Below are 193,656 nucleotides of genomic sequence, written 5' to 3' on the forward strand. Positions count from 1 at the left end.
GCACACCGCTGGTCGCGGTGCTCGCCGCCGGCTGCGCCGCGTTCGCGGCCCGCGGCCGGCTGGCCCGCCGGAGGGACGCGGCCGACGCCACGCGCCAGGGGGTGCTCGCCGACGCGCTGGCCGCGTTCGCGGCGGAGCTGCGGGCGGGCCGCACGCTGGACGAGGCGGTACGCGCCGCCGCCGCCGACTGTCCCGACCCGCAGTGCGCCGCGGCGCTGGTGCGGGCCGTCCGCGCGCCGGTGCCCGCGGGAGCCGCGGAGGCACCTGGCGCCGACGGGGTCGCCGCCGCGCTCGCCCGGCTCTCGGCCGCCGTCGCGCTGAGCACCCGCACAGGCTGCTCCCTGGCCGCCGTGGTCGCCGCGGTCGAGAACGATCTCCGGGCCCGGCTGCGCCGGCGCCGCGAGCTGTTCGTGGCCACCGCCGGGCCCCGGGCCAGCGCCCGGCTGCTGGCCGGGCTGCCGGTGCTCGCGCTGGCGATGGGCGCCGGGATCGGCGCCGACCCGTGGCACGTCCTCACCCGCACCGGCACCGGGCAGGGGTTGCTGGTGGCCGGGGTGTTCCTGGAGGTGGCCGGCATCTCGTGGACCGGCCGCCTGCTGCGGCGGATCGCGCGATGACCGGCGCGCTGCCGGTGCTGCTGCTCGCCGTGGCGGTGGCCCTGTGGGTGCCCGGCTCGGCCGTGGTCGGCGAGCGGGTCCGCCGGGTGACCGGGCCCGGCCCTCCGCCGGCCGTCGCCGGCGACGCGGCGGCGGGTGCTCGGCGCCGCTGGCTGCTTGCGGGCGCGGCCGGCGTCGCGGCGGGCCTGCTGCTGGGCGGTGTGCCCGGGGCGTGCGCCGCCGTCGTGGTCGCCGCCGCGGGGGAGCGGCTGCTGCGCGGCGGCTCCCCCGACGAGGACGCCGCCGAGCGCACGGCCCTCCTGCGCGAGCTGCCGGCGGCCTGCGAGCTGCTCGCCGCCTGCCTGACCGCGGGGCTGCCGGTCGCCGGGGCGCTCGCCGCGGTGGCCGGTGCGGTGCCCGACCCGCTCGGCCGGCGGCTGCGCGGCGCGGCCGGGCTGTACCGGATGGGTGCCGAGCCCCGCCGGGCCTGGGCCGACCAACCGGCCGAGCTCGCCGGTCTGGCGCGCGTGCTGGTGCGGGCGGGTGAGTCCGGCGCCGCCGCGGTGCCGGCGCTGGTCGCCCTGGCCGAGGAGACCCGCACGGCGGCGCGGGCGCAGGCCCAGGCGGCGGTCCAGCGGGCGGGGGTGTGGGTACTCGCCCCGCTCGGGCTGTGCTTCCTGCCGGCGTTCGTCTGCCTCGGCGTGGTGCCGCTCGTGCTCGGCATCGCCGGCGACGTCTTCGGCTGACGCCGTCCACATCCTCCGGCGATCTCCACAGATGTCGCGTGCCCCTCGGCCGGGCCGCCCGCAACCCCGAGGCTCGATGGCACGGCCCCGCCGGGGGCCCCGACCGAGGAGGACGCCCGATGCCCGGAACCACGCCCGATCCCCGCAACCCGTCACCGGAGGGGGCCGAGGAGCCGCCTCGCGGCCTGCTCCTCCGCCGCCGGTGGGCGCGGCTGCAGACACGCGCGGAGGCCGGCATGAGCACCGCCGAGTACGCCGTCGGCACCGTGGCCGCCTGCGCCTTCGCCGCCGTGCTCTACCGGGTGGTCTCGGGCGACTCCATCGTCACCGGGCTCACCGAGCTGGTCGACGCCGCGCTGGCCACCCTCTCCTGAGCGGTGGCACGCCCAGCGGCCCGGCGCGGGGAGGCCGGGATGGTCACCGCCGAGACCGCCGTGGTCCTGCCGGTCCTGCTGCTCGTGCTCGCCGGGGCCGTCGCCGCGGTCACGGTCGTGGGCGCGCAGCTGCGGTGCGTCGACGCGGCCCGGGAGGGGGCCCGGGCCGCGTCGCGCGGGGAGGAGGTCGCGGTCGTCGCGGAGTGGGCCGGCCGGGCGGCGCCGGCGGGTGCCCGCACGGCGGTCACCGGCAGCGGGAGCGAGGTCCGCGTGACCGTGACGGCGGAGGTCCGGCCCCTGGGCCCGCTGCCCTGGCGGGTCACCGTCACCGCCGCGGCGGTGGCGCAGCGCGAGCCCGGGACAGAGCCCTCCGGATGAGCAGGGAGCGCGGCTCGGCCACGGTGTGGGTGCTGGTGCTCTGCGCCGTCCTGGTGACCGTCGCAGCCGGGGCGGTGCTGGTCGGCCTGGCCACGGTGGCCCGCCACCGGGCGGCGACGGCGGCGGATCTCGCCGCCCTGGCCGCCGCCGGGCGCGCGGTGCTGGGTGATCCGGCGGCCTGCACCGCGGCCGCCGAGGTCGCGGCCGCCAACGGCGCGGAGCTGACCGGGTGCCGGGTCACCGAGGGTGCGGTCGTCGAGGTGACCGTGCGCGTGCCGTTGCGGCTGGGCCGGCTCGGCGTGCACGGCGCGGAGGGCCGGGCCCGCGCCGGCCCGGTCGCAGCCGCCGCGCCGACCGGGTCAGAAGACGAGGTCCTCCTCGGCCGGCGCGGGCACCTCTTCGGCAGCAGTGACCGCGCCGGGAACCGGGGCGTCGTCGTCCTCGTCGGCGAGGTCGTCCGCGCCCCGCTCGTCGACGGTGGCCAGCTCGTCCAGGACGACGTCGAGCACCCGCACCGCGCCGGCCTTGTCGAGGGGGTCGTTGCCGTTGCCGCACTTGGGCGACTGCACGCACGAGGGGCAGCCGCTCTCGCACTCGCAGCTGGCCACGGTCGCGCGGGTGGCCTGCAGCCAGCTGCGCAGTGCCGCGTAGCCGCGTTCGGCGAAGCCCGCCCCGCCGGGGTGGCCGTCGTAGACGAAGATCGCCGCCGTCCCGGTGTCGGGGTGCACCGCGGTGGACAGGCCGCCGAGGTCCCAGCGGTCGCAGGTGGCCAGCAGCGGCAGGATGCCGATCGCCGCGTGCTCGGCGGCGTGCAGCGAGCCGGGCAGCGCCGCGTCGTCGACCTCTGCCCGCTGCACGGCGCGGGAGTCGAGGGCCAGCCACACCGCCTTGGTCCGCAGCTGGCGCGGCGGCAGGTCGAGCGGGAACTCGGCGAGCACCTCGCCGGTGCCCAGCCGCCGCCGCTGGTACGCGACCACCTGGTTGGTCACGTCGACGACGCCGGTGTGCGCGGTGACCGTGCCCAGCGACCGGGTCTGCTCGATCGAGACGATCGCCAGGTCGGTGACGTCGCGGGCCACCGTGGTCCAGTCGGGGCTCTCCGGGTGCACGACAGCGCAGGCGTCGTCGAGGTCGAACTCGTCGACGACGAAGGTGTCGCCCCGGTGCACGTAGAGGGCGCCCTCGTGCACGGTGGAGTGCGCGGCGCCGCCGTCGACGGTGCCGAGCAGTCGGCCGGTGCCGGCTTCGATGATCGCCACCGGCTCGTCCCCGCTGCCGCGGATGTCGACGTCGGGGCGGCCGCGCCCGGCCCAGTACCAGCCGGCCGGCCGCCGGCGCAGCTGCCCGGCGGCCACCAGCTCGTCCAGCTGCGCCTCGGCCACCGGGCCGCCGAAGTCGGCGAGGTCCGCGGGCACCAGCGGGAGCTCGGCCGCGGCGCAGCACAGCTGCGGGCCCAGCACGTAGGGGTTGGCCGGGTCGGTGACGGTGGCCTCGACCGGCCGCCCGAACACCGCCCGCGGGTGGTGGGCCAGGTAGTGGTCCAGCGGGTCGTCGCGCGCGACGAACACCACCAGTGACTCCCGCTGCGCCCGCCCGGCCCGCCCCGCCTGCTGCCAGAGCGAGGCGAGCGTCCCGGGGTAGCCGGCCAGCAGGACCGCGTCCAGTCCCGCGATGTCGATGCCGAGCTCGAGCGCGTTGGTGGTCGCCACGCCCAGCAGGTCCCCGGCCGAGAGCGCCCGCTCCAGCTCCCGGCGCTCCTCGGGCAGGTAGCCGCCGCGGTAGGAGTCCACCCGGGGGACGAGGTCGGCGCGGCCGCGGTCGTGCAGCAGCCGGCGGGCCTGCTCGGCCACCGACTCCGCGCTGCGGCGCGAGCGCACGAACGCCAGCGTCCGCGCGCCCCGCTCGACGAGGTCGGCGAGCAGGCCGGCGGCGTCGGCGGCGGCCGAGCGGCGCAGCGGCGCCCCGTGCTCGCCGGTCCGCTCGGTGAGCGGTGGTTCCCAGAGCGCGAAGGTGGCGCCCGGGCGCGGGGAGCCGTCGTCGGTGACGGCGACGACGTCCGCCCCGATCAGCCGGGTCGCCGCGGCGGCCGGGTCGGCCACGGTGGCCGACGCGAGCACGAAGACCGGGTCCGCGCCGTAGCGGCGGCAGATCCGGCGGAGCCGGCGCAGCACGTGCCCGACGTGCGAGCCGAACACCCCGCGGTAGGCGTGGCACTCGTCGATCACCACGTAGGCCACCCGGCGCAGCGTGCTCGACCAGCGCTGGTGCGCGGGCAGGATCCCGCGGTGCAGCATGTCGGGGTTGGTGACGATCCAGCGGGAGTGCCGCCGGACCCAGTCCCGCTCTTCGGCCGGGGTGTCGCCGTCGTAGGGGGCCGGCCGCACCGAGGGGTCCGCGAGCTCGGCCACCGAGGCCAGCTGGTCGCGGGCCAGCGCCTTGGTGGGCGCGAGGTAGAGGACGCAGGCGCGCGGGTCCTCGGCGAGCGTGGTCAGGGCCGGGAGCTGGTAGGCCAGCGACTTCCCCGACGCGGTGCCGGTGGCGACGACGACGTGCCGGCCTTCCCGCGCCGCCTGCGCCGCCGCGACCTGGTGCTGCCACGGAGCGCGCACGCCCCGTGCCACCAACCGGTCGCGCAGGCCCGGCTCCACCCACTCCGGCCACGCGGCCGTGCGGCTCTCACGCACCGGCAGGTGGTGCACGTGGGTCACCGGCTGCTCGTCCTCGGCCGTGTCCGCCAGCAGCGCGGCCAGCAGCTCGCCGCCGCCGGGCCAGGCCGCAGCGCCCCCGGACCGGTCGTCCGTGCCGGGAGGGGGAGCCGACCGGACCGGGTGGAGCGTGGTCACCTCCCCACTGTCACACCCGGGCGCAACCGGCCGTCGCCCGCCGGGAGAAGGAGCGCGCGGACCGGCCACATGCAGTGTGATCTCCCTTACACTTCGCGCCGTCCCGGGGCCCGCCCCCGGGACGCCGACCTCCGCCGCACCGGGGAGCACGGCGCCTCCCGGGCGGCCGCAGACGCCTGGAGTAGCCATGCCTGACGGATCGCTGTCCGGCGGGGAGACGGCGCTGGTCGCCGTCATCCTCGCGATCTCCCTCGCCGCGCTGGCCTTCGCCGCCTACCTGGTCCGCGCCGTCATCGCCGCCGATCAGGGCACGGAGAAGATGAAGGAGATCGCCCGGGCCGTCCAGGAGGGCGCGGCGGCCTACCTGCGTCGGCAGTTCCGCACGCTCAGCGTCTTCGCGGTGATCGTCTTCGCCCTGCTGCTGGTCCTCCCCGTGGCCGACGGCGGCTTCGGCACCCGGGTGGGACGGGCGGTGTTCTTCCTCGTCGGGGCACTGTTCTCGGCGCTGGTCGGCTTCATCGGCATGACCCTGGCCACGCGCGGCAACGTGCGGGTGGCGGCCGCCGCCCGCGAGGGCGGCTACCGGCCGGCCTTCCGCATCGCGTACCGGACCGGCGGCGTCTGCGGGATGATCACCATCGGCCTCGGCCTGTTCGGCGCGGCGCTGGTCCTGCTGCTGTTCGACGAGACCGCGCCGGTCGTCCTCGAGGGCTTCGGGTTCGGCGGTGCGCTGCTGGCGATGTTCATGCGCGTCGGCGGCGGCATCTTCACCAAGGCCGCCGACGTCGGCGCCGACCTGGTCGGCAAGGTCGAGGCCGGCATCCCGGAGGACGATCCCCGCAACGCCGCGACCATCGCCGACAACGTGGGCGACAACGTCGGCGACTGCGCCGGGATGGCCGCCGACCTCTTCGAGTCCTACGCCGTCACCCTGGTCGCCGCCCTCATCCTGGGCCAGGTCTTCTTCGGCTCGGTGGGCATGGTCTTCCCCCTCGTGGTGGCCGCGACCGGGGTCATCGCCTCGGTCGTGGGCATCCTGGCCACCAACCCGGGCAAGAACGACCGCAACGGCCTGGCCCCGATCAACCGCGGCTTCTTCGTCTCCGCCGTGGTGTCGCTGGTGCTCGTGGCGGTCGCCGCGTTCACCGTGCTGCCCGGCACCGGTGGGGGTGCGGGCCTGGCTGTCAGCCCGCAGGTGCTCGGCCTCGTGGCGGTGCTCGTCGGCGTCGTGCTGGCCGCGGCCATCCAGCAGCTCACCGGCTACTTCACCGAGACCAGCCGCAAGCCGGTCCAGGACGTCGGGCGCAGCTCCCTCACCGGACCGGCCACCGTCATCCTCTCCGGCATCTCGCTGGGCCTGGAGTCGGCGGTCTACGCCGCGCTGCTCATCGGGGGAGCGGTCTACGGCGCCTTCCTCATCGGGGGCGGGGCCGCGCTCTACGCCGTCGCCCTGGCCGGGTGCGGGCTGCTCACCACCGCCGGCGTGATCGTCTCCATGGACACCTTCGGCCCGGTCAGCGACAACGCCCAGGGCATCGCCGAGATGTCCGGCGACATCGACGACGACGGCGCCCGGGTGCTCACCGACCTCGACGCCGTCGGCAACACCACCAAGGCGATCACCAAGGGCATCGCCATCGCCACCGCCGTCCTCGCCGCCACCGCGCTCTTCGGCTCCTACAACGCCCAGGTCGCCGTCGCGCTCGACGAGGCCGGCGCCACGCTCGGCACCGCCTTCAGCCTGGTCAACCCGAACAACATCGTCGGTGCGGTCCTCGGCGCCGCAGTGGTCTTCTTCTTCTCCGGGCTGGCCATCAGCGCCGTGTCCCGGGCCGCCGGACGCGTGGTCTTCGAGGTGCGCGAGCAGTTCCGCACGCACCCCGGGATCATGACGTTCGAGGAGCGGCCGGACTACAGCCGGGTCGTCGACATCTGCACCAAGGACTCGCTGCGCGAGCTCGCCACCCCGGGCCTGCTGGCCGTACTGGCGCCGGTGGCCGTGGGCTTCGGTCTCGGCATCGGCCCGCTGGCCGCCTACCTCGTCGGCGCCATCGCGGCGGGCACCCTCATGGCGGTGTTCCTCTCCAACTCCGGCGGCGCCTGGGACAACGCCAAGAAGATGGTGGAGGACGGCAGCTACGGGGGGAAGGGCAGCGAGGCCCACGCGGCCACCGTCATCGGCGACACGGTGGGCGACCCCTTCAAGGACACCGCCGGCCCGGCGATCAACCCGCTGATCAAGGTGATGAACCTGGTGGCACTGCTCATCGCACCCGCGGTGGTCGCCCTGTCGGTCGGGGAGGGCGCCAACACCCCGGTCCGGGTGGCGATCGCGCTGGCCGCCGTCGTCGTCATCGTGGTCGCGGTCGTGGTGTCCAAGCGGCGCTCGGTCGTCGTCGGCGAGGCGACGACGGCGTCCTCCACCGGGTCCGAGCTCACCACCAGCGCGCCCTGAACACCGCCGGCGGCTGACCCCTTGGCGGTACACCGCCTTCCACCTGCGGGAACACGGCCGCACCATCCACGTTGGTCGGGGTGGCGGCACGCCCATGGAGAGGTCGCCCCCGGCGCCACGGCGCCGGGGTGGCTTACCGTGGCCCGCCGAGGGGCGTTCCGCGGTGGCGCCCGCCGCCCCGGCACCCGCCGGGGCGACGCAGGAGACCGGCCGACCGGCCGGTCCCGCCGCACCCGCACCGCCCCCGCAGCACCGACAGGAGTCCCGTGCCCACCAAGACCACGCAGACCGAGAGCGACCCCACGACGGACGGCGCGAAGAAGACGCCGGCCCGCCGGGGCTCGGCCGCGTCCGGCGGCCGGCCGCTGGTCATCGTCGAGTCGCCGACGAAGGCGAACAAGATCGCCGGCTACCTGGGCAGCGGCTACGTCGTCGAGGCCAGCGTCGGGCACATCCGCGACCTGCCGCGCAACGCCGCCGACGTCCCGGCCGAGCACAAGGGCGCGGCGTGGGCGCGGCTCGGTGTCGACGTCGACAACTCCTTCGAGCCGCTCTACGTGGTCAGCCCCGACCGCAAGCAGCAGGTCACCCGGCTCAAGCAGCTGGTGAAGGACGCCAGCGAGATCTACCTCGCGACAGACGAGGACCGCGAGGGCGAGGCCATCGCCTGGCACCTGATCGACACCCTCAAGCCGCGGGTGCCGGTGCGCCGGATGGTCTTCCACGAGATCACTCCCGAGGCGATCGCCCGTGCCGTGGCCAACCCGCGGGAGCTCGACACCCACCTGGTCGACGCGCAGGAGACCCGCCGCATCCTCGACCGGCTCTACGGCTACGAGGTCTCCCCGGTCCTCTGGAAGAAGGTGCTGCCGAAGCTCTCGGCCGGCCGCGTCCAGTCGGTGGCCACCCGCATCGTCGTGGAGCGCGAGCGGGAGCGGATGGCCTTCCACGCCGCCGACTACTGGTCGCTGGAGGGCACCTTCGCCGTCCCCGGCCGCGCCGCCGGCGCCGACGCGGGCGAGCCCACCACCGTGCGGGCCAAGCTGGTCAGCGTCGACGACAGCCGCGTCGCCACCGGCAAGGACTTCGACGCAGCCACCGGCCGCGTCACCGGTGACGTCGTGCACCTCGACGAGGCCGGCGCCCGCGGCCTGGCCGCCCGGCTCGAGGGCCGCCAGGTGAGCGTCAGCCGGGTCGACGAGAAGCCCTACCGTCGTCGTCCGTACGCCCCGTTCACCACCTCCACGCTGCAGATGGAGGCCGGTCGCAAGCTCGGCTGGTCGTCGGCGCAGGTCATGCGGGTGGCGCAGCGGCTGTACGAGAACGGCCACATCACCTACATGCGGACCGACTCGACGAACCTGTCGGCCGAGGCGGTCAACGCCGCTCGCACCCAGGCGCGGGAGCTGTACGGCGACGCGTACGTGCCGCCGGAGGCGCGGGTCTACAGCAAGAAGTCCAAGGGGGCGCAGGAGGCGCACGAGGCCATCCGGCCCGCCGGGGACAGCTTCCGGACCCCCGGTCAGCTGGCGTCGGAGCTGGCGCGCGACGAGTTCCGGCTCTACGAGCTGATCTGGCAGCGCACCGTCGCCTCGCAGATGGCCGACGCCGTCGGCCAGACCGTCAGCGTCCGGCTGGCCGGTCGCAGCAGCACCGACGAGGCGGTCGAGTTCACCGCCAGCGGCCGCACGATCACCTTCCCCGGCTTCCTGCGGGCCTACGTGGAGTCCCGGGACGAGGGCGCGCAGAAGGACGGCGACGACGACCACGGCAGCGACGACGCCGAGCGCCGGCTGCCGCGCCTGGAGCGCGGCCAGACCCTCGACACCCGGTCGCTCGACGCCAAGGGCCACACCACCCAGCCGCCGTCCCGCTACACCGAGCCGAGCCTGGTGGCCCGGCTGGAGGAGCTGGGGATCGGCCGGCCGTCGACCTTCGCGTCGATCATGCAGACCATCCAGGACCGCGGGTACGTGTGGAAGAAGGGCAACGCCCTCGTCCCGTCGTTCGTGGCGTTCGCCGTGGTCAACCTGCTCGAGCAGTACTTCGCCCAGCTGGTCGACTACCAGTTCACCGCCTCGCTGGAGGAGGAGCTCGACGAGATCGCCGGCGGGAACCTGGGCCGGGTGGACTGGCTGACCGAGTTCTACTTCGGTGGCGAGGGCCGGCACGCCGGCGCGATCGCGCAGTCCGGCGGGCTCAAGCAGGTCATCGGCCAGCGGCTGGAGGAGATCGACGCCCGCGGCATCAACTCGATCCCGCTGCGCGCCACCGACCGCGAGGGCCGTCCGGTCGTCGTCCGCGTCGGCCGCTACGGCCCCTACCTGCAGGCCGACGGCGAGGACGGCGCGCGCGTCAGCATCCCCGAGGACCTCGCGCCCGACGAGCTGACCGAGGAGAAGGTTCGCGAGCTGCTGGAGGCGCCCTCGGGCGACCGGGAGCTGGGCACCGACCCGGAGTCCGGGCACCCGGTCGTGGTGAAGGCCGGCCGCTACGGCCCCTACGTCACCACCGTCGTCCCCGAGGGGAGCAAGGAGTCGCCGCGCACGGCGAGCCTGTTCTCCTCGATGTCCCCGGAGACGGTGACCATCGACGACGCGCTGAAGCTCCTGACGCTGCCGCGCACCGTCGGCACCGCGCCCGACGGCGAGGAGATCCAGGCGCTCAACGGCCGCTACGGCCCCTACCTCAAGAAGGGCACCGACTCCCGCTCGCTCGACAGCGAGGACAAGCTGTTCACCACCACCCTGGACGAGGCGCTGGCGATCTTCGCCCAGCCCAAGCAGCGCGGCCGGGCCGCGGCCAAGGCCCCGCTCAAGGAGCTCGGCCCCGACCCGGTCACCCAGGGCCAGATCACCGTGCGCGAGGGCCGGTTCGGCCCCTACGTGACCGACGGCGAGACCAACGCCAGCCTGCGCAAGGGCGACGACGTCGAGTCGATCACGATCGAGCGCGCCGCCGAGCTCCTGGCCGACCGCCGAGCCGCTGGACCGTCGAAGAAGAAGGCCGCCAAGAAGACGACGGCGAAGAAGACGGCGGCGAAGAAGACGACCGCGAAGAAGGCCACCGCGAAGAAGACGACCGCGAAGAAGGCCGCCACGACGGCGTCGGACCCGGTCACCGCGGGCTGATGAAGGACCCCGTCCCCCGCACCCCTCGCATGCTCGGGGGAGGCCTCGGGGCAGGGCCGCCGGACGAGGACGCGCTGGGGGCACGGGCGCGCTCGTTCGGGGCGGTCGCGGCCGGGTACGCCGCGCTGCGGCCGACGTACCCGGTCGACGCGGTCGAGTTCCTCCTCGGCCGGGACCGGTCGCTCGACGTGCTCGACGTCGGTGCCGGCACGGGACTGCTCACCCAGGTCGTGCTGGGCCTGGGGCACCGCGTCCGCGCGGTCGACCCGTCCCCGGAGATGCTGGCCGAGCTCGGCGCCCGGTTCCCGGCGGTCGCCACCGCCGTGGGGACCGCGGAGCGGCTCCCGGCTGGGAACGCCTCGGTCGACGCCGTCGTGGCCGGGCAGGCCGCGCACTGGTTCGACCCGGTCCCGGCCGCCCGCGAGATCCGCCGGGTGCTCCGTCCCGGTGTCGTCCTCGGCCTGGTCTGGAACACCCGCGACGACCGGGTGCCCTGGATCGCCGCACTGGAGGAGCTGATCGCCGACGAGGCGCGCGGGCACGAGGCCGACCAGCGCGTCGTCGACCGCTTCGCCGAGGAGCTCGGGGCCGACGTCGAGGTCGTCGAGTCGGGGATCGTGCAGCGTGCGGGCCCCGAGGACGTCGTCGGCGGCATCGCCACCCGCAGCTACGTGGCGGTCATGGACGGCGCCCGGCGCGAGGAGTTCCTCTCCGCGATCCGCCGGCTGCTGGCCGACCACCCCGGCACCCGGGGGCGGCCGGAGCTCGAGCTGCCCTACCGGACGCACGCCTACCGGCTCACCCCGCGCTGACCGCCGCCGGCCGACGGTCAGGACAGGCGGGTGCCGACGGCGAAGACCCGCCGGAAGGGCAGCAGCGTCGTGCCGTCGGGTCGGGGCGGGTAGGCCGTCCGCAGGGCCTCGGCGTAGGCGGCGGAGAACGCGGTCGCGGCGTCGTCGTCCAGCCGGGCGAGGACCGGGCGCAGCACCGTCGAGCGCACCCAGGCCAGCACCGGGTCGGGCCCGCTCAGCTCATGCAGGTACGTCGTCTCCCAGACGTCGGGCACCAACCCCGCCCCGGTGAGCACCTCGGCGTAGCCGGCGGGCTCGAGCACGGCGTCGGCCCGCGGCGCGACGCCGGCCAGCCGGTCGGCCCACTCCGGGCGGCGGCACAGGTCGGCCAGCAGCGCGTGGGTGGGTGCCCGGAAGTTGCCCGGCACCTGGACGGCGAGCCACCCGCCGGCCGGCAGGGCCGCGGCCCAGCGCGCCATGAGGTCCGGGTGCCCGGGCACCCAGTGCAGGACGGCGTTGCTGACGACGACGTCCACCGCGCCGGCCGGGGTCCAGTCCCGCACGTCGCCGAGCCGGAACTCCACGTGCCCGGGAGCGGTGGCGGTGACCGCGGCCAGCATCTCGGGGGAGGAGTCGACGCCGATGACGCGGGCACCCGGCCAGCGCTGCGCCAGCGAAGCGGTCAGGGAGCCCTCTCCGCAGCCCAGGTCGACGACGACCCGCGGGTCGGGGGCCCCCACCCGGGCGAGCAGGTCGGCGAACGGGCGGGCGCGTTCCCCGGCGAACCGCAGGTAGGTGTCCGGGTGCCAACGGCCGGGTGAAGTCTTGCCGGCCTGGCGCGTCGGATCCCCGGTCGCCCTCATCATCCCCGACCCTGACAGGGCTCCGCCCGTCCGCGGAGCCGTCGAGAACCGCCCACCCGCCGGGTAATGCGGTGCCGGAACGTGGTCCCCGGCCGGTACCGTAACCCCGCTGGGCCCGCTCCGCCCTGCCGCCCACCGACCTGGGGAGCTCGCCATTTCGGCCGACCCGAACTCACCGGCACCGCCCGAGAAGGCGGTGCCGGCTGCTCCGGTCGGGGAGCCGGCCGCCCCGGGCGACGGGCTGCCGCCCGCCGGCACGCCGGTGCCGCCGTCCGCGGGCCCGCCCCTGACCGACGTCGGCCCGGACGGCGCACCCCCCGGCTCGTCCGCCTCGGGCGCGGACGGCTCCGGTGCGGTGGGCACGGTGGCCAAGATCCGCGCGGTGCTGCGGGTGCGCGACTTCCGCAAGCTCTGGCTGTCCACGCTGCTGTCCAGCTTCGGTGACTGGCTCGGCCTGCTCGCCATCACCGTCACGGCGACGATGACCTTCGACGACTACGCCGCGCAGAACTTCGCGCTGGCCGGCGTCCTGCTCTTCCGGCTGCTCCCGGCCATCGTGCTCGGCCCGGTGGCCGGGGCCTTCGCCGACCGGTTCGACCGGCGGAAGACGATGGTGGTCACCGACATCTTCCGGTTCGGGCTGTTCGCCTCGATCCCGATCGTCGACAACCTCATCTGGCTCTTCATCGCCCAGTTCGTCATCGAGGCCTTCAGCCTGTTCTGGATCCCGGCCAAGGACGCCGCCGTCCCCAACATGCTGCGCAAGGACCAGCTGGAGCCGGCCAACCAGCTCTCCCTGGTCACCACCTACGGGCTCACCCCGGTGGCCGCGGCGATCGTGTTCGCCCTGCTCACCAGCGTGGGCGGCGAGCTCAGCGCCGTCCTGCCGGGCGTGGACGAGGTGGACCTCGCCCTCTACCTGAACGCGCTCACCTTCCTGGTCGCGGCCTTCGTCATCTGGAACCTGCCGTCGATCAGCGGCCGTCGGGCGGAGGGGGCGGTGGTCGGCCAGCAGGAGAGCTTCCTCGGCTCGCTGGTCAAGGGCTTCTCCTTCGCCGGGCACACCCGCCTGATCCGGGGCCTGGTCGTGGGCATCACCGGGGCCTTCGTCGCGGCGGGCGCGATCATCGCCACCGGGCAGGCCTACGTCAACGTGCTCGGGGGCGGCGAGGCGGCGTACGGCCTGCTGTTCGGGGCCGTCTTCGTCGGCCTGGGCCTGGGCATCGGCATCGGCCCCAGCGTGGCCCGCGACCTCGCCCGCGAGCGCATCTTCGGGCTGGCGATCGTCGGCGCCGGGGTGGTCGTGGTGCTGCTGTCGCTGTCCTTCGCGCTGTGGATCTCGCTGCTGCTCGTGGTCGTCATGGGCTTCTTCGCCGGCATGGCCTTCCTGGCCGGGATCACCCTGATCGGCACCGAGGTGGAGGACTCGATCCGGGGCCGCACCTTCGCGATCGTGCAGTCCCTGGTCCGCGCGGCGCTGATCATCTCCCTGGCCCTCGTGCCGATCGGGGTGGGGCTGATCGGCCGGGAGGAGCTCGACCTCGGCGCCGTCGTGCTGCCGCTCTCCGGCGAGCGGATCATGCTGCTCGCGGCCGGGCTGCTGGCCATCGGCGTCGGGTTGCTCGCCTACCGGCAGATGGACGACCGGCGCCCCATCCCGCTGTGGGCCGACGTCGTCACCGCGCTGCGCCGCGACACCACCGCGCGCCGCAGGCTGGCCGGGGGCGGGGTGCTCATCGCCTTCGAGGGCGGCGAGGGGGCCGGCAAGTCCACCCAGGTGCGCCGGCTGCAGGAGTGGCTCGCCGACGAGGGGCTGACCGCCCGTGCGTCCTTCGAGCCCGGCGCCACCCCGCCGGGGGCCGGGATCCGCTCGATCGTGCTTGACCGCGCCCAGGTGGGCATCGCCCCGCGGGCCGAGGCGCTGCTCTACGCCGCCGACCGCGCCCAGCACGTGCACGAGGTGCTGCGCCCCGCGCTCGACGCCGGCGAGGTCGTGATCACCGACCGGTTCATCGACAGCTCGCTGGCCTACCAGGGCGCCGGGCGCACGATCCCGCTCGACGACGTCCGCACGATCTCCCGCTGGGCCAGCCAGGGCCTGCAGCCCGACCTGACGGTCCTGCTCGACCTGCCGCCCGAGGTGGGCCTCGCGCGAGCCCGCGGCCGGGCCGCCGCCGACCGGCTGGAGTCGGAGTCGCTGGAGTTCCACCAGCGGGTGCGGCGCACCTTCCAGGAGCTCGCCGAGGCCGAGCCCGACCGCTACCTGGTGCTCGACGCGCGGCGTTCACCCGACGAGCTCGCGGCCGCGATCCGGGTGCGGGTCGCCGAGCTGCTCTCCGGGCTGCCGCTGCAGACCCCCGCACCGCCGGCCGCCCAGACCCAGGTCGCTCCCGAGCTGCGGCACGACGGCCGGGGCGGTGCCCACGCGCACCATCCGCACGCGCAGACCGGCGCCACGCCGCAGCTGCACCCGTGACGGCCCCGGTGGTGGCGCCCGAGGAAGGCGTCTGGACGCAGGTGATCGGCCAGCCGGCCGTGGTGGCCGAGCTGCGGGCGGCGATCGCCGAACCGGCGGCGATGACCCACGCCTGGTTGTTCACCGGCCCGCCGGGCTCCGGCCGGTCGGTGGCCGCACGGGCCTTCGCCGCCGCGCTGCAGTGCCCGGCGGGCGGGGACGGCACCTGCCACGCGTGCCGCACCGTGTTGGCCGGGACGCACGCCGACGTGCAGCTGATCGTCCCCGAGGGTCTGTCCATCGGCGTCGCCGAGGTGCGCGAGCTCGTGCGCATCGCCGGCCGGGCTCCCTCGCAGGGGCGCTGGCAGGTGGTCGTGGTGGAGGACGCCGACCGCATGACCGAGCAGGCCTCCAACACCGTGCTCAAGATGCTCGAGGAGCCGCCGCCGCGCACCGTCTTCCTGCTGTGCGCGCCCAGCCTCCACCCCGACGACGTGCCGGTCACCATCCGCTCGCGCTGCCGCGTCATCGGGCTGCGCACCCCGCCGGCGGAGGCCGTCGCCGAGGTGCTGGTCCGCCGCGACGGCGTCGACCCGGCGCTGGCCGCCTGGTCGGCCGCGGCGTCCGGCGGGCACGTGGGCCGGGCCCGGCGGCTGGCCCGGGACGAGACGGCCCGGCTGGCCCGCAAGGCGGTGCTCGACGTCCCCCTGCGGCTGGTCTCCCTCGCCGCCTGCCTGGACGCCGCCGACGACCTGGTGGGCGCGGCGAAGGAGGAGGCGGACGAGGCCTCCGCCGCCCTGGACGGGGCCGAGACCGAGGCGGTCAAGGCCAGCCTGGGGGTCGGCGCGCGCGGGCCCGGCGTGGCCGCCGCCAGCCGGGGTGCCGGGCAGCTCAAGGAGCTGGAGAAGCGGCAGAAGTCCCGGTCCACCCGGCTGGGCCGCGACTCGCTGGACCGCGCGCTGGTCGACCTGGCCGGGCTCTACCGCGATGCGCTGGTCCTCGACGCCGCTGTGTCCTCCCGGACCCACCCCGCGCCGCAGCTCAACCACCCCGACCGCCGCACCGACGCCGAGGAGCTGGCCCGGCGGATCGGCGCGGAGGGGGCGCTGCGCCGCATCGACGCCATCCTGGCCTGCCGCCGTGCGCTGGAGCAGAACGTGAAGCCCCAGGTGGCCCTGGAGGCGCTGACCGTCGCGCTGCGCCTGCCCGCCTGAGGAAGGCCCTTGCTGCCCTCCTTCGCTCCTGGGCTCGCCGGGGACCGTGCGGGAGGGCCGCTGCGCGGAGCGGGGCGTGCGGTGTCGTAGGCTGTGCGGGCAGTTCGCCGCCTTAGCTCAGTCGGTAGAGCATCTCACTCGTAATGAGAAGGTCGTCGGTTCGATTCCGACAGGCGGCTCGCGCAGCACGGGCCCGTCCGCGAGGACGGGCCCGTCGTCGTTCCCCGGTGAGCGCAACGGCGCCCGTGCGCGCCGGGCACCGATGAGCCCCGGGAGAAGCACTGGTGCAACCGACTGCTCACGCGGCGCCGTGCTCGCCGTTGGCGGGCACGTTCGGCCGCCGCGGCGGGTCAGAGCCACCCATTCCCCGCTCGGATGAACGGGATACGGACCGGGTCGCTGGAGAAGGCTCCCCGGGTGTGCGGGATGAAGGACAGCCTCTTCTCCCAGTCGGCCTGCGTTGGCCGGTCCAGGGACGACCACAGCGCTTCGCTCACGAATGAGTAGTGCGTTCCCCAGGTGAGGCAGTGGAGCGCGAAGGCGAGGACCTTGCTCGGCGCGGCTCGCAGTTCCGATTCGAGGCGGAGGACCGCTTCCTTGCCTTCGTCCAGCGCCCCGAGCACCAGGTGGAAGCCCGCGGGGTCGGACAGGCCGCACATCGCCAGCGGCGTCGGGTCCCGGAAGTCCACATCGCCTCGCCGTGGCACCCGGAGGGCGTCGGCGAACTGCGGCCAGTCCACGTCCGGCACGTGCACGGAGCGGATGAAGGCCCCAGGGCCTGACGCCGACCGCGAGCGGTCAAGAGCATCGCGGAGCCGCCGTAGATCCGCCAGCAGGGGCGCCGCCTCCGTCGCTGACTGCGCCAGCGACGCCGCCTCCGTCGTCAGGAAGGCGGCATCCGCCGGACCGAGGAGGTGGCTCACGTGCTGGAGTCCGGTCGCTGTAGGAGCCAGTTCCCGTCCGAGCGTGGAGGGCACCGCTGCCCGTAGCCCGACTTCATGGATGGAGGCATCGGTCACCCGCATCAGCTGGCTCGCAGGGGCGTCCGGGCCGCTGAACCGTCCGGGCTACTCCTAGGCGAACAGCCGGTCGTCGTGATCGTGGCAGTACCCGGGGAAGGTCGGTGCCGACGAGCCGGTCATCGGTCGCATCTCGACCGCGGTACCACCGATGACCACAGGGGTGCGGAGCCCGCCTCCGCTGCCGTTCGCAGTGAGGAAGGACCTGGGGATGACGTGCGAGTCGATCGCCGGTTCGTTGCATCCGGCAATGCGGCAGCGAGAGGGCGTGGAAAGCCGGTGAGCCCCGTGCACGGCACCGATCGTCGCCTGCACGGACGCGGTCACGGTCGCATGGAACGCGTGTCCGAAACGGTCGCGGATGCGGTGGATCAGGTTGTCCAGACCGAGGTTCGGCAAGGTGCGCTTCCTTCCTCAGGGCACGGTCTGGGGATGCCGCAGGCATGGCTGACGGCGGCACGCCTCCGTGAGGTGTGCCGCCGTCGGGTGCACCCGACGCCCGGTCCGGAAGGCCGGGCGGGAGGTCAGTGGTGCGTGGAGTTGTTCTTGGCGCGCTCGATCGAGGCCAGGATCTCGGCCTCGGCCGCGTCGCGGCCGACCCACTCGGCGCCCTCGACCGACTTGCCCGGCTCGAGGTCCTTGTACGTCTCGAAGAAGTGCTGGATCTCGAGGCGGTCGAACTCCGACACGTCCTCGATCTCCTTGAGGTGCGCCACCCGCGGGTCCGTCGCCGGGACGCAGAGGACCTTGTCGTCCCCTCCGGCCTCGTCGGTCATGCGGAACATGCCGATGGCCCGGCAGGTGACCAGGCACCCGGGGAACGTCGGCTCCTCGAGGATCACCAGGGCGTCCAGCGGGTCGCCGTCCTGCCCCAGGGTGTTCTCGATGTAGCCGTAGTCCGCCGGGTAGCGGGTGGAGGTGAACAGCATCCGGTCCAAGCGGATGCGTCCGGTCTCATGGTCCAGCTCGTACTTGTTCCGCTGGCCCTTCGGGATTTCTACCGTCACGTCGAACTGCACGGACGTAGTGTGGCCCACGGGGGACGATCCGGTCGGCGCAGGCCCCCCTGTGGGGGGTGGGCACCATCTCGTCGAGCGGCTCGACGATCGTCACGGCCAACTACGGCCGCTTCCGACGGCGCATGACGATCGGCGTCGTGGTCCTCGTGCTGCTGCTCGCCGCCGGGGGTGTCGGGCTCGGCGTCGCGCTCGGCGGCGACACGGGCCGGGACGGCGCTGTCGCCGTCCCCGACGCGGAGCTGCCCAGCCTGGGCGAGGCCGAGCCCGTCCTGGCCGGGCTGGTGGCCGACGCGCCCCTCCCGGACCCCGACGTCCTCGCGGCCACGCTGACCCCGCTGGTCACCGGCCCGCCGCTGGGGCCCGGGACGACGGCGCAGGTCATCGACGTCGCCACCGGTCAGGTGCTCTACGACCAGAACGCCGGCGCCCCCCTGACCCCGGCCTCCACCGCCAAGCTGCTCACCGCTGCCGCCGTGCTCACCACCCTCGACCCGGCCGACACGTTCGAGACCCGGGTCGTCAGCGGCGCCACCCCCGGCGAGGTGGTGCTCGTGGGCGGCGGGGATCCGACGCTGTCGCGCACCGAGCCGTCGCTGACCTATCCCGGCGCCCCGACCGTGGCCGACCTCGCCACCCAGGTGGTCGCCGCGCTCCCCGCCGGTACCGCCGTGACCCGCGTCGTGGTCGACAGCTCGCTGTTCAGCGGCCCGCTCACGGCCAGCGGCTGGGGTGCGGGGGACGCCCCCTCCAGCTACGCCGCGCCGATCACCGCCACCGCCGTCGACGGCGCCCGGGTCAGCCCCGGGGCGACCGCCCGGAGCGGGCAGCCCGGCTTGGACGCCGGCTCCGCCCTCGCCGACGCGCTCGGCGCGCCCGGCGCCGCCGTGGTCCTCGGGCAGGCCCCCGCCGGGGCGCGGACGCTCGGCACCGTGGAGTCCGCACCGGTCGCCCGGCTGGTCGAGCAGGCGCTGTCCATGTCCGACAACGTGCTCGCCGAGTCCCTGGCCCGGCACGTGGCGCTGTCACGGGGGGAGCCGGCGACGTTCGAGGGCGCGGCCCGGGCCATCGTCGACACGCTGGACGAGGCCGGCCTGGACGTCACCGGCGTCGCCCTCGCCGACGCCAGCGGCCTCTCCCGGGAGGACGTGGTGACCGCCGAGCTGCTCACCGCCCTGGTGCGCGGGGCTGCCGACGGCAGCCTCGGGAACGCCGCGGGCCTGCTCGCCGGCCTCCCGGTGGCCGGGTACGACGGCACCCTCGCCGACCGCGGGGACGACGACCCGGCGACCGCGCCGGGGACCGTGCGCGCGAAGACCGGCACGCTGCTGGGTGTCAACGCCCTCGCCGGCACCATCGTGACCGCGGACGGACGGCTGCTGGCCTTCGCCGTGGTGGCAGACGAGGCGACGGGCAGCGCAGTGGCCGCGGAGGCCGCGCTCGACGAGGTCGCCGCCACCCTGGCCGCCTGCGGCTGCCGGTGACGCCGCGGCCCGCCGGGCCGGGAGGCGCTCCACGCGTACGGTGAGGCGATGAGCAGCGCCTCCTCGATGGTCGACTGGGATCTCGCCGGACGCACGGCCCGCCGGCTGGTGAGCAGCGGCCCGAGCACGACCCGTGAGGAGGCCGCCGCCGTCGTCGCCGAGCTGCACCGGGCCGCGGCCACCGCCGTCGCACACGTCGAGGCCCTCACCGGGCTGCGGCCCGCCCCCGGGGGCGCGGTCCCGGAGGTCGTCGTCGTCGACCGACCGGGCTGGGCGGACGCCAACGCCCGCGGCATGGCCGCCCTGCTCGACCCGCTGGTGCACAAGCTGACCGAGCGCCAGGAGAGCCGTCCCGGCGCCCTCGCCACGGCCATCGGCTCCCGCGCCACCGGGCTGCAGGCCGGTGGGCTGCTGGCCTTCCTGTCCTCGCGGGTGCTCGGCCAGTACGAGGTCTTCGGCACCGGTGGCCGGCTGCTGCTGGTGGCGCCGAACATCGTGGCGACCGAGCGGAAGCTGGGCGTCGACCCGTCGGACTTCCGGCTCTGGGTCTGCCTGCACGAGGTCACCCACCAGCTGCAGTTCACCGGCGTCCCCTGGCTGACCGGCTACCTCGAGTCGCAGATCGCGGAGTTCGTCGCCGCCACCGACCTGGCCCCGGACGTGCTGCGCGAACGCCTGCAGGACCTGCTGCGCGGCCTCGCCGACGCGGTGCGCGGCGGGAACGGCGACGGCGGGGCCGAGGGGCTGCTGGCGCTGGTGCGCGACCCGCGGCAGCGGGCCGTCCTCGACCGGGTGACCGCGGTGATGAGCCTCGTCGAGGGCCACGCCGAGTACGTCATGGACGGTGTCGGGCCCGACGTGGTCCCGTCGGTCCGCACCCTGCGCAAGCGGTTCGCGCAGCGCCGCAAGGGCCGGGGCCCGCTCGACCGCGTGATGCGCCGGCTGCTGGGCCTGGAGCAGAAGATGAAGCAGTACGCCGACGGCCGGCACTTCGTCGGCGGCGTCGTCGAGCTCGCCGGCATGGAGGGCTTCAACCGGGTCTGGGAGGGGCCGGCGAACCTGCCGCTGGTGGACGAGCTCACCGCGCCCGAGCGGTGGGTGGAGCGGGTGCTCGGCCGCCCGGCGCTCCCCGCCTGAGGCCGGTGGCCGGGCCACCTCGCGCGGTCGCCGCGGTGCGGCACGCGGTCCGGGCCGGGCTGCGGTCCGGCGCGGGCCCGGTGCTCGCCGCCTGCAGCGGGGGAGCGGACTCGCTGGCCCTGGCCGCCGCAATCGCCTTCGAGGCGCGGTCCGCCGGCGTGCGCGTCGGCGCGGTCACCGTCGACCACGGCCTGCAGCCCGGTTCGGCCGCGCGCGCGGAGAACACGGCCGCGCTGCTGCGGCAGCTGGGCCTGGACCCGGTGCTGGTGCTGCCCGTGCGGGTGGCCGGCCCCGGTGGCCCCGAGGCGGCGGCCCGCACCGCCCGCTACGCCGCGCTGGCCACCGCGGCGCGGGAGCGCGGCGCCCGGGTCGCCCTCGGGCACACGCTGGACGACCAGGCGGAGACGGTCCTGCTCGGCCTGGGCCGCGGCTCCGGGCCCCGGTCGGTCGCGGGCATGGTGCCCGAGCGGGTCACCGACGGCGTCTCCTGGTGGCGGCCGCTGCTCGGCGTCCGCCGCGAGACCACCCGGCGGGCCTGCGCGGACCAGGGGCTGCCCGTGTGGGACGACCCGTGGAACACCGACCCCGCCTACACCCGGGTGCGGCTGCGCACCGAGGTCCTGCCGCTGCTGGAGGAGGTCCTCGGCGGCGGTGTGGCGCCGGCGTTGGCGCGCACCGCGGGGATGCTCCGGGAGGACCTCGACGCGCTCGACGACCTGGCGGCCGCCGAGCTCGCCCGGCTGGCCGCGGAGTCCGGCGACGGCGGCCTGCCCGCCCGGCCGCTGGAAGCGCTGCCGGCCGCGCTCCGCCGGCGCGTGCTCCGCGGGTGGCTGCGCGGTGCCGGGGTCCCCGACCTGCAGGCGGTCCACCTGCGCGCGGTCGAGAGCCTGGTCACCGGCTGGCGGGGGCAGGGCGTGGTCGACCTACCCGGCGGCGCGGGCGTCGTCCGGGCGTCTGGCAGTCTGGTGCTGCTGCCGCCGGAGGCTCGGCGCAGCACCCCCGGAACCGCACCCCACGAGGAGCACACTCCGTGACGGAGCCTGCCAGCACGCCCGGCGCACTCGGTCCCGACCACGGCTACGGCCCGGACATCGACCACGTCCTGCTCAGCGAGGCGCAGATCCGCGACAAGATCGCCGAGCTCGCCGCGGCGGTCGCCGCCGACTACGCGGGCAGGGAGGTCCTGCTCGTCGGCGTGCTCAAGGGCGCGGTGCTGTTCATGAGCGACTTCGCCCGCGCGCTCCAGCTGCCCACCCAGATGGAGTTCATGGCGGTTTCCTCCTACGGGTCCGCCACCAGCTCCTCGGGTGTCGTGCGCATCCTCAAGGACCTCGACCGGGACATCACCGGCAAGCACGTGCTGGTGCTCGAGGACATCATCGACTCCGGGCTGACGCTCTCCTGGCTGCTCAAGAACCTCGGCGGCCGGAACCCCGCGTCGCTGGAGGTCTGCACGCTGCTCCGCAAGCCCGACGCGGTCAAGGTGGAGGTGCCGGTGAAGTACGTCGGCTTCGACATCCCGAACGAGTTCGTCGTCGGCTACGGCCTCGACTACGCCGAGCGGTACCGCGACCTGCCCTACATCGGCACGCTCAAGCCCGAGGTCTACGCCTGACACGTCGTCGTGCTCCGGACGACGACCGCGGCCGGGTGCTGTGCCCCGGCTGCGCTGAGCCCTCCCGTCGCGGCCGGTGAGGAGCCTCCGGGCCCGTCGCCGGCTGCGACCCTCGCGGGGCGGATCACCTCCGGTGCCGCGACCGCCTGCCGTCCCCGCCCCGTGTCCCGCGCGTCTGCCGTGACCGGCGAGGACCCTCCGGGCCCGTCGCCGGTCACGTCGCCCCGGGCGGGGGACGTTCCCAGCTCGCACGCAGGGATCGCCCAGGTGCACCGGTGTACCGTCGATCCCGACGACGCTGCACCGAGCGCCGGGGTCCGTGCCCGGGCCGTGGCGGCGTCCCCGGGACGGTCAGGAGGGTCGACGGGCGAGCCGGCACGCCGGCGCCCGGCATCGGTGTATGGAACGTAAGAAGATCTTCCGCTCCGTGTGGTTCTGGGTGGTCCTGGTCATCCTGCTGGCCCTGACCGTCTCGTCGCTGTTCAGCGGGGAGGGCAACCGCCAGGAGATCACCACCTCGACGGCCCTCGAGCAGATCGAGAGCGGCAACGTCGAGTCGGCGACGCTCAACACCAAGGAGCAGACGCTCGACCTGGAGCTGACCGACGAGGTCGAGGGCAGCACCGAGGTCACCACCTCCTACCCGGTGGCGGTCGAGGGCGACATCGTCGACCTCCTGCGCGCCCAGGAGGACGAGCAGTTCGACACCAACGTCACCCAGGACAGCCTGCTGGTCAGCCTGCTGGTCAGCTTCCTGCCGTTCCTGATCCTGCTCCTGCTGCTCTTCTGGCTGTTCAACTCCATGCAGGGCGGCGGCCGGGGCGTCATGGCCTTCGGCAAGTCGAAGGCCAAGCAGATCACCAAGGACATGCCGAAGACGACGTTCGCCGACGTCGCCGGCGCCGACGAGGCGATCGAAGAGCTGCACGAGATCAAGGACTTCCTCGCCAACCCGGTGAAGTTCCAGGCCGTCGGCGCGAAGATCCCCAAGGGCGTGCTGCTCTTCGGCCCGCCCGGCACCGGCAAGACCCTGCTGGCCCGCGCGGTCGCCGGCGAGGCGGGCGTGCCGTTCTTCTCGATCTCCGGGTCGGACTTCGTCGAGATGTTCGTCGGTGTCGGTGCCAGCCGGGTCCGCGACCTGTTCACCCAGGCCAAGGAGAACTCCCCGGCGATCATCTTCGTCGACGAGATCGACGCCGTCGGGCGGCAGCGCGGCGCCGGCATGGGCGGCGGGCACGACGAGCGCGAGCAGACGCTCAACCAGATGCTCGTCGAGATGGACGGCTTCGACGTCAAGGGCGGGGTCATCCTGATCGCCGCGACCAACCGGCCCGACGTCCTGGACCCCGCGCTGCTGCGCCCGGGTCGCTTCGACCGGCAGATCGCCGTCGACCGCCCCGATCTCGAGGGCCGCAAGAAGATCCTCGAGGTCCACGCCAAGGGCAAGCCGCTCGCGCCCGACGTCGACCTGGAGACCGTGGCCCGCCGCACGCCGGGCTTCACCGGCGCCGACCTCGCCAACGTGCTCAACGAGGGCGCGTTGCTCACCGCCCGCAACAACGGCTCGATGATCACCGACGCGACCCTCGAGGAGGCGATCGACCGCGTCATCGCCGGCCCCGAGCGCAAGACGCGGGCGATGAGCGAGAAGGAGAAGAAGGTCACCGCCTACCACGAGGGCGGGCACGCCCTGGTGGCGCACGCGCTGCCCAACCTGGACCCGGTGCACAAGGTGACGATCCTGCCCCGCGGCCGCTCGCTGGGGCACACCCTCGTGCTGCCGACGGAGGACAAGTACACCCAGACCCGGTCGGAGATGATCGACACCCTCGCCTACGCCCTCGGCGGGCGGGCCGCCGAGGAACTGGTCTTCCACGAGCCGACCACCGGGGCCGGTAACGACATCGAGAAGGCCACCTCGATGGCCCGCGCGATGGTGACCCAGTACGGCATGAGCGCCAAGCTGGGCGCGGTGAAGTACGGCAGCAGCGACTCCGAGCCGTTCCTCGGCCGGGACATGGGGTCCCGCCCCGACTACTCCGAGGCCGTCGCCGCCGACATCGACGCGGAGATCCGTGCCCTGATCGAGGCCGCGCACGACGAGGCGTGGGAGATCCTGGTCGAGTACCGCCACGTCCTCGACCAGCTCGTGCTCGAGCTGATCGAGAAGGAGACGCTCTCCAAGGACGACATGGCGCGCATCTGCGCTCCGGTCGCCAAGCGGCCGGCCCTCGCCCCGTACAACGGCTTCGGCAAGCGCACCCCGTCCGACCAGCCGCCGGTGCTGACGCCGGCGGAGCGGGCCGGGCAGAACGGGTCGGGGGCCACCAGCCCGGTCGGTGACGTCGGGGCCCCGGTCCAGCGATGAGCCGGGACCACCGGTGAGCGAGATCCCGGCCGAACCCGCCGACCAGCTGCTGACCCCGGCGCCGGGGGTGGACCAGGAGCGGGCCGCGGCGGCGGTCCGGGAGCTGCTGCTCGCCATCGGCGAGGACCCCGACCGGCCGGGCCTGCAGGACACCCCGGCGCGTGTCGCGCGGGCCTACGCGGAGACCTTCGCCGGGCTGGCGCAGGACCCGTACGACATCCTCGCGACCACGTTCGACGAGGACCACGACGAGCTGGTGCTGGTCAAGGACATCCCGATGTACTCGACCTGCGAGCACCACCTGGTGCCCTTCCACGGGGTCGCGCACGTCGCCTACATCCCGGGGCAGGACGGCCGGGTGACCGGGCTGTCCAAGCTGGCCCGGCTGGTCGAGGTCTACGCCCGCCGGCCGCAGGTGCAGGAGCGGATGACCCGGCAGATCGCCGACGCCCTCGACGACGCCCTCAAGCCGCGCGGCGTGCTGGTCGTGGTCCAGGCCGAGCACCTGTGCATGGCGATGCGCGGCGTCCGCAAGCCCGGTTCTTCCACGGTCACCTCCGCGGTCCGCGGCATCTTCCGCGAGAACGCGGCCACCCGCAGCGAGGCCATGGCCCTCGTGCTCGGCCGGTGAGCGGGGCGCGTCGATGAGCCCCGCCGCGCTGCCCCGTCCGGGTCACTGCCTGGTGATGGGCGTCCTCAACGTCACGCCCGACTCCTTCTCCGACGGCGGCTGCTTCGCCGACCCCGCCACCGCGATCGCGCACGGACTGGCCATGCACGGCGCGGGCGCCGACTACGTCGACGTCGGCGGGGAGTCCACTCGCCCGGGAGCCGACCGGGTGGACGCCGAGGAGGAGTGCCGCCGCGTGCTCCCGGTCATCCGGGAGCTCTCCGCCGCGGGCGTGCGCACCAGCGTCGACACCACCCGCGCCGAGGTGGCCGAGGCGGCGCTGCACGCCGGCGCGGTGCTGGTCAACGACGTCAGCGGTGGGCTGGCGGACAAGAACATGGCCGACCTGGTGGCCGAGGCGGGCGTGCCCTGGGTGCTCATGCACTGGCGCGGGCACAGCCGGGAGATGTACGCGGCGGCGCAGTACGGCGACGTCGTCACCGAGGTCTGCGCCGAGCTCACCGCCCGGGTGGAGGACGTCGTCGCCGCCGGGGTGCGCCCCGACCAGCTGGTGCTCGACCCCGGCCTGGGCTTCGCCAAGCGCGCCGAGCACAACTGGGCGCTGCTGGCCGGGCTCGACCGGCTCGTGGCCGTGGGGCTGCCGGTGCTCGTCGGCGCCTCGCGCAAGACCTTCCTGGGCCGGCTGCTCGCCGACGCCGACGGCGTCCCCCGCCCGGCCGAGGAGCGCGACGCCGCGACCCTGGCCACCACGGTGCTCGCCGCGCAGGCCGGGGCCTGGGGCGTCCGGGTGCACGACGCCGCCGGCTCGGTCGACGCCATCCGCACCGTGGCCGCCGTCCGCGCGGCGAGAGGAGCCGGCCGTGGCCAGCACCCCTGACCGGATCGTCGTCCGGGGCATCCGCGCCCACGCCCACCACGGCGTCTACGCCTTCGAGCGCGAGCGCGGGCAGATGTTCCGGGTGGACGCCGTCCTGGAGCTGGACACCACCGCCGCGGCCGCGGCCGACGACCTCGCGCGGACGGTGAACTACGCCGACCTGGCCCAGCGGTTGCACCACGTGGTCGCGGGGGAGCCGGTCAACCTGCTCGAGACCCTCGCCCAGCGGCTGGCCGACGTCTGCCTGGCCGTCGAGCTCGTCGACGCCGTCGAGATCACCGTGCACAAGCCGCAGGCCGAGCTGGGGGTGCCGTTCGACGACGTCGAGGTCACCATCCGCAGGGAGCGCCGGTGAGCCGCGCCGTCCTCTCGCTGGGCGCCAACCTGGGCGACCGCGCCGGCGCGCTGCGCACCGCGCTCACCGCGCTGAAGGACGACGGCGTGCTGGTCGCCCGCTCCACGCTGTACGAGACCCCGCCGTGGGGGCCGGTCGAGCAGCCGCCGTACCTCAACGCGATCGCCGTCGCCCGCGGCGAGCGGGATGCCCGGGGCTGGCTCGCGCGGGCGCAGGAGCTGGAGCAGGCGGCCGGCCGCACCCGCGAGGTGCGCTGGGGCGCCCGCACGCTCGACGTCGACGTGGTCACCGTGACCGGTGACGACGGCGCCCCCGTGCTCTCCGACGACCCCGCGTTGACCCTGCCGCACCCGCGGGCGCACGAACGGGCGTTCGTGCTGGTGCCCTGGCTGACCCTCGACCCGACCGCAGTCCTCCCGGGCCGCGGCCGGGTCGCCGACCTGGTGGCCGCGCTCGACCCCGCCGACGTGGCGGCGGTCGTGCGCTGGGACCACCTGCACTGAGGACGCCGTGACCCCCGTCCGCCGCCGCGACCTCGTCGTCCTCGCCCTCGGGCTCACCGTGGCCGCGTGGCTGCTGGTGCGCGCCTGGTACGGCGACCTGCCGCCGTTGCGCTGGTGGCTGCCGGCGCCGCTGGCCGTGCTGGCCCTGGCCGAGGCGCTGGGGGCCCGGGTGCTGCGCTCCCGCCTGCACGCGCTGCGCGAGGCACGGGCCGGCCGCGGCCCCCGGGAGCGCGACGCCGCGAGCGTCCGCCCGGTCGAGCCGATGCTCGTCGCCCGGCTGGCGGTGCTCGCCCAGGCCAGCGCCTACGTGGGCGCCGTCTTCACCGGCGTCTGGCTCGGCGTCCTCGCCTACACCGGCCCCGCGGTGGGCCGGCTGCAGTACGCCGGCAGCGACACGGTGACCGCGCTGCTCGGTCTCGTCACGTCCCTCGCGCTGGTCGCCGCGGCGCTGTGGCTGGAGTCGGTGTGCCGCGTCCCGCCGGGCTCGTCCGACGACGATCCGGCCCCCGGGGTCTCGGCCTAGCGCTCGCCCGGCCCCGCGCCGGGCAAGAACGGTCAAGCGCCGGCGGCTCCCGGCGCGTCACGCTGCAGGCATGACGGGACGCGACCGCCTCCGCGAACTCCTCGACGCCGTGCTGGACGAGGAGAACCACACCCTCGCCGAGATGGCCGGCGACGCCTACGCCTCCCCGTTCCACTTCAGCCGGGTCCTGTCCCGGGAGGCCGGGGAGGCGCCCGTGGCGATGCGGCGCCGGGTGATGCTCGAGCGCGCCGCCTGGCAGCTGCGGCAGGGCAGCAGCGTCACCGAGGCCGCGTGGGCGGCCGGGTACGAGTCGGTCGAGGGGTTCAGCCGGGCCTTCACCCGCGCCTACGGCCGGCCGCCCAGCGCGGTGGACGCCGGGTCCGGCCACTGGCTGCCGGCGCCCAACGGCATCCACTTCCACCCGCCCACGTCCCTGTGGGTGCAGAGCACGGAGCACGCGATGAACCCGCTCACCGAGCAACTGGTGGCGCACGACCTCGACGACACCCGGCACCTGCTCGAGGCGGCGAAGGGGCTGACCGACGAGGAGTTCCGCGCGACGCGGCTGCCCGGCCTGGTCGTGCTGCCGTGGGACGGCCCGGAGGAGTCGGTGCAGGCGGTGCTGACGCACCTGGTCTACACGGTCGAGGTCTGGCTGGCGTCGATCGAGGGGCGCGACGTGCCCGACCGTCACGCCGACGCGGACCCCGCCACGTTGCTGGAGCGGCACGACGCCGTGGCTCCCCGGTGGCTCGCGGTGATCCGCGACGTCGACCGCCGGGGCGGCTGGGACGACCGGCTGATCGACGCGCTCTGCGAGCCGCCGGAGAGCTTCGTCCTGAGCGGCGTCGTCGCCCACGTGCTCACCTTCTCGGCCCACCGGCGTCAGCTGGTCCGGCACCTGCTGCGGACGGCGGGCCGCCGGATCGACACCGGCGACCCCATCGACTGGCTCCGCGCCCGCCGCGGCGAGACCCCGGGAGGAGACCCGTGCTGACCTACTACACCGCCACCACCCTCGACGGCTGGATCGCCGACCCGCAGGACTCCCTCGACTGGCTGCTGCGCCAGCCGCACGACGAGGCGGGTGCCTTCGGCATGGACGCCTTCATGGCCGGGATCGGCGCCCTGGTCATGGGGTCGACGACCTACGAGTGGGTCCTGGAGCACGAGGCCGGCAAGCCGTGGCCCTACACGCTGCCGACGTGGGTGATGACCTCGCGCCACCTGGTAGCGGCAGGGCCCGCGGTCCGGTTCGCCTCCGGGGACGTCCGTGCCGTCCACGAGGCGATGACCGCGGCGGCGGGCGGGAAGGACCTCTGGCTGGTCGGCGGGGGCGACCTGGCCGGTCAGTTCGCCGAGGCCGGGCTGCTGGACGAGGTCGTGGTCTCGATCGCGCCGGTGACCCTCGGCGCGGGCCGGCCGCTGCTCCCGCGCCGGCTGGACCTCGAGCTGGTCGAGTCAGCGGTCAACGGGGCGTTCGTCAGCGCGCGGTACCGGGTGGCCGGCCCGCTGCTGGAGGACCGGCGTCCCTAGGCCGACGCGGCTCCGGCCGTCTCCGGCACCCGCCCCTCCACCGAGCGGCGCAGCGCCGAGTGCAGCGACTCCGGCGTGAGGACGCCGAGGAACTGGTCGCCGTCGAGCACTGCCACCCACCCCGCCTCGTGCTGCAGCATCGTGGCGAACGCCGTCTTCAGCGACGCCTCGCGCGGCACCCAGGCCTCCATCCGCCGGGCCGCGGATCCGACGGTCCCGCCGCCCGTGGCGCGGTCCGGCGACAGCCAGCCGTGCAGGTGCTCGGCGTCGTCGAGCACCACGGCCCAGCGCGCGCCGGACCGCTGCAGCGCCGACCGGGCGTCGGCCAGCCCGTCGTCGACGTGCAGCACCGGCGGCTGCTCCAGGTCCTCGGGGTCGATGCCGGTGACGGCGAGCCGCTTGAGGCCCCGGTCCGCGCCGACGAAGTCGGCCACGAACTCGTTCGTCGGCCGGCCCAGCAGGTCGGCGGGGGTGGCGAACTGCTCGACCCGGCCGCCCTCGCTCATGACCGCGATGCGGTCGCCGATCCGCACGGCCTCCTCGATGTCGTGGGTGACGAAGACGATGGTCTTGCGCACCGTGGCCTGCAGCCGCAGGAACTCCGCCTGCAGCCGCTCGCGCACCACGGGGTCGACGGCGGAGAACGGCTCGTCCATGAGCAGCACCGGCGGATCGGCGGCCAGCGCCCGGGCCACCCCGGCCCGCTGGCGCTGCCCGCCGGAGAGCTGGGCGGGGTAGCGGTCGCCGTGCACCGCCGGATCGAGGCCCACGGTGGCCAGCAGCTCGTCGACCCGCGCCCGGATCTCCCTCTTGTCCCAGCCCAGCAGCCGGGGGACCGTTCCGACGTTGGCGCGGATCGTCTGGTGCGGGAAGAGGCCGACGTTCTGGATGACGTAGCCGATGCGGCGGCGCAGCTCCACCGGATCGGCCCGGGTGACGTCGTCGCCGCCGATCACGATGCGGCCGGTGGTGGGCTCGATGATCCGGTTGATCATCTTCATCGTGGTCGTCTTCCCGCAGCCGGACGGGCCGACCAGCACGGTCAGCTCGCCCGCGGCGAAGGTGAGGTCGAGCTCGGCCACGCCCACGGTGCCGTCGTCGTAGACCTTGCCCACGCCCTCCAGCCGGATCTCCGCCGCGTCACCGGACGCGCTCGCGGTCGGTGGAGTGTGCGCAGTAGCGTCCACGGGGTGGCCCTCCTGGGATGCGCCCGGTGCTGAGCGCGGGTGCCGGTACGTCCGCCTCCGGCGCGGTGCTGGCCGTGGACGGGGCGCCGAACCCGTGGTTCGACGCAACCTACGTGGTGGCGAACTGGGACACCATTCTGCGGTACCTCGGGGAGCACGTCAGGCTCACCGTCGCCGCCGTCGTCATCGGGGCGCTCGTCGCCCTGCCGCTGGCCCTGCTCGCCCGTCGCGTCCGGTGGCTGGCCGGCCCGGTGCTCGGCTTCTCCTCGATCGTCTACACGATCCCGTCGCTGGCGATGTTCGCCCTGATCTTCCCGTTCACCGGGCTGACGGCGACGACGGTGCTGATCGGGCTGGTCGTCTACTCGCTGGTGATCCTGGTCCGCAACTTCCTGACCGGCCTGCAGGGCGTGCCGGCGGAGGTGCGCGAGGCCGCGCAGGGCATGGGCTACGGCCGGATCCGGCTGTTCTGGCAGATCGACCTGCCGCTGGCGCTGCCGGCGTTCATGGCCGGGCTGCGGATCGCCACCGTCTCCACCGTCGCGCTCACCACCGTGGGTGTCCTGGTGGGGCACGGCGGGCTCGGCCAGCTGATCTTCGGCGGCTTCAACGCCAACTTCTACCGGGCCGAGATCGTCACCGGCGCGGTCGGCTGCGTGCTGCTCGCGCTGCTGGCCGACCTGCTGCTCGCCGGCGCGGAACGGCTGCTCACCCCGTGGGCGAGGGCGCGGTCGTGACCGGCTTCGGCGACGCGCTCGTCTACCTCAACGACCCGTACAACTGGACCCGGCCCGGCGGGCTGCTGGACCTGCTCGTCGAGCACCTGGCCGTCTCGGCGATCGCCGTCCTCGCCGCACTGGTCCTCGCGCTGCCCCTGGGCATCGCCCTGGGCACCAGCGGGCGCGGCGGGGGAGCGGTGGTCGTCCTGTCGAACGTCAGCCGCGCGGTGCCCACGCTCGCGCTGCTCACCCTGTTCGCGGTCAGCCCGATCGGCTTCGGCAACCGGGCCACGGCGATCGCCCTAGCCGTGTTCGCCTTCCCGCCCATCCTCACCAACACCTACGTCGGCTTCCGGGGGGTGGACGGCGACGTCCGCGAGGCCGCCCGCGCCATGGGCATGACCCGGGGGCAGGTGCTGCGCCGGGTCGACCTGCCGCTGGCGTTGCCTTTGGTCATGACCGGGGTGCGCACCGCCGCCGTGCAGGTGGTGGCGACGGCCGGGCTTGCGGCACTCGTCGGCGGGGGTGGCCTGGGCCGGGTGGTCAACCTCGGGTTCGGCCAGCAGGACTACGGGCTGATCATCGCCGGCGCGATCGTCATCGCGGCGCTGGCGCTGCTCACCGAGCTGGTGCTGGTGGTGCTCTCCTGGGCGGCGCGGCCCGGGCCGAAGCGGGTGCCCCTCGTGACCGGTCGCCGGCGGGCCGTGCGGGGAGAGCCCGAGCTGACCGCGACCGGCGTCCCCCAGTGATCACACGTCGGTAACGGATCCCCGGGCGCCGGATACCCGATTGCGTGGTGCACAACGGGACGGTTCGATGGTGGCGCGGGAGTCCTCCCGCCAGACACGCGTGCTGACCGGCACGGGACACAGAAGGCGGGCCTCCGACCATGCGCGCACGATTCCGTTCCCTCGCTCCACTCGCCCTCGCCGTCGCGCTGACCGCGGCGTGCGGGGAGTCCGGCTCCTCCGGCACCGGCGGCGGTGACACCGGCGGCCAGGCCTCCGGCGACGCCTGCGCCCCGGTCGCCGGCGACCAGCTGGTCGTCCTCGACGACGACCAGGACCTGCAGAACGCCGACAACATCATCCCGGCGGTCAACGCGGACGCGGCCGAGGCCAATCCGGCGCTGCTGCCTGCGCTGGACGCCGTCTCGGCGGAGCTCACGACCGACGAGCTCATCGAGATGAACGCCGCGGTCGATGTCGAGCGGCAGAACGCCGAGGACGTCGCCGCCGCCTGGGTCGAGGAGAACGTCGACACCGCCGGCCTCGCCCAGGGCAGCGGCCCGATCGTCGTGGGCGCCGCCAACTTCACCGAGTCGACGATCCTCGCCACCATCTACGCCGACGTCCTCACCGCCGCCGGGTTCGACGCCTCCGTCCGGGAGGCCGGCAACCGGGAGCTGTACCTGCAGGCGCTGCGCAACGGGGAGATCCAGGTCTTCCCCGAGTACTTGGCCACCGTCACCGAGACGCTCGAGGGTGACGAGCAGAACCAGGTCGCCAGTGGCGACGTCCAGGAGACGCTGGCGGCCCTCCAGCCGCTGGCCGAGGAGGCTGGCCTGGTCGTCGGGGAGCCGGCGGAGGCCGCCGACCAGAACGCCTTCGCCGTCACCCAGGCCTTCGCCGACGAGCTGGGGGTCAGCACCCTCTCCGAGCTCGCGGAGGCCTGCGGGGACGGCTCGCTCGTCCTCGGCGGGCCCACCGAGTGCCCGACCCGGCCGTTCTGCCAGCCGGGGCTGGAGGAGACCTACGGCCTGGAGTTCGCCGAGTTCCGGGCGCTGGACACCGGCGGCCCGCTGACCAAGGCGGCGCTGCAGCGGGGCGAGATCTCCCTCGGCCTGGTGTTCAGCTCCGACGGCGCCCTTGCGCAGGGCTGACCGCCGTCCCGGCCCACCCCTCGGGCTCGCTCCTGGCTCACCACTCGGGGTCCTGGCTCACCGTCGACGCTGAGCCAGGACCCCTGACGATCAGTAGAAGGACCGCCCTTCCCCCCACGCCTCGCACGCTCGGCGCGGGACCCTGAAGGGTGGCCGTTCCAGCACGTCACGGGCTCGCAGCGGGTCCCTGAACGGGGGCCGTTCCAGCACGTCACGTCCAGCCGCCGGGGGGCAGCTGTTCCCCGGCGGCGACGGCAGTCGGCACCCGGTTGCCCTCCGGTGCCAGCGGGCACGACCAGCGCGGGTCGTAGGCGCACGACGGGTGGTAGGCGAAGTTGAGGTCGACCACCAGCCGGTCGCCGTCGCTGCCGAGGTCCGCGCCCTTCACCGTGTCCAGCAGGTAGCGGCCACCGCCGTAGGTGGTGTCGCCGGCGGTCCCATCGCGCAGCGGCAGGAAGACCCCACCCCCGTAGAGGGCGATCCACCAGACGTCCAGCCGGCCGACGCCGGGCAGCGCCACCGCCCCGATCCGCTCCAGCGGCACCACGCCGTCGGCGGCCGTCGGTACCTCCAGGCGCCGGGGTCCCGCGGGCTCGAGCACCGGCTCGAACCGCAGGGCCGGGTCGTGCGGGGCGACCGGCAGACCGCGGAAACCTGCCCGGGCGGACGCGCTCAGCGGCGACTGCGGGTGGCCGGCGAACAGTTCGTCGCGGCCGTCCCGCCACCGCTGCCAGCCCCGTTCGGGATCGGGGTCGTCGCGGACGGCGGCGTGCAGCGCGGCCACCCGGCGGCGCCAGTCGAGCAGGGAGAGGGTCACCTCCGCACTGTTGCACCTGTGGCCACCGTGGGCACGGGTGCGAATGCTCCCCGTGAACGCCGCACGTCGTTACGCTGGAGCCATGCCCCGCCGCGAGGACGACGACGTCGACCGCGGCCCGGCCGCTCCGGGTCCTCGGACGCTGCTGCAGGCCGGCGGTTTCCTGCTCGCCGCCGGGGCCACGCTCGCCGTCTTCCTGACCGACAACGCCCAGCTGCTGCGGGTGGCGGTCGTCGCTGTGGCCTGGGCGTTCGTGCTCGCCACCTTCGCCGCCGGCCGGCGCGGCACCGACCGGGTGCGCGCCGAGGCCCGCGAGGCCGGCCTGCGGCGCGCCTACGAGCGGGAGCTGGAGCGTGAGGTCGCCGCCCGCCGCGAGTACGAGCTGGAGCTCGAGAACGAGCTGCGCCGCGAGACCGAGGACGCGATGCGCGACGAGCTGGATGCGCTGCGCGGCGAGATCGCCTCCCTGACCGGCCTCCGCGACGAGATCGCCCGGGTGGCCGGGATGCGGGGGGAGATCGCCGCGCTCGGCGAGCTGCGCGACGAGGTCGCCCGCGTGGCCGCGCTCCGTGACGACGTCGCCGCGCTGACCGGCCTGCGCACCGAGCTCGGGCAGCTGGGGGCGCTGCGGGAGGACGTGGGCCGCTTGCGCGCCGAGCTCGCCGAGCAGCTGTCCAGCGAGATGCTGGTCGAGCGGATCGTCATGCGCACCCAGGCCAGCCGGGTGGACGGGCCGGCCCGCACCCTCGACGGCGGCGCGGCGTGGAGCGACGACGCACCGCCGCGCGAGCTGACCGGGGGGTGGCCGGCCATCCGGCTGGACGAGCCACGCCCCACCCAGCAGTTCGAGCAGGTGCGCACGAGCACCAGCACGTGGTCCTCCGCCCCGCCACCGGCTCCGGCCGTCCCCGTGACGCCGCCGGTCCGCCCCGCCGCGTCCGCGCCGCCGGTCCCGCCGCCGCTGCGTCCTCCGGTCCCGCCGGTGCCGGGCCGCCCGGCCGCACCGGTGCCTTCGGGGCTCGGCCGACACGAGCGCGCCGCGGCGCACGAGGACGACCCCTACCTCGGGTCGCGGCACGCCCCGGCCGAGCCCCCGCCGCCGGTTCCCGTCGCGTCGCCCGTGGTCGCGCCCTCGGCCCCGCGGCCGCCGGCCGACCCGCCGCAGTCCCCGCTGGAGTGGCTGGCCGCCCGGTCCCTGCTGGACGCGCCCGCCCCGCCCCGGGTCGACGACGCCCCCCGCCGCCGGCGCACCGACGAGCCGGCGGAGCCGCCGCTGCCCGCCGAGTTCACGCCCACCACCGCGCACCCCGCGGTGACGCCGGAATGGGCGGCGCAGCCGGACGAGGACCGGGCGGACACCTCCGACCGGCTGGCCCGGATCCTGGCCGAGAACGGCGTCAGCCCGGTCTCCGGCGGGCGCCGCCGGCGGCGGTACCGGGAGGACGGCGAGAGCGACGACGTCCTGGCCCGGGTCCTCGGCCGCTGAGCCTCACCGCGGACCGCGGGACAGCCCACCCCCGTCGAGCACCAGCGTCTGGCCGGTGACCCAGCCGGCGCCGTCGCCCAGCAGGTAGGCGGCGGCCTCGCCGACATCCTCGGGCGTCCCCAGGCGCGCCATCGGGTAGACCGCCGCGGCCTCCGCCTCCCGGCCCTCGAACAGGGCTCCGGCGAAGCGGGTCTTCACCACCGCGGGGGCGACCGCGTTCACCCGCACCTTGGGTGCGAGCTCCACGGCCAGCTGGGTGGTGAGGTTGATCAGCGCCGCCTTGCTCACGCCGTAGGCGCCGATCTCCGGCGAGGAGCGCAGCCCCGCCACGGAGGCGACGAACAGCACGGAGCCGCCGTGCTCGGCCATCCAGGCCCGCCAGGCCTCCTGCACCAGGCCCAGCGAGGCGACGACGTTCGTGTCCAGGATCTTCCGGCAGGCGTCGAGGTCCAGGTCCATCAGCGGCCCGTACGCCGGGTTGATGCCGACGTTGCCGACCAGCACGTCCAGGCTGCCGAACGTCTCGATCGCCGTGCGCACCGCGGTGGCCCGGTGCTCCGGGTCCCCGGCGTTGCCGGCGACCGCCACGGCCACCTCCGGCCCGCCCACCGCCTCGACCGCCTCGGCCAGCGCGTCGGGCTTGCGGGCGGTGAGCACCACTCTCGCCCCGCGCTCGACCAGGCTCCGGGCGATGCCCAGGCCGATGCCCCGGCTGCCGCCGGTGACCAGTGCGGTCCGTCCCTCGAACGTGTGCACGCTGCCTCCTTCGCCGATGTGCCGGCCGTCACGGTAGGGCGGGGCCCCCGCCAGGTCCCGACCGGGGCCCCGGACCGACGTGAGCCAGGACACAGCAACGAGGCGTTGCGTCGGACGCGTAGGGGTCACAGACTCGCCATCGGTACGTCGCCCGCGTGACACATCCGGTTGCAGCGGGCGCCGGGCCGGAGCAGGACCCGAACGACCACCGCGATCCGTGTGGATCGCGCCCGACGTCCGGTACCCGTCAGGGACTGGAACGAGAGGTGCACCGATGCCTGCTCCCCGCAGGACCGTCCGTGCGTTGCTGGGCCCGACCCGCACGCACGCCCGCCCGGCCGACGCGCCCGCCCGCCTCCGCGTGGGCGTCATCGGCGCCGGCCGCGTCGGCGCCGTCCTGGGCGCCGCGCTCGCCGCCGCCGGCCACGACGTCGTCGCCGCGTCCGGGCTGTCCGCAGCCTCCGCCGAGCGCGCCGAGCGGCTGCTGCCCGGCGTCCCCCTCATCCCCGCCGACGCGGTGGTGGCCGCCGCCGACCTGGTCGTCCTCGCCGTTCCCGACGACACCCTGGCGGGCCTCGTCTCCGGGCTGGCCGAGACCGGCGCCTGGCGCGCCGGTCAGCTGGTGTTCCACACGTCCGGGGCGCACGGGCTGGCCGTGCTCGCCCCCGCCGAGCAGGCCGGGGTGCTCGCCCTGGCGCTGCACCCGGCCATGACCTTCTCCGGCGTCGCGGAGGACGCCGACCGGCTCGACGGCGCCCCGTTCGGCGTGACCAGCCGCCCGGAGCACCGCCCCGTGGCCGAGACCCTCGTGCTGGAGATGGGCGGCGAGCCGTTCTTCGTCGCCGAGGCCGACCGCCCGCTCTACCACGCGGCGCTGGTCACCGGCGCGAACCACCTGGTCACCCTGGTGGCCGAGGCCGCCGACCTGCTGCGCACCGCCGGAGTGGCCGAACCCGGCCGCGTGCTGGCGCCGCTGCTCACCGCCGCGCTCGACAACGGCCTGCGCCGGGGTGACCGAGGGCTCACCGGACCGGTCAGCCGCGGCGACGCCGGCACCGTCGCGCGCCACCTGGGGACCCTCACCGAGCGGGCCCCGGGGGCGGTGGCCGCCTACGTCGCCATGGCACAGCGCACCGCGGAGCGGACCCTCGCCGCCGGCCGGCTCAAGCACCACGAGGCCGCGCCGCTGCTCGACCTGCTCGCCGCCGCCCGGCACGACGATCCGGCCGGGTCCCGATGACCGTCGGCACCCGGCCCGCCGTCGCCGCCTCCGCCGCCGAGCTGCGCCGGCTGGTCGACGCGCTGCCCGGCCCGGTCGCCCTGGTGCCCACCATGGGCGCCCTGCACGAGGGGCACCGCACGCTCGTCCGCGCCGCCCGCGAGCGCGCCGGCAGCGTCGTCGTCTCGGTGTTCGTGAACCCGACGCAGTTCGGGCCGGGCGAGGACTTCGACCGCTACCCGCGCACCTGGGACGCCGACCTCGCCGCGCTGGCCGAGGAGGGCGCCGACGTCGTCTTCCACCCGCCGGTCGAGGAGGTCTACCCGCCCGGCGCGGTGGGCGTGACCGTCGACCCCGGCCCGTTGGGGTCGGTCCTGGAGGGGGCGGTGCGCCCCGGGCACTTCGCCGGGGTGCTCACCGTCGTCGCCAAGCTCTTCGGCCTGGTGCGGCCCGACCTCGCCCTCTTCGGCGAGAAGGACTACCAGCAGCTGACCCTGATCCGCGCCATGGCCCGCGAGCTCGCGCTCGGCGTGGAGGTGGTCGGCGTCCCGACGGTGCGGGAGGACGACGGGCTGGCGCTGTCCAGCCGCAACCGCTACCTCTCGCCGGAAGAACGGGCCCGGGCAGCGACGTTGCACCAGGCACTGCGCGCCGGTGCGGACGCCGGCCCGCACGGCGCCGAGGCGGTCCTCGCCGCCGCCCGCGCCGTCCTGGCCGAAGCCCCCGACCTGGTCCAGGACTACCTGGAACTGACCGATATCGATCTGGGACCGGCGCCGGCCGCCGGCCCCGCCCGCCTGCTCGTCGCGGTCCGCGCGGGCAGCACCCGGCTCCTCGACAACACGGCAGTCCGACTGGGAGGCCCCCGATGATGCGCACGATGCTCAAGTCCAAGATCCACCGCGCCACTGTCACCCAGGCCGACCTGCACTACGTGGGCTCGGTGACCGTCGACGAGGACCTCCTCGACGCCGCCGACCTGCTGCCCGGCGAGCAGGTCGCCATCGTCGACATCACCAACGGCGCCCGCCTGGAGACCTACGTCATCCCCGGTGAGCGGGGCAGCGGCGTCATCGGCATCAACGGTGCCGCCGCCCACCTCGTGCACCCCGGCGACATGGTCATCCTGATCAGCTACGGCGTCATGGACGAGACCGAGGCCAAGAGCTACATCCCGAGGGTCGTCCACGTCGACGGCGCCAACCGCGTCGTCGAGCTCGGCGGCGACCCGTCGGCCCCGGTGCCCGGTGCCGCCGACCAGCAGCGCAGCGACCTCGGCGTCCCGATCCGGTGACCCGGTGCTGCTGACCGTCGACGTCGGCAACAGCCAGACCGTCCTCGCCACCTTCGACGGCGCCCGCCGGGTCGGCTCCTGGCGGGTGACGACCGCGCCCCGGGCCACCGCCGACGAGCTGGGCATGCTCTGGCGGGGCCTGCTGCGCGACACGGAGGTCACCGGGGTGGCCGCCTGCTCCACCGTGCCCGCGCTGCTGCCGGCGCTGCGCCAGCTGCTGGACTCCCTCGAGGTGCCGGTGGTGCTCATCGGCCCCGGCGTGCGCACCGGCGTTCCGCTGCACGTGGACAACCCCCGCGAGGTGGGTGCGGACCGCGTGGTCACGGCGCTGGCCGCGCACGAGCTGTTCGGCCGGGCACCCGGCGGCGGGACCCGGCCGGTGGTCGTCGTCGACTTCGGCACCTCCACCAACGTCGACGCAGTCGGCCCGGACGGGCAGTTCCTCGGGGGCGCCCTCGCGCCGGGGGTCGAGGTCAGCCGCGACGCGCTGGCCAGCCGGGCCGCCCAGCTGCGCTCGGTCGAGCTCTCCTGCCCGCCGCAGGCGATCGGGAAGAACACCGTCGCCGCGCTGCAGGCGGGGCTGGTGCTCGGGTTCGCCGGCCTGGTCGACGGGCTGGTCGGCCGGATCTCGGCGGAGCTGGTGTCGCAGTTCGGCACCCCACCGGTCGTCGTCGCGACCGGCGGGCTGGCCCCGCTGCTCGTCGACAGCTGCCGCACCATCGGCGAACGCGAGCCCGACCTGACCGTGCACGGGCTGCGGCTGGCCTTCCAGCGGCAGCAGGCCGCCGAGCGGCGGGTGGCCGCCCCGTAGGCTGGGTTCCCGTGACGGACGTGGGACCGAACGGTACGGGCGCCGACGACAGCGGCGAGGAGCTGCCGGAGCAGATGCGGGTCCGCCGGGCCAAGCTCGACCGGCTGCGCGAGTCGGGGGTCGACCCCTACCCGGTGACGGTGCCCCGCACGACGACGCTCACCGCGGTCCGCGCCGCGCACCCCGAGCTGGAGCCGGACACGATGACCGGCGAGCGGGTCGGGGTCACCGGCCGGGTGATCTTCTTCCGCAACACCGGCAAGCTCTGCTTCGCCACGCTGCGCGAGGGCGACGCCGAGCTGCAGGTGATGCTCTCCCGCGACCGCGTCGGCGAGGAGGCGCTCGCCGCGTGGAAGTCCGACGTCGACCTCGGTGACCACGTCTTCGTGGCGGGCGAGGTCGGGACGTCGCGCCGCGGCGAGCTGTCGGTCTTCGCGGACTCCTGGCAGCTGACCGCCAAGGCGTTGCGCCCGCTGCCGGTGGCGCACAAGCCGATGAGCGAGGAGCTGCGGGTCCGCCGTCGCTACGTCGACCTGATCGTGCGCGACGAGGCCCGCCGCACCGTCCGCCAGCGCGCCACCGTCATGTCCACCCTGCGCGCGGGGCTCGGCCGGCGGGATTTCATCGAGGTCGAGACGCCGATGCTGCAGACCGTGCACGGCGGTGCGGCGGCCCGGCCGTTCCGCACCCACATGAACGCATTCGACCTGGACCTCTACCTGCGTATCGCACCGGAGCTGTTCCTCAAGCGGTGCATCGTCGGCGGCCTGGACCGCGTGTTCGAGATCAACCGGAACTTCCGCAACGAGGGTGCGGACAGCTCGCACTCCCCGGAGTTCGCGATGCTGGAGTTCTACGCGGCCTACCTCGACTACAACGACATCGCGGTCATCACCCGGGAACTGATCCAGGAGAGCTGTGCGGCGCTGTTCGGCGACCACGTGGCTCGGCACCACGACGGCACCGAGCTGGACCTCTCCGGCGTGTGGCGGCAGGTGCGGCTGTTCGACCTGGTCAGCGAGGCGGTGGGCGAGACGGTGACCCCGCAGACGCCGATCGAGCAGCTGCGCGCCCTGGCCGAGCGGCACGGGGTCGGCGTCGACCCGGCCTGGATCCACGGCAAGCTGGTCGAGGAGATCTTCGAGGCGCTGGTGCAGCCGTCGCTGCAGGAGCCCACGTTCGTCATGGACTACCCGGTGGACACCTCGCCCCTGACCCGGGCGCACCGCTCGGAGCCGGGCGTCGCGGAGAAGTGGGACCTCTACATCGGCGGGATCGAGCGGGGCACCGGGTACTCCGAGCTCGTCGACCCCGTCGTCCAGCGGGAGCGGTTCACCCAGCAGGCGCTACTGGCCGCGGCCGGCGATCCCGAGGCGATGGTGCTCGACGAGGACTTCCTCGAGGCGCTGGAATACGGCATGCCGCCCACGGGGGGCGTAGGAATGGGCATGGACCGGTTGATGATGACGCTCACCGGTCTCGGGATCCGGGAGACGATCCTGTTCCCGTTGGTCCGGCCAATCAGTTCCTGATCGGGCCGTATCTCGATTCCCCCTCGCATAGGGGAGTGGAATCGTGCGCCCATTTCCGATTATCCGGAGATCGTGCTGTAATGGACCTCGCACCCGCCGGGTGCTATTTCCGTCCGACCTCCGGGTCGCTGCGATTAGCGAGGAACGAATGGCGCGCAAGGTCCAGGTCATCCTGAGCGACGACCTCGACGAGAATCTTCCGGCCGACGAGACCGTCAGTTTTGCGCTCGACGGCACCTCGTACGAGATCGACCTGGCGGAGAAGAACGCCCAGGAGATGCGCGACGCGTTCGCCCGGTACATCTCGGCGGCGCGCAAGGTCGGCCGCGGCACCCGCGCCTCGGGCGGCGGCCGGTCCCGCGCCACCGGTGGCGGTGGCCGGATGGACCGCGAGCAGGCCGGCGCCATCCGCGACTGGGCGCGCAAGAACGGTCACGCGGTGAGCGACCGCGGCCGCATCCCGGCCAGCGTCGTCGAGGCCTACGAAGCCGCCCACTGACGCAGGACAGCAGCACTCCGACCTGGTCGGACTTCGACCCGCGTGGCGGGGGCGCGCAGCGTCCCCACCCGCGGGTCGATTGGTTCCGGCTCCGTGCAGCGCTCCCGGCACCTGGCCGCCGGTGGAGGCCGACAGGCCGACGGTGTGCACCGTCCGCTCACGGCGTAACAGGGGCGGAACACCACCTGCCAGGGCGTGGTTGGAACGGACAGCCACCCACCGGAACCGTCGGACGACGACGGGACGGCGTGGTCCGCGACTACAGTGGAAAGACCGGTGCCCCCGCGCGCCGACGGACGTCGGGTGCTCCTTCCCAGCACGGGGAGGGCAGCGCCGGACCAGCCGGTCAGAGGAGAAGCAGCAGATGTTCGAACGGTTCACCGACCGAGCCCGCCGTGTCGTCGTCCTGGCCCAGGAAGAGGCCCGGATGCTCAACCACAACTACATCGGCACCGAGCACATCCTCCTGGGTTTGATCCACGAGGGTGAGGGCGTCGCTGCCAAGGCCCTGGAGTCCCTCGGCATCTCGCTCGAGGGTGTCCGCCAGCAGGTCGAGGAGATCATCGGGCAGGGCCAGCAGGCCCCGTCCGGCCACATCCCCTTCACCCCGCGGGCGAAGAAGGTGCTGGAGCTGTCGCTGCGCGAGGCGCTGCAGCTCGGCCACAACTACATCGGCACCGAGCACATCCTGCTCGGCCTGATCCGCGAGGGCGAGGGCGTCGCCGCCCAGGTCCTCGTGAAGCTCGGCGCCGACCTCAACCGCGTCCGCCAGCAGGTCATCCAGCTGCTGAGCGGCTACCAGGGCAAGGAGCCGGCCGCGGCCGGCGGCCCCGCCGAGGGCACGCCGTCGACCTCGCTGGTCCTCGACCAGTTCGGCCGCAACCTGACCCAGGCCGCGCGCGACTCCAAGCTCGACCCGGTCATCGGGCGGGCCAAGGAGATCGAGCGGGTCATGCAGGTGCTCTCGCGGCGCACCAAGAACAACCCGGTCCTCATCGGCGAGCCCGGCGTCGGCAAGACCGCCGTCGTCGAGGGCCTGGCCCAGGCCATCGTCAAGGGCGAGGTGCCCGAGACGCTGAAGGACAAGCAGCTCTACACCCTCGACCTGGGTGCGCTCGTCGCCGGTTCCCGCTACCGCGGTGACTTCGAGGAGCGGCTCAAGAAGGTGCTCAAGGAGATCCGCACCCGCGGCGACATCATCCTGTTCATCGACGAGATCCACACCCTCGTCGGGGCGGGTGCCGCCGAGGGCGCGATCGACGCCGCCAGCATCCTCAAGCCGATGCTGGCCCGCGGTGAGCTGCAGACCATCGGCGCCACCACGCTCGACGAGTACCGCAAGCACCTGGAGAAGGACGCCGCGCTCGAGCGCCGCTTCCAGCCGATCCAGGTGGGCGAGCCGACGCTGGCCCACACGATCGAGATCCTCAAGGGGCTGCGCGACCGGTACGAGGCGCACCACCGGATCAGCATCACCGACGGCGCGCTCGTGGCCGCCGCGACGCTGGCCGACCGGTACATCTCCGACCGCTTCCTGCCCGACAAGGCGATCGACCTGATCGACGAGGCGGGCGCGCGGATGCGGATCAAGCGGATGACCGCGCCGCCGGACCTGCGCGAGTTCGACGACAAGATCGCGGCCGTCCGCCGCGAGAAGGAGTCGGCGATCGACGCGCAGGACTTCGAGAAGGCCGCGTCGCTGCGCGACACCGAGAAGCAGCTGCTGGGCGAGAAGGCCGAGCGCGAGAAGCAGTGGAAGGCCGGCGACATGGACGTCGTCGCCGAGGTCGACGACGAGCAGATCGCCGAGGTGCTGGCCAACTGGACCGGCATCCCCGTCTTCAAGCTCACCGAGGAGGAGACCACCCGTCTGCTCCGCATGGAGGACGAGCTCCACAAGCGGATCATCGGCCAGGAAGAGGCCATCAAGAGCGTCAGCCAGGCGATCCGGCGCACGCGGGCGGGCCTCAAGGACCCGCGCCGTCCCGGTGGCTCCTTCATCTTCGCCGGCCCCTCGGGTGTCGGTAAGACGGAGCTGGCGAAGGCGCTGGCGCAGTTCCTGTTCGGTGAGGACGACGCGCTCATCCAGATCGACATGGGTGAGTTCCACGACCGCTTCACCGTGTCCCGCCTCGTCGGTGCCCCTCCCGGGTACGTCGGTTACGACGAGGGTGGCCAGCTGACCGAGAAGGTGCGGCGCAAGCCGTTCTCGGTGGTCCTCTTCGACGAGATCGAGAAGGCGCACGCGGACGTGTTCAACACGCTGCTGCAGGTTCTCGAGGACGGTCGGCTCACCGACGGTCAGGGCCGGATCGTGGACTTCAAGAACACGATCCTGATCCTCACCACCAACCTCGGTACGCGGGACATCTCGAAGGCCGTCGGGCTCGGCTTCCAGGCCGGCAACGACGACCAGTCGAACTACGAGCGGATGAAGCTCAAGGTCAACGAGGAGCTCAAGCAGCACTTCCGGCCGGAGTTCCTCAACCGCATCGACGACATCGTCGTGTTCCACCAGCTGACCGAGCAGGAGATCGTCCAGATCGTGGACCTGATGGTCAGCCGGGTGGAGAGCCAGCTGGCGAACAAGGACATGGCGCTGGAGATCACGCCGCCGGCGAAGAAGCTGCTGGCCGCCCGGGGCTTCGACCCCGTGCTGGGCGCCCGGCCGCTGCGCCGGACCATCCAGCGCGAGATCGAGGATGCGCTGAGCGAGAAGATCCTCTACGGCGAGCTGTCCGGCGGGCAGATCATCGTGGTGGACGTCGAGGGCGAGGGCACCGACGCGAAGTTCACCTTCCGCGGCGAGGCCAAGCCGGTCGACCTGCCCGACACCCCGCCGGTGGCCCTCTCGGGCGCCGAGGGTGACGAGAACGGCTCCGCCTCGGCGGAGTAAGGCCGGCAGGACCACGACAGGGGCCGCTCCCACCGCGAGGTGGGGGCGGCCCCTGTCGTCCGTCGCCCCCGCGCCCCGCCAGGCATAGGAAGCAATGCATGCGTCTTCGGCCCCGGGACCGCATGCATAGCCTCCTATGCCCGGCAGAGGACAGGTCAGGCGGGCAGCTGGAACAGGCCGTCGGCGGTCTGCTCGACCAGCCCGTCGGTGAGCAGCGAGTCCAGGCAGCGGGACCGCTGGACCGCGTCGGCCCAGGCACGTTCCAGCGCCGCGGCGTCCACGGGCTCGTGGGCGGCCCGCAGGACGTCCAGCAGCCGGCCACGCACCTGGCGGTCGGTGCCGGTGAACTTCTGCACCCGCCGGGGCGGGCCCTCGTGGGCCGGGGAGCCGGCCAGCCGCCAGGCGCAGCGGTCACGCACCGGGCACGCGCCGCAGCGCGGGGTGCCGGCGACGCACACCAGCGCGCCCAGCTCCATCACCGCGACCGAGAAGCGGACGGCGCGGCCGTCGTCCTCCGGTGCCAGCGCGGCGATGTCGACGAGGTCGGCGGCCCGGGCGTTGCCCGCCTCCGCGCGACCGTGCACCAGCCGCGCCACCACGCGGCGGACGTTGGTGTCGACGACGGGCTGGCGCCGGCCGTACCCGAAGCAGGCGACGGCCCGGGCGGTGTACGTGCCGACGCCCGGTAGCGCCTCCAGGGCGGGGACCTCGGCGGGGACGACGCCGCCGTGCCGCTCGGTGATCGCGATCGCGGCCTCCCGCAGCCGCAGGGCTCGTCTGGGGTAGCCGAGCTTCCCCCAGGCCCGGATCACCTCGCCGGGCGGTGTTGCGGCGAGCTCTGCCGGGGTGGGCCACCGGGTCATCCAGTCGCGCCAGACGGGCTCCACGCGCGCCACGGGGGTCTGCTGCAGCATCACCTCGCTGACCAGGACGGCCCAGGGGTCGACGTCCGGCGTCCGCCAGGGGAGGTCGCGGGCGGCGGTGGCGTACCAGTCGACGATCACCTCGCCGACAGGTGCGGCCGCGGGGGAGGTCGGACCGGTCACGGACGTCCAGTCTGCCGTGCGCACGGCGCGGCGTGCCGAGCGGACCAGTCCGCACCGGGCGCACTAGCGTTCCCCGCGTGTTGCACCCGGTCGGTCCGCTGTCCGCTGCCGTCTACTGGCGGCGTCGGCTGACTGTGCTGGTCCTCCTGCTGGCCGTTCTCGGCGGCCTGGCGTGGCTCGCGGTGAGCCTCCTGACCAGCAGCGGGGGGAGCGGTCCCGCGGCCGCGTCGGCCGACGGCGCCGCGCCGTCCGAGCCGCCCGCCCTGGAGCGGGTGGTGCCCTCGGCCTCCGGGGTCCGGACGCCGGGGACGACGCCGCCACCCAGCGAGCCACCGGTACCGGCGGGCCCGACCCCGGGTGGGCCCTGCTCCGACGACATGCTGGACCTCGAGGTGCGCACCCCCGGGACGGCGCCCGTGGGCAGCAAGCCGACCTTCGAGCTGGTGGTGGTCAACTCCTCGCCGGTGCCCTGCGTGCGCAGGCTGGACAAGCAGCTGCAGGAGCTCGTGATGGTCGACGCCGACGGCGCGCGGGTCTGGGGCAGCAACGACTGCTTCCCGGAGAGCAGCGACGACGAGCGCACGCTGGCGCCGGGGGAGCCGGTCGTCTTCCCCGTGGTGTGGGGCGGGCTGACCAGCGAGCCGACCTGCACCGCTCCCCGGGTGACCCCGCCGGCGGGTGACTACGTGCTGCGTGGCCGGCTGGACACCAAGGTGTCCGGGGATGCCCCGATCACCCTCCAGTGAGGCCCCCGTCCGGGACGAGGCTAGGGACGAGGCTCGTCCCGGAGCCTCAGCTGTAGCGGTCGAGGATCGAGGTCTCGGCCAGCCGGGACAAGCCCTCCCGGATACCCCGGGCGCGGGCCTCCCCGACGCCCTCCACGGCCAGCAGGTCCTCGATCGTGGCGGCGAGCAGCTTCTGCAGTCCGCCGAAGTGCTCGACCAGCCGGTCGATGATGCCGGCGGGCAGCCGGGGCACCCGGGCGAGCAGCCGGTAACCCCGCGGGCTCACGGGGGAGTCGAGCGCGTCCGGCGACGTCGGCAGCCCGTAGCACCGGGCGACCGCCGAGAGGTCGAGCAGCTCCGTGGCGGTCAGCGCCCGCAGGTCGGTGAGCACCTGGTCGATCGTGCGGTGGCGCCGCCCTGCCGCGGGGAGGTAGTCGCGCACGAGCAGCCCCCGGTCCTCCTCGACCCCGGCCAGCATCTCGTCCAGCTGCAGGGCCAGCAGCCGCCCGTCGGTGCCCAGTTCGACGACGAAGCCCTCGATCTCGTCGGCGATGCGGCGGACCATCTCCAGCCGCTGGCTGACGCTCATCGCGTCCCGCACGGTCACGAGGTCCTCGATCTCGAGTGCGGACAGCGTGCTCGCCACCTCGTCCAGGCGGAGCTTGTAGCGCTCCAGCGCGGCGAGCGCCTGGTTCGCTCGGGCGAGGATCGTCGTGGGGTGCTCGAGGGTGTACCGGCGGCCGGCGACGTACACGCTGATGATGTGCATCGACTGGCTCACCGAGATCACCGGGTAGCCGGTCTGGACGGCGACCCGCTCGGCGGTGCGGTGCCGGGTGCCCGACTCCTCGGTCGGAACCGTGGGGTCGGGCATGAGGTGCACGCCCGCCCGCACGATGCGGCTGCCGTCGTAGGAGACGATCACCGCGCCGTCCATCTTCGCCAGCTCCCGCAGCCGGGTGGCCGAGAGGGCGACGTCGAGGGCGAAGCCGCCGGTGCAGATCGACTCCACCACCCGGTCGTAGCCGAGCACGATGAGCGCGCCGGTGCGGCCGGCCAGGATGCGCTCCAGGCCGTCGCGCAGCGCCGTGCCGGGGGCGATGCGGCCGAGGAGCTCGCGCAGGGCGACCTCGGGGTCCACGTCGGCGGGCACGAGCGCTCCTGACGGTCGAGTGGTTCGGTGGCCGAGTCTACGTGGCCCCGTGGGGGGCCGGGCAGGCTCGGGGGTGCCGGCGTCTGCCCGCGACCCCCATACGAAACCCTACGGGCTCAGAACATGCGGTGGAAGGCGGCCCCCAGGTCGGGGACCTCGATCAGCCGCATGCCGGCCGGGGCCTGCCCGGCATCGGGGGGCACCAGCGCGACGCGGTAGCCCTGGCGGGCGGCCTCGGCCAGCCGGCGGCCGGTGCCCCCCACCCGGCGGATCTCCCCGGAGAGGCCGACCTCGCCGAGTGCCACCAGGCCGGCCGGCAGTGGGGCGTCCTTGGCGGCCGACGCGATCGCCAGCGCCAGGGCCAGGTCCGCCGCCGGCTCGGCGATCCGCACCCCGCCGACGGAGGCGGCGAACACGTCGGCCTCGGCGAGCTTGACGCGCCCACGCCGTTCCACCACCGCGTTCACCATGGCGACCCGCTGCGAGTCCAGCCCGCTGACGGCTCGCCGGGGGGAGCCGCCGCCGCTCGTGCTCGCCACGAGGGCCTGCACCTCGGCCAGCAGGGGCCGGCTGCCCTCGAGGGTGACGGTGACGCAGCTGCCCGGTACCGGGTCGGTGCGACGCGACACGAACAGCGCCGAGGGATCGGGGACGCCGACGACCCCGCTGTCGCCGATCTCGAAGCAGCCGATCTCGTCGGCCGGGCCGAACCGGTTCTTCGTCGCCCGCACCATCCGCAGCGTCGAGTGCCGCTCGCCGTCGAAGGAGACGACGACGTCGACCAGGTGCTCGAGGGTGCGCGGGCCGGCGATGGCGCCGTCCTTGGTGACGTGGCCGACGAGGATCGTGGTCATGCCCCGGGTCTTCGCCACGCCCGTCAGGGCCGAGGCGACGGCGCGCACCTGCGTCGAGCCGCCGTCGGTGCCCTCCACGGCGGGGGAGCGGACGGTCTGCACGCTGTCGAGGATCAGCAGCGAGGGGTTGACGGCCTCGACGTGGGCCAGCACCGCCGAGAGCTCGGTCTCGGCGGCCAGGTACAGCCGGTCGTGCAGGGCGCCGATCCGCTCCGCGCGCAGCCGGACCTGGCCGGCCGACTCCTCCCCGGAGACGACGAGGGCCGGCCCGCCCGCGGCGGCCACCCGGTGGGCCACCTCGAGCAGGAGCGTGGACTTGCCGACCCCGGGTTCCCCGGCGACGAGGAGCACCGCGCCCGGCACCAGCCCGCCGCCCAGGACGCGGTCGAACTCGGCGATGCCGGTCGGGACGGCGCGGGCGCCCGCGAGCTCGACCTGGGCGATCGGGCGGGCAGGGGCGCTCACCGGGCCGGCCGAGACGGCCCGCAGCCCGGTGGCGGGGGCGCCGACCTCCTGCAGGCTGCCCCACGCCTGGCACTCGGGGCAGCGCCCGACCCACTTGGCCGAGGCGTAGCCGCACTCGGTGCAGCGGTGGGCAGGGCGGGCGGTCTTCACTCCGGCGGGCGGCACGCGGCGACGCTAACCCCGACCTACGACAAGACGGCGGAAGAGCGGTGGAGCGGGAGGGTCACTCGGCGTCGCCGACGTCGGACTCCCGCTCGCGGGCGATCTCCTCGGCGCCGTGGCCGCCCTCTTCCTCCGAGTGGTGGAAGTCGAACGACTCGCCGCGCTCCAGGACCTCGTCCGGGGTGGCCACCGGGACCGTCAGGGGGATCTCGCCGGCGTTCTCGAAGGTGAAGGTCAGCTCGACCAGCCCCCCGGTCGTGAGCTCCTCGTCGAGGTCGGTGAGCGTGATCGCGGGGCCCTCGTCCTCCCCGAGGAAGACGGTCGTCCCCGCGGGGATCTCCAGCTCGCCGTCGTCACCGGTGGGCGCGTCCGTGGAGCCGGTGACGCCGCCACCGGTGTTCGGCGGGACGGTGCTGGTCGCCGCCGCCTCGCCCGCGCTGATCGTCGCCTCGCCGAAGCCCTCGCCGGTGACCCCCGTCAGGGTCTCGTCCTCGACACCGGTGTTCACGATCGCCAGCCGCAGGGTGGCGTCGTCCCCGGCCTCGTAGCGGCCGCCCTCGGGGTGCGTGACCGCGACCTGCCGCAGGACGATGTCGCCGACCTGGGCCATCGCGCCCACCTTGTCGCGCTCCTGCGTGGCGGTCTGCGTGACCTGGCCGGCGCTGCACGCCGAGAGGGCGAGCGGGGAGAAGAGCAGAACGCCCATCGTGGCGGCGCGCAGAGCGCGGTTCACAGCTGTCGACCTCCAGCAGGACCGTACCGGCCACCGGGGATCGGTGGCGCGGGAACCTCCGGAGCCTATCGGGCGCCTGCGCGCCCCGCCCGCAGGGAGCGGCGGGCGTCGCGGGTTCCCCTCGGCCCGGGGGCGTCAGCCGAGGGCGGCACCGCTGCCGACCAGGAGCGCGACGTCCAGCACCGTCAGCAGCATCACGGCGGGGAAGGCGAGCCCCCGGAAGCGCGCCGTCCCCGAGAGCGCGGCCACGGTGGCGGCCGGCACGGCCAGGGCGAGGGCGGCCCACCCCGTCGGCCCGGGCGCGCCCGGGGGGCCGAGCACCAGCACCAGCGTCGCCCCGGCCAGGAGCAGCGCGCCGCAGGCGGCGGAGACCCGCGGTCCGAGCCGGTGCGGGAGCCCGCGGACCCCGGTGGCCAGGTCGTCCTCGAGGTCGGGGGCGACGTTCGCGAGGTGGGCGGCGCCGCCCAGTGCGGCGCCGGCGGCGATCAGCCACCAGGGGGGTGCGGGGCTCCCCGGGGCGGCGGTGACCACTCCGGCCGGCAGGGCCCCGAAGCCGACGACGTACCCGGCGGGGGACCACGCGGTGCGCTTGAGCCCGGCGTTGTAGGCCCACCCGCTGGCGACCAGCAGCAGCAGCAGCGCGCCGGGGAGGAGTCCCAGCAGGAACGAGAGGACAACCGCCGCGGCGGCGGCGGCCAGGGCGGCACGGCGCAGGACGGCGGGGCCGACGGTGCCCTGCACGACCGGCTTGTCGGCCCGCGCGACGGCGCGGTCGCGGTCGGCGTCGAGCCAGTCGTTGCTCCAGCCGATGGACGCCTGACCTGCGAGGACGGCAGCGCAGAGCAGCGCGGTCCGGGCCGGCGGCACGTCGGCCGCCACGGCCAGCAGGGTGGCGGTGGTGGTGACCGCGAGGGCCGGGCCCGGGTGCGTCGCGCGGAACAGCGCGCGGGCCGTCGCACCCCGAGGGGCGGCCGCCGCAGGCACATCAACCACGCTCTGTCAACCCCTCCGCGGCTCTGGCCCAGGCCGCTGACCTGCAGATTTACTGCCCGGTGCCGATCCGTTCGTCAGTCTGCCGTGCTAGCCTGGGGGAAGCGAAAGGGGTCACATCCACATGGGCTTCACTGTCGGCGAGACCGTCGTCTACCCGCACCACGGTGCCGCGCTCATCGAGGCGATCGAGAAGCGCACGATCAAGGGTGAAGAGAAGGCCTACCTCGTGCTGAAGGTCGCCCAGGGCGATCTCACCGTGCGCGTGCCGGCCGACAACGCAGAGATCGTCGGCGTCCGTGACGTCGTCGGTCAGGAGGGGCTCAACCGGGTGTTCGAGGTGCTCCGCGCCCCGCACACCGAGGAGCCGACGAACTGGTCGCGCCGCTACAAGGCCAACCTCGAGAAGCTGGCCTCCGGCGACGTCAACAAGGTGGCCGAGGTGGTCCGCGACCTGTGGCGTCGCGACAAGGACCGCGGCCTCTCCGCCGGCGAGAAGCGCATGCTCTCGAAGGCCCGCCAGATCCTGGTCAGCGAGCTGGCGCTCGCCGAGGGCACCAACGAGGACAAGGCCGAGGTCCTGCTCGACGAGGTCCTCGCCAGCTGAGCGCTCCGCGTTACCCCCGAACCGCTCCCGTGCACGCTGTCGCGATCGTCGCAGCGGCCGGGAGCGGTTCGCGTCTGGGGGCCGACCGGCCGAAGGCGCTCGTCCCGCTCGCGGGGCGCCCGCTGGTCTGCTGGGCCGTCGACGGCCTGCGCGCGGGCGGGGTCGCCGAGATCGTGGTCACCGTCCCCGCCGCCGAGCGCGCCGCCTTCGCGGCGGTCCTGCCGCCGGAGGTCCGGCTCGTCGACGGCGGTGCCACCCGGACCGCATCGGTCCGCGCCGGCCTGGCCGCCGCCGGTCCACGGGCCGACGTCGTCCTCGTGCACGACGCCGCCCGCCCGCTGACACCGCCCGCGGCGGTCGCGCGGGTGCTGGACGCCGTGGCCGCCGGTGCCCGTGCCGTCGTCCCGGTGCTGCCCGTCGTCGACACCACCGTGCTGGTGGACGACGACGGCGCGATCACCGATGCGGTGCCCCGCGCCCCGCTCCGCCGGGTGCAGACACCGCAGGGCTTCCACCGGGCCACCCTGGTCGCCGCCTACGCCGCGCTGGACGACGCCGTCGAGCTCACCGACGACGCCGCCGTCGTCCGTGCCGCGGGTGTTCCGGTGCACACCGTCCCCGGTGACGAGCGGTCGGCGAAGATCACCGTGCCGCACGACCTGGCGCTGGCGGAGCTGGGTGTGGGCCTGACGGCGAGCCAGGTGCCCCGGTGAGCGACCTGCCGCGGGTCGGCATCGGCACCGACGTCCACCCGATCGAGCCCGGCCGGGCCTGCTGGCTCGCCGGCCTCGAGTGGCCCGGCGCCGACGGCTGCGCGGGGCACTCCGACGGCGACGTCGTCGCCCACGCGCTCACCGACGCCGTCCTCTCCGCCGCCGGGCTCGGTGACATCGGCGGGCTGCTGGGCACCGACGACCCCCGCTGGGCCGGCGCACGCGGCGCCGACGTGCTCACCCACGTGCGAGAGGTGCTCGCCACCGCGGGTTGGCGGGTGGGCAACGCCGCGGTGCAGCTGGTGTCGACGGCGCCCAAGGTGGGTCCGCGCCGGGGGGAGGCCGAGGCGGTGCTCTCCGCCGCGCTCGGCGCCCCGGTCAGCGTCACGGCGACCACCACCGACGGCCTCGGGCTCACCGGTCGCGGTGAGGGCCGGGCCGCGGTGGCGACCGCCCTGGTGGTCCGGACGGGGGAGGACGTCACCGACGCCGCACGGGCCGGTCACGTCGCTCCGTAGACTCCACGCAGTGAGCCTCCGCCTGTACGACACGGCCGCCCGTGCGGTCCGCGACTTCACGCCCCTGCGTGCCGGGCAGGCGTCCGTCTACGTCTGCGGTCTCACCGTGCAGGGCCCGCCGCACGTCGGGCACGTCCGGGCGGCGGTCTCCTTCGACGTCCTCCGCCGCTGGCTGACCGCGCGCGGCCTGGAGGTCACCTACGTCCGCAACGTCACCGACATCGACGACAAGATCCTCACCAAGGCCGCCGAGCGCGACGTCCCGTGGTGGGCCTGGGCGTACGAGTTCGAGCGGGCCAGCACGCGCGCCTACGACGTGCTCGGCGTCCTGCCGCCGACCTACGAACCGCGCGCGACCGGGCACATCCCGGAGATGGTCGAGCTCATGCAGCGGCTGATCGACCGCGGGCACGCCTACGCCGTCGACGGCGACGTCTACTTCGACGTCCGGTCCTTCCCCGAGTACGGGGCGCTCACCGGTCAGCGGCTCGACGCCCTCGAGCCCGCCGCGGACACCGACACCGACGAGCGCAAGCGTGACCCGCGGGACTTCGCGCTGTGGAAGGCCGCCAAGCCCGGCGAGCCGGCGACCGCCTCCTGGCCCACGCCGTGGGGCCGTGGTCGCCCCGGCTGGCACCTCGAGTGCTCGGCGATGGCCGAGCGCTACCTCGGCGCGGAGTTCGACATCCACGGCGGCGGGCTGGACCTGCGGTTCCCGCACCACGAGAACGAGCAGGCGCAGTCGCGGGCCGCCGGCGACGGGTTCGCCCGGTACTGGCTGCACAACGGCTGGGTCACCCTCGGCGGCGAGAAGATGAGCAAGTCGCTGGGCAACACCGCGCTGGTCGACGAGGTCGTGCGGCGGGTGCGCCCGGTCGAGCTGCGCTACTACCTGGTGGCGCCGCACTACCGTTCGACGGTCGAGTTCACCGACGCCGCACTCGAGGAGGCCGGCGCGGCCTACCGGCGGATCGAGTCGTTCGTGAAGCGCGCGGCCGAGCGGGTGGGCGCCGACGCCGGCGCGCCGGTGCTCTGCGCCGACTTCAGCGCCGCGCTCGACGACGACCTCGGCACGCCCGCGGCGATCGCCGCGATCCACGACATGGTCCGCGAGGGCAACACGGCCCTCGCCGACGGGAACGACACCGCGGTCGCGGGCACGCTCGGCTCGGTGCGCGCGATGCTCGGCGTGCTCGGCCTGGACCCGCTCGACCCCCAGTGGGCGGCCACCGGTGCCGACGACCGGCTCGCCCGCGCGACGGACGGCCTCGTGGCCCTGGCGCTCGAGCAGCGCCAGGCGGCGCGGGCGCGCAAGGACTTCGCGGCGGCGGACGCGATCCGCGACCAGCTCGCCGCCCTCGGCGTCACCGTCGAGGACACCCCCCAGGGACCCCGATGGGAGCTGACCCACTGATGGCCGGCAACAGCCAGCGCCGCGGCCGCACGACGGGTGCGGGCAAGAAGACGGCGACCGCGGGGACCGGTGGCAAGAACCGGCGCTCCCTCGCCGGTCGTGGTGCCACCCCGCCCGCCGAGCAGCGGTACGGGCACCCCGCCCAGCGCAAGGCCCAGGCGCAGGAGCGCCAGCGCGCCGACCGGGCGCGCGCCCGTCAGCGGGCCGAGGAGTCACCCGAGCTGCTGCTCGGGCGGAACCCCGTCGTCGAGGCGCTGCGCGCGCAGATCCCGGCGATGGCGCTGTACGTCGTCACCGGTGACACCACCCGCCCGGGCGCCGACGAGCGCATCACCGAGGCGCTGCACCTGGCCAGCGACCGGGGGCTGCCGCTGCTGGAGGTGACCAAGCCCGAGTTCGACCGCATGTCGCAGGGCGCCCTGCACCAGGGCATCGGCCTGCAGGTGCCGCCGTACGACTACGCGCACCCCGACGACCTCCTGGACCTGGCGCGGAACTCCGGCCGGGCCCCGTTGATCGTGGCGATGGACGGCGTGACCGACCCGCGCAACCTCGGGGCGGTCGTCCGCTCGGCGGCCGCGTTCGACGCCCACGGCGTCGTCGTGCCGCAGCGTCGCGCGGTCGGGATGACCGCGTCGGCCTGGCGCACCAGCGCCGGGGCCGCGGCCCGGTTGCGGGTCGCCCGTGCGGTGAACCTGCCGCGCGCGCTCGCCGCGTACCAGGACGCCGGGCTGCAGACCGTCGGGCTGGCCGGTGACGGCGACGTCGACCTCCACGAGTACGACGGTTTCGCCGACCCGGTCGCCCTGGTCGTCGGCGCCGAGGGCACCGGGCTCTCGCGGCTGGTGCGGGAGAAGTGCGACGTCGTCGTCCGCATCCCCATCGCCCGGGACACCGAGTCGCTCAACGTGAGCGTCGCCGCCGGCATCGCGCTCTACCAGGTGGCCGCCGCGCGCCGCTGACGGCCGGCTCGCCGCTCCTCCGTCGTCCTGGCTCACCTCTGGTGGTCCTGGCTCACTGTCGACGCTGAGCCAGGACCCCTGTTGATCAGGTCACCTGATCATCAGTGCGGTCAGCCGAGCAGCTGGGCGACCGTGTAGATCACCAGGCCGGCGAGGCCGCCGACGACGGTGCCGTTGACCCGGATCCACTGCAGGTCCCGGCCCACCTGCAGCTCGATCCGCCGGCTGGTCTCGTCGGTGTCCCAGCGGGCCACGGTGCTGCTGACCAGGTCGGCGAGGTCGCCGGAGAACCGCTCGGCGACGTAGCCGGCCACCCGGCCGCTGTGCCGCTGGACCAGCTCCCGCACGGTCGGGTCGGTCTGCAGCAGCCGCGCGCCGTCGCGGATCAGCGCGGTCACGCGTGCGCGCAGCGGTGAGTCCGGGTCGGCCGCGGCGGCCAGCACCGCGTCCTTCGCCGTCGTCCACAGCGACCCGGACCACTCGCGCACCGCGGGGTGGGCCAGCACCTCGTGCTTGAACTCCTCCACCCGGGCGGCGGTGGCCGGGTCGGTGCGCAGCGCGTCCACGTAGGCGCGCAGCCGGGCGTCGTAGGAGCGGCGCAGCTCGTGCCGCGGATCGGCGGCCACCTCGGCGATGAACTGGTGCATCCCGGCGAACGCCCGGTCGAAGACCCGGTCGTCCACCCAGTCCGGCACCCACGCGGGGGAGGCGTCCCCCAGCTGGGCCCGGAAGACCAGCCGGTTCTCGTCGAGGAAGCGGGCCATGAGCCGCAGCGCCGCAGAGAGGACCTCCTGGTGGCGGTCGCCGTCGACCACCAGCTCGAGCACCCGGGCCAGCGCCGGGGCGGCGGGCGTCTCGTGCAGCTTGCGGTCCACCAGCGCGGCGACGGCGGGCTGCACGTCGTCGTCCTTGAGCAGGTGGGTGAGGCCGGTGAGGGCGGTCGCGGCGTCGCCCCCCAGGCGTTCGGCCCGGCCCGGCGCGGCCAGGAACGCGCCCAGCCGGCCGGGGACGTCGATGGTGGCCAGCTTCTCCGCCACGACGGCGCGGGTCAGGAAGTTCTCCTGCACGAAGGCGCCCAGGCTCTCGCCGATCTGGTCCTTCTTGCGCGGGATGATCGCGGTGTGCGGGATCGGCAGCCGCAGCGGGTGCCGGAACAGTGCGGTGACGGCGAACCAGTCGGCCAGCGCGCCGACCATCGAGGCCTCCGCCGTCGCGCGCACGTAGCCCACCCAGGCGCCGGCGTCCTCGCCGACCAGCACGCACACCAGGAAGACCGCGGCGGCGAGCAGGAACAGCCCGGTCGCCAGCCGCTTCATCCGGGTCAGGTCGCGGGCGCGGGCCGGGTCGTCGAGCGACCCGGCCAGCGGGACGGTCAGCGGGACGGTCAGCGGGGGAGCGGCCACCCGGCCCAGCCTAGGGACCGGGCCCGGGTGGCCGCCGCGGGCGTCAGCTGGTCGAGCCCAGGGTGACCTCGACGGTGCGGGTGTCCGCCCCGCGGCGCACGGTCAGCTGGACAGTCTCGCCGGGGGTCCGGCTGCGGATCGCGGCGGTCAGCTCGGTGGACGTGGTGACGGGGCGCTTGCCGACGGCGGTGACGACGTCGCCCGGCTCCAGCCCGGCCTCGTCGGCGGCGCTACCGGGGTGCACGGTGACCACCTCCGCGCCGGTGCCGACCTCGCGGTTCTGGTCGTCGGCGGCGGTCCGGGGGGTCACCCCGAGGAAGGCGCGGGTGGCGGTGCCGGTCTCGATGATCTCCTGGGCCACCCGCTGCGCGGTGTTGCCGGGGATGGCGAAGCCGACGCCGATGTTGCCGCTCTGCCCCTGCGCACCCGGGATGCCGGAGGCCACGGTGGCGATGGCGGTGTTGATGCCGATCACCTCGCCGGCCCCGTCGACGAGCGCGCCGCCGGAGTTGCCGGGGTTGATCGCCGCGTCGGTCTGGATCGCGTCGAGGACGGTCGCCTCGTCCCGGCTGGAGCCGGTGGCCACCGCGCGGCCGGTGGCGCTGATGATGCCGTCGGTGACCGTGTTGGACAGGCCGAGCGGGGCGCCGATGGCGACCGCGACGTCGCCGACCTGCACCTCGTCGGAGTCGGCGAACGTGGCGGGCGTCAGGTCCTCGGCGCCGTCGAGCCGGAGCACGGCCAGGTCGAAGGCGGGGTCGGTGCCGACGATCTCGGCGTCGTAGAGGGCGCCGTCGGCGGTGCGCACCTGCACCGTGCCGGAGCCGGCGCCGTCGGCGGCGACGACGTGGTTGTTGGTGAGCACGTAGCCGTCGGCGGTCAGGACGACGCCGGACCCGCTGCCCGCGCTGGTGCCCGTGGTCACGTAGACGGTCACGACGCTGGGGGCGGCCTTCGCCGCGGCGGCCGTGGCCGTGGTCGCCCGCTCCGGGTTCTCGGTGGTCACGCTCTGCGCGGCGGCGGAGCTGCTGGTGCCGGCGACCGGCTCGTCGAGCAGCGCGGTGACGCCGGCTCCGGCGCCCCCGCCGATGAGCGCGCCGGCGACGAGGCCGGCCAGGCCGATGCGCAGCCGGCTCCCGCGCCGGGACGGCGGCTGCTCGGCTGCCGGTGCCGGCAGGCCGCCGTAGCCGGGGTAGCCCGGGGACGTGACCGGCTGCGGCGTCGTCGGCTGGTGGGGCGTCGACAGCGGTGGCTGCCAGCCGTACTGCTGGCCTGCGCCGGGGTACTGGTGCTGGTGCTCGCTCACGCGTCCGTTCCTCTCCTCGCGGCCGTGCGGCCGCTGCATCGGAACCCACTGTCGGCCCCGCCACTGGCGCAACGCTGGAGGCTGGCTGTGAGCTTCCTGGATGCCCCGATCACCGGGGGACCGGCAGCACCCGGCCCCGGGCGACCAGCTCGGTGACGGCCCAGACGGCGAGCACCTCCGTGGCCAGCAGCCCGACGAGCACCAGCAGCTGCGCCGCGCCGGCCTCGAGCGGGCTGCCGCCGCCCAGCAGCACGCCGACGAAGGCGCCGGGCAGGGTGACCAGCCCGACGGTGCGGGTCTGGTCGAGGGGCGGCACGAGCGCGGTGCCGGCGACCGGGCGGCCGATGAGCAGGACCGCGTCCCGGGGGAGCAGCCCGAGCGCGAGCGCCGCCTCCACCTCGCCGCGCCGCTGCGCCAGCTCCTCGCGCAGCCGCCGACCCGCCAGGGAGGTGGCGGTCATCGCGCCGCCGATGAGGATGCCGGCGATGGGGATGACCGCCTCCCCGCGCAGCGGCACGGTTCCGCTGGCCAGCACGAGCGCGACCACGGGGCCGGCGCCGCCGACCACCGGAGCGGCGACGGCGGCCAGCCGTGGCGCCGTTCCGGGGGAGCGCAGCGGCAGGCCGGTGGCCCGGCCGGCTGCGGTGACGCTCGCGACCGAGACCATGAGCAGCACGAAGACGGCGGAGAGCCACAGCGACTCGACGACGACCAGCAGGACGGTGGAGACGACGGCGAGCTGCACGGTGGCGCGCACTGCCGCCACGAGCACCGACCGGTCCTCGCCGAGCCCGGACAGGCGACCGCCCGTGGCGGCCAGCGCGGTCAGGGCCACCAGGACGACGCCGAGCCGGAGATCGACGTCGACCACGGAAGACCCCACGACGCCGATCCTGCCCGGTGCTCCCCGGGCCCCGGCCAGGTGGGTGATCGGGCCGGATCCCGTGTGCATCGGTGCCCGGAGGCGGGTAGTGGCGGTGCCTGGGGCGCGGGTGCACTCCCGCGGCCCGGTGCCCGCCCCCGTCGCCCCCGTGGAGCTCTCCGTGCCCCTCCGTGGTCCTCTCGTCAGGTTCGTGATCGGCCTGGGCCTGGCCTGTGCCGCTGTCATGGCGGTCGTCGGCGGCATCGCGCTGCGCGGCCCCGGGCTGGTGGCCGTCTGCGTCTCCGGGGCGCTGGCCGGGTGCGTCGCCGCCGGCGTCGCCCGCGAGACCCCGGGGCCGACGCGCCGGTCGACGCTCGAGGTGGCGGGGCAGGCCGCGGCCGTGACGGTCGGCGTGCTGCTGGTGGTGAGCGGAACGGCGGTGCTCGCCGGAGGAGCGGCGGCGCTGCTGCTGATCGGGTTCGGTGCCGCGGGCTGGGCTGCGCTCCGCTGGCTGCGTGACCGCCGAGACGCACCGGCCCGCCCGGTGACGTCGGTGGGCGCCGGTCCGGTGCCCACCGGCTGGACGCCGTCCACCGCCGTGGCGGGCGCGTCGACCGCCACGCTCGGCGAGGAGTGGCGGCGCACGAGCGCCGAGCTGCAGCGACCGCTGGCGCCCGCGGTGCGGCAGCGGCTGGTCGCCCGGCGGGCGCAGGTCCTCGACGAGCTGGAGCGCCGCGACCCGGCCGGGTTCGCCCGCTGGCTCGCCGCCGCCCCGCTCGGCAGCGCCGACCCGGCCGGTTTCGTCCGCAGCTCACCGCCGCCCGCCGACCCCAGCGCGGAGACCGAGGCCGCCTGACCTGCGGCCCCTGCCGCCGTCCAGCGCCGTCCATCCGGAGGCCGCCGAGACGATGCCCTGGCTCGGCGTGCTGTCCATCGGCCCCGGCCGCGTCGCCGACGCGGCGGAGTTCTCGTCGGCGCTGTCCCTAGACTCGTGCCCGGGACCTGTCCCCACGTCCCGCCGGCGTGGCGCAATTGGTAGCGCACCCGACTTGTAATCGGGCGGTTAGGGGTTCGAGTCCCCTCGTCGGCTCCACGGTGGTGCCGTGCCCGGTGTCCGGCCTCTTCGCACGGGCACCGCGGAGAATCCCTGCCCGCGGCCACCGACGGCGGCGCCGGGGTCCGGCCCGGGCCGGACCCGAGCGCATGGCCGTCGTCGCCCCGGTCGGTGCGCGGGCGGTGCGCGCCCCGCTGCAGACCGTTGCCCTACGGCCGACGGCGGGGCGCCGTTCTACGACACGTACGCCTGCGCCGACGGGCGGTTCGTGGCGGTGGGCGCCCTCGAGCCGCAGTTCTACGCCGCCCTGCTCGCCGGGCTCGGCCTGGACGCCGCGGCGCTGGGTGACCAGGACGACCGGTCCGGCTGGCCCCGGATGCGGGAGGTGTTCACCGGGACGTTCGCGAGCCGGACGCGCGACGAGTGGGCTGAGCTGTTCGCCGGCACCGACGCCTGCGTGACGCCAGTGCTCTCCTACGAGGAGGCCGCCGTGCACCCGCACCTGGTCGCCCGGGGGACGTACGCGGAGCTCGGGGGCGTCCAGCAGGCGTCCCCGGCGCCCCGGTTCTCGCGGACGGCGCCGCCGCCACCGGTAGCCCCGCCCGCGCCGGGCGGCACCACCGCCGTGGAGGTGCTCCGGCGCTGGTCCTGAGCGCCGGGCGGGCGGCTCAGTCGAAGCTCCCCGCGCCGTCGCGCCGGTAGGGCGAGAGCCGTTCCACTCGCGCCCGCTCGGCGCGTTCGGCCCGCAGCCGGGCCGCCGTCCCCGGTTGGTACCCGGCCTTGGCCACGCGGTGCTCGATCGTCTCCACCATGTAGGCCAGCGAGAAGAGCAGCCCGAGCAGCAGGCCGCCGGCGGCGGCGGAGACCCGGTAGACCAGCGGGACGGGCACCACGAGCAGGCACAGCACGACGAGCGGCAGCAGCTGCACGACCGCCCGGGCGAGGTGGCGCCACACCCAGGTGTTGCGGGTGGTGTCGGCCAGCACCCAGGGCGACAGCTCGCGGGGCAGCCCTCCGCCGTAGGCGTACCAGACCCACTGCAGGGGTCCGGGTCGCTGCCTGCTCACACCCCCGACGGTAGGCCGATCCGGTCGCGTACGGCCGGCGTTCCCGCCGGGCGTACGGTGCCGCCGTGGACGAGCGTCGCCTGGGGGTGGTCTCCGGGCTCGGCGCCTACGCGCTCTGGGGCATCTTCCCGCTGTACTTCCCACTCCTGGAGCCCGCGAGCGGCCTGGAGATCGTGGCGCACCGGGTGCTCTGGTCGCTGCTGTTCGTCGGGTTGCTGCTGTGCGTCGTCCGGCGCTGGGGACACGTCCGGGCGGCGGTGAGCAGCCCGCGCACGCTGCTGATCCTCGCCGGCGCCGCCGTGCTGATCGCCGTGAACTGGCTGATCTACGTCTACGGCGTGAACTCCGGGCAGGTCGTGGAGGCCTCGCTCGGCTACTTCATCAACCCGCTGGTCAGCGTCCTCCTCGGCGTCGTCGTCTTCAGCGAGCGGCTCCGCCCGCTGCAGTGGGTGGCCGTCGGCACCGCCGCGGTCGCCGTCGCGGTGCTGACCATCGACTACGGACGCCCGCCGTGGATCGCGCTCGGCCTGGCCCTGTCCTTCGGCCTGTACGGCCTGATGAAGAAGCTCGTGTCGATCGAGGCGGCGCCCGGGCTCTTCCTGGAGACGGCGCTGGTCGCGGTCCCCGCGGGAGTGGTCCTCGCGGTCCTGCACTCCGACGGGACCGGCACGTTCGCCAACGCGGGCACCGGGCACGCCCTGCTGCTGGCCAGCGCCGGGGTGGCGACGGCGGTGCCGTTGCTGCTGTTCGCCGCGGCGGCCCGGCGCATCCCCCTGTCGACGGTGGGCCTGCTGCAATACCTGACGCCGCTGATGCAGCTGGCGATCGGCGTCTTCGTCTACGACGAGCCCATGCCGCCGGCCCGGCTGGCCGGTTTCGTGATCGTCTGGGTCGCCCTGGCGGTCTTCACCGCCGACACGTGGCGACACGCCCGGGCCGGGGCCCGCAGAGGCGCCCGCGACGCGGTGGTCGCCACCCCCTGACGGGCAGTCGGACCCGCCTCGGCGGGCCGGCCGGAAACGTCGGTGGGCGGCGCTACCGTCGTCCTCGAGCCGCCGGGGTTCCCGGTCGGCAGAGCAGGTCAGGAGATGGTCGAACCCATGAGCAGCGACCCAGCCCCCGTGGTCTCCCCGCCCCGGGCCGACGGGTCAGGGGAGGAGTCCGTGCAGGCCGGAGGCGTGGGCCTGACGCGGCGCGAGCACGAGATGCTCGGCTTCGAGCGCCAGTGGTGGCGGCGGGCCGGCGCGAAGGAGACGGCGATCCGCGACCTGTTCGGCACGACGCCGACGCGGTACTACCAGGCGCTCAACGCGCTGGTCGAACGCCCCGAGGCGCTGGCCGCCGATCCGCTCCTGGTCCGGCGTCTCCGCCGGTTGCGCACGGCACGGCAGCGAACGCGTTCGGTGAAGGTCCTGGGCATCGGGAATGACATCGATTAGATTCGGTCACCGTGGGCAGGCACGCCGCGTCAGGCAGTGACGGACTGGATCAGGGGAACGCGTCTGCAGCCGCTGGGCGGCGCAGGACCGATACCCCTGAGGGTGCGTGGTCCGGTGCCGGCCTGAGCGACCACCCCACCGCGCCCGGGCGCGACCGGGCGGCCCTCCGGCGCGACGTCCGGGCGGACGTGCCCGCCGCCGACGGTGCCCGGCAGATCTCCCGCTCCCGCCTGCCGCTGCCACCCGTGCCTGCCGGACCCCGCGCTGCTGCTGCCCCCGCGCCGCGCACCAGCGCCGCACCGTTCGCCGCGGTCCCCGCCCCCGCCCCCGCTCCCGCCGCCCTCGGGGAGGTCCCGGTGCCGGCTCGCGGCGCCGACGTCCTGGCACCCGTGTCCGCCGGCGAGCCGCCGCAGCAGGCTGCCCGACCCTCCGGCAGGGTCGTGAGCCCGGCGCCCGCCGGGCTCCTCGTCGAGGACGAGCCCCTGGTCACCACCGGACCGGCCCGTGGCCTCGGGCGGCGCGGGCCCGCGCCGCTGGTTCCTCGCGTGCCGCGGCAGACCACGCCGTCCGGTGCGCCCGCCTCCTCCTACGGCGACTGGACCAAACCCTCGCGCAGCGACGAGACGGGGCGGTCGCGCCTCGGCCTGGGTGCTGCGCCGGAGATGCCGCACGCGCCGGCCACCACCGCGATCCCCGAGCGGGGTGCGAAGGCCCGCCGCGACCTCGACGACGAGGCCGGCTACGACGAAACCGGCAACTACGAGGCCGGCTACGACCTCGAGCGCGAGGTGGATGCCGCCGCCGCGGGCGCCGCGGCGGTCAAGGGTGGCCGCGCCGCCTACCGCGCCGAGCGGCAGGCCGCCGACGCCGCCCGCCGCAAGGCGGCCAAGCGCAGCGGCACGCCCGAGGTGATCTTCGACGACGAGCCCGAGCGCAAGCCGCGGCGCGTGCTCAAGGGCCTGGTCGCCATGGCCGTCGTCGCCGGTGCCGTCCTCGGCGTCTACACGGTGACCGCCCCGGAGAAGGAGGAGGCCGCGGCCGCCGCTCCCGCACCGGCCAGTGCGCCCACCGTCGCGGTCCCCACCGCCGCCCTGCCGCCGCTGCCCGAGGAGCCCATCGTCGTCGAGCCGCCGATCACCACCCCCGTGCGCGTCCCCGTCACCGTTCTCAACGCCACGAACATCGCCGGCCTCGCCGCCACGATCTCCGGCGCCGTGGTCTCCGGCGGCTGGGAGTCGCCCGGCGTGGGCGCCTACCCGGGCACCGACGTCTCGGTCACCACGGTCTTCTTCACCGAGGGGGACGAGCAGCAGCGCCAGGCCGCGCTCCAGCTGGTCGACCAGTTCCCCGACCTCGCCGGCCCCGCCCCGCGCTTCTTCGAGGTGGCCGACGTCCCCGCACCCGGACTCGTCATCGTCGCCACCGGCAACTGGCAGCCCTGACGCCGGTCTTGCCGGGTACCCGGAACAGGAGCGGCCGTCCGGCCGTTGGGGGCAGCGTGCGTCCCCTCCGAGGGCCCGCGCGTCCCCGCTCGCGCCCTCGTGCGCGGGCCGCGGCCGCCGCCCTGCTCGCCCTCGCCCTGCCCGCCGGCCTCGTCCTCGCGTCCCCGGCGGGCGCCGCCGAGGTGCGCACGGAGGAGCTCCGGATCCCCTCTGGCTCGGGGGAGGACGCCGTCGAGCTCGACACCACGCTGTACCTGCCGGGCGGCGACGACCCGGCGCCGGCCGTCGTGCTCGCGCACGGCTTCGGTGGCAGCAAGCGCTCCGTGGCCGAGGATGCGGCCGACCTGGCCGAGCGCGGCTACGTCGTCCTCACCTACTCGGCCCGGGGCTTCGGTGCGAGCACCGGGCGGATCGGGCTCAACGACCCGCGTTACGAGGTCGCCGACCTCTCCACGCTGCTCGACCTGCTGGCCGCCCGCGACGAGGTCGAGCTGGACGCCGAGGGCGACCCGCGGGTCGGGGTCGCCGGCGCCTCCTACGGCGGGGCGCTGGCGCTGCTGGGCGCCGCCTACGACGAGCGGGTCGACGCGATCGCCCCGCAGATCACCTGGAACTCCCTCACCGCCGCGCTGTTCCCCTCCCAGACCGGCGACCTCGACGCCGGCACCGTGGCCGCGACACCGCAGCCGGAGGCGGCCGGCGTCTACAAGCGCCTGTGGGCCGGGCTCTTCTTCGGCATCGGTTCCGCCTCCGGGGGGCTGCTCGACTCCCTCGGGGGTGCCGGCCAGGCCGGCGGCGACGAGGGCCTCGACGGCGAGGCGGTGGGCGGCGGCACCGTCGCGGCGCCGGCCCCCGCCGGCCCGCCCGCGCTCCCGCCCGAGCTGCTCGAGCAGGCCGCCGAGAACCCCGAGGCCGCCGAGCAGCTGCTCACCTGCGGCCGGTTCAGCGTCGAGGTGTGCCAGGCCTACCAGGCGGCCGCGGCCTCCGGAACCCTCACCCCGGAGGTCGCCGCGGTGCTCGACCGCAGCAGCCCGGCGGGTGTGCTGGACCGCATCGACGTCCCCACCCTGCTGGTCCAGGGCACGCAGGACTCGCTCTTCGGCCTCGGCCAGGCCGACGCCAACGCCCGCGGCATCGCCGCCGACGGCACCCCGGTCAAGGTGGTCTGGTACTCCGGTGGGCACGACGCCTCGGGGTCGGACCGGCAGCGTGAGTCGCTGCGCGCGGCCGTGGCCGGCTGGTTCGACCGGCACCTGCGGGGGCAGGGCGACGACCCGGGCACGGGCTTCGAGTTCCCCGCGCCCACCGGCCTGGGTGCCACCGTCGGCCGCGTCCAGGGCGGCGGCCAGACCGTCGTCGCCGACGCCTATCCGGGGCTCGACGGCGCCGAGCCGGCCGAGCGTCGCGCCGTGAGCGTCGAGGGACCCGTGCAGCCGGTGGTCACCCCGGCCGGCGGCACCCCCGCGTCCCTCACCACCGTCCCGGGTCTGGGCGCCCTGACGTCGGCGCTCGGCGGGACCACCGCGGAGATCCCCGGCCAGTACGCCGCCTTCGACAGTGCCCCGCTCGACGCCCCGGTCGAGGTCGTGGGCGCCTCGACGGTCGACCTCGCGGTCGCCTCGCCCAGCGGCAGCGCCACCCTGTTCGCCAAGCTCTACGACGTCGGGCCCGACGGCGCGACGACGCTGCCGGGCGGCCTGGTCGCGCCCCTGGCGCTTCCCGACGTCTCCACCGACCCCACCGCCCCGACGCGCGTGAGCGTGACCCTGCCCGCGATCGTGCACCGGTTCGAGGCGGGCCACACCATGCGCGTGCTGGTGTCCTCCACCGACCAGGCGTACGCGCTGCCCGCCGAGTCGGCCGTCTACTCGGTGGGCCTCGCCTCGCCCGGCGCCGCCGACGGCGTGGCCGCGGGCGAGGCGCAGCTCGCCGCACCGACGGTCTCCGGCGAGAGCGGGGCCGCGACCGGTGCGTCGCGCTGGTGGGTGCTGCTGGGCGTCCTCGCGGGGCTCGGCCTGCTCGGCTGGCTGGCCGGCCTGTGGTGGGGCCGGCGTCGTCAGCGGCAGCTGTCCAGCGTCGAGCCCGACGGCGAGGACGTCCCCCTGCGCTTCGAGGGCGTGACGAAGGCCTACAAGGACGGCTTCGTCGCGGTGCGCGACCTGTCGTTCGAGGTGCGCCGCGGGCAGGTACTCGGCCTGCTCGGGCCGAACGGCGCCGGCAAGACCACGTCCCTGCGGATGCTGATGGGCCTCATCCGGCCCACGGACGGGCGGATCAGCGTCTTCGGGCACGCTGCCGGCCCCGGCGCCCCGGTGCTGTCGCGGCTGGGTTCCTTCGTGGAGGGCACCGGGCTGCAGCCGCACCTGTCCGGCCGCGACAACCTCACCCTGTACTGGGCCGCCACCGGCCGGCCGGCCGAGGACGCGCACATGGACGAGGCCATCGAGGTCGCCGGGCTCGGCGCCGCCATCGACCGGCCGGTGCGCCGGTACAGCCAGGGCATGCGCCAGCGGGTCGCCATCGCCCAGGCGATGCTGGGCCTGCCCGACCTGCTGGTCCTCGACGAACCGACCAACGGGCTCGACCCGCCGCAGATCCACGCGATGCGCGACGTGCTGCGCTCCTACGCGGCCACCGGGCGCACCGTGATCGTCTCCAGCCACCTGCTCAGCGAGATCGAGCAGACCTGCAGCCACGTGGTGGTCATGGCCAAGGGCCAGAAGATCGTGCAGGGCACGGTGGAGGAGATCGTCGGCACCGGTGGCTCGGTGCTCGTGGGCCTGGCCGACGACGCCGACACCGACCGGGCGATCGCCGTCCTCTCGTCGCTGCCCGGGGTCTCCGGCGCGCGCGGCGACGACGGCCTGGTCGCCGAGCTGGACGGCGCCCGCCGCGCCGACGTGCTGCAGGCGCTGGTGTCCGCCGGTATCGCCGTCGAGCAGTTCACGCCGCGACGACGCCTGGAGGACGCCTTCCTGGCCCTGGTGGGGGAGTCATGAGCACGACCAGTCGATCCGTGGACTCCGAGCACGTGCAGTCGACCGGCGCGGTCGCCGGCTACCGGCCGGAGCGGACGCTCCGGCTGTCGGTGGAGCTGCGCCGGCAGTTCAAGCGCCGCCGCACGATCGGCGTGTTCGCGCTCATGGTGGCGCTCCCGCTGGTGCTCATCGCCGCCCTCCAGCTGGGCGCCAGCGAGGAGGCGGCGGAGAACAACCGGATCAACCTGGTCGACGTCGCGACGGCGAGCGGGCTGAACTTCACCCTGTTCGTGCTGTTCGCGACGACCAGCTTCTTCCTCGTGGTGGTCTACGCGCTCTTCTTCGGCGACACCGTGGCCGTCGAGGCGCAGTGGGGCTCGCTGCGGTACGCCCTGGCCACGCCGGTCCCGCGGATGCGGCTGCTGCGGCAGAAGTGGCTGGCCGCCCTCGTGCAGTCGGTGGCGGCGCTGGTCACGCTCGCCGCGGTCGCTGTGGTCGCCGGTGGGATCGCGTTCGGCTTCGACGACATCCGGACGCCGGTCGGGGTGGGGATCGACCAGGGCGAGGGCATGCTGCGGCTGGCCGGGATGCTCGGCTACCTGGCCATCCACCTGCTCGTCGTCGGCGCGCTGGCGTTCTGGTTCTCCACCATCACCGACGCACCGCTGGCGGCGGTCGGTGGCGCGGTGTTCACCATGTTCGTCTTCGCCATCCTCGACCAGGTGGAGCAGCTCGGGTCGATCCGCGACTGGTTCCCGACGGCGGAGGAGTTCGCCTGGACCGACCTGCTGCAGACGCCGGTCGACGACGGCGACCTGTTCCGCGGCGTGATCCAGTCGCTGGTCTACATCGCCGTCTTCACGGCGCTCGGCTTCCGCCACTTCGCCCGCCGCGACGTCACCAGCTGACCCCTGTCCGCGAGGCCGTCGCCGACGTAGCTTGTCCTGCATGAGCGGACTCCGGGGTCTCGTGGCCGGGGTCGTCTGCTTCGTCGTCCTGCTCCTGCTGTTGCCCTTGCTCGGCGCGATCGGCTCCGTCGAGCTGGTGGTCATCGTGCTGGTGGCCGTCCTCGTCGGTGTGCTGGTCGCCAGACGGTCCCGTGCGGGCACCGGCGGGAGCAGCTGAGCGCTCACAGGGACGCGCGTACCGCCTGGGCCCAGCCCTCGCCCATGGGGGCGTCGGTGACCGTCACGTTGGGGACGGCGGACAGCAGCTCGGCCATCCCGTCGGCGGCGCCCCCGTTCGCGGTGATCCACAGCCGGCGCACCGCGGGCGCCATGTCGAGGTCGCTGACGCTGTCCCCGATCGCGACGGCATCGTCGGGGGTGAGGCCGCGCCGCTCCAGGTCCCAGGCGATCGCCGCGCCCTTGGAGATGCCGCGCGGCATCAGGTGGTAGACCCGCGGCGGCGCGGCGTCGTCGTCCAGGCCCATCCAGGAGGCCGCCGGGATCGCGCCGTTGTCCTTGAGCGTCAGCCAGCCCACGCCGCGCTCGGCCAGCCAGGCGTCGACGGCGAGGGCGTCGACCCGGCCGCGCAGCAGCGCATCGGTGGCGTGCGTGGCGTGCCACGGGGCGTGCCACTCCAGCCGCCCCGGGTGCGCGGCGATCAGCTCCTCAACGACGCCGAGCTCGGCCATCACCTCCATCGGCGTGCGGTCGCCGTACTCCTCGGGCAGGGCGCCGCGCAGGCGGTGGGTGGTCCGCCCGGATCCCCAGCCGATCGTGGCGCCCAGTTCGGCGATGGCGCCGTCGGCGGCGAAGATCCGCGCGGCCTCCACCACCTGCTCGTACGTCCGGCCGCTGACCAGCACCAACGCCACTCCGGCGCGGTGCAGGTCGAGCAGTGCGGCGGCCGGCCCGTCGGTCAGCTCCCGCCCGGCCGTGTGCCAGAAGGAGCCCCGCGGCCCCACCATCGTGCCGTCGAGGTCCGTGTAGACGACGCGCGCGGTCACCAGGCCATCCTGTCCGGCCGCTGGGCCCGGCTCGCCACTGGGTACAGTTCACGCCGTTCACTCATCCAGAGGGGCAGAGGGACACGGCCCGACGAAGCCCCGGCAACCGCCGCCTGCGCGCACGTGCAGCGGGAGGTGCCAATTCCGTCCCGCGCGGCTCGACGGCCCGCTGCGGGGAAGATGAGGAGGTAGTCGTCGCATGACCCTCACCGCTCCCGGATCCGTCCAGGCCGACTCCAGCGCCGGTGGCCCCGTGCCCCCGTGTCCCGCCCGCGGGCTCGTCTGCCGCAACTGCGGCGCCACGTTCGGGCTCATCGCCGAGCACGCCTGCGCCGAGTGCTTCGGCCCCCTGGAGGTCGACTACGACCCCGAGCTGATGAAGGCGGTCACCCGCGAGCAGATCGAGGCCGGGCCGCAGAACATCTGGCGCTACGTGGCCCTCCTGCCGGTGGGTCAGCACCCGGCCGACCGCGTCTCGCTGGACCCGGGCATGACCCCGCTGGTCCGCGCCGACCGGCTCGCCGCCGAGCTCGGCCTCACCGGCGGGCTGTGGGTGAAGGACGACTCGGCCAACCCCACCCACTCCTTCAAGGACCGCGTGGTCAGCCTCGCCGCGACCGCCGCCAAGGGGCTCGGGTACACGAAGATCGCCGCCGCCTCCACCGGCAACCTGGCCAACTCGGTCGCCGCGCACGCCGCCCGCGTCGGCCTGCCGTCGTTCGTCTTCATCCCGAGCGACCTGGAGCCCGGCAAGGTCGTCCAGTCCGCCGTCTACGGCCAGACCCTGGTCGCCGTCGACGGCTCCTACGACGACGTCAACCGGCTGACCAGCGAGCTCGCCGAGACCGACGAGTTCGAAGACACCGCCTTCGTCAACCAGAACGTGCGGCCCTACTACGCCGAGGGCTCCAAGACGATGGGCTACGAGATCGCCGAGCAGCTCGGCTGGCGGATCCCGGCCCAGGTCGTCATCCCCATGGCGTCGGGGTCGCTGCTCACCAAGGTGGACAAGGCCTTCCGCGAGCTCACCGCCGCGGGCATCGTCGAGGCGACCGAGTGGACGATCTTCGGTGCGCAGTCGGCCGGCTGCGACCCGATCGCCACCGCCTTCGACAACGGGTGGGACGTCGTCAAGCCGGTGAAGCCCACCGGCATCGCCAAGTCGCTGAACATCGGCAACCCGGCCGACGGCCCCTACGCGCTCGACGCGATCCGCCGCACCGGCGGCTCGGTGGCCCGGGTCGGGGACGACGAGATCGTCCAGGGCATCCGCGACCTCGCCCGTACGACCGGCGTCTTCGCCGAGACCGCGGGCGGGGTGACCGTCGCCGTCCTGCGCAAGCTGGTGGAGGGCGGCCAGCTGGACCCGGCCAAGGAGACCGTCGTCCTCAACACCGGGGAGGGCCTGAAGACCCTCGACCCGCTGGAGCCGGTCGTCGGTCCCACGCACCGGGTCGAGCCGTCGCTGAAGTCGGTGCGGGCGGCCGGTCTCATCGGCTGAGCGGTCCGTCCGGCGGGGGGCGTAGAGTCCCCGTCGGTTCCCCGGTCCGGGCGACGTCGTCGCCGGATCCGGGTGCGTCGTGCGCGCGTGGGGCTGTCACCTGCGCTTCTCTGCTGTACCGTCTCGCGCGGTTCGAGTTCCACGTTCGTGTTCGGCGGGCGGAAGAGCGAGACCCCGCCACATCGAGAGCGATGGGGCGCCGCACGCACGAAACGTGGGAGCACACGTGGCACAGGGCACCGTGAAGTGGTTCAACGCCGAGAAGGGTTTCGGCTTCATCGCCGTCGACGGCGGCGAGGACGTCTTCGTCCACTACTCGTCCATCCAGATGGACGGGTACAAGAGCCTCGACGAGGGGCAGCGGGTCGAGTTCGAGGTCGTCCAGGGCGCCAAGGGCCCCCAGGCCGACGCCGTCCGCAGCGCCTGAGACCACTCGGCAACACCGGCCGAGGCCCGGTTTCCCCACGGGGGACCGGGCCTCGGTCGTTCCGGGGGCTCGGTTCCCACCGCGTGCGCCCTTCCGGCAGGCTCGCTGTCCGGGTGATGGCGGCGGTCGACCAGGTGCCGCGGACCAGCCCGCCCCGGTGAGAGCCCCCCGGGGGGTGGGAACAGCCGGTCGGGGGACCCAGTTCTTGCACTCGCAGGGGTCGAGTGCCAGACTCAGTTCTGGCACTCAGGGCTCCTGAGTGCCAATCAGGTCGGAACGGTGAGGCACCGGTCCGTGGGCCGACGGAGCGTCCACGTCGCTGGTGTCGTCCGTCGCGGGCGCCGGACCCGGCCGTGCAGCGATCCATGCTCGGAGGACATCACCACATGGCCAAGATGATCGCGTTCAACGAAGAGGCGCGCCGCGGCCTCGAGCGAGGGATGAACACCCTCGCCGACGCCGTCAAGGTGACCCTCGGCCCCCGTGGCCGGAACGTCGTTCTTGAGAAGAAGTGGGGCGCGCCCACCATCACCAACGATGGTGTGAGCATCGCCAAGGAGATCGAGCTCGAGGACCCGTGGGAGAAGATCGGGGCCGAGCTCGTCAAGGAGGTCGCGAAGAAGACCGACGACGTCGCGGGTGACGGCACCACCACCGCCACCGTGCTCGCCCAGGCGCTCGTCCGCGAGGGTCTGCGCAACGTCGCCGCCGGCGCGAACCCGATGGCCCTGAAGAAGGGCATCGAGAAGGCCGTCGCCTCGGTCAGCGAGTACCTGCTCTCCACGGCCAAGGACGTCGAGACCAAGGAGCAGATCGCCGCCACCGCGTCGATCTCCGCCGCCGACCCCGCCATCGGTGAGCTCATCGCCGAGGCGATGGACAAGGTGGGCAAGGAAGGCGTCATCACCGTCGAGGAGAGCAACACCTTCGGCCTCGAGCTCGAGCTCACCGAGGGCATGCGCTTCGACAAGGGCTACATCTCGCCCTACTTCGTCACCGACACCGAGCGCATGGAGGCCGTCCTCGACGACCCGTACGTGCTCGTCGTCAACTCGAAGATCAGCTCGGTCAAGGACCTGCTCCCGCTGCTGGAGAAGGTCATGCAGTCGGGCAAGCCGCTGGCCATCATCAGCGAGGACGTCGAGGGCGAGGCCCTCGCGACCCTGGTCGTGAACAAGATCCGCGGCACCTTCAAGTCCGTCGCCGTCAAGGCCCCGGGCTTCGGTGACCGCCGCAAGGCCATGCTGGGCGACATCGCCATCCTCACCGGTGGCCAGGTCATCAGCGAGGAGGTCGGCCTCAAGCTCGACACCGCCGACCTCGAGCTGCTCGGCCGGGCCCGCAAGGTCGTCGTCACCAAGGACGAGACGACGATCGTCGAGGGTGCGGGTGACACCGACCAGATCCAGGGCCGGGTCAACCAGATCCGCAGCGAGATCGAGCGGTCGGACTCCGACTACGACCGGGAGAAGCTGCAGGAGCGCCTGGCGAAGCTGGCCGGTGGCGTCGCCGTCATCAAGGCCGGCGCCGCGACCGAGGTCGAGCTCAAGGAGCGCAAGCACCGCATCGAGGACGCGGTGCGCAACGCCAAGGCCGCCGTCGAGGAGGGCATCGTCGCCGGTGGTGGCGTCGCTCTCGCGCAGGCCACGGCCGTCGCGTTCGACAAGCTCGAGCTCGAGGGTGACGAGGCGACCGGTGCCAACATCGTGCGCGTCGCGCTCGAGGCGCCGCTGAAGCAGATCGCCATCAACGCCGGCCTCGAGGGCGGCGTCGTCGCGGAGAAGGTGCGCAACTCGGAGACCGGCTGGGGCCTCAACGCCGCCACCGGCGAGTACGTGGACCTGGTCGCGGCCGGCATCATCGACCCGGCCAAGGTCACCCGCTCGGCGCTGCAGAACGCCGCCTCCATCGCGGCGCTCTTCCTCACCACCGAGGCCGTCATCGCCGACAAGCCGGAGAAGGCCGCTGCGGCCGCTCCGGGTGGAGACATGGGCGGCATGGGCGGCATGGACTTCTAAGAGGACCTCGTCCTCCTCACCCCTCGCACGCTCGGGGTGAGCCTCTGGACGAGGCCGTTCCATGGCCTCACCAGCAGGGGCGGTCCCGCATCGCGGGGCCGCCCCTGTCGGCGTCCGGGGCGCCCTCGCCGCTCACTCGGGGGCGAAGACGCAGAACTCGTTGCCCTCGGGGTCGGCGAGGACGCTCCACTCGATCTCGTCATCCTGCTCCCGCACCATCCGCGCACCCGCCGCGATGAGCGGCCGCGTCTCACCGACGACGTCGAAGTGCACGCGGTTCTTGATGGTCTTCCGCTCGGGCACCGGGACGATCCACATCAGCGGTCCCTCGCCGGCCGGATCGACGATCGGAATCGGCCAGTCGTGCGGACGCGGCTCGTCGTCCTCCGGGTTCTCGGCGTCCTCGAGGGAGTCGCGCCGCACGTAGCCGATGGCGGCGCACCACCAGTCGGCGAGCGCGTGGTGGTCGTTGGCGTCGAGGCAGAGGTCCTTGAAGCGCGCGGGTGCGTCAGCCATGACCGCGGAGGGTAGGCGGCTGTCCGTGGCCGTGATCATCGGGACGTCGGGGTGGCAGTACCGCGACTGGCGGGGCGCCTTCTACCCGCCGAAGCTCCCGCAGCGGCTGTGGCTGGAGCACTACGTGCAGCACTTCGCCACCGTGGAGAGCAACAACGCCTTCTACCGGCTGCCGGAGCACGAGACGTTCGTGAAGTGGCGGGAGCGCACCCCGCCGGACTTCCGGTGGGCGGTCAAGGCCAGCCGGTTCCTCACCCACATCAAGCGGCTGCGCGAGCCCGAGGAGCCGGTCGCCCGCCTGATGGGCCGCGCCGCGGGGCTCGCCGGCAAGCTGGACACGGTGCTGCTGCAGCTGCCGCCGACGCTGAAGGCCGACCCCGAGCTGCTGCGCGAGTGCCTGGCGCAGTTCCCGGCCGGTACCCGGGTGGCCGTGGAGCCGCGGCACGAGTCGTGGTGGACCGACGAGGTGCGGGCCCTGCTCGAGCGCTACGGCGCCGCGCTGTGCTGGGCCGACCGGGACGAGCAGCCGATCGCGCCGCTCTGGCGCACCACGGACTGGGGCTATCTGCGCTTCCACCACGGCTTCGAGGGCTGGGGCTACCGCGCCGAGACCCTGCAGCTGTGGGCCGAGCGGATCGCGACCACCTACGGCGACGCGGACGTCCTAGTCTACTTCAACAACGACCCGGGCTGCGCCGCGGTCATCGACGCCGTCCGTTTCGCCGAGTGCGTCCGCCGCGCCGGGGGGACTCCGACCCGCGTTCCCACGGCCGACCAGGCGACCGGCCTGGCCTGGGCGCCGGTGGAGGTCCCCCCGGTCTGACCGCGTGGGTCAGTTGCCGCCGCGCCCCTGGTTCGTCGGGCCCTGGTCGGCGGGCTTCCCGGTGGCCGCACCGGCGGTCTCCTCGGGCTCGGCGACGGTCTCCTCGACCGGGGCGGTGGCGGCGCGAGCGGCCTTCGCGGCGTCGCGGGCGGCCTTCTCCGCGTCCCGGGCCGCGTCGCGGGCGGCCTTCTCGGCGTCGTGGGCCGCCTGACGGGCCTGGGCCGCCTGCAGCGCCCCCTGCGCGTGCTCGTTCGCGTGGGCGATGGCGTTGTCCAGGCCGCGGGCGCCCGTCTGCTCCTCGGTGGCCTCGTCCTCGGCGGCCTCTTCCTCGGCGGCCTCTTCCTCGACGACCTCTTCCTCGGTGGCCTCGTCCTCGGCGGCCTCTTCCTCGACGACCTCGTCGTCGGTGGCCTCGTCCTCGGTCGTCACGGGGTCGACCTCGGTGTCGCCGACGGGCGCATCGGTCTCGGTCTCGGTCTCGGTCTCGGTCGAGAGCTCGGACTCCGGCAGGTCGAACGGCGTCACCGTCTCGACCGTGCTCGCCACGGCGTCCTGCACCGGCGCCGGGAGGACACCGACGGCGCCCGCGCCGGTCACGCCGGCGGTGGCGATGCCGACACCGGTCGCCACCTGGGCGACGGTGCTGGCACCGGCGAACTTCGCGGCCAGTGCGGCCAGACCTTCGAGCAGAGCCATGGACGTTCGTATCCCCTCGGGACGGACGGCCGTCGGTACGGCCGTTCCCGTTCCACATCGGCAGGCTCCGGCGACTGCTGCAGCCGAGCCACCCGGTCGGGGGACGGTCAGCTGCCCGCCGGCACCCCGTCGGCGAGGTGCTCGGCGAACGTCCGCGGCGGCCGGCCGAGCAGCGTCGTCAGCACCCGCGGGCTGCCGGTGAAGCCGTGCTCCCGGTACCAGTCGAACATCGTGGTGCGGCAGCGCCCGGCGTAGCTCCCGTCGTCCTCGGCGTGCACGTCGACCGCGGTGACCGGCCGCCCGGAGCGCCCGGTGAGCAGCGCCGCGACGTCGGGGGCGGTGAGCTCCTCGGGGCCGACGGCCTCGAAGGTGCCGCTGTCCAGGCCGTCCTCGGTGAGCAGCACCGCAGCGGCGTCGGCGACGTCGCGGAGGTCGACGAAGGACTGCGCCTGCTGCAACCCCCACGGGCTGGGCAGCTCACCGGTCGCGGTCGCCGTTCCGATCGCGCCGTCGAGGTTGGCGGCGTACGCGCAGGGCTGCAGCACCCGCCACCGCGCGGCCGTGCCGGCGACGGCGCCGTCCAGCGCCTCCTCCACGCGGTCCTTCGCGGCGTGGTGCGGCATCGCGCGGATCTGGGGCCGCAGCACCGAGTGGTAGACGAGCCGGCGGACGCCCGCGCGGGCGGCGGCGGTCAGCACGGCGGGGGCACCGGTCGCCTCGTCCGGGTCGAAGTTCGGCCAGATCAGGTACAGGGCGTCGGCGCCGGCGAGCGCGGCGGAGAGATCGCCGGTGAGGTCGCCGACGACCACCTCCGCGCCGTCGAGCTCCGGCCGCGGTCGACGGGACGCCACCACCGCGCGAACCTGCTCCCCGCGCGCCAGCAGTGCCCGGACGACGGCGGTGCCGGTGGCCCCGCCCGCGGCGGTCACGACGATCACAGGACGTCGACCGCCTCGGCGTGCCGCACGCCCAGCTGGTCGGCGGCCTGGCCCAGCACGTCCTGGACGACGAGCGTGTCGGCCAGCGGCATCACGGCGCTCTCGGTCCGCCCGGCGCGCAGGCACTCGGTCACCTCGAGCAGCTCGTGCGCGTACCCGGCACCGGTCTGCGGCCGGGTGATCTCCTCCGGCTCGGCACCCGCGCGGTGCAGCACGATGGTCTGCGGGTGGTGGAAGCGGGGCACGACGTCGATCCAGCCCGTCGTCCCCACCACGCGCGCAGTCCCCGGCAGGGCGTACTTCAGCGACGTGGTGAGCGCGGCGTTGCGGCCGTCGTCCCAGCCGAGCATGATCGCCGCCTCCGCGTCGGCGCCGGAGGGGAACAGCGAGCCGGTGGCGACGACGCGGTCGGGCGTGCCCAGCAGCATCTGGGCGAAGGAGACGACGTAGACGCCGAGGTCGAGCAGCGCGCCGCCGCCGAGCTCCAGGGCGAACAGCCGGTCGACCGGGTCGTACTCGCGCGCGACGCCCAGGTCGGCCTGCACCGAGCGCACCTCGCCGATCGCCCCGTCGGCCACCAGCTCGTTGAGCGCGACGACGGCCGGCTGGAAGCGGGTCCACATCGCCTCCATGACGAAGGTGCCCGTCCCGCGGGCCAGGTCGACGACCTCGGTGGCCCCGGCGGTGGTGGCGGTGAACGCCTTCTCCACGAGCAGCGCCTTCCCCGCGCGCAGGGCGCCCAGCGCGATCGCGTGGTGCTGCGGGTGCGGGGTGGCGAGGTAGAGGACGTCGACGTCGGGGTCGGCGAGGATCTCGGCGTAGGAGCCGTAGGCGCGCTCCAGGCCGTGCCGCGCGGCGAACCCGTCGGCCCGCTCCTGCGACCGGGAGGCGACGGCGACCGCGCGGGCGCCCTCCACCACCGCGAAGTCCTCCACCACCTTCTCGGCGATGCGGCCCGGCCCGACGATTCCCCAGCGGATCTCGTTGCTCACCCGACAGACGCTAGCCGGGCCGGGCACACTGCTTCCTCGTGGCCGTGCTCATCGACAGCCCCGTGTGGCCCTGGCGGGGCCGGATGTGGTCGCACCTGGTCAGCGACGTCTCCTACGACGAGCTGCACGCGTTCGTCGCCGCCGAGCTGGGCATCCCGCGGCGCGCGTTCCAGGGTGACCACTACGACGTGCCTGCGGACCTCTACGACGCCGCCGTCGCCGCGGGCGCGCTGCCGGTGGGTTGCCGCGAGCTGCTCAGCCGTCTCCTGGCGGCGGGTCTGCGGCAGCGGAAGCGCGGGACCGCAGGAGCGTGAGCTCGGCGGTCAGGTTGGCGCGGGCGAGGGGTTCCCACTCCGCGGCGGCGGGGAGCCGGTAGAGGCGGGGCAGGCCGAGCAGCCGCTCCAGGACGGCGATCCGCCCGGCGGTGAACTCCTCGTCGGAGAGGTGCCCGTACTCGGCCCGCACCGCCGAGGCGTACCCCGCGTACGCGGCCGGGGGAGCGGCGAGCACGGCGAGGTCGGCGTCGCACAGGGCCGCGCCGTTGGCGTCCCCGGGTTCCGGGTCGTGCCCGGCCGTGAGCAGGACCAGCCGGGCCACCTCCTCGACCCGTTCCTCGGGCACCAGCCCCCGCAGCCCGGCGCGGGCGCGCTCGGCGCTGACCTGCTCGTTGTCCGGGCGCAGCGGGTCGTAGACGACGTCGTGGTACCAGGCGGCCAGGGCGACGGCGTCGGGGTCGGGGACGTCGGCGGAGAGCCGCTCGGCCAACCCGAGGACGGCGGCCAGGTGGGCGAGGTCGTGGTAGCGGCGGTGCGGCTCGCTCCAGGCGGCGACGAGCGCCGCCCACTCGGTGCGGGAGGTGGGGGAGTCCCCGGCGAGCGCCGCCCAGGCCTCGAACCCGACCGGGCCGCTCACCGGACCCCGCAGCTGCGCAGCGCCAGCAGGGCGAAGGCGCGGGCGGCGGTGACGAGTTCGGCGACGGGTACCCGCTCCTGCGGCCCATGGGCCAGGTGCAGGTCGCCGGGCCCGTAGTGCAGGGTCGGGATGCCCTCGGCCGCGTAGAGCCGCAGGTCGGTGCCCGCGGGGAGCGCCCGCTCGGGCGGGGGCGGCCCACCGGCGTCCACCACGGCCGCACGCACCGCCGGCAGCAGCGGGTGCCCGGCCGGCAGCTGACCGCTGGCGAACGCCCCTCCGGTCCACGTCAGCCGCACCGGGTGCGTGGCCAGCCAGGGGTGGGCGGCGCAGACCTCGGCGAGGCGGGTCTCCAGGGCCGCCCGCGCGGACTCCACCGGCTCGCCGATCCGCACGCCGTAGCGGCCCTCGGCGACCAGCCGGTCGGGCACCGAGCTCGCCCAGTCGCCGGCCTGCACCCGGCCGAGGGAGATGCCGTAGGGGAACCGGGCGTCGCCGAAGCGCGGATCGGCGTCCCGCTGCCGCTCGGCCTCGAATGCGAGCAGCGCGGCGTGCACGTGCGCGAACAGCTCCACCGCACTCACCCCGCGGTCGCGCATGGCGGCGTGCGCGGCGTGCCCGGTGATCTCCAGCCGGAAGGTGAGCGCCCCGGCGTGCGCCGTCACCACGGCCTGCGCCGTGGGTTCGGGGATGACGCACAGCTCGCCGGTGTGGCCGCGCCGCAGGGTGGCCCACGCGCCGAGACCGCCGTCCTCCTCGCCCACCACACCGTGCAGGGCGAGCGGCCGGGCCAGGCGCACCCCCGCCGTCCGCAGGGCGTGCACGGCGGCCAGGCAGGCGGCGACGCCGGCCTTCATGTCGCAGGCCCCGCGCCCGTGCACCGCGCCGTCGGCGAACCGGGGGACGAACGGGTCGCCGCCCCACAGCCCGAGGTCGCCGGGCGGGACGACGTCGGTGTGGCCGGAGAGCACCAGCGCCGGGGTGCCGTCGCCGCCGAGCGTGCCGACGACGCCCCAGGCCTCGGTGCGCACCACCTCCTGCCCGGGGGCGCCGGGGGCGGTCGCGGCCTCGGCGAGGTCGATCGGCCAGCGGTCGACGTCGCAGCCGAGCTCGTCGAGCCAGCCGGCGAGCAGGTGCTGGACCTCGCTCTCGGCGGCCGTGCCGCCGACGGACGGGACGGCGATCAGCGCGCAGAGCCGCTCCACCGCCCACCGCTCGTCGACGGCGGCGAGGACACGGGCCTCGACGTCGGTCAGGTCGGCCACGGTCGGAGTCTGGCACGCGGGTGCCGGGCGGTGCGGGGCAGCGGCGATAGCGTGACCGCCGTGAGCCAACCCCCGCCGCCGCCCGGCTGGTACCCCGATCCCGCCGGCGGCCAGGGCACCCGCTGGTGGGACGGCCAGGGCTGGTCCGAGCACGTCCAGCAGGCCACGCCGTCGCCTCCGCCGCAGCAGCCACCGGGAGCAGGCCCCTCGCTGTACGACCAGCCGGTCCTGCTGGTGAACCAGAAGACCAAGCTGATCGAGCTCACCAACGAGTACGCCGTCCTCGACGGCAATGGTCAGCAGATCGGCGCCGTCGTGCAGGTGGGGCAGAGCTCGCTGAAGAAGGCGGTGCGGCTGGTCTCCAGCCTCGACCAGTTCCTCACCCACCGGCTGGAGGTGCGCGACGCGCGCGGGCCGGTGCTGGTGCTCACCCGACCGGCGAAGCTCATGCGCTCGCGGGTGGTCGTGGAGCGGCCCGACGGGACGCCTGTCGGCGAGATCGTGCAGGCCAACGTCTTCGGCCGGATCCGCTTCGACCTGGTGGCCGGCGGGCAGCTCGTGGGCGCGATCCAGGCGGAGAACTGGCGCGCCTGGGACTTCGCCGTCACCGACGCCGCCGGCGTCGAGGTCGCGCGGATCACGAAGAAGTGGGAAGGGCTGGCCCGGACCATGTTCACCACGGCCGACCGCTACGTCGTCCTGGTGCACTACCGGTTGCCCGAGCCGCTGGCCAGCATGGTCATCGCCTCGGCGCTCACCGTCGACACGGCGCTGAAGCAGGACGAGCGCGGCTTCAACTGAAAAATGCCGCCGGGCGGGTGTCGCGCCGGGGAGCGCGGGTAGCCTCGAAGACGTCCGGGCCGGGTGCATCGTGCCCCCGGGTGCCATTTGGTTACGCCTTCACGGACTACCGCCCCGACCTCGGTCGGGGGCCTGGAGCCGTGTTGTGCTTTTCGCCGCGAGGCGGCCGTCATCCGGTCCGGACCTCATCCCCGATCGGCCCCACCTCAGGGTGGGGCCGATCGTCGTGAGGGGGCCTCAGCCCCGCCCGGCGCCGTGGGACTGCCCGGCCGACCGATGCCGCGCAGCACCCCTCAGCACGACCGTTCCTCCCGTCAGCACGGACGAGGAAGGGACGGCCATGACCATGCACTACCCGAACCCAGGCCTGGACGCGGAACTCGCCTACCGCCGGGAGGTGCTCCAGGCGCTCAGCCGTGGCGCCCGCACCGGGCGCGGTCCGTGGATGCGCCGCCGGCGGCGTTCGCGCTGAGCGCAGCCGGTCGGAGCGGATCCGGGGGAGTCCTGTCGTCCCCGCGTGCCACGATGCCAGCCGTGTCACGCTGGGACGACGCCCCGCTGGTGGGCCGGGCCGAGGAGCTCGCCCGCCTGCTCGCGCACGTCGAACGGGCCGTCGCCGGCCGGGCGTGCGCAGCGCTGCTCGCCGGCGACGCCGGCGTGGGCAAGACCCGGCTGCTCGACGAGCTGGGCCGGCGGGCGGCCGAGCGCGGGCTGCGGGTGCTCACCGGGCACTGCGTCGACCTCGGCGACGTCGGCCTGCCCTACCTGCCGTTCGTCGACCTGCTGCGCCCGCTCGCGGCCGACCCGGAGCTCGCCCCCGCGACCCGGCACAACCCGGTCCTCACCGGCCTCGTCTCGGGTCGGCCGGGCGCCGCGGTGCCGGTGCCGCCGCCCGGCGAGGGGCAGGACCTCGGCCGCCCGCTGCCGCACCGGGCCGCGCCCCAGCCGGTCGACGACGGGCGGCTGCAGCTGTTCGAGTCGGTCGCCGGGCTGCTGTGCGAGGTCGCCGCCACCGGCCCGCTGCTCCTCGTGCTCGAGGACGTGCACTGGGCCGACCGCTCCAGCCGCGACCTGCTGCGCTACCTGCTGGCCCGGCTGGTCGAGGAGCCGATCGCCGTCGTCGTCTCCTACCGCGCCGACGACCTGCACCGCCGCCACCCGCTGCGCCCCCTGCTCGCCGAGCTGGTGCGGCTGCCCGGTGTGGAGCGCATCGACCTGGCGCCGCTCCCGGACGGCGCGGTGGGGGAGCTGGTGCGCACGCTCGCGGGGGCGACCGGCGGTATCGCGGAGAGCACCGTGGACGACGTCGTCGCCCGGGCCGAGGGCAACGCCTTCTACGCCGAGGAGCTGCTCGCCGCGGGCCTGCAGGGCGAGGCGCTGCCGCTGGCGCTGGCCGACGTGCTGCTGGCCCGGGTCGAGCAGCGCTCCCCGGCGGCGCAGCGGGTCCTGCGGGTGGCCGCGGTCGCCGGGCGCCATGTGCGCCACGAACTGGTCGCCGCGATCGGCGAGCTGGCGCCCGACGAGCTCGACCGGGCGCTCGCCGAGGTCGTGCACCACCACCTCCTCGTCGTCTCCGACGACGGCCGCTACCGCTTCCGGCACGCGCTGCTGCGCGAGGCCGTGCTGGCCGACCTCCTGCCGGGGGAGCGGGTGCGGCTGCACGCGGCGATCGCCGGCTACCTGGGCGCCCACCCCGACGCCGGCACCGCCGCCGAGCGCGCCCACCACGCGCGGGAGAGCAACGACCTGCCGGGTGCGTTCAGCGCCTCGCTGGAGGCCGCCGTCGCCGCCTGCTGCGTGGGCGCCCCGGCCGAGCAGCTGCAGCACCTGGAGGCGGCGCTCGCCCTGTGGCCGGCGGTCGCCGACGCGGCGGCGCGGGCCGGCCGCGACCAGGTGGCGCTGCTGGTGGAGACGGCCGCCGCCGCCCGCACCGCGGGCGAGCTGCACCGCGCGGTAGCGCTGCTCCGCGCGGCGCTGGAACTGGTGGGGCCGGACGGCGACCCGGTGACGCGGGCCCGCCTGCACTACACGCTCGCGCAGGCGCTGGTCCGGCTCGACGACCACACCGGCGGGCACCGCGAGAGCAGCGCCGCCATGGCCCTGGTGCCGGCCGACCCGCCGTCGGAGGTGCGCACCTGGGCGGCGGCCACGCATGCGCGGATGTGCTTCGCCCTGAACCTGCTCGCCGAGGGCGACGCGGCCGCGGAGGAGGCGCTCGCGGCGGCCGACGTCCTGGGGCTGGACGGTGCGTGGTCGGACACCGCCGTCTCGCAGGTGCGCTCCCGCCCGGCCGCGGACGTCGAGGCGGTGCGGCGTCGCCTGGGCGAGGCGCTGGAGCGTGCCCGGCGCTCCGGTGACGTGGACGTGGAGATGCGGGCCTGGTTCAACCTCGCCATCGACCGGTTCGAGGCCGGCGACGTGGCGGGCTCGCTGGCGCTGACCGAGCAGGCGACCGAGCGGGCCCGGGGGCTGGGCGTCGAGTGGGCCACCTACCCGGCCGGGCTGCGGCACCTGCGGGTGACGGCGCTGTACACGGCGGGGGAGTGGGACGCCAGCCTGGCCGAGGCCGACCTGCTCGCCCGGGTGCCGGAGATGGCGGCGCACGTGCGTGCCGCCGCGCTGCTCGTGCTGGTCGGCCGGGGCGACCCGGCGGCGCGGGACCGGCTGGCGTGGGCACGGTCGCTGGTCGAGCGGTCGAACACCCACTTCCTGCTCTCGCTGGTCACGGGGGCAGCCGAGATCGACCTGGCCGGCTGGGCGGGCGACCCGGAGACCGCCGTCGCCGTCGCCGTGGCCACCAGCGCCCGGCTGCGGCAGGTGTGGCCGTTCGACCACCTCGGGGTGCTGCGGCTGGTCGCCACCGCGCTGGGTGCGGCCGCCGACGCGGCCTGCGCGGCCCGCCTGGCGGGGGATCACGCCACCGCCGACGGCTGGGGGCGCCGCGGTGAGGAGCTGGTGGGGATCGCCCGCTCGGCGGTCGAGGTGTTCGAGCGCTCGGTGGGCGGGATGGGCGTCGAGGGCCTGGCCTGGCAGGCGCGGGCGGACGCCGAGCAGGCGCGGTTGGCGGGGAAGGCCGCGCCGGAGCTGTGGCAGGCGGCGGTCGAGGCGTTCGGCTACGGGCACGTGTACGAGCAGGCGAGGTCGCGGTGGCGGCTGGCCGAGGCGCTGCTGGCCGACGACGACCGGGCCGGGGCCGCCGTCGAGGCGCGCGCCGCGCACGAGGTCGCCGTCCGGCTGGGTGCCGCGCCGCTGCGCACGGCGGTCGAGGCGCTGGTCCGGCGGGGCCGGCTCGACGTCCCCGGCGTCCGGCTGGTGGACGTCTCCACGGTGCTCACCCCGCGGGAGCAGTCGGTGCTCGAGCTGCTGGCGAAGGGGCGCACCAACCGGCAGATCGGCGCGGAGCTCTACATCAGCGAGAAGACCGCGAGCGTGCACGTCAGCAACATCCTGGCCAAGCTCGGCGCGGGCGGCCGCACCGAGGCGGTCGCGATCGCAGCGGCCCGCGGTCTCCTGGTCGACGGGTGATGTTCCACGTCACCTCGTCGCGGAACCGGGCGTCGATCCAGGCCCACGGCCTGGACTGGCGGCGGATGGGCGATACCCCGGGGATCGCGGGCAGCCCGGTGCCGGAGCAGGAGGCTGCTTCCTCGCCCCCGACGAGTGGACGGCGGACTACTTCGTCGCCATGAACAACACCGGCGGTCCGGTCGACGTCTGGGCCGTGGAGGACGTCGACCCGGCGGACCTGCTGACCTCGGGGGAGGGATACGAGTACTTCCCAGGCGTGATCCCGCCGGAGCGGCTGCGTCTGGTGCGCACGGACGTGCCCCCGGTCGAGAGCTGAGCGGTCCGCGTCAGAGCATCGTGCGCAGGCGCTCGCGGCGGGCGCGGAGCACGTCGACCGACGCCGACGCCGACGGCGGGCCGGGCACCTGCTGGCGCAGCTGGGTGTGCACCACTGCCTGCGGCTGCGAGGTCCGTGCGGCGACGCGGTTGACCAGCTTGTTGATCTCCCGGCGCAGCTCGGCGGCGTCGCGCCACGAGCGGCCGGCGTCGTCCTCGTCCGGGTGGTCCTCGACGACCATGAAGTCGTCGGCGTCGTTCCGGTGGCTCGCCGCGATCCGCAGCCGCAGCTCGTCGTCCCGCTTGGCCAGCAGCGACGCCGTCTGCTCGGGGGTGAGCAGCCCGGGGATGCCGAGGAAGTCCTCCTCCTCGGGGGCGACGACGGTCGCCGGGCCCCCCGCACCGGTGTGCGCCGTCCCACCGTGCAGGACGTGGGCGAAGCGGGCGTCGGCCTCGAGCGCCTCCCACTGCTTCATCTCGCCCTCGCGCGGCTCCCGCGGCGGCAGGTCGAGCGCCTCGAGCTCCTCCTCCGGCTGGCTCCGGGGCGGCGGCATGACGTGGTTGCGCTGCTCCTCCATGGAGGCGGCCAGCGACAGCAGCGGGCGGACGGCGGGGAGGAAGACGGTCGCCGACTCGTGCGGCGAGCGGGAGCGGACGACGCGGCCGACGGCCTGGGCGAAGAACAGCGGCGTCCGGTAGGAGGTCATCCACGCGAGGACGGCGGCGCGCGGGACGTCGACGCCCTCGGAGATCATCCGCACGCAGACGGCGATCCGTGCGGTCCCGGTGGCGAACTTCTCGATCTTCTTCGACGCCTTCGGGTCGTCGGACAGGATCAGCTCCGGCGCCTTGCCGGTCACGCGGCGCACGATCTTGGCGTAGTCGCGGGCGTCGTCCTGGTCGCTGGCGAGGATCAGCCCGGCGGCGTCGGGCATGCCGCCTTCCTCCCGGAGGTGCGTGATCCGGTCGTCCATGGCGGCGATGACGTGCGGCACCCACTGGCCCTTGGGGTCCAGCGCGGTGCGCCAGGCCTGCATCTCCACCGACTTGGTGCCGGCCTCGGAGAGGGAAGCGGCCACGACCTCGCCCGCGGAGTTCCGCCAGCGCGAGGTGCCGGTGTAGGCGGCGAAGACGACGGGGCGGACGACGTTGTCGGCCAGCGCCTCCTTGTACCCGTAGGTGTAGTCGGCGCGGCTGACCAGCCCGCCGGCCTCACCCTCGAAGGTGTCCTCCTCGTAGCGGACGAAGGGGATGCGCTCGTCGGGCTTGGTGCGGAACGGCGTCCCGGTCAGGCATAGCCGGCGCGCGGCCATGCCGTACGCCTCCTCGACCGCCTCGCCCCAGGAGAGGCCGTCACCGGCGTGGTGCACCTCGTCGAGGATGACCAGCGACTTCACCGCGGTCGCGCGGGCGGCGTGCAGCATCGGCTTGCCCGCGACCTGGGCGTAGGTGGTGACGTAGCCCTGGGTGCCGGCGCGCACCGGGCCGACGGCGTTGGTCAGGTTCGGGTCGAGGACGATGCCCATCGCGTCGGCGGCCTCGGCCCACTGCAGGCGCAGGTGGTCGGTGGGGGCGACGACGACGACGCGGGCGACCTCGCGCCGGGACAGCAGCCGCGCCGCCAGGGTCAGGGCGAAGGTCGTCTTGCCGGCGCCCGGCGTAGCGGTGACGAGGAAGTCCTTGGGGGAGGCCTCCTCGTACTGGCTGAGGGCGGCCTGCTGCCATGCCCGGAGCGGTCGGCTGGTCGTCTGCGGGGCCCGGGCCGCCGCTGCTGCTGCAGTCGCCATGTCGGGGCCCATTCTGATCGGCGGCGGGGCAACACGCCCAACGGGGTCCTCCCGCGCGCCACCGCCGCCGCGACGTATGGGAAAGCCCGGACGAGTCGCTGACCAGCGCGTTTCACGTCCGGCGTCACGACGGTATGGCGCGGATCACCGGCGTGCCGGACCGACTCGTCACGTCACGCCGGTCCCGCCCGACGCAGGGGTCAGGGCAGCCCCGCGAGGACCTTGTCGAGCGTGACCGGGAGGTCCCGCACCCGCACGCCGGTCGCCGCGTGCACGGCGTTGACGACCGCCGCCGCCGCTCCGGTGATACCGATCTCACCGATCCCCTTGGCGCCCATCACGTTGACGTAGGGGTCGTGCTCGTCGAGCCACACCGCCTCGATCTCGCCGACGTCGGCGTTGACGGTGATGTGGTACTCGGCCAGGTCGTGGTTGGCCACCTGCCCGATCCGGGAGTCCCAGACGCTGTTCTCGTGCAGCGCCATCGACAGCCCCATCGTCATCCCGCCGATGAGCTGCGAGCGGGCGGTGGTCGGGTTGATCACCCGGCCGACGCCGAAGACGCCGAGCATGCGCGGCACCCGGATCTCGCCGGTGTCGACGTCCACCCGCGCCTCCACGAACTGGGCGCCGAACGCGTAGGGGGCGTGCGCGTCGTCCTTGGCGGCCTGGTCGACGTCGCCGGAGACCTCGTCGCCGTCCGCCGGCGCCCCGCCGAACTTGTCGCGGAACGTGCGCGCGGCCACCACGAGCGCCGAGCCCCAGGTGTTCGTCCCCGAGGAACCCCCGGCCACCGACGCGACCGGGTAGCGGGTGTCGCCGATCCGCACCTCGACATCGGCGACGTCCACCCCGAGGGCGTCGGCGGTGATCTGCGGCAGGATCGTCCAGGCCCCGGTCCCGAGATCGGCGGCGCCGATCTCGGCGATGTAGCGGCCGCCCTCGAAGCGCAGGTTCGCCGTCGAGGTGGCCTGGCGCATCGTCGGGTAGACCGAGGACGCGACCCCGTGCCCGACGAGCCAGTTCCCCTCCCGCCGTCCGCGCGGGCGGTCGGCCCAGCCGAACCGCTCGGCTCCCTCGCGCAGGCAGCGCACCAGGCTGCGGCTCGACCAGGGCTTGCCCGTCTCCGGGTCGACCTCCGGCTCGTTGAGGATCCGCAGCTCGATCGGGTCGATGCCCAGCTCCTCGGCCAGCTCGTCCATGGCGACCTCGGGGCCGAACATGCCGGGGCACTCGCCCGGAGCGCGGAACCACGAGGGCACCGGGACGTCGAGGGCGGCCAGCCGGTGGGTGGAGCGCCGGTTCGGGGCGGCGTACATCATCCGCGTGGGGACGCCGGTCTGCTCCGCGAACTCCTTGATCCGCGAGGTCTGCTCGACGACGTCGATCGCGATCGCCTGCAGCCGGCCGCGCCGGTCGGCGGCCAGCTGCATCTGCTGGATCGTCGGCGTGCGGTAACCGGCCAGGAAGAACATCTGCTGCCGGGTGAGCGCGAGCTTCACCGGCCGGCCGGGCAGCGCGCGGGCGGCCATCGTCGCGAGCATGACGTTGGCGTGCGGCTGCCCCTTGGAGCCGAACCCGCCGCCCACGTAGGGGCAGACCACCCGCACCTGCTCCTGCTCCAGGCCGAACACCTCGCAGACCGCGGCGCGGTCGGGGTGCACGCCCTGGGTGGAGTCCCACAGGGTCAGGAACTGCGCCTCGGCGTCCCACAGCGCCGTCGTCGCGTGCGGTTCGAGCGGGTTGTTGTGGTACATCGCCGTGGAGTAGGTGCGCTCCAGCGTCACCTCCGCGGTGGCCATCGCCGCGGCGACGTCGCCCTCCGCGGTGTCGGTCTGGTGGCCGGCGTTGACCTTCTCCGGCTTGTAGAGGTCGTCCCGGTCGACGGCGAGCTCGGCGTCGTGCGGCTGCTCGTCGTAGGTCACGCGGATCGCGTCGGCGGCCTGTCGGGCGACCTCGGAGGTCTCCGCGACCACCACCCCGATCGGCTGCCCGCGGAAGGCCACCTCGTCGCTCTGCAGGACGGCGTACTCGGCGTCCTCGGTGCTCGCCAGCCGCTCGGCGTCGAACGGGGTGAGGATCCGCAGCACCCCGTCGAGGGCCGCGGCCGCCGTGGTGTCCATGGCGGTCACGCGGCCGCGGGCGACGGTCGCCTGCACCGGGTGGCAGTAGGCGGGGTTCTCCACCGGCGTCTCGACGGCGTAGGTCGCGGTGCCCCGCACCTTGGCCTCGCCGTCGCGCCGGACCAGCCCCTGCCCGATCGCGCGCGGCTCCAGCAGGTCGGTCATGACTGCTCCTCGGTCAGCGTGCGCAGGGTGGCGGCGACGGTGCGGGTGACGAGCGGGATCTTGAAGCCGTTGCCGCCCTCGACGCCGGGCTGCGGCTGGGCGGCCGCGAGTTCGGCGTCCATCGCGGCCCGGACGGCGTCGTCGGTGAGCGGCTGCCCGCGCAGGATCTCCTCGGCGCGGGGCGCCCGCCACGGCTTGTGCGCCACTCCGCCGAGCGCGATGCGGACGTCGCCGTCGTGCACCACGGCCGCGACGCTCACGAGCGCGAAGGCGTACGAGGCCCGGTCGCGCACCTTCCGGTAGGCGCTCCGCGTCCCCGCCGACAGCGGCGGCAGGTCGATCGCGGTGATCAGCTCGCCGTGCTCCAGCACCGTGTCCCGCGACGGGTCGTCGCCGGGGAGCCGGTGCAGGTCCGTGAACGGGATGGTGCGGACGCCGGCCGGGCCGAGGGTGTGCACCCGCGCGTCGAGCGCGGCGAGCGCGACGGCCATGTCGGAGGGGTGGGTGGCGATGCAGGTCTCGGGTGCGGTCGGATCCGGCAGCGCACCCGGCGTCCCGAGGATCGCGTGGTAGCGCACGTAGCCGCCGACGGCGGAGCACCCGGAGCCGGGCTCGCGCTTGTTGCAGGGCGTCGTGACGTCCTGGAAGTACGGGCAGCGGGTGCGCTGCAGCGGGTTGCCCCCGGTGGTCGCCATGTTCCGCAGCTGCCCGGTGGCACCGGCCAGCAGGGCCTGGGCGAGCACCGGGTAGCGCTCCCGGACCCGGCGGTCGGCGGCGACCTCGCTGTTGGTGCTGGCGGCGCCGAGGCGCAGCCCGCCGTCGTCGAGGTCGGTGATCTCGCGGGAGGTCAGGGTGCGGACGTCGACGACCAGGTCGGGCCGGGCGACGCCGAGGCGCAGGTGGTCGACCAGGTTGGTGCCGCCGGCGAGGAAGACGGCGTTCGGCTCGGCGGCGACGTCGCGGACCGCCTCGGCGACGTCGCCGGGCTTGGCGAAGGTGAACGACTTCACCGGCCCGCCGCCTCTTGCACGGCGGGCGTGATGTTGACGTAGGCGGCGCAGCGGCAGAGGTTGCCGCTCATCCGCTCGGCGACCTCGTCGTGCGTCATCTCCGGCTCGCTGGTGAGGTCCTCGGTGACGTGGCTGGGCCAGCCGCGTTCGAACTCGTCGATCACCCCGACCGCCGAGCAGACCTGCCCCGGCGTGCAGTAGCCGCACTGGAAGGCGTCCCGCTCGAGGAAGGCCCGCTGCACCGGGTGTAGCTCGCCGTCGCGGGCCAGCCCGTCGGCGGTGGTGATCTCCGCGCCGTCGTGCGCGACCGCGAGCGCGAGGCAGGAGAGCGCCCGCTGCCCGTCGAGCAGGATCGTGCAGGCCCCGCACTGTCCGTGGTCGCAGCCCTTCTTCGGGCTGGTGTTGCCCAGCCGCTCGCGCAGCGCGTCGAGCAGGGAGGTGCGGGTGTCGACGGTCAGCCGGTGGGTCTCGCCGTCGACCCGCAGCGTGATGTCCGCGTCCATGGCCCGCCGGTGCCCCCGCCGGTCGGCGTGGCAAACCCGGTGCAGATGACAACCGGGTGTCCTGCCGGGCTGCTGCACGCTCGAGAGCGGGTCCTGTGGCTCGAGGTGCGCGGCGGCATGAGGCTCGAGGCCTTCTACGGCCGGTGCTCATGGGTCTGGCCCTGGTCGCGACCCGGTCCTGACGCAGGAGCGGTCGCGCGGAATTGTCGGTGGTCGAACATACGTTCGAAGCATGTCAGACGCCGGGACGACGACCAGTGCCCCACCGGGTGCGCCTGCGGTCGGCTGGGCGACCGGGCCGCTCGGCGCGGTGCAGGCCGCCGACCGGGAGATCGCCCGGCAGACCGCGCTGCGCGCCCGGGCGGTGGCCGAGTTCGCGGCGGCCCGTCCGGCGTCCGTGGACCGGCAACCGGGCGAGCCGGGCGCCATGAGCGCCGATCGCCGGGCCTCCAGGCCGGAGGTGCTCGCCGGCGTCAGCGAGTGGGCCACCCAGGAACTCGCCGTCGCCCTGTCCCGCACTTCGCAGTCGGCCGAAGCGCTGCTCACCCGGTCCTTGACGCTCGTGCACCGGCTGCCCGGGACGCTGCAGGCCCTCGAATCGGGCGCACTGCACGACGGGCACCTGTGGCCGATGCTCGGCACCGTCGCGCCGATCGCGGACCCGAAGGTCCGCACCGAGGTGGAGGCCGAACTGCTCGCCTGGGTCGGCCGGCGGACCACCACCACCCCGGCGCAGCTGGGTGACAAGGCGCGGCGTGTGGTCCTCCGGCGCGATGCGCGCGACGCGGCCGGCCGGCTGGCCCGAGCGCTGCGCGACCGCGGCGTCTCCGTGCGGCCGGGCACCGCGGACGGGACGGCGGTGCTGAGCGCGCTGCTCACGGTGCCCGAGGCCCAGGCGCTGCTGGACGCCCTGGGTCGGTACGCCGACGCCCTCGACACCGGCCCCGATGACCAGCGCACCCGTGGGCAGAAGATGGCCGACTGCCTGCTCGACCTCGTCCTGCGGCCCGGGGAGCACGAGATGCCGCCGGTGACCGCGCAGCTGACCGTGGTCGCCGGGGTGCGCACGCTGCTGGGCGGCGATGAGCCGGGCGAGATCTCCGGGCAGGTGGTCCCGGCGGAGATGGTGCGGGCGCTCGCCCGTGCCCTGGGGCTGCTCCCCGACGCCGCTGCGGAGGAAGCCGCACCGGTCGTTGCTCCGTCCGTCGCGCCACCCACCCCGGCACGCGCCGCCTGGCCCACGGAGGAGGAGGCCTTCGCCGACTGGTGGGCAGCCTCCGAGGCGCTCGTCCTCGCTGAGTGGGGCGGTGCGGAGGAGCCGCCGGAGGCGGAGATGGAACGCTACTGGGCCGAGCAGGCCCGCTTCCACCGCATGCCCTCACCGGTGGACATGGGCGTGTTCGACCCGCCGCGGGCCGGTGCGGCACCGCCCCTCGACGCATGGTGGTCCGACGAACCCGCGCCCGGCGACGGCGCGCGCGCTCGCCCCACCTCACCGGCCGACGACGGTCCCGGATCCGAGGTCCATCCTCAGCCTGCCGTCGGCACATGGGCGGCGGCCGATCGTGCCGTCGATGTCGCAGGCGTGGCGCTGCTCGACCTGGAGTGCGCCGTCGGGCGGGCGCAGCGTGCGGTCGCGGCCGCGCGGCTCGCCGACGCGGACGACGAGGAGGCGTGGCAGGCCGGCCCCGAGGGCCGGGCGTCCGAGGCACCCGATGCGATCACCGCGTTGACCGCGGCGGCCCAGCAGCAGCGCGTGGCCCTGGCCGGCCTGCTGCACCGCACCGGCGGCGGAGGCCTGGCCGACCGGCCGCGCATCGCCGTGGTGGACGAGCTCACCGGTGCCCTGCTGGCGCTCACCGATGCGCCGGAGCTCCGCCGGCTGGCCGTTTGCGGGGACGCCGCCTGCCGCCGCGAGCCGGCCGGGTGCGATCACGACCTGACCGGTCGGCCCGGGCTCGGCCCACCGTCACCCACCGACGGCTACCGGCCGGGCACCGCGCTCGACCGCTACCTTCGCGCCCGCGACCGGCGCTGCCGCTTCCCCGGCTGCCGCCGGCCCGTTCCACGCGGCGGCGAGCTCGACCACGACCGCCCGTACCCCGACGGACCCACCGCGGCGACCAACCTCGTCGGTTACTGCACGTCGCACCACCGCGGCAAGCACCAGGCCCCCGGGTGGCAGCACGAGCTCGCACCGGACGGCACCCTGACAGTCACCACACCGAGCGGCCTGGTGGCGGCTACCTCGCCTCCGCCGTACTGAGGCGGTGGCTCAGTCGGCCGGCTCGTCCACCCAGTCGGGCCCGTTGACCTCGCCTGGGCCGGCCAGGTCGCCGGCGTCGACGATCGTGTACGCGTAGCCCTGCTCGGCGAGGAAGCGCTGCCGGTGCGCGGCGTACTCGCTGTCGAGGGTGTCGCGGCTGACCACCGTGTAGAAGTGCGCCTGCCGGCCATCGGCCTTGGGCCGCAGCACCCGCCCGAGCCGCTGCGCCTCCTCCTGGCGGGACCCGAACGTCCCCGACACCTGCACCGCGACCGCGGCCTCGGGCAGGTCGATGGAGAAGTTGGCGACCTTGGAGACGACCAGCGTCTTGATCTCACCGGACCGGAACGCGTCGAACAGCCGCTCGCGCTCCTTGTTCGTCGTCGACCCCTGGATGACCGGGGCGTCGAGGGCCTCGCCCAGCGCCTCGAGCTGGTCGAGATAAGCGCCGATGACGAGCTTCTGCTCGTCGGGGTGCCGCTCCAGCACCCGGCGGATCACCGGCAGCTTCGACTTCGCCGTGGCGGCGATCCGGTAGCGCTCCTCCGGTTCGGCGACGGCGTAGGTCATCCGCTCCTCGTCGTCGAGCGCCACCCGCACCTCGACGCACTCGGCCGGCGCGATGTAGCCCTGCTGCTCGATGTCCTTCCACGGCGCGTCGTAGCGCTTCGGCCCGATGAGCGAGAAGACGTCGTCCTCCCGCCCGTCCTCGCGCACCAGCGTGGCCGTGAGACCCAGCCGACGGCGGGACTGCAGGTCAGCGGTCAGCCGGAAGATCGGCGCGGGCAGCAGGTGCACCTCGTCGTAGACGATCAGGCCCCAGTCCTGCGCGTCGAACAGGTCCAGGTGCCGGTACTCGCCCTTCCGGCGGGTGGTGATCACCTGGTAGGTCGCGATCGTGACCGGGCGGATCTCCTTGCGCTCGCCGGAGTACTCGCCGATCTCCTCCTCGGTCAGCGTGGTGCGGGCGATGAGCTCGCGCTTCCACTGCCGCCCGGAGACGGTGTTGGTCACCAGGATCAGCGTGGTCGCCTTGGCCTCGGCCATCGCCGCGGCGCCGACCAGCGTCTTGCCGGCCCCGCAGGGCAGGACGACGACGCCCGAGCCGCCGGCCCAGAAGCCGTCGACGGCCTCCTGCTGGTAGTCGCGCAGCTGCCAGTCCTCCTGGTCCAGGAAGATCGGGTGCGCCTGGCCGTCCACGTAGCCGGCGAGGTCCTCGGCCGGCCAGCCCACCTTGAGCAGCGCCTGCTTCAGCCGCCCGCGCTCCGAGGGGTGGACGACGACGGAGTCCGCGTCGATGCGGGCGCCCAGCATCGGGGCGACCTTCTTCGACCGGATGACCTCCTCCAGCACCGCGCGGTCCGTGCTGGACAGCACCAGCCCGTGCACCGGGTGGTTCTGCAGCGTCAGCCGGCCGAACCGATCCATGGTGTCCGCGATGTCGACCAGCAGCGCGTGCGGCACCGGGTAGCGCGAGTAGCGCACCAGCGCGTCCACGACCTGCTCGGCGTCGTGGCCGGCGGCGCGCGCGTTCCACAGCGCCAGCGGCGTCACCCGGTAGGTGTGCACGTGCTCGGGGGAGCGCTCCAGCTCGGCGAACGGCGCAATCGCCGCCCGGCAGTCGCGGGCCAGCGGGTGGTCGACCTCGAGCAGCAGGGTCTTGTCCGACTGGACGATGAGCGGACCGTCGTTCACGCGGGGGAGTCCTTCGATCGGGGGCGGCGGCGCGGCGGGCGCACCGGACTGACCACGGTAACGCCGGGGGACGACACGGCCTTCCCCCGCACGACGGCCCGGCTCCGGCGCAGCCGCCGGGGGTTAGGTTGCCGGGATGCGGGCGAGGAGCTGGTTCGCCGCCGCAACGGCGCTGTACGCCGCGGTCTGGGTGTGGGCGTGGACGCGGCTGCCCGCCCGGGTGCCCGTCCACTTCGGCCCCGGCGGCGAGCCGGACACCTGGGCCGGCCGGCCCGCGGCCCTGGTCGGCGCGGCGGTGCTCGGGCTGGCCATGGCGGCGGTCTTCGCCGGCTGCGCCCGGTTCGTCCGCCGGTGCCGCCCCGAGCTGGTCAACGTGCCGAACCCGGGGTACTGGAAGCGGGCGGAGAACCTCGACCGGCTGCGCGGGATGATCACGACGGACCTGTGGCTGATCGGCGCCTGGACGTTCCTGCTCCTCACCGGGGTGCAGTGGCTCGTCGTCCGCGCCGCCACGGCCGACGACCCCGGCCTCGGTCCGTGGCCGCTGGTGCTGGTCGGCGGCTACCTGGTGGGGCTCGCGGCCCACCTGGGCTGGATGTTCACCCGCCGCTACGCCGTGCCACCGGAGCCGTGACGGCCAGCTCGACCCGGACGCGGTCCCCGGCGTCGAGCCGCTCCGCCGCCCGCACCGACCTCTTGACCGGGAGCAGGTAGCTGCCGCTGCCGGCGTCGGGGAACAGCGACGTCTGCCACGAGGTGCTGCCCACCGTGGCGGTGACACGCACGGAGCCGAACGCGCTGCGGCCCGTGGCACCGGCCTCGCGCACCTTGTCGGCCACCTCCGGCGGCAGGGTGAGGAAGTGCCAGCCCGCCGGCCCGTCGTGCACCCAGAGCTCGGCGGTGAACGTCTCGGTCACGGCGGCACGGTAGGCCGCGGCACCGACGGTTCGCCGTGCCGGAGACCGCGCGCCTCAGCCGGCCGCGTCGCCCTCCACCAGCGCCACCGAGGTGATCCGGTGGACGGCGAAGGTGCGGCTCTCCCCGCGGCGTTCGTCGTAGCCCTGCAGGAACCCCCCGGCCAGCGACACCGGCTGGACCACGCGCTGGCTGCCGCTGCCCTGGGCGTCCACGTAGCCCAGCCACACCGGCACGCCCTCCCGCACGGCCCGCGACAGCAGCTCCAGCGTCGACGCCGTCGTCACGCCCGGCACCTGCCGCACCGCCTCCCCCCGGCGGGCGGCCAGCGCGGCGTCGCCGGCCCGGATCTCCCGCACCGTGGCGTCCAGGTCGGTGCCGCTGAGCGGGCGTGGCGCGGCCGGTGGCTCGGTGCCGCGGCGGCCCACTGCGCGCGGCCGGGCCGGCGGCCGGGTGAGCACCGCCCCGCCCGGGTGCTCGCCGGCCGGGGCGTACCCGGCCTCCCGCAGCACGGTGAGCACCTCGTCGGCGCCCAGCCCGCTCACCAGCACGCCCGGGGCCAGGCGGCGCAGCTCGGCCCCGGCGGTGCGCCGGTCGCTGAGCACCTGGGACAGCAGCCCGTGGTCGTCCGAGCGCACGTAGGACTCGATCGAGCCGACCCGCAGCCGCCCGTGCTGCCGCGCCACGTCGTCGACCAGGTAGTCCAGCGCCTGGGGCACGGGGGTGCGGGACGCCCGGGCGAAGAAGTCGTGCAGGTCCGACGCCGACCAGCCGGCGTCCAGCGCCCGCCGCACGCTGCCCTCCGACACCCGGAACACCGTGGCGCCGCCGGAGGACTCGACGTCGGCGACGACGGCCAGCGTGTCGGCCAGCTCGGCGACCAGCGGTCCCGGCGCGATCAGCGACAGGTCCGGCTGGGCGAGGACGTGGTCGACCGGCTCGGGCAGCAGCCCCCGCATGCCGTCGGCTGCGCCGTCCTCGCCGGCCGCCAGCAGACCGCGGCCACCGGTGGAGAGCACCCCGCCCACGAGCACCCCGAGCCGCGCGGCCTCGGCGAGCATGTCGGGCACCGGCGCCAGCCGGTCCGCCCGGCGCGGGGTGCGCCAGCGCAGCAGCGCGGTGAGGTCGTCGGGCGCCAGCCCCGAACCCGGCGGCTGCTCGGCGAGCACGGCCAGCGCCGACCGGCGGATCGCCGGCGCGGTGTGCCGCACCAGGTCGGGGGAGAGCGGGTTGGCGGCCTTGCCGGCCAGGTCGCGCACCCCCACCAGCGAGGGCAGCCGGACGCCGCCGAGCCAGCCGGCCGCGAGCACCGCCCAGCGGTCGGCGAGGTCCTGCTCCCGCCACACGTCGTAGGCCCGCGTGGGCAGCCACTCGTCCCGGTGCGGCCCACCCACGTCGAGCAGCCCGCCGGCGTGCGCCAGCTCCAGCAGCCAGGCGGCGTCGGGCTCGGCGACCTTCAGCGTCTTCGCCAGCCGCTTCTGGTCGCGCACACCGACCCCGCCGCTGCGCAGCAGCCCGGCCGGCTCCTCCTCCAGGAGCGCGAGCAGCTCCCTGACGCGCCCGACCGACTCCAGCGCGGCACCGGCGGCCTGCCGGTCCGCCACCTGCGGGTCCCGCGTGACGACGGCGGGCTCCGGGCGACGGCGCGGCGGGCCGTACGGCCGGTCGCCGCGCAGCAGCAGGCCGATCTCGCGGGGCAGCTCGACGTTCAGCGCGTCGATGCGGGCGAGCAGTCCGCGCTGCAGCAGCCGCCGGGCCGGTGACGCGCCGCCGTTCGGCGAATCGGGCAGGTGGCCGACCGGCCGGTCGCCGGCCAGCCGCTCCAGGACGGCGCGTTCGTCCGGGGCGAGCTCGGCGAGCGCGGCGGGGAGGTCGGCGGGCAGCTGCAGGCGCAGGTCCACCGCGCGGCGACCCAGGCCGGCGGGGTGCCGGACGGCACGGCGCACCGGGTCGGGGGCGTGCAGCACGTCGTCGCCCCAGAGCAGCGCCCGCGCGGTGAGCGCCTCGATCGCGCCGGCGATCACGTCCTCGCCGACCTCGGGCAGCTCCCCGAACAGCGCGTCGGGCGCCAGGCCGTCGGTGGGCGCGAGCAGCACCACGTCCAGCACCTGCAGGGTCGCGGCGTCCAGCTCGTCCAGCGCGCGGTCCACCGACACCGGGACGGCCAGCCGGCTGGCGAGCGCGACGACGTCGGACGGCGCGGGGCGGGCCACGTCGGGCCGGGCCGCCAGCAACGCGCGCAGCTGCTCGTCGCTGCGGGTGCGCAACCAGGCGGCGAGCGTCGCAGGAGCTTCCGTGGACATCCGGTCCACGCTACGTCGCCGCCCCCGCCGACGCTGCTGCCAGCATGGGGGCATGCACCCGGCGAGTGAGGACCCCGGCACCCGGACCGCCCTGGCCGCCCACCAGGTCGGGGCGCTGCGCTGGCTGGGCGGCGGGGCCATCGCCGTCGTCCTGGGGATCCTGCTCGGCGTCGCCGCGATCACCATCGCCGGCGAGGACGGGCGCCGGGTGCCCGGTGCGGGCCTCGCCGTCCTGGTGCTCGTGCTCGGCGGGCTGGCCGCCGTCGGCGTGGGCGCCGGGGCGCTGTGGCGCACCCACCGCTGGCGGCGGGCGCTGGCCGGCACCCCGTGGCGCCGCGGCACGCTGCGCGTCGCCGGGCCGGCCGTCCTCGCCTTCGAGCCCGACGGCCTCGACGACGACGTCCACCTCCGCCTGCTGAGCACCGCGATCTGGCGGACCCGCGCGGTGCAGGCGCTCGACGGCGGAAGCGTCCTCGCCGCGCCGGTCGGAGCGGGGCAGTGGGTGTTCACGACCGAGGGAGCGGGCACCCTCTACGGCGCCCGGGCCGTCGCCCGGGGGCGCTGACCGCGACACCCCCCCGCCGCGGGGGCGGTGGCGCGCGCCGGGCAGGCCGGTCAGGAGATGATGTGGGGGACAGTGCACCGCGCGGTGCACCCGCGACCGCACACGGAGGCGTCATGGCCAAGCGCAACGAGAAGCACGCCCACCTGGTGGAACCCACCTGGGGCGAGTCCGACGGCGGCGGTCCGCCGATCACCGAGCTCGTGGCCTCGGTCGCCGGCCCGCTGTCGCCGTTCGGCGAGGACCACGGCTTCCCGATCCCGCCGGAGCGCCTGCGCTACGCCCACCCGACGGACAAGCCCAACCGGGCCGGCGTCCAGACCGCAGAGGGCCGGCGGCGGTGAGCGCGCCCGCGCTGCCGTCCTACAGCAGCGGGACCTCCACGGTCCCCCTGCTGGGCGACACGATCGGGGCGAACCTGGATCGGACGGCGGCACGGGTGGGCGACCACGAGGCGCTCGTCGAGTGCGCCTCCGGTCGCCGCTGGACCTATCCCCAGCTGGTCGACGACGTCGATGCCTGCGCGCTGGGGCTCGACGCCCTCGGCGTGGCCAAGGGTGACCGGGTCGGCATCTGGGCGCCCAACTGCGCCGAGTGGGTGTTCGTCCAGTACGCGACGGCGAAGCTCGGCGCGATCCTGGTGAACATCAACCCGGCCTACCGCACCCACGAGCTCGCCTACGTGCTGAAGCAGGCCGGGATCTCCGTGCTGGTCGCGGCCCCTGCGTTCAAGACCAGCGACTACCGCGCCATGGTCGCCGAGGTGCGCGGTGAGTGCCCCGAGCTGCGCGAGGTCGTCTTCCTGGGCTCCCCGGAGTGGGACGCGCTGATGCACGCGGGCCGGGAGGGGGACCGGGGGCTGCTCGCCGAGCGCGAGACGCAGCTCTCCGCCGACGACCCGATCAACATCCAGTACACGTCGGGCACGACCGGCTTCCCGAAGGGCGCCACGCTCACCCACCACAACCTGCTCAACAACGGGTTCTTCGTCGGCGAGGGGTGCGGCTACACCGAGGCCGACCGCGTCTGCATCCCGGTGCCGTACTACCACTGCTTCGGCATGGGGATGGGCAACCTCGGCGCCACCAGCCACGGCGCGACGATGGTCATCCCGGCGCCGGGGTTCGATCCCGCGCTGACGCTGCAGGCCGTGCAGGACGAGCGCTGCACCTCGCTGTACGGCGTCCCGACGATGTTCATCGCGGAGCTCGGGCTGCCGAACTTCGGCGAGTACGACCTCTCCAGCCTGCGCACCGGCATCATGGCCGGCTCGCCGTGCCCGGTGGAGGTGATGAAGCGGGTGGTCGCCGAGATGGGCATGACCGAGGTGACCATCTGCTACGGCATGACCGAGACCTCGCCGGTCTCCACGCAGACCGGTGCCGACGACGACCTGGAGCGGCGCACCTCCACCGTCGGCCGGGTGCACCCGCACCTGGAGGTGAAGGTCGTCGACCCGGCGACCGGGCTGACCGTCCCCCGCGGGACCCCCGGCGAGTTCTGCACCCGCGGCTACTCGGTGATGCTCGGCTACTGGGACGAGCCGGAGAAGACCGCGGAGGTCATCGACCGCGCTCGCTGGATGCACACCGGCGACCTCGCCGTCATGGACGACGCCGGCTACCTCAACATCGTCGGCCGGATCAAGGACATGGTCATCCGCGGCGGGGAGAACGTGTACCCGCGGGAGATCGAGGAGTTCCTCTACACCCACCCCGACATCGTCGACGCGCAGGTCATCGGCGTCCCCGACGAGCGGTACGGGGAGGAGCTCATGGCCTGGGTGCGGCTGCGCGAGGGCGCCGAGCCGCTCACCGCCGAGAGCCTCCGCGAGTTCTGCGCCGGCAAGCTGGCCCACTACAAGGTGCCGCGGTACGTGAAGGTCGTCGACGAGTTCCCGATGACGGTGACCGGCAAGATCCGCAAGGTGGAGATGCGCCAGGTGTCGGTGGCGGAGCTGGGGCTGGAGTCCGCGGCGGCCGTGCGCAACGCCTGAAGAAGGACCACCCTTCCCCCCACGCCTCGCACGCTCGGCGCGGGCCCCTGAAGGGTGGCCGTTCCAGTCCGTCACCCCGGGGCGACCGGGACGACGAGTGCGCGGTGGTCGGACAGGGGGAGCCGCACCGCCTCGGCCGGGCCGCCGGCCCGGATGCCGCCGCGCACCAGGACGTGGTCCAGCTGCCGGGTCGGCCGGGGCGCCGGGAACGTCGCCGCCGTCGCGACCGGGCGCAGCCCGCTGTGCCGCGCGGCCGCGCGCTGCTGCATGTTGAGGTCACCGATCAGCACCAGGGGCTCCGGCGTGCCCGCGAGCGAGCGCACCAGCGTGCGCAGCTGGTGGGCGTTCCACCCGGGGATGAACGACAGGTGGGTGTTGCACACGGTGACCTGCCCGGAGGGGCCGTCGATGACGGCCGCGACGGCCACGCGGGGCTCGTCCCGGGCCAGGAACGGACGGCGGGACTGCTGCGACCACAGCGGCACGCTCACCCGCAGCGCGTCCAGCTGGACCACCCGCCAGGAGACCACCGGGTACCGGGAGAGCAGGGAGATGCCGTAGCTGGCCGACCCCGGCTGCTCGTCGCCGGTGGCGGCCATCCAGGTGCCGCCGGGCGTCCCGGACAGCGCCGCGACGAACTGGGAGTCGACGGCCCCCATCGCCTCGGCCGCGACGGCGGTCAGGTCGGCGCCGTGCGACCGCGGCTGGTCGCGGTCGACCTCCTGCAGACCGAGGACGTCGGCGTCCAGGGTCTTGACCGCGGCGGCCAGCCGGTCGACGTCGACCCGGCCGTCGTCGAGCGAGCGTCCGTGCAGGAGGTTGAAGGTCGCGATGCGCACCCGCTCCCAGTGCCCGCCGGGCGCCCGGTCTACCCCGCTGTGTGCGGGCGTTACCTGCGGGTAGCAGGCGCTGGGTGCAGACGTCTCCCCGGGAGCAGGTGCGCGACCTGCTGAAGCGGACCGCGGTCGCGCTGAAGCAGGGGGACGTGCCGTTCGCGCTCTGCGGCGGCTACGCCGCCTGGGCGCGCGGTGCGCCCGAGCCCGATCACGACGCCGACTTCCTCGTCCCGGCGGCCGAGGCCGGGCGGGCGGCCCAAGCGCTCGCCGACGCCGGCCTGCAGGTGGTGGAGCCGGCCGAGGACTGGCTGCTGAAGATCGTGCGGGACGACGTCTTCGTCGACGTGATCTGGCGGGCCTGCGGACGCCCCGCGGGGAACGACCTGGTCGACCGCGCCGAGACGCTGCCCGTCCTCTCCGTGCAGATGCCGGTGCTGGCGCCGACCGACATCGTGGTGTCCAAGCTGATGGCCCTGGACGAGCACTACTGCGACTTCTCCCGGCTGCTACCGGTCGCCCGCGCGCTGCGCGAGCAGGTCGACTGGGAGCTGGTGGCCCGCGAGGTGGCGGAGAACGACTTCGCCGTCGTCTTCCTGGCGCTGCTGGACCGGCTCCGGATCACCCCGGACGTCAGCCCGGGATGAGCACGGCCACGGCGGCGGCGAGGGCGGTGAGGACGACGGTGGCGGTCGCCGCGCGGGCCAGCGCGGGGCTCGAGACGCGCCCGCCGTCGGCCACCCTGCGGCGCACCTGCCGGTAGCGGGCGGGAGCGAGCCCTCCGAGCAGCAGCAGCCCGAGCAACGCGGTGACCCCGCCGGCGACGAGGAGCGCGGGCCGGTCCGCGTCCAGCGCCCGGTGCGCCACCAGCCCGCCCACGGCGAGCAGCCCCAGCCCGGTGCGCTGCCAGGCCAGTGCGGTCCGTTCGGGCTGGGTCTCCACCGGGTCGGTCACCCGCGCAGGACCTCCAGGCCCACGAGGACGCCGACGACGACCACCACGGCGCTCACGGCGGCGACCACGGCGGGGACGAGCACGCTCGAGGGCAGCGCCCGCCCGGCCTCGATCGCCGCCTCGTTGGCCCGCCACCGGCGGTACCCGGTCAGCGCGATGCCCAGGCCGATGGCGACCAGCGCCAGCGCGACGGCGGAGCTGCCCCACGGGACCCCGAGGTCGGGGGCGTAGGTGGCGACGGCGACCCCGCCCGCGACCAGCGCCAGCCCGGTCCGCAGCCAGGCCAGCAGCGTGCGCTCGTTGGCCAGGGTGAAGCGGTAGTCGGGGTGGTCGGGCACCGGCCCAGCGTAGGGACCCGCCCGGAATCGGCAGGTCGGCGCGGCGGCGCGGCGGCTAACCTGGTGACCAGCGGCGTCCTGCCGCCGTCGTCCGACCGGCCAGCGTGCCGCGCCAGAGCGAGGAACTGAGGGAATCCACCGTGCCCACCGGCAGAGTGAAGTGGTTCAACGCGGAGAAGGGCTTCGGCTTCCTGTCCCGCGAGGACGGTCCCGACGTCTTCGTGCACAAGGACGCGCTGCCCGCCGGCACCGACCTCAAGCCCGGTCAGCGCGTGGAGTTCGGCATCGTCGCCGGCCGCCGCGGCGACCAGGCGCTGCAGGTCCGCATCCTCGACCCGCTCCCGTCGGTGGCGGCCACCGTCGCCGCGGCCAACCGCAAGAAGCCCGACGAGCTGGTCCCGATCGTCGAGGACCTGATCAAGCTGCTCGACGACGTCTCCGAGGGGCTGCGCCACGGCCGCTACCCCGATCGCGGCCACGCCCGGAAGGTCGCCGCCGTGCTGCGCGCCGTCGCCACCGACCTGGAGGGCTGAGCGCCGCCGCTCAGCCCGCCAGCTCGCCGCCTGCGCGCAGGAAGCCGACCGGCCAGGCCGCGGTGAACTCGCCGCAGTCGCCGCCGGCGTCCTCGACCACCACGAGGTAGAAGGCTGGCGGGACGACGTCGGAGGAGCTGATCCCGTCGAACGTCTCGGTGCCCGCCGGGACGTCCACCTCGCCGATGAGCTCCTCCAGCGACTCGTCGAACACCTGCACCTGCCAGCCCCGTTCGGCGATCGCCTCGGGGACGGTCAGGGAGATGGTGGTGCCCGGGGAGACCTCGACCACCGGCGGCCTCGTGCTGTAGCGCTGCCCCTCGCCGTCGAGGCAGTACTGGGTCGGCCCGGCGGTGACGTCCTGGCCGCCGGCCTGCACCCGGATCTCCTCGGGGGTCGCGGGCTCGCCCGCGCAGGCCGACAGCGAACCGGCCGCGCAGACGGCGAGCAGCAGCGCGGGGAGGGGAGCTCTCACGACCACGACGGTCCCACCGGCGTCGTCGGCGCCTCCGGGCCCCCCGGCGCGGCTGCCGGGGGGTGGCTGCGGTAGAGGCTCCACAGGATCAGGGCGACGGCGAGCACGAGCAGGGCCGCCGCGACGGTGAACCCGATCCAGCCGACCGGCGGCAGCGCGATGCCGAGCGCCCCGCCGGCCACCCAGGCCAGCTGCAGCATCGTCTCGGAGCGGGCGAACGCCGAGGCGCGCAGGCGCTCGGGCACCTCGCGCTGGATGATCGCGTCCAGCGATACCTTGCCGAGGGCGTTGGCGACGGCGGAGACGCCGGCCACGAGCACCGCCATGGCGAACCCGTAGAAGATCGCGGCCAGCACGGTCACCGCCGCGGCGGCGGACGCCGCGTGGAGCACGAGGCGGTCGGGGGCGGCGGTGTGCAGCCGCGAGCCCACCGCGGTCCCGGTGAAGCTGCCGAGCCCCGCGGCGGCCGCGAGCGCGCCGAGCGCGAGGGTGGCCGACCAGCCGTCGGCGAACGTCGCCTGCACCAGGAAGGCGGCGAAGATGGTGAGGAAGCCGCCCAGGCCGCGCAGCGCCGCGTTGGCCCGCAGCGCCAGCACCACGTGCGGGCTCACCCGCCGGCGTCCCCGGCGCTGCACCGGGATCTCGGCGGTGCGCAGGACGTCGGCGGGCTCCTCGCCCGCCGGGACGTCGACGTGCCGGGGGAGCCGGACGGCCAGCACCGCCCCGCACAGGAACACCGCGGCGGTCGCCCACAGCTCCCAGTCGAAGCCGATCAGCGCGGCCACCCCGGCGGCCAGGCCACCGGCCACCCCTGCCGTCGCCAGGCCGAAGACCGACAGCCGCGCGTTCGCCGAGGTCAGCGACATCGCGCCCGGCAGCACGCGGGGGACCACCGCCGCCCGCAGCACGTTGTGCGCCTTCGACAGCACCAGCACCCCCAGGGCCGCCGGGTACAGCCACAGGTCGTCGAAGTGCCCGGCCATCACCAGGGCCAGCGCTGCCCGCCCGCCCAGGGACGCCGCCAGCGCCCACCGGCGGCCGCGCTGCAGCCGGTCCAGCGCCGGGCCGATGACCGGCGCCAGGAGCGCGAAGGGCGCCATGGTCACCAGCAGGTAGAGCGCGACGTTGCCGCGCTGCGCATCGGTGGTCGCGGCGAAGAACAGCGTGCCGGCCAGGGAGACGGCGATCATCGCGTCACCGGCCATGTGCAGGGCGTTCACCCACAGCAGCTGGGTCAGCCCGCTCTCACCCGCGCCGTCGGCCCGGCTGGCGGCGCGGATCCGGCGTGCGGCGGCGGTGGTCAGCTCGCGGCTGCGGGCGGCGGCGACCCGGGTGACGGTGATCTTCGGGGTGGCCGCGGGCATCGGCCGGGTCTGCGGCCGCGGCACCCCGAGCGGGGTGGTGTCCAGCGGGGTGGTGTCCAGCGGCGCCGCCGCCTCCTGCCTGCCCGGCCGCGACCACCGGCGTGCGCCGGGCGGGCGGCTGGAGGCGGACACGCCGCCCATGGTGCCGCACCCACCTGGGAGTCCGGTCCGCGACGCCGGACCGGTCGTCCGCCACAATGGGAGCCGTGTCCGAGTCCCCCGCGCCCGTCCGGCCCGCCTCCCCAGCGGCCGAGCCGCTGACCGCCGCGATCGAGCAGGCCCGGGCGGCGGCCGTCGAGACGGCCGGCGCCGCCGACGCGGTCGGCGAGCACCTGGGGGCCACCGCGGAGTCGGTCGGCCCCCCCGAGCTGGGGGAGGTGCTCACGCACACCTTCGCCAGCCGGCTGCCCGGCTACGTCGGCTGGCACTGGGCGGTCACGATCGCCCGGGTTCCCGGCGAGGAGCGGATCACCGTCGACGAGGTGGTGCTCCTCCCCGGTGAGCAGGCGCTGCTGGCCCCGGCCTGGGTGCCGTGGCACGAGCGGCTGCGGCCGGGCGACCTCTCGGTGGGCGACGTCCTGCCGGCCACCGAGGACGACCCGCGGCTGGTGCCGGCGTACACGACCGACGACGACTCCGCCGACGACCCGGAGGGACGGGTGGTCGCCGCCGAGATCGGTCTCGGCCGGGAGCGCGTCATGTCGCGGGAGGGCCGGTCGGAGGCGGTGGCCCGCTGGACGTCGGGGGAGTTCGGCCCGACGTCGCCGATGGCCCGGCAGGCACCCGGCCCCTGCGCGACCTGCGGGTTCTACCTCCCGCTGGCCGGCTCGCTGCGGCAGTTCGTCGGTGCGTGCGGGAACGCCTACGCCCCCGGCGACGGTCGGGTCGTGGCGGCCGACTACGGGTGCGGCGCGCACAGCCAGGCGACCCTCGTCGTCGTCGAGGAGACCGAGGTGGTCACCTCCGCGCGCTACGACACCTCGGAGTACGACGTCCTGAGCGACTGATCGCGGGTCAGCCGCGGTCGCGCCGGCCCAGCTGCCCCTGCAGCTTCATGACGCCGAGCCCCAGGAGCGCCAGCCCGATCGCGGCGACGCACGTCCAGGTCCACATCCGGTCCACCCGGTCGCCCAGCAGCAGCAGGACGACCAGGGCGACCGCCCACAGCGCGATCCCGGCGAGCACCACGCGCGCGGTGTCCACCTGCAACGGCGGGGGAGCCTGCTTTCCGGGACCGGGCACGACGGCACCTTAGATCCCGGCTCGGTCACGGGGCGACCGGCCTGCCACGTGCGTGTGGCACGCTGGCGCCGCTCGTTGGCCGCTCGCACCGCCCCGGAGAACCCGCATGCCGCAGAAGTCCCGTCCGTCCGGTGGCGCCAGCGCCGCCGCCACCGACGGCAGCACCCCCGCCGACGTCTCGGCCGGCACGCCTCCCACCACCCCGCGCCGCAGCGAGGGGCCGCGGGTGCGGCCGAAGAACGGGCTGGACCGCTACTTCGAGATCAGCGCGCGCCGGTCGACGGTGAGCCGTGAGGTGCGCGGCGGGATCACGACCTTCTTCACGATGGCCTACATCGTGGTGCTCAACCCGATCATCCTGACCAGCATCGCGGGGCCGGACGGCACGCCGGGCGCCGACGTCGAGGGCACGGTGCTCCCGTTCGGGTCGATCGCCGCGGTCACCGCGCTGCTCGCCGGCGCGCTGACGCTGCTCATGGGCATCGTCGGGCGCTACCCGTTCGCGCTGGCCACCGGCCTGGGCATCAACGCGATCGTCGCCGTCTTCGCGGCCACGCAGCTGTCCTGGCCGGAGGTCATGGGCCTGGTCGTGCTCGAGGGCCTGCTCATCACCGTCCTGGTGCTGACCGGCTTCCGCCGGGCCGTCTTCGAGGCGATCCCGGCCCAGCTGAAGACCGCGATCGCCGTCGGCATCGGGTTCTTCCTGGCGATCATCGGGCTGGCCGACGCCGGCATCATCCGGCCGGGCAACCCGCTGATCAGCTTCGGTGTCGGCGGGCAGCTCGCCGGCTGGCCGATGCTCGTCTTCGTCGTCGGCCTGCTCCTCATGAGCCTGCTGGTCGTCCGCAAGGTCAAGGGCGCGCTGCTCATCGGCATCGTGGCGACGACGGTGCTCGCCATCGTCGTCGAGGCGATCGCCGGGGTCGGCCCCCGCTTCGGCGACGACGGGGAGAACCCCCGCGGGTGGGCGCTGCAGGTGCCGGCGCTGCCCGACGACGTCGTCGGCAGCCCGGACTTCTCGCTGCTCGGCAACTTCTCCCTGTTCGGCGGGTTCGAGCGCATCGGCGTCGTCGCCGCCCTGCTCATCGTCTTCTCGATCATGATCGCGGACTTCTTCGACACCGTCGGCACGGTGACCGCCGTGGGGGCCGAGGGCGACCTGCTCGACGAGAAGCGCAACCTGCCCAAGTCGCAGCCGGTCCTGCTCGTCGACTCGCTGGCCGCCGCCGCGGGTGGCGCGGGCAGCGTCTCGTCGAACACCACGTACATCGAGAGCACCGCCGGTGTGGCCGACGGCGCCCGCACGGGGCTGGCCAGCATCGTCACCGGCCTGCTGTTCCTGGTCGCGGTCTTCTTCACCCCGCTGGTGGCGGTGGTGCCGTCGGAGGCAGCCGCCCCCGCGCTCGTCATCGTCGGCGCGCTGATGATCAGCCAGATCAAGCACCTCACCTGGGACGACATGTCCCTGGTCATCCCGGCGTTCCTCACCATCGCGCTGATGCCGTTCACCTACTCGATCACCAACGGCATCGGGGCCGGCGTCATCAGCTTCGTGCTGCTGCGGCTGGCGGTCGGGCGGCGCCGGGACATCCACCCGCTCATGTGGGTGGTGGCGCTCATGTTCGGCGTCTACTTCGCGCTCGAGCCGCTGCAGCAGCTCTTCTGACCCCGGCGGCTGCTGAGTTAGGCTAACGATCGTGGGCCGGACGACGCTGGACACCGCCGCGCTCGCCCACGAGCTGCGGCTGGCGGTCATGCGGTTCTCCCGGCGACTGCGCAACCAGCGGGTGGACACCTCGGTCACCCTCACCCACCTCGCGGCGCTGTCGACGCTCAAGCAGCACGGCCCGATGAGCCCGGGGGAGCTGGCCGGCCACGAGCGGGTGCAGCCGCCGTCGATGACCCGCGTCGTCGTCGCGCTGGAGACGGCCGGGCTGGTGACCCGCACGCCGCACCCCACCGACGGGCGCCAGGTGATCATCGAGCTCACGCCGGCGGCCGAGGAGCTGCTGTCGGCGGAGGCGCGGGCGCGGGAGGCGTGGCTCGCCGGCCGGCTGCAGCAGCTGACCGCCGAGGAGCGGGCGGTCCTGCGCGAGGCGGCCGAGATCATGGACGAGCTGGCCAGGGGTGACCTGGACGAGCACTGACCAGCGGACGCCGCCGGAGCCGGGGCGCGGCATGTTCCGCGCCCTGCGGGTGCGCAACTTCCGCCGCTACGCCTCGGCCAACCTGCTCAGCCTCACCGGTACCTGGATCCAGCGCATCGGCCAGGACTGGCTGGTGCTGCAGCTGTCCGACGACAGCGGCGTGGCGCTCGGGCTGATCACCGCCCTGCAGTTCGGCCCGTCGCTGCTGCTGAGCATGTACGGCGGCGTGCTCGCCGACCGCTACCCCAAGCGCCGGCTGCTGCTGGTCAGCCAGAGCGCCATGGGGCTGCTCTCGCTGGTCCTCGGGGTACTGGTGGCCACCGGGGCGGTGGCGCTGTGGCACGTGTTCGTGCTGGCCGGGATGCTCGGCGCGGTCTCCGCCGTCGACATGCCCGTGCGCCAGGCGTTCGTCCCGGAGATGGTCGGCCCCGCGCTGATCACCAACGCGGTCAGCCTCAACTCGACCATCTTCAACGGGGCCCGGCTGGTCGGGCCGGCGCTGGCCGGGTTGCTGATCGGAGCGGCGTCGGGCAACACCGCGCCGGCCTTCTTCCTCAACGCCGCCAGCTTCGCCTTCACCCTCGCCGCGCTCGCCGGCATGCGGACCGACGAGCTCACCCCGAGCCCGCCGGTGGCGCGGGGGCGGGGGCAGCTGCGCGCCGGGCTCGCCTACACCTGGGCCCACCCCGACCTGCTGCTGGCGATGGGGCTGGCGTTCGTCCTCGGCACCTTCGGCTTCAACTACCAGGTCACCATCGCGCTGATGGCCCGGGAGACCTTCGACCTCGGCGCCCAGGCGTTCGGGCTGCTGTCCACCTGCTTCGCCGTCGGCTCGCTGACCGGTGCGCTGCTGTCCACCCGGCGCAGCGTGCGGCCCCGGCAGCGCTTCCTCGTCGGCTCGGCGGTGGTCTTCGGTGCCTGCACGGTCGTCGCCGGGCTCATGCCCACCCACCTCAGCTTCGCGCTGCTGCTCGTACCGACCGGCGCGGCGGCGCTGGTGTTCAGCGTGGCGAACAACAGCTTCGTCCAGCTCGGCGTCGACCCGCAGATGCGCGGGCGGGTCATGGCGCTCTACTTCATGTGCTTCATGGGCGGCACCCCGGTCGGCGCGCCGCTGGTCGGGTGGGTCTCCGAGCACCTGGGTGCCCCCTGGGGGCTCATCCTCGGCGGCGGGGTGTGCGTCGTCGCCGGCCTCGGCGCCGCGGCCTGGCTGGCCCACCGCGGAGGCCTGCGGCTGGCGGTGCAGCGCACGCCGCTGCGGCTGCGGGTCCAGGCCGCCCCCCGCCCGGCCGTCCCCTCCGCGCAGGTGCGCACCGTGGAGGAGGAGCTCAGCGAGAAGGCCCCCGGCCAGCAGTCGCTCTGAGCGGCCGGGGTGCGCGTACCGTCGGCGGGCACCGGAACCGCCCGTGCGCAGGGGAACGCCATGGCCGCACTCATCCAGCTCGTCGCACTGCTCGCCGCGTTCGCCGGCCTGGTCGCCGGCTTCGGCCCGCTGATCCGGTGGATCGAGGCTCGATCGGCCCGCCGCCACGCGGCGCGGCACCCCGCGGCGCCCGGGCGCTCGGTGCAGCACGTGGCCGCGGACCTGCGTCGGCTCGGGCGCCAGCTCGAGCTGGTGGCGGCCGGGGTGCCGATGGCCCGCCGCCGCGCGCTGCAGGCCGCGTACGACGACGTCCTCCTCGAGGCGGCCGGGATGCTCGGGGTGACCTCGGACCTGGCCGCGCTGCGGCAGGACCGCGCCCGCGAGGTCGAGCGCCTCCGGGTCGCCTGCGCGCTGCGCGCCGCGGGGCTGCAGGTGCCCCTCTGACCGCCGGTCCCGCGCGCCGGCTCTTCTTCGCCGTCGACCCGCCCGAGTCCGCGCGCCGCGACCTCGAGCGGGCGCTGGCCCCGCTGCGGGAGCTCCCGGGGGCGCCGCGGTGGAGCCGTGCCGAGCGCTGGCACCTGACGCTGCTGTTCCTGGGCGAGGTCCCGGACGCCGTGGTGCCCGGTCTCGTGGCCGCCGCCGCGCCCGCCGTCGCCGCGACGCCGCCGATGACGCTGCGGCTGGCCGGGGGCGGGCGGTTCGGGTCGGTGCGCCGTCCGCAGGTGGCCTGGGCCGGGCTCGACGGCGACGTCGACCCGCTGGCCGCGCTGGCCGGGCGGCTGGCCGGGGTCGCCCGCGGTCTGGAGCTGCCGGTGGAGGACCGGCCGTTCCGCCCGCACCTCACCCTGGGGCGCTGGCGCCCCGGGCGGCCCGCCGACGGTTCGCTGACCGACCGGCTCGCCGGCTACCGGGGGCCGGAGTGGCCGGTGCGCGAGATCCGGCTCTGGGAGAGCCGGCTCGGTGCCGAGCCGGCGTACACGGTGGTCGCCCACTGGGCGGTCGGCTGAGTCACCGCATGCAGGCGGGGCGGCGCGGTCGCCCGAGCCGAGGTGCGTGCGGTCCACGCCGGCCGCCCTGGCACCCTGTCCGACGTGCCGCACAACGCTGACCAGGCCCTCTCCGACTTCGACGCCGCGACCGCCGTGCGGCGGGGCGAGGCCGGCGCGCTCCTCGCCGACCTCCACCCGGAGTGGGAGGTCGGTCGCGGGATCCTCAACGGCGGCTACCTGCTGTCGGTCGCCGGGCGCGCGGCGGTGCTGGAGAGCCCGCACGAGCACCCGGTCGCGCTGTCGGCCAGCTACCTGCGGGCGGCGGCGGCCGGTCCCGCCACCCTCGCCGTGACGCCCGGGCCGGCGGGTCGGACGCTGGCCCACTCGCTGGTCACCCTGGCGGACGCGAACGGGCCGGTCCTCACGGTCCAGGCGACGACGGCGACGCTCGCCGACGACGCCCCCGAGTACTCCCTCCCGGTGCCCGAGGTGCCCGGGCCCGACGAGTGCATCGACATGGCCGCGAACGCGCACCTGGCGGCCGTGCCGGTGCAGCTGCCCGGGCTGACGCGGCACGTGGAGAGCCGGCTGGACCCGGCCACCGCGACGTGGGCGCTCGGGCAGCCCTCCGACGAGCCGGTGCTCCGGGCGTGGGTGCGGCTGGCCGACGGTCGCCCGGCCGACCCGCTGGCGCTGCTCACCTTCGCCGACGTGCTGCCGCCCACGAGCTTCGCCACCGGCCGGATGGGCTGGGCGCCGACCGTGCAGCTGCAGGTGCTCGTGCGGGCGCTGCCGGCCCCGGGCTGGTGCCTCGTGGAGGCGCGGGCCAGCGAGATCGCCGGCGGCTGGTCCGACGAGGACTACCGGGTCTGGGACTCCACCGGGCGGCTGGTCGCGCAGAGCCGCCAGCTGGCCCGTACCGCGCGCCGCAGCTGACCCGCACCGCTCAGCGGGGCAGGTCCAGCTCGCCGGTGAGGTAGCGCTGCACCGTGGGGCCGATCGTGCCCACCAGCCACTCGGGCGGGGCCGACGCGAGCGGCTCCAGGCGCAGCACGTACCGGGTGACCACCAGCCCGGCCAGCTGCGAGGCGGCCAGGGCGCCCCGGGCGTCGCGCTCGGCGGGGTCGAGGTCCAGGGAGCCGAGCACCCGGCGCAGCACCTGGGTGACCAGGAACTCGCGCAGCAGGCGGGCGGTCCACTCGTTGCCCACCGCCGAGCGCACCAGCGCCAGGCCGGCGGTGCGCCCCGGCCCGTCCCAGACTCGCAGCAGCATGCGGACGACGTTGCCGCCCAGCTCCTCCCGCGTGCCGGCGAGCACCTCGGGCAGCAGCTGGGCAGGGTCGGCCGGGGCCTCGATCGCGGCGAGGAAGAGCTGGTTCTTGCTGCCGAAGTAGTGGTGCACCAGGGCGGGGTCGACGCCGGCCGCGGTGGCGATCTGCCGGATGGTGGCGCCGTCGAACCCCCGCTCGGCGAACGCCTCCCGCGCGGCGGCCAGCACCGCGTCCCGGGTACCGGGGCTGCCGGGACGCCGTCCGGTGCGTCGCCGTGGTGGGTGGTCGCCGGCGCTCAGTCGGTCCTCCTCCGCAGGGTGGCCGCCGCCAGCGCGAGCGCCAGCAGGGCGGCGCCGGCCACGATGCCGACGTCCAGCACCATCGTGCCGGTCGCCTCCGCCGAGCGCCCGACCTCGCGCAGGGCCTCGACCGCGTAGGTCAGCGGGAGGACGTCGCTGATGGCCTGCAGCCACCCGGCCATCTGCTCGCGGGGGACGAGCAGCCCGCAGAGGAAGAACTGGGGCAGGACGACCACCGGCATGAACTGCACCGCCTGGAACTCGCTGCGCGCGAAGGCGCTGGCCAGCAGCCCCAGCGCGACCCCGAGCACGGCGTCGACCACGGCGACGAGGACGACGAGCCCGACGGACCCGGCCACGTCCAGGTCGTACAGCGTCGTCGCCACCGTCACGGTGACCACCGCCTGCACACCCGCGGCCAGCCCGAACGCCAGGCCGTAGCCGAGCAGCAGGTCCAGCCGGGACAGGGGAGTGGTGAGCAGCCGCTCGAGCGTGCCGGACGTGCGCTCGCGCAGCATGGCGATGCTGGTCACGAGGAACATCACGACGAAGGGGAAGACGCCGAGCATCGCCAGCCCGACGCGGTCGAAGGTGCCGGGCTGCCCGGGGGCGGTCGGGACGTCCGCCCACAGCAGGTACAGCAGGCCCAGGAGCAGACTCGGCAGCACGAGCAGCATCGCGATCGTGCGGTGGTCGTGCCGCAGCTGGCGCAGGACGCGGGCCGCGGTCGTCGCGGTGAGCCGCGGGCCGGCGGCGGTCACCGGGCCACCGCCTCGCGGGCACGGACGACGGTCAGAAACGCCGTCTCCAGGTCGTCGGAGCGGCCGTCGGCGCGCAGCTGCCCCGGTGTCGTGTCGGCGAGCAGCGCGCCGTCGCGGAGAAGGAGGAGCCGGTCGCACCGGGCGGCCTCGTCCATCACGTGGCTGGACACGACCAGCGTCGTCCCGGCGCGGGCCAGGGCGTGGAAGCGCTCCCAGAGCTCGACCCGGAGCACCGGGTCCAGGCCGACGGTCGGCTCGTCGAGGACCAGCAGCTCGGGCTCGCCGACCAGTGCGCACGCCAGGGAGGCGCGGCCGCGCTGCCCGCCGGAGAGGTCGGCGACGAGCTGCCCGGCGGCTCCGCCCAGCCCGACGTCGGCGATCGCGGCATCGGCCTCGCGCGCCCCGCGGCCGTACAGGGCGGCGAAGTAGCGGGCGTTCTCCCGGACGGTGAGGTCGGGGTAGACGCTGGGCGCCTGGGTGACGTACCCGACCCGTCTGCGCAGGCCGGGGGAGCCGGCGGGCTCCCCGAGCACGGTGACCGTGCCGGACCGCACCCGCTGCACCCCGACGACCGCCCGCATCAGCGTGCTCTTCCCACTGCCGCTCGGCCCGAGCAGCCCGGTCACCTGGCCCGCCGGGACGGCGAAGGAGAGACCGGGGAGCACGCGGCGCTTCCCGCGGTCGACGACGAGATCGGTGACGGTGACGGCGTCCATGACGCGCTCCCCACAACTCAACGAATGATGAACTCAACGCTAGATGAGTTGCTGGGTGCCGTCAACGGGTCGCGCGCCCGCGGCCGGGCGCGCGCAGGGTCGCCCGCCCGGTGCGGGCAGAATCGGCGCCCGTGCCTGCACCCGTCGTCATCACCGACCCGGCCGATCCCCGCGTCGCAGATTTCCGCGACCTCAAGGCCGGGGACCGCCCGGCGGGCAGGGAGCGGGGCACCGGGCCGGTCATCGTGGAGGGGGTACCGGCGGTCGAGCGCCTGCTCGCCTCGCCGTACCGGGTGCGCGCGGTGTTCGGTGTGCCGGGACGGGTGGCCGCGCTCGGCCTGCCCGGGGACGTCCCGGCCTTCGAGGCGGACAAGTGGGTGCTCTCGGAGGTCATCGGGTTCCGGCTCACCCGCGGCGTGGTCGCCTCCGCCGACCGCCTCCCGCCGGCCGACCCGGACGAGGTGCTGACCGGCCCGGACCCGGCGGGGCCGCGCCGGCTGGCGGTCCTCGAGGCGCTCAACGACGCCGAGAACCTGGGCTCGATCGCGCGTTCGGCGGTGGCCCTCGGCGTCGACGGGCTGCTGCTGGACCCGCGCTGCGCCGACCCGCTGTACCGCCGTTCGGTGCGGGTCTCGATGGGGCACGTGCTCTCGCTGCCGTTCGCCGTCCTGCCCGACTGGCCGGCTGGGCTCGCGCGGCTGCACGAAGCGGGCTACCTCACCGTCGCGCTCACCCCGGCGGCCGACGCGGTGGACCTCGGCGACGTCGACCCTCGGGCCCACCCGCGCACCGCCGTGCTGCTGGGCGCCGAGGGGCCGGGTCTCACGCCGGGGGCGCAGCGGACGGCGCGGGTGCGGGCCCGCATCCCGATGCGCAGCGGGGTCGACTCCCTCGGTGTGGCCGCCGCCGCGGCGGTGGCCTTCGCCACCCTGCGCTAGTCAGCCGCGCAGCGAGAACCGGGCCAGCATCGCGCGGGCCTCCTCGGCGTGCGAGGGGTGGCACATCACGTCGTACCGGCTGGCGACGATCTTGCTGGTGCTGGTGAAGTCGCGCTTGCCCCGGGTGGCGGCGTACCCCATGCCGCCGAAGGCGGCGCCGAAGGCCAGACCGATGAGCAGGCCGGTCAGCACCGACCCGATCCAGCTGGTCCCGTCGGGCGCGAAGATGCCCAGCAGGAGGCCGACGAACAGACCCCACCAGGCGCCGGCCGCGGCGCCTGCGGCGACCGCCCGGCCCGTCGTCATGCGGCCGGTCACCGTCTCGACCATGCGCAGGTCGCTCCCGATGATCGTCACGTTCTCGACCGCGAACTTCTCGTCGGAGAGGTAGTCGACGGCGGCCTGCGCCCGCTCGTAGCTGTCGTAGGAACCGACCTGCACGCCGCCCAGCGGCATCGACACCGAAGCACTCATGCCGGAGCGACTACCCAGTCCTGCCGGCTGTTCCACGTGCGGTTGGTCAGCGGTTGCGGCGGACCCCGAAGACGATGTCCTCCCACGCCGGGATGCGGGCGCGCGGGTCCTCGTCGCCGTCCTCGTCGGTGCTCTGCCCCCGGCCGAGCACCACGGTGTCGTGCTCGGCGACCTCGTCGAGCAGGGTGGCCAGCGCCTCGTCGTCGGCCGGGGTCCCGTCGGGGGCGTGCACGTCGCGCACGGGCGCGTCGTCCTCCCCGGCCGGGGCGGGGGGCGGCTCCGGGCTGCGCACCACCGAGACCGGCCGGTTGCGGGCGGCCGGCGAGGGCAGGCCGGCCGGCACCTCGGGCACGACCCGCACCAGGCGGGTGCCCTCGGCGAAGTCCGCCGTCGCGGCGTCCCCCGGGGAGACCGTGCGGGACTGCAGGTCGAAGTTCCAGCGCGCGGTGCCGGACTTGGCCCCTGCGCGCCACGCGCCGGTGACCACCCAGGTGCCCTCGTCGTCCCGGTGGGCGTCCCACGCGACGGCGTCGATGTCGGTGTCGATGAGCCGCAGCCGTTCGACCATGAAGTGCTGGAGCACCGCGCCCGGTGCCCCGTCGGTGAGCCGGACCCGCGCCTCGCGGGCCTGGGTGGCCACGCGCTCCCGTTCCTGCAGCACGGGGTGGGCGAAACGCATGATCCGCTCCACCCGGGCACCCGTGGCGGCGGCGACCTGCTCGGGGGTCTCCCCGGCACGGATGCGGGACTGGATCACCCGGGGCGGGAGCTCGCTGCCGGAGTCGACGTCGATCTGGGTCAGCCGGCGGGCGTCCCCGCGGGCCGCCGCACGGACGCGTTCGTCGATCGGGAGCTCGAACCGCTCGCCGTCGGGGCTGTCGGGGCCGTCCGCGACGAGGACGAGGCTCTTCCCGTCGTCGGAGAGCGCCACGAGGCGCAGTGTGCGCATGGGCGACCTCCTGCAGCCGGCGCGGTGGGTCCGGACGCCGATCCCGGTCCCCGAGGTTATCGGGATCGGGCGCGAGCGGCGCGCAGGCGCACCGGCGTGGCGCGTCTGCGGCGGGGAGCGGCGGGTTCCCCCGGGGGAGGGGTGCGGACGACGTCGTCGTACGCCGATGTCAGCGCTGACACACGCCCGAAACGCGCGACCGCCACAGTGGGCGGCTCGCCGGCGGCGCCGTACCGAGCCGAGGAGGAGCGATGGCCAGCCCCGTGACCGACCAGTGGACGGCCGCGCCCGCGGGATGCGCCGCCCTGGAGCTCCTGGCGCCCCCGGAGGTGCTGCCGGCGCGGGTCCGCCGCGCCATCGCAGGGATCGCCGGGGCCACCGCGGCCTGGTGCCCGGCGCCGGCCCCGGACGGCCGCCGCGTCGCCTACGTCACCGACCGGTCGGGGCTGCCCCGGCTGGAGGTGGCCGCGCTGGACGGCCGGACCCCGCCGGTCCAGGTGTCCGGCGCCGACCAGGAGGTGATCTCCGCCGCCTGGTCACCCGACGGCGCGCGGCTGGCCTACCTGGTCAGCCCCGGCGGGTCCATCTGCGCCGAACTGCACGTCGTCCGCCCCGACGGCACGGATCGCCGGCTGGTGGCCGGTGCCGATCCACGTTCGGCGGTCTTCGCCGGTTGCTGGGTGGGGCCGCGGCACTACGCCTGCTCGATCGCCCCGGGCAGCGGACCGGACGCCGACGTGGTCCTGGTCGACGTGGTCACCGGAGAGCAGCGTGCGCTGGCCTCCGGCGGCTTCCTCGTCGTCACCGCCGTCTCCGCCGACCACCGCACCGTCCTCGCCCGGTGCGGCCCGCGCGCCTACCGGCACATCGTGGTCATCGACGTCGCCACGGGCATCCAGCGGCGGGTCCTCCCCCTGGACGCCCCCGGCGGCATCGCCTCCGAGGACGGCCGGTTCACCGACGACGGGGCCACCGTGCACGTCCGTGCCGCGCTGCCCGGGCCGCCCGGGGCCGATCGCGCCGGCCTGGTCGCCGTCCCCCTGACCGACGGGGTGCCCGGACCCGGCCGGACGGTCCTGCAGCGCGCCGACGCGGACCTCGACGGGTACGCGGTGCGCCCCGACGGCACGGTGCTCGCGGTGTGGAACGCCGACGGGGTGAGCCAGCTGTGGCTGCACGCCAGGGCCGACGGGGCCGTGGTGCGGCGGATCGAGCTCCCCCGACCGGTGCTGTCGGGGTGGGCGCCGGCCGCCGACGGCGACGCGCTGATCGCCGAGCTGTCCGGGCCGCGCGCCCCCCGGGGGCTGTGGCGGGTGCCGCTCGACGGCGCGGGCGCACCCGAACCGCTCGCCTGCTCGCCCACCAGCCCGGAGGTGCCGGGCGTGGTCGAGCCGGTGCGCCACGAGTACCTCGCCCCGGACGGCGTCCGGCTCTCCGGCTGGCTGTACGTGCCCGAGGGCACCCGCGGCCCCAACCGCACGGTGGTCAGCTTCCACGGCGGACCGGAGGGGCAGGCGCGGCCGAACTGGTCGCCGATCACGCAGAGCATGGTGGCCGCGGGGCTCACGGTCTTCGCCCCGAACGTGCGCGGCTCGGGCGGGTTCGGGCGGGCCTTCATGACCGCCGACGACGGGCCCGCGCGCGAGTCCTCGTTCGCCGACGTCCGGACGACGGTGGACGAGCTGGTGACCGCGGGCATCGCGGCGCCCGGCCGGGTCGGCGCCCACGGCTGGTCCTACGGCGGGTACCTCACCCTCGTCGCCCTCACCCGGTGGCCCGAGCTCTTCGCGGCCGGCACCTCGCTGGCCGGGATGAGCGACCTGCGCACCTTCTTCGCCGGCACCGAGCCGTGGATGGCCGCGGCCTCGGTGACCGAGTACGGCGACCCGGTCGCCGACCGCGAGATGCTGGCCGCCCTCTCGCCGATGACGGCCCTGGACCGGCTCACCGCGCCGGTGCTCCTCGTGCACGGGGACCGCGACACGAACGTGCCGGTGGCCGAGTCGGTGCAGGCGCACCAGGCGCTGCAGGCGCGCGGTGCGCGCGCCGACCTGCTGCTCTTCGCCGGCGAGGGGCACGCCATCGTCGGCCGGGAGCACCTGGTCGAACTGGGCGAGCGGCTCGCCGCCTGGTTCGATCGGTGGCTGTGAGCGGGGAACTCTTCGCCGGTTACCCCACCGCCCGCAGCGACGAGGCCGTCGCTGCCGACGGCCGGCTGCGCGACGGGTGGGCCGGGCCGATCGCTGCCCTGGAGCGGCTCGGGGCGACCGGGCTGGCGGCCGCCGAGGCGGAGCTGCGGCTCCGGCGGCAGGAACGCGGCGTCGTCGTCGGCACGTGGGTGGACGGCCGGCAGCAGTTGCGCCCGGTGCCCCTGGACCCCGTGCCACGGTTGGTCGACGCCGGCACGTGGCGGACGCTGTCGGCCGGGATGGCGCAGCGGCACCGGGCGCTGAACGCCTTCCTCGCCGACGCCTACCGCCCGGCCGGGCGCCGGCGCGGCGACCCCGACCGCGCGGCCGAGATCGTCCGGGCCGGTGCGCTGCCCGAGTGGGCCGTGACGCACGGGCCGGGCCGGGATCCGGACGCCGTCGCCCGCGCGTGGCGGGGTCAGCCTCGCGCGACCGTCGCCGCGGCCGACCTCGTCCGCACCGACGACGACCGCTGGGTGGTGCTCCGCGACGACCTGCGGGTGCCGTCCGGCATCGGGTACGCGCTCGCCGACCGGGACTCCGCCCGCGCCGCGCTGCCGGAGCTGTTCGCCGGTGCCGGGGAGCGGCTGCGGGAACCGGGGGACGCCGTTCCGCTGCTGGCCGGTGCACTGGCGGCCGCCGCCCCGCCGGCGGTGCCCGGGGCGCCGCGGATCGCGGTGCTCACCCAGGGCGAGAGCGACGGGTCCTGGTTCGAGCACCGGCTGTTGGCCGACGCCCTCGACGCCCCGCTGGTGCGGGCCGGTGACCTGTGGCCGCGCGCCGACGGGGGAGTGGAGGTCGCCGTCGACGGGGGCCGGGTACCGGTCGACGTGCTCTACCGGCGCTTCGACGACGCGCTGCTCGGCGCCTACCCCACCGGCGCGGGCGTCCCGCTCGGGCTGGCGCTCACCGAAGCGGTGCGGGCCGGGCGGCTCGGGCTGGCCAACGTGCCCGGCAACGGGGTGGCCGACGACGCGGCGGGCTACGCATGGGTCCCGGCCATGATCCGCTTCTACCTCGGCGAGGAGCCGCTGCTGGGTTCGGCGCGGACGTGGGTGCTCGCCGACCCCGCGGCGTGGGCGGAGGTCGCCGACCGGCTGCCGGAGCTGGAGGTGGAGTCGGTCGCCGGGTACGGCGGCCGACAGGTGGTGCTCGGCCCGGCCTGCTCGGCGGCGGAGCTCGCTGCGCTGCGGGCCGAGATCGCCGCCGCCCCGCACCGGTTCGTGGCCCGGGAGCCGCTGGCCGCCTCGACGGCGCCGACGCTGGTCGACGGGTGCCTGCGTCCCCGGCCGGTGGAGCTGCGGCTGTTCTCCGTGGCCGGCGAGACCACCGCCACCCTGCCGCTCGCCCTGACCCGGGTGGCCCGGGACGACCGGCCGGGGGAGCTCGACCGGGCGAGCAAGGACACCTGGCTGCTCCGCTGAGGAGCTCCGCGGTCAGGCGGCCGGCTGCAGCGCCGACCGGATCCGCACGGTCGTCCCCTCGGGGCCCGGGACGGCGGTGACCTCGGCGACCGCGCTCATCAGCGTGGAGCCGCGGCCGCGGTCCATGCTCGGCACCCGCTCCCGCCACTGGCCGTGGTCGCGGACAGTGATCTCCACCGCGCCGTCCCCGACGACGGCGGTGACCTCGACGACGGGCCGGGTCGGCTCCTGAGCGTGCTCGATCGCGTTGCTGGCCGCCTCGCAGGCCGCCAGGAGCAGGTCGTAGGACTGGTCGGCGCCCACCCCGGCATCGGCCAGGAGGACGCGGAGCCGGCGGCGGATCACCGGGATCGAGGAGGGCGCCGACGGCAGCTGCCAGTGCGCCCGGTGCCGGGCGCCGTCGGGGCCGGTCGACGTCTGCGGACCCGCGTCCGGTGCCGGCCGACCCACCGGCGTGGCCACCAGCGGCGCGGGCAGCGGGGAGGCGGCCGGCCGGGGCGGCTCGCCGACCTCCCGCGTCGTCGCCGGGGTCACGGCGCGACCGGCCGCCCGCTCGAGCACCACCCGTACCCGGGCGAGCAGTTCCGCGGCGCGGAACGGCTTGGCCAGGTAGTCGTCGGCGCCGGCCTCCAGGCCCTCGACCGAGGCGTCCTGCCCGGCGCGGGCCGTCAGCATGATCACCGGGATGTCCCGGGTGGCCGGGTCCCCGCGCAGCGCCCGGAGCAGCTCGAAGCCGTCGACGCGCGGCATCATCACGTCGGTCAGCACGAGGGCCGGCCGCTGCTCGGCCACCGCGGCGAGCGCCTCCTGCCCGTCGGCCGCCGTGCGCACCGTCCAGTGCGGCCGCAGCAGGCGGTCGAGGTAGCCGCGCATGTCCGCGTTGTCGTCCACCACCAGGACCGCAGTGGCGTCCGCCGCGCCGGGAGCCCGGTCGGCCGGGCGCGAGACCTCCCGCTCCCAGCCCTCGGCCTCGCCGTGGGCGGCCTCCGACGGGACGGCCGCAGGACCGTCGACGACGGCGTCGGGGGCGCCGAACGGCAGGGCGACGGTGAACGTGCTGCCCCGCCCCGGCTCGCTGGTCACCGTCACCGTGCCGCCGTGCAGGGCGGCGAGCTCCTGCACCAGCGCCAGGCCGATGCCGGTGCCCTCCCGCGTGCGGGCGGTCGCGCCCGACACCCGGTGGAAACGCTCGAACAGGTGCGGCAGCTCCTCGGCGACGATGCCCACGCCGGTGTCGGCGACGGTGAGCTCGAAGCCGTCTCCGGTGCCGCGCACAGCCACGTCGATGCCGCCGACGAAGGTGTACTTCACCGCGTTGGCCAGCAGGTTGACGACGATCTTCTCCCACATCCGGGGGTCGACGTAGGCCGGGCGGTGCAGGGGCGGGCAGGCGACGGTGAGGCGCAGCCCGGCCCGCTCGGCGGCCGACCGGAAGATGCCGGCGAGCTCGGCGGTGAACGCCGGGACGTCGGTCTCCACGCGGACCGGGGTGGCCCGCCCGGCCTCGATGCCGGCGAAGTCCAGCAGGTCGTTGACCAGCCGCTGCAGGCGCTGCCCGTTGCGCAGCGCCAGGGAGAGCTGCTCGCGGACGTCGTCGCCCAACGGCGGGTCGGTGTTCTCGAGGACGTCGCCGATCGGGCCCAGCAGCAGCGTGAGCGGCGTGCGCAGCTCGTGGCTGACGTCGGCGAAGAAGGTGGTCTTCGCGCGGTCGAGCTCGGCGAGCGACTCGGCCCGCCGACGCTCGTCCTCGAACGCCCGGATGGTGGCCAGCGCGCCGGTGAACTGGCCGGCCACCAGCTGGTGGAAGGCCTCGTAGTCGGCGTCCACGGCCCGGTTGGGCGAGGTGCCGAGGACCAGCAGGCCTGCCGGCTCGGCGTCGTGGCCGGACGCCAGCGGCAGCACCACCGCGTCGGTCACCGGGTCGTCCCAGGGACCGCCGGTCAGCCCCAGGGAGGCGACCGGCGGTAGTGCCGCGCCGGCGTCGGCGACCGCGGGCAGGAGTGCGGCGTCGACCCCGGTCGTCGCCACGCGGGCGAAGGCGCCCTCGTCGGTGGCGAGGTAGACGGCGGCGAAGGGGATGTCGAGCGGGTTCGAGCGCAGGGCCGCGCACATGGTCGCGACCGTGTGCCGCTCGTCGGCGAGCTGCGTGCCCGCCACCGACAGCGTGTGCAGCAGCTGCTGGCGGCGGGCGGCGAGCAGCTCACCGGTGACCTCCGTGCAGACGGCGTGGATGCCGGCGACCCGGCCGTCGTCGTCGAAGGCCGGCGCGTGGGAGACGGTGAAGTAGGTCTCCTCCCGGTATCCGGCGCGTTCGAGGAGCAGCAGCAGCCCCGGCAGCCAGGAGGCCTCGCGCGTGGCCATCGCGTGCTCGATCGGGGGCCCGAGCGCGTTCCAGCCCTCGGCGAGGGTCTGCCGGATGTCCTGGCCGATCGCCGGGTGCTTCGCGCCGATGAGGGGCGCGTAGGCGTCGTTGTAGAACTGCAGGAAGTCCGGGCCCCAGGTCAGCACCATCGGGAACCTGGACACCAGCACCGTGCGCACGGCGAAACGCAGGCTGGCCGGCCAGCCGGCCACGGGGCCGAGCGGGGTGCTCGCCCAGTCGAGGCCGGCCATGATCCGGCCGGCCTCGCCCCCGGCGGCGAACAGGTCGCCGATCCCGGGGCCCGACGGGACATCGGGGCCCACACTCACCTCCCGCCTACGAACTCTCACCTCGGAACTGCCCACTGCGGCCCCCTGCAGTGACCCACCGCGAGCGTGCGAGCGGTGGGCGGCAGGCGGACCTTCTTCAGAGCCGCTCGGTCACGTAGTCGATGCAGGCCGTCAGCGCCGTCACGTCGTCGGGGTCCACGGCGGGGAACATGCCGACGCGCAGCTGGTTGCGGCCGAGCCCGCGGTACGGCTCCACGTCGACGATGCCGTTGGCGCGCAGGGTCGTCGCCAGGGCGGCGGCGTCGACGGAGTCGGCGAAGTCGACGGTTCCCACGACGAAGCTGCGGTGCTCGGGGTGGGGGACGAACGGGGTCGCGTACGGCGACTGCTCCGCCCAAGCGTAGAGCCGCGTGGCGGACTCGCGGCTGCGCGCGACGGTGCCGGAGAGGCCGCCGAGGGAGAGCATCCAGTCGAGCTGGTGCGCCAGCAGGAACAGGGTGGCGACCGCGGGGGTGTTGTAGGTCTGGTCCCTGGTGGAGTTGTCGACGGCGATCGACAGGTCCAGGAAGCCGGGCACCCAGCGGCCCGCGGCCTTGATCTCGGCGATCCGCTGCACCGCGTCGGCCGACATCAGGGCCACCCAGAGCCCGCCGTCGGCGGCGAAGGACTTCTGCGGGGCGAAGTAGTAGACGTCGGTCTGCGAGACGTCGACGGGCAGGCCGCCGGCGCCGGAGGTGGCGTCGATGAGGACGAGGGCGTCCTCGGTGCCGTGCGGGCGCGAGATCGGGGCCATGACGCCCGTCGAGGTCTCGTTGTGCGCCCAGGCGTAGGTGTCGACGCCCTCGGTGGCGGTCGGCAGCGCCAGCGATCCCGGCTCGGCCGTCACGACCACCGGGTCGCCCAGGAACGGTGCCCGCACCGCCGCGGAGGCGAACTTGGCGGAGAACTCCCCGTAGGTGCCGAAGGCGGCGCGGTCGCGGACGAGCCCGAACAGCGCCGCGTCCCAGAATGCGGTCGTCCCGCCGTTGCCGAGCACCACCTCGTAGCCGTCGGGCAGGTCGAACAGCGTGGTCAGCCCCTCGCGGACCCGCCGCACGAGGTTCTTCACCGGCGGCTGCCGGTGGGAGGTGCCCATGATCGCCGCCCCGTCACCGGCGAGGGCGCGCAACGCCTCGGGGCGCACCTTCGAAGGGCCGCACCCGAACCGGCCGTCGGCGGGCAGGAGTGCGGCGGGGATGGTGATGCTCATCCGGGGAGGGCCTTCCGGTCGTGCGGGTCGGGCGGCCCCGCCGCGCGCCCCCACCGCGGGCGTGCGCGGTGGGGGCAGCGGGGTCCTCGCTCAGGCCAGCTGGGCGGCCGAGGGGTTGATGGTGTCCCAGCCCTCGACGGCCTCGGGCTTGCGGGGCTCGGGGCCGACGTAGCGGGCCGACGGGCGCACCAGGCGACCGGTGTTCTTCTGCTCCAGGATGTGCGCGCACCAGCCGGCGGTGCGGGCACAGGTGAACATCGAGGTGAACATGTGGCTGGGCACCTCGGCGAAGTCCAGGACGATGGCCGCCCAGAACTCCACGTTCGTCTCGACCGGCCGGTCGGGACGCCGCTCCCGCAGCTCCTTGAGGGCGGCGTTCTCCAGCGCGAGGGCCGCCTCGAAGCGCGGCGCACCCAGCTCCTGGGCCGAGCGGCGCAGCACCCGGGCGCGCGGGTCCTCGGCGCGGTAGACCCGGTGGCCGAAGCCCATCAACCGCTCCTTGCGGTCGAGCAGGTCCTTGACGTACTTCTCCGCGTCGCCGGTCTTCTCGACCTCGTCGAGCATGTGCAGCACCCGGGAGGGGGCGCCGCCGTGCAGCGGGCCGGACATCGCGCCGATCGCGCCGGACATGGCGGCGGCGACGTCGGCGCCGGTGGAGGCGATGACCCGGGCGGTGAACGTCGAGGCGTTCATGCCGTGCTCGGCGGCCGAGGTCCAGTAGGCGTCCACAGCGGCCACGTGGCGGGGGTCGGGCTCGCCGCGCCAGCGGACCATGAAGCGCTCGACGATGGTCGAGGCCTCGTCGACCCGGCTCTGCGGAACGGCGGGGGTGCCGATGCCGCGGGCGGACTGGGCGACGTAGGACAGCGCCATGACGGCGGCGCGGGCCAGCTGCTCGCGAGCGGTCTCGCTGTCGATGTCCAGCAGCGGGCGGTAGCCCCAGAACGGGGCGAGCATCGCCAGGGCGGCCTGGACGTCGACGCGCACGTCGCCGCTGTGCACCGGGATGGGGAACGGCTCAGCCGGCGGCAGGCCCGGGCCGAACTTGCCGTCGACCAGCAGCGCCCAGACGTTGCCGAACGTGACCTTGCCGACCAGGTCCTCGATGTCGACGCCGCGATAGCGCAGCGCACCGCCGTCCTTGTCCGGTTCGGCGATCTCCGTCTCGAAGGCGATGACGCCTTCCAGGCCGGGTACGAAGTCGTCGGCCATCTCGCAAGCTCCTCTGCGCGTGGACCCACGTGCGCGCAGGACACGGCGCACGATTGCCAGCCGACCCTAGGCCGTCGGCCCCGTCCTGGCACACGGGGGGCGCGGTGGACGCCCTCCCGAGCCGACCCGCGCCGCCGGTGTCAGCATGGCGGCGTGCCCGACCTGACCCGCATGCGCAACGACTACACGCTCGGGCGGCTGCGCGAGGACGAGCTCGCCGCCACCTGGGTCGAGCAGTTCGACCGCTGGTTCGCCGACGCCGTCGCCGCGGACCTCCCGGAGCCCAACGCCGTCGTGGTCGCGACCGCCGACGCCGACGGCGCCCCGGATGCCCGGATCGTGCTGATGAAGGGCTACGACACCGACGGGATCGTGTTCGGCACCAGCTACGCCTCGGCCAAGGGCGCGCAGCTGGCGGTCAACCCCCGCGCGGCGCTGGTCTTCCCGTGGCACGCGCTGCAGCGGCAGGTGCGGGTGGCCGGTCGGGTGGAGCGGATCGGCGACGCCGCCTCCGACGCGCTGTGGGACCCGCGGCCACGCGGCTCGCAGCTGGCGGCGGCGGCCTCGGTGCAGTCGACCGTCGTCGACTCCCGGCACGAGCTCGAGGAGCGGGTGCGGCTGCTGGACCAGCAGACGCCACAGGGGAAGCTGCCCCGCCCCGCGGCGTGGGGCGGCTACCGGGTGGTGCCCGAACGGGTCGAGTTCTGGCAGGGCGGTGGGGACCGGTTGCACGACCGGCTGCGGTTCGTCCGCGACACGGCGGAGGGCGGGGGCTGGGTCGTCCAGCGGCTCGCCCCGTGAGCGGGCCGCCCGGGCCGGTCGACCCGGTCGAACCGGACCGGGCGGTGGTGGAGCCGGTGCCCGAGCCGGTGCGGCGGCGCGGGTGGGCGATGGACACCACGCCGCTGCGCGTCCCGGCCTACCGCCGGCTCTTCGGCGGTGTCGCGGCCACGATGATCGGCCAGCAGATGACGCTGGTCGCCGTCCCCTACCAGGTCTACGAGCTCACCGGCCGGTCGCTGTTCGTCGGGCTCACCTCGCTGGTCGCGCTGGTACCGCTCGTGGTGTTCGGGCTCCTCGGCGGTGCGATCGCCGACGTCGTCGACCGGCGGACGCTGATGCTCGTCACCTCGACGGGCGCCGCGGTCACGAGCGCTCTGCTGGCCCTCCAGGCGCTGCTGCCCGGCGGCGGGAACCTCGTGCTGCTGTGGGTGCTCACCGCGTTCGTCTCCGGCTTCGCGGCGGTCAACCAGCCGGCGCGCAGCGCCGCCATCCCCGCGCTGGTGGGCACCGCGCTGGTGCCGGCCGCGAACGCCCTGGCGATGACGGTGCGCCAGGCAGGCGTCATCGCCGGTCCGCTGCTCGCCGGGGTCCTGATCGGTCAGGGGGAGCTGTTCCTCGCCTACCTGGTGGACGCGCTGGGCTTCCTGGTCGCCGCGCTGCTGCTGCGCGGCCTGCCCGCGCTGCCGCCCGGCGGCCGGGCCCGCCGGCTGCGGCTGGGCGCCGCGGTGCGCGGCGTGGGGGAGGGGTTCGCCTTCCTGCGCACCCAGCCGGTGCTGCTGATGACATTCGTCGTCGATATCATCGCGATGCTGTTCGCCTGGCCCAACGCGGTCTTCCCCGAGCTCTCGGCCGAGCGGTTCGCCGACTCGCCGAACGCGCTGGGCTGGCTCTTCGCCGGGGTGTCGGTCGGCGCGCTCGCCATGGGGCTGACCTCGGGGTGGGTGTCGCGGGTCGATCGGCAGGGAGCTGTCGTCCTGGGCGCCATCGCCGTCTGGGGAGGGGCGGTGATCGGGTTCGGGCTGGCGCCGTCGCTGTGGCTCGCCGTGCTGTTCCTCGCCGTCGCCGGCGCGGGGGACATGGTGAGCGCGGTGCTGCGCTCGTCGATGCTGCAGCTGGCGGCGCCCGACGAGATGCGCGGCCGGATGCAGGGCGTGTTCCTCGTCGTCGTCGCCGGTGGCCCGCGGCTGGGCGACCTGCGGGCCGGGGCGCTCGCGAGCGCGGCGTCGGTGACGGTGGCGATGGTCTCCGGCGGCATCGTGGTGGTGCTGGCGATGGCCGCCGTCGCGCTCCTGGTGCCCTCGTTCTGGCTGTTCCGCGCCTCCCGCTCCGGCGTCGAGCGCACCCGCTGACGGCCCGGGGCCCGGCCGGGCTCGCCCGCCCCCGAGAGTGGCGAGGCCGGCCGGGCGCTGGGAGGCATAACCAGCACCGGCGGTCCCTACTCGCCGGTAGTCCTCTCCGTGGGATCAGGCCAGCGCACCGGCGACCGTCCGCAGGTCGGCGACCAGGGCGTCGTAGGCAGCGGCGCGCGCCTCGTCCGGGGTGCGCAGGACCGCCGAGGGGTGCGTGGTGGCGAGGATCCAGGTCTGGTGCGGCGCGTCCTCGTCGTCGTCCTCCGTCGCCGCCGGGGCGCCCGGTGGTGCCCAGGGCAGCAGCTGCCCGTGGTCGCGGGTGATCCGGAAGGACGGCGAGATGAGCCCCTTGGCCGCCGTCGCACCCAGCGCGACGACGACCTCGGGCTTCAGCACGGCGAGCTCCGCCTCCAGCCACGGCCGGCAGGCCCGCAGGTGCTCGGGCCGGGGTGTCTGGTGGATGCGCCGCTTGCCTTTCACGGTGTGCGAGAAGTGCTTCACCGAGTTCGTGACGTAGCTGTCGCGCCGGTCGATGCCGGCGTCGGCCAGCGCCTTGTCCAGCAGCCGGCCGGCCGGACCGACGAACGGCTCGCCCCGCCGGTCCTCCTGGTCGCCCGGCTGCTCGCCGACGAAGACCACGCGGGCGGTCTCGGGCCCCTCCCCGAACACGGTCTGGGTGGTGTCCTGCCACAGCTCGCAGGCCCGGCAGCCCGCCGCCGCCGACCGCAGCTGCTCCAGGCCCACCCCGGTGGGTGGCCGCGCCACGCCGTCGCGCTCGCTCATCCACCGATCAGACCGCACCGTCCCGGCCGTCGCGAGATGAACTCTCGGGGTCCCGGCGTCGCGCCCGCGAGTCGATCACCCTGGCGTGATCATGAGCTCGGCTACGGTTTTCGGCGGACGTGCCCAACGGCAGGAGGAACAGGTGCTCGAGTTCGACGGGCTGCAGAAAAGTTTCGGGGACGTCCGCGTCCTTGACGGCGTGGGCTTCACGGTGGCTCCGGGATCGATGTTCGGTTTCTGCGGCTCCAACGGTGCGGGAAAGACGACGACCATGCGCGTGGCCATGGGGCTGGTCCGGCCCGACGCCGGGGAGGTGCGCTGGCAGGGACGCCCGCTCGACCAGGAGTCCCGGCGCCGCGTCGGCTACATGCCGGAGGAGCGCGGGCTCTACCCGAAGATGAAGGTCGGCGAGCAGATCGCCTACTTCGCCCGCCTGCACGGCATGGACTCCGCCGCGGCCACGCACGCGGCCGGCGAGTGGGTGGAGCGGCTCGGGCTGGGGCCGCGCAGCGGCGACGCCGTCGAGAAGCTGTCGCTGGGCAACCAGCAGCGGGTGCAGCTGGCCGCCGCGCTGGTGAGCCGGCCCGAGGTGCTCATCCTCGACGAGCCGTTCTCCGGCCTGGACCCCATCGGCGTGGACTCGCTGGCCGAGGCCCTGCTGGACCAGGCCCGCGCGGGCGTCCCGGTGGTCTTCTCCAGCCACCAGCTGGACCTGGTCGAGCGGCTCTGCGACTCGGTCGGCATCCTCGCCCGCGGGCGGATGGTCGCCACCGGGACCGTCGACGAGCTCCGCCGGCGCGAGGCCGGCCGGCTGCTGCGCGTCGTGGTGCCCGACGCCGCGCCGGGGTGGGCCGCGGCGCTCCCCGGCGTCCGGGTGGTCTCCGAGCAGGCCGGTGACACGCTGCTGGAGCTCGCGCCGGACGCCGATGACCAGGCGGTCCTGGCCGCCGCGCTGCACACCGGCCGGGTCACCCACTTCGCCTGGCAGCAGCCCACGCTCGTCGAACTCTTCCGCGGGGCGGTCGCCGCCCCCAGCGCCCAGGAGGTGGCGGCGTGAGCCCGTCGCGTACGCCCGGCAGCGCGGGACTCGTGCGGCTCGTCGCCGCACGCGAGGTCTCCGCCCGAATCCGGGACAAGAACTTCATCATCAGCTCGGTCGTGATCCTGGTGCTGCTGCTCGGCACGCTGGGCATGCAGGTGGCGCTCGGCTCCGGCGGCGACGCCACCCGGATCGGGATGGTCGGCGGGGGCGCCGGGCTGGAGCAGACGCTGGAGGCCCAGGGCGAGGCGCTCGACGTCGCCGTCACGGTGGTCGCCCTCGACGACGAGGCCGCCGCCCGCACGGCGATCGAGGAGGGCGACGTCGACGGCGTGCTGCTGGCCGAGGGCGGGGGTGAGCCCGAGCTGCTGGTCGAGCAGTCGGCCGGCGGAACGCTGCAGTCGGTCGTCCAGGGCGCGGTCACACAGCTGGCGCTGGCCGAGCAGCTGGCGGCCGCCGGGGTCGACGACCTCGTCGTGCCCGAGGTGGCGGTGACGCCGCTGGACCCGGACGCCGACCAGGACGGCCAGCGCATCGGCATGGCGATCATCGGCGTCGCGCTGCTCTACGGGCTCCTCATCCTCTTCGGCCAGTTCGTCGCCCAGGGCGTCGTCGAGGAGAAGGCCAGCCGGGTGGTGGAGCTGCTGCTGGCGACCATGCGGCCGTGGCAGCTGCTGGCCGGGAAGATCATCGGCCTGGGGCTTCTCGGGCTGGCGCAGATCGTGCTCATCGTGGTCGTCGGGGTCGCCGGGGCGCTGGCCCTCGACATCGTCGACATCCCCGGAGAGCTCATCGGCACGGCCGTCGCCGTCGTCGCCTGGTTCGTGCTCGCGTACGCGTTCTACGCGGCGATCTTCGCGGTGACCGCCTCGCTGGTCAGCCGGCAGGAGGACCTCAACACCGTGGTAACGCCCACGATCATGGTGCTGGTGGTCGCCTTCGTCGTCGGCATCCAGGCCGCCGCGGAGCCCGACGGCACCCTGGCGGTCATCACGTCCTACATCCCCGGGCTGTCCCCGCTGGTGATGCCGGTGCGGCAGGCCGCGGGCAGCGTGGCCGTCTGGGAGATCGTGCTGTCGGCCGCCCTGATGGTCGCGGCCATCGTCCTGGTGGTCCGGCTCGGCGGTCGGGTGTACGCCGCGGCGCTGCTGCGCACGGGCGGGAAGATCACGATGCGGGAGGCGCTGAAGGCCGAGCGGGTGTGACCACCTGGCGCGGGTCGGTTCGCCCCGGCCCGCGCCGGGTAGCCGCGCGGCATGGTGATGCAGCTGGGCTACACGATGATGACCGAGCAGGCCGGGCCGAAGGACCTGGTCGGCCACGTGGTGGGCGCCGAGGAGGTCGGCTTCGACTTCGCCGTCAGCAGCGACCACTACTTCCCGTGGCTCGACGAGATGGGCCACTCGCCCAACGCGTGGGTGACCCTCGGGGCCGCCGCCCAGGCCACGAGCCGGATCCCGCTGATGACCTACGTGACCTGCCCGAGCTTCCGCTACCACCCGGTGGTCGTGGCGCAGCAGGCGGCGACCCTGCAGATCCTCTCCGGCGGGCGCTTCACCCTCGGCCTGGGGGCGGGGGAGAACCTCAACGAGCACGTCGTGGGCGCCGGCTGGCCGCCGGCCGACGTCCGGCACGAGATGATCATGGAAGCGCTGCAGATCATCCGCGACCTGTTCGACGGGGAGGGCTACACCAACTTCCGCGGTGAGCACTTCGACGTCGAGTCGGCCAAGCTCTGGGACCTGCCGGAGAAGCGCGTGCCCATCGGCTTCGCGGCCGGCGGGAAGCAGGCGGCCACCATCGCCGGCGAGCTGGCCGACGTCCTGGTCGCGACCGATCCGCTGTCGGAGCTGGTCGAGGCGTTCGAGGCCGCCGGGGGCGCGGGCAAGCCGAAGATCGCCCAGATGCCGATCAGCTACGGCACCGACAAGGCCGCCGCCGTCACCCGGGCGCACAGCCTCTTCCGCTGGTTCGGCCTGGGCTGGAAGGTCAACTCGGAGCTGCCCGGTCCGTCGGCGTTCGACGCGGCGACCTCGTTCGTCCGCGAGGAGGACGTCGAGGGCAGCATCCCGTGCGGGGACGACGTCGGCGCGGTGATCGAGGCGGCGAAGGAGTACGCCGACGCCGGGTTCACCCACCTGGCCCTGGTCCAGATCGGCGGGGACCAGCAGGAGCCCTACCTGGAGTGGGTGCGCAGCTCGCTGATGCCGGCCTGGCGGGAGGCGTTCGGCAGCTGACCGGCCGGAGGAACAGCTGATCGGGTGACCGTTCGGCCTCCGGGCCGATCCCTTGGGGTGAGGTCCGGCGACGAGGGGGCGCGCCGGGCGCCTCCTCGCCGCGATCATCGGCGGCATGACCGAGGACCTGGACGTGCGGCTGCGGCGGCTGCTCGCCTCCGACGACGCCGACGCGCTGATCGACCTCGGCTGCGACCTGGCCGACGCCGGCCGGCAGACCGAGGCGGAGGCCTGCTTCCGCCGCGCCTTCGACCTGGGGGACTCCGTCGCCGCCTTCAACCTCGGCAACTCGCTGGCCGCCCAGCAGCGCTGGGAGGAGGCGGTCGACGCCTACGAGGTCGCCCTGCGCGGCGGCGAGGCCGACGCCTGGCGCAACCTCGGCCTGGTGCTGGAGGACCTCGGTGACCTCGCCGGCGCCATGCGCGCCTACCGGGGGGCGGCGGCCGCCGGCGACCTCGAGGGCGGGTTGCAGCTGGCCTTCCTGCTGCGGGAGCAGGGGGAGCGCGAGCAGGCCATGGCGGTGGCCGAGGAGTTCGCCGCCGCGGGTGACCAGGAGGCCGCCGCCGTCGTCGCCTGCTGGCGCTGGTGCTCGACGCTCGACCCGGCGCTGGAGGACGACCTCCGCGCCGGCCAGCACCACTTCCCGGCCGCCCGCGCGGACCTGGCGCACCTGCTGCGCGAGACCGGTCGCTCGGCCGAGGCGCGCGCGGTGCTGGAGCGCGGCGCCAAGCTCGGCGAGCAGGTGGCCTGGCTGCCGCTGGGCAACCTCTACCGCGAGGAGCTCGGCGACGAGGAGGCCGCCGAGGAGGCCTACCGCAGCGGGATCTCCGCCGGTGACGCCTACTGCCACCAGAACCTCGGCGTGCTGCTGGCCGACCGCGGGGACCTCGAGGGAGCCGTGGAGCAGTTCCGCCTGGGGGCGGCGGCCGGCGACCAGCTCGCGGCGCAGTGCCTGCGGGAGCTCGAGCACGACTGAGAGAACACCCACTGCCCCCACCACTCGCAGGCTCGCGGCGGGCCCTGCGGGGGCCGTCCCCCTCACCGTTCGCAGGCTCGCGGTGAACCTCCGGACGGGGCCGTAGCCTGCCGGACACATGGCCCAGCAATACTCGGGGTGTGTCCGAAGCCACTGTTGACGTCGCAGACCTCCGACACCACGGTGCACCCGACACCGGTGACCGCGCGGACGATGAGCCGCTGCGCGAGGACATCCGGCTCCTGGGGCGCGTCCTCGGCGAGGTGATCGGCGAGCAGGCCGGCCCCGAGGTGCTGGAGCTGGTCGAGTCCACCCGCGTGGAGGCCTTCCGCATCCGACGCTCGGAGGTCGACCGGGCCGAGCTCGCCCGCCGGCTCGCCGACCTGGACGTCCGCTCCGCCAACCACGTCATCCGGGCGTTCAGCCACTTCTCGCTGCTGGCCAACCTCGCCGAGGACATCCACCACGAGCGCCGCCGCCGGCACCACCGCCGCGCCGGCTCCCCGCCGCAGCAGGGCAGCCTCGCGGCGTCGTTCGTCCTGCTGGACCAGGCGGACATCCCGGTCGAGACCGTGGCCCGCGAGCTCGCCGGGGCCCTCGTCTGCCCGGTGGTCACCGCCCACCCCACCGAGGTCCGACGCAAGACCGTGTTCCAGGTGCAGCGGCAGGTGACCCAGCTGATCCGGGAACGGGACCGCGCCGGCGGCGACGTCGACCCGGCGTGGTCGGCGCAGCTGTGGCGCGCGGTGCTCACCCTCTGGCAGACGGCGCTGCTGCGGCTGTCCCGGCTGCGGCTGACCGACGAGATCGACGAGGCGCTGCGCTACTACGAGCTCTCCCTGTTCGAGGTCGTGCCGGCGATCAACGCCGAGGTGCGGCGGGCGGTCGAGCAGCGGTGGCCCGGGGCCGGGGTGCTGCGCCGGCCGATGCTGCTGCCGGGGTCCTGGATCGGTGGTGACCGCGACGGCAACCCGTTCGTCACGGGCGAGGCGCTGCGCCGGGCCACGTCCCGGCAGGCGGAGACGGCCCTGAGCCACCACCTGGCCGAGCTCGCGGCGCTGCGCAGCGAGCTGTCGATGTCCGACCGGCTGGTCACGCCCACGCCGCAGCTCTACGCACTGGCCGACGCCTCCGGCGACGACTCCCCGTTCCGGGCCGACGAGCCGTACCGGCGGGCGCTCAGCGGCATCTCGGCGCGGCTGGCGGCCACCGCCGCCCGGGTTCCGGGGGTCGTGCCGGGGGACGCGGGGTCCCTGCCCGCGCTGCCGCCCTACGCGACGCCCGACGAGCTGCGGGCCGACCTCGACGTCGTCGACGCGTCGCTGCGCAGCCACGGGGCCGGGGCGCTGGCCGACGACCGGCTGCTGCGGTTGCGGGAGGCCGTGGAGGTCTTCGGGTTCCACCTGTGCGGGCTGGACCTGCGGCAGAACTCGTCGGTGCACGAGCAGGTGGTCGGCGAGCTGCTGGCCTGGGCCGGGGTGTGCGACGACTACACCGCGCTCGACGAGACCGCCCGGGTGGAGCTGCTCGCCGGGGAGCTGACGCTGCGACGTCCGCTGGTGCGTCCCGACGCGCAGCTGTCGGAGGAGGCGCGCAAGGAGCTCGACGTGCTCGTGGCCGCGGCCGAGCGGGTCGCGCTGCTGGGCCCGCGGACCATCCCGAACTACGTCATCAGCATGTGCGAGTCGGTCAGCGACGTGCTGGAGGTCGCCGTCCTGCTCAAGGAGGTCGGCCTGCTCGACCCGGCCGGACCGGAGGGGCCCACCTGCCCGGTCGGCATCTCCCCGCTGTTCGAGACGATCACCGACCTGCAGAACGCCGCCACGACGCTCGGGGCGGTGCTCGACCAGCCGCTGTACCGGGCCCTGCTGGCCAACCGGGGCGACGTGCAGGAGGTCATGCTCGGGTACTCCGACAGCAACAAGGACGGCGGCTACCTCGCCGCCAACTGGGCGCTGTACCGGGCCGAGCTCGACCTGGTGGAGCTCGCGCGCCGCGAGGGGATCCGGCTGCGGCTGTTCCACGGCCGCGGGGGCACCGTCGGCCGAGGCGGCGGCCCGAGCTACGAGGCGATCCGAGCGCAGCCCCCGGGCGCGGTGGCCGGGGCGTTGCGGATCACCGAGCAGGGCGAGGTGATCGCCGCGAAGTACGCCGACCCCGACCTCGCCCGGCGCAACCTCGAGGCGCTCGTCGCCGCCACCCTGGAGTCGACGTTGCTCGACGTCGAAGGCCTCGGCGCCGACGCCGAGGACGCCTACGCCGTGCTCGACGACCTCGCCGCCCGCGCGCAGCGGGCCTACCGGGAGCTGGTGCACGAGACGCCCGGTTTCGTGGAGTGGTTCCGGGCGGCCACCCCGATCGGTGAGCTGGCCGAGCTCAACATCGGCAGCAGGCCACCGTCGCGCAAGGCGGGCAACTCCATCGCCGACCTGCGGGCGATCCCGTGGGTGTTCAGCTGGTCGCAGACACGGATCATGCTGCCCGGCTGGTACGGCACCGGATCGGCGCTGGAGGAGTGGGTCGGGGGCTCCGCGGAGCGGCTGGAGCGGCTGCGCGAGCTGCACCGGCGGTGGCCGTTCTTCCGCACCGTGCTGTCCAACATGGGCATGGTGCTGGCCAAGACCGACCTGGAGCTCGCGGCCCGGTACGCCGAGCTGGTGCCCGACGGGGAGCTGCGGGCGCGGGTGTTCGACCGCATCACCGCCGAGCACGAGCGGACCTGCCGGATGGCGCTGGCCGTCACCGGCGACGACGACCTGCTCGCCGACAACCCGTCGCTGGCCCGGTCGATCCGGAACCGGTTCCCCTACCTGGAGCCGCTGCACCACCTGCAGGTGGAGATGCTGCGGCGCCGGCGGAGCGGCGAGGACGACGAGCTCACCAGCCGCAACATCCAGCTGACCATCAACGGCATCGCCACCGCGCTGCGCAACAGTGGCTGAGCCGGGGCTGCGCACCGCGGCCAGCTCGGACCTGCCGGCCGCGGCGGAGGGGCTGGGGATGTCGGCGGCCGCGCTGGCCCCGGCCCTGCTCGACCCCTGGGCGCGGGTGCTGGTCGGGGACGAGGGGCAGGTGGTGCTGGTCCGCCGGCAGTGGACCGACGACGCCACCACCGCGGCCGTGGTCGTGCGCCGGGCAGGGGTGCCGATGGACCACCCCGTCGTGCTCGCCGCCGCGGCGGGGTGGGGGTGCGACCGCGTACGGCACCTCGCGACCGGCCGGGCGATCGACGTGCCGGTTCCACCGGCCGACGCCCCCCTGCCGCTGCGCTTCGCCCACCTGGCGGCGCTCGCGGCCACGCGGGTGGAGACCGCGGTGGCGCTCGCCCACGGCACCGGGGGGACGCGGACCAAGCGGGACGGGAGCCTCGCGCTGGCCGCCGATGCCGCCGCCCACGCCGCCGCCGTCGAGGTCCTCGGAGCGCTGGGCGTGCCGGTGCTCAGCGAGGAGAGCCGCGACACCGGGGTGGCCCCCGGCCGGCCCTGGGTGGTGCTCGACCCGCTCGACGGCACCGGCAACTTCGCCGCCGGCCTGCCGCCGTGGGCCTTCTCGGCCGCGCTGGTGCAGGAGGGCAGGCCGGTCGCCGGGCTGGTCGCCGACCTCTCCTCGGGCCGGCGGTGGGCGGCGGTCGAGGGGCACGGGGCGGTCCGGGACGGGGTGCCGGTGCGCACCCGGCCCGGTGGCACCGTCGTCGTCCCCAGCGGGCCGCGGGGCGGCGCGGTCGCGGTGCCGGTGACCGCCCGCCGGGTGCGGATCACCGGGTGCACCGCCGTCGACCTGTGCCTGGTGGCCGACGGCGCGGCCGCGGCCTGGCACGACCTGGACCGCAGCGGCACGCACGTCCACGACGTCGCCGGTGGGCTGGCGGTGCTGGCCGCCGCGGGGGGCGCCGTCCTCACCGACGCGGGGGAGCCCCTCGAGCTGGCACCCGACACGGACGCGCTGATCCGGTTCGTGGCCGCCGCCGACGAGACGGCGGCCCGCGAGCTGCTGGCCGCGCTGCGCTGATTCAGCGCTGACGGGCGGCGGCCTCCCGAACGGCGGCCAGCAGCGCCTCCCGCTCGTGCAGGGTCGTCCGGGCCCGGCCGCGGCTGGCACCCAGCGCCTGCTCGGCGGCGTCGATCGCCCGCCAGTCCTCCAACAGCACCGGTTCGGCCCCGCGGCTCTGCAGCGTGCGCACCAGGTCGTCGGCCGGGCCACGCACCCGCAGCGTGCCGTCGGCGGCGTCGGCCAGCAGGCCTGCGATGGTCTCCCGGGCGTCGTGCTTGTTGTGCCCGACCACCCCGGTGGGGCCGCGCTTGATCCAGCCGGCCACGTACTCCCCGGCCGACGGCCGCCCGTCGCGCAGCACCCGTCCCACGCCGTCGTGGATGACGGTGCCGGTGCGCTCGTCGACCGGCAGCCCGGGCAGCGGGGTGCCGAGGTACCCCACCGACCGCACCACCAGGTCGGCGGGCAGCACCTCGAACTGCCCGGTGCCGATCGCCCGGCCGTCGCCGTCGACGGCGGTGCGCTCCACCTCGACGCCCGTCACCCGGTCGGTGCCCAGCAGCCGCACCGGGCGGGTGTAGAAGCGCAGCCGCAGCCGGGTGCGACCGGGGGCGGGCACGTGGCCGGACCACTCGCGGAGGACGGCGAGGTTGCGGCTGGCGTTGCGGTCGGCCGCGGCGCGGGCCTCGGTGTCGGCGTCCAGGTCGAGGTCAGCGGGGTCGACGAGCACGGTGGCCGCCGCCAGCTCCCCGAGCTCGCGCAGTTCCTGGGTGGTGAAGGTGGCCTGCGCCGGACCGCGGCGGCCGAGCACCGTCACCTCCTCGACGGGTGCGGCGGCGAGGACGTCGATGACGTGCTGGGGCATGTCGGTGGGGTCCAGCTCCTCGGCGGTCCGGGCGAGGATCCGCCCGACGTCGAGCGCGACGTTGCCCACCCCGACGACCACGGCGTGCCGGACGCCGGCCAGGGCCGCCTCCACGGTCGCGCGGTCGGCGTCGGGGTGCCCGGTGTACCAGGCCACGAGGTCGGTGGCGGCCAGGCTGCCGGGGAGCTCCTCGCCCTCGATGCCCAGGCGCCGGTCGAGGGCCGCGCCGTAGGTGTAGACGACGGCGTCGACGTGGGCGCGCAGCTCGGCAAGGGAGAGCTCGGTGCCCACCTCGACGTTGCCGACGAACCGCACCAGCGGGTGGTCCAGGCTGCGGTGCAGGGTGTCCCGGATCGCCCGCATCTTCGGGTGGTCCGGGGCGATGCCGTGGCGGACCAGCCCGAAGGGGGTGGGCAGCCGGTCGAGCAGGTCGACGGCGACGGGGACCGCGCTCTGCCGGGTCAGGGCGTCGGCGGCGTAGATGCCGGCCGGACCGGCCCCGACGACCGCCACCCGCAGCGGGTGCTCAGCGGTCGGGGGAGGAGGAGCGCCGTCGTCGACCACCCTGGCATCCTGACCCGGCCGGGGCCGCGCCACCAGGGCAACCGTCCGGGCCGTTGTCGTCCCCCCGTCCCAGGAGGTCTGCGTGTCCGTTGTCGTCGTCGCCACCATCACCCCGAAGTCCGAGGCGGTGGACGCCGTCCGGGAGGCGATCCTCGCCGCCGTGCCGAAGGTGCACGCCGAGCCCGGCTGCGAGCTGTACGCGCTGCACGAGGGGGACGGGGTGTTCGTCATGGTGGAGCGGTGGGAGAGCCCCGAGGCGCTGCGCACCCATGGCAAGGCCGAGGCGCTGACCACCCTGGGCGCGGCGCTGGCCGACAAGCTCGCCGCGCCGCTGGACGTGCGCCGGCTGACCGCCGTCCCGGCGGGGGAGCCGGGCAAGGGCGCGCTCTGACGTCGAGCGAGCTCAGCGGCAGGCGTGGTCGTGGTCGAGCTCGCCCGGGACGTACTGGGTGAGCTCGATCTCCCCGTCGGGGACCAGCGGCGGCTTCCCGCAGGCCGCCACGGCCCCGATCCGGGTGGTGGCGCCGGCCAGCCAGCTGGGCAGCCCGGCCAGCGGGCTCTCCTCCGGGACCTCGCCGACGATGCGGCCCCACTGGTAGCCGGTGGAGTAGACGCCGACCCGTGCGCCCCGCCCGGTCAGGTACTCGGTCATGCCCTCGAGCGCGGCCCGGTTGCGGGCCCGCGCGTCGGAGGACCCGCTCTGCCAGGTGTTCATGGTCTCGACGTCCAGCCACCACGTGTAGCCCGCCGGCTGGCTGCCCAGCCCTGCGGCGCGGGCGGCGGGGCGGAAGAACGACTGCACGCTCGCGCGCGCCCGCTCCCAGCCGTACTGCCACGAGCACGCCGTCGAGTTGCCGCCGTCGCAGCGCCCGTAGGGCGTGCTGCCCGCCTCGGGCCAGGTGGTGACCTGCTCGCGCAGCTCGCCGGGGTTGGCGGTGTTGAGGTACAGCTGCACCCGCGGCTGGCCGGCCGCACCCGAGGAGCCGGCGGCCCACTCCATCTGGTCGGCGAGGCAGGGGTTGGCCCGGGTGGCGAGCCCGCCGTTGACCCCGACCACGGCGAACGCGGCGTCCTCGGGGAGCTCGGTGCCGCACTGCGGGTGGGAGACGTCGTAGCCGACGGTGCGCGTCGGGCCGGCGGTCTCGACGGGTGCGGCGGAGGCGGTCGCGGGCAGACCGAGGAGCGCCCCCACCGCGGCGAGGGCCACCATCGTGCATGATCTGCGTCTCACTGCCCTCGACGGTACGCGCGGCCGAGCGGCACCCGCCGGTACCGGTCAGGTCGCCTGGCAGACGGGGCACCAGTAGAGGTTGCGCCCCACCAGGACCTGGGTGCGGATGGCGGTCCCGCAGATCCGGCAGGGCAGGTCGGTGCGCCGGTAGACGTAGTGGGCGTCTTCGCGGGTCACCGCACCGCTGCGCCGGGAGCGGTCCTCGGGGCGGGTGGTCACGATGCGGCCCATCCGGACGCCGGAGCGCATGAGGGTCACCAGGTCCCGCCACATGCCGGCCCACAGCGCGGCGTCGATCTGCCGGCCGGGCCGGAACGGTGAGACCCGGTGCCGGAACAGCAGCTCCGCGCGGTACACGTTGCCGACGCCCGCCAGCACCGACTGGTCCATGAGCAAGGCCCCGACCGCCGTGCGGCTGCCCGCGATGCGCCGGTGGGCGACCGTCCCGTCGGCGCGGGGCCGCAGCGGGTCCGGCCCCAGGCGACCCAGGATCCGCTCGACCTCCGGGGCGGTGAGCACCTCGCAGGCGGTGGGACCGCGCAGGTCGCCCCATGCCCCGGCGCCGTCCGGCCCGTCGCCGACCCAGCGCATGCGCAGCGCGCCCTTGGCCGGGGGTGGCCTGCCGGTGCCGGTGAGGAAGGTGCCGTACAGCCCGAGGTGGACGTGCAGGTGGTCGCCGCCGAAGCGGGCGAACAGGTGCTTGCCGTAGGAGAACACCTCGTCGAGCACCCGCCCGTCGAGGAGGGCGGCGCCGGCCTCGAACCGGCCCTGGGGGCTGGTCACGTGCACCGGGCGGCCGGCGAACGGCAGCTCGAGCTGCCGCGCCAGGCGGTACAGGGTGTGGCCTTCGGGCACCCGCGCAGCGTAGGTGGCGCCGCGCGTCACCTGCTCAGTGGTCGGCGGTCTCCAGGCCGAAGTGCGGCCGGTCCTCGACCGCGACGAGGTCGACCAGTTCGGGGTGCTGCTGGATGTAGTGGCGGACGAAGGAGCAGTACGGCAGCACGGTCAGCCCCCGCTCGCGGGCCGCGGAGAGGACCCCGGCGACGAGCGCCTTCCCGATGCCCTGACCGCCCATGGCGGGATCCACCTCGGTGTGCGGGAGGGTCATCTGCCCGTGCTCGACGTGGTAGCTGGCAAGTCCGACGACGCGCTCGCCCTGCCGGATCTCGAACCGACCCCGCTCGGGGACGTCGACCACCGTGGTCTCCATCGCTGCGGCCCACCTCTCTGACCCCGGCCACGCTGCCGGAGCTCGTTTCGACCCCAGCACGGTAACCCGCTGGAGGCGTTCGCTCTCTCAGCCGTACCGACGAGTCGGGTCCCGCCGGGGTTCCCTCGGCCACCCGATAGCCTGCTGGCGTTGGTCCCGGGGCAGCTGGTGCCGCGCCGTGGCCCCCGTAGCTCAGGGGATAGAGCATCGGTTTCCTAAACCGTGTGTCGCAGGTTCGAATCCTGCCGGGGGCACCAGCTGGACCTGTGGCCGGCGGTCCCGTGCTGCACCGTCGTCCTGGGCGCCGGCCGGTCGAAGCCGGCCTCCTGTCCCGACGATGCAGCCGTCACGTGGCCATGGGGATCCGGCCCGCACCGTGTCCGGCGATCGCCACCGGTCCCGGGGACCGCCGCCGACGAGGGAAGCGGGGCGGTGGTCGGCCCCGCCCGCACGTCCATGACAGCTTCGTGTCAGGCGTCCAAAAGGCTTGTCCCGGCCCGGTGGTGGCTGGCTATCGTGCCGGGACGGGCAGCGGCGGCCGGTACGCCACGGCGCGCCGGTGCCGGAGGACCACGAGACGCGGTCGCCGCGTGCCGGCTGCGGGACGGGACTGTCGATGAGCTGGCACCTGCGGACGTTCCTGGCGATGTTGCTCGCGCTGACCACCGCGGGCATGCTGCCCGCGGCGCCGGCGCAGGCCCAACAGGCCATCACCTACACCATCACGGCCCAGGGCACCGTCTACGGCGACCTGGACCACTTCGCCGGCGTCGCCTCGGAGACGCTCAACGACCCACGGGGCTGGAGCCTCGGCGGCGCCCTCCGCTTCGACCAGGTGCAGTCCGGAGGGAACTTCAGCCTCATCCTGGCCTCGCCGGCCGTGGTCGCTGCTGCTGCTCCCGGCTGCAGCAGCGAGTGGAGCTGCCGGGTGGGCCGCAACGTCTACATCAACGACGAGCGGTGGCGCGGCGGCACGGACTCGTGGCCGCACGGGCTGGACCTGTACCAGCGGTACGTGATCCTGCACGAGGTGGGGCACTGGCTGGGTCTCGGTCACCAGGACTGCCCCACGCCCGGCCGCACCGCCTGGGTCATGCAGCAGCAGTCGATCTCCCTGCAGGGTTGCCGGGCCAACGTCTGGCCGGTCATCGCCGAGCGCCAGCAGGCGGCGGACAACCGCGGTGTGTCGGTGAACTGGTCGGCCATCGAGGCCAGGTACCGGGACCTCGGGCAGGAGGGGGGCGTGCTGGGTCCCCCGATCACCTGGGAGAGGTACGCCGGGGCCGACGGCGGGTCCTACCAGCACTTCGCCGGTGGTTACGGCGGTGGCTCGATCTACTGGTCGGCGAACACGGGCGCGCACGAGATCTACGGGGAGATCCGGGACCGCTGGGAGGAGCTGGGCTGGGAGCGCGGCGTGCTGGGCTACCCGATCACCGGGGAGCGCAGCACCGCGGACGGCGTGGGCCGGTACAACGCCTTCGCCGGGGGTTACGGCGGTGGCTCGATCCACTGGTCGCCGAGCACCGGTGCGCACGAGACGTACGGGGAGATCCGGGACCGCTGGGAGGAGCTGGGCTGGGAGCAGGGTGTGCTGGGCTACCCGATCACCGGGGAGCGCAGCACCGCGGACGGCGTGGGCCGGTACAACGCCTTCGCCGGGGGTTACGGCGGTGGCTCGATCCACTGGTCGCCGAGCACCGGTGCGCATGAGACGTACGGGGAGATCCGGGACCGCTGGGAGGAGCTGGGCTGGGAGCAGGGTGTGCTGGGCTACCCGATCACCGGGGAGCGCAGCACCGCGGACGGCGTTGGCCGGTACAACGCCTTCGCCGGGGGTTACGGCGGTGGCTCGATCCACTGGTCGCCGAGCACCGGTGCGCACGAGACGTACGGGGAGATCCGGGACCGCTGGGAGGAGCTGGGCTGGGAGCAGGGCGTGCTGGGCTACCCGATCACCGGGGAGCTCGGGACCGCGGACGGTGAGGGCCGGTACAACCACTTCGCCGGGGGCTACGGCGGCGGCTCGATCTACTGGTCGCCGAGCACGGGGGCGCATGAGGTGTACGGGGAGATCCGGGACCGCTGGGAGCGCTCGGGCTGGGAGATGGGGCCGCTGGGCTACCCGGTCAGCGGGGAGTACGACGTGCCCGGCGGTCGGCGCAGCGACTTCCAGAACGGCTACATCACCTGGGACCGCGCCACCAACATGACGGAGCTGGTGGTCACGGACTGACGGCGCGCCACCCGCGCCCTGGGCCCGCGGCTGCGGCGTCCCTGTTCCCGCAGTCCGCGGGATCCGGGACTCCCGCAGTCCGCGGGATCCGGGACGGCCGGCGGCACGATGGCACCGCGCCGCGACGGGCGACCACCGCATCGGTCGGCTCCGCACGGGACCGGGGGCGCAGCCGCTCGGTGGCGTCTGCCGGCCCAGGCCCGTGCCGGCAGACGGTGTGGTGCTCAAGCAGTGCGTTCACCCGGTCGATGGAGGTCACGTCAGGTCGTCACCGAACGTGAGCGGAGCAACCAGCGTGTCCATCCCCAGTGCCGGCGTCACCCGGGTTCTCGTCCTCGCCGACGCACCCGTCCTGCGCCGAGGTCTCGTCGGCATGATCGACGAGACCGCCGGCATGCAGGTCGTCGGTGCGCCGGGGGAGCCCCGCCGCGCCCTGGTGCTGGCCGAGTCCGCCCGCCCGGATGCCGTGGTCGTGGAGCTCGGCTCCGGCCGCAGCGCCACGCTGACCGCCTGCCGTGACCTGCGTCGTCGCTTCCCGCGGACGGCGATCGTCGCCGTGGCCACCTCCGAGGACGCCGCCGTGGTCAACGAGGCGCTGGCCGCCGGCATCCGCGGCTACCTGCTGATGAACACCTCCGCGACACTGCTGGGCTGGGCGATCCTGGCCGCCCGCGCCGGGCGCACCGTCGTCGACCCGCAGATCCGCCGGGTCGAGGGCGGTTCCGCGCCGGTGGGCCGCGAGCTGACCCCCGAGGTGCCGCTGACCCGCCGCGAGTCCGACGTGCTCGACGAGCTGGTCCTGGGCCAGTCGAACCGGAAGATCGGCGAGAACCTCTTCATCTCCGAGGACACCGTGAAGTCCCACGTCAAGGCCATCCTGCGCAAGCTCGGTGCCCGCGACCGGGCGCACGCGGTCTCCCTGGTCCTGTCGGCCCGCAACGGCTGCACCTGCGGCGCGCACACGTTGACCGCCACCCCCGCTGAGATCTGAGATCGACGCGTCTTCGACTCAACGGAACCAGTTAGTCTCGGGCGGTGAGCTCCATGCAGGGCTACGGGCCCGACCACACGACGTCGTCCGGCTTCAGCCTGCACCACGTGCTGCTGGCGATTCCACCGGGCAGCGAGGAGCGATGTCGTTCCTTCTACGTGGATCTCCTCGGCATGATCGAGCTGACCAAGCCGCCGGCCCTGGCCGCCAAGGGCGGCCTCTGGGTCCGCGCCGACGGCCTGGAGCTGCACCTCGGGGTAGAGGTCGACTTCCGGCCCGCCCGGAAGGCTCACCCCGGCATCCGGGTGGCCGACGTGGAGGCGCTCGCCGCCCGTCTGGCAGCGGCCGGCGTCCCTCTCGTCCGAGACGACACCGACTTCCCTGGCCACCGCCGCATCTACGCCGAGGACCCCGTCGGCAACCGGCTGGAGTTCATCCAACGGGACGCATCCGTCCCGGCGTGGTGACCCACCGCGTCGGGAAGCGGGTCGCCGCCGGGCAGCTGCCGCAGGCTGCCGACGGCTGAGGTCCGACCGGGCGGCGCGCACGGGGTTACCGTGCTGGGCATGGGCGGCGTCCTGGCGGCTGCACTGCTGCTCCTGCTGCTGGCCGGGATCGTCGTCTGGATCGTCTCGACGCCTCAGCCGTGGCCGGCCGCCGGCCGGCTGCTGCCCGCGCGCGAACGGGAGTGGCGGGCGCGGGCGGTCGCCGCAGCGCACTGGCACGCCGCCCACGACGAGGTGGACGGGATGACGCGGGTGCTGCTGCGCCGCAGCTGTCCGGGTCCCGACGGGCACCCGGAGGTGCTCGAGGATCGGGTGTTCGACAGCTTCCCGGCGGACGACCCGATGTGGGAGGCACGCTTCACCGAGGCGATGGCCGGCGCCCGCTTCCGCTGCTCCTACCTCAACACCGAGGAGGGGGAGGCGTAGCCGGTCGGCCGGCGGGCAGGATGGGTGCATGGGTCAGGTCGTCGCCACCACCGAACGTGTCCTGCGCGCACCGGCGGACGTCGTCCGCGCCGCGCTCGCCGATTACGCCGTCACCCGTCCCGCGGTGCTCCCCGAGCAGTACAGCGAGTACCGCGTGGACGCCGGCGGCCAGGGCGCCGGCACGAAGGTGCACTGGCGCCTGCAGGCCACCTCCAAGCGGGTGCGCGAGCAGGACGTCGTCGTCACCGAGACCTCCGACGGGGCGCTCGTGGAGACCGACACCAACTCCAGCATGGTGACCACCTGGACCGTCTCCGCCGCCGACGCGGGGGTCAGCACGGTCCGGGCCCGCACCACGTGGACCGGTGCCACCGGCATCGGTGGGTTCTTCGAGCGCACCTTCGCCCCCAAGGGCCTGGCCCGCATCCAGGACGCGATGCTGGCCCGGCTCGAGGAAGCGGTCGCCGCCGGCTGAGCCCCGAACCGCCGTCCGTCAGGACGACGCGTGGTCACCGCCGGGCCATCGGTAGCCGGCCGCCCCGATCCGGCGGGCCAGCTGGTCCCGCAGCCGGGCGTGCTCCCCGGTCAGCGCGGCGAGCTGCGCCGGGTCGACCCGCAGCCCGGCCCGGCCGATCTCCGCGGCGTCCAGCGGCGGCGCCGCCCGGGTGCGCTGGCTCCCGGTCGCGGGGGCGTGGTCGACGTACTGCTGCACGGAGGAGACGACCGACCGGCGCAGCCCGGTGGGGAGCCGGCCGGCCGGGTCGGCCGCCGACGACAGCACCAGGGTCGCGTCGAGCAGCACCGCGACGGCGGGGGCGGTGCCGAGCTCGGGCGTCCGCGGCCGGTAGGCGTGCAGCAGCGGGTACGCCCGGTGCTGCTGCCCCAGCGTCGCCAAGGCCGCGGACAGCGACGACAGGGGCACCACCGCCGGGAGCGCCGTCCCCGCCGCGACCAGGCCCGCGGCCATCTCCGTGCCGGTGTTCCCGAACCCGGTGATCTGCGAGGCGAAGCTCCGCTTGCCGACCACGGCGGAGATCACCGAGGTCAGGTAGGAGACGCCCAGCGTGATGAGCAGCATCCCGCTGAGCGCGGCGGCCATGGTGGCCAGCTGGAAGCCGGCCCCGGCGGGCTGGTAGCCGCCGTTGCCCAGGGTGGCGACGTTGTAGCCGGCGAAGTAGAACCGTTCCCAGACCGACGCCGGCGCCCCGCTCGACGCGCCGACGACCGCGTCCTCGTCACCGAGGAAGACCAGCGACCAGCCGAGCCAGAGCAGGCTGAACCAGGCGCCGAGGGTCGCTGCGACGAGGACGACGCCGGGGCCGCCCACGAAGCGCGCCGGAGGCGCCTCCGCCACCGCCGGTCGCCGGGCCAGCCGCCACACCGCGTCGGTGATCAGCCGGGTCAGCGGGCCCGGGCCACTGGCCACCGCCAGCGTCGTCCGCGCCTCGTCGACGACCGCGAACGCGACGATCGCCAGGCCGATGACGTCCCACCACCACCCGGTCACGCGGTGCTCCGGCGGCGTGCGGGCCCGCGGCGGTCGATGGTCCGGGTGGTCGGCGTGGGGACGACGGTCGGCCTCCTCGATCGGGCCGGCGGCGCATCCGCCGCTCGGCAGGGACGATGGCGGGGTGACCGTAGCGACCTCCACCGTCGAGGGCCTCCCCGAGCTCGCCGGCCTGCTCGGCGACGGCGGGACCGTCGTCCTCTCCGGCGCCGGGTTGTCCACCGACTCCGGCATCCCCGACTACCGGGGGGCCACCGGGTCGCTGCGCCGGCACACCCCGATGACGTACCAGACGTTCACCCGCGACCCCCGCGGACGGCACCGCTACTGGGCGCGCAGCTTCGTCGGCTGGCGGCAGATCGCCGGGGCGCGGCCCAATGCCGGGCACCGGGCCGTCGCCGCGCTGCAGCGGGCCGGTGCGGTGGCCGAGGTGATCACCCAGAACGTCGACGGGCTGCACCAGGCCGGCGGGGCGCGCGACGTCCTGGAGCTGCACGGCGGGCTGGACCGCACCGTCTGCCTGGCCTGCGGGGACGTCGCCTCCCGCGCCGACCTCGACGTGCGGCTGCGGGCGGCCAATCCCGGGTTCCGCCCCGAGCCGGTCGACGAGGTCAACCCCGACGGCGACGCGGAGCTGCCCGACGAGGCGCTCGACGGGTTCGTGATGGTCGGCTGTCTGGCGTGCGGGGGCGGCCCGCTCAAGCCCGACGTCGTGTTCTTCGGCGAGACGGTGCCGCGGGACCGGGTCGATGCCTGCTTCGCGCTGGTCGACGACGCGCGGGCGCTGCTGGTGCTCGGCTCGTCGTTGACCGTGATGAGCGGCTACCGGTTCGTCATCCACGCCGCCAAGCGGGGGATCCCCGTCGCCATCGTGAACTCCGGGCCCACCCGGGGCGATGCGAAGGCGACGCTCAAGGTCGACGCTCCGCTGGGCGTGGTCCTGCCCGAGCTGGCCGGCCGGCTGGGATGAGCCGGTCGACGGCGCTGCGGCCGCTCGGCGGTTGAGAAAGGACCTCCCTGCCCCCACTGCTCGCAGGCTCGCAGCGGGCCCCTACAGGAGGCCGACCAGGACCGAAGATTCACCACCTGCTCGGAGGGGCAGGAACCGCCGCGATGCAGACCTTCGTGCCGGTGGCCGACTTCGAGGAGAGCGCGCGGCTGCTCGACTCGCCGCGGCTGGGCAAGCAGCGCGTGGAGACGCTGCAGATCCTGCGCGCGCTCGAGCTGCCCGACTACGGCTGGGCCAGCCACCCCGTCGTCGCGATGTGGCGCGGCCGGACACCGGCGCTGGTCGCCTACGGCCTGGCCATGGTCCGGGTCTGGCGCGAGCGCGGCTTCGCCGACACCACCGAGACGCTGATCGGTGAGTTCGCGCCCGACGTGGTCGGCGTGCCGCAGGCGGAGCTGGCGGCGGCCGGGCTCCTGCCCTCCTGGGTGGGCGACGAGGCGCTGCACCGCTCGCACCGGTCGAACCTGATCGCCAAGGACCCGGAGTTCTACCGGGCCCGCTTCACCGAGCTCTTCGGCCCCGAGCCCGACGACCTGCCCTACGTATGGCCGGGGCCGGACGACGTGCCCCCGACGCCGGAGCCCGACGGGGTGCGGGTGTGGGTGGTCCGGCCGCGCGCGCACAACGAGCTGGGCGCCTGCCTGGCGGCGGGCGTCGTCGGGCTCGGCGTCCAGTCGGGCATCGACGTCGACGCCACCGGGCTGGACCCCACCGAGCTGCGGGCGCTGTCCAAGGAGATCTCGGGTCGCCGCCCGGCCAAGGACCTGCGCCAGCTGTCGGCCTTCCTCGACGAGATGAGGCCCGGTGATCCGGTCGCGCTGCCGATCGAGCACGGCGCCGGGCTGCTCCTCGGCGAGGTGGTGGGGGAGTACCTGTTCCAGGGCCGGGAGCTGCTGCCGCACCGCCGCCCGGCCCGCTTCGACCGGGTGGTGCCGCGGGCGGCGGCCCGGCCGCCCGCGACCCTCCAGGACCCGCGTGCGCTGTTCCAGGTCGTGCTCGACCCGGCGGTGCTGGCCTAAGCGGGCAGCGGCACGTTCTGCAGCCGCACCTGCCCGCGGGCGACCAGCGCGCCGTCCTCCCGGGTGAGGGCGACCTGCCACAGCTGCTGGGTGCGCCCCTGCTGCACCGGCTCCGCGACGACGTCGTCGACCCGGCCGCCGGTCATCGGGCGGAGGAAGTCGGTGTTGTTGTTGACGCCGACGGCGAACTGCCTGCGGTCCCGCACCGCGAGGCTGGCCCCGATGCTGGCCGCCGACTCGACGACCGAGCAGTACAGCCCGCCGTGCACGACGCCCCACGGCGTGTGCTGGTCGGGCCCGAGATCGACGTGCCCGGTCACCCGCGTGCCGGTGGCCTCGGCGACGTCGAACCTCGTCGCCGAGACGAATGCGCCGGCCGCCGCCGTCGGGTCCACCGGGGGACCGCTCACGCGTCCCACACCAGGCAGAAGGGGTGGCCGACCGGGTCGGCGTAGACACGGAAGTCGCCCCCGCCGCCGGGCAGCTTCCGGGCGCCCAGGGCCAGCACCTTCGGCTCGGCCTTCTCGATGTCGGCGACCCGGACGTCGAGGTGGAACTGCTGCGGGCGCTCGGGGTCCGGCCAGTCCGGCGGCCGCAGGTCCGGCGCCTGCTGGAAGGCCAGCCGGTACCCCGCGCCGGTGACGACGACCCAGTCGTCCCCGGGCCCGCCCCGGCTGATCTGCATGCCGAGGAGGTCGGCGTAGAAGCCGGCCAGGGCGTGTGCGTCGGGCGCGTCGATCACGACGGAGTGCAGTTGACCGATCATGGCGCCATCCTGGCGCGCGCCCGGGCAGGCCGACAGCCGGGCCGGCCACGCCTCGCCGGTATCCCGCCACGGGACCCGGCTGCGGCGCGCCGACGCCGTGCCGCAGGATCGGGGCATGACCGACCCCGCTGCCCCTGTCCTCGGCTCGCTGCGCTGGCTGCCGGCCGCCGGGCGCCCCGACCTCCTGGCCCCGCCGGTCGCCGCCGCGCTGCCCGCGCTGGCCGGGCCGGCCTGGGTCGCGGAGATCGCCGAGGACCTCGCCGACACCGCCGCCTTCACCGACGCCTACGGGGTGCCGCTCGCCGCGTCGGCCAACTGCGTCGTCGTCGCCGCCCGCCGTGCCGGGGAGACGACGCTGGCCGCCTGCCTGGTTCTCGCCACCACCCGCGCCGACGTCAACGGGCTGGTGCGCCGGCACCTCGGCGCCCGCAAGGCGTCGTTCGCGCCGCAGGACGTCGCGGTGGCCGAGAGCGGCATGGCCTACGGGGGCATCACCCCGGTCGGGCTGCCCGACACCTGGCCGGTCCTCGTCGACGCGGCGGTGGCGGCGGCCGAGCTCGTGGTCGTCGGCTCGGGCACCCGCGGCGCCAAGCTCGCGGTGCCGGGTGCGGTGCTCGCCGCGCTCCCCGCAGCCGAGGTGCTCGAGGGGCTCGGCCAGCCGCTGCCCGCCGAGGCACCGGCCCGGCCGCCCGCGCGACCGCTGCGGCTGGACCGGGCGACGGACGACGGCGACGTGGGCTGGGGGGAGCGCCCGGCCGACGGCGCCGAGGCCGATCGGCGCTACCTCGAGGACCGGCCGCCGCACTGGGGCAGCGACTGATCAAGGGCCCTCCTGCTCCCCGCCACTCGCTGGCTCGCGGCGGGACCCTGCAGGAGGGCCGTTCCAGCCGGTCCCCACCTGCTGCGCGCGGAGCAGGTCCCGGATCTCGACCAGCAGGTCCAGCTCCGTCGGCCCGACGGGGCCGGGCTCCTCGCCGCGCGCCCGGCGGGCGAACAGCCGGTGCACCGGCAGGATGACCAGGAAGTAGACGATCGCGGCCGTCAGCACGAACGTGATCACCGTGCTGAGGAAGGCCCCCCAGGTGAACCGCTGACCGTCGACCACCAGCACGCCCCCGAACTCGCCCCCGCCGCCCAGCAGCTCGATGAGCGGCCGGAGGAACGAGTCGGCGAACGAGGTCACCACCGCGGTGAACGCCGAGCCGATGACCACGGCCACGGCCAGGTCGACGACGTTGCCGCGGAACAGGAAGTCCTTGAACCCGTTGAGCACCCGATCATCCAGCCACACCCGGCCGGCGTCCTCAGGTCGGGGGCGGCAGGCTGACGGTGAGCGTTGCGGTGGCCGCGGCGGCCGCGATCCGGGCCGCGGTGGCCTCGTCGACGGCGAGGACGAGCAACCCGGCGCCCGGCTCACCGGCGTCCCCGGTCGGGGCGGCGAGGACCAGCGCCCCGGCCGCCACCCGCTCGGCCGGCCCCGGGGCCGCTCCGGTGGCCAGCACGTCCACCCGGTCGCCGGCCCGCAGCAGCGCCGCGACCGCCAGGTCGGCCAGGCGCACCGGAGCCGCCACCTGGCCGGGGGGCAGCAGGGCCGTCAGCCCGGCGCCGACCAGCCGGGCGTCGGTGAGCGGCTCGCCCCGGCGGACGTGCCCGGCGAGCACGCGCCGCACCAGGGGATCCGCGACGCCCACCGCGCCGTCGGGCACCGCACCGCGCGGCAGCCGCACGAGGGCCAGGTGTTCGCGGGTCAGGCTGGTGCCGGCCGGCAGGTCGGTGGCCGCCACCACGACGGGGGCCGTGCGCGACTGCTCCCCGTCGGCCGGGGTGGGCGCCGGGCGCAGCGCCAGGACCAGCGCGAGCGCGGCGAGCAGCGCGGCGGCCAGTCGGCGGGCCGTCAGCAGCGGGAACCGGGGTCGGCGCAGGCGCAGCATGCGCCGACCCTGCCCGAGCCGGCGGCGGCCCTGCAGTCGGCCGGCGGGAGCTGTGGATCGGGGGCGGTGCTGTGGAGGGCCCCGGACCGCCGACCTCAGGTGGTGGCGGCCTTGGCCCCGCTGCCGGACGTCGACGGCGTCGTCGACGAGGTGGAGGCCGAGCTCGACGAGCTCTCCTTGGCCGGGGTCGACGACGAGGTGTCCGTCGAGGTCCCGTTGCTGCCCGTGCTCTCCGACGACTTGCCGTTCGACCGGCTGTCGGTGCGGTAGAAGCCCGAGCCCTTGAAGACGACGCCGACCGAGCCGTAGACCTTGCGCACCGCGGCGCCGCACTCGGGGCACTCGCTCACCGGGGCGTCGGTGAAGGACTGCACCACCTCGAACTCGTGCTTGCCCTCGGCGTTGGTGCAGGCGTACTGGTACGTGGGCACGTCGTGGCTCTCCCTGGTCGAGCGGAGGTAGGGGTCCGGGCTGGCACTCCCGCCCGGAGACTGCCAATGATGCGCCATGCGGGGACCCGCCGTCCACGTCCACGGGGGCGGGTGGGACGCGCGTCGCCCGGACGGGGGCGTCACCGCCTCGCGCGCGGAGGCGGTGACGCGCGGGCCGGCGCCCGCCAGGATCGCCGGGTGCGCACATCCGACCGGTCGCTCCCGACCCCCGCCGCGGTCCTGCTCGTCCTCGGCGCAGCGACGTGGGTGCCGTCCCGCTACGGCGTGATGACCACCTGGGACGGTGCATGGCTGGGCCTGCACTACGTCGGCTGGAACCGGGTGGCGCTGCTCCCGCTCGCGCTGCTCGCCGCGGGCGCGGTCGCGGCTGCGCGAGCGGCCGCCGCACGGGCCGCCGCGGTCGGCTGGTCCGTCGTCGCCACCGGCTTCGTCCTCTCCTGGCTCGGCGTCGGCGTGGAGTTCGTGCTGGGCGGCGGTCTGCGCGGCGGGCCTCGGGAACTGGCCGTCGGCGGCTGGACCCTGTACCTGGCGGGGACGGCGGTCACCGCCGTCGGCGCGCTCGTGCTCGCCGCCGCACTCGCCAGGCGGCAGCCCAGCACTGCGGCGGCGGCCGCGGTCGCCGCCGCCGCGGTCCTCGCCTGGCCGCCGCTGCTCGCCGCCGGCCTGGATGGCGTGGCCGTCGCCGACCAGCTGCTCGGCGGGCTCTCCTGGGCGGCGGTCGGCGTGCTGGGCCGGTCGCGGTCCAGGAGCGTGCCGCTGCCAGCGGCCGCGTGAACGGGCCGCCTACCGCGCGGCGAGCCGCAGTCGGGCGGCGCGGTAGACGATGCCGACAGCGAACACGAGGACGCCGCCGACCACCGCCTGCGCGGGCAGCGCGGCGACCAGCACCAGGCAGCCGACCGCACCGAGCACCTGCAGCGGCCGGGGGAACCGGCGGCGCGCGCGGTCCTGGGTGAAGGCCGCGGTGTTGGCCACGAAGTAGTAGAGCAGCACGCCGAAGGAGGAGAAGCCGATCGCGCCGCGCAGGTCGACGGTGAGCACGAGCAGGCAGACCAGCGCGGCGAGGGTGAGCTCGGCGTGGTGCGGCACGGAGAAGCGCGGGTGCACCGCGGCCAGGTACCGGGGCAGGTCGCCCTCGCGGGCCATCGCCAGGCCGGTGCGCCCGATGCCGGCGACCAGCGCCAGCAGCGCGCCCAGCGCGGCCGCTGCCGCGCCGACGCGGACCACCGGCTCCGCCCACGCCCACCCGCCGGCGTCCACCGCCGCGGCCAGCGGCGCCGAGGTGGCGGCGACGCCGCCCGGGCCCAGCGTGGCGAGCAGGGTCACGGCGACCGCCGCGTAGACCGCGACGGTGATGCCCAGGGCCAGGGGGATCGCCCGGGGGATCGTCCGTCCGGGGTCGCGCACCTCCTCACCCATGGTGGCGATCCGCGCGTAGCCGGCGAAGGCGAAGAACAGCAGGCCGGCCGACTGCAGGATCCCGTGCAGCCCGCCGTCGGTGAACGTCCACGCCACCGGCCCGCCGGCGGCCGTCGCACCGCCCAGCAGGCTCGCGGCGACCGCGACGGCCAGCGCGGTGAGCACGACGGCCACGATGATCCGGGTCAGCCCGGCGGTGCGGGTCACGCCCCGGTAGTTGACGGCGGTCAGGCCCAGCACCGCGGCCACGGCCACCGGCCGCTCCCAGCCCGCCGGTGCGGCGTACGCGGCGAACGTGAGCGCCATGGCCGCGCAGCTGGCGGTCTTGCCGACGACGAACCCCCACCCGGCCAGGAACCCCCACCACTCGCCGAGCCGCTCCCGGCCGTAGACGTAGGTGCCGCCGGAGGTGGGGTACTGGGCGGCCAGCTGCGCCGACGCCGTCGCGTTGCAGTAGGCCACCACCGCGGCGACGGCCAGCCCGACCAGCAGGCCGGCCCCCGCGGCCTGTGCGGCGGGGGAGAAGGCGGCGAACACCCCGGCGCCGATCATCGAGCCGAGCCCGATGACGACCGCATCGCCGGTGCCCAGCCGGCGGGTCAAGGCGGGACCAGTGCTCACGGCGCTCCTCGGTGGTCCGGCGTCGACCGACGATAGCGAGCGGATCAGTGGTGGGCGGCCGGCTCGTGGTGGCTGTGCGCTGCGGTCTCGAGCTGGAAGGTGGAGTGCTCGACGGCGACCGGGAAGTGCTCGGCCAGGCAGGCCTGGAGCTGGTCGAGGACCTGCGGCGCGTGGCCGTCGTGGAAGCAGCCGTCCTCGACGACGACGTGCGCCGAGAGCACGGGCAGCCCGCTGGTGATCTGCGAGGCGTGCAGGTCGTGCACCCCGAGCACGTGCGGCAGCGCGAGCAGGTGCGCGCGGACGGCGTCGAGGTCCAGGCCGGGCGGGCTGCTCTCCAGCAGCACCGACACCGTCTCGCGCAGCAGCGCCAGGGTGCGCGGGACGATCAGCGCCACGATGACCAGCGAGGCGACCGCGTCGGCGCGCTGCCAGCCGGTCAGCGCGACGACGACCGCCGCCACCAGGACGGCGACGGAGCCCAGCGCGTCGTTGACGACCTCCAGCAGCGCCGCCCGCATGTTGACGTTGCCGCTGCGTCCGCCGCGGGCGAGCACCACGATCCCGGCCACGTTGGCGGCCAGCCCGAGCCCGCCGAAGATCAGCACGGCGGTGGGGGCGATCTCCGGTGGGTCGGCCAGCCGGCCGACCGCCTCGACCGCGATGTACCCGCCGACCGCCAGCAGCACGGCGGCCTGCAGGGTCGCGCCGAGCACCTCGGCCCGCCGGTAGCCCCAGGTGCGCTGGGACGTCGCCGGCCGGAGGGCCAGGGTGGCCGCGACCAGGGCGATCGCGAGGCCGGCGGCGTCGGTGGCGGCGTGCGCGGCGTCGGCGAGCAGGGCGAGCGAGCCCGAGACCAGTGCCCCGACCACCTGGACGACGAGCACGCTGGCCGTCAGGGCCAGCACGACCACCAGACGCCGGCGGTCGTCGGGGCCGCCGGCGTGGGCGTGGGCGTGCCCGCCGTTCACCGCGTGGTCCCCGGGCCCCCGCAGCAGCTGTCCACCTCGGCGTCCGGACCGGGGCGGGTGGGCGCGCAGCAGCCCTCGCCGCGCCACGCCTCGATGCCTTCGCGGAGGGCGACCGCCGCGATGACCAGGCCGGCGACCGGGTCGGCCCAGCTCCAGCCGAGCCAGGCGTTGAGCACCAGCCCGGCGAGGACGGCGGCGCTCAGGTAGGTGCACAGCAGCGTCTGCGTGGAGTCGGCGACGACGGCGCTGGACCCCAGGGCCCGGCCGGTGCGGCGCTGGGCCCAGGAGAGGAACGGCATGACGACCAGGGAGACGGCGGCCAGGCCGATGCCGACCGGCGAGGCGTCGGGGTCGCCGCCGACCAGCAGCGCGCGCACCGACTCGAACGTGACGTACGCGGCCAGGGCGAAGAACGAGCAGGCCATCAGCCGCAGTGCCAGCCGTTCCCGGGTCTCCGGGAGGTGGTGGCGGAACTGCCACAGGATGATCAGCCCGCTGGAGACCTCGACGACGGAGTCGAGCCCGAACCCGACGAGGGCGACCGAGCCGGCGACCAGCCCGGCGGTGATCGCGATGACGGCCTCGACGACGTTGTAGGTGACGGCGGCCCCCGCGAGCAGCTGGGCGCGACGGCCCAGCCGGGCGCGCTCGGCTGCGGTGGGGGCGGGAGCGTTGGTCGCTGCGCTCACCGGGGTGCCACCTCGCCGTAGGTGGGGCAGAGGGTGACCGCGTCCCCCGTGGCGGCCAGCAGCCGCTCCGTGGCGGCGAGCAGCTCGAGGACCTCCGGCGTCGCCGCCAGCGACCACAGCGACGCCCGCCCCTGCGGGCGGGAGGTGACCAGGCCGCAGTCCCGGAGGCAGGCCAGGTGCGCCGAGACGGTGGACTGGGCCAGCCCCAGGTGGCGGGTGAGCTCGACGACCTTGTGCTCCCCGAGGGCGAGGTGGCGCACGATGGCGAGCCGGCTGGGGTCGCCGAGGCTGCGGAACAGGCAGGCCGCAGCGGTGAGGGCCGCCGCCTCGTCGACCGGGGCCTCGGCGCGGGTGTTCCGGCCGTCGCCGGCCACGATCATCGTCATGCGACGATGATAGCGCCACCGACCAGGCGTTCCGCCTCAGCCGGCCACGTACTCCGCGAGGTGCTGCCCCGTGAGGGTGGAGCGAGCGGCGACGAGGTCGGCCGGGGTGCCCTCGAAGACGACCAGGCCACCCTCGGACCCCGCGCCGGGACCGAGGTCGATGATCCAGTCGGCGTGCGCCATGACCGCCTGGTGGTGCTCGATGACGATGACGGTCGTCCCGGCGTCGACCAGCCGGTCGACCAGGCCGAGGAGGTTCTCGACGTCGGCCAGGTGCAGGCCGGTCGTCGGCTCGTCGAGGACGTAGATCCCGCCCTTCTCCGCCATGCGGGTGGCCAGCTTGAGCCGCTGCCGCTCGCCGCCGGAGAGGGTGGTGAGCGGCTGACCGAGGGTGAGGTATCCCAGCCCGACGTCGGCGAGCCGGTCGAGGATCGCGTGCGCCGCGGGCGTGCGCGCCTCCCCACCGCGGAAGAACTCCTCGGCCTCGGCCACGCTCATCGCGAGGACCTCGGCGATGTTCCTGCCGCCCAGCGAGTACTCCAGCACCGCGGCCTGGAATCGCTTGCCCTCGCACTCCTCGCAGGTGGACTCGACCGTGGCCATGACGCCGAGGTCGGTGTAGATGACCCCGGCGCCGTTGCAGGTCGGGCAGGCGCCCTCGGAGTTGGCGCTGAACAGGGCCGGCTTCACGCCGTTGACCTTGGCGAACGCCTTGCGGATCGGCTCCAGCAGTCCGGTGTAGGTCGCCGGGTTGGACCGGCGCGACCCCCGGATCGCCGACTGGTCGACGACCACCACGCCGTCCCGGCCGGCCAGGTTGCCGTGGATCAGCGAGCTCTTGCCGGAGCCGGCCACGCCGGTGACGACGGTGAGCACGCCCGTCGGGACGTCGACGTCGACACCGCGCAGGTTGTTCTGCCGGGCGCCGCGGATCTCCAGGGCGCCGGTCGACGTGCGCACCTCCGGCTTGAGGGACACCCGGTCACCGAGGTGGCGGCCGGTGCGGGTGCCGCTGCGGCGCAGCTCCTCGACGGTGCCCTCGAAGACCACCTCGCCGCCCTCGGTGCCGGCGCCGGGGCCGAGGTCGACGACGTGGTCGGCGATCGCGATCGTCTCGGGCTTGTGCTCGACCACGAGCACGGTGTTGCCCTTGTCGCGCAGCCGCAGGAGCAGGTCGTTCATCCGCTGGATGTCGTGCGGGTGCAGCCCGATGGTCGGCTCGTCGAAGACGTAGGTGACGTCGGTCAGCGACGACCCGAGGTGGCGGATCATCTTGGTGCGCTGCGCCTCGCCGCCGGAGAGCGTGCCGGCCGGGCGGTCCAGGGACAGGTAGCCCAGCCCGATCTCGACGAAGGAGTCGAGGGTGTGCCGCAGCCCGGCCAGCAGGGGCCCGACGGTGGGCTCGTCGAGGTCGCGCAGCCAGCCGGCGAGGTCGCTGATCTGCATCCGGCAGAGGTCGGCGATGTTCTTGCCGCGGATCCTCGACGACAGGGCCTCGGCGCTGAGCCGCGTGCCGTCGCAGTCGGGGCAGGTCGTGAAGGTGACGGCCCGCTCGACGAAGCGCCGCACGTGCGGCTGCATGGCGTCGACGTCCTTGGCGAGCATCGACTTCTGGATCTTCGGGATGAGGCCCTCGTAGGTGAGGTTGACCCCGTCCACCTTGACCTTGGTGGGCTGCGCGTGGAGGAGGGTGTGCAGCTCCTTCTTCGAGAACTCGGCGATCGGCTTGTCCATGGGCAGGCCGGCGCCGCTGAAGACCCGGCCGTACCAGCCGTCCATGCTGTAGCCGGGAACGGTGAGCGCGCCGTCGGACAGCGACTTGCGGTCGTCGTACAGCGCGGTCAGGTCGATGTCGGTGACCGAGCCCATGCCCTCGCAGCGCGGGCACATGCCGCCGAGCCGGGTGAAGGTGACCTTCTCGGCCTTCGTCCCGGCGCCGCGCTCGACGGTGATGGCCCCGCTGGCCGACACCGAGGGCATGTTGAACGAGTAGGCGTTCGGCGAGCCGAGGGAGGGCTCCCCGAGCCGGCTGAACAGGATGCGCAGCATCGCGTTGACGTCGGTGGCGGTGCCCACCGTCGAGCGCGGGTTGGCGCCCATCCGCTCCTGGTCGACGATGATCGCCGTCGTCAGGCCCTCGAGGACGTCGACGTCGGGCCGCGCCAGCGACGGCATGAAGCCCTGCACGAATGCGCTGTAGGTCTCGTTGATCATCCGCTGCGACTCCGCGGCGATCGTCCCGAACACCAGCGAGCTCTTGCCCGACCCGGAGACGCCGGTGAACACGGTCAGCCGCCGCTTGGGGACCTCGACGGTGACGTCCCGGAGGTTGTTCTGCCGGGCCCCGACGACCCGGATCAGGTCGTGGCTGTCCGCGACGTGCGCGGTCGGCGACTCGGTCAGCGTGCTCATCGTGCCTCCATCCGTGCGGGCCCCCGCCGGCGTGGCGAGGGCCCGCTGTCTACCAGCGGCGTCCGACAGGGGTGACTGCCCGGGGCGGTGGTTCTCAGCGCAGCTCCTGGATGCGGACGGTGTTGCCGGCGGGGTCGCGGAAGGCGCAGTCGCGCACGCCGTAGGGCTGGTCGGTCGGCTCCTGCATCACCTCGGCGCCGGTGGCCTGGATCCGGTCGAAGGCGCCGTCGAGGTCCTTGGTGGCCAGGACGACCGACGCGTAGGTGCCCTTGGCCATCATTTCGGCGATGGTGCGCTTCTCGTCCTCGGTGATCCCGGGGTCGGCGGTCGGCGGGTGCAGGACGATCGACGTCGCCGATTCGTCGGCCGGGCCCACGGTGAGCCACCGCATGCCGTCGTAGCCGACGTCGTTGCGCAGCTCGAAGCCGAGGGCGTCACGGTAGAAGGCCAGCGAGGCCTCCGGGTCGTCGTGGGGGAGGAAGGTGTGGTGCACGGTGAGGTCCATGGCGGTCACGCTAGGGACGGCGCGGCTGCCTGCGCTTCTCGATTCCTGACCGGTCTGGTGACCTGCTTCGCGGTGCACGACGGCATTCCCGCCGTCGTCGCTGCGGCCTCGCGCCGGTAGGTGCTCGGCGGCACCCCGACCAGCTCGGTGAAGCGGGTGCTGAAGGTGCCCAGCGACGAGCAGCCGACCGCGAAGCAGACCTCGGTGACGGTCAGGTCGCCGCGCCGGAGCAGCGCCATCGCCCGCTCGATGCGGCGCGTCATGAGGTAGGCGTAGGGGGACTCGCCGTAGGCGCGCTTGAACTCCCGGCTCAGGTGCCCGGCCGACATGTGCGCGCCGCGGGCGAGCGCCGCGACGTCCAGCGGCTGGGCGTACTCCCGGTCGATCCGGTCGCGGACGCGGCGCAGCCGCACGAGGTCGCGCAGGTGCGGGTCCGCGGCCGGTCCGCTGGTCACGCGCAGGATCGTGCCACGGAGCGCCGCCCGCGTCAGCGGTCCAGGCGCTCCCGGTACCGCGCGGCCCGCCGGGCCGCCGCCGCCCGCTTCCGCTCGCTCTCGGCCCGCTGGCTCGCGAGGCCGACGCGGTCGCGGGCGGCGGTCGCGGTGCCGGCGGGGTAGCCGGCCTTCACCACCCGGTTCTCGGTGGTCTCGGGCATGTAGGCGAGCGAGAAGATCAGCCCCAGGAAGATCCCGCCGCCCGCGACCGCCAGTCGCAGCCCCAGCGGCGCGGGGAGGAAGGCCACGACGAGCGCGATGGGGACGGACAGCTGGACCAGGGTCCGGACCACGTGCCGCGCCCACCAGGTGCTCGTGGTGGTGTCGTGCAGCACCCAGCCCCGGTGCCGCTCGGGGAGCCCACCGCCGAGGGCGTACCAGAGCCACCGGTGCGGAGCCGGGCGGACCACGCGGTCGCTCCGCGCGGCATCCGCCTCCCCGGGGACGTCGGTCCTCGCCTCGCCGTCGCTCACGGTCCCATCGTCCCAGCGCCACCGACGGGGCGCTGCCCCCCCGGCGCCGTCCTGGCTCACGTCCGCCCCGTCGGCCCCCTCCAGGGCACCGCCCCGAGCGTGCGAGGGGGTGGGGAGGAGGGGGTCCTCTTTCAGCGGCCGAGGTGGCGGTAGCGGTGCAGCCGCGTCCGGAAGCGCTCGGTGTCGTCGCGGCCGAGCAGCCCGGCCAGCTCCTCGCCCAGCACCCGGCCCAGCCTCAGGCAGAACTCGGTCGGCTCGTCCGCGGCGTCGGGCCGCTCGGGCACCACCCGGTCGACGATCCCCGCCCGCCACAGGTCCGTGGCGCGCACGCCCTGGGCCGCGGCCATCTCGTCGGCCCGGTCCACGGTGCGGTGCACGATCGCCGACGCGCCCTCGGGCGGCAGCGGGCCGAGCCAGCCGTTGGCCGCGGCCAGCACCCGGTCGGCAGGCACCAGCGCGAGCGCCCCACCGCCGGTGCCCTGGCCGAGGAGCACGGCCAGGGTGGGTGCCTTCAGGACGACGAGGTCGTGCAGGCAGCGGGCGATCTCCCCGGCCAGCCCGCCCTCCTCGGCGTCGCGGGAGAGCGCGGCGCCGGGGGTGTCGATCAGCGTGACCAGCGGCAGCCGGAGCTGCTCGGCCAGGTGCATGCCGCGGCGGGCCTCCCGCAGCGCCGCCGGGCCCAGCGGCGCCGACATCGACTGCCCGCGCCGGTCCTGCCCCAGCACCACGCACGGGGCCCCGCCGAAGCGGGCCAGCGCCAGCAGCAGGCCGGGGTCCTTCTCGCCGGCGCCCGTGCCGGAGAGCCCGACGACGTCGGTGGCCGCGGTGCGCAGCAGCCGGCGGACACCGGGGCGGTCCTCGCGCCGGGATGCCGTCACGACGTCCCAGGCGGTGCGGTGGTCCTCGGGGTCGTCGGCGTCCGTCCCGTCCGCCGGCGTCGGGCGTTCGGCGTCCCGGACGTCGACGTGCCAGGTCTGCCGGGCCGAGAGCACGCGCAGCGCGCGGTCGGCGACCTCTGCGATCTGCTCGGGCGGGACGACGGCGTCGATCAGGCCGTGCTCGGCCAGGTTCTCGGCGGTCTGCACGTCGGCCGGGAACGGCTCGCCGTACAGCGCCTCGAACACCCGGGGGCCGAGGAAGCCGATCGAGGCGCCGGGCTCGGCGATCGTCACGTGGCCGAGCGACCCCCACGAGGCCAGCACCCCGCCGAAGGTGGGGTGGCGCAGGTAGACCAGGTAGGGCAGCCCGGCCTCCTTGTGCCGGGCGATGGCGGCGGTGATGCCGATCATCTGCAGGAACGCGACCGTGCCCTCCTGCATGCGGGTGCCCCCGGAGACCGGGGCGGCCAGCAGCGGCAGCCCCTCCTCGGTCGCCCGCTCCACCGCCGCGATCAGCCGCTCGGCGGCGGCGACCCCGATCGACCCGGCCAGGAACCCGAACTCCCCGGCGACGACGGCGACGCGGCGGCCGCGCAGCCGTCCCTCCCCGGTGATGACCGACTCGTCCTGCCGACTCTTCTCGGCGGCCCGGGCGAGCTCCGCGGCATAGCCCTCGGCGATGTCGCGGGGCGGGATGGGGGAGTCCCACGACTGCCACGACCCGGGGTCGAGCACCAGGTCGCGCAGGGTCCGGGCGTCCGGGCGGGCCGCCCCGCCGGTCACGCCACCGGACCGTTCAGCCAGGCGCGGATCGCGTCGCCGTCGGCGCCCAGCACCGGGGGAGCGGTGTGGTCGCGGCGCGTGGTCTCGGTCTCGCCGTCCGGTCCGGCCGAGAAGAAGCGCAGCGGCGGCCCGGGCAGCCGGAGGTCGCCCAGCGTGGCGTGCTCGACGTCGACCACCAGACCCTGCGAGAGGGTCTGGTCCCAGCCGTAGACCTCGTCGATCGTGCGCACCTTGCCGGCGGGGATCCCGGCCGCGGCCAGCCGGGCGAGCAGGTCCTCGGGGGAGATGGCGGCGAAGGCCTCCTCCAGCAGCGCGATCACCTGGTCGCGGCGCTGCACCCGCTCGCCGTTGGTGGCCAGGCCCGGGGCCTCGGCGTCCAGGCCGAACTCGGTGCACAGCTTGCGCCACAGCGACTCGCTGCCGCAGGAGAGCTGCACGCTGCCCCCGGCGCAGCGGAACAGGCCGTAGGGCGCGATGGAGGGGTGGTGGTTGCCCTGCGCGCGCCCGACCTGCCCGGCCACCGTCCACGCCGTCCCCTGGAAGGCGTGCACGCCGACGATCGCGGCCAGCAGCGACGTGCGCACCACCTGACCGCGCCCCGTCCGCCCCCGCTCGATCAGCGCGGCGAGGACGCCGTAGGCGCCGTACATGCCGGCCAGCAGGTCGCCGATCGGGACGCCGACCCGCTGCGGCTCGTCGGGCCCGGGACCGGTGAGCGACATCAGCCCGGCCTCGCCCTGGGCGATCTGGTCGTAGCCCGCCCGGCCGCCCTCCGGGCCGTCGTGGCCGAACCCGCTGATCGCCAGCGTCACCAGCCTCGGGTTGAGCTCGGCCAGCACGTCGGTACCGAAGCCCAGCCGCGCCAGCGTGCCCGGGCGGAAGTTCTCCAGCAGCACGTCGGCGCGCTGGAGCAGCCCGGTCAGCACCGTCTTGTCCGCCTCGTCCTTGAGGTCGAGGGTGATCGACTCCTTGTTGCGGTTGGCCGCCAGGAAGTAGGTCGACTCGCGCTCGCCGGAGTCGGGCTCCACGAACGGCGGCCCCCAGCCACGGGTGTCGTCCCCCGTGCCCGGGGTCTCCACCTTGATGACGCGGGCACCGAGGTCGCCCAGCATCATCGCGGCGTGCGGCCCGGCGAGGGCTCGGGTCAGGTCGACGACGAGGACGCCGTCCAGCGGTCCGGGCATGGTGTGCTCCCTCGCTCGGGGGCGCGGCCGCGGCGGCCGCGTCCCAGAAGTGTCTCAGCGCTGAGGTATTTCTGGCAAAGGTCCTGCGCAGGGGGTCACAGCCAGCCGGGGACGACGAACACCAGCCACGACAGCAGCGGTCCGACGGCCACGACGATGGCCGCGTAGGCCAGGATCTGCTTGTAGAAGCGGTCGCGGTCGACGTCCTGGGCGTTGGCCAGCACCAGCGCGCCGTTCGTCGAGAACGGGCTCACGTCGACGATCGTCGAGGCCACGGACAGGGCGACCACGACACCGATGGCGCTGATGTCACCGGCCTCCAGGAACGGCACGGCGAGCAGGATGGCGACGCCGATGATCGCCGTCGACGAGGCGAACGCCGACACCACGCCGCCGATGTACGCCAGCAGCAGGGCGATCAGCAGCGGTACGCCGAGCCCGATGACCGCGTCGCCGACGTAGTCGATGGTGCCGGCCTCCTCCAGCACGAACACGAAGGTCAGCACACCGGCGATCAGCAGGATGGTCGACCAGCTGATCTGGGTCACCGCGCCCTTGTGCTGCTGCGCGGAGAACAGCGCCAGGACGACGGCGACCGTGATCGCGACGAAGCCGATGTCCAGGTCGAAGGCGAGCGCCAGGACGGCGACGACGACCAGCCCGATGAGCGTCAGGATCTGCTCGAAGCGGACGGGCGCCGGCCGGTCGGGGTGGATGTGCTCGTCGTCGTCCCCACCGACGGCGGGGCCGGGCGCCGCACCGTGGCCGCGGACCAGCGTGCCGTGCGCGTGCTCGGTGTGCGCGAGCGGCTCGGCGGCCACCTTCCGCCCGAGCAGCTGCCGGCCGCCCAGGACGAAGAACAGGGCCAGCGCGATGGCGATGTTGAAGAAGAGCGCACCGAGGAAGACCGCCACCGGGCTGCTGGGCAACCCCTCGTCGGCCACGATCCGGTTCACGGTGACGCCGTAGACGCTGATGGGGGAGAAGCCGCCGCCCTGGGCGCCGTGGATGACCATCATCCCCATCAGGAGCGGGCTGATGTCGTGCCGCGCGGCGAAGGTGAGCGCGATCGGCGCGATGATCGCCACCGCGGCCGGGGAGAGTGCCCCGATGGCGGTCAGCACCGCGGTCACGAAGAACATGACCCACGGGATGGCGGCGACGTGGCCGCCGACCATCCTCACCGCGCCGCGGACCAGCAGGTCCACGGTGCCGTTGTTCTGCGCGATCGCGAACAGGTACGTGACGCCGATCAGCGTCAGCACGAGCCCGGCCGGGAACCCGCTGATGATGTCGTCGGTGCTCAGCCCCACCGACAGCGTGCCGACGACGAACGCGGCGACGAACGCCAGCGCCCCCATGTTGATCGGCAGGAACGTCGCGATCGCGAAGATCACGACCAGCGCGAGGATGGTGACGATCTCGGTCGACACGGGCACTCCCACGGCGTCGGGGGCTGGGGTGCGCCCACTGTGTCAGTGACCCGCCGGTAGCGCCTGCCATCCGCCCGACGGCGTCACCACCGCCGTCACCCGCACGTCGTGCGGCTCCCTCGGCAACCGGTCGACGAGCTCGTCGTCGAAGACGACCGCGACCAGCACCGCCTCCGGCCGGGCGTGCCGCAGGGCGCGGTCGTAGTAGCCGCCGCCGCGGCCCAGCCGCGTCCCGTCCCGGGCCACCGCCGTCGCCGGGACGACGACGGCGCCGGCCGCCGCGAGCGCGGCCGGGCCCAGTCGCGGCCCGGCCGGTTCGAGCAGACCGAACCGCCCGGGCACCAGCTCCCCGGAGTGCTCCGCCCAGTCCAGCTCCCGGCCGTGGGCGGGTACGACCGGGAGCAGCAGGCGGGCCCCGTCGGCGAGCGCCGCCGGGAGGTGGCCGTGCCCGGGCTCGGTCGCGTCGGGCACGAACGCGGTGACCGTGGGGACGCCGGCCAGCCGCCCGGCGAGCGTCGCGGCGACCGTCCGGGCGGCCGCCGCGCGCTCACGCGCCGGGCGGGACGCGCGCCGTCCCAGCAGCTCCGCGCGGAGCGCGGCCTTGGCCGCGCCCCACTCTGCCGACGTGCCCATCCGCGCAGGCTAGCTAGGCTGCGGAGCATGTCGATGCCCCAGACCCGTACGGCCCGGAAGGCGGTCATCCCCGTCGCAGGAATGGGCACTCGCTTCCTGCCGGCCACCAAGGCCGTCCCCAAGGAGCTGCTGCCGGTCGTCGACCGGCCGGCCCTCCAGTACATCGTCGAGGAGGCGGCCCGGGCCGGCCTGCCCGAGGTGCTCATGGTCACCGGCCGCAACAAGGCCGCCATCGAGGACTTCTTCGACCGCACCCCCGAGCTCGAGGCCGCCCTGGAGAAGAAGGGCGACGCCGGGCGCCTCGCGGCCGTGCACGAGTCCACCGAGGTCGCGCAGGTGCACTTCGTCCGGCAGGGCGAGGCGCGCGGGCTCGGTCACGCGGTGCTCCAGGCGGCCGCCTTCGTCGGGGACGAGCCGTTCGCCGTGCTGCTGGGCGACGACCTGATCGACGCCCGCGACCACCTGCTCGAGCAGATGCTGGCCGTCCAGGCCGAGCACGGCGGCTCGGTGATCGCCCTGCTCGACGTCGGCCGGGAGAACATCGACAAGTACGGCGCCGTGGCGGTCGAGCCGACCGCTGACGGCGGCGACGTCGTCGCCGTCACCGGCCTGGTCGAGAAGCCGCCGGTCGACGAGGCCCCCAGCAGCCTGGCCATCATCGGGCGCTACGTGCTGGCGCCGGAGATCTTCGACGTGCTGCGCGAGACCCCGCCCGGCCGCGGCGGCGAGATCCAGCTGACCGATGCGCTGGCCACCCTCGTCGAGCGCGGCGCACCCGTCCACGGCGTGGTCTTCGGCGGCCGGCGGTACGACACCGGTGACAAGCTCGACTACCTCAAGGCGGTCATCCGGCTGGCCGTCGAGCGGGACGACCTCGGCCCGTCGCTGCGCGGCTGGCTGCGCGACTTCGTCACGGAGCTGCCCGCCGAGGGCGCGTCGTCGTCCTGACCGGCGCCCACGAGGGCACGATCGGACCCGCGGCCCCGCGCCGGACCCGTCCGGGTCCGGCGCTGCCGCACGGGCCGGTGTCGGCAGACGGCACGGCGGGACGACGGTGGTGGGGATGTCCGGGCAGAGCGACGACGACAGCAACGGGGGCGGGGAGTTCCGGGGCCACCGGGACACCGCCCAGGTCGACATGCCCATGGCCCCACCCCGGCGGACCGGTCCGGTCGTAGCCCCGGTCGACCAGGTGCCGGCGCAGCGCGCCCTCACCGGCCCGGTGCCGCTGCCGGCCGACGGCCGCTCGGACGTCTCCCCGCACGTGCGCACCGTCGAGCGGCACCTCGACGAAATCCTCGCCGCGGTGCCGCAGCCGGACCCGATCGAGCTGGCCGTCCTCGACGCCCAGGGGCTGCTCTGCGCCGAGGACGTGGTCAGCCAGCGGGCGCTGCCGGCCTTCGACCAGGCCGCGCTCGACGGCTACGCGGCCCGCGCGGAGGACGTCGCCGGGGCCACGGTGGCGCAGCCGGTCGAGCTGCCCGTCGTGGGGGAGAGCGTGGCCGGTGCCAGCGCGCCGTCGTCGATCGGCCCCGGGCTGGCCATGCGGGTCGCCGCGGGCGCGATGCTCCCGACCGGTGCCGACGTCGTCGTCCCGGCGGTGTGGACCGACAACGGTGCGGCGCGGGTCGCCGTCCAGGCCGCGCCGCCGGTGGGCAGCTACGTGCGCCGCACCGGCGACGACGTCGACCCGGGGGATCCGGCCGTGCACGTCGGCACCCCGATCGGGCCGGCGCAGATCAGCCTGCTGGCCGCCGTCGGGCGGGACCGCGTCCTCGTGCGGCCCCGGCCGCGCGTGGCGGTGCTCAGTGCCGGCCCGGAGCTGGTGGACATCACCTCCCCTCTCACCCCGGGTCAGGTGGTCGACGTCAACAGCTACGCCCTGGCGGCCGCCGCCCGGGACGCCGGCGCCGACGCCTACCGCTGGGGCATCCTCCCCGGGGAGCAGCGGCGCCTGGCCGAGGTGCTCGAGAGCCAGCTGCTGCGCAGCGACCTGGTGCTGATCGCCGGCACCTTCGCCGGTGGCGGGTTCGACATGGTGCAGGAGGCGCTGGCCGGCCTGGGCGAGATGCGCTTCCGCCAGGTGGCGATGCACCCCGGTCCCGCGCAGGGCTTCGGCCGGCTGGGGCGCGACCAGGTGCCGGTCATCTGCGTGCCGGGGGAGCCGGTCGCCGCCCTGGTCTCCTTCGAGGTCTTCGTGCGCCCCGCCATCCGCCTGATGCTGGGCAAGCGGCAGCTGTTCCGGCGCACGGTGCAGGCGATCTCCGGGCAGCAGCTGCTCTCCCCGCTCGGGTACCGCCAGTACCTGCACGGCACGGTGATGCGCCACCCCGACGGCGGCTACGTCGTCGAGCCGGTGGGCGAGGCCACCGACGCCCTGCTGGCGCGGATGGCCCGGGCGAACTGCCTCATCGTCATCGACGAGGACGTCACCGAGGTGGCCGCCGGCGGGCTGGTCACGGTCATGCCGCTGCTGCTCGGCGGCTGACCCGAGCCCGCCGTGACCGATCCGCTGCTGCACCCGGGCTGGCCCGCCCGGCTCGCCTGGGGACCGGTGGAGCTGCACCCACCGCGCCGCGGGGACGCGGCGGAGTGGAGCCGGGTGCGGCTGGCCAACGAGGAGTGGCTGCGCCCCTGGGAGCCGACCGCCGCCGTCTCGTGGCGGGCCCGGCACACACCGGGGGCGTACCGGGCGATGCGGCGGGTGATGGCCCGACGGGCTCGGCTGGGCACCGCGCTGCCGTTCGTGGTCCGGGTCGAGGGTCGGCTGGCCGGGCAGGTGACCGTGGACAACATCGTGCGCGGGGCGCTGCGGGCCGGGTACCTCGGCTACTGGATCGACCGCTCGGTGGCCGGTCGCGGGGTCGCCTCGCTGGCCGTGGCCCTGGTGTGCGACCACGCGTTCGGTCCGGCCGGGCTGCACCGGCTCCAGGCCGACATCCGGCCGGAGAACCTGCCCAGCCGGCGGCTGGTGGAGCGGCTCGGCTTCCAGCAGGAGGGGCTGCTGCGCCGCTACCTCGACATCGACGGCGACTGGCGGGACCACCTGGGCTACGCGCTGCTCGCCGAGGATCTCCCGCGGGGAGTGCTCGACCGCTGGCAGCGGTCGGGGCCGGGTCGACCCGTCGACTGATCGACTCGCGGCATAGCACGGGTGGTCGCCGTCGCGGGGCCGTGCGCGGCGGACACGCCGTCTCCCGTCACACCGGTCCCACAACACATCAGCGACACGCCCGCGCGCCTCCCGGTTCCCGGTGCCGTCCCTGCTTAGCCTCGCCTGGCGAGTGACTGATGTGACAGGTGGTGTCGTATGGGATCGGGTGTGCTTCTGGCAGCTCTGGTCGTGCTGTGGTTCGTCGTGCTGGTGCCCATGGTGGTGACCCGCGGCGACGCGCAGGAGGGCCGGGGCGAGCCTGCTGACTCGGGGCGGACCCTGCAGCGGCGTCGCGCGGCCGACGCCGTGCGGCACGCGGCGACCGAGCGGGTGTCGATCGACCGCGAGGTCCTGCGCACCACCGGCGAGCTCAAGGTGGACGTGCACGCGGTGCGCCGCCGGGTGCTGGGCGGCCTGGTGCTGCTCACCCTCGCGTCGCTGGCCGGCGCCCTGCTGGTCACGCCGTGGCTGTGGATCCTGCAGGCGGTCGCCACCGCCGCGACCGTCGGGTACGTGCTGGTGCTGCGCAAGGTGGCCCGGCGCGAGCGGCTCGCCGCGCGTCGCGCCGCCCGGGCGGCGGCGCGCCAGACCCTCCGCGCACCGGCGCGCCCGGCGCGCCCGGCCGCCCGGCCTGCTCCGGCGCCGGTCCAGCGCACGTCGCCGGAGGTGCACGAGACGGTCGCCCAGGAGGCGCTGCCGGCCCTGTCGCACCCCAGCATCCCGCTGGCCCCGGTGCACGCCCTGCGGCCTGGTCGCGTGGTGGCCGCGCGGACGCCGGCGCCCATGGGATGGCAGAACAGCGCCGTCGTCGGGCTGGACGACGACGACATCGGTTTCGCCGACATCGACGAGTACCGCCCGGCCCGGGCGGCCAACGGCTGAGAGACACCCCCTGCCCCCCACCGCGCGCACGCTCGCGGTGGGACCGTGCAGGGGGCCGGCCCCGCCCCGGTGGCGGGGCCGGGCGAAGCGGGCGGTAGTCTTTCCCGCGCAAGGGGCTGTGGCGCAGACCGGTAGCGCACCTCGTTCGCATCGAGGGGGTCAGGGGTTCAAATCCCCTCAGCTCCACCGGACGACGGACCGGCGCCGTCGGGGGTTCTTCCCCCGGCGGCGCCGTCGTCGTTGCGTCGGAGGGTCGATCGGCCGCTCCCGACCGCTAGGCTGCCCCGCGACACGGGGCCACGGCGTCCCCACGGGAGGCGGTTCCATGGTTCGGTCACCGGTCGGGGCCTCACCCGCCCCGCGGCGCGCGCGGGGGCGGGCCAGTGACAGCGCCGCCACCCGGCAGCTGATCATCGACGTCGCCGCCCGCGAGTTCGGCGAGCGCGGCTACGCTGCCACCTCGCTGAGCGACATCGTCGCCGGCACCGGCATGACCAAGGGGGCGCTCTACTGGCACTTCGAGTCCAAGGAGAGCGTGGCGGTCGCGGTCGTCCACCAGATGTTCGAGACGTGGCCGGTCATGCTGCGCGGCGTCCTGGACTCCCACGACGACGCGCTCGACGCCCTCGTCGCGGTCACGTACGTGGCCGGCCGCCAGTTCGCGACCGATCCGGTCACCCGCGCCTCCAAGCGGCTGATGGCCGAGCTGCCGCCGGAGGCGCTGGCGAAGCTGCCCCAGCCCTACGTCGGCTGGCAGCACGCGCTCACCCAGCTGATCACCCAGGGCCAGGAGCGGGGGCAGATCAGCCACCGGGCCGACCCGGTGGGCACCGCCCAGGTCATCGTCGCCAGCTTCTTCGGGATGCAGCAGGTCTCCCAGGAGCTGAGCGCTCGACGCGACCTGGAGTCGCGGCTCGACTCCTTCTGGGCGCTGATCCTCCCGCAGCTGCGCCCCGAGCCCCTCGCCTGAGCTAGCCGCCGAGGAACACCCGCCCCCGGGCGACGACGTCGTCGTCCTGCCCCAGCTGCACGGGCACGCCGTCCGATCGCCCGCTGCCGGCGTCCGTGCGCACCCAGGTCGGCCGGTCGAGCTCGGCGAACCGGTCGAAGGCGAGGTCCAGGCCGGCCAGCCGGGTGGCGGCTCCGGGCAGATCGGGTCGGTCCGTGACCGCGGCCAGCGCCGCGCCGACGAGGAGCATCCCCGGCAGGTGGTCGACCGGGTGGTCGAAGTAGGTCGGGTCGGTGAGGTCGACGGCGACCCGGGAGCGGTGGGCGCGGCCGTCGCCCTCGGCGGCGTCCCGCGGCCTGGGCACCAGCGTCCCGCCGCCGGCGCCGCGGTCCCGGCCGAGGGCCCGCAGCCGCGCGTAGACAGCCGGCGGCAGCCACGAGTAGTCGGCGTCGGCGGTCGCCCAGAGCTGCGCCCCGTGCCAGATCTCGGCCCGCAGCGACGCGCGGGACGGACGGCCCGCCCGCAGCCGGACGGTGGGCTGGACGGCGGTCACCGTCCCGGCCGGGGCGGCTCCCCGGAGCTCGGCGAGCGGCGCGGCGAGCCGGGTGCTGATGCGGTGGAACACGAACTGCTCGCCCAGCGGGACGTCCAGCCGGCGGTGGGCCAGGCACAGCCCGGCCTGGCGGATCGTCTCGACGACCAGCAGCAGGTGGCCCACGGTCCCGGCCCGCCGGTCGTACCGGCCGTGCGCCGCCGGCCAGTGCGCCGCCACGGCGGTCCGGTCCCCCGCGAGGTTCGCCAGCTCGGTCGCCAGCACCTCGTCCGGCGCGGTCTTGTGCACCAGCGCCTGCTCGACGGGCACCCAGGTCGGGGAACCGGCGCCGGGCGGCGCCACGGCGGGATCGTGCAGGGCGGGTCGTGCGGATGGCGGCGTCATGGGGTTCTCCGGTTCGGGAGCTGCGGCCGGGCTCGGCGCGTCGCGTCGAGTGTCGGCCAGAACCCGGCCGCACGGGGCGTTCCGGTACGCACCGGACCGGTGGGGCGGGCGCACCGGGCGCGGGCGGGGCCGCTCAGTACCAGGAGGGGAACCACATCCGCTGCACCCACTCGCTGTGCGAGAGCGGCTGCCCGGTCAGCACCGGCCAGAAGAACGCGAAGGTGGCCACGACGATCGCGATGTACCCGCAGGCGGTGGCCAGGCCCACCCGCCGACGCCACTCGTCGGCGCCCGGCCGGCCCACGACGTCCTGGAGCAGCAGGGCGACCGCGAGGACGAAGAACGGCAGCGCGGGGGCCGCGTAGAAGAGGAACATCGTGCGCTCGAGGTTCACGAACCAGGTCAGCCAGCCCGCCGCGATCCCGACGGCGACGGTGAGGGCGGCCGGGTCCCGCCGGGCGACGATCCGCCAGAGCAGCCACAGCGTCGCCGGGGCGAAGAGGAACCACAGCGTCGGCGTCCCGAGCATCAGGATGTACCGGATGACCTGATCGCCCTCGGCGTCGACGAGGCCCTGGGGGTTCCACAGCAGGATCGGCCGGCCGGTGACCAGCCACGACCAGGGCCCGGACTCCCACGGGTGCGGGCTGGACAGGCCGTTGTGGAAGCGCAGCCACTCGGCGTGCTCGTGCCACAGCGAGCGCAGGGCGTCCGGCACCCACGGGAACGCGGTGTCCGGGTGCTGCTGCGCCCAGGCCCTGCCCTGCGAGGTCTCGCCGAGGAACCAGCCGGTGAAGCTGGCCAGGTAGGTGAGCACCGGGACGGCGGCCAGCGCCCACAGCGCGCCGGGCAACCCCCGGCGCGCCGCCGTCCGCGTGGGCCGGGGCGCCCCCGCCTCCCGCCACGCCGCGCGGTCCCAGAACAGCGACAGGACGGCGAAGAAGGCCAGGAACCAGACCCCGCTCCACTTGACCGCGCAGGCGCAGCCGAACAGGACACCGGCCGCGATCCGCCACCCGCGCGGGCCCAGCCGGAAGCCGGTGGCGCCGACCGGCGCGGCCGCACGCACCCGGGCGCGGACCACGTCCCGGTCGACGACCAGGCAGGAGACGGCGGCCAGCACGAACAGCTGCAGGAAGATGTCGAGCAGCCCGATCCGCGAGAGCGTGAACTGGAGGCCGTCGACGAGCAGCAGCACCCCGGCGAACAGGCCGACGACGGTCGAGCCGGTGAGCCGCCGGGCCAGCCGGAACAGGATGACGACGGCGATCGAGCCGGCCACCGCGGACGGGAAGCGCCAGCCGAACGAGTTGTAGCCGAAGGCCTGCTCGCCCAGCGCGATCAGCCACTTGCCCAGCGGTGGGTGGACGATGTAGGAGTAGCCGCGGTTGTACTCGAAGCCCCAGGTGAGCAGCTCCCGCGCCTGGGGTGGGTAGTACGCCTCGTCGAAGACCAGCGCCCGGGGGTAGCCGATGCCCCAGAGCCGCAGGGTCAGCGCCAGCGCGCCGAGGACGGCGGCGATCGTCCAGGCCGTCCACCGGTCGTCCGGCAGCGGGGGGACGACGTCGCGGCGGCGCGCGGGGGACGGCGGGCGGCGCACCCGGGGGGTGGCCGGCTGCGGGGGCGCCTGCGGGTCCGACTCCGCCCGCCCGGGCGCCAGCACCGCCATGCGGTCAGGGTAGGTGGCGCAGCCACCGGTCCGGTCGTGACAGGCTCGACGGGTGAGCGGACGGCTGGTGCTGGGTGGGGCGCCCCTGGGGCAGCCCGGTGACGTCGGCCCGCGCCTGCGGGCGGCGATGGCCACGGCCGACGTGCTGGCGTGCGAGGACACCCGCCGGCTGCACCGCCTGGCCGCCGACCTCGAGGTCACGCTCACCGGCCGGGTGGTCACCTTCCACGAGTCGGTGGAGCGCGCGCGGCTGCCCGGCCTGCTGGACGCGCTGGCCTCCGGCGCGACGGTGCTGCTGCTCACCGACGCCGGGATGCCGTCGGTCTCCGACCCCGGGTACACGCTCGTGCGGGCGGCGATCGACGCCGGGATCCCCGTCACCTCGGTGCCCGGGCCCTCGGCGGTGACGACCGCGCTGGCGGTCTCCGGGCTGCCGGTGGACCGGTTCTGCTTCGAGGGCTTCCTGCCGCGCAAGGCGGGGGAGCGGCGCTCGACGTTCACCGCGCTGGCCGACGAGCGCCGCACGATGGTGTTCTTCGAGTCGCCGCACCGGCTGGCCGACGCGCTGGCCGACGCCGCCGCTGTCCTCGGCGAGGACCGGCCGGCCGCGGTCTGCCGCGAGCTGACCAAGACGTACGAGGAGGTGCGGCGCGGTGGGCTCGGCGAGCTCGCCGGCTGGGCGGCCGAGGGGGTGCGCGGGGAGATCACGCTCGTGATCGCGGGTGCGCCGCAGCGGGCGGTGGAGCTGACCGGGCCGGAGCTCGCCGCCGCCGTCGCCGCCGAGGAGGCCGCGGGCGCGACCCGCAAGGACGCCATCCGGGCGGTCATGGAGCGCACCGGCCTGCCCAAGCGCACCGTCTTCGACGCCGTGGTCGCCGCCAAGGCCACCTGACCGCAGCCGCTGTGCGCTGACCGGGGTCTCCCAGCGGCGACAGGCACCGAGAAGCGCACATCGGCGGCGCCTGTGGACAGGCCCGACCCGCAGGTCGCCGCATCCGGCACGGTTCGGCGGTGCCCCGGCCCCCGATGCAGCCCCGACCTCTCCGCGGCGGCCCCTTCCGGGGCAGTGCTGCGGTGGCGCAAGGCCTGCTGACACCGGACCAGCTCCGCAGCAGCGCCTGGCGCCGGCTCTTCCGCGATGTCTACGTCCACCGCGACGTCGTGGTCGACCACGAGCTGCGCGTCCTGGCCGCCGCGACGCTCGTGCGTCCGGACGCCGTCGTGACCGGCTGCAGTGCGGCCGTCCTCTGGGGCGTGGCTCTCGCCGGGCCCGATGACGACGTGGAGCTGACCGCCTCCCCGTCGAACCGGCCGGTTCGGGTCGCCGGGATCCGGGTCCGCCGGGCGACGTTGGCGGGGGAGGACGTGCGCTGGCGGCTCGGCGCGCGGGTCACGAGTCCCGAGGCGACCGCCGTCCGGGTGGCGGCCGCCCTGCCGGGGGACGACGCCGTCATCGCGCTCGACCGCCTGGCTGCGGCACGGGTGATCGACCTGGCCGAGGTGGGGCGGCGGGCAGCGGTCGCACGCGGCCCGGGAGCGGCGCAGGCCCGACGCGCGTGCGCGCTGGCCGACGGGCTCGCCGAGTCACCCCAGGAGACCCGCCTGCGACTGCTCGTCGTCCGCGGCGGGCTGCCCGTGCCGGTCGCCCAGTACGAAGTCCGTCATCGAGGGAGCTTCGTAGCGCGAGTCGACTTCGCGTGGCCCGAGTTGATGGTGGCTCTCGAGTACGACGGGGCGTGGCACGGCGAGCCCGGTCAGTTCGCCCGGGACCGCCGACGACTCAACCGGCTCCAGGAGGCGGGTTGGCGCGTCGTCTTCGTGACTGCCGCGGACCTGCACCGACCGGCCGAGCTCCTCGCTCGCTTGGCCGCGGCTGTGCAGTTCCCGGGCGTACCGCGCCGCCGGTGACCCCGACGAGTGCACACTCCGTGGCGCGGGGAGGCGGCTACAGCCAGCCGTTGCGCTTGAAGCCGCGGTACAGCAGCGTGATGATCGTCGCGATCAGCAGCAGCACGGCCGGGTAGGCCCACGGCCAGCGCAGCTCCGGCATGTAGTCGAAGTTCATGCCGTAGATGCCGGCGATCGCGGTGGGGACGGCGATGATGCCCGCGTAGGCGGAGATCTTCCGCATGTCCTCGTTGTCGGCCATGGTCGTCCGCGCGAGCGATGCCTGCAGGATCGACGTGAGCAGTTCGTCGAGGCCACCGACCTGGTCCCGCACCCGGAGGGCGTGGTCGAGCACGTCGCGGAAGTAGGAGCGCATCGCCGCGGGAACGACGTCGACCGGCCGCTCGGCGAGCTTCTGCAGCGGGACCTCCAGGGGGGAGACCGCCCGTCGCAGTGACACCAGCTCCCGCTTGAGCTGGTACAGCCGGCCGATGTCGTCGGTGCGCTCGGGGCTGAAGACCGACGCCTCCAGCTCCTCGACGTCCTCCTCGACCGCGGCCGCCACCTCCACGAACGTGTCGACGACGAGGTCGGCGACCGCGTACAGCACCGCCGACGGCCCCAGGCACAGCAGTTCCCGCTGCTCCTCGAGCCGCTGCCGCAGGTGCGCGAGGCCGCCGTGCTCCCCGTGCCGCACCGTGATCACGTACCGCGGGCCGAGGAAGACCATCACCTCGCCGGTGTCGACGACCTCGCTGGTGGCGGTGAGCTCCTCGTGCTCCACGTACGTCGCGGTCTTGAGCACCATGAACAGGGCGTCGTCGTAGGGCTCCAGCTTCGGGCGCTGGTGGGCGTACACGGCGTCCTCGACCGCGAGCGGGTGCAGGTCGTACCGCTCGGCGATCGCTCCCAGCTCCTCCTCGCTCGGTGCGTAGAGGCCGAGCCATACGAAGCCGCCGCGCTCCTCGGCCATCCGCAGCGCGGCGTCGGGGGCCACGGCCTCCTGCCGCCGGCCGTCCACGTAGACGGCGCAGTCGACGACCGCGCCGTCGGCCGGGCGGCGGGTGGGCCGACCGTGCGGGAGGCCGGCCGGCTGGGGACGCAGGGTCGGCGGGGTTGCCGCTGTCGCGCCGACGACCGGCCCCCGGGGGGCGGCCGGGTGCTGGTCCCGGGTGCTCATCGCGGGTGCCGCCTTCCTCGCGGGTCGTCGTCCGGGAGTAGGAGCGTAGGCGCGCACGGGGTACCCGGCCCACGCGGCCCGTCCTGCGCGCGGCCCGGCGACCTCGGTCCCACCCGAAAGGGGGAGCCGGCCCGGGCGGTGCTCCAGCCACCTCCGCGATCGACCGTCCAGTCGGGGGACACCCCCGACCGGTCAGGGAGAGATTTTCTCGTGGCGAGCACCGTCCTCGACGTCCGCACCGCCGCTCGGGCGCCGCAGCTCGACGCGACGCGGCCCGCGCCGGATGCCGCAACGCGGCGGTTCCCGGTCCCGGTGCTCGCGGCGGGGGTGCTCGCCGTCCTCGAGGCCGTCGGCCTGCTCGCGGTCGGCCTGACCCGGGCCGATGCCGTGCTCGCCACCCCGGTGCGCCCGGCCGGCTGGGTCGTGGCCGGCGCCCTGTTCGTGCTGGCCGGGTGGATCGTGCTCACCGCCGGTGCCGGGGCGGCGCTGATCGAGGGGTCCGACCGGAAGCTGCTCGTCGTCACCTCGGTGGTCGAGCTCGCCGCGGTGTCGGTGCTGGGCGGCATGGCGGTCCTGCTGCCGCTGCCGACCGCGCTGACCGGGGGGCTGCCGCTGCCGCTGCTGTTCGCGGCCGCCTTCGCGCTACCGATCGGGAAACTGCTGCTCGTGGACGCGCCCACCGCCCGGGCCTGGGTGCTGCGGGGGCCGCGGGTCCGCGTGCGCCGTCCCGATCCGGTGACCGTCCACCGGTCGCTGTGCGCGCTCACCCTCGGGTGCATCGCCCTCGTGCTGGGCGGCCTCGCGGTCCTCCAGCCGGCCGACGTCGAGCCGGCGGGACCCGCGGCGAGCGTCGTCTCGCAGCCCTGACCCGGCGTCGGCCGCCCGCCCGGGCGACCGGCGGCGAGCGCGCCGCCTAGGCTCACCGGCGTGAGTGATCGGCACATCCTGACCGCCGTCGCGTGGCCCTACGCCAACGGCCCGCGGCACATCGGCCACGTCTCCGGCTTCGGCGTCCCCTCCGACGTCTTCAGCCGCTACCACCGGATGGCCGGTGACCGGGTGCTGATGGTGAGCGGCACCGACGAGCACGGCACCCCGATCACGGTCGCCGCCGACGCCGAGGGGATCACGCCCCGGCAGATCGCCGACCGGAACAACCGGATCATCGTGGGCGACCTGCAGTCGCTGGGGTTGAGCTACGACCTGTTCACCCGGACGACGACGGCCAACCACGCGCAGATCAGCCAGGAGATCTTCCTCGGCCTGCTGAAGAACGGCTACGTCTTCCCGAAGACGACGCTCGGCGCGATCAGCCCCTCGACCGGCCGCACCCTGCCCGACCGCTACATCGAGGGCACCTGCCCGATCTGCGGGTACGACGGCGCGCGCGGCGACCAGTGCGACAACTGCGGCAACCAGCTCGACCCGGTCGAGCTGATCAATCCGGTCAGCAAGATCAACGGCGAGACGCCGAAGTTCGTCGAGGAGGAGCACTACTTCCTCGACCTGCCCGCCTTCACCCGGGCGCTCGGCGACTGGCTCGCCACCCGGAAGAGCTGGCGGCCCAACGTCCTCAACTTCAGCGTCAACCTGCTGGAGGACCTCAAGCCGCGCAGCTACACCCGCGACATCGACTGGGGCGTCCCGGTGCCGCTGGACGGTTGGCGCGATCGCAACGACAAGCGCATCTACGTCTGGTTCGACGCCGTCGTCGGCTACCTGTCGGCGTCGATCGAGTGGGCCCGCCGCTCCGGGGACCCGGACGCCTGGCGCCAGTGGTGGCAGACGCCGGATGCGTCCGCCTACTACTTCATGGGCAAGGACAACATCGTCTTCCACTCCGAGATCTGGCCCGCCCAGCTGCTCGGCTACAACGGCGAGGGCGACAAGGGCGGGACGCCGGGCTCGCTCGGCCGGCTCAACCTGCCCACCGAGGTGGTCTCCAGCGAGTTCCTCACCATGGAGGGGCGCAAGTTCTCGTCCTCCCGCAACGTGGTCATCTACGTGCGGGACTTCCTGGCCCGGTACGACGCCGACGCGCTGCGCTACTTCATCGCCGTGGCCGGGCCGGAGAACCAGGACACCGACTTCACCTGGGCGGAGTTCCTGCGCCGCAACAACGACGAGCTCGTCGCCGGCTGGGGCAACCTGGTCAACCGCACGGTCTCGATGTCGGCCAAGAACGTGGGCGCGATCCCGACCGCGGGAGAGCTCACCGACGCCGACCGCGCGCTGCTGGCCACGACGGCGGGGGCGTTCGCGCCGGTCGGTGAGCTGCTCTCCAGGAATCGGCAGAAGGCCGCGATCGGCGAGGCGATGCGGGTGGTCGCCGAGGCGAACAAGTACCTGTCGGACCAGGCGCCGTGGAAGCTCAAGGAGGACCCGGCCCGCCGGGACACCGTCCTGCACACCGCGCTGCAGGCGATCAAGGACTGCAACGCCCTGCTGACCCCGTTCCTCCCGCACTCCGCGCAGAAGGTGCACGAGCTGCTCGGCGGCACGGGGGTGTGGTCGCCCGCCCCGCGGATCGAGGAGGTCACCGACCTCGACGACGGCTCGCCGTACCCCATCATCACCGGGGACTACGACGAGGGGCAGGCCGGCTGGGGCTCCACCCCGCTCCCGCCGTCGGGCACCCCGCTGGCCCCGCCGACGCCGATCTTCAAGAAGCTCGACGACTCCGTCGTCGCCGAGGAGCTGGCCCGGCTGGAGGAGAAGGCGCAGTGAGCCGGTCGGCCTCCGCCCGCGCCAACAAGCGGGGCGAGGCGCCGCCGTCCCCGGAGCCGCTGCCGGCGCCGGCGCTGGACAGCCACACCCACCTGGACATCGTCCTGGGGGAGCGGCCGGCCGACGGTGAGCACGGCGAGTGGGCGTCCGACGCCGCCGTCGACGCGGAGATCGCCGCGGCGGAGGCGGTCGGGATCCCCCGGCTGGTGCAGGTCGGTGTCGACGTCGCGTCGTCCCGGTGGTCGGCCGAGCTGGCGGCCCGGCACCCCAACGTGCTCGCCGCCGTCGCGCTGCACCCGAACGAGGCCGGCGCGGGGAAGGCGGACGACGACGCGCTCGCCGAGATCGACCGCCTGGCGGCGCTGCCGCGCGTGCGGGCGGTGGGGGAGACGGGGCTGGACCGCTTCCGCACCGGTCCCGACGGGTGGGCCGCCCAGGAGGCGTCGTTCCGGGCGCACATCCGCATCGCCAAGGAGCACGGCGTCGCGCTGGTCATCCACGACCGGGACGCGCACGAGGAGATCCTCCGGGTCGTCGACGACGAGGGCGCGCCCGAGCACGTCGTCATGCACTGCTTCTCCGGTGACGCGGCGTTCGCGCGGGCGTGCGTGGCGCGCGGGTACGTGCTCTCCTTCGCCGGCACGCTGACCTTCGCCAACGCCGGCTACCTGCGCGAGGCCGCGGCCCTGACCCCGGTCGGCCAGCTGCTGGTGGAGACCGACTCCCCGTTCCTGACCCCGGTGCCGTTCCGGGGTCGCCCCAACGCCTCCCGGCTGGTGCCGCACACGGTCCGCGCACTCGCCGAGGTGACCGGGACCGACCTGACGGAGCTCTGCCACGCCCTCACCGCCACCGCCGAGCGCGTCTTCGGCAGCTGGTAGAAGGCCACCCTCCCCCCGCGCCTCGCTCCGCTCGGTGCGGGTCCCCGAAGGGTGGCCGTTCCATCCCGTCACCGCGGAGCGGGTCCCGCCGAGCGGGGGCCCGGATGGCTCCCCGGGGCGGGACGGGGAGGGCTCCGCGCAAATGGGGATGGCAATTGGTGGCGGTGTCGTCCGGTAGGACGACAATCAACACCGTGGGTCGTCTCATCGCCGTCGTGGTCTTCGTCGCTCTGCTGGTGCCGGGCGTCCTGCTGGCCCGCGCCTGGGGGCTGGCGGCCGGGCGGCGGGCCGTCGCCGCCGCGGGGGTGGAGCTGGCCCAGCCCACCCGGGAGGGGGCCGCGGTCCTGCAGCGTCAGGCGCTGCACGGCCGTCGCTGGCGGTGGCTGGGCCTGCTCCTGGGCATCGCCGGGATCGTGGCCAGCGTGGTGGTGCTCGCCGAGGCCTCGGTGTTCCTGTGGCTGCCGCTGCTCGTGGTCGGCTCGCTGGCGGGCGTCCTGCTGGCCGAGGTCACCCGGCCGCGACCGCGCTGGCAGCTGAGCTCGCCGGCCCGGCGACCGCGCCAGGGGGAGCAGATCTCGGGCTGGCTGGTGTGGACGATGCGGGTGGTGGTCGCCGCCGAGCTGCTGCTGGCCGGGTGGTTGTGGTCCTCGGGTGACCTCGGGGGTGCCGTGGCCTGGGCGGCCGTCGCCGTGCCGCTGGCCGCCTGGTTGCTGGCCGAGGTGGCGCTGCTGCGCGCCCTCCTCCGTCCGCTGCCCGCCGACGGCGCCGACGTGCCCGTGGACGAGGCGCTGCGCACGTGGACGGCGCACCTGGTCGTCGCCGCCGCGAGCGTGAGCGCCCTGCTGCCGCTGGGCACGCTGCTGCTCCGGGTCGGCCTGGACCTGGGGGACCAGATCGGCGAGGGCTTCGACGTGCTGCCCGTCGCGTTCGTGGCCGGGGGCTTCTCCGCGCTGGCCGCGGGGCTCGCGGTGGCCGCCTTCCTGCTGAGCTGGCTGCGGCCGGTGCGGTCCAGCGCGGTCGCGCTCGCCGGCTGAGATCGGCCGCGTGCCCGTCCGGGGCACCCCTGACGCCGTGTGCTTGATCACCGCGCATCCGGGCGGCGGTCGTCCCGCACGGCGCCCGATCCCGGCGCGGTCGTCACTGCTCGTGTCGGCGAGTCGACACAGTGGAGGCGCCGACTGCTGCTTCACTGCTCGTGCACCATCGCCACGCGCAGAGTGTTCGTTATCGTGTCGTGACCGACAGCCGGGGTGGAGGAACGACCGGGTGGCGCCATCGCGGGGAATCCGCCGGCCGCCGCCCGGGCCGCCGAGCGGCCGAGGCCGCTCCGGCGGCCCCGTTACCCTCCTGCCCGGGTTCTGTGACCCCTGGAAGTGTCGTGCGCCGCTCCTTGCAGCTCAGCCTCTTCGCCCTCGTCCTGCTCGGACTGGTGGGCGGGACGCTGGCCTTCTTCCTCGCCCAGAAGTCCGTCTCGCTGACCGTGGACGGGCAGACCCGGGACGTCGGCACCTACGCCGGCACGGTGGCCGAGGTGCTGGAGGACGAGGGGCTCACGCTCACCGCCCACGACGTCGTGCTCCCGTCGCCCGATCAGGCGGTGGCCGACGGCGACGCCGTCGTCCTCACCCGGGCCCGGCCGCTCGAGCTGACCGTGGACGGCGTCTCGCGCCAGGTGCAGGTCACCGCCCTGTCGGTCGAGGAGGCGCTGGACCAGCTGGGCTTCCGCACCGACGGCCTGGTGCTCTCGGCCAGCCGCAGCGATCGCCTCCCGCTGGAGGGGATGCAGCTGAGCATCACCACGCCGAAGGACGTCGTGCTCGTCGCCGACGGGCAGGAACGGGTGGTCACCACCACCGCCGCCACGGCCGGCGACCTGCTCGCCGAGCAGGGCATCGCGCTCGGCGAGACCGACCGCACCAGCCTGCGGCCGTCCCAGGCCCTGCTCAACCGCATGCGGCTGCAGGTGTACCGGGTGCAGGTCTCCGAGGTCACCGAGACGACCCCCATCGCCCACGGGCGGGTGGAGACCAAGGACGCCGAGGCGTTCCAGGGTGACGAGACGGTGACCGTCCCGGGCGTCGACGGCGAGCAGTCGACGACCTACCGGGTGACCGTCGTCGACGGTCGCGAGACCAGCCGCGAGGAACTCTCCCGCACCGTGACCCGCGCGCCGGTCGACGAGCACGTCACGGTCGGCACCAAGGCCCGCCCGACCAACCGCCCTGCCGCCGACGGCCTCAACTGGTCGGCGCTGGCGGCGTGCGAGTCCGGCGGGCGCCCGAACGCGGTCAGTGGCACCGGCAAGTACCGCGGCATGTACCAGTTCTCGCAGGCCACCTGGAACGCGGTCGGGGGGACCGGTGACCCGGCGGCCGCGTCGGCCGACGAGCAGACCTACCGCGCCCAGCTGCTGTACCAGCGCTCCGGAGCGGGCCAGTGGCCGCACTGCGGCCCCCGCCTGTTCAGCTGATCCGCTGAGCACCGCACCCGAGCAGCCGGACGGGTTGCTGGGCCCGGCCGCCATCCGCGAGCTGGCCCAGCGGCTCGACCTGCGCCCCACCAAGACCCTCGGGCAGAACTTCCTGCACGACGCCAACACGATCCGGCGGATCGTGCGGACCGCGGACCTGCGGCCCGACGACGTCGTCCTCGAAGTGGGTCCCGGGCTGGGCTCGCTGACCCTCGGCCTGCTGCCGGCCGCCGCGCAGGTGACGGCGGTGGAGATCGACCCGCGGCTGGCCGCGCTCCTGCCCGAGACCGTCGCCGCGCGCCGCCCCGACCTCGTCGACCGGCTCACCGTGGTCCAGGCCGACGCGCTGCGGGTCCAGGAGCTGCCCGGGCCCCCGCCCACCGCGCTGGTGGCGAACCTGCCCTACAACATCGCGGTGCCGGTGCTGCTGCACCTGCTGGAGCTGCTGCCCACCCTCGACCGGGCGCTGGTGCTCGTGCAGGCGGAGGTGGCCGAACGGCTGGCCGCCGCGCCCGGGACGTCCGCGTACGGCGTCCCCTCGGTCAAGGCCGCCTGGTACGGCGAGGTGCGCCGCGCCGGCAACGTCGGCCGCCGGGTCTTCTGGCCCGAGCCCAACGTCGACTCGGGGCTGGTCGCCCTCGTCCGCCGGCCGCCCCCACCGGGGGACCGGGAGGCGACCTTCGCCGTGGTGGACGCGGCCTTCGGCATGCGGCGCAAGGGCTTGCGGGCGGCGCTGGCCCGCTGGGCGGGCGGCCCCGCCGCGGCCGAGGCGCGCCTCCGCGCCGCCGGCATCGAGCCCACCGCCCGCGGTGAGCAGCTCTCCCTCGCCGACTTCGCCCGGCTGGCCGGCACTGGAGCGGTGCAGCCGTGAGCGGCCGGGACGCGGTGGTCGTCCGGGCGCCGGCGAAGATCAACGTGCACCTGGGCGTGGGACCCCTGCGCGCCGACGGGTTCCACGCGCTGCAGACCGTCTACCTCGCCGTGTCGCTGCACGACACCGTCACCGCGCGGCCGGGCGAGGGGCTGTCCCTGCGGGTGACCGGGGAAGGGGCCGGCGCGGCCGACGGTCCGGGACAGGTGCCCGCCGACCGCACCAACCTGGTCTGGCGGGCCGCGGAGCTGCTCGCCGCGCACGCGGGCGTCCGCGCCGACGCCGACCTGGAGGTGGCCAAGAGCATCCCGGTCGCCGCGGGGCTGGCCGGCGGCAGCGCCGACGCGGCGGCGACGCTGGTGGCGCTGGACGCGCTCTGGGGGACCCGGGCCGGCCGCGAGGACCTGCTGTCGCTCGCCGCCGAGCTGGGCAGCGACGTGCCGTTCGCCCTCGTCGGCGGCGTCGCCCTGGGCACGGGCCGGGGGGAGCAGGTCTCACCGGTGCTCACCGACGGGCGCTGGCACTGGGTGCTCGGCATCGCCGGGGAGGGGTTGTCCACCCCGGCCGTCTACGCCGAGCTCGACCGGATGCGCGCCGCCGGCCGGCTGCCCGACGCGGCCGGGCCGACGCCGGCCGACCCGGTGCTCGCCGCGCTGCGCTCGGGCTCGACGACGGAGCTCGCCGCTGCCCTGGTCAACGACCTGCAGCCGGCCGCCCTGGCCCTGCGGCCGGAGCTGCGCCGGGCGCTGCACGCGGCCGAGGACGCCGGCGCCCGCGCCGCGCTGGTGAGCGGCTCGGGACCCACGGTGGCCGCGCTCGCGGCCGACGAGCGGTCCGCCGTCCGGCTCGCGGCCGAGCTCGCCGGCGTCGGCGCGTTCCGCACGGTGCGGGCCGTCACGGGCCCGGTCCCCGGGGCCCGGCCGACCGCCTGACGGGAGCCCGCGGGATCGCCCCGCGGGCTCCGGAGCTCAGCTGCCGGTGGCCGCGGGCAGCCGCCGCTTGGCCGCCAGCCGCACGGGGTCGGGCCACTTGACGTTCCAGGCCCAGCCGAGCTTCTCGAACACCCAGATGGTGCGGGCGCTGATGTCGATCTGCCCGCGCAGCACACCGTGCCGGGCGCAGGTTGGGTCGGCGTGGTGGAGGTTGTGCCACGACTCGCCCGCGCTGAGGATCGCCAGCGGCCAGAAGTTCGTCGCGCGGTCACGGCCCGGGGAGACGAACGGGCGGTCGCCGACCACGTGGCAGATCGAGTTGATCGACCAGGTGACGTGGTGCAGCAGCGCGATGCGGACCAGCCCCGCCCAGAAGAACGCCGTCCAGGCGCCGGCCCAGCTCATCGTCACCAGGCCGCCGATGACGGCCGGGAGGAACAGGCTGATCGCCGCCCACACCACGAACAGCCGGTCGGTGGTGACCAGCGCGGAGTCCTTCATCAGGTCGGGTGCGTAGCGCTCCTGGCTGGTCTTGCGCCGCTCGAACAGCCAGCCGAGGTGGGCGTGGAACATGCCCTTGAGCAGCGCGCGGGCGTCGCTGCCGTAGCGCCACGGCGAGTGCGGGTCGCCGTCGCGGTCGGAGAAGGCGTGGTGCCGCCGGTGGTCGGCCACCCACTGCACGACCGGGCCCTGCACCGCCATGGAACCGGCGACGGCCAGCAGCAGCCGGAGCCGGCGCTTGGCCTTGAAGGAGCCGTGCGTGAAGTACCGGTGGTAGCCCACGGTCACGCCGAGGAGCGTGAAGAAGTAGAAGCCGACGGCGAGCCCCACGTCGAGCCAGGACAGGCCCCAGCCCCACACGGCCGGGACGACGGCCGCCAGGGCGAGGAAGGGCACCACCACGAAGACGTAGAGGGTGACGATCTCCAGGACGCTCTTGCGTCGGCCGATCGCGTTGGCCGGGAGCCCGGCGTGCGGTTCCGCGGGACGCGGAGGAGCCATGGGCCGGGTGCGGGCAGGAGCAGACAAGGGGCCTCCGAGGGCGACCGGTGGGGGATCGGCCGGCGCGCACTGGGGCCCGGCTGCGTGGCCGTAACGTACGGCACCCTGGGTGAGTCGGCGAGCCGACGGCGGGGGATCGGTCCCCACGCGGGTGCTGCCCACGCCGGCGGGGCCCTAGGCTCGTCCCGGGCGCCGCTCCCCGGCGCCCTCCGGGCCGGCACGGCCCGGGGATGGGGGATGGGGTAATCGGCAGCCCGCCGGCCTTTGGAGCCGGGAAGTCTCGGTTCGAGTCCGAGTCCCCCAGCGCAACCCGCCGACGCCGATCGAGGAGTTCCGTGACCCACGTGCAGCCGGCCCCTGCCCACGCCGCGCCGGCGGTGGCCGCCGTCGTCGTCCTGGCCGCCGGGCAGGGCACCCGCATGCGCTCGACCACCCCGAAGGTGCTGCACCCGCTGGGCGGGCGCAGCATGCTCGGCCACGTGCTCGCCGCCACGGAGCCGCTCGGCGCCGGCGCGACGGTCGTGGTGGTCGGCTCCGGTCGCGACCAGGTCGAGGAGCACCTGGCGCAGATCGCGCCCACCGCGCTGCCCGTCGTCCAGGAGGAGCAGCTGGGCTCGGGGCACGCGGCCGCGGTCGCCCTGGCCGCGGTCCCGGAACTCGAGGGGCCGGTGCTGCTGGTCAACGGTGACGCACCGCTGCTCCGGGCGGCGACCGTGGCGCGCCTGGTGGACGAGCACCTGCGGGCGGGGAACGTGCTCACGGTCCTCACCGCGGAGGTGGCCGACCCGACCGGTCTGGGCCGCATCGTGCGGGACGCCGACGGCCGGGTGCGCGCGATCGTGGAGCAGCGCGACGCCACACCGGAGCAGCGGGCGATCCGCGAGATCAACGCCGGCGTCTACGTCGGCGACGCCGCGGTCCTCCGGTCGTCGCTGGGCCGCATCGACGCCGGCAACGACCAGGGCGAGCTCTACGTCACCGACGTCCTCGGTCTGCTCGTCGGCGACGGGGCGCCGGTCGGCGGGGTGGGTGCCGAGGATCCCGACGACGTGCTCGGCTGCAACGACCGGGTGGAGCTGGCCGCCCGCCGGCGCACCCTCAACGACCGGGTGCTCGCCGAGCTCATGCGCAGCGGCGTCACCGTCGTCGACCCGCTCACCACGTGGGTCGACGTCACCGTGACGGTGGGCCGCGACGCCGTCCTGGAGCCCGGCACGCACCTCCAGGGGGTGACCTCGGTGGGTGATGCTGCCCACGTGGGCCCGGACACCACGCTGGTCGACACCGAGGTGGGGGAGGGGGCCACCGTGGTGCGGGCGCACGCGGTCGGTGCGCGGATCGGTCCGCGGGTCTCGGTCGGCCCGTTCGCCTACCTGCGGCCGGGCACCGACCTCGCGGCCGGGGCGAAGGTCGGCACCTTCGTGGAGACGAAGAACGCGCAGGTGGGGGAGGGCGCGAAGATCCCGCACCTGTCCTACGTCGGCGACGCCACGATCGGCCGCGACACCAACATCGGGGCGGCCACCGTGTTCGTCAACTACGACGGCGTGGCCAAGCACCGCACGACGATCGGCGACCACGCGCGCACCGGCGCCGACAACATGTTCGTGGCGCCGGTCACGGTGGGCGACGGCGCCTACACCGCCGCGGGGTCGGTCATCACCTCCGATGTGCCCCCCGGGGCGATGGCCGTCGCCCGGGCACCCCAGCGCAATGTGGCAGGCTGGGTGCGTCGCCGACGGCCCGGTTCGCCCGCTGCGGAGGCCGCGGCAGCGGCCGAGAACCGGACCGAGGCACCCGGGGAGGACCGGTCCGGGCCCTCCCGTGCGGACTCCGACAGCTAGGGGCAGCGAGCCGATGAGCGCCATCCGGCAGACGACGAACAAGAGCATGATGCTCTTCTCCGGCCGGGCCTACCCCGCGCTGGCCGACGAGATCGCCGGTCACCTGGGCGTGACCCCCACCCCGACGGCCGCCTACGAGTTCGCCAACGGCGAGCTGTTCGTGCGCTTCGAGGAGTCGGTGCGCGGCTGCGATGCCTTCGTGGTGCAGAGCCACACCGCCCCGATCAACACGTGGCTGATGGAGCAGCTGATCATGGTCGACGCGCTCAAGCGCGCCTCGGCCAAGCGGATCACCGTCGTCGCGCCGTTCTTCCCCTACGCCCGGCAGGACAAGAAGCACCGCGGGCGCGAGCCCATCTCCGCCCGGCTGGTCGCCGACATGTTCAAGACCGCCGGCGCCGACCGGCTGATGACCGTCGACCTGCACACCGCCCAGATCCAGGGCTTCTTCGACGGCCCGGTCGACCACCTCTTCGCCCTCGACCTGCTGGTCAAGCACGTCTGCGACCGCTGGGGCGACCGCGACATCACCGTCGTCTCGCCCGACTCCGGCCGGGTCCGGGTCTCCGAGCGGTGGAGCGACAAGCTCGGCGGCACCCCGCTGGCCTTCATCCACAAGACCCGCGACCCGCTGGTCGCCAACGAGGTCGTCGCCAACCGCGTCGTCGGTGAGGTCGAGGGCCGGGTCTGCATCCTGGTCGACGACATGATCGACACCGGCGGCACGATCGTGAAGGCCGCCGAGACGCTGTTCGAAGCGGGCGCCGCCGACGTGATCGTCACGGCCACGCACGGCGTGCTGTCGGGCCCCGCGGTCGAGCGGCTGTCCAACAGCAAGGTCAGCGAGGTCATCGTGACAAACACGCTGCCGATCGAGCCGGAGCGGCAGTTCGACAAGCTCACCGTCCTCTCCATCGCCCCGCTGCTCGCGCGGGCGATCAAGGAGGTCTTCGAGGACGGCTCGGTCACCAGCCTGTTCGACGGCGCCAGCTGACACACCGGTCCGCGCCCGCCGGTCGTCCCCTGGGAGGATGGCCGGCGTGCCGGCTCGCTGCAGACTCGGTGACGCGCAGGTCGCCGCCGTCGCCCGCTACCACTTCGGCCTGGTCGGCTCCGCGCCCGGCCTCCCCGCCGCGGAGGAGTACGAGGACGCCCAGGGCGTGGTCGTGGCGACCTCCGACGGCGAGGACCTGACCGTCGCGGAGGTGCCGCGCTGGGAGCCGCCGGCCGCGGTGGCGGCCCGGCTCCGCGAGCGTGGCTGGCAGTCCCCGGCCGCCTGGGTCGGTGCCCCGCCGGCCGACGTCTCGAGCCTGCCGCCCCGGCTGCTGGTGCTGCTGCCGGCGGCCGGGCTCCCGCCGGACTCCGCGGCGCTGGCGCAGCGTGCCGCCGCCTGGGGACCGGTCCGCACCGGGGGGCGGGAGGTCGTCGTCCTGCCGGTCCCGGTGACGCCGGAGAGCCCCGAGGTCCCGGCCGAGGAGGTCGCCGCCGCGTACGGGGCGACCCTGCTGGGCAGCGAGCTCGGCGTCGCCCCGCCCCGCACCGGGGGGCTCGTCGTCTTCTGCACCGGGCTCTCCGGCGCCGGCAAGTCGACCATCGCCGCCCGCCTGGTGGAGCTGCTGGTCGAGCGTGGGCGGACCGTGACGCTGCTCGACGGCGACGAGGTGCGCCACCACCTCTCCGCGGGCCTGGGTTTCTCGCGGGCCGACCGGGACACCAACGTCCTGCGCATCGGCTGGGTGGCCGCGCAGATCGCCAAGCACGGCGGCGTCGCGGTCTGCGCCCCCATCGCCCCCTACGCCGAGGTGCGCACCGCCGTCCGCAGGGAGGTCGAGCAGCAGGCCGGACCGGGCAGCTTCGTGCTGGTGCACGTGGCGACGTCGCTGGCGGACTGCGAGGCGCGCGACCGCAAGGGGCTCTACGCCAAGGCGCGGCGCGGGGAGATCCCCGCGTTCACCGGGATCAGCGATCCGTACGAGGCGCCGACCGATGCCGAGGTCACCGTCGGCACCAGCGGGCGGACGGTCGACGACTGCGCGCGGCAGGTGCTCGACGCGGTGCTCGGCGGCTGACCGGGCTGGGGTAACGTGGCTCCCGTTGCCCGGCGAGGGAGACGGTCCACCCGTACTCCGTGATCGACGTGCGTGTGCCCCGTGGGGTGTGCTGCGCCCGGTCGCCGGCCCGCAGACCGATCCACCTTCCGAGGAGCACATTCACCGTGGCTGACTACCGTCTCGAGGCCGAGACCCGCACCGAGTTCGGCAAGGGCAGCGCCCGCCGCACCCGGCGCGCCGGCCGCGTCCCCGCCGTCCTCTACGGGCACGGCCAGGACGTCGTCCACCTCTCGCTGCCGGCGCGCGAGTTCGCCGCGGCGCTGCGCAACGGTGGCGCCAACGCCCTGCTGACCATCGTCCTGGACGGCAAGGAGCAGCTGGCGCTGACCAAGGCCGTCCAGCGCGACCCGCTGACCCGCGTGCACGAGCACGTCGACCTGCTGGTCGTCCGCCGCGGCGAGAAGACCACCGTCGACGTGCCGATCGTCGTCGTCGGTCAGCCGGCGCCGGACGCCATCCCGAACCACCAGCTGAACACCGTCTCCATCGAGGCGGACGCGACGCGCCTGCCGGACAGCATCGAGGTCGACGTCACCGGCCGCGACGCCGGGCAGAACATCACCGCCGGCGACCTGGTCCTGCCGGCCGGTTCGACCCTGATCACCGACCCCGAGGCACTGGTCATCGGCTTCCTGGGTGCGCCCACGGCCGAGGCGCTCGAGGCCGAGCTCGCCGACGCCGAGGCCGAGGCCGGCATCGAGCGCGAGGAGTCCGCGGAGGCGGCCGAGGGCGCCGGCGAGGGCGACGTCGTCCCCGAGCCCCTGGCGCAGGGCAGCGGCGAGTCGATGGACGCCGCCGAGAACAGCAAGAACGACTGAGGCATCCGCTGATCGAGAGCACGGCCCGCAGGGGCGCCGGCACCGCCGGCGCCCCTGCGGCGTCCCCCCCGCCCGAGGGGCCCTACCTGGTCGTCGGGCTGGGCAACCCCGGGCCGGCGTACGCCGGCAACCGGCACAACGTCGGCGCGATGGTCCTCGAGGAGCTGGCCCGTCGAGCCGGGATCCGGCTAGCCCCGGGCAAGGGTGCCCGTTCCCGCGCGGTCTCCGGCGAGGGCCGGCTGGCGGGCCGGCGAGTCGTGCTCGCGCAGCCCACGACCTACATGAACGAGTCCGGCGGCCCGGTGCGCGGCCTGCTCGACTACCACAAGCTCCCGGCCGAGCAGCTGGTCGTCGTCCACGACGAGCTGGACATCGACTTCGGGGTGGTGCGGCTCAAGCGCGGGGGTGGGGAGGGCGGCCACAACGGGCTGCGCTCCATCACCCGGTCCACCGGCACCAAGGACTACCTGCGGGTGCGGGTCGGCATCGGCCGGCCCCCCGGTCGGCAGGACCCCGCCGACTTCGTGCTGAAGGACTTCTCGGCGACCGAGCGCAAGGAGCTGGATCTGCTGCTCGTGGAGGCCGCAGACGCCACCGAGCTCCTCCTCACCAGCGGCCTGGAGGCCGCGCAGAACCAGGTCCACCCCCGCGGCTGACGACCGTCGCCGGGCGTTCCGCGGCCCTATCGGGTGACAGGGTGACGCTCCGTGTTGACGCCCGCCCTGACGCGCTGTGAGGGTTGCTCTCGATCAGCACCGCTCCGTGCCGGGTTGCTTCCCTGCTCAGGCCGCCGCGCGCGGTCGACCGCAGTAGTCGACTACGGTGCGTGACGTTCGGGGGGACGCATGCTTCTGGACCGCCAGCAGGCGAGCTCGGGTGAGGTGATCCTGCCGGGGGCTCCCGGCGGGTCCGCCGCCGCTCCCGGGCGTACGCGGCTGCCCGCCCGTCGCTCCGCGCCGGCCTGGGTGCGGTCCTACACGGTGGCGCTCGTCGTGGTGGAGAGCGTGCTGGCCGCCGTCGCGAGCGGCACCGTGCTGCTGGCCCGCGCCACACCCCCTGGGCCGGGCACGGCGCTCTTCTGGGCCGCGCTCGGTCTCGTGCTGGCCTGGCCGGTGCTCCTGGCGGCCACCGGTGCCTACTCCGAGCGGTCGTACGGCACCGGCAGCGACGAGTACCGCCGTGTCGGCCGCGCCGGCCTGCTGCTCCTGGGCGGGACCAGCTTCCTCTCCTACGCCGCCGCGCTGGAGCTGAGTCGCGCGCTCGTCGTCGTGGCCATCCCTGCCCTCACCGCCGCCACGCTGCTCGGCCGGTACGCCGCCCGCACCCGGCTGCGCGCCCTCCGGGCGCAGGGCCGGTGCACGAAGAAGGTCGTCGTCGTGGGGCGTGGCGGTGCGGTGCTGGAGCTGGTCGGGCGGCTGCAGCGGGAACGCTTCGGCGGGCTGGAGGTCGTCGCCGCCGCCGTCACCCCGGCCGACCGGGTGCGGGTCGCCGAGCGCGCCGGCGTCCCCGTGGGGGGCCTGGACGACGTCCTGCTCCTCGCCGACACCTACGGGGCGGACACCATCGCGGTCACCTCCGCCAGCGAGACGGCGGCGCAGTACCTGCGGCAGCTGTCCTGGCAGCTGGAGGGCACCGGGCTCGAGCTCCTCGTGGCCCCGGGCCTGATCGAGGTCGCCGGGCCGCGGCTGCACATCCGCCCCTTCGAGGGGCTGCCGCTGCTGGCGGTGGAGGAGCCGTGCTTCGAGGGGTGGCGACGCGTCGTCAAGGGCGGCATGGACCGCGCCGTGGCGGCTCTGGCGCTGCTCGCCCTCTCGCCGGTGCTGCTGCTCATCGCCGCGGCCGTGCGGCTCACCAGCCCCGGCCCGGTGCTCTACCGCCAGGAGCGGGTCGGCCTGGGTGGGCGGACCTTCACGATGCTGAAGTTCCGCAGCATGGTGGTCGACGCCGACCAGCAGCTCGACGCCCTGCGCGCGGAGAACATCTCCGACGGCCCGCTGTTCAAGATCCGGGCAGATCCGCGGGTCACGCCGGTCGGGCGGCTGCTGCGCCGGCTCTCCCTCGACGAGCTGCCCCAGCTGCTCAACGTGCTCGGCGGAGCCATGTCGCTGGTGGGGCCGCGCCCACCGCTGCCCGCCGAGGTGGCGCGCTACGACTCCTCGGTGAGCCGCCGGCTGCTGGTCAAGCCCGGGCTCACCGGGCTCTGGCAGATCTCCGGCCGCAGCGACCTCTCGTGGGAGGAGTCCGTGCGCCTGGACCTCCGGTACGTGGAGAACTGGTCGCTGGCGCTGGACGTCGTGATCCTCTGGAAGACCGGGCGGGCCGTGCTGTCGCGCTCCGGCGCCTACTGACCTCCCCCTCGCGAGCGTCACCCGCACGGGTCATCCGGCCCCCGGAACCGTCCGCCCCGGCCCGCGAGGCGACGAAGCTCCTGGTCAGAGGACGTGGAACGGTACCCAGGTGGCCGGTTCCGCTGCACCAGGAGACGGACGGAGGGGCCATGCGGATCGCCATGGTCGGCACGCGCGGCGTACCCGCGCGGTACGGCGGGTTCGAGACCGCGGTCGAGGAGGTCGGTCGCCGGCTCGCCGAGCGGGGGCACCAGGTGGTCGTGTACTGCCGCACCGTCCCGGGTCAGGAGGCTCGGCCCGAACGCCACCTCGGCATGGAGCTGGTGCACCTCCCCGCCGCCCGCAAGCGGTCGCTGGAGACGCTGAGCCACTCGGCGCTCTCCGTGGCCCACCTGCTGGCGCACCGCACGGACGCGGCCTTCGTGTTCAACGCGGCCAACGCCCCCCTCCTCCCGGCCCTGCGCGCCGCCCGGATCCCGGTCGCCACGCACGTCGACGGGCTGGAGTGGAAGCGCGCCAAGTGGGGCCCGATCGGGCAGCGCTACTACCGCGCGGCCGAGGCGCTGGCGGTCCGCTGGTCCGATGCCCTCATCGCCGACGCCCAGGGCATCGCCGACTACTACCAGTCGGAGTTCGGGGTGCCCACGACACTGCTGACCTACGGCGCCCCGATCATCGAACCGGGCACCGGCAAGCTCGCCGAGCTGGGGCTCACCCCGGGTGGGTACCACCTCGTCGTCGCCCGATTCGAGCCGGAGAACCACGTCGACGTCATCGTCGACGGGTACCGGCGCAGCCGGGCGCGCAAGCCGCTGGTCGTGGTCGGCTCCGCCCCCTACTCGGACGCGTACACCGCACGGGTGCACGGGCTCGCCGATGGGCGGGTGCGCTTCCTCGGCGGCGTGTGGGACCAGGAGCAGCTCGACCAGCTCTACGCCCACGCCTACACCTACCTGCACGGTCACTCGGTCGGTGGCACCAACCCCTCGCTGCTGCGCGCGATCGGCGCCGGTACCGCCGTCCTGGCCTACGACGTCGACTTCAACCGTGAGGTGATCGAGGACTCCGGCCGGTTCTTCGCCAGCCCCGCGGACGTGGCCTCGCTCGTGGACGCCGCCGAGGCCGACCCGGGCGCGGTCCGCCGCGCCGGCGTGCGGGCACGCGAACTGGCCCGGGGATACGACTGGGACTCGGTCGCCGCCGGCTACGAGCAGCTCGCCCGCCGGCTGGCCGGACGCCAGGTGCCGAGCCGACGCCCGTCGGGCCGGCGCCTCCCCGAGCCCAGCTCGCTCCCTGCGCCGGTCCCCTTCCCGCGGGCGGCGGCGAGGGACGAGTCGGTGGCGGTCGGGCCGGCCGATCTGGCGTCCGACGTCATCCCGTTCCCCGGGGCTCAGCAGTGACGGCGACCCGCGCCGCGCAGCCGGCCCCGACGGGAGCCGAGGACTTCCGGACCACCGTGCGCCGCCTGTCCGCGGCACAGAAGGGTGCCCAGGGGGCGCCTGCCTACTCGCGGTTCGTCAACCGCAAGCTGGGCCGGGTCCTCGCTGCGGCGGCCTTCCACGCGCGGCTGACCCCCAACGTGGTCACGGGCGTCAGCGCCGGGTTCACCACCTCGGCCATCGTGCTGCTCGCGCTCGGGAGCCCGTCGTGGACGACCGGGGTGGCCGTCTCCGTGCTCCTCGCGGTCGGGTACGCGTTCGACGCCGCGGACGGGCAGCTGGCCCGGCTGCGCGGTGGCGGGTCGCCCGCCGGCGAGTGGCTCGACCACATGGTGGACGCGGCCAAGACCTCGTCACTGCACCTGGCCGTGCTGATCCACCTCTACCGCTCCGAGGCGGTGCCCCGGGGGGTGTGGCTGCTGGTGCCCCTCGGGTTCTGCGTCGTCGCCGCGGTGCTCTTCTTCGGCACCATGCTGAACGAGGCGCTGCGTGAGCGGCACGGGGCGCGGACGCGGGCCGAGCGCACCGACGAGCGCCCCAGCGTGCTCCGCTCGCTCCTGGTCGTGCCCACGGACTACGGCCTGCTCTGCTGGGTGTTCGTCCTGCTGGGGACGCCCGACGTGTTCGTCGGCGCCTACTCCCTGCTGTTCCTCGCCACCGCGGGCTACCTCGCGCTGGCGTGCCTCAAGTGGTTCGGCGAGATCGGAAGGCTGCCGCAATGAACACTCCCCACGACGACGGGCTGCCCCCGCCGCCCCCTGCCCCGCGGGCCGCGGCCGTCCGGAGGTGGCTGCTCCCGGCGGTGGCCGTGCTGCTCGTCGCGGCCCTCGGCCTGGTGCTGCTCCTGACGGGTGAGGACGACCGGACGAACTCGGCCGGCGCTGATCCAGCGGCCCCGTCATCGGTTCAGCCCGCGGAGGCGACGGGGTCAGCGGAGCCGACGGTCCCGCCGCCGCCCCCCACACCCGAGCCGACCGGACCGACCGAGGACGTCGACGCTCCGCCGCCGTCGTTGCCGGAGGTGCCGCTCGACGCGCCGGCGCCTGTGGGCAACGGCATCGTCGCGACGTTGCCCTCCCTGGAGGCGATCGAGGGGACCGCGGTCGGCCCGGGCAACATCGCCGGACCGGCGCTGCGGGTGACCGTGCGGATCGAGAACGGCACATCGGCGGCGGTATCGCTGTCGGGCGTGGCCGTCAACCTCTACTACGGCCCCGACCGGGCGCCGGCGTCCCCTCTGGACGACCCGTCCCAGCGGCCCTTCACCGGCATGGTCGCCGCTGGCGCCTCCGCCGACGGCGTCTACGTGTTCACCGTCCCCGCCGACGCCCGCGACTCGGTCACCGTCGAGGTCGGTTACCAGGCCGGGGCCCCGCTACTGCTGTTCACGGGAGCTGCGCCCTGAGCGGCGCCTGCCCCCCACCGGCGACCCCCGCCGCTGCGATCCGTCGCGGCGGCGGGGGTCGTCGGCGTTCCGGGGGGTGGAGCTCTGTCCGTCTGCACACGGAGAGTCACCGCTGGCTCGCCTGTGGTGTGCATAGTGCCTGGTCGTCACCTGATCGAGTGGGGTGACGGCCCCTGTCGTACGGATTCTGGTCACGCTTAGTGTTCGGCACCGTCCTCGGTGGACGGTTGCGTACGGAGACGAGCGGGGAGTCCATCCATGGGGGAACGGTCGAGCGGTGTGCCCAGGCGGGCGCTGGCCGGGCTGGTGAGCGGTGTGCTCGCGGCGGCAGCGTTCGGTGTCGGGGTGCCCGTGGCGCACGCGGACACGGCGCCGCCGGCGGTGAGCGCGACCGATCCGGTCACGGTCTCCGCCGACGCCCTGCCGACGGTGCAAATCAACGGTGTCGTCTGGGCGCAGGCCGTCGTGGGCGACACCGTGTACGCGGCCGGCTCGTTCACGCGGGCCCGTCCGGCCGGGGCCGCCCCGGGCACCCGGGAGACGGTGCGGAACAACCTGCTGGCGTACGACATCCGCACCGGTGAGCTGGTTACGTCGTTCGCGCCGGACCTCAACGGGCAGGCCTTGGCGGTCACCGCCTCCCCGGACGGTTCCCGCATCTACGTCGGCGGCGACTTCACCCGCGCCGACGGCCAGGTCCGCAACCGGATCGCCGCGTACGACACCCGCACCGGTGCGCTGGTGGAGAACTTCGCGCCCAGTGTCAACGGGCAGGTCCGCGCCCTCGCCGCCACCGCCTCCACCGTCTACCTCGGCGGCAGCCTGAGCGCCGTGGGCGGCGTCAGCCGCACCCGGCTCGCTGCGGTGTCGGCGGCCGACGGCTCGCTGCTGCCGTGGGCCCCGGTCCCCGGCACGGGCCCGACGGACGGCAACCGGATGCCGCTCTTCGACGCGAACGGCAAGGCGATCGGCGGCACGACGGACACCGCCGCCAACAGTCGGACCTCCAACGAGGTCATGGCGATCGTGGTCACCGGCGGCGGGAACCAGGTCGTCGTCGGCGGCCGCTTCTACTCGATGAACGGGGCGCGTGCCACGGCGGTCGCGGCGCTCGACCCCGTCTCCGGAGCCAACCGCGCCTTCGCCCTCAACCAGCTGCTGACCAACCAGGGTGCGCACTCCGCCGTCTGGAGCCTGTCCACGGATGGTGCGACCGTCTACGGCACGGCGTACGACTACTACGGCCCCGGCAACCTCGAGGGGGCCTTCGCCGCCGACGCCGCTGGCGGTGGCGTGCGGTTCATCGCCGACTGCCGCGGTGACAGCTACTCCAGCTTCCCGATGAACGGCGCGCTCTACACCGCCACGCACGCCCACCGCTGCAACAACATCGGTGGTTTCCCCGAGCAGGACCCGCAGGTCTGGAAGCGGGCCACCGCCGTGAGCCTCGCCGCCTCGGGCCGCGTGGGCAGCGACACGCTCGGCAACAACAACCTCAACGGCCAGCCGGCGCCGTCGTTGCTCACCTGGTTCCCCGAGTTCGCGGTGGGCACCTACACCCGCCAGTACCAGGGCGGCTGGAGCGTCTCGGGCAACGGTCAGTACCTCCTGTACGGCGGCGAGTTCCCCTCGGTGAACGGAAAGGCGCAGCAGGGCCTGGTCCGCTTCGCCATGCCCTCGATCGCCCCGAACGCACAGGGTCCCCGCGTCAACGGCGCAGTGAGCGTCACGCCCGTGGCCGCCGGCACGCTGCGGGTGGGCTGGCAGGGCGCCACCGATCTGGACAACCGGTACCTCACCTACCGGGTGTACCGGGACGGCGCCACGGCGCCCGTCGCCACCTTCACCCGTTCCTCACAGTGGTGGCAGGCTGCACCGCTGGCGTGGACCGATCGCGCGGTGCCGGCCGGGGCGCACAGCTACCGCGTCACGGTGTCCGACCCGTACGGCAACGAGGTGGTCATCGGCACGGCCTCGGGGACCTCGTCGGGAGCTGGGGTCGCACGTCTCTACGCAGACCTGGTGCACGCCGACGGAGCCACCGGCTACTGGCCGCTGGGGGAGCGCTCGGGTGCGACCGCCTTCGACCAGGGCGGCGTCGACGACCTCGGGGCGAGCGGCGGGGTCACCCGCGGCGTGACCGGTGCCCTCCGCGGCGACTCCGACGCCGGTGCCCGTTTCGACGGCACCAGCGGAACCTTCGCCACCCAGTCGCCGCGGCGTGGCCCGCACACCTTCTCCATCGAGGCGTGGTTCGAGACCCGGAGCACGACCGGGGGGAAGATCATCGGCTTCGGTGACCAGCGGACCGGGCTGAGCAACAACTACGACCGCCACCTCTGGCTCGACCCGGACGGCAGGCTGCACTTCGCGGTCTGGCCGGGGATGCCGTTCGAGCTCGTGAGCCAGCAGACCTACAACGACGGGTCGTACCACCACGTGGTCGCGACGCTCGGCCCGAACGGGCTGTCGCTGTACGTGGACGGGAAGCTGGTCGCCAGCCGCACGGACGGAATCTCGGCGCAGGAGATCCCCGCCGGCTACTGGCGGATCGGTGGCGACCGGAGCTGGTCGGGGGCCCCGTACTTCCCGGGGTCCATCGACGAGGTGGCGGTGTACCCGACCGTGCTCACCGCGGAACAGGTCGCCCGGCACCACGCGGCGGGCACCGGGGTAACGGTGGCCAACGTCCCGCCGACGGCGGTGTTCACGGCGACCGTCGCCGGCCTCACCGCCACGGTGGACGCCTCCGGTAGCAGCGACCAGGACGGGCGGGTCGCCGCCTACGCGTGGGACTTCGGTGACGGCGCGACCGGTATGGGCCCCACGGCGGCGCACACCTACGCCGCGCAGGGCACCTACACGGTGCGGCTGACGGTCACCGACGACCGCAACGGGACGGCCGCGACCGAGCACCAGGTCACCGTCCACACCCCGGAAGGGCTGCCATCGATCGCGAGTGACGCCTTCGACCGGGTGGTGTCCGGTGGGCTGGGGTCTGCGGATGTCGGTGGTGCGTGGACGGCGTGGGCCGGGGCCAGCCGGTTGTCGGTGAGCCCGGGTGTGGCGTCGTTCGAGTTGCCGGGGGCCGGTCACAACACCGGGGCTTATCTGGGTGGGGTGT

General features: G+C 75.0%; 186 protein-coding genes, 5 tRNA genes, 1 pseudogene and 1 riboswitch (1 of these 193 only partly in view). Of the genes and pseudogenes, 120 read left to right on the top strand and 72 right to left on the bottom strand.

Annotated elements, in window-relative coordinates; translation table 11 throughout:
- The 5 genes and pseudogenes from ACI8AG_RS02700 to ACI8AG_RS02720 form a co-directional block, all read left to right on the top strand.
- Positions 1-617 carry the 3' portion of a type II secretion system F family protein gene (locus ACI8AG_RS02700; RefSeq protein WP_456595819.1) on the top strand. 175 nt of this gene lie to the left of the window's left edge, so only the last 617 of its 792 coding nucleotides appear in the window; its start codon lies off the left edge, out of view; it ends in the stop codon at positions 615-617.
- The gene (locus tag ACI8AG_RS02705; RefSeq protein WP_456595820.1) at positions 614-1,342 is read left to right on the top strand and encodes a type II secretion system F family protein; all 729 of its coding nucleotides are present in this window, start codon (positions 614-616) and stop codon (positions 1,340-1,342) included. Before ACI8AG_RS02700 ends, ACI8AG_RS02705 begins: the two co-directional genes overlap by 4 nt.
- 119 nt (positions 1,343-1,461) lie before the next feature.
- Positions 1,462-1,716 carry a DUF4244 domain-containing protein gene (locus tag ACI8AG_RS02710; RefSeq protein ID WP_456595821.1) on the top strand — a complete coding sequence of 85 codons (255 nt, stop codon included), beginning with the start codon at positions 1,462-1,464 and terminating at the stop codon, positions 1,714-1,716.
- Between the two features lie 3 nt (positions 1,717-1,719).
- Positions 1,720-2,094 (top strand): TadE family type IV pilus minor pilin, encoded by a 375-nt coding sequence (locus ACI8AG_RS02715; RefSeq protein ID WP_456595822.1) that lies wholly within the window; start codon positions 1,720-1,722, stop codon positions 2,092-2,094.
- Positions 2,091-2,417 (top strand): annotated as a pseudogene (locus tag ACI8AG_RS02720) (Rv3654c family TadE-like protein); the annotation flags it as partial. The gene ACI8AG_RS02715 and the pseudogene ACI8AG_RS02720, both read left to right, overlap by 4 nt.
- A gap of 36 nt (positions 2,418-2,453) precedes the next feature.
- Here the strand turns inward: ACI8AG_RS02720 and ACI8AG_RS02725 are convergent.
- On the bottom strand, positions 2,454-4,937 hold the full coding sequence (locus ACI8AG_RS02725) for a DEAD/DEAH box helicase (RefSeq protein WP_456595823.1): 2,484 nt from the start codon (positions 4,935-4,937) through the stop codon (positions 2,454-2,456).
- A gap of 187 nt (positions 4,938-5,124) precedes the next feature.
- On the opposite strand from ACI8AG_RS02725, the gene ACI8AG_RS02730 reads away from it, so the two are divergent.
- The 3 genes from ACI8AG_RS02730 (at position 5,125) to ACI8AG_RS02740 (ending at position 11,335) form a co-directional block, all read left to right on the top strand.
- Positions 5,125-7,392, top strand: a complete 2,268-nt coding sequence (locus tag ACI8AG_RS02730) for a sodium-translocating pyrophosphatase (protein WP_456595824.1) — start codon at positions 5,125-5,127, stop codon at positions 7,390-7,392.
- A 266-nt stretch (positions 7,393-7,658) separates the two neighbouring features.
- Positions 7,659-10,523 (top strand): type I DNA topoisomerase, encoded by a 2,865-nt coding sequence (gene topA, locus ACI8AG_RS02735; protein ID WP_456595825.1) that lies wholly within the window; start codon positions 7,659-7,661, stop codon positions 10,521-10,523.
- Complete coding sequence (locus ACI8AG_RS02740; RefSeq protein WP_456595826.1) at positions 10,523-11,335, top strand: class I SAM-dependent methyltransferase; 813 nt, start codon at positions 10,523-10,525, stop codon at positions 11,333-11,335. The genes topA and ACI8AG_RS02740 overlap by 1 nt, the downstream gene beginning before the upstream one ends.
- Positions 11,336-11,352: 17 nt before the next feature.
- Here ACI8AG_RS02740 and ACI8AG_RS02745 read toward each other — a convergent pair whose 3' ends face one another.
- The gene (locus ACI8AG_RS02745; RefSeq protein WP_456595827.1) at positions 11,353-12,177 is read right to left on the bottom strand and encodes a trans-aconitate 2-methyltransferase; all 825 of its coding nucleotides are present in this window, start codon (positions 12,175-12,177) and stop codon (positions 11,353-11,355) included.
- Between the two features lie 196 nt (positions 12,178-12,373).
- On the opposite strand from ACI8AG_RS02745, the gene tmk reads away from it, so the two are divergent.
- The 3 genes from tmk to ACI8AG_RS02760 all read left to right on the top strand — a co-directional run bounded on the left by tmk (position 12,374) and on the right by ACI8AG_RS02760 (position 16,025).
- Complete coding sequence (gene tmk / locus ACI8AG_RS02750; RefSeq protein ID WP_456588153.1) at positions 12,374-14,653, top strand: dTMP kinase; 2,280 nt, start codon at positions 12,374-12,376, stop codon at positions 14,651-14,653.
- Positions 14,650-15,846, top strand: a complete 1,197-nt coding sequence (locus ACI8AG_RS02755; RefSeq protein WP_456595828.1) for a DNA polymerase III subunit delta' — start codon at positions 14,650-14,652, stop codon at positions 15,844-15,846. Before tmk ends, ACI8AG_RS02755 begins: the two co-directional genes overlap by 4 nt.
- Positions 15,847-15,952: 106 nt before the next feature.
- Positions 15,953-16,025 (top strand) — tRNA-Thr (locus ACI8AG_RS02760).
- 171 nt (positions 16,026-16,196) lie between these two features.
- Here the strand turns inward: ACI8AG_RS02760 and ACI8AG_RS02765 are convergent.
- From ACI8AG_RS02765 to ACI8AG_RS02775, 3 genes are all read right to left on the bottom strand, one after another.
- Entirely contained in the window at positions 16,197-16,865 is a 669-nt protein-coding gene (locus ACI8AG_RS02765) for a hypothetical protein (protein ID WP_456595829.1), read from the bottom strand.
- Between the two features lie 54 nt (positions 16,866-16,919).
- Positions 16,920-17,264: a hypothetical protein gene (locus tag ACI8AG_RS02770; protein WP_456595830.1), complete on the bottom strand. Its 345-nt coding sequence runs from the start codon at positions 17,262-17,264 to the stop codon at positions 16,920-16,922.
- Positions 17,265-17,389: 125 nt separating this feature from the next.
- Positions 17,390-17,884 (bottom strand): inorganic diphosphatase, encoded by a 495-nt coding sequence (locus ACI8AG_RS02775; RefSeq protein ID WP_456588151.1) that lies wholly within the window; start codon positions 17,882-17,884, stop codon positions 17,390-17,392.
- Between the two features lie 56 nt (positions 17,885-17,940).
- On the opposite strand from ACI8AG_RS02775, the gene dacB reads away from it, so the two are divergent.
- From dacB to ACI8AG_RS02835, 12 genes are all read left to right on the top strand, one after another.
- Positions 17,941-19,365 (top strand): D-alanyl-D-alanine carboxypeptidase/D-alanyl-D-alanine endopeptidase, encoded by a 1,425-nt coding sequence (gene dacB / locus ACI8AG_RS02780; protein WP_456595831.1) that lies wholly within the window; start codon positions 17,941-17,943, stop codon positions 19,363-19,365.
- Between the two features lie 48 nt (positions 19,366-19,413).
- A complete protein-coding gene (locus ACI8AG_RS02785; RefSeq protein ID WP_456595832.1) occupies positions 19,414-20,502 on the top strand; it encodes a zinc-dependent metalloprotease in 1,089 nt (362 codons plus the stop codon).
- 5 nt (positions 20,503-20,507) lie between these two features.
- Entirely contained in the window at positions 20,508-21,536 is a 1,029-nt protein-coding gene (gene tilS, locus ACI8AG_RS02790; protein WP_456595833.1) for a tRNA lysidine(34) synthetase TilS, read from the top strand.
- The gene (hpt, locus tag ACI8AG_RS02795; protein WP_456588147.1) at positions 21,533-22,117 is read left to right on the top strand and encodes a hypoxanthine phosphoribosyltransferase; all 585 of its coding nucleotides are present in this window, start codon (positions 21,533-21,535) and stop codon (positions 22,115-22,117) included. The genes tilS and hpt overlap by 4 nt, the downstream gene beginning before the upstream one ends.
- 400 nt (positions 22,118-22,517) lie before the next feature.
- Positions 22,518-24,485: an ATP-dependent zinc metalloprotease FtsH gene (ftsH, locus tag ACI8AG_RS02800; RefSeq protein WP_456595834.1), complete on the top strand. Its 1,968-nt coding sequence runs from the start codon at positions 22,518-22,520 to the stop codon at positions 24,483-24,485.
- Between the two features lie 13 nt (positions 24,486-24,498).
- On the top strand, positions 24,499-25,116 hold the full coding sequence (folE, locus tag ACI8AG_RS02805; RefSeq protein WP_456588145.1) for a GTP cyclohydrolase I FolE: 618 nt from the start codon (positions 24,499-24,501) through the stop codon (positions 25,114-25,116).
- Positions 25,117-25,129: 13 nt separating this feature from the next.
- Positions 25,130-25,993, top strand: coding sequence for a dihydropteroate synthase (gene folP, locus ACI8AG_RS02810; RefSeq protein WP_456595835.1), 864 nt, complete (start codon positions 25,130-25,132; stop codon positions 25,991-25,993).
- Positions 25,977-26,348, top strand: a complete 372-nt coding sequence (folB, locus tag ACI8AG_RS02815) for a dihydroneopterin aldolase (RefSeq protein WP_456595836.1) — start codon at positions 25,977-25,979, stop codon at positions 26,346-26,348. Before folP ends, folB begins: the two co-directional genes overlap by 17 nt.
- The gene (gene folK / locus ACI8AG_RS02820; protein WP_456595837.1) at positions 26,345-26,851 is read left to right on the top strand and encodes a 2-amino-4-hydroxy-6-hydroxymethyldihydropteridine diphosphokinase; all 507 of its coding nucleotides are present in this window, start codon (positions 26,345-26,347) and stop codon (positions 26,849-26,851) included. The genes folB and folK overlap by 4 nt, the downstream gene beginning before the upstream one ends.
- A 7-nt stretch (positions 26,852-26,858) precedes the next feature.
- Entirely contained in the window at positions 26,859-27,374 is a 516-nt protein-coding gene (locus ACI8AG_RS02825) for a DUF3180 domain-containing protein (protein WP_456588141.1), read from the top strand.
- A gap of 70 nt (positions 27,375-27,444) precedes the next feature.
- Positions 27,445-28,371 carry a helix-turn-helix domain-containing protein gene (locus ACI8AG_RS02830; protein ID WP_456595838.1) on the top strand — a complete coding sequence of 309 codons (927 nt, stop codon included), beginning with the start codon at positions 27,445-27,447 and terminating at the stop codon, positions 28,369-28,371.
- Positions 28,365-28,910 (top strand): dihydrofolate reductase family protein, encoded by a 546-nt coding sequence (locus ACI8AG_RS02835; RefSeq protein ID WP_456588139.1) that lies wholly within the window; start codon positions 28,365-28,367, stop codon positions 28,908-28,910. The genes ACI8AG_RS02830 and ACI8AG_RS02835 overlap by 7 nt, the downstream gene beginning before the upstream one ends.
- Here the strand turns inward: ACI8AG_RS02835 and ACI8AG_RS02840 are convergent.
- Entirely contained in the window at positions 28,907-30,097 is a 1,191-nt protein-coding gene (locus ACI8AG_RS02840) for an ABC transporter ATP-binding protein (protein WP_456595839.1), read from the bottom strand. The genes ACI8AG_RS02835 and ACI8AG_RS02840 overlap by 4 nt on opposite strands.
- Positions 30,098-30,114: 17 nt before the next feature.
- Here ACI8AG_RS02840 and ACI8AG_RS02845 point away from each other — a divergent pair, with 17 nt between their 5' ends.
- From ACI8AG_RS02845 to ACI8AG_RS02855, 3 genes are all read left to right on the top strand, one after another.
- Positions 30,115-30,834, top strand: coding sequence for an ABC transporter permease (locus tag ACI8AG_RS02845; protein ID WP_456595840.1), 720 nt, complete (start codon positions 30,115-30,117; stop codon positions 30,832-30,834).
- A complete protein-coding gene (locus ACI8AG_RS02850; RefSeq protein ID WP_456595841.1) occupies positions 30,813-31,565 on the top strand; it encodes an ABC transporter permease in 753 nt (250 codons plus the stop codon). Before ACI8AG_RS02845 ends, ACI8AG_RS02850 begins: the two co-directional genes overlap by 22 nt.
- Before the next feature lie 140 nt (positions 31,566-31,705).
- The gene (locus tag ACI8AG_RS02855) at positions 31,706-32,698 is read left to right on the top strand and encodes a glycine betaine ABC transporter substrate-binding protein (RefSeq protein WP_456595842.1); all 993 of its coding nucleotides are present in this window, start codon (positions 31,706-31,708) and stop codon (positions 32,696-32,698) included.
- A gap of 211 nt (positions 32,699-32,909) precedes the next feature.
- On the opposite strand, the gene ACI8AG_RS02860 is transcribed toward ACI8AG_RS02855, so the two are convergent.
- A complete protein-coding gene (locus tag ACI8AG_RS02860) occupies positions 32,910-33,515 on the bottom strand; it encodes a DUF1684 domain-containing protein (RefSeq protein ID WP_456595843.1) in 606 nt (201 codons plus the stop codon).
- Positions 33,516-33,597: 82 nt separating this feature from the next.
- Between ACI8AG_RS02860 and ACI8AG_RS02865 the strand changes: the two genes are divergently transcribed.
- Complete coding sequence (locus ACI8AG_RS02865; RefSeq protein WP_456595844.1) at positions 33,598-35,001, top strand: DUF6779 domain-containing protein; 1,404 nt, start codon at positions 33,598-33,600, stop codon at positions 34,999-35,001.
- 3 nt (positions 35,002-35,004) lie between these two features.
- Here ACI8AG_RS02865 and ACI8AG_RS02870 read toward each other — a convergent pair whose 3' ends face one another.
- Complete coding sequence (locus tag ACI8AG_RS02870) at positions 35,005-35,757, bottom strand: SDR family oxidoreductase (protein ID WP_456595845.1); 753 nt, start codon at positions 35,755-35,757, stop codon at positions 35,005-35,007.
- Between the two features lie 274 nt (positions 35,758-36,031).
- Here ACI8AG_RS02870 and ACI8AG_RS02875 point away from each other — a divergent pair, with 274 nt between their 5' ends.
- The 7 genes from ACI8AG_RS02875 (at position 36,032) to ACI8AG_RS02905 (ending at position 44,008) form a co-directional block, all read left to right on the top strand.
- The gene (locus ACI8AG_RS02875; protein ID WP_456595846.1) at positions 36,032-36,997 is read left to right on the top strand and encodes a Rossmann-like and DUF2520 domain-containing protein; all 966 of its coding nucleotides are present in this window, start codon (positions 36,032-36,034) and stop codon (positions 36,995-36,997) included.
- Entirely contained in the window at positions 36,994-37,848 is an 855-nt protein-coding gene (gene panC / locus ACI8AG_RS02880; protein ID WP_456595847.1) for a pantoate--beta-alanine ligase, read from the top strand. Before ACI8AG_RS02875 ends, panC begins: the two co-directional genes overlap by 4 nt.
- A gap of 8 nt (positions 37,849-37,856) precedes the next feature.
- Complete coding sequence (gene panD, locus ACI8AG_RS02885) at positions 37,857-38,270, top strand: aspartate 1-decarboxylase (RefSeq protein WP_456595848.1); 414 nt, start codon at positions 37,857-37,859, stop codon at positions 38,268-38,270.
- A 4-nt stretch (positions 38,271-38,274) separates the two neighbouring features.
- Positions 38,275-39,081: a type III pantothenate kinase gene (locus ACI8AG_RS02890; RefSeq protein WP_456588128.1), complete on the top strand. Its 807-nt coding sequence runs from the start codon at positions 38,275-38,277 to the stop codon at positions 39,079-39,081.
- 11 nt (positions 39,082-39,092) lie between these two features.
- Positions 39,093-40,613: a lysine--tRNA ligase gene (gene lysS, locus ACI8AG_RS02895; protein ID WP_456588127.1), complete on the top strand. Its 1,521-nt coding sequence runs from the start codon at positions 39,093-39,095 to the stop codon at positions 40,611-40,613.
- Positions 40,614-40,761: 148 nt separating this feature from the next.
- Positions 40,762-41,112 carry a histone-like nucleoid-structuring protein Lsr2 gene (locus ACI8AG_RS02900; protein ID WP_456588126.1) on the top strand — a complete coding sequence of 117 codons (351 nt, stop codon included), beginning with the start codon at positions 40,762-40,764 and terminating at the stop codon, positions 41,110-41,112.
- A gap of 364 nt (positions 41,113-41,476) precedes the next feature.
- On the top strand, positions 41,477-44,008 hold the full coding sequence (locus ACI8AG_RS02905) for an ATP-dependent Clp protease ATP-binding subunit (protein WP_456588125.1): 2,532 nt from the start codon (positions 41,477-41,479) through the stop codon (positions 44,006-44,008).
- 155 nt (positions 44,009-44,163) lie between these two features.
- Here ACI8AG_RS02905 and ACI8AG_RS02910 read toward each other — a convergent pair whose 3' ends face one another.
- Entirely contained in the window at positions 44,164-45,054 is an 891-nt protein-coding gene (locus ACI8AG_RS02910; RefSeq protein ID WP_456595849.1) for an A/G-specific adenine glycosylase, read from the bottom strand.
- Between the two features lie 77 nt (positions 45,055-45,131).
- Between ACI8AG_RS02910 and ACI8AG_RS02915 the strand changes: the two genes are divergently transcribed.
- Positions 45,132-45,800 (top strand): MucR family transcriptional regulator, encoded by a 669-nt coding sequence (locus ACI8AG_RS02915; protein ID WP_456595850.1) that lies wholly within the window; start codon positions 45,132-45,134, stop codon positions 45,798-45,800.
- Between the two features lie 46 nt (positions 45,801-45,846).
- Here ACI8AG_RS02915 and disA read toward each other — a convergent pair whose 3' ends face one another.
- The 4 genes from disA to ACI8AG_RS02935 all read right to left on the bottom strand — a co-directional run bounded on the left by disA (position 45,847) and on the right by ACI8AG_RS02935 (position 50,139).
- On the bottom strand, positions 45,847-46,932 hold the full coding sequence (disA, locus tag ACI8AG_RS02920) for a DNA integrity scanning diadenylate cyclase DisA (protein ID WP_456588122.1): 1,086 nt from the start codon (positions 46,930-46,932) through the stop codon (positions 45,847-45,849).
- Positions 46,933-47,048: 116 nt separating this feature from the next.
- Positions 47,049-48,416: a DNA repair protein RadA gene (radA, locus tag ACI8AG_RS02925; protein WP_456588121.1), complete on the bottom strand. Its 1,368-nt coding sequence runs from the start codon at positions 48,414-48,416 to the stop codon at positions 47,049-47,051.
- Between the two features lie 58 nt (positions 48,417-48,474).
- Positions 48,475-49,146 (bottom strand): hypothetical protein, encoded by a 672-nt coding sequence (locus tag ACI8AG_RS02930; RefSeq protein WP_456588120.1) that lies wholly within the window; start codon positions 49,144-49,146, stop codon positions 48,475-48,477.
- A gap of 135 nt (positions 49,147-49,281) precedes the next feature.
- Positions 49,282-50,139 (bottom strand): UbiA family prenyltransferase, encoded by an 858-nt coding sequence (locus tag ACI8AG_RS02935; protein ID WP_456595851.1) that lies wholly within the window; start codon positions 50,137-50,139, stop codon positions 49,282-49,284.
- A 121-nt stretch (positions 50,140-50,260) separates the two neighbouring features.
- Here ACI8AG_RS02935 and ACI8AG_RS02940 point away from each other — a divergent pair, with 121 nt between their 5' ends.
- The 5 genes from ACI8AG_RS02940 to rlmB are packed head-to-tail and all read left to right on the top strand — an operon-like array spanning position 50,261 to position 54,350.
- Positions 50,261-50,743, top strand: a complete 483-nt coding sequence (locus ACI8AG_RS02940; RefSeq protein ID WP_091929357.1) for a CarD family transcriptional regulator — start codon at positions 50,261-50,263, stop codon at positions 50,741-50,743.
- A 29-nt stretch (positions 50,744-50,772) separates the two neighbouring features.
- A complete protein-coding gene (gene ispD / locus ACI8AG_RS02945; RefSeq protein ID WP_456595852.1) occupies positions 50,773-51,456 on the top strand; it encodes a 2-C-methyl-D-erythritol 4-phosphate cytidylyltransferase in 684 nt (227 codons plus the stop codon).
- Complete coding sequence (ispF, locus tag ACI8AG_RS02950) at positions 51,453-51,974, top strand: 2-C-methyl-D-erythritol 2,4-cyclodiphosphate synthase (protein WP_456588117.1); 522 nt, start codon at positions 51,453-51,455, stop codon at positions 51,972-51,974. Before ispD ends, ispF begins: the two co-directional genes overlap by 4 nt.
- 10 nt (positions 51,975-51,984) lie before the next feature.
- Positions 51,985-53,388 carry a cysteine--tRNA ligase gene (gene cysS / locus ACI8AG_RS02955; RefSeq protein ID WP_456595853.1) on the top strand — a complete coding sequence of 468 codons (1,404 nt, stop codon included), beginning with the start codon at positions 51,985-51,987 and terminating at the stop codon, positions 53,386-53,388.
- Positions 53,370-54,350 (top strand): 23S rRNA (guanosine(2251)-2'-O)-methyltransferase RlmB, encoded by a 981-nt coding sequence (gene rlmB, locus ACI8AG_RS02960; protein WP_456595854.1) that lies wholly within the window; start codon positions 53,370-53,372, stop codon positions 54,348-54,350. Before cysS ends, rlmB begins: the two co-directional genes overlap by 19 nt.
- A gap of 110 nt (positions 54,351-54,460) precedes the next feature.
- On the opposite strand, the gene ACI8AG_RS02965 is transcribed toward rlmB, so the two are convergent.
- The 3 genes from ACI8AG_RS02965 to ACI8AG_RS02975 form a co-directional block, all read right to left on the bottom strand.
- A complete protein-coding gene (locus tag ACI8AG_RS02965; protein ID WP_456595855.1) occupies positions 54,461-55,753 on the bottom strand; it encodes a DUF445 domain-containing protein in 1,293 nt (430 codons plus the stop codon).
- Positions 55,754-55,796: 43 nt separating this feature from the next.
- Entirely contained in the window at positions 55,797-57,059 is a 1,263-nt protein-coding gene (locus tag ACI8AG_RS02970; protein WP_456595856.1) for a S1C family serine protease, read from the bottom strand.
- 109 nt (positions 57,060-57,168) lie between these two features.
- The gene (locus ACI8AG_RS02975; RefSeq protein ID WP_456588112.1) at positions 57,169-57,942 is read right to left on the bottom strand and encodes an ABC transporter permease; all 774 of its coding nucleotides are present in this window, start codon (positions 57,940-57,942) and stop codon (positions 57,169-57,171) included.
- A gap of 190 nt (positions 57,943-58,132) precedes the next feature.
- On the opposite strand from ACI8AG_RS02975, the gene ACI8AG_RS02980 reads away from it, so the two are divergent.
- The 3 genes from ACI8AG_RS02980 (at position 58,133) to ACI8AG_RS02990 (ending at position 59,627) form a co-directional block, all read left to right on the top strand.
- Entirely contained in the window at positions 58,133-58,777 is a 645-nt protein-coding gene (locus ACI8AG_RS02980; protein ID WP_456595857.1) for a hypothetical protein, read from the top strand.
- A 161-nt stretch (positions 58,778-58,938) separates the two neighbouring features.
- A tRNA-Thr gene (locus ACI8AG_RS02985) sits at positions 58,939-59,014 on the top strand.
- A gap of 10 nt (positions 59,015-59,024) precedes the next feature.
- Positions 59,025-59,627 (top strand): CoA transferase, encoded by a 603-nt coding sequence (locus ACI8AG_RS02990; RefSeq protein WP_456595858.1) that lies wholly within the window; start codon positions 59,025-59,027, stop codon positions 59,625-59,627.
- A gap of 16 nt (positions 59,628-59,643) precedes the next feature.
- Here ACI8AG_RS02990 and ACI8AG_RS02995 read toward each other — a convergent pair whose 3' ends face one another.
- Positions 59,644-60,042 (bottom strand): DUF5313 family protein, encoded by a 399-nt coding sequence (locus ACI8AG_RS02995; RefSeq protein ID WP_456595859.1) that lies wholly within the window; start codon positions 60,040-60,042, stop codon positions 59,644-59,646.
- 65 nt (positions 60,043-60,107) lie between these two features.
- Here ACI8AG_RS02995 and rarD point away from each other — a divergent pair, with 65 nt between their 5' ends.
- The 6 genes from rarD (at position 60,108) to ACI8AG_RS03025 (ending at position 67,026) form a co-directional block, all read left to right on the top strand.
- Positions 60,108-61,025: an EamA family transporter RarD gene (rarD, locus tag ACI8AG_RS03000; protein ID WP_456595860.1), complete on the top strand. Its 918-nt coding sequence runs from the start codon at positions 60,108-60,110 to the stop codon at positions 61,023-61,025.
- 117 nt (positions 61,026-61,142) lie between these two features.
- Positions 61,143-61,481 carry a DUF3263 domain-containing protein gene (locus ACI8AG_RS03005; protein ID WP_456588100.1) on the top strand — a complete coding sequence of 113 codons (339 nt, stop codon included), beginning with the start codon at positions 61,143-61,145 and terminating at the stop codon, positions 61,479-61,481.
- A 440-nt stretch (positions 61,482-61,921) separates the two neighbouring features.
- Complete coding sequence (locus ACI8AG_RS03010; RefSeq protein WP_456595861.1) at positions 61,922-62,923, top strand: LytR C-terminal domain-containing protein; 1,002 nt, start codon at positions 61,922-61,924, stop codon at positions 62,921-62,923.
- 56 nt (positions 62,924-62,979) lie between these two features.
- Positions 62,980-65,922, top strand: a complete 2,943-nt coding sequence (locus ACI8AG_RS03015) for an alpha/beta fold hydrolase (protein ID WP_456595862.1) — start codon at positions 62,980-62,982, stop codon at positions 65,920-65,922.
- The gene (locus tag ACI8AG_RS03020; RefSeq protein ID WP_456595863.1) at positions 65,919-66,809 is read left to right on the top strand and encodes an ABC transporter permease; all 891 of its coding nucleotides are present in this window, start codon (positions 65,919-65,921) and stop codon (positions 66,807-66,809) included. The genes ACI8AG_RS03015 and ACI8AG_RS03020 overlap by 4 nt, the downstream gene beginning before the upstream one ends.
- Before the next feature lie 40 nt (positions 66,810-66,849).
- On the top strand, positions 66,850-67,026 hold the full coding sequence (locus ACI8AG_RS03025) for a hypothetical protein (protein ID WP_456595864.1): 177 nt from the start codon (positions 66,850-66,852) through the stop codon (positions 67,024-67,026).
- A 4-nt stretch (positions 67,027-67,030) separates the two neighbouring features.
- Here ACI8AG_RS03025 and ACI8AG_RS03030 read toward each other — a convergent pair whose 3' ends face one another.
- Entirely contained in the window at positions 67,031-67,852 is an 822-nt protein-coding gene (locus ACI8AG_RS03030) for an HAD family hydrolase (RefSeq protein ID WP_456595865.1), read from the bottom strand.
- A 58-nt stretch (positions 67,853-67,910) separates the two neighbouring features.
- A riboswitch (SAM riboswitch) is annotated at positions 67,911-68,039 on the top strand.
- A 12-nt stretch (positions 68,040-68,051) separates the two neighbouring features.
- Here ACI8AG_RS03030 and thrC point away from each other — a divergent pair.
- From thrC to groL, 3 genes are all read left to right on the top strand, one after another.
- Positions 68,052-69,353, top strand: a complete 1,302-nt coding sequence (thrC, locus tag ACI8AG_RS03035) for a threonine synthase (RefSeq protein ID WP_456595866.1) — start codon at positions 68,052-68,054, stop codon at positions 69,351-69,353.
- Between the two features lie 226 nt (positions 69,354-69,579).
- Positions 69,580-69,780: a cold-shock protein gene (locus tag ACI8AG_RS03040; RefSeq protein ID WP_456588093.1), complete on the top strand. Its 201-nt coding sequence runs from the start codon at positions 69,580-69,582 to the stop codon at positions 69,778-69,780.
- 386 nt (positions 69,781-70,166) lie between these two features.
- Complete coding sequence (gene groL, locus ACI8AG_RS03045) at positions 70,167-71,798, top strand: chaperonin GroEL (protein WP_456588092.1); 1,632 nt, start codon at positions 70,167-70,169, stop codon at positions 71,796-71,798.
- A gap of 132 nt (positions 71,799-71,930) precedes the next feature.
- Here groL and ACI8AG_RS03050 read toward each other — a convergent pair whose 3' ends face one another.
- Positions 71,931-72,314, bottom strand: a complete 384-nt coding sequence (locus ACI8AG_RS03050) for a VOC family protein (protein WP_456595867.1) — start codon at positions 72,312-72,314, stop codon at positions 71,931-71,933.
- Between the two features lie 25 nt (positions 72,315-72,339).
- Between ACI8AG_RS03050 and ACI8AG_RS03055 the strand changes: the two genes are divergently transcribed.
- Positions 72,340-73,137, top strand: a complete 798-nt coding sequence (locus ACI8AG_RS03055; protein ID WP_456595868.1) for a DUF72 domain-containing protein — start codon at positions 72,340-72,342, stop codon at positions 73,135-73,137.
- A 9-nt stretch (positions 73,138-73,146) separates the two neighbouring features.
- On the opposite strand, the gene ACI8AG_RS03060 is transcribed toward ACI8AG_RS03055, so the two are convergent.
- The 3 genes from ACI8AG_RS03060 to ACI8AG_RS03070 all read right to left on the bottom strand — a co-directional run bounded on the left by ACI8AG_RS03060 (position 73,147) and on the right by ACI8AG_RS03070 (position 75,763).
- Positions 73,147-73,833 (bottom strand): hypothetical protein, encoded by a 687-nt coding sequence (locus ACI8AG_RS03060; protein WP_456595869.1) that lies wholly within the window; start codon positions 73,831-73,833, stop codon positions 73,147-73,149.
- A gap of 107 nt (positions 73,834-73,940) precedes the next feature.
- A complete protein-coding gene (locus ACI8AG_RS03065) occupies positions 73,941-74,762 on the bottom strand; it encodes an SDR family oxidoreductase (RefSeq protein WP_456595870.1) in 822 nt (273 codons plus the stop codon).
- A 5-nt stretch (positions 74,763-74,767) separates the two neighbouring features.
- Complete coding sequence (locus ACI8AG_RS03070; protein ID WP_456595871.1) at positions 74,768-75,763, bottom strand: Gfo/Idh/MocA family protein; 996 nt, start codon at positions 75,761-75,763, stop codon at positions 74,768-74,770.
- A 38-nt stretch (positions 75,764-75,801) separates the two neighbouring features.
- On the opposite strand from ACI8AG_RS03070, the gene ACI8AG_RS03075 reads away from it, so the two are divergent.
- A complete protein-coding gene (locus ACI8AG_RS03075) occupies positions 75,802-76,077 on the top strand; it encodes a DUF4031 domain-containing protein (protein WP_456588086.1) in 276 nt (91 codons plus the stop codon).
- On the opposite strand, the gene ACI8AG_RS03080 is transcribed toward ACI8AG_RS03075, so the two are convergent.
- Both ACI8AG_RS03080 and ACI8AG_RS03085 read right to left on the bottom strand, forming a co-directional pair.
- Positions 76,019-76,675 (bottom strand): HD domain-containing protein, encoded by a 657-nt coding sequence (locus ACI8AG_RS03080; RefSeq protein ID WP_456588085.1) that lies wholly within the window; start codon positions 76,673-76,675, stop codon positions 76,019-76,021. The two genes, ACI8AG_RS03075 and ACI8AG_RS03080, sit on opposite strands and share 59 nt — an antisense overlap.
- The gene (locus ACI8AG_RS03085; protein ID WP_456588084.1) at positions 76,672-77,937 is read right to left on the bottom strand and encodes an ArgE/DapE family deacylase; all 1,266 of its coding nucleotides are present in this window, start codon (positions 77,935-77,937) and stop codon (positions 76,672-76,674) included. Before ACI8AG_RS03085 ends, ACI8AG_RS03080 begins: the two co-directional genes overlap by 4 nt.
- A 60-nt stretch (positions 77,938-77,997) precedes the next feature.
- Here ACI8AG_RS03085 and ACI8AG_RS03090 point away from each other — a divergent pair, with 60 nt between their 5' ends.
- The 4 genes from ACI8AG_RS03090 (at position 77,998) to ACI8AG_RS03105 (ending at position 82,582) form a co-directional block, all read left to right on the top strand.
- Positions 77,998-78,738: a phospholipid scramblase-related protein gene (locus ACI8AG_RS03090; RefSeq protein WP_456595872.1), complete on the top strand. Its 741-nt coding sequence runs from the start codon at positions 77,998-78,000 to the stop codon at positions 78,736-78,738.
- A 340-nt stretch (positions 78,739-79,078) separates the two neighbouring features.
- Positions 79,079-79,210: a hypothetical protein gene (locus tag ACI8AG_RS03095; protein ID WP_456588082.1), complete on the top strand. Its 132-nt coding sequence runs from the start codon at positions 79,079-79,081 to the stop codon at positions 79,208-79,210.
- Positions 79,211-79,263: 53 nt separating this feature from the next.
- Positions 79,264-82,263: a helix-turn-helix transcriptional regulator gene (locus ACI8AG_RS03100; RefSeq protein WP_456595873.1), complete on the top strand. Its 3,000-nt coding sequence runs from the start codon at positions 79,264-79,266 to the stop codon at positions 82,261-82,263.
- A gap of 160 nt (positions 82,264-82,423) precedes the next feature.
- Positions 82,424-82,582: a hypothetical protein gene (locus ACI8AG_RS03105; RefSeq protein WP_456595874.1), complete on the top strand. Its 159-nt coding sequence runs from the start codon at positions 82,424-82,426 to the stop codon at positions 82,580-82,582.
- A 10-nt stretch (positions 82,583-82,592) separates the two neighbouring features.
- Here the strand turns inward: ACI8AG_RS03105 and ACI8AG_RS03110 are convergent, their stop codons facing one another.
- From ACI8AG_RS03110 to ACI8AG_RS03125, 4 genes are all read right to left on the bottom strand, one after another.
- Entirely contained in the window at positions 82,593-84,368 is a 1,776-nt protein-coding gene (locus ACI8AG_RS03110) for a DEAD/DEAH box helicase (protein ID WP_456595875.1), read from the bottom strand.
- Between the two features lie 200 nt (positions 84,369-84,568).
- A complete protein-coding gene (locus tag ACI8AG_RS03115) occupies positions 84,569-86,656 on the bottom strand; it encodes a xanthine dehydrogenase family protein molybdopterin-binding subunit (RefSeq protein WP_456595876.1) in 2,088 nt (695 codons plus the stop codon).
- On the bottom strand, positions 86,653-87,666 hold the full coding sequence (locus tag ACI8AG_RS03120; RefSeq protein WP_456595877.1) for an FAD binding domain-containing protein: 1,014 nt from the start codon (positions 87,664-87,666) through the stop codon (positions 86,653-86,655). Before ACI8AG_RS03120 ends, ACI8AG_RS03115 begins: the two co-directional genes overlap by 4 nt.
- Entirely contained in the window at positions 87,663-88,169 is a 507-nt protein-coding gene (locus ACI8AG_RS03125) for a 2Fe-2S iron-sulfur cluster-binding protein (RefSeq protein WP_456595878.1), read from the bottom strand. The genes ACI8AG_RS03120 and ACI8AG_RS03125 overlap by 4 nt, the downstream gene beginning before the upstream one ends.
- Positions 88,170-88,401: 232 nt before the next feature.
- Here ACI8AG_RS03125 and ACI8AG_RS03130 point away from each other — a divergent pair, with 232 nt between their 5' ends.
- Positions 88,402-90,435, top strand: a complete 2,034-nt coding sequence (locus ACI8AG_RS03130; RefSeq protein ID WP_456595879.1) for a DUF222 domain-containing protein — start codon at positions 88,402-88,404, stop codon at positions 90,433-90,435.
- 9 nt (positions 90,436-90,444) lie between these two features.
- Here ACI8AG_RS03130 and ACI8AG_RS03135 read toward each other — a convergent pair whose 3' ends face one another.
- Positions 90,445-92,130, bottom strand: a complete 1,686-nt coding sequence (locus ACI8AG_RS03135; RefSeq protein WP_456595880.1) for a DNA repair helicase XPB — start codon at positions 92,128-92,130, stop codon at positions 90,445-90,447.
- 136 nt (positions 92,131-92,266) lie between these two features.
- Between ACI8AG_RS03135 and ACI8AG_RS03140 the strand changes: the two genes are divergently transcribed.
- The gene (locus ACI8AG_RS03140) at positions 92,267-92,764 is read left to right on the top strand and encodes a DUF1648 domain-containing protein (RefSeq protein ID WP_456595881.1); all 498 of its coding nucleotides are present in this window, start codon (positions 92,267-92,269) and stop codon (positions 92,762-92,764) included.
- Here the strand turns inward: ACI8AG_RS03140 and ACI8AG_RS03145 are convergent.
- On the bottom strand, positions 92,730-93,047 hold the full coding sequence (locus tag ACI8AG_RS03145; protein WP_456595882.1) for a DUF1905 domain-containing protein: 318 nt from the start codon (positions 93,045-93,047) through the stop codon (positions 92,730-92,732). The genes ACI8AG_RS03140 and ACI8AG_RS03145 overlap by 35 nt on opposite strands.
- A 54-nt stretch (positions 93,048-93,101) precedes the next feature.
- Entirely contained in the window at positions 93,102-95,348 is a 2,247-nt protein-coding gene (locus ACI8AG_RS03150) for a helicase-associated domain-containing protein (protein ID WP_456595883.1), read from the bottom strand.
- A gap of 52 nt (positions 95,349-95,400) precedes the next feature.
- Between ACI8AG_RS03150 and ACI8AG_RS03155 the strand changes: the two genes are divergently transcribed.
- From ACI8AG_RS03155 to ACI8AG_RS03165, 3 genes are all read left to right on the top strand, one after another.
- Entirely contained in the window at positions 95,401-95,913 is a 513-nt protein-coding gene (locus ACI8AG_RS03155; RefSeq protein ID WP_456595884.1) for a hypothetical protein, read from the top strand.
- A 113-nt stretch (positions 95,914-96,026) separates the two neighbouring features.
- Positions 96,027-96,254 (top strand): hypothetical protein, encoded by a 228-nt coding sequence (locus tag ACI8AG_RS03160; RefSeq protein WP_456588067.1) that lies wholly within the window; start codon positions 96,027-96,029, stop codon positions 96,252-96,254.
- Positions 96,251-97,906, top strand: coding sequence for an AMP-binding protein (locus tag ACI8AG_RS03165; protein ID WP_456595885.1), 1,656 nt, complete (start codon positions 96,251-96,253; stop codon positions 97,904-97,906). The genes ACI8AG_RS03160 and ACI8AG_RS03165 overlap by 4 nt, the downstream gene beginning before the upstream one ends.
- Positions 97,907-97,977: 71 nt before the next feature.
- On the opposite strand, the gene ACI8AG_RS03170 is transcribed toward ACI8AG_RS03165, so the two are convergent.
- Positions 97,978-98,745, bottom strand: a complete 768-nt coding sequence (locus tag ACI8AG_RS03170; protein ID WP_456595886.1) for an endonuclease/exonuclease/phosphatase family protein — start codon at positions 98,743-98,745, stop codon at positions 97,978-97,980.
- 74 nt (positions 98,746-98,819) lie between these two features.
- On the opposite strand from ACI8AG_RS03170, the gene ACI8AG_RS03175 reads away from it, so the two are divergent.
- A complete protein-coding gene (locus ACI8AG_RS03175) occupies positions 98,820-99,386 on the top strand; it encodes a nucleotidyltransferase family protein (protein ID WP_456595887.1) in 567 nt (188 codons plus the stop codon).
- On the opposite strand, the gene ACI8AG_RS03180 is transcribed toward ACI8AG_RS03175, so the two are convergent.
- Together ACI8AG_RS03180 and ACI8AG_RS03185 are read right to left on the bottom strand one after the other, a co-directional pair.
- Positions 99,373-99,693, bottom strand: a complete 321-nt coding sequence (locus ACI8AG_RS03180; RefSeq protein WP_456595888.1) for a DUF202 domain-containing protein — start codon at positions 99,691-99,693, stop codon at positions 99,373-99,375. The genes ACI8AG_RS03175 and ACI8AG_RS03180 overlap by 14 nt on opposite strands.
- On the bottom strand, positions 99,690-100,031 hold the full coding sequence (locus ACI8AG_RS03185) for a YidH family protein (protein WP_456595889.1): 342 nt from the start codon (positions 100,029-100,031) through the stop codon (positions 99,690-99,692). The genes ACI8AG_RS03180 and ACI8AG_RS03185 overlap by 4 nt, the downstream gene beginning before the upstream one ends.
- Positions 100,032-100,171: 140 nt before the next feature.
- Between ACI8AG_RS03185 and ACI8AG_RS03190 the strand changes: the two genes are divergently transcribed.
- Entirely contained in the window at positions 100,172-100,564 is a 393-nt protein-coding gene (locus ACI8AG_RS03190; protein WP_456588061.1) for a cold-shock protein, read from the top strand.
- 10 nt (positions 100,565-100,574) lie between these two features.
- On the opposite strand, the gene ACI8AG_RS03195 is transcribed toward ACI8AG_RS03190, so the two are convergent.
- Positions 100,575-101,039, bottom strand: a complete 465-nt coding sequence (locus ACI8AG_RS03195) for a DUF2771 family protein (protein WP_456595890.1) — start codon at positions 101,037-101,039, stop codon at positions 100,575-100,577.
- Positions 101,036-102,535: an MFS transporter gene (locus ACI8AG_RS03200; protein ID WP_456595891.1), complete on the bottom strand. Its 1,500-nt coding sequence runs from the start codon at positions 102,533-102,535 to the stop codon at positions 101,036-101,038. The genes ACI8AG_RS03195 and ACI8AG_RS03200 overlap by 4 nt, the downstream gene beginning before the upstream one ends.
- 65 nt (positions 102,536-102,600) lie before the next feature.
- Here ACI8AG_RS03200 and ACI8AG_RS03205 point away from each other — a divergent pair, with 65 nt between their 5' ends.
- The gene (locus ACI8AG_RS03205) at positions 102,601-103,410 is read left to right on the top strand and encodes a DUF3027 domain-containing protein (RefSeq protein ID WP_456595892.1); all 810 of its coding nucleotides are present in this window, start codon (positions 102,601-102,603) and stop codon (positions 103,408-103,410) included.
- 7 nt (positions 103,411-103,417) lie between these two features.
- Here ACI8AG_RS03205 and ACI8AG_RS03210 read toward each other — a convergent pair whose 3' ends face one another.
- Complete coding sequence (locus ACI8AG_RS03210) at positions 103,418-103,645, bottom strand: DUF2530 domain-containing protein (RefSeq protein ID WP_456588057.1); 228 nt, start codon at positions 103,643-103,645, stop codon at positions 103,418-103,420.
- A 106-nt stretch (positions 103,646-103,751) separates the two neighbouring features.
- Here ACI8AG_RS03210 and ACI8AG_RS03215 point away from each other — a divergent pair, with 106 nt between their 5' ends.
- The 6 genes from ACI8AG_RS03215 to ACI8AG_RS03240 all read left to right on the top strand — a co-directional run bounded on the left by ACI8AG_RS03215 (position 103,752) and on the right by ACI8AG_RS03240 (position 109,080).
- A complete protein-coding gene (locus ACI8AG_RS03215) occupies positions 103,752-105,311 on the top strand; it encodes an NCS2 family permease (protein WP_456588056.1) in 1,560 nt (519 codons plus the stop codon).
- Positions 105,312-105,342: 31 nt separating this feature from the next.
- Positions 105,343-105,792, top strand: coding sequence for a MarR family winged helix-turn-helix transcriptional regulator (locus ACI8AG_RS03220; RefSeq protein ID WP_456588055.1), 450 nt, complete (start codon positions 105,343-105,345; stop codon positions 105,790-105,792).
- A complete protein-coding gene (locus tag ACI8AG_RS03225; RefSeq protein ID WP_456588054.1) occupies positions 105,773-107,155 on the top strand; it encodes an MFS transporter in 1,383 nt (460 codons plus the stop codon). Before ACI8AG_RS03220 ends, ACI8AG_RS03225 begins: the two co-directional genes overlap by 20 nt.
- 60 nt (positions 107,156-107,215) lie before the next feature.
- The gene (locus ACI8AG_RS03230) at positions 107,216-107,599 is read left to right on the top strand and encodes a hypothetical protein (protein WP_456588243.1); all 384 of its coding nucleotides are present in this window, start codon (positions 107,216-107,218) and stop codon (positions 107,597-107,599) included.
- Positions 107,596-108,162, top strand: a complete 567-nt coding sequence (gene thpR, locus ACI8AG_RS03235) for an RNA 2',3'-cyclic phosphodiesterase (protein WP_456595952.1) — start codon at positions 107,596-107,598, stop codon at positions 108,160-108,162. The genes ACI8AG_RS03230 and thpR overlap by 4 nt, the downstream gene beginning before the upstream one ends.
- Before the next feature lie 84 nt (positions 108,163-108,246).
- Positions 108,247-109,080 carry an acyl-CoA thioesterase gene (locus tag ACI8AG_RS03240; RefSeq protein ID WP_456595893.1) on the top strand — a complete coding sequence of 278 codons (834 nt, stop codon included), beginning with the start codon at positions 108,247-108,249 and terminating at the stop codon, positions 109,078-109,080.
- A 10-nt stretch (positions 109,081-109,090) separates the two neighbouring features.
- Here ACI8AG_RS03240 and ACI8AG_RS03245 read toward each other — a convergent pair whose 3' ends face one another.
- From ACI8AG_RS03245 to ACI8AG_RS03255, 3 genes are all read right to left on the bottom strand, one after another.
- The gene (locus tag ACI8AG_RS03245) at positions 109,091-109,642 is read right to left on the bottom strand and encodes a TetR/AcrR family transcriptional regulator (RefSeq protein WP_456595894.1); all 552 of its coding nucleotides are present in this window, start codon (positions 109,640-109,642) and stop codon (positions 109,091-109,093) included.
- Between the two features lie 68 nt (positions 109,643-109,710).
- On the bottom strand, positions 109,711-110,475 hold the full coding sequence (locus ACI8AG_RS03250; protein WP_456588051.1) for an ABC transporter permease: 765 nt from the start codon (positions 110,473-110,475) through the stop codon (positions 109,711-109,713).
- On the bottom strand, positions 110,472-111,191 hold the full coding sequence (locus ACI8AG_RS03255; RefSeq protein WP_456595895.1) for an ABC transporter ATP-binding protein: 720 nt from the start codon (positions 111,189-111,191) through the stop codon (positions 110,472-110,474). Before ACI8AG_RS03255 ends, ACI8AG_RS03250 begins: the two co-directional genes overlap by 4 nt.
- 131 nt (positions 111,192-111,322) lie before the next feature.
- Between ACI8AG_RS03255 and ACI8AG_RS03260 the strand changes: the two genes are divergently transcribed.
- Positions 111,323-112,129: a TrmH family RNA methyltransferase gene (locus tag ACI8AG_RS03260; protein WP_456595896.1), complete on the top strand. Its 807-nt coding sequence runs from the start codon at positions 111,323-111,325 to the stop codon at positions 112,127-112,129.
- On the opposite strand, the gene ACI8AG_RS03265 is transcribed toward ACI8AG_RS03260, so the two are convergent.
- Entirely contained in the window at positions 112,130-112,603 is a 474-nt protein-coding gene (locus ACI8AG_RS03265) for a general stress protein (RefSeq protein ID WP_456588048.1), read from the bottom strand.
- A 46-nt stretch (positions 112,604-112,649) separates the two neighbouring features.
- Positions 112,650-113,552 (bottom strand): septation protein SepH, encoded by a 903-nt coding sequence (gene sepH, locus ACI8AG_RS03270; protein WP_456588047.1) that lies wholly within the window; start codon positions 113,550-113,552, stop codon positions 112,650-112,652.
- Between the two features lie 251 nt (positions 113,553-113,803).
- Here sepH and ACI8AG_RS03275 point away from each other — a divergent pair, with 251 nt between their 5' ends.
- Both ACI8AG_RS03275 and ACI8AG_RS03280 read left to right on the top strand, forming a co-directional pair.
- Positions 113,804-115,702, top strand: a complete 1,899-nt coding sequence (locus ACI8AG_RS03275; protein WP_456595897.1) for a S9 family peptidase — start codon at positions 113,804-113,806, stop codon at positions 115,700-115,702.
- Positions 115,699-117,165 (top strand): circularly permuted type 2 ATP-grasp protein, encoded by a 1,467-nt coding sequence (locus tag ACI8AG_RS03280; RefSeq protein WP_456595898.1) that lies wholly within the window; start codon positions 115,699-115,701, stop codon positions 117,163-117,165. The genes ACI8AG_RS03275 and ACI8AG_RS03280 overlap by 4 nt, the downstream gene beginning before the upstream one ends.
- Positions 117,166-117,177: 12 nt before the next feature.
- On the opposite strand, the gene ACI8AG_RS03285 is transcribed toward ACI8AG_RS03280, so the two are convergent.
- From ACI8AG_RS03285 to ACI8AG_RS03295, 3 genes are all read right to left on the bottom strand, one after another.
- A complete protein-coding gene (locus tag ACI8AG_RS03285; protein WP_456595899.1) occupies positions 117,178-119,850 on the bottom strand; it encodes an ATP-binding protein in 2,673 nt (890 codons plus the stop codon).
- A 103-nt stretch (positions 119,851-119,953) separates the two neighbouring features.
- Positions 119,954-121,066 carry a phosphoserine transaminase gene (gene serC / locus ACI8AG_RS03290; protein WP_456595900.1) on the bottom strand — a complete coding sequence of 371 codons (1,113 nt, stop codon included), beginning with the start codon at positions 121,064-121,066 and terminating at the stop codon, positions 119,954-119,956.
- Between the two features lie 90 nt (positions 121,067-121,156).
- Positions 121,157-122,278, bottom strand: a complete 1,122-nt coding sequence (locus tag ACI8AG_RS03295) for a citrate synthase 2 (RefSeq protein ID WP_456588042.1) — start codon at positions 122,276-122,278, stop codon at positions 121,157-121,159.
- 153 nt (positions 122,279-122,431) lie between these two features.
- Here ACI8AG_RS03295 and pdxH point away from each other — a divergent pair, with 153 nt between their 5' ends.
- Positions 122,432-123,079, top strand: a complete 648-nt coding sequence (pdxH, locus tag ACI8AG_RS03300) for a pyridoxamine 5'-phosphate oxidase (RefSeq protein ID WP_456595901.1) — start codon at positions 122,432-122,434, stop codon at positions 123,077-123,079.
- Positions 123,076-124,410 (top strand): MFS transporter, encoded by a 1,335-nt coding sequence (locus ACI8AG_RS03305; RefSeq protein WP_456595902.1) that lies wholly within the window; start codon positions 123,076-123,078, stop codon positions 124,408-124,410. The genes pdxH and ACI8AG_RS03305 overlap by 4 nt, the downstream gene beginning before the upstream one ends.
- A 114-nt stretch (positions 124,411-124,524) precedes the next feature.
- Here the strand turns inward: ACI8AG_RS03305 and ACI8AG_RS03310 are convergent, their stop codons facing one another.
- The gene (locus ACI8AG_RS03310) at positions 124,525-125,193 is read right to left on the bottom strand and encodes a UdgX family uracil-DNA binding protein (RefSeq protein WP_456588039.1); all 669 of its coding nucleotides are present in this window, start codon (positions 125,191-125,193) and stop codon (positions 124,525-124,527) included.
- Positions 125,194-125,335: 142 nt separating this feature from the next.
- On the opposite strand from ACI8AG_RS03310, the gene ACI8AG_RS03315 reads away from it, so the two are divergent.
- The 6 genes from ACI8AG_RS03315 to ACI8AG_RS03340 all read left to right on the top strand — a co-directional run bounded on the left by ACI8AG_RS03315 (position 125,336) and on the right by ACI8AG_RS03340 (position 133,453).
- On the top strand, positions 125,336-126,250 hold the full coding sequence (locus tag ACI8AG_RS03315) for an ABC transporter ATP-binding protein (RefSeq protein WP_456595903.1): 915 nt from the start codon (positions 125,336-125,338) through the stop codon (positions 126,248-126,250).
- The gene (locus tag ACI8AG_RS03320) at positions 126,247-127,437 is read left to right on the top strand and encodes an ABC transporter permease (protein ID WP_456595904.1); all 1,191 of its coding nucleotides are present in this window, start codon (positions 126,247-126,249) and stop codon (positions 127,435-127,437) included. Before ACI8AG_RS03315 ends, ACI8AG_RS03320 begins: the two co-directional genes overlap by 4 nt.
- Before the next feature lie 51 nt (positions 127,438-127,488).
- A complete protein-coding gene (locus ACI8AG_RS03325) occupies positions 127,489-128,469 on the top strand; it encodes a TIGR03557 family F420-dependent LLM class oxidoreductase (protein WP_456588036.1) in 981 nt (326 codons plus the stop codon).
- A 115-nt stretch (positions 128,470-128,584) separates the two neighbouring features.
- The gene (locus ACI8AG_RS03330; RefSeq protein WP_456588035.1) at positions 128,585-129,445 is read left to right on the top strand and encodes a tetratricopeptide repeat protein; all 861 of its coding nucleotides are present in this window, start codon (positions 128,585-128,587) and stop codon (positions 129,443-129,445) included.
- Between the two features lie 140 nt (positions 129,446-129,585).
- Positions 129,586-132,387 carry a phosphoenolpyruvate carboxylase gene (ppc, locus tag ACI8AG_RS03335; RefSeq protein WP_456595905.1) on the top strand — a complete coding sequence of 934 codons (2,802 nt, stop codon included), beginning with the start codon at positions 129,586-129,588 and terminating at the stop codon, positions 132,385-132,387.
- Positions 132,380-133,453: an inositol monophosphatase family protein gene (locus ACI8AG_RS03340; protein ID WP_456595906.1), complete on the top strand. Its 1,074-nt coding sequence runs from the start codon at positions 132,380-132,382 to the stop codon at positions 133,451-133,453. The genes ppc and ACI8AG_RS03340 overlap by 8 nt, the downstream gene beginning before the upstream one ends.
- Before the next feature lies 1 nt (position 133,454).
- Here ACI8AG_RS03340 and ACI8AG_RS03345 read toward each other — a convergent pair whose 3' ends face one another.
- Positions 133,455-134,864, bottom strand: coding sequence for an FAD-dependent oxidoreductase (locus ACI8AG_RS03345; RefSeq protein WP_456595907.1), 1,410 nt, complete (start codon positions 134,862-134,864; stop codon positions 133,455-133,457).
- 82 nt (positions 134,865-134,946) lie between these two features.
- On the opposite strand from ACI8AG_RS03345, the gene ACI8AG_RS03350 reads away from it, so the two are divergent.
- The gene (locus ACI8AG_RS03350) at positions 134,947-135,255 is read left to right on the top strand and encodes a putative quinol monooxygenase (RefSeq protein ID WP_456595908.1); all 309 of its coding nucleotides are present in this window, start codon (positions 134,947-134,949) and stop codon (positions 135,253-135,255) included.
- Between the two features lie 12 nt (positions 135,256-135,267).
- Here ACI8AG_RS03350 and ACI8AG_RS03355 read toward each other — a convergent pair whose 3' ends face one another.
- Genes ACI8AG_RS03355 through ACI8AG_RS03365 form a run of 3 tightly spaced genes read right to left on the bottom strand, consistent with a single transcriptional unit; the run spans position 135,268 to position 137,365 of the window.
- On the bottom strand, positions 135,268-136,095 hold the full coding sequence (locus tag ACI8AG_RS03355; protein WP_456595909.1) for a hypothetical protein: 828 nt from the start codon (positions 136,093-136,095) through the stop codon (positions 135,268-135,270).
- 45 nt (positions 136,096-136,140) lie between these two features.
- A complete protein-coding gene (locus tag ACI8AG_RS03360; protein WP_456595910.1) occupies positions 136,141-136,950 on the bottom strand; it encodes an Fpg/Nei family DNA glycosylase in 810 nt (269 codons plus the stop codon).
- A gap of 34 nt (positions 136,951-136,984) precedes the next feature.
- A complete protein-coding gene (locus tag ACI8AG_RS03365) occupies positions 136,985-137,365 on the bottom strand; it encodes a GNAT family N-acetyltransferase (RefSeq protein ID WP_456588027.1) in 381 nt (126 codons plus the stop codon).
- A gap of 121 nt (positions 137,366-137,486) precedes the next feature.
- Between ACI8AG_RS03365 and ACI8AG_RS03370 the strand changes: the two genes are divergently transcribed.
- From ACI8AG_RS03370 to ACI8AG_RS03395, 6 genes are all read left to right on the top strand, one after another.
- A tRNA-Arg gene (locus ACI8AG_RS03370) sits at positions 137,487-137,562 on the top strand.
- Positions 137,563-137,921: 359 nt separating this feature from the next.
- Complete coding sequence (locus ACI8AG_RS03375; RefSeq protein ID WP_456595911.1) at positions 137,922-139,541, top strand: DUF3152 domain-containing protein; 1,620 nt, start codon at positions 137,922-137,924, stop codon at positions 139,539-139,541.
- A gap of 295 nt (positions 139,542-139,836) precedes the next feature.
- The gene (locus ACI8AG_RS03380; protein WP_456595912.1) at positions 139,837-140,532 is read left to right on the top strand and encodes a LuxR C-terminal-related transcriptional regulator; all 696 of its coding nucleotides are present in this window, start codon (positions 139,837-139,839) and stop codon (positions 140,530-140,532) included.
- A 53-nt stretch (positions 140,533-140,585) separates the two neighbouring features.
- Entirely contained in the window at positions 140,586-140,999 is a 414-nt protein-coding gene (locus ACI8AG_RS03385) for a VOC family protein (protein ID WP_456595953.1), read from the top strand.
- A 99-nt stretch (positions 141,000-141,098) separates the two neighbouring features.
- Positions 141,099-141,464 (top strand): hypothetical protein, encoded by a 366-nt coding sequence (locus tag ACI8AG_RS03390; protein ID WP_456595913.1) that lies wholly within the window; start codon positions 141,099-141,101, stop codon positions 141,462-141,464.
- Positions 141,465-141,492: 28 nt separating this feature from the next.
- Entirely contained in the window at positions 141,493-141,939 is a 447-nt protein-coding gene (locus ACI8AG_RS03395) for an SRPBCC family protein (RefSeq protein WP_456590897.1), read from the top strand.
- 18 nt (positions 141,940-141,957) lie between these two features.
- Here ACI8AG_RS03395 and ACI8AG_RS03400 read toward each other — a convergent pair whose 3' ends face one another.
- Complete coding sequence (locus ACI8AG_RS03400) at positions 141,958-142,971, bottom strand: ion channel (protein WP_456595914.1); 1,014 nt, start codon at positions 142,969-142,971, stop codon at positions 141,958-141,960.
- 124 nt (positions 142,972-143,095) lie between these two features.
- Between ACI8AG_RS03400 and ACI8AG_RS03405 the strand changes: the two genes are divergently transcribed.
- Both ACI8AG_RS03405 and ACI8AG_RS03410 read left to right on the top strand, forming a co-directional pair.
- Positions 143,096-143,941, top strand: coding sequence for an NAD-dependent protein deacetylase (locus tag ACI8AG_RS03405; protein WP_456595915.1), 846 nt, complete (start codon positions 143,096-143,098; stop codon positions 143,939-143,941).
- Between the two features lie 143 nt (positions 143,942-144,084).
- A complete protein-coding gene (locus ACI8AG_RS03410; protein WP_456595916.1) occupies positions 144,085-144,999 on the top strand; it encodes an MSMEG_6728 family protein in 915 nt (304 codons plus the stop codon).
- Here the strand turns inward: ACI8AG_RS03410 and ACI8AG_RS03415 are convergent.
- Both ACI8AG_RS03415 and ACI8AG_RS03420 read right to left on the bottom strand, forming a co-directional pair.
- Positions 144,996-145,409 carry a PaaI family thioesterase gene (locus ACI8AG_RS03415; protein WP_456595917.1) on the bottom strand — a complete coding sequence of 138 codons (414 nt, stop codon included), beginning with the start codon at positions 145,407-145,409 and terminating at the stop codon, positions 144,996-144,998. The genes ACI8AG_RS03410 and ACI8AG_RS03415 overlap by 4 nt on opposite strands.
- Positions 145,406-145,765 (bottom strand): VOC family protein, encoded by a 360-nt coding sequence (locus tag ACI8AG_RS03420; protein WP_456595918.1) that lies wholly within the window; start codon positions 145,763-145,765, stop codon positions 145,406-145,408. Before ACI8AG_RS03420 ends, ACI8AG_RS03415 begins: the two co-directional genes overlap by 4 nt.
- 115 nt (positions 145,766-145,880) lie before the next feature.
- Here ACI8AG_RS03420 and ACI8AG_RS03425 point away from each other — a divergent pair, with 115 nt between their 5' ends.
- The gene (locus ACI8AG_RS03425; protein WP_456595919.1) at positions 145,881-146,585 is read left to right on the top strand and encodes a YbaK/EbsC family protein; all 705 of its coding nucleotides are present in this window, start codon (positions 145,881-145,883) and stop codon (positions 146,583-146,585) included.
- On the opposite strand, the gene mscL is transcribed toward ACI8AG_RS03425, so the two are convergent.
- From mscL to ACI8AG_RS03440, 3 genes are all read right to left on the bottom strand, one after another.
- Positions 146,586-147,056, bottom strand: coding sequence for a large conductance mechanosensitive channel protein MscL (gene mscL, locus ACI8AG_RS03430; protein WP_456595920.1), 471 nt, complete (start codon positions 147,054-147,056; stop codon positions 146,586-146,588).
- Between the two features lie 13 nt (positions 147,057-147,069).
- A complete protein-coding gene (gene cpaB / locus ACI8AG_RS03435) occupies positions 147,070-147,696 on the bottom strand; it encodes a Flp pilus assembly protein CpaB (protein ID WP_456595921.1) in 627 nt (208 codons plus the stop codon).
- Positions 147,697-147,791: 95 nt separating this feature from the next.
- Entirely contained in the window at positions 147,792-148,127 is a 336-nt protein-coding gene (locus ACI8AG_RS03440) for an FmdB family zinc ribbon protein (RefSeq protein WP_456595922.1), read from the bottom strand.
- A 198-nt stretch (positions 148,128-148,325) separates the two neighbouring features.
- Between ACI8AG_RS03440 and ACI8AG_RS03445 the strand changes: the two genes are divergently transcribed.
- Positions 148,326-148,922 (top strand): hypothetical protein, encoded by a 597-nt coding sequence (locus ACI8AG_RS03445; RefSeq protein WP_456595923.1) that lies wholly within the window; start codon positions 148,326-148,328, stop codon positions 148,920-148,922.
- A gap of 9 nt (positions 148,923-148,931) precedes the next feature.
- On the opposite strand, the gene ACI8AG_RS03450 is transcribed toward ACI8AG_RS03445, so the two are convergent.
- From ACI8AG_RS03450 to ACI8AG_RS03505, 12 genes are all read right to left on the bottom strand, one after another.
- Positions 148,932-150,188: an APC family permease gene (locus ACI8AG_RS03450; protein ID WP_456595924.1), complete on the bottom strand. Its 1,257-nt coding sequence runs from the start codon at positions 150,186-150,188 to the stop codon at positions 148,932-148,934.
- 44 nt (positions 150,189-150,232) lie between these two features.
- Positions 150,233-151,156, bottom strand: coding sequence for a cation diffusion facilitator family transporter (locus tag ACI8AG_RS03455; protein WP_456595925.1), 924 nt, complete (start codon positions 151,154-151,156; stop codon positions 150,233-150,235).
- Positions 151,153-151,845: a cation diffusion facilitator family transporter gene (locus ACI8AG_RS03460; RefSeq protein ID WP_456595926.1), complete on the bottom strand. Its 693-nt coding sequence runs from the start codon at positions 151,843-151,845 to the stop codon at positions 151,153-151,155. The genes ACI8AG_RS03455 and ACI8AG_RS03460 overlap by 4 nt, the downstream gene beginning before the upstream one ends.
- Positions 151,842-152,225 carry an ArsR/SmtB family transcription factor gene (locus tag ACI8AG_RS03465; protein ID WP_456595954.1) on the bottom strand — a complete coding sequence of 128 codons (384 nt, stop codon included), beginning with the start codon at positions 152,223-152,225 and terminating at the stop codon, positions 151,842-151,844. Before ACI8AG_RS03465 ends, ACI8AG_RS03460 begins: the two co-directional genes overlap by 4 nt.
- Positions 152,226-152,267: 42 nt before the next feature.
- A complete protein-coding gene (locus ACI8AG_RS03470) occupies positions 152,268-154,643 on the bottom strand; it encodes an ATP-binding cassette domain-containing protein (RefSeq protein ID WP_456595927.1) in 2,376 nt (791 codons plus the stop codon).
- A 94-nt stretch (positions 154,644-154,737) separates the two neighbouring features.
- Complete coding sequence (locus ACI8AG_RS03475) at positions 154,738-155,148, bottom strand: VOC family protein (protein WP_456595928.1); 411 nt, start codon at positions 155,146-155,148, stop codon at positions 154,738-154,740.
- Between the two features lie 5 nt (positions 155,149-155,153).
- Entirely contained in the window at positions 155,154-155,603 is a 450-nt protein-coding gene (locus ACI8AG_RS03480; protein WP_456595929.1) for a helix-turn-helix transcriptional regulator, read from the bottom strand.
- Between the two features lie 32 nt (positions 155,604-155,635).
- Positions 155,636-156,115 (bottom strand): DUF5313 family protein, encoded by a 480-nt coding sequence (locus tag ACI8AG_RS03485; RefSeq protein WP_456595930.1) that lies wholly within the window; start codon positions 156,113-156,115, stop codon positions 155,636-155,638.
- A 131-nt stretch (positions 156,116-156,246) separates the two neighbouring features.
- Positions 156,247-157,776 (bottom strand): carboxyl transferase domain-containing protein, encoded by a 1,530-nt coding sequence (locus ACI8AG_RS03490; protein WP_456595931.1) that lies wholly within the window; start codon positions 157,774-157,776, stop codon positions 156,247-156,249.
- Positions 157,773-158,960: a CaiB/BaiF CoA transferase family protein gene (locus ACI8AG_RS03495; RefSeq protein WP_456595932.1), complete on the bottom strand. Its 1,188-nt coding sequence runs from the start codon at positions 158,958-158,960 to the stop codon at positions 157,773-157,775. The genes ACI8AG_RS03490 and ACI8AG_RS03495 overlap by 4 nt, the downstream gene beginning before the upstream one ends.
- Before the next feature lie 95 nt (positions 158,961-159,055).
- Complete coding sequence (locus ACI8AG_RS03500; protein ID WP_456590877.1) at positions 159,056-160,393, bottom strand: SLC13 family permease; 1,338 nt, start codon at positions 160,391-160,393, stop codon at positions 159,056-159,058.
- A 42-nt stretch (positions 160,394-160,435) separates the two neighbouring features.
- The gene (locus ACI8AG_RS03505) at positions 160,436-161,026 is read right to left on the bottom strand and encodes a 5-formyltetrahydrofolate cyclo-ligase (RefSeq protein WP_456595933.1); all 591 of its coding nucleotides are present in this window, start codon (positions 161,024-161,026) and stop codon (positions 160,436-160,438) included.
- A gap of 27 nt (positions 161,027-161,053) precedes the next feature.
- Between ACI8AG_RS03505 and galU the strand changes: the two genes are divergently transcribed.
- The 6 genes from galU to ACI8AG_RS03535 all read left to right on the top strand — a co-directional run bounded on the left by galU (position 161,054) and on the right by ACI8AG_RS03535 (position 166,032).
- Complete coding sequence (gene galU, locus ACI8AG_RS03510) at positions 161,054-161,974, top strand: UTP--glucose-1-phosphate uridylyltransferase GalU (RefSeq protein ID WP_456590875.1); 921 nt, start codon at positions 161,054-161,056, stop codon at positions 161,972-161,974.
- 115 nt (positions 161,975-162,089) lie between these two features.
- Positions 162,090-163,514, top strand: a complete 1,425-nt coding sequence (gene glp, locus ACI8AG_RS03515) for a molybdotransferase-like divisome protein Glp (protein ID WP_456590874.1) — start codon at positions 162,090-162,092, stop codon at positions 163,512-163,514.
- Positions 163,515-163,526: 12 nt separating this feature from the next.
- Entirely contained in the window at positions 163,527-164,159 is a 633-nt protein-coding gene (locus ACI8AG_RS03520; protein ID WP_456595934.1) for a GNAT family N-acetyltransferase, read from the top strand.
- A 189-nt stretch (positions 164,160-164,348) separates the two neighbouring features.
- Positions 164,349-165,062 (top strand): hypothetical protein, encoded by a 714-nt coding sequence (locus ACI8AG_RS03525; RefSeq protein WP_456590872.1) that lies wholly within the window; start codon positions 164,349-164,351, stop codon positions 165,060-165,062.
- Positions 165,063-165,174: 112 nt separating this feature from the next.
- Positions 165,175-165,248, top strand: a tRNA-Ala gene (locus ACI8AG_RS03530).
- 139 nt (positions 165,249-165,387) lie between these two features.
- A complete protein-coding gene (locus ACI8AG_RS03535) occupies positions 165,388-166,032 on the top strand; it encodes a ScbR family autoregulator-binding transcription factor (protein WP_456590871.1) in 645 nt (214 codons plus the stop codon).
- A 1-nt stretch (position 166,033) separates the two neighbouring features.
- Here the strand turns inward: ACI8AG_RS03535 and ACI8AG_RS03540 are convergent, their stop codons facing one another.
- Both ACI8AG_RS03540 and ACI8AG_RS03545 read right to left on the bottom strand, forming a co-directional pair.
- Complete coding sequence (locus ACI8AG_RS03540) at positions 166,034-166,906, bottom strand: AfsA-related hotdog domain-containing protein (protein ID WP_456595935.1); 873 nt, start codon at positions 166,904-166,906, stop codon at positions 166,034-166,036.
- Positions 166,907-167,081: 175 nt separating this feature from the next.
- Complete coding sequence (locus ACI8AG_RS03545) at positions 167,082-168,617, bottom strand: dolichyl-phosphate-mannose--protein mannosyltransferase (protein ID WP_456595936.1); 1,536 nt, start codon at positions 168,615-168,617, stop codon at positions 167,082-167,084.
- 52 nt (positions 168,618-168,669) lie between these two features.
- Here ACI8AG_RS03545 and rsmI point away from each other — a divergent pair, with 52 nt between their 5' ends.
- Together rsmI and ACI8AG_RS03555 are read left to right on the top strand one after the other, a co-directional pair.
- Positions 168,670-169,509: a 16S rRNA (cytidine(1402)-2'-O)-methyltransferase gene (gene rsmI / locus ACI8AG_RS03550; RefSeq protein ID WP_456590868.1), complete on the top strand. Its 840-nt coding sequence runs from the start codon at positions 168,670-168,672 to the stop codon at positions 169,507-169,509.
- Positions 169,510-169,691: 182 nt separating this feature from the next.
- Positions 169,692-170,525 carry an endonuclease domain-containing protein gene (locus ACI8AG_RS03555; RefSeq protein ID WP_456595937.1) on the top strand — a complete coding sequence of 278 codons (834 nt, stop codon included), beginning with the start codon at positions 169,692-169,694 and terminating at the stop codon, positions 170,523-170,525.
- A gap of 37 nt (positions 170,526-170,562) precedes the next feature.
- On the opposite strand, the gene corA is transcribed toward ACI8AG_RS03555, so the two are convergent.
- Positions 170,563-171,684: a magnesium/cobalt transporter CorA gene (gene corA / locus ACI8AG_RS03560; protein ID WP_456595938.1), complete on the bottom strand. Its 1,122-nt coding sequence runs from the start codon at positions 171,682-171,684 to the stop codon at positions 170,563-170,565.
- A gap of 210 nt (positions 171,685-171,894) precedes the next feature.
- Between corA and ACI8AG_RS03565 the strand changes: the two genes are divergently transcribed.
- The 7 genes from ACI8AG_RS03565 (at position 171,895) to ACI8AG_RS03595 (ending at position 179,565) form a co-directional block, all read left to right on the top strand.
- A complete protein-coding gene (locus ACI8AG_RS03565) occupies positions 171,895-172,551 on the top strand; it encodes a hypothetical protein (RefSeq protein WP_456595939.1) in 657 nt (218 codons plus the stop codon).
- Positions 172,552-172,611: 60 nt separating this feature from the next.
- Positions 172,612-174,411 carry a methionine--tRNA ligase gene (gene metG / locus ACI8AG_RS03570; protein ID WP_456595940.1) on the top strand — a complete coding sequence of 600 codons (1,800 nt, stop codon included), beginning with the start codon at positions 172,612-172,614 and terminating at the stop codon, positions 174,409-174,411.
- Positions 174,408-175,292 (top strand): TatD family hydrolase, encoded by an 885-nt coding sequence (locus ACI8AG_RS03575; RefSeq protein ID WP_456595941.1) that lies wholly within the window; start codon positions 174,408-174,410, stop codon positions 175,290-175,292. The genes metG and ACI8AG_RS03575 overlap by 4 nt, the downstream gene beginning before the upstream one ends.
- A gap of 194 nt (positions 175,293-175,486) precedes the next feature.
- Positions 175,487-176,326: a hypothetical protein gene (locus tag ACI8AG_RS03580; protein WP_456590862.1), complete on the top strand. Its 840-nt coding sequence runs from the start codon at positions 175,487-175,489 to the stop codon at positions 176,324-176,326.
- A 344-nt stretch (positions 176,327-176,670) separates the two neighbouring features.
- Positions 176,671-177,762: a ubiquitin-like domain-containing protein gene (locus tag ACI8AG_RS03585; protein WP_456595942.1), complete on the top strand. Its 1,092-nt coding sequence runs from the start codon at positions 176,671-176,673 to the stop codon at positions 177,760-177,762.
- 34 nt (positions 177,763-177,796) lie between these two features.
- The gene (gene rsmA, locus ACI8AG_RS03590; protein WP_456595943.1) at positions 177,797-178,633 is read left to right on the top strand and encodes a 16S rRNA (adenine(1518)-N(6)/adenine(1519)-N(6))-dimethyltransferase RsmA; all 837 of its coding nucleotides are present in this window, start codon (positions 177,797-177,799) and stop codon (positions 178,631-178,633) included.
- Positions 178,630-179,565, top strand: coding sequence for a 4-(cytidine 5'-diphospho)-2-C-methyl-D-erythritol kinase (locus ACI8AG_RS03595; RefSeq protein ID WP_456595944.1), 936 nt, complete (start codon positions 178,630-178,632; stop codon positions 179,563-179,565). Before rsmA ends, ACI8AG_RS03595 begins: the two co-directional genes overlap by 4 nt.
- 36 nt (positions 179,566-179,601) lie before the next feature.
- On the opposite strand, the gene ACI8AG_RS03600 is transcribed toward ACI8AG_RS03595, so the two are convergent.
- On the bottom strand, positions 179,602-180,567 hold the full coding sequence (locus ACI8AG_RS03600) for an acyl-CoA desaturase (RefSeq protein ID WP_456595945.1): 966 nt from the start codon (positions 180,565-180,567) through the stop codon (positions 179,602-179,604).
- 231 nt (positions 180,568-180,798) lie between these two features.
- Here ACI8AG_RS03600 and ACI8AG_RS03605 point away from each other — a divergent pair.
- The 11 genes from ACI8AG_RS03605 to ACI8AG_RS03655 all read left to right on the top strand — a co-directional run.
- Positions 180,799-180,871 (top strand) — tRNA-Gln (locus tag ACI8AG_RS03605).
- 31 nt (positions 180,872-180,902) lie between these two features.
- Positions 180,903-182,411, top strand: a complete 1,509-nt coding sequence (gene glmU, locus ACI8AG_RS03610) for a bifunctional UDP-N-acetylglucosamine diphosphorylase/glucosamine-1-phosphate N-acetyltransferase GlmU (protein ID WP_456595946.1) — start codon at positions 180,903-180,905, stop codon at positions 182,409-182,411.
- Between the two features lie 13 nt (positions 182,412-182,424).
- Positions 182,425-183,405, top strand: coding sequence for a ribose-phosphate diphosphokinase (locus tag ACI8AG_RS03615; protein ID WP_456590856.1), 981 nt, complete (start codon positions 182,425-182,427; stop codon positions 183,403-183,405).
- A 37-nt stretch (positions 183,406-183,442) separates the two neighbouring features.
- A complete protein-coding gene (cysC, locus tag ACI8AG_RS03620; protein ID WP_456595947.1) occupies positions 183,443-184,480 on the top strand; it encodes an adenylyl-sulfate kinase in 1,038 nt (345 codons plus the stop codon).
- Between the two features lie 146 nt (positions 184,481-184,626).
- Positions 184,627-185,340, top strand: a complete 714-nt coding sequence (locus tag ACI8AG_RS03625; RefSeq protein WP_456590854.1) for a 50S ribosomal protein L25/general stress protein Ctc — start codon at positions 184,627-184,629, stop codon at positions 185,338-185,340.
- Positions 185,341-185,438: 98 nt separating this feature from the next.
- Positions 185,439-185,996: an aminoacyl-tRNA hydrolase gene (gene pth / locus ACI8AG_RS03630; RefSeq protein ID WP_456595955.1), complete on the top strand. Its 558-nt coding sequence runs from the start codon at positions 185,439-185,441 to the stop codon at positions 185,994-185,996.
- Positions 185,997-186,185: 189 nt separating this feature from the next.
- Positions 186,186-187,688 carry a sugar transferase gene (locus tag ACI8AG_RS03635; protein ID WP_456595948.1) on the top strand — a complete coding sequence of 501 codons (1,503 nt, stop codon included), beginning with the start codon at positions 186,186-186,188 and terminating at the stop codon, positions 187,686-187,688.
- A gap of 149 nt (positions 187,689-187,837) precedes the next feature.
- Complete coding sequence (locus ACI8AG_RS03640; RefSeq protein ID WP_456595949.1) at positions 187,838-189,088, top strand: DUF1972 domain-containing protein; 1,251 nt, start codon at positions 187,838-187,840, stop codon at positions 189,086-189,088.
- Positions 189,085-189,849 carry a CDP-alcohol phosphatidyltransferase family protein gene (locus ACI8AG_RS03645; protein WP_456595950.1) on the top strand — a complete coding sequence of 255 codons (765 nt, stop codon included), beginning with the start codon at positions 189,085-189,087 and terminating at the stop codon, positions 189,847-189,849. Before ACI8AG_RS03640 ends, ACI8AG_RS03645 begins: the two co-directional genes overlap by 4 nt.
- Positions 189,846-190,532, top strand: coding sequence for a hypothetical protein (locus ACI8AG_RS03650; protein WP_456590850.1), 687 nt, complete (start codon positions 189,846-189,848; stop codon positions 190,530-190,532). The genes ACI8AG_RS03645 and ACI8AG_RS03650 overlap by 4 nt, the downstream gene beginning before the upstream one ends.
- Before the next feature lie 258 nt (positions 190,533-190,790).
- On the top strand, positions 190,791-193,656 hold a 2,866-nt coding region (locus ACI8AG_RS03655), incomplete at its 3' end, for a LamG-like jellyroll fold domain-containing protein (RefSeq protein ID WP_456595951.1).

This window comes from Blastococcus sp. SYSU DS0552 (assembly GCF_054050815.1).

What these genes read in the sequence shown, in the direction of transcription:
- ACI8AG_RS03255 (WP_456595895.1), bottom strand. Translation starts at nt 111,191, where the DNA reads ATGGACGCCGTCACCGTCACCGATCTCGTCGTCGACCGCGGGAAGCGC.
- ACI8AG_RS02785 (WP_456595832.1), top strand. Translation starts at nt 19,414, where the DNA reads ATGAGCAGCGCCTCCTCGATGGTCGACTGGGATCTCGCCGGACGCACG.
- ftsH (WP_456595834.1), top strand. Translation starts at nt 22,518, where the DNA reads ATGGAACGTAAGAAGATCTTCCGCTCCGTGTGGTTCTGGGTGGTCCTG.
- ACI8AG_RS03295 (WP_456588042.1), bottom strand. Translation starts at nt 122,278, where the DNA reads ATGGCCGACGACTTCGTACCCGGCCTGGAAGGCGTCATCGCCTTCGAG.
- ACI8AG_RS02705 (WP_456595820.1), top strand. Translation starts at nt 614, where the DNA reads ATGACCGGCGCGCTGCCGGTGCTGCTGCTCGCCGTGGCGGTGGCCCTG.
- ACI8AG_RS03425 (WP_456595919.1), top strand. Translation starts at nt 145,881, where the DNA reads ATGACCGACCCCGCTGCCCCTGTCCTCGGCTCGCTGCGCTGGCTGCCG.
- ACI8AG_RS03475 (WP_456595928.1), bottom strand. Translation starts at nt 155,148, where the DNA reads ATGGACCTCACCGTGCACCACACCTTCCTCCCCCACGACGACCCGGAG.
- ACI8AG_RS03325 (WP_456588036.1), top strand. Translation starts at nt 127,489, where the DNA reads ATGGTGATGCAGCTGGGCTACACGATGATGACCGAGCAGGCCGGGCCG.
- ACI8AG_RS03535 (WP_456590871.1), top strand. Translation starts at nt 165,388, where the DNA reads ATGGTTCGGTCACCGGTCGGGGCCTCACCCGCCCCGCGGCGCGCGCGG.
- cpaB (WP_456595921.1), bottom strand. Translation starts at nt 147,696, where the DNA reads ATGCTGCGCCTGCGCCGACCCCGGTTCCCGCTGCTGACGGCCCGCCGA.
- ACI8AG_RS03390 (WP_456595913.1), top strand. Translation starts at nt 141,099, where the DNA reads ATGGGCGGCGTCCTGGCGGCTGCACTGCTGCTCCTGCTGCTGGCCGGG.
- ACI8AG_RS03375 (WP_456595911.1), top strand. Translation starts at nt 137,922, where the DNA reads ATGAGCTGGCACCTGCGGACGTTCCTGGCGATGTTGCTCGCGCTGACC.
- sepH (WP_456588047.1), bottom strand. Translation starts at nt 113,552, where the DNA reads ATGCGCACACTGCGCCTCGTGGCGCTCTCCGACGACGGGAAGAGCCTC.
- ACI8AG_RS03215 (WP_456588056.1), top strand. Translation starts at nt 103,752, where the DNA reads ATGCCGCAGAAGTCCCGTCCGTCCGGTGGCGCCAGCGCCGCCGCCACC.
- ACI8AG_RS03330 (WP_456588035.1), top strand. Translation starts at nt 128,585, where the DNA reads ATGACCGAGGACCTGGACGTGCGGCTGCGGCGGCTGCTCGCCTCCGAC.
- ACI8AG_RS03600 (WP_456595945.1), bottom strand. Translation starts at nt 180,567, where the DNA reads ATGGCTCCTCCGCGTCCCGCGGAACCGCACGCCGGGCTCCCGGCCAAC.
- ACI8AG_RS03025 (WP_456595864.1), top strand. Translation starts at nt 66,850, where the DNA reads ATGAGCGGACTCCGGGGTCTCGTGGCCGGGGTCGTCTGCTTCGTCGTC.
- ACI8AG_RS03020 (WP_456595863.1), top strand. Translation starts at nt 65,919, where the DNA reads ATGAGCACGACCAGTCGATCCGTGGACTCCGAGCACGTGCAGTCGACC.
- ACI8AG_RS02905 (WP_456588125.1), top strand. Translation starts at nt 41,477, where the DNA reads ATGTTCGAACGGTTCACCGACCGAGCCCGCCGTGTCGTCGTCCTGGCC.
- ACI8AG_RS03115 (WP_456595876.1), bottom strand. Translation starts at nt 86,656, where the DNA reads ATGACCGACCTGCTGGAGCCGCGCGCGATCGGGCAGGGGCTGGTCCGG.
- ACI8AG_RS03125 (WP_456595878.1), bottom strand. Translation starts at nt 88,169, where the DNA reads ATGGACGCGGACATCACGCTGCGGGTCGACGGCGAGACCCACCGGCTG.
- panD (WP_456595848.1), top strand. Translation starts at nt 37,857, where the DNA reads ATGCTCAAGTCCAAGATCCACCGCGCCACTGTCACCCAGGCCGACCTG.
- ACI8AG_RS03640 (WP_456595949.1), top strand. Translation starts at nt 187,838, where the DNA reads ATGCGGATCGCCATGGTCGGCACGCGCGGCGTACCCGCGCGGTACGGC.
- ACI8AG_RS03310 (WP_456588039.1), bottom strand. Translation starts at nt 125,193, where the DNA reads ATGAGCGAGCGCGACGGCGTGGCGCGGCCACCCACCGGGGTGGGCCTG.
- ACI8AG_RS03060 (WP_456595869.1), bottom strand. Translation starts at nt 73,833, where the DNA reads ATGGCTCTGCTCGAAGGTCTGGCCGCACTGGCCGCGAAGTTCGCCGGT.
- corA (WP_456595938.1), bottom strand. Translation starts at nt 171,684, where the DNA reads ATGAGCACCCGGGACCAGCACCCGGCCGCCCCCCGGGGGCCGGTCGTC.
- ACI8AG_RS03110 (WP_456595875.1), bottom strand. Translation starts at nt 84,368, where the DNA reads ATGGCGACTGCAGCAGCAGCGGCGGCCCGGGCCCCGCAGACGACCAGC.
- ACI8AG_RS03230 (WP_456588243.1), top strand. Translation starts at nt 107,216, where the DNA reads ATGGCCGCACTCATCCAGCTCGTCGCACTGCTCGCCGCGTTCGCCGGC.
- ACI8AG_RS03395 (WP_456590897.1), top strand. Translation starts at nt 141,493, where the DNA reads ATGGGTCAGGTCGTCGCCACCACCGAACGTGTCCTGCGCGCACCGGCG.
- ACI8AG_RS03205 (WP_456595892.1), top strand. Translation starts at nt 102,601, where the DNA reads ATGGGAGCCGTGTCCGAGTCCCCCGCGCCCGTCCGGCCCGCCTCCCCA.
- ACI8AG_RS03100 (WP_456595873.1), top strand. Translation starts at nt 79,264, where the DNA reads ATGCCAGCCGTGTCACGCTGGGACGACGCCCCGCTGGTGGGCCGGGCC.
- galU (WP_456590875.1), top strand. Translation starts at nt 161,054, where the DNA reads ATGTCGATGCCCCAGACCCGTACGGCCCGGAAGGCGGTCATCCCCGTC.
- ACI8AG_RS03275 (WP_456595897.1), top strand. Translation starts at nt 113,804, where the DNA reads ATGGCCAGCCCCGTGACCGACCAGTGGACGGCCGCGCCCGCGGGATGC.
- ACI8AG_RS03160 (WP_456588067.1), top strand. Translation starts at nt 96,027, where the DNA reads ATGGCCAAGCGCAACGAGAAGCACGCCCACCTGGTGGAACCCACCTGG.
- ACI8AG_RS03420 (WP_456595918.1), bottom strand. Translation starts at nt 145,765, where the DNA reads ATGATCGGTCAACTGCACTCCGTCGTGATCGACGCGCCCGACGCACAC.
- ACI8AG_RS03470 (WP_456595927.1), bottom strand. Translation starts at nt 154,643, where the DNA reads ATGAGCACGCTGACCGAGTCGCCGACCGCGCACGTCGCGGACAGCCAC.
- ACI8AG_RS03050 (WP_456595867.1), bottom strand. Translation starts at nt 72,314, where the DNA reads ATGGCTGACGCACCCGCGCGCTTCAAGGACCTCTGCCTCGACGCCAAC.
- ACI8AG_RS02875 (WP_456595846.1), top strand. Translation starts at nt 36,032, where the DNA reads ATGCCTGCTCCCCGCAGGACCGTCCGTGCGTTGCTGGGCCCGACCCGC.
- ACI8AG_RS03155 (WP_456595884.1), top strand. Translation starts at nt 95,401, where the DNA reads ATGCACCCGGCGAGTGAGGACCCCGGCACCCGGACCGCCCTGGCCGCC.
- ACI8AG_RS03505 (WP_456595933.1), bottom strand. Translation starts at nt 161,026, where the DNA reads ATGGGCACGTCGGCAGAGTGGGGCGCGGCCAAGGCCGCGCTCCGCGCG.
- ACI8AG_RS03465 (WP_456595954.1), bottom strand. Translation starts at nt 152,225, where the DNA reads ATGATCGTGGCCGGCGACGGCCGGAACACCCGCGCCGAGGCCCCGGTC.
- ACI8AG_RS02940 (WP_091929357.1), top strand. Translation starts at nt 50,261, where the DNA reads ATGGGCTTCACTGTCGGCGAGACCGTCGTCTACCCGCACCACGGTGCC.
- ACI8AG_RS02830 (WP_456595838.1), top strand. Translation starts at nt 27,445, where the DNA reads ATGACGGGACGCGACCGCCTCCGCGAACTCCTCGACGCCGTGCTGGAC.
- ACI8AG_RS02865 (WP_456595844.1), top strand. Translation starts at nt 33,598, where the DNA reads ATGCCCCGCCGCGAGGACGACGACGTCGACCGCGGCCCGGCCGCTCCG.
- panC (WP_456595847.1), top strand. Translation starts at nt 36,994, where the DNA reads ATGACCGTCGGCACCCGGCCCGCCGTCGCCGCCTCCGCCGCCGAGCTG.
- ACI8AG_RS03495 (WP_456595932.1), bottom strand. Translation starts at nt 158,960, where the DNA reads ATGCCCGGACCGCTGGACGGCGTCCTCGTCGTCGACCTGACCCGAGCC.
- ACI8AG_RS03140 (WP_456595881.1), top strand. Translation starts at nt 92,267, where the DNA reads ATGCGGGCGAGGAGCTGGTTCGCCGCCGCAACGGCGCTGTACGCCGCG.
- ACI8AG_RS03005 (WP_456588100.1), top strand. Translation starts at nt 61,143, where the DNA reads ATGAGCAGCGACCCAGCCCCCGTGGTCTCCCCGCCCCGGGCCGACGGG.
- glp (WP_456590874.1), top strand. Translation starts at nt 162,090, where the DNA reads ATGTCCGGGCAGAGCGACGACGACAGCAACGGGGGCGGGGAGTTCCGG.
- ACI8AG_RS02710 (WP_456595821.1), top strand. Translation starts at nt 1,462, where the DNA reads ATGCCCGGAACCACGCCCGATCCCCGCAACCCGTCACCGGAGGGGGCC.
- ACI8AG_RS03265 (WP_456588048.1), bottom strand. Translation starts at nt 112,603, where the DNA reads ATGAGTGCTTCGGTGTCGATGCCGCTGGGCGGCGTGCAGGTCGGTTCC.
- ACI8AG_RS02745 (WP_456595827.1), bottom strand. Translation starts at nt 12,177, where the DNA reads ATGAGGGCGACCGGGGATCCGACGCGCCAGGCCGGCAAGACTTCACCC.
- cysC (WP_456595947.1), top strand. Translation starts at nt 183,443, where the DNA reads ATGGCCGGCGTGCCGGCTCGCTGCAGACTCGGTGACGCGCAGGTCGCC.
- serC (WP_456595900.1), bottom strand. Translation starts at nt 121,066, where the DNA reads ATGAGCATCACCATCCCCGCCGCACTCCTGCCCGCCGACGGCCGGTTC.
- ACI8AG_RS02740 (WP_456595826.1), top strand. Translation starts at nt 10,523, where the DNA reads ATGAAGGACCCCGTCCCCCGCACCCCTCGCATGCTCGGGGGAGGCCTC.
- folP (WP_456595835.1), top strand. Translation starts at nt 25,130, where the DNA reads ATGAGCCCCGCCGCGCTGCCCCGTCCGGGTCACTGCCTGGTGATGGGC.
- rlmB (WP_456595854.1), top strand. Translation starts at nt 53,370, where the DNA reads ATGGGAGCTGACCCACTGATGGCCGGCAACAGCCAGCGCCGCGGCCGC.
- thrC (WP_456595866.1), top strand. Translation starts at nt 68,052, where the DNA reads ATGACCCTCACCGCTCCCGGATCCGTCCAGGCCGACTCCAGCGCCGGT.
- ACI8AG_RS03410 (WP_456595916.1), top strand. Translation starts at nt 144,085, where the DNA reads ATGCAGACCTTCGTGCCGGTGGCCGACTTCGAGGAGAGCGCGCGGCTG.
- ACI8AG_RS03150 (WP_456595883.1), bottom strand. Translation starts at nt 95,348, where the DNA reads ATGTCCACGGAAGCTCCTGCGACGCTCGCCGCCTGGTTGCGCACCCGC.
- ACI8AG_RS03545 (WP_456595936.1), bottom strand. Translation starts at nt 168,617, where the DNA reads ATGGCGGTGCTGGCGCCCGGGCGGGCGGAGTCGGACCCGCAGGCGCCC.
- ACI8AG_RS03385 (WP_456595953.1), top strand. Translation starts at nt 140,586, where the DNA reads ATGCAGGGCTACGGGCCCGACCACACGACGTCGTCCGGCTTCAGCCTG.
- ACI8AG_RS02845 (WP_456595840.1), top strand. Translation starts at nt 30,115, where the DNA reads ATGCGCCCGGTGCTGAGCGCGGGTGCCGGTACGTCCGCCTCCGGCGCG.
- ACI8AG_RS03635 (WP_456595948.1), top strand. Translation starts at nt 186,186, where the DNA reads ATGCTTCTGGACCGCCAGCAGGCGAGCTCGGGTGAGGTGATCCTGCCG.
- ACI8AG_RS03130 (WP_456595879.1), top strand. Translation starts at nt 88,402, where the DNA reads ATGTCAGACGCCGGGACGACGACCAGTGCCCCACCGGGTGCGCCTGCG.
- ACI8AG_RS02900 (WP_456588126.1), top strand. Translation starts at nt 40,762, where the DNA reads ATGGCGCGCAAGGTCCAGGTCATCCTGAGCGACGACCTCGACGAGAAT.
- ACI8AG_RS02730 (WP_456595824.1), top strand. Translation starts at nt 5,125, where the DNA reads ATGCCTGACGGATCGCTGTCCGGCGGGGAGACGGCGCTGGTCGCCGTC.
- ACI8AG_RS03650 (WP_456590850.1), top strand. Translation starts at nt 189,846, where the DNA reads ATGAACACTCCCCACGACGACGGGCTGCCCCCGCCGCCCCCTGCCCCG.
- ACI8AG_RS02855 (WP_456595842.1), top strand. Translation starts at nt 31,706, where the DNA reads ATGCGCGCACGATTCCGTTCCCTCGCTCCACTCGCCCTCGCCGTCGCG.
- ACI8AG_RS03095 (WP_456588082.1), top strand. Translation starts at nt 79,079, where the DNA reads ATGACCATGCACTACCCGAACCCAGGCCTGGACGCGGAACTCGCCTAC.
- groL (WP_456588092.1), top strand. Translation starts at nt 70,167, where the DNA reads ATGGCCAAGATGATCGCGTTCAACGAAGAGGCGCGCCGCGGCCTCGAG.
- ACI8AG_RS03105 (WP_456595874.1), top strand. Translation starts at nt 82,424, where the DNA reads ATGAACAACACCGGCGGTCCGGTCGACGTCTGGGCCGTGGAGGACGTC.
- ACI8AG_RS03615 (WP_456590856.1), top strand. Translation starts at nt 182,425, where the DNA reads ATGAGCGCCATCCGGCAGACGACGAACAAGAGCATGATGCTCTTCTCC.